This window comes from Solidesulfovibrio alcoholivorans DSM 5433 (assembly GCF_000702665.1).
Lineage (GTDB): Bacteria > Desulfobacterota > Desulfovibrionia > Desulfovibrionales > Desulfovibrionaceae > Solidesulfovibrio > Solidesulfovibrio alcoholivorans.
The window spans coordinates 1-177,439 of the sequence record NZ_JNJA01000009.1 but is presented as its reverse complement, the minus strand read 5'-3'; the positions used below and the strand labels follow the sequence as shown (position 1 = coordinate 177,439).

Annotated in this window: 154 protein-coding genes and 2 rRNA genes; 75 read left to right on the top strand and 81 right to left on the bottom strand. The window is 66.8% G+C overall.

The window, feature by feature from the left end:
- The 5 genes from Q368_RS0116030 to Q368_RS0116010 all read left to right on the top strand — a co-directional run.
- Positions 1 to 172, top strand: a 23S ribosomal RNA gene (locus Q368_RS0116030); the annotation flags it as partial.
- A gap of 45 nt (positions 173 to 217) precedes the next feature.
- Positions 218 to 332, top strand: a 5S ribosomal RNA gene (gene rrf, locus Q368_RS0116025).
- 229 nt (positions 333 to 561) lie between these two features.
- Positions 562 to 1,836, top strand: coding sequence for a branched-chain amino acid ABC transporter substrate-binding protein (locus Q368_RS0116020; RefSeq protein WP_029460071.1), 1,275 nt, complete (start codon positions 562 to 564; stop codon positions 1,834 to 1,836).
- A gap of 1 nt (position 1,837) precedes the next feature.
- Positions 1,838 to 3,568, top strand: a complete 1,731-nt coding sequence (locus Q368_RS0116015; RefSeq protein WP_029460070.1) for a GGDEF domain-containing protein — start codon at positions 1,838 to 1,840, stop codon at positions 3,566 to 3,568.
- Between the two features lie 33 nt (positions 3,569 to 3,601).
- Positions 3,602 to 5,422, top strand: coding sequence for an ABC-F family ATP-binding cassette domain-containing protein (locus tag Q368_RS0116010; protein WP_029460069.1), 1,821 nt, complete (start codon positions 3,602 to 3,604; stop codon positions 5,420 to 5,422).
- Positions 5,423 to 5,436: 14 nt separating this feature from the next.
- Here the strand turns inward: Q368_RS0116010 and Q368_RS0116005 are convergent, their stop codons facing one another.
- Positions 5,437 to 7,164: a hypothetical protein gene (locus Q368_RS0116005; RefSeq protein ID WP_052360206.1), complete on the bottom strand. Its 1,728-nt coding sequence runs from the start codon at positions 7,162 to 7,164 to the stop codon at positions 5,437 to 5,439.
- Positions 7,165 to 7,556: 392 nt separating this feature from the next.
- Between Q368_RS0116005 and Q368_RS0116000 the strand changes: the two genes are divergently transcribed.
- The gene (locus tag Q368_RS0116000; RefSeq protein ID WP_029460067.1) at positions 7,557 to 9,950 is read left to right on the top strand and encodes a methyl-accepting chemotaxis protein; all 2,394 of its coding nucleotides are present in this window, start codon (positions 7,557 to 7,559) and stop codon (positions 9,948 to 9,950) included.
- Between the two features lie 32 nt (positions 9,951 to 9,982).
- Here Q368_RS0116000 and Q368_RS0115995 read toward each other — a convergent pair whose 3' ends face one another.
- Entirely contained in the window at positions 9,983 to 10,558 is a 576-nt protein-coding gene (locus Q368_RS0115995; RefSeq protein ID WP_029460066.1) for a class I SAM-dependent methyltransferase, read from the bottom strand.
- A gap of 169 nt (positions 10,559 to 10,727) precedes the next feature.
- Positions 10,728 to 11,363, bottom strand: a complete 636-nt coding sequence (locus Q368_RS0115990; protein ID WP_052360205.1) for a TetR/AcrR family transcriptional regulator — start codon at positions 11,361 to 11,363, stop codon at positions 10,728 to 10,730.
- 155 nt (positions 11,364 to 11,518) lie between these two features.
- Here Q368_RS0115990 and Q368_RS0115985 point away from each other — a divergent pair, with 155 nt between their 5' ends.
- From Q368_RS0115985 to Q368_RS0115945, 9 genes are all read left to right on the top strand, one after another.
- Positions 11,519 to 12,484 (top strand): ArsR/SmtB family transcription factor, encoded by a 966-nt coding sequence (locus Q368_RS0115985; protein WP_029460064.1) that lies wholly within the window; start codon positions 11,519 to 11,521, stop codon positions 12,482 to 12,484.
- Positions 12,465 to 13,889: an adenosylhomocysteinase gene (gene ahcY / locus Q368_RS0115980; RefSeq protein ID WP_029460063.1), complete on the top strand. Its 1,425-nt coding sequence runs from the start codon at positions 12,465 to 12,467 to the stop codon at positions 13,887 to 13,889. The genes Q368_RS0115985 and ahcY overlap by 20 nt, the downstream gene beginning before the upstream one ends.
- A gap of 405 nt (positions 13,890 to 14,294) precedes the next feature.
- Entirely contained in the window at positions 14,295 to 15,482 is a 1,188-nt protein-coding gene (locus tag Q368_RS0115975) for a GGDEF domain-containing protein (RefSeq protein WP_029460062.1), read from the top strand.
- 272 nt (positions 15,483 to 15,754) lie between these two features.
- The gene (gene tsaA / locus Q368_RS0115970) at positions 15,755 to 16,252 is read left to right on the top strand and encodes a tRNA (N6-threonylcarbamoyladenosine(37)-N6)-methyltransferase TrmO (RefSeq protein ID WP_029460061.1); all 498 of its coding nucleotides are present in this window, start codon (positions 15,755 to 15,757) and stop codon (positions 16,250 to 16,252) included.
- A 30-nt stretch (positions 16,253 to 16,282) separates the two neighbouring features.
- A complete protein-coding gene (locus Q368_RS0115965; RefSeq protein ID WP_029460060.1) occupies positions 16,283 to 16,981 on the top strand; it encodes a GTP-binding protein in 699 nt (232 codons plus the stop codon).
- 17 nt (positions 16,982 to 16,998) lie between these two features.
- Positions 16,999 to 17,991 carry an ATP-binding cassette domain-containing protein gene (locus Q368_RS0115960; RefSeq protein ID WP_029460059.1) on the top strand — a complete coding sequence of 331 codons (993 nt, stop codon included), beginning with the start codon at positions 16,999 to 17,001 and terminating at the stop codon, positions 17,989 to 17,991.
- Complete coding sequence (locus Q368_RS0115955; RefSeq protein ID WP_029460058.1) at positions 17,991 to 19,199, top strand: ABC transporter substrate-binding protein; 1,209 nt, start codon at positions 17,991 to 17,993, stop codon at positions 19,197 to 19,199. Before Q368_RS0115960 ends, Q368_RS0115955 begins: the two co-directional genes overlap by 1 nt.
- Before the next feature lie 455 nt (positions 19,200 to 19,654).
- The gene (locus tag Q368_RS0115950; RefSeq protein ID WP_029460057.1) at positions 19,655 to 20,098 is read left to right on the top strand and encodes a flavodoxin; all 444 of its coding nucleotides are present in this window, start codon (positions 19,655 to 19,657) and stop codon (positions 20,096 to 20,098) included.
- A 158-nt stretch (positions 20,099 to 20,256) separates the two neighbouring features.
- Positions 20,257 to 20,619, top strand: a complete 363-nt coding sequence (locus Q368_RS0115945) for a tetratricopeptide repeat protein (protein ID WP_029460056.1) — start codon at positions 20,257 to 20,259, stop codon at positions 20,617 to 20,619.
- A 70-nt stretch (positions 20,620 to 20,689) separates the two neighbouring features.
- Here the strand turns inward: Q368_RS0115945 and Q368_RS0115940 are convergent, their stop codons facing one another.
- From Q368_RS0115940 to Q368_RS0115880, 13 genes are all read right to left on the bottom strand, one after another.
- On the bottom strand, positions 20,690 to 21,874 hold the full coding sequence (locus Q368_RS0115940) for a SpoIIE family protein phosphatase (protein ID WP_029460055.1): 1,185 nt from the start codon (positions 21,872 to 21,874) through the stop codon (positions 20,690 to 20,692).
- A complete protein-coding gene (locus tag Q368_RS0115935; protein WP_245611371.1) occupies positions 21,871 to 23,664 on the bottom strand; it encodes a [Fe-Fe] hydrogenase large subunit C-terminal domain-containing protein in 1,794 nt (597 codons plus the stop codon). The genes Q368_RS0115940 and Q368_RS0115935 overlap by 4 nt, the downstream gene beginning before the upstream one ends.
- A gap of 64 nt (positions 23,665 to 23,728) precedes the next feature.
- Positions 23,729 to 23,971: a (2Fe-2S) ferredoxin domain-containing protein gene (locus tag Q368_RS0115930; RefSeq protein WP_029460053.1), complete on the bottom strand. Its 243-nt coding sequence runs from the start codon at positions 23,969 to 23,971 to the stop codon at positions 23,729 to 23,731.
- A gap of 110 nt (positions 23,972 to 24,081) precedes the next feature.
- A complete protein-coding gene (locus Q368_RS0115925) occupies positions 24,082 to 24,462 on the bottom strand; it encodes a RidA family protein (RefSeq protein ID WP_029460052.1) in 381 nt (126 codons plus the stop codon).
- 130 nt (positions 24,463 to 24,592) lie between these two features.
- Positions 24,593 to 26,047, bottom strand: a complete 1,455-nt coding sequence (locus Q368_RS0115920) for an NAD-dependent succinate-semialdehyde dehydrogenase (protein ID WP_029460051.1) — start codon at positions 26,045 to 26,047, stop codon at positions 24,593 to 24,595.
- A gap of 61 nt (positions 26,048 to 26,108) precedes the next feature.
- On the bottom strand, positions 26,109 to 26,888 hold the full coding sequence (locus Q368_RS0115915) for an N-acyl homoserine lactonase family protein (RefSeq protein ID WP_029460050.1): 780 nt from the start codon (positions 26,886 to 26,888) through the stop codon (positions 26,109 to 26,111).
- Between the two features lie 85 nt (positions 26,889 to 26,973).
- Positions 26,974 to 28,128 (bottom strand): iron-containing alcohol dehydrogenase, encoded by a 1,155-nt coding sequence (locus Q368_RS0115910; RefSeq protein WP_029460049.1) that lies wholly within the window; start codon positions 28,126 to 28,128, stop codon positions 26,974 to 26,976.
- Positions 28,129 to 28,222: 94 nt separating this feature from the next.
- Positions 28,223 to 29,647 carry a solute carrier family 23 protein gene (locus Q368_RS0115905; protein WP_029460048.1) on the bottom strand — a complete coding sequence of 475 codons (1,425 nt, stop codon included), beginning with the start codon at positions 29,645 to 29,647 and terminating at the stop codon, positions 28,223 to 28,225.
- 307 nt (positions 29,648 to 29,954) lie between these two features.
- Positions 29,955 to 32,039 (bottom strand): sigma 54-interacting transcriptional regulator, encoded by a 2,085-nt coding sequence (locus tag Q368_RS0115900; RefSeq protein WP_029460047.1) that lies wholly within the window; start codon positions 32,037 to 32,039, stop codon positions 29,955 to 29,957.
- Between the two features lie 159 nt (positions 32,040 to 32,198).
- Entirely contained in the window at positions 32,199 to 33,497 is a 1,299-nt protein-coding gene (locus Q368_RS0115895; protein ID WP_029460046.1) for a DUF2325 domain-containing protein, read from the bottom strand.
- A 204-nt stretch (positions 33,498 to 33,701) separates the two neighbouring features.
- Complete coding sequence (locus tag Q368_RS0115890) at positions 33,702 to 34,784, bottom strand: acyltransferase (RefSeq protein ID WP_029460045.1); 1,083 nt, start codon at positions 34,782 to 34,784, stop codon at positions 33,702 to 33,704.
- A gap of 8 nt (positions 34,785 to 34,792) precedes the next feature.
- Positions 34,793 to 35,293 carry a hypothetical protein gene (locus Q368_RS0115885; RefSeq protein ID WP_029460044.1) on the bottom strand — a complete coding sequence of 167 codons (501 nt, stop codon included), beginning with the start codon at positions 35,291 to 35,293 and terminating at the stop codon, positions 34,793 to 34,795.
- Between the two features lie 39 nt (positions 35,294 to 35,332).
- A complete protein-coding gene (locus tag Q368_RS0115880; RefSeq protein ID WP_029460043.1) occupies positions 35,333 to 35,986 on the bottom strand; it encodes a YkgJ family cysteine cluster protein in 654 nt (217 codons plus the stop codon).
- A gap of 341 nt (positions 35,987 to 36,327) precedes the next feature.
- Between Q368_RS0115880 and dsrA the strand changes: the two genes are divergently transcribed.
- The 6 genes from dsrA (at position 36,328) to Q368_RS0115850 (ending at position 42,850) form a co-directional block, all read left to right on the top strand.
- Positions 36,328 to 37,641 carry a dissimilatory-type sulfite reductase subunit alpha gene (gene dsrA, locus Q368_RS0115875; protein WP_029460042.1) on the top strand — a complete coding sequence of 438 codons (1,314 nt, stop codon included), beginning with the start codon at positions 36,328 to 36,330 and terminating at the stop codon, positions 37,639 to 37,641.
- Between the two features lie 16 nt (positions 37,642 to 37,657).
- Positions 37,658 to 38,821, top strand: a complete 1,164-nt coding sequence (gene dsrB / locus Q368_RS0115870) for a dissimilatory-type sulfite reductase subunit beta (protein WP_029460041.1) — start codon at positions 37,658 to 37,660, stop codon at positions 38,819 to 38,821.
- A 58-nt stretch (positions 38,822 to 38,879) separates the two neighbouring features.
- Positions 38,880 to 39,107 carry a dissimilatory sulfite reductase D family protein gene (locus Q368_RS0115865; protein WP_029460040.1) on the top strand — a complete coding sequence of 76 codons (228 nt, stop codon included), beginning with the start codon at positions 38,880 to 38,882 and terminating at the stop codon, positions 39,105 to 39,107.
- A gap of 141 nt (positions 39,108 to 39,248) precedes the next feature.
- Positions 39,249 to 40,691 (top strand): cobyrinic acid a,c-diamide synthase CobB, encoded by a 1,443-nt coding sequence (locus Q368_RS0115860; RefSeq protein WP_029460039.1) that lies wholly within the window; start codon positions 39,249 to 39,251, stop codon positions 40,689 to 40,691.
- Between the two features lie 168 nt (positions 40,692 to 40,859).
- Positions 40,860 to 41,930, top strand: a complete 1,071-nt coding sequence (locus Q368_RS0115855; RefSeq protein WP_029460038.1) for a hypothetical protein — start codon at positions 40,860 to 40,862, stop codon at positions 41,928 to 41,930.
- Positions 41,927 to 42,850 (top strand): serine hydrolase domain-containing protein, encoded by a 924-nt coding sequence (locus Q368_RS0115850; RefSeq protein ID WP_052360204.1) that lies wholly within the window; start codon positions 41,927 to 41,929, stop codon positions 42,848 to 42,850. Before Q368_RS0115855 ends, Q368_RS0115850 begins: the two co-directional genes overlap by 4 nt.
- Before the next feature lie 74 nt (positions 42,851 to 42,924).
- On the opposite strand, the gene Q368_RS0115845 is transcribed toward Q368_RS0115850, so the two are convergent.
- Positions 42,925 to 43,746, bottom strand: coding sequence for a tetratricopeptide repeat protein (locus tag Q368_RS0115845; RefSeq protein WP_029460036.1), 822 nt, complete (start codon positions 43,744 to 43,746; stop codon positions 42,925 to 42,927).
- Between the two features lie 116 nt (positions 43,747 to 43,862).
- Positions 43,863 to 46,475 carry a DNA polymerase I gene (gene polA, locus Q368_RS0115840; RefSeq protein ID WP_029460035.1) on the bottom strand — a complete coding sequence of 871 codons (2,613 nt, stop codon included), beginning with the start codon at positions 46,473 to 46,475 and terminating at the stop codon, positions 43,863 to 43,865.
- A 242-nt stretch (positions 46,476 to 46,717) separates the two neighbouring features.
- Here polA and Q368_RS0115835 point away from each other — a divergent pair, with 242 nt between their 5' ends.
- Positions 46,718 to 48,355 (top strand): TolC family protein, encoded by a 1,638-nt coding sequence (locus tag Q368_RS0115835; RefSeq protein WP_029460034.1) that lies wholly within the window; start codon positions 46,718 to 46,720, stop codon positions 48,353 to 48,355.
- Positions 48,356 to 48,568: 213 nt separating this feature from the next.
- Here Q368_RS0115835 and Q368_RS0115830 read toward each other — a convergent pair whose 3' ends face one another.
- Positions 48,569 to 48,754, bottom strand: a complete 186-nt coding sequence (locus Q368_RS0115830; RefSeq protein ID WP_029460033.1) for a hypothetical protein — start codon at positions 48,752 to 48,754, stop codon at positions 48,569 to 48,571.
- Positions 48,751 to 50,040, bottom strand: coding sequence for a serine--tRNA ligase (gene serS, locus Q368_RS0115825; protein WP_029460032.1), 1,290 nt, complete (start codon positions 50,038 to 50,040; stop codon positions 48,751 to 48,753). The genes Q368_RS0115830 and serS overlap by 4 nt, the downstream gene beginning before the upstream one ends.
- A gap of 330 nt (positions 50,041 to 50,370) precedes the next feature.
- On the opposite strand from serS, the gene Q368_RS0115820 reads away from it, so the two are divergent.
- From Q368_RS0115820 to Q368_RS0115810, 3 genes are all read left to right on the top strand, one after another.
- On the top strand, positions 50,371 to 50,892 hold the full coding sequence (locus tag Q368_RS0115820; protein WP_029460031.1) for a CinA family protein: 522 nt from the start codon (positions 50,371 to 50,373) through the stop codon (positions 50,890 to 50,892).
- Between the two features lie 76 nt (positions 50,893 to 50,968).
- Positions 50,969 to 51,226 carry an amphi-Trp domain-containing protein gene (locus Q368_RS0115815; RefSeq protein ID WP_029460030.1) on the top strand — a complete coding sequence of 86 codons (258 nt, stop codon included), beginning with the start codon at positions 50,969 to 50,971 and terminating at the stop codon, positions 51,224 to 51,226.
- Positions 51,227 to 51,318: 92 nt separating this feature from the next.
- On the top strand, positions 51,319 to 51,711 hold the full coding sequence (locus Q368_RS0115810; RefSeq protein ID WP_029460029.1) for a hypothetical protein: 393 nt from the start codon (positions 51,319 to 51,321) through the stop codon (positions 51,709 to 51,711).
- 137 nt (positions 51,712 to 51,848) lie between these two features.
- Here the strand turns inward: Q368_RS0115810 and Q368_RS0115805 are convergent, their stop codons facing one another.
- A complete protein-coding gene (locus Q368_RS0115805) occupies positions 51,849 to 52,364 on the bottom strand; it encodes a hypothetical protein (protein ID WP_043786139.1) in 516 nt (171 codons plus the stop codon).
- Positions 52,365 to 52,531: 167 nt separating this feature from the next.
- Between Q368_RS0115805 and Q368_RS0115800 the strand changes: the two genes are divergently transcribed.
- From Q368_RS0115800 to Q368_RS0115770, 7 genes are all read left to right on the top strand, one after another.
- A complete protein-coding gene (locus Q368_RS0115800) occupies positions 52,532 to 53,071 on the top strand; it encodes an RsbRD N-terminal domain-containing protein (RefSeq protein WP_029460027.1) in 540 nt (179 codons plus the stop codon).
- Between the two features lie 38 nt (positions 53,072 to 53,109).
- Positions 53,110 to 54,111 carry a sulfate reduction electron transfer complex DsrMKJOP subunit DsrM gene (dsrM, locus tag Q368_RS0115795; RefSeq protein ID WP_029460026.1) on the top strand — a complete coding sequence of 334 codons (1,002 nt, stop codon included), beginning with the start codon at positions 53,110 to 53,112 and terminating at the stop codon, positions 54,109 to 54,111.
- A gap of 48 nt (positions 54,112 to 54,159) precedes the next feature.
- Positions 54,160 to 55,773: a sulfate reduction electron transfer complex DsrMKJOP subunit DsrK gene (dsrK, locus tag Q368_RS0115790; RefSeq protein WP_029460025.1), complete on the top strand. Its 1,614-nt coding sequence runs from the start codon at positions 54,160 to 54,162 to the stop codon at positions 55,771 to 55,773.
- Positions 55,774 to 55,776: 3 nt separating this feature from the next.
- The gene (gene dsrJ / locus Q368_RS0115785; protein ID WP_029460024.1) at positions 55,777 to 56,196 is read left to right on the top strand and encodes a sulfate reduction electron transfer complex DsrMKJOP subunit DsrJ; all 420 of its coding nucleotides are present in this window, start codon (positions 55,777 to 55,779) and stop codon (positions 56,194 to 56,196) included.
- A 42-nt stretch (positions 56,197 to 56,238) separates the two neighbouring features.
- Positions 56,239 to 57,015: a sulfate reduction electron transfer complex DsrMKJOP subunit DsrO gene (dsrO, locus tag Q368_RS0115780; RefSeq protein WP_029460023.1), complete on the top strand. Its 777-nt coding sequence runs from the start codon at positions 56,239 to 56,241 to the stop codon at positions 57,013 to 57,015.
- 8 nt (positions 57,016 to 57,023) lie between these two features.
- Positions 57,024 to 58,223 carry a sulfate reduction electron transfer complex DsrMKJOP subunit DsrP gene (gene dsrP, locus Q368_RS0115775; protein WP_029460022.1) on the top strand — a complete coding sequence of 400 codons (1,200 nt, stop codon included), beginning with the start codon at positions 57,024 to 57,026 and terminating at the stop codon, positions 58,221 to 58,223.
- Between the two features lie 139 nt (positions 58,224 to 58,362).
- Complete coding sequence (locus Q368_RS0115770) at positions 58,363 to 59,601, top strand: LL-diaminopimelate aminotransferase (protein WP_029460021.1); 1,239 nt, start codon at positions 58,363 to 58,365, stop codon at positions 59,599 to 59,601.
- A gap of 89 nt (positions 59,602 to 59,690) precedes the next feature.
- Here the strand turns inward: Q368_RS0115770 and Q368_RS0115765 are convergent, their stop codons facing one another.
- The 3 genes from Q368_RS0115765 to Q368_RS0115755 all read right to left on the bottom strand — a co-directional run bounded on the left by Q368_RS0115765 (position 59,691) and on the right by Q368_RS0115755 (position 62,008).
- On the bottom strand, positions 59,691 to 60,272 hold the full coding sequence (locus Q368_RS0115765; protein ID WP_029460020.1) for a VOC family protein: 582 nt from the start codon (positions 60,270 to 60,272) through the stop codon (positions 59,691 to 59,693).
- 32 nt (positions 60,273 to 60,304) lie between these two features.
- Complete coding sequence (gene dapF / locus Q368_RS0115760) at positions 60,305 to 61,159, bottom strand: diaminopimelate epimerase (protein WP_029460019.1); 855 nt, start codon at positions 61,157 to 61,159, stop codon at positions 60,305 to 60,307.
- A 75-nt stretch (positions 61,160 to 61,234) separates the two neighbouring features.
- Positions 61,235 to 62,008: a hypothetical protein gene (locus tag Q368_RS0115755; protein ID WP_029460018.1), complete on the bottom strand. Its 774-nt coding sequence runs from the start codon at positions 62,006 to 62,008 to the stop codon at positions 61,235 to 61,237.
- 126 nt (positions 62,009 to 62,134) lie between these two features.
- Here Q368_RS0115755 and Q368_RS0115750 point away from each other — a divergent pair, with 126 nt between their 5' ends.
- Positions 62,135 to 63,145 (top strand): OmpA family protein, encoded by a 1,011-nt coding sequence (locus Q368_RS0115750; protein ID WP_029460017.1) that lies wholly within the window; start codon positions 62,135 to 62,137, stop codon positions 63,143 to 63,145.
- Positions 63,146 to 63,624: 479 nt separating this feature from the next.
- On the opposite strand, the gene Q368_RS0115745 is transcribed toward Q368_RS0115750, so the two are convergent.
- The 13 genes from Q368_RS0115745 to Q368_RS0115685 all read right to left on the bottom strand — a co-directional run bounded on the left by Q368_RS0115745 (position 63,625) and on the right by Q368_RS0115685 (position 77,676).
- Complete coding sequence (locus Q368_RS0115745; protein ID WP_052360203.1) at positions 63,625 to 64,371, bottom strand: hypothetical protein; 747 nt, start codon at positions 64,369 to 64,371, stop codon at positions 63,625 to 63,627.
- Between the two features lie 23 nt (positions 64,372 to 64,394).
- Complete coding sequence (locus Q368_RS0115740) at positions 64,395 to 64,730, bottom strand: hypothetical protein (protein WP_029460015.1); 336 nt, start codon at positions 64,728 to 64,730, stop codon at positions 64,395 to 64,397.
- A gap of 103 nt (positions 64,731 to 64,833) precedes the next feature.
- Positions 64,834 to 66,345, bottom strand: a complete 1,512-nt coding sequence (locus Q368_RS0115735) for a YIP1 family protein (protein ID WP_245611370.1) — start codon at positions 66,343 to 66,345, stop codon at positions 64,834 to 64,836.
- A 112-nt stretch (positions 66,346 to 66,457) separates the two neighbouring features.
- Positions 66,458 to 67,687: a glycosyltransferase family protein gene (locus tag Q368_RS0115730; protein ID WP_029460013.1), complete on the bottom strand. Its 1,230-nt coding sequence runs from the start codon at positions 67,685 to 67,687 to the stop codon at positions 66,458 to 66,460.
- Positions 67,688 to 67,751: 64 nt separating this feature from the next.
- Entirely contained in the window at positions 67,752 to 68,423 is a 672-nt protein-coding gene (gene fliS, locus Q368_RS0115725; RefSeq protein ID WP_029460012.1) for a flagellar export chaperone FliS, read from the bottom strand.
- An 81-nt stretch (positions 68,424 to 68,504) separates the two neighbouring features.
- Positions 68,505 to 70,199, bottom strand: a complete 1,695-nt coding sequence (gene fliD, locus Q368_RS0115720) for a flagellar filament capping protein FliD (protein ID WP_029460011.1) — start codon at positions 70,197 to 70,199, stop codon at positions 68,505 to 68,507.
- A gap of 120 nt (positions 70,200 to 70,319) precedes the next feature.
- Positions 70,320 to 71,213: a flagellin N-terminal helical domain-containing protein gene (locus tag Q368_RS0115715; protein ID WP_029460010.1), complete on the bottom strand. Its 894-nt coding sequence runs from the start codon at positions 71,211 to 71,213 to the stop codon at positions 70,320 to 70,322.
- 211 nt (positions 71,214 to 71,424) lie between these two features.
- Positions 71,425 to 72,225: a tRNA (adenosine(37)-N6)-threonylcarbamoyltransferase complex dimerization subunit type 1 TsaB gene (tsaB, locus tag Q368_RS0115710; protein ID WP_052360202.1), complete on the bottom strand. Its 801-nt coding sequence runs from the start codon at positions 72,223 to 72,225 to the stop codon at positions 71,425 to 71,427.
- Positions 72,226 to 72,268: 43 nt separating this feature from the next.
- Positions 72,269 to 73,348 carry an RIP metalloprotease RseP gene (gene rseP / locus Q368_RS0115705; RefSeq protein WP_029460008.1) on the bottom strand — a complete coding sequence of 360 codons (1,080 nt, stop codon included), beginning with the start codon at positions 73,346 to 73,348 and terminating at the stop codon, positions 72,269 to 72,271.
- A gap of 129 nt (positions 73,349 to 73,477) precedes the next feature.
- On the bottom strand, positions 73,478 to 74,728 hold the full coding sequence (gene dxr, locus Q368_RS0115700; RefSeq protein WP_052360201.1) for a 1-deoxy-D-xylulose-5-phosphate reductoisomerase: 1,251 nt from the start codon (positions 74,726 to 74,728) through the stop codon (positions 73,478 to 73,480).
- Complete coding sequence (locus Q368_RS0115695) at positions 74,725 to 76,251, bottom strand: hypothetical protein (protein WP_029460006.1); 1,527 nt, start codon at positions 76,249 to 76,251, stop codon at positions 74,725 to 74,727. The genes dxr and Q368_RS0115695 overlap by 4 nt, the downstream gene beginning before the upstream one ends.
- Positions 76,252 to 76,267: 16 nt before the next feature.
- The gene (locus tag Q368_RS0115690) at positions 76,268 to 77,056 is read right to left on the bottom strand and encodes a phosphatidate cytidylyltransferase (RefSeq protein ID WP_029460005.1); all 789 of its coding nucleotides are present in this window, start codon (positions 77,054 to 77,056) and stop codon (positions 76,268 to 76,270) included.
- A gap of 137 nt (positions 77,057 to 77,193) precedes the next feature.
- Complete coding sequence (locus tag Q368_RS0115685; RefSeq protein WP_029460004.1) at positions 77,194 to 77,676, bottom strand: hypothetical protein; 483 nt, start codon at positions 77,674 to 77,676, stop codon at positions 77,194 to 77,196.
- Positions 77,677 to 77,798: 122 nt separating this feature from the next.
- Between Q368_RS0115685 and Q368_RS0115680 the strand changes: the two genes are divergently transcribed.
- The 4 genes from Q368_RS0115680 to ahbC all read left to right on the top strand — a co-directional run bounded on the left by Q368_RS0115680 (position 77,799) and on the right by ahbC (position 82,132).
- A complete protein-coding gene (locus Q368_RS0115680; protein ID WP_029460003.1) occupies positions 77,799 to 79,529 on the top strand; it encodes a sensor histidine kinase in 1,731 nt (576 codons plus the stop codon).
- 18 nt (positions 79,530 to 79,547) lie between these two features.
- The gene (locus Q368_RS0115675) at positions 79,548 to 79,940 is read left to right on the top strand and encodes a response regulator (RefSeq protein WP_029460002.1); all 393 of its coding nucleotides are present in this window, start codon (positions 79,548 to 79,550) and stop codon (positions 79,938 to 79,940) included.
- A 250-nt stretch (positions 79,941 to 80,190) separates the two neighbouring features.
- Positions 80,191 to 80,826 carry a class I SAM-dependent DNA methyltransferase gene (locus Q368_RS0115670; protein ID WP_029460001.1) on the top strand — a complete coding sequence of 212 codons (636 nt, stop codon included), beginning with the start codon at positions 80,191 to 80,193 and terminating at the stop codon, positions 80,824 to 80,826.
- A 118-nt stretch (positions 80,827 to 80,944) separates the two neighbouring features.
- On the top strand, positions 80,945 to 82,132 hold the full coding sequence (gene ahbC, locus Q368_RS0115665) for a 12,18-didecarboxysiroheme deacetylase (protein ID WP_029460000.1): 1,188 nt from the start codon (positions 80,945 to 80,947) through the stop codon (positions 82,130 to 82,132).
- A gap of 199 nt (positions 82,133 to 82,331) precedes the next feature.
- Here the strand turns inward: ahbC and Q368_RS0115660 are convergent, their stop codons facing one another.
- On the bottom strand, positions 82,332 to 82,577 hold the full coding sequence (locus Q368_RS0115660; protein WP_029459999.1) for a hypothetical protein: 246 nt from the start codon (positions 82,575 to 82,577) through the stop codon (positions 82,332 to 82,334).
- A 178-nt stretch (positions 82,578 to 82,755) separates the two neighbouring features.
- Here Q368_RS0115660 and Q368_RS0115655 point away from each other — a divergent pair, with 178 nt between their 5' ends.
- From Q368_RS0115655 to Q368_RS0115640, 4 genes are all read left to right on the top strand, one after another.
- The gene (locus Q368_RS0115655; protein ID WP_029459998.1) at positions 82,756 to 84,003 is read left to right on the top strand and encodes an HDOD domain-containing protein; all 1,248 of its coding nucleotides are present in this window, start codon (positions 82,756 to 82,758) and stop codon (positions 84,001 to 84,003) included.
- 26 nt (positions 84,004 to 84,029) lie between these two features.
- A complete protein-coding gene (hemB, locus tag Q368_RS0115650; RefSeq protein WP_029459997.1) occupies positions 84,030 to 85,010 on the top strand; it encodes a porphobilinogen synthase in 981 nt (326 codons plus the stop codon).
- A gap of 137 nt (positions 85,011 to 85,147) precedes the next feature.
- Positions 85,148 to 86,314 carry a heme b synthase gene (ahbD, locus tag Q368_RS0115645; protein WP_029459996.1) on the top strand — a complete coding sequence of 389 codons (1,167 nt, stop codon included), beginning with the start codon at positions 85,148 to 85,150 and terminating at the stop codon, positions 86,312 to 86,314.
- Complete coding sequence (locus Q368_RS0115640) at positions 86,311 to 86,757, top strand: hypothetical protein (protein ID WP_029459995.1); 447 nt, start codon at positions 86,311 to 86,313, stop codon at positions 86,755 to 86,757. The genes ahbD and Q368_RS0115640 overlap by 4 nt, the downstream gene beginning before the upstream one ends.
- Here the strand turns inward: Q368_RS0115640 and Q368_RS0115635 are convergent.
- A complete protein-coding gene (locus tag Q368_RS0115635) occupies positions 86,754 to 88,043 on the bottom strand; it encodes a (Fe-S)-binding protein (protein ID WP_052360200.1) in 1,290 nt (429 codons plus the stop codon). The two genes, Q368_RS0115640 and Q368_RS0115635, sit on opposite strands and share 4 nt — an antisense overlap.
- 15 nt (positions 88,044 to 88,058) lie before the next feature.
- A complete protein-coding gene (locus tag Q368_RS0115630) occupies positions 88,059 to 88,799 on the bottom strand; it encodes a respiratory nitrate reductase subunit gamma (RefSeq protein ID WP_029459993.1) in 741 nt (246 codons plus the stop codon).
- 231 nt (positions 88,800 to 89,030) lie between these two features.
- Here Q368_RS0115630 and Q368_RS0115625 point away from each other — a divergent pair, with 231 nt between their 5' ends.
- Entirely contained in the window at positions 89,031 to 90,155 is a 1,125-nt protein-coding gene (locus Q368_RS0115625; protein WP_052360199.1) for an acyltransferase family protein, read from the top strand.
- 70 nt (positions 90,156 to 90,225) lie between these two features.
- On the opposite strand, the gene Q368_RS0115620 is transcribed toward Q368_RS0115625, so the two are convergent.
- Both Q368_RS0115620 and Q368_RS0115615 read right to left on the bottom strand, forming a co-directional pair.
- Positions 90,226 to 91,026 carry a split-Soret cytochrome c gene (locus tag Q368_RS0115620; protein ID WP_029459991.1) on the bottom strand — a complete coding sequence of 267 codons (801 nt, stop codon included), beginning with the start codon at positions 91,024 to 91,026 and terminating at the stop codon, positions 90,226 to 90,228.
- An 81-nt stretch (positions 91,027 to 91,107) separates the two neighbouring features.
- Positions 91,108 to 92,934, bottom strand: coding sequence for a methyl-accepting chemotaxis protein (locus Q368_RS0115615; protein WP_029459990.1), 1,827 nt, complete (start codon positions 92,932 to 92,934; stop codon positions 91,108 to 91,110).
- Positions 92,935 to 93,351: 417 nt separating this feature from the next.
- Between Q368_RS0115615 and Q368_RS25825 the strand changes: the two genes are divergently transcribed.
- Positions 93,352 to 94,218, top strand: a complete 867-nt coding sequence (locus Q368_RS25825) for a DUF5677 domain-containing protein (protein WP_156955757.1) — start codon at positions 93,352 to 93,354, stop codon at positions 94,216 to 94,218.
- 58 nt (positions 94,219 to 94,276) lie between these two features.
- On the opposite strand, the gene leuS is transcribed toward Q368_RS25825, so the two are convergent.
- The 5 genes from leuS to Q368_RS0115590 all read right to left on the bottom strand — a co-directional run bounded on the left by leuS (position 94,277) and on the right by Q368_RS0115590 (position 99,727).
- Entirely contained in the window at positions 94,277 to 96,790 is a 2,514-nt protein-coding gene (gene leuS, locus Q368_RS0115610; RefSeq protein WP_029459989.1) for a leucine--tRNA ligase, read from the bottom strand.
- A gap of 61 nt (positions 96,791 to 96,851) precedes the next feature.
- Entirely contained in the window at positions 96,852 to 97,355 is a 504-nt protein-coding gene (nusB, locus tag Q368_RS0115605; RefSeq protein ID WP_052360198.1) for a transcription antitermination factor NusB, read from the bottom strand.
- Between the two features lie 3 nt (positions 97,356 to 97,358).
- Positions 97,359 to 97,829 (bottom strand): 6,7-dimethyl-8-ribityllumazine synthase, encoded by a 471-nt coding sequence (gene ribH / locus Q368_RS0115600; RefSeq protein ID WP_029459987.1) that lies wholly within the window; start codon positions 97,827 to 97,829, stop codon positions 97,359 to 97,361.
- Between the two features lie 54 nt (positions 97,830 to 97,883).
- Positions 97,884 to 99,104, bottom strand: a complete 1,221-nt coding sequence (locus Q368_RS0115595) for a bifunctional 3,4-dihydroxy-2-butanone-4-phosphate synthase/GTP cyclohydrolase II (protein WP_029459986.1) — start codon at positions 99,102 to 99,104, stop codon at positions 97,884 to 97,886.
- 146 nt (positions 99,105 to 99,250) lie between these two features.
- Positions 99,251 to 99,727, bottom strand: a complete 477-nt coding sequence (locus tag Q368_RS0115590) for a VOC family protein (RefSeq protein ID WP_029459985.1) — start codon at positions 99,725 to 99,727, stop codon at positions 99,251 to 99,253.
- A gap of 254 nt (positions 99,728 to 99,981) precedes the next feature.
- Here Q368_RS0115590 and Q368_RS0115585 point away from each other — a divergent pair, with 254 nt between their 5' ends.
- The 3 genes from Q368_RS0115585 to Q368_RS0115575 are packed head-to-tail and all read left to right on the top strand — an operon-like array spanning position 99,982 to position 102,454.
- On the top strand, positions 99,982 to 100,731 hold the full coding sequence (locus Q368_RS0115585) for an ABC transporter permease (protein ID WP_245611369.1): 750 nt from the start codon (positions 99,982 to 99,984) through the stop codon (positions 100,729 to 100,731).
- Positions 100,728 to 101,501: an ABC transporter ATP-binding protein gene (locus Q368_RS0115580; RefSeq protein WP_029459983.1), complete on the top strand. Its 774-nt coding sequence runs from the start codon at positions 100,728 to 100,730 to the stop codon at positions 101,499 to 101,501. The genes Q368_RS0115585 and Q368_RS0115580 overlap by 4 nt, the downstream gene beginning before the upstream one ends.
- Complete coding sequence (locus tag Q368_RS0115575; protein ID WP_029459982.1) at positions 101,498 to 102,454, top strand: ABC transporter substrate-binding protein; 957 nt, start codon at positions 101,498 to 101,500, stop codon at positions 102,452 to 102,454. Before Q368_RS0115580 ends, Q368_RS0115575 begins: the two co-directional genes overlap by 4 nt.
- A 78-nt stretch (positions 102,455 to 102,532) precedes the next feature.
- On the opposite strand, the gene Q368_RS0115570 is transcribed toward Q368_RS0115575, so the two are convergent.
- Positions 102,533 to 102,964 carry a DUF4019 domain-containing protein gene (locus tag Q368_RS0115570; protein ID WP_029459981.1) on the bottom strand — a complete coding sequence of 144 codons (432 nt, stop codon included), beginning with the start codon at positions 102,962 to 102,964 and terminating at the stop codon, positions 102,533 to 102,535.
- 106 nt (positions 102,965 to 103,070) lie between these two features.
- On the opposite strand from Q368_RS0115570, the gene Q368_RS0115565 reads away from it, so the two are divergent.
- From Q368_RS0115565 to Q368_RS0115550, 4 genes are all read left to right on the top strand, one after another.
- Positions 103,071 to 104,468, top strand: coding sequence for an FAD-binding protein (locus Q368_RS0115565; protein ID WP_029459980.1), 1,398 nt, complete (start codon positions 103,071 to 103,073; stop codon positions 104,466 to 104,468).
- Between the two features lie 156 nt (positions 104,469 to 104,624).
- Positions 104,625 to 105,254 carry a winged helix-turn-helix transcriptional regulator gene (locus Q368_RS0115560; protein ID WP_029459979.1) on the top strand — a complete coding sequence of 210 codons (630 nt, stop codon included), beginning with the start codon at positions 104,625 to 104,627 and terminating at the stop codon, positions 105,252 to 105,254.
- Positions 105,251 to 106,384, top strand: a complete 1,134-nt coding sequence (locus Q368_RS0115555) for an N-acetylneuraminate synthase family protein (protein ID WP_029459978.1) — start codon at positions 105,251 to 105,253, stop codon at positions 106,382 to 106,384. Before Q368_RS0115560 ends, Q368_RS0115555 begins: the two co-directional genes overlap by 4 nt.
- A 43-nt stretch (positions 106,385 to 106,427) precedes the next feature.
- Positions 106,428 to 107,384, top strand: a complete 957-nt coding sequence (locus Q368_RS0115550) for a glycosyltransferase family protein (protein WP_029459977.1) — start codon at positions 106,428 to 106,430, stop codon at positions 107,382 to 107,384.
- Here the strand turns inward: Q368_RS0115550 and Q368_RS0115545 are convergent.
- From Q368_RS0115545 to Q368_RS0115505, 9 genes are all read right to left on the bottom strand, one after another.
- Positions 107,366 to 109,180 carry a 6-hydroxymethylpterin diphosphokinase MptE-like protein gene (locus Q368_RS0115545; RefSeq protein ID WP_029459976.1) on the bottom strand — a complete coding sequence of 605 codons (1,815 nt, stop codon included), beginning with the start codon at positions 109,178 to 109,180 and terminating at the stop codon, positions 107,366 to 107,368. The two genes, Q368_RS0115550 and Q368_RS0115545, sit on opposite strands and share 19 nt — an antisense overlap.
- A gap of 142 nt (positions 109,181 to 109,322) precedes the next feature.
- Entirely contained in the window at positions 109,323 to 110,513 is a 1,191-nt protein-coding gene (locus Q368_RS0115540; RefSeq protein ID WP_029459975.1) for an acyltransferase family protein, read from the bottom strand.
- Complete coding sequence (locus Q368_RS0115535) at positions 110,510 to 111,172, bottom strand: TetR/AcrR family transcriptional regulator (protein ID WP_052360196.1); 663 nt, start codon at positions 111,170 to 111,172, stop codon at positions 110,510 to 110,512. Before Q368_RS0115535 ends, Q368_RS0115540 begins: the two co-directional genes overlap by 4 nt.
- A 143-nt stretch (positions 111,173 to 111,315) precedes the next feature.
- Positions 111,316 to 112,158 carry a hypothetical protein gene (locus Q368_RS0115530; protein ID WP_029459973.1) on the bottom strand — a complete coding sequence of 281 codons (843 nt, stop codon included), beginning with the start codon at positions 112,156 to 112,158 and terminating at the stop codon, positions 111,316 to 111,318.
- Between the two features lie 10 nt (positions 112,159 to 112,168).
- Complete coding sequence (locus tag Q368_RS0115525; protein ID WP_029459972.1) at positions 112,169 to 112,432, bottom strand: hypothetical protein; 264 nt, start codon at positions 112,430 to 112,432, stop codon at positions 112,169 to 112,171.
- Between the two features lie 76 nt (positions 112,433 to 112,508).
- Positions 112,509 to 112,847 (bottom strand): hypothetical protein, encoded by a 339-nt coding sequence (locus tag Q368_RS0115520; protein ID WP_029459971.1) that lies wholly within the window; start codon positions 112,845 to 112,847, stop codon positions 112,509 to 112,511.
- 25 nt (positions 112,848 to 112,872) lie between these two features.
- Positions 112,873 to 113,910, bottom strand: coding sequence for a sulfite exporter TauE/SafE family protein (locus Q368_RS0115515; RefSeq protein WP_029459970.1), 1,038 nt, complete (start codon positions 113,908 to 113,910; stop codon positions 112,873 to 112,875).
- A gap of 26 nt (positions 113,911 to 113,936) precedes the next feature.
- Positions 113,937 to 114,233 carry a DVU0150 family protein gene (locus Q368_RS0115510; protein WP_029459969.1) on the bottom strand — a complete coding sequence of 99 codons (297 nt, stop codon included), beginning with the start codon at positions 114,231 to 114,233 and terminating at the stop codon, positions 113,937 to 113,939.
- Positions 114,234 to 114,253: 20 nt separating this feature from the next.
- On the bottom strand, positions 114,254 to 114,664 hold the full coding sequence (locus tag Q368_RS0115505) for a universal stress protein (protein ID WP_029459968.1): 411 nt from the start codon (positions 114,662 to 114,664) through the stop codon (positions 114,254 to 114,256).
- Positions 114,665 to 114,981: 317 nt separating this feature from the next.
- Between Q368_RS0115505 and Q368_RS0115500 the strand changes: the two genes are divergently transcribed.
- Positions 114,982 to 117,549 (top strand): sigma 54-interacting transcriptional regulator, encoded by a 2,568-nt coding sequence (locus Q368_RS0115500; RefSeq protein ID WP_052360195.1) that lies wholly within the window; start codon positions 114,982 to 114,984, stop codon positions 117,547 to 117,549.
- Between the two features lie 201 nt (positions 117,550 to 117,750).
- Here Q368_RS0115500 and Q368_RS0115495 read toward each other — a convergent pair whose 3' ends face one another.
- A complete protein-coding gene (locus Q368_RS0115495; protein ID WP_029459966.1) occupies positions 117,751 to 119,232 on the bottom strand; it encodes an SLC13 family permease in 1,482 nt (493 codons plus the stop codon).
- Between the two features lie 299 nt (positions 119,233 to 119,531).
- On the opposite strand from Q368_RS0115495, the gene Q368_RS0115490 reads away from it, so the two are divergent.
- Entirely contained in the window at positions 119,532 to 119,963 is a 432-nt protein-coding gene (locus Q368_RS0115490) for a phage regulatory CII family protein (protein WP_029459965.1), read from the top strand.
- Between the two features lie 38 nt (positions 119,964 to 120,001).
- Here Q368_RS0115490 and Q368_RS0115485 read toward each other — a convergent pair whose 3' ends face one another.
- The 5 genes from Q368_RS0115485 to Q368_RS0115465 form a co-directional block, all read right to left on the bottom strand.
- A complete protein-coding gene (locus Q368_RS0115485) occupies positions 120,002 to 122,326 on the bottom strand; it encodes a bifunctional diguanylate cyclase/phosphodiesterase (RefSeq protein ID WP_052360194.1) in 2,325 nt (774 codons plus the stop codon).
- Between the two features lie 132 nt (positions 122,327 to 122,458).
- The gene (locus Q368_RS0115480) at positions 122,459 to 123,208 is read right to left on the bottom strand and encodes a zinc metalloprotease (RefSeq protein ID WP_029459963.1); all 750 of its coding nucleotides are present in this window, start codon (positions 123,206 to 123,208) and stop codon (positions 122,459 to 122,461) included.
- A 76-nt stretch (positions 123,209 to 123,284) separates the two neighbouring features.
- On the bottom strand, positions 123,285 to 125,288 hold the full coding sequence (locus tag Q368_RS0115475) for a CHASE2 domain-containing protein (RefSeq protein ID WP_029459962.1): 2,004 nt from the start codon (positions 125,286 to 125,288) through the stop codon (positions 123,285 to 123,287).
- Between the two features lie 8 nt (positions 125,289 to 125,296).
- Complete coding sequence (locus Q368_RS0115470; RefSeq protein ID WP_029459961.1) at positions 125,297 to 128,767, bottom strand: FecR domain-containing protein; 3,471 nt, start codon at positions 128,765 to 128,767, stop codon at positions 125,297 to 125,299.
- A gap of 94 nt (positions 128,768 to 128,861) precedes the next feature.
- The gene (locus tag Q368_RS0115465) at positions 128,862 to 131,195 is read right to left on the bottom strand and encodes a methyltransferase domain-containing protein (RefSeq protein WP_029459960.1); all 2,334 of its coding nucleotides are present in this window, start codon (positions 131,193 to 131,195) and stop codon (positions 128,862 to 128,864) included.
- Between the two features lie 209 nt (positions 131,196 to 131,404).
- On the opposite strand from Q368_RS0115465, the gene Q368_RS0115460 reads away from it, so the two are divergent.
- The 6 genes from Q368_RS0115460 to Q368_RS0115435 all read left to right on the top strand — a co-directional run bounded on the left by Q368_RS0115460 (position 131,405) and on the right by Q368_RS0115435 (position 135,949).
- Positions 131,405 to 131,923, top strand: coding sequence for a YeeE/YedE thiosulfate transporter family protein (locus Q368_RS0115460; RefSeq protein ID WP_029459959.1), 519 nt, complete (start codon positions 131,405 to 131,407; stop codon positions 131,921 to 131,923).
- Positions 131,920 to 132,444: a DUF6691 family protein gene (locus Q368_RS0115455; RefSeq protein WP_029459958.1), complete on the top strand. Its 525-nt coding sequence runs from the start codon at positions 131,920 to 131,922 to the stop codon at positions 132,442 to 132,444. Before Q368_RS0115460 ends, Q368_RS0115455 begins: the two co-directional genes overlap by 4 nt.
- Positions 132,445 to 132,479: 35 nt before the next feature.
- Positions 132,480 to 133,817, top strand: coding sequence for a glutamine synthetase family protein (locus tag Q368_RS0115450; protein ID WP_029459957.1), 1,338 nt, complete (start codon positions 132,480 to 132,482; stop codon positions 133,815 to 133,817).
- Between the two features lie 88 nt (positions 133,818 to 133,905).
- Positions 133,906 to 134,415, top strand: a complete 510-nt coding sequence (locus Q368_RS0115445; protein WP_029459956.1) for a YchJ family protein — start codon at positions 133,906 to 133,908, stop codon at positions 134,413 to 134,415.
- A gap of 122 nt (positions 134,416 to 134,537) precedes the next feature.
- On the top strand, positions 134,538 to 135,143 hold the full coding sequence (gene mnmM / locus Q368_RS0115440; protein WP_029459955.1) for a tRNA 5-(aminomethyl)-2-thiouridylate-methyltransferase MnmM: 606 nt from the start codon (positions 134,538 to 134,540) through the stop codon (positions 135,141 to 135,143).
- A 230-nt stretch (positions 135,144 to 135,373) separates the two neighbouring features.
- Positions 135,374 to 135,949 carry a GNAT family N-acetyltransferase gene (locus Q368_RS0115435; protein WP_029459954.1) on the top strand — a complete coding sequence of 192 codons (576 nt, stop codon included), beginning with the start codon at positions 135,374 to 135,376 and terminating at the stop codon, positions 135,947 to 135,949.
- 726 nt (positions 135,950 to 136,675) lie between these two features.
- On the opposite strand, the gene Q368_RS0115430 is transcribed toward Q368_RS0115435, so the two are convergent.
- From Q368_RS0115430 to Q368_RS23985, 3 genes are read right to left on the bottom strand one after another with little or no spacing between them, the layout of a single operon-like run.
- Complete coding sequence (locus Q368_RS0115430) at positions 136,676 to 138,049, bottom strand: sensor histidine kinase (protein ID WP_029459953.1); 1,374 nt, start codon at positions 138,047 to 138,049, stop codon at positions 136,676 to 136,678.
- Positions 138,036 to 138,713 carry a response regulator transcription factor gene (locus tag Q368_RS0115425; RefSeq protein WP_029459952.1) on the bottom strand — a complete coding sequence of 226 codons (678 nt, stop codon included), beginning with the start codon at positions 138,711 to 138,713 and terminating at the stop codon, positions 138,036 to 138,038. The genes Q368_RS0115430 and Q368_RS0115425 overlap by 14 nt, the downstream gene beginning before the upstream one ends.
- 13 nt (positions 138,714 to 138,726) lie before the next feature.
- Positions 138,727 to 140,850, bottom strand: coding sequence for a hybrid sensor histidine kinase/response regulator (locus Q368_RS23985; protein ID WP_052360193.1), 2,124 nt, complete (start codon positions 140,848 to 140,850; stop codon positions 138,727 to 138,729).
- Positions 140,851 to 141,051: 201 nt separating this feature from the next.
- On the opposite strand from Q368_RS23985, the gene Q368_RS0115415 reads away from it, so the two are divergent.
- The gene (locus Q368_RS0115415) at positions 141,052 to 142,344 is read left to right on the top strand and encodes an ABC transporter substrate-binding protein (protein ID WP_052360192.1); all 1,293 of its coding nucleotides are present in this window, start codon (positions 141,052 to 141,054) and stop codon (positions 142,342 to 142,344) included.
- A 33-nt stretch (positions 142,345 to 142,377) separates the two neighbouring features.
- On the opposite strand, the gene Q368_RS0115410 is transcribed toward Q368_RS0115415, so the two are convergent.
- Genes Q368_RS0115410 through rnr form a run of 4 tightly spaced genes read right to left on the bottom strand, consistent with a single transcriptional unit; the run spans position 142,378 to position 148,142 of the window.
- Complete coding sequence (locus Q368_RS0115410; RefSeq protein ID WP_084158829.1) at positions 142,378 to 144,633, bottom strand: ATP-binding protein; 2,256 nt, start codon at positions 144,631 to 144,633, stop codon at positions 142,378 to 142,380.
- A 6-nt stretch (positions 144,634 to 144,639) separates the two neighbouring features.
- Entirely contained in the window at positions 144,640 to 145,497 is an 858-nt protein-coding gene (locus Q368_RS0115405; RefSeq protein ID WP_029459948.1) for a substrate-binding domain-containing protein, read from the bottom strand.
- Complete coding sequence (locus Q368_RS0115400; protein ID WP_029459947.1) at positions 145,494 to 145,916, bottom strand: hypothetical protein; 423 nt, start codon at positions 145,914 to 145,916, stop codon at positions 145,494 to 145,496. The genes Q368_RS0115405 and Q368_RS0115400 overlap by 4 nt, the downstream gene beginning before the upstream one ends.
- A 3-nt stretch (positions 145,917 to 145,919) precedes the next feature.
- Entirely contained in the window at positions 145,920 to 148,142 is a 2,223-nt protein-coding gene (gene rnr / locus Q368_RS0115395) for a ribonuclease R (RefSeq protein WP_029459946.1), read from the bottom strand.
- A gap of 132 nt (positions 148,143 to 148,274) precedes the next feature.
- Here rnr and Q368_RS0115390 point away from each other — a divergent pair, with 132 nt between their 5' ends.
- Positions 148,275 to 148,625 (top strand): hypothetical protein, encoded by a 351-nt coding sequence (locus tag Q368_RS0115390; protein ID WP_029459945.1) that lies wholly within the window; start codon positions 148,275 to 148,277, stop codon positions 148,623 to 148,625.
- Here the strand turns inward: Q368_RS0115390 and Q368_RS0115385 are convergent.
- Positions 148,606 to 149,400, bottom strand: a complete 795-nt coding sequence (locus tag Q368_RS0115385; protein WP_029459944.1) for a M48 family metallopeptidase — start codon at positions 149,398 to 149,400, stop codon at positions 148,606 to 148,608. The two genes, Q368_RS0115390 and Q368_RS0115385, sit on opposite strands and share 20 nt — an antisense overlap.
- 130 nt (positions 149,401 to 149,530) lie before the next feature.
- Between Q368_RS0115385 and Q368_RS0115380 the strand changes: the two genes are divergently transcribed.
- Together Q368_RS0115380 and Q368_RS0115375 are read left to right on the top strand one after the other, a co-directional pair.
- The gene (locus Q368_RS0115380; RefSeq protein WP_029459943.1) at positions 149,531 to 150,907 is read left to right on the top strand and encodes an SH3 domain-containing protein; all 1,377 of its coding nucleotides are present in this window, start codon (positions 149,531 to 149,533) and stop codon (positions 150,905 to 150,907) included.
- Between the two features lie 106 nt (positions 150,908 to 151,013).
- Positions 151,014 to 151,448: a hypothetical protein gene (locus Q368_RS0115375; protein ID WP_029459942.1), complete on the top strand. Its 435-nt coding sequence runs from the start codon at positions 151,014 to 151,016 to the stop codon at positions 151,446 to 151,448.
- An 18-nt stretch (positions 151,449 to 151,466) separates the two neighbouring features.
- On the opposite strand, the gene Q368_RS0115370 is transcribed toward Q368_RS0115375, so the two are convergent.
- The 6 genes from Q368_RS0115370 to Q368_RS0115345 form a co-directional block, all read right to left on the bottom strand.
- Positions 151,467 to 152,666: an iron-containing alcohol dehydrogenase gene (locus tag Q368_RS0115370; RefSeq protein ID WP_029459941.1), complete on the bottom strand. Its 1,200-nt coding sequence runs from the start codon at positions 152,664 to 152,666 to the stop codon at positions 151,467 to 151,469.
- A 376-nt stretch (positions 152,667 to 153,042) separates the two neighbouring features.
- Positions 153,043 to 153,534, bottom strand: a complete 492-nt coding sequence (locus Q368_RS26770) for a hypothetical protein (protein WP_211249786.1) — start codon at positions 153,532 to 153,534, stop codon at positions 153,043 to 153,045.
- A gap of 124 nt (positions 153,535 to 153,658) precedes the next feature.
- Positions 153,659 to 154,204: a DUF3795 domain-containing protein gene (locus Q368_RS23980; RefSeq protein ID WP_052360191.1), complete on the bottom strand. Its 546-nt coding sequence runs from the start codon at positions 154,202 to 154,204 to the stop codon at positions 153,659 to 153,661.
- 75 nt (positions 154,205 to 154,279) lie between these two features.
- Positions 154,280 to 155,836 carry a DHA2 family efflux MFS transporter permease subunit gene (locus Q368_RS0115355; protein WP_029459938.1) on the bottom strand — a complete coding sequence of 519 codons (1,557 nt, stop codon included), beginning with the start codon at positions 155,834 to 155,836 and terminating at the stop codon, positions 154,280 to 154,282.
- Positions 155,837 to 155,839: 3 nt separating this feature from the next.
- Positions 155,840 to 157,048, bottom strand: coding sequence for an HlyD family secretion protein (locus tag Q368_RS0115350; protein WP_029459937.1), 1,209 nt, complete (start codon positions 157,046 to 157,048; stop codon positions 155,840 to 155,842).
- Positions 157,045 to 157,515 (bottom strand): MarR family winged helix-turn-helix transcriptional regulator, encoded by a 471-nt coding sequence (locus Q368_RS0115345; protein WP_029459936.1) that lies wholly within the window; start codon positions 157,513 to 157,515, stop codon positions 157,045 to 157,047. The genes Q368_RS0115350 and Q368_RS0115345 overlap by 4 nt, the downstream gene beginning before the upstream one ends.
- Positions 157,516 to 157,644: 129 nt before the next feature.
- On the opposite strand from Q368_RS0115345, the gene Q368_RS0115340 reads away from it, so the two are divergent.
- Positions 157,645 to 158,931, top strand: a complete 1,287-nt coding sequence (locus Q368_RS0115340; protein ID WP_029459935.1) for an Nramp family divalent metal transporter — start codon at positions 157,645 to 157,647, stop codon at positions 158,929 to 158,931.
- A gap of 149 nt (positions 158,932 to 159,080) precedes the next feature.
- On the opposite strand, the gene Q368_RS0115335 is transcribed toward Q368_RS0115340, so the two are convergent.
- From Q368_RS0115335 to Q368_RS0115325, 3 genes are all read right to left on the bottom strand, one after another.
- Entirely contained in the window at positions 159,081 to 159,326 is a 246-nt protein-coding gene (locus Q368_RS0115335; RefSeq protein WP_029459934.1) for a hypothetical protein, read from the bottom strand.
- Positions 159,327 to 159,700: 374 nt separating this feature from the next.
- Positions 159,701 to 160,492: a class I SAM-dependent methyltransferase gene (locus Q368_RS0115330; RefSeq protein ID WP_029459933.1), complete on the bottom strand. Its 792-nt coding sequence runs from the start codon at positions 160,490 to 160,492 to the stop codon at positions 159,701 to 159,703.
- A 97-nt stretch (positions 160,493 to 160,589) separates the two neighbouring features.
- Positions 160,590 to 161,840: a hypothetical protein gene (locus Q368_RS0115325; protein ID WP_052360190.1), complete on the bottom strand. Its 1,251-nt coding sequence runs from the start codon at positions 161,838 to 161,840 to the stop codon at positions 160,590 to 160,592.
- A 288-nt stretch (positions 161,841 to 162,128) separates the two neighbouring features.
- Here Q368_RS0115325 and Q368_RS0115315 point away from each other — a divergent pair, with 288 nt between their 5' ends.
- The 4 genes from Q368_RS0115315 (at position 162,129) to Q368_RS0115300 (ending at position 169,056) form a co-directional block, all read left to right on the top strand.
- Entirely contained in the window at positions 162,129 to 163,265 is a 1,137-nt protein-coding gene (locus Q368_RS0115315) for an acyltransferase family protein (RefSeq protein WP_052360189.1), read from the top strand.
- A gap of 82 nt (positions 163,266 to 163,347) precedes the next feature.
- Entirely contained in the window at positions 163,348 to 164,526 is a 1,179-nt protein-coding gene (locus Q368_RS0115310) for a BMP family lipoprotein (protein ID WP_029459930.1), read from the top strand.
- 265 nt (positions 164,527 to 164,791) lie between these two features.
- On the top strand, positions 164,792 to 166,339 hold the full coding sequence (locus tag Q368_RS0115305) for a glycosyltransferase family protein (protein WP_156955756.1): 1,548 nt from the start codon (positions 164,792 to 164,794) through the stop codon (positions 166,337 to 166,339).
- Positions 166,340 to 166,785: 446 nt separating this feature from the next.
- Entirely contained in the window at positions 166,786 to 169,056 is a 2,271-nt protein-coding gene (locus tag Q368_RS0115300; RefSeq protein WP_029459928.1) for a methyl-accepting chemotaxis protein, read from the top strand.
- A 153-nt stretch (positions 169,057 to 169,209) separates the two neighbouring features.
- Here the strand turns inward: Q368_RS0115300 and Q368_RS26660 are convergent, their stop codons facing one another.
- A complete protein-coding gene (locus Q368_RS26660; RefSeq protein WP_169740603.1) occupies positions 169,210 to 169,383 on the bottom strand; it encodes a hypothetical protein in 174 nt (57 codons plus the stop codon).
- Between the two features lie 787 nt (positions 169,384 to 170,170).
- Here Q368_RS26660 and Q368_RS0115285 point away from each other — a divergent pair.
- The 8 genes from Q368_RS0115285 to Q368_RS0115245 all read left to right on the top strand — a co-directional run bounded on the left by Q368_RS0115285 (position 170,171) and on the right by Q368_RS0115245 (position 177,411).
- Positions 170,171 to 171,400, top strand: a complete 1,230-nt coding sequence (locus Q368_RS0115285; RefSeq protein WP_029459927.1) for a tyrosine-type recombinase/integrase — start codon at positions 170,171 to 170,173, stop codon at positions 171,398 to 171,400.
- A 255-nt stretch (positions 171,401 to 171,655) separates the two neighbouring features.
- Complete coding sequence (locus tag Q368_RS26655) at positions 171,656 to 171,796, top strand: hypothetical protein (protein ID WP_169740602.1); 141 nt, start codon at positions 171,656 to 171,658, stop codon at positions 171,794 to 171,796.
- Positions 171,797 to 171,902: 106 nt separating this feature from the next.
- The gene (locus tag Q368_RS0115270) at positions 171,903 to 172,481 is read left to right on the top strand and encodes a hypothetical protein (RefSeq protein WP_029459926.1); all 579 of its coding nucleotides are present in this window, start codon (positions 171,903 to 171,905) and stop codon (positions 172,479 to 172,481) included.
- Between the two features lie 197 nt (positions 172,482 to 172,678).
- The gene (locus tag Q368_RS0115265) at positions 172,679 to 172,930 is read left to right on the top strand and encodes a hypothetical protein (RefSeq protein ID WP_029459925.1); all 252 of its coding nucleotides are present in this window, start codon (positions 172,679 to 172,681) and stop codon (positions 172,928 to 172,930) included.
- 269 nt (positions 172,931 to 173,199) lie between these two features.
- Positions 173,200 to 173,556 (top strand): hypothetical protein, encoded by a 357-nt coding sequence (locus Q368_RS0115260; RefSeq protein WP_029459924.1) that lies wholly within the window; start codon positions 173,200 to 173,202, stop codon positions 173,554 to 173,556.
- Entirely contained in the window at positions 173,553 to 176,312 is a 2,760-nt protein-coding gene (locus Q368_RS0115255) for a TOTE conflict system archaeo-eukaryotic primase domain-containing protein (protein WP_029459923.1), read from the top strand. Before Q368_RS0115260 ends, Q368_RS0115255 begins: the two co-directional genes overlap by 4 nt.
- Positions 176,313 to 176,681: 369 nt before the next feature.
- Entirely contained in the window at positions 176,682 to 177,041 is a 360-nt protein-coding gene (locus tag Q368_RS0115250; protein WP_029459922.1) for a hypothetical protein, read from the top strand.
- A complete protein-coding gene (locus Q368_RS0115245) occupies positions 177,022 to 177,411 on the top strand; it encodes an ERCC4 domain-containing protein (protein WP_029459921.1) in 390 nt (129 codons plus the stop codon). The genes Q368_RS0115250 and Q368_RS0115245 overlap by 20 nt, the downstream gene beginning before the upstream one ends.
- Positions 177,412 to 177,439: the final 28 nt, after the last annotated feature.

The window sequence follows — 177,439 nt, the reverse complement described above, 5'->3', positions numbered from 1 at the left end:
AGGGTAGCTACGTTCGGAAGGGATAACCGCTGAAAGCATCTAAGCGGGAAGCCCGCCTCAAGACGAGTTCTCCCTGAAGGACCCAGGTAGACTACCTGGTTGATAGGCTGGATGTGCAAGTGCAGCAATGCGCTCAGCAAACCAGTACTAATAGTCCGTTCGACTTGATTTTTGCCATCCAAACAATCCCATCCCTTATTTTAACTTATACATTTGTCCTGGTGGTCAAAGAGGAGGGGGTACACCCGACCCCATTCCGAACTCGGAAGTTAAGCCCTCCTTCGCCGATGATACTGCGTACTCGTGCGTGGGAAAGTAGGTCGCCGCCAGGGCTCTTTTAAAAACGGCCCGGTTGCAAAAGCAACCGGGCCGTTTTCTTTTGGAAAAATACCCCTCCGAACCCCACCCTCGCGCACGCCCCACGCTCGCGCGACCGCACCCCCACCGGAACGCGCGCACCTTTCCTCGTGACATCGATGAAAGGAGAGGGTAACGATTTGCCAACTGGAAATCGTGTCCTGAATCCGGGACGAGGACGAGCCACGAGGAGCTTTTGCATACATGCGCATTGCAATGCTGGCGCTGGCGGCGATACTGGGCCTTGTCGTGGCGGCCCTGTTCACCGGACCGTTTAGGGAAGAGAAAAAATCCGGGTGCTACGACGCCCTGGGCTGTGTGGATATCCCGCCAAGGGCTCCCGTGCGCCTGGGCGTTATCGAGTCGCTCAGCGGCAAGGTCGCTGTTCTGGGGTCCGAACAGCTGCGCGGCCTGGAGTTGGCTTTGGCGCAACGTGGCGACAGGCTGCTCGGGCATCCGGTGGAGCTCGTCATCGAGGACACGGGCTGCCGTCCCGAAGGCGGGGCAAACGCCGCCTTGCGCATCGTTTCCGACCCGCGCGTTGCCGCCATCTTCGGCACCACCTGCTCCGGCGATGCCGCTTCTGCCGCACAGGTCATGAGCGCCGCCGGCCTTTCCATGATTTCAGGCAACAACAGTGCCCCCTTCCTTACCTCCATAGGCGGCAAGCCTGCGTCAAAATGGCAGCCAGGCTATTTCCGCACCGCGCCCAACGAGGAGCATTCCGGCCCTGCTGCCGCCCGTTACGCCTATACGTCCCTGGGCAGTCGCAAGGCGGCCATCATCCATGACGGCGACATCTACACCCGTGGTCTGGCCGAAGGTTTTCGGCAGGAGTTCAAGCGCATCGGCGGCCAGACCGTCATGTTCGCGGCGGTGGACAAGGGCGACGCGGACATGCGGCCCGTACTCGAGGCCGTGGCGGCATCCGGCGCGGATCTGCTGTTTTTTCCGCTCTTCCAACCCGAGGGCAACGGCGTGTTGCAAGCGGCCCGGGCCAATCCGGCCCTTGCCGGGCTTACGCTCATGAGCGACGGTTCCCTGATCGAGCAGAGCTTCATTGACGCAATGGGCGACGCCGCCAAGGGCATGTATTTCGTCGGCCCTACGCCGCCGGAGCCGAGCGAAGCGGTCACGGCTTTCGAGGCGCGCTACCGTGAGCGCTACGGCGAAGCGCCGCCCACGTCCTATTCGCTCAATGCCTACGACGCCGCAGGCATCCTTCTTGACGCAATAAAAGCCGCGGCTCAATGCAGCGAGGACGGCAATTGCGTCATCGGCCGTCAGGCCCTGCGTGATGCCCTGGCCGCCACAAAGGACTATCCGGGGGTAACCGGCACCCTGAACTGCGACTCCTTCGGCGATTGCGCCATGCCGCGGTTCAATGTTTTGCGCCTGGACGATCCCGTCAAGGGCGTGGATGGGTTGCTGGCCAATGTCGTCTACACCTATGAACCAAACAAAGACCATGACCGGTAAGGTGGCTAAAGCCTGGAGTCGGCTCGGCATCACGGCCAAACTGTGGCTCGTGTTCGGCGTGCTGTTCACCTTGTTCAGCCTGTCCGGGGCTGCTGCTTGCGTCGGGCTTCTCGTCATGCGCGGCGCCGAGAACAACATCCAGAACAACTTGGAGATTCGGGCAAAAATTCTTGAAATGGAAGGAAAGCTCGAAAAATCGCGGCGTTTGTATCGCGATTATCTCCTGCTCGGGCCGGAACTGGATTTCGAGGCCGCCCGAGAGCGTTTCTGCCAGCCGGCTCTGGCCGAAGCGGCACGACTGATCGCCGTCTGCGAAGACCTGCGCCGTCTCATTGCCGCCGCGCCACCCGGCAGCGCGGTCGCCCGGCGCAATGTGGACCTGACGCTTTTCACGTCCACGGCACGCCGCTATTCCCAGGTACTGCTCAACGAAACCAGCCTGTACGACAGCCTCTACAATCCGGGCGACGGACAACTGCCGCGACTTGCCGGCCTGATGGACCAGCTCGGCGACGCGTTGCAAGGCTCCTCCGAAGCCACCCTTCTCTTGCGCGAGATGGATATTCTGGAAAAACGCTACGAGATCACGAGGCAGCGCCCGTTCATGCAAAGCGCCCTCAACAAGGCCGCGGCGCTCAAACGTCTTGTTGCCGAGGACAAATCCGCTGCGTCCGCCCGTCAGGCCGATGTCCTGGGCCTTTTGGACGCATACGTCGGGCTTGTCGATCAGGTCCTCGAAACCGTCAAGGACATGCAGGGCAATGTCCATGATTTCTGGTTGCAATCCAGGGCCGTGGATCCCATCGCCGCAGAGCTCAAGCAACTATCCGCGTCGGAGGTGGCCCGAGCCAGGGCGCGCAGCGTCTGGGCCGGCCGGTTGGCTGCGGGCATCCTGATCGCAACGGCCTTGTTCGGGCTGGCCTGCCTTGTCGTCGCCGCCCGGCTGCTGCACGCGTCCATCACGAGCAAGATCGAAACCATGACGCGCCATGCCGAGGCCGTGCGCGCCGGGCATCTCGACGCGTTCCTGCAAAATGGCAGCAGTGACGAACTCGGCGTGCTCGCCGGCGCGTTCAACGCCATGACGGCGCGCCTCAAGGAGCTGGTGGACACCCTGGAAGACAAGGTGCGCGTGCGCACGCGTGAGCTTGCGGAAAAAAACCAGGAGCTTGACGCCAAGAACCAGGAACTCGCCAAACTGTCCCTTACCGACCGCCTGACCGGGTTGTGCAACCGACGCAAGCTCGACCATGCGCTCGAGGCTGAATTCCGGCGCGCCAAGCGGTACGGCTCCGTGTTTTCCGTCATCATGCTCGATCTCGACCAGTTCAAGGAAATCAACGACGCCTACGGCCATGCCATGGGTGACCTCGTGCTCGTGCGCACGGCAGACATCCTCGTATCGCACACGCGCGAGACGGACCTTGTCGGGCGCTGGGGCGGCGAGGAATTCCTCGTCATCTGCCCGGAAACCGATCTGCGCCGAGCTACGCTTTTGGCCGAGCTCCTGCGGCACGAACTGGAGCGCGTCTGGGGAAACGGCACGCTCACGGTGACGGCGAGCTTCGGTCTGGCCGTTTTCGGCGGCGATACCCAGCCGTCGTCCCTGCTCGCCCGTGCCGACGCCGCCCTGTACCGGGCCAAGCAGACCGGGCGCAACCGCGTCGCGGTCGCGCCCGAAGTGCAGGATGCGGAAAGCCCGGAAGGCGAGGACGCGCCCGGCCGGGTTTGACGCCGGGTCTCCCATGGGCTACCGCATCCGGCCATGGGCACTTGCGTCACCTTGCGCGGCGTCGCCAAATCCTTTGGCGTGCGCCGGCTGTTCACCGAAATTTCCCTGACCGTTTCCCACCAGGAGCGCGTGGGCCTCATCGGCCCCAACGGCTCCGGCAAATCCACCCTGCTCAAGATCCTGGCCGGCCTCGAAGCGCCGGACGCCGGGGAACGCACCCTGCGCCAGGGCGTGCGGCTGACCTATGTGGCCCAGCAGGACACCTTCGCGCCCGGGGCCACGGTGGAAGGCGTCGTGAGCGAGGCCGCTGTGGCCGCCTTCGGCCGCCCGGCGGCCGATGCGGAACAGCTGCGGCGCGTGGCCGTGACGCTCGGCCGCCTGGGCTTCGAGGAGCCGCAGGCCGCCGCGGACGCCCTTTCGGGCGGGTGGCGCAAGCGGCTTTCCGTCGCCCGGGCCCTGGTGACCGAGCCCGACGTGCTGCTCCTCGACGAACCCACCAACCACCTGGACCTGGAATCGATCCTCTGGCTCGAACGCTTCCTGGTCGGCGCTCCCTTTGCCTTCGTCGTGGTCAGCCATGACCGCTTCTTCCTGGAAAACGTCTGCCGTCGCACCGTGGAGCTCTCTGCGGCCTATCCCCGCGGTTTTCTGAGCGTGGACGGCCCGTACAGCGCGTTGCTCGAAGCCCGGGAGGCGTTCCTCGAAAGCCAGGGCGCGCTGGAACAGACGCTCGCCAACAAGGCCCGGCGCGAGATCGAGTGGCTGCGGCGCGGTCCCAAGGCCCGGGCCACCAAGGCCAAGGCGCGCATCGAGGCCGCGGGCGAGCTTTTCGGCGAACTGGCCGCGACCCGGGCGCGAAACCGCGAAACCGTGCGCGCGGGCATCGATTTCTCGGCCTCGGGCCGCCAGACCAAACGCCTGGTCGTGGCCGAGAACCTGGCCAAGGCCTACGATGGCCATCCGCTTTTTGAAAAGCTCGACATCGTGCTTTCCCCGGGCGTGCGCCTGGGCCTGACCGGCCCCAACGGCTCGGGCAAGTCCACGCTGCTGCGCGTCCTGGCCGGGTCCGAACGCCCGGACGCCGGCAAGGTCTCCTGCGCACCGGGGCTGGAGCTTGTGGTCTTCGACCAGAAGCGTGAACAGCTGGACAAGGAACAGAGCCTGCGCCACGCCTTCGCCCCGGACAGCGACAGCGTCATCTACCGGGGCCAGCCCGTGCACGTGGTCACCTGGGCCAGGCGGTTCGCTCTGCGACCGGAGCAGCTGGATCTGCCCGTGGGCCTGCTTTCCGGGGGCGAGCAGGCGCGCGTGCTCATTGCCCGGCTCATGCTGCGCCCGGCAGACGTGCTGCTCCTCGACGAGCCCACCAATGACCTGGACATCCCCACCCTGGAGATGCTTGAGGAGAGCCTGCTGGAATTTCCAGGCGCGGTGGTGCTGATTACCCACGATCGGTCGCTGCTGGACCGCGTTTCCACGGTGCTCCTTGGCCTCGACGGCACGGGCGGCGCGGCGGTCTACGCCGACTACGCCCAGTGGGAAGCGGAGTTTGCGGCCTGGCGCAAGGAGCAGGCCCGGGCGGACAAGGCGGAAAAATCGCAGAAGGCCAAGCCGCGGCCGCAAAGCGCGTCGAAGAAGCTGAGCTTCAAGGAGCAGCGCGAGTACGACGGCATGGAAGAAGCCATCGCCCGGGCCGAGGCAGCCCTGGAAGCGGCCAAGGCGGCGCTCGAGGACCCGGCCGTGGCCAGCGACGGCCACGAGCTTTCTCTCCGCTTGCAGGCGGTTCAGGTTGCCGAGTCCGCCGTGGAGACGCTGTATGCGCGCTGGGAAGAGCTCGAGGAAAAGCTCGCCTGAAGCGACGCCGCCGCTTACGTGCCGGTGCGTTCCGGCAGGCCGCTGTCCGTGGCGACATCGGTGCGGCACGGAGCGTCCGTGCGTACCAGCCGCAAGGTCCCGGCCGCATCCGGGGCGGTAAGCGCTTCCCGGACCGTCAAGGCGAGCGCCAGGGCCGCAAGCGCGAACTGGGCGACCAGCAAGCCTGCGGCAGGCGTCGGCAGGAGCGCGTGGTGCGCGGCGACGATGGCCGCGCCCCGGCCGAGGTCGGCCGTGCCCGTCTCCTGCACGAGCAGGTTGCCGTAGCTGCCGGAAATCGCCCCCCAATTGAAGAGCGCGGCCAGGTACAGCACGGCCTGCGCCCCGGCCAACCGGCCAAGCAGCGCCGGCCCGACCAGCATTCCCGTAAAAAGCGCCGGCAGCGCGGCCATGGCGTACCAGGCTCCGGTCGTGGGAAAGCCCCAGGCCAGGGTGGAGTGCAGCGCGTGGAAGAGCAGGGCCAGGGCGCAGCATATCCACAAAAGCGGCAACTCCGGGCCGCGTCGCACGAGGTCGGCGGCGAGCCGGCGGTTGCCGCGTACGCAAAGCGCCGCGGCCAGGGCCAGGGTGCAGCCGGCAAGACCCGTCTTGAAGGCGAGGTTCTGCCAGTCCGGGGACTGGAGATTGGACCAGCCGCCCAGAAACACCGTGGCGTTGTAGGTCAGGGGGTTGCGGAAGATGCCGTAGCCCAACCGGCCGGCCGCGCCCAGCAGATCGAGGAACCCGAAGCCCCGGCGCGAGGTGTAGATGGCCTCCTGCATGCCGGTCAGCTGGCCGTAACGCAGCAGGTAGGGCAGGTGGTAGGCTCCGGCCACGGCCGCGTAGCCGAGGACGAAGGCCGTGGGCGCGGCCAGTGCCGCCAGGCGCGCGCGAAGCGTCAGGCCCCGGCGCAGGGCCGGCAGGGCCAGCAACACGGCGAAGACCGGGACCAGCGGCAGGGCCGTGGCCTTGGCCAGGACGGCAAGCCCGACAAGGCCGCCGAGAAGCCCCGGCCGCCAGCAGGCGCGCGCGGCGCACGCGCCGTGCGGCTTGATCCAGGCGACATACGCGGCCAGGGCCGCGCTGCCGCAAAAAAGCGCCAGGCCGTCGTTGGCGAAGCGGGCGAAATCGTAGGTCACATAGGAAAAGCTGGCCAGGAGCAGCAGCACGCCGTCGGGCAGCCAGCGCAACGGGCCGGCGTCCGGCAGCAGGCGGCCGAGCGTCAGCCGCCACAGCGCCAGGGTGCAAACGAGCAGGGCGACGTTTATAAGCCTGCCCGCATCGACCCAGGCGAGCATTTTCCCGGGCTCCGGCCCGGGACAAAAAAGCGCCGCCAGGTGGTAAAAGAGCGGGCCGTGCTGGGCCTGGTAGAGAAAGAGGTCGAAGCGTTTTTTCGGTTCCGCGCCGCAGGCCGGGGACGCGCCGGGGTAGGGCCTGGCGTCGATGCCGCGCAGCATGCAAAGCGACGTTGTCGGATGGGGATGGGCCGTAATGAAGGGGACCAGTTCGCGCGGCATGGGCGTGCGAGGGGTCGGCATATGCCCGGTCTTGTGGACGTAATAGGCCACGGCGATATGGGGCAGCTCGTCCCAGCCATTAAACGGCAGTTGCAGCGCGGCGACGCTGACGCCTTGCACGGCGGCCAGGGCGAGGATGACCGCCGTGAGCAGGCGCGCCCCGGCACGGCGGCATGCTGTTGGCGGCCGCCGGGAAAGGCGCGGCGCTGCGGCGACTGCTTTGGGCACGAGGGAGCCTCCGACATCAATGGGCTGCGGCGAAATCCGGTCGTTTCGAGGATGCCGGGAGGGGCTCCGGCATAACCTGCTTCGCGGCAACCTCATGCCTCGTCGTTGGCGCGTCGTGACGGGTTACAGCTCCAAGGCGTAGGCTTCGGCCCGGGGAGGGAATATGTTGGTCCGCTGACGCGCAGGCGTCATAATCCAGGATGAAACAGGGCGTGGGCCCTTTGGCATCGCCAGTCGCATGCGCCTGCAGAGGGACGGCCGGGGCCTACCGGGCGTCTTTGAAATGACACAAAGTCTTCATCTTTCTGTTCCGGGGCGGCAAGTAGCAGGAACACGCCACGCGGAAGTTTTGTGGCGCAACCTGTCTCATCAAGAAGTGTCCGAGAAGTACCATGACGCTTAAGTACAAATTGATTCTGTTCTGCCTGGCCATCAGCATCCTGCCTTTGGCCGTCACCGGCGTCGTCAGCGTGCGCCAGGCGTCGGGCATCCTCGGCGAGCAGGCCTTCGGCGGCCTGGCCGCCGCCCGCGACAGCCGCCGCGAGGCCCTGGAGGCGGCGGCGGCCACCTGGCTTCGCGAGGCGGCCATCATGGCCTCGGTCAAGGAGGTCTACAACGCCGTCGGCATGACGCGCGATTATTTCATGGGCACCAAGCCCGGCCAGAAGGCGGATGTGGGCACCCCGGACTACAAGGACCTGCACGAATACGTCGGCCCGGCCTTTGGTCCCTTCACCAAGGTGCTGGGTTTTGGCGACGCGCTGCTCGTGGCCGACGACGGCCGGGTGCTGTTCGGCGCGGCCTCGGGCAAGGAGGTCGGGGAGGACCTGAAAGAAGGGCCGCTCAAAAATTCCAGCCTGGCCGCCGCGTGGCGCGCGGCCATGAAGGGCGAGGTGGCGTTCGCCGATTTCGCGCCCTATCCGCCCATGGGCGGCGAGGAGGTCGCTTTTGTCGCCGCGCCGGTCAAAAACCATACAGGCACCATGATCGAGGCGGCGGCGATTTTGCGCGTGCCCAAGGAGGAGCTCGCGCGCATCATGCGCCAGGGCGAGGGCACGGGCGTGTCCCGGGATTTCTTCCTGATCGGCGGCGACGGCGGTGTGCGCGTGGCGGCCACGGCCGCGGAGGGCGCTGACGCGGCAAAGCCCGCGGGCGCGTCCGTTTCCCGGGCCCTTGGCGGCGAAACGGGCAACCTCGCCGAGGACGGTCCGGCCGGGGAGACGCTGACCGCGTTCGCCCCGGTCAAGTTCGGCGGCGTTTCGTTCGCGCTGCTGTCCCGCACGCCGGCGGCCGAGGCCTATGCCGCCGCGCATGGCCTGCGCCGGGTGTCGCTGCTCGTGGCCGGCGTCACCGCGGCGCTCGTGCTCGTTGCGGTCACGCTCTTTTTGCGCACGGAAATCCTCAAACCCCTGGCCGGCATCCTCGGCTACCTCGCCGCCGTGACGCGCGGCGAATTCGCGGCCACGCCGCCCAAGCGCCTCAAGGGCGAGATGGAGGCCCTGCGCTCGGGCCTGTGCATGATGGTCGGCGAGATCAAGAACAAACTCGGCTTTTCCTCGAGCATTCTCAAGGCCGTGACCCTGCCCTGCCTCGTGGCCGACACCGAAGGCCGCGTCACGTTCGTCAATCCGCCGCTCTTGCGCCTGCTCGGCCTTGGCGACGACTACAAGGCCCTGCTCGGCAAGCCCGTGGTGCAGGCGTTCGGCCGGTCCGCGCCCATCGCCGGGGAACTGACCGCCTGCCTGACGGACCATGCCTGCCGGCTGGATGTGGAATTCCTGCTCGATGACGGCGCGGGGACGCAGCGTCACGTGCGCGTGGACACGGCCCCGCTCTACGACCTGGATGAGGGCCTCATCGGCGCGTTCGCCCTGGTGGTGGACCTGACCGACGTCAAATCCAAGGAGGCGCTTATCGTCTCCCGCAACGAGATGCTGCGCCATGTCGCCGGCGAGGCCGAGGCCATCGCCCGCCATGTGGCGGCCAACGCCGAGGAGTTGTCCGGGCGCGTGGCGGCCGTGTCCAACGGGGCCATGGCGCAGACGGCCCATTTGCAGGAGACCGCCGCCGCGTTCGAAAGCCTCAACGAAGCCCTCGACGCCGTGGCCTCCGGGGCCGAGGGCGCGGCCGCCGGGGCCGAGGCCGCCATGGCCGAGGCCAAGGCCGGCCGGGAGGCCGTGGAACGCACGGCCCGGGCCATCGGCCAGGTGAGCGGCATTTCGGACGAACTGCGCTCCAGCATGGATGCCCTGGGCGGCAAGGCGGCGTCCATCGGCGGCATCATCGCGGTCATTTCCGACATCGCCGACCAGACCAACCTGCTCGCGCTCAACGCCGCCATCGAGGCCGCCCGCGCCGGCGAGGCCGGTCGCGGCTTCGCCGTGGTCGCCGACGAGGTGCGCAAGCTCGCGGAAAAGACCATGACCGCGACCAAGGAAGTGTCCCAGTCCGTGCATGCGGTGCTGGCGGCCGTGGACGACAGCGCGGGCAAGGCGGCCAAGGCGACGCAAGCCGTGGTCGAGGCCGACGGGCTGGTGTCGCGGTCCGGGGATACGCTTGCTGCGATTGTTTCGCGCTGCGAGGACGCGGCCCGCTCCGTGCGCGAGATCGCGGCCTCGGCCAAGGCGCAGGCCAGCGCACACGACGAGATCAACCGGGCCGTGTCCACCATCGGCGAAGTGGCCGAAGAGACGGCGCTCGGCATGGACGAGGCCGCCGGCTCGGTCTCCGACCTGGCTGGCCAGGCCGGAGACCTCATGCGCCTGATCGAGGACATGCGCGGCTAGCGTGGCCTCCCCCTCTTTTCGGGAACGTCGCCCTAGTCCCGGGCGAGCAACGCCGCCCTGCTGAACCGGATGCGCGGTTCGGCCGTGATGCGAAACCCGGTCGTTCCGGCCAGGGCCAGGGTGCGCCGGAAGGCCTCCCCGCCGACGTGGAAGCGGGGTTCGGCCAGCAACAGCCGGCCGCCGGGCGAAAGCAGCCCGTGGACCTCGCGGAGGAAGGCGGCGGCATCCGGCGTTTCATGGGCCATGTAAAAGGCCAGGGCGAAATCCGCCTTGGCCGCGAGGCCAAGGGACCCCGCCGTGCACAGGTGGCGCTGGATGCGGGAAGACAGTCCCGCGCGTTCGGCGCGGCTGTGCAGCATCCGCAACATCTCCTCCTGCAGGTCCACGGCGATCACATGCCCTTCCCGGCCCACCAGCCGCGCCAGGGGAAGGGTGAAAAAGCCCGGCCCGCAGCCGAGGTCCACGGCCGTATCTCCTTCACGGACCAGTCCCCGCAGGATGGCGTCGGGATTGTGCACGAGCTTTCGCAGGGAACTGGCCAGCCAACCGGCGTGATTCACCGGGCAGACATGGTTCGCCCCCGTCGATTCCTGGGCGTGTTCGTTCATGGTGTCCTCCTTGGTCGGCCGGCAGGGAAAGCGGCCGTATGCGTCTCCTCGTCTGCGATCAGAACATGAGAGGGGACGGGGCGCGTGATGCAAGGCCGGGGCTGGCCGGCGGAGCGGGCGATGGCGCGCAGTTCCCGGACCCTTGCGAACATGACGGATTACCCGTCTTTTACGTTCGGGCGCGACCTGTTTCACCGGGTGTGAGAAAGCCGAGGCTCCCGGGCGCGGCCCCCAGAACGCGTTCCAGGATTTCCCGGAAGCCGGCGTGCCGGGCGTCCGTCTCCGTTGCTGCCCTGTCCCGTGACGGATGGATGCGCAGGCCTTGGGCCAGGATCAGGAACTCGGCTGTCGTTTCGGGACAGGTGACGGTGAAAACGCCTTCCCGGTTGCCCTGGGCGATGATGCTCGCCAACAGCGGTATCAGGGCCCGGTGTTCCAGGTCCCGGTGCTTCTGGTGCAGCAGCAGGTTTTCCGGCTTGTGGAAATAGCGGTGCAGGCCGGGCAGACTGTGGCGGTCCCTTTCGTGGATTTCCCAGAGCGCGCGAAGCTTTTCCAGGGCGTTGCGGTCCGGGTCGGCCAGGATGGGGGGCAGGCTTTCGAGGAAACGCGCGGTGAGCCGCTCGGCCAACGCGTCGAGCAGGGCTTCCTTGGATTTGAAGTACCAGTAGAAGGTTCCCTTGGCCACGCCGACCCTCTCGATGATGTCGCTTACGGAGGTCGCATCGACCCCGCGCTCCTCGAAAAGCGCGTGGGCGGCGTCCAGGAATTCCTCGCGCCGTTCTTGCGGCGCTTTGACGGTGTGCATGGCGGTGTGTTCCTGATTGCGGGAGACGATGTGCGCAGGATATGTACTGACCGACCGTCGGTCAAGACCGCGGGCGCATGTTTTGCTGCCTTGCGGAAAAGGGGGGTTGACGGGATCGGGAAAATTTGACTATCAGTGTATCAGGATATCTTGATATGTTGGAAAACGCATCTTCCCCTTTGCCCTGGTTCAAAGCCCTTGCCGACGCCACGCGGCTGCGCCTGGTGCGCATCCTCTCCCGCCACGAGCTGTCCGTGGGCGAGATCGTGGCCGTGCTCGGCATGGGCCAGTCCAGGGTCTCCAGGCACCTCGGCATCCTGGTCGGCTGCGGGCTGCTCGCCAGCCGCCGCGAAGGGGCCTGGACCTTCTACAGCGCCGCCGCGGGCGGGGAGCAGGCCGCCTTGCTCGCCGCGCTTGCGCCCTGGCTCGCCGCCGCCGGCCCCGAGGCCGACCTGACGGCCGTGGCGGCGGTGCTGCGCGAGCGCCGCCAGGAGACGCGGCGTTTTTTCAACGCCATCGCGCCGGACTGGGCGACGCTTCGCCGCGAGGTGCTCGGCGACCTCGATCCGGGCGACCTCGTGCGCGCGGTCATGCCCGAAACGGTCGCCCTGGCCGCCGACCTCGGCTGCGGCCCGGGCGAGTTGCTGCCGGTGCTGGCCGAGCGCGCCGCCGCCGTCATCGGCGTGGACAGCTCACCCTCCATGCTCGCCCTGGCCGAACGGCGCACGGCCGGGCTTCCGGTCGGCGTGCGCATGGGCGAGCTCGAACACCTGCCCATGGCCGACGGCGAGGCCGATTTCCTGGTCGTCTGCCTGACCCTGCACCACCTGCCCGATCCCGCCGCGGCCCTGGCCGAGGCCCGCCGCGTGCTCGCCGACGCGGGCCGGCTCGTGGTCATCGATTTCGCCGCCCACGAGGACGAGGCCATGCGCCGCCGCTTCGGCGACCGCTGGCTGGGATTTTCCCGTGAAAAGCTTTCCGAATGGCTGGACCGCGCCGGGTTTGACCTGGCTGACTGGTCCGAACATCCCGTCAACCGGGGGCTCGTCGCCGCGCGCGCCGTGGCCGTGCCCCGCCAACCCGTCCGTCAAGGAGAACCCCATGAGCGTCACGCCGCTTGATTTGAGCCTTCCCTACAAGGTCGCCGACCTGTCCCAGGCCGATTGGGGCCGCAAGGAAATGCAGCTGTCCGAGGGCGAAATGCCCGGACTTATGGCCGTGATCGAAAAGTACGGCCCGCAAAAGCCCCTGGCGGGACTTCGCGTCACCGGCTCGCTGCACATGACCATCCAGACGGCCATGCTGATCAAATGCCTGCACGCCCTGGGCGCGGACCTGCGCTGGGCCTCGTGCAACATCTACTCGACCCAGGACCACGCCGCCGCGGCCATCGCCGCCGACGGACTGGCCGCGGTCTTCGCCTGGAAGGGCGAGACCCTGGAAGAGTACTGGTGGTGCACCGAGATGGCGCTGACCTGGCCCGACGGCACGGGACCGGACCTCATTGTCGACGACGGCGGCGACGCCACCCTGTTCGTCCACCACGGCGTGAAATGCGCCAAGGACGCCAAGGTGCTGGGCGCCCCGGCGGACAACAAGGAAATGGCCATCATCATGGACCGCATCAAGGCGGTCGTGGCCGCCGACGCCGGCCGCTTCGAGCGCATCGCCAAAAAGATCCGCGGCGTCTCCGAGGAGACCACCACCGGCGTGCATCGCCTCTACCAGATGATGCAAAACGGCGAGCTGCTCTTCCCGGCGATCAACGTCAACGACTCCGTGACCAAGTCCAAGTTCGACAACCTCTACGGCTGCCGCGAGTCCCTGGCCGACGGCATCAAGCGGGCCACGGACGTGATGGTCGCCGGCAAGGTCGTGGTCGTGGCCGGCTACGGCGACGTGGGCAAGGGCTGCGCCCAGTCCATGCGCGGCTTCGGCGCGCGCGTGCTCGTGACCGAAATCGATCCCATCTGCGCCCTGCAGGCGGCCATGGAAGGCTTTGAGGTCACGACCATGGAAGCGGCCTGCCCCCAGGGCGACATCTTCGTCACGGCCACGGGCTGCTGCGACGTCATCACCGGCGCGCACATGGAAAAGATGAAGGACGGGGCCATCGTCTGCAACATCGGCCACTTCGACTCCGAGATCAACGTGGCCTACCTGGAGAACACGCCCACCTGCAAGAAGGACCAGATCAAACCCCTGGTGGACAAGTGGACCATGGCTTCGGGCAACGCCATCCTGATGTTGGCCGAGGGCAGGCTCGTCAACCTCGGCTGCGCCACCGGCCACCCGAGCTTCGTCATGTCCAACTCCTTCACCAACCAGGCCCTGGCGCAGATCGAGCTGGCGACCAAACAGTACGCGATCGGCGTCTACACGCTGCCCAAGCTCCTGGACGAGGAAGTGGCCCGCCTGCACCTGGCGCGCCTGGGTGCCAGGCTCGAGACCCTGACGCCGGCCCAGGCCGCCTACCTCAATATCGACGCGGCCGGACCCTACAAGCCCGACCACTACCGCTACTAGTCGCGGCTTCCCGCAAGGCGCAGGGCGTCTCGCGGGGTCGTCAGCAGGTTTTTTTTTACCCTCCCCCTGCCGCCGTATCGTGGGAACCGCGCCCACGGTACGGCGGTTTTTTTGGGGTGTCGTCATCCTGCGTCGCGGCCCGGACGAAGACGATGCGCGGCGCGCGTGGCAGGGCGAACAGGCAAAGCGACGTTTGTGGATTATCCCGGTGTCGCAGTGCAATGCGTTCGTAGCGTACGCAAAAAAAGTGAAGTGTGACTTTTTGTCCTCTCTCTGCGGGAATGGAGTAATGACAACCCCTTCGGCGGCTGCGTCGTCGCAGGAAATGGTGCGCCGATTGCGATGTTGGTGCAAAACCGTAGGAAAGGTTTGCTTCGACCCTGGAATCCGTATACGAAGTCGGCAATGCAAAATTTCGACTTCCGCACCGCTGCGATGATCTATTGCAGCAGTCAGCTCTGCGTCGCCGTACTGCTGGCCGTGGCTTTTGCCGACAAGCGGTCCAGGGGCGCGCGGCTATGGATAGCCGGGCTTGGGGCCAATGTCCTGTCCGTGCCGTTTTTCGCCCTGCGCGGCCCAGCGCCGGAAAACGGCCTCCTTGTGGCGGGCAACGCCCTGTTCGCCCTGTCCTGGATTTGCTATTGGGCCTCTTTCGACCGGTTTTTTGGCAACAGGCGGCCGCAATGGCTTTACGGCGCGCCGCTGGCCGTGGCGGTTTTCCTGTCGCTGGCCCTGGACCAGGCGGTCAAACCCAGGGCCCTGCTGCTCGGGGCGCTCTATGCCGGCTTGACCTGGACCATCGCCGTCACGGTCTGGCGGCGGGTTCGGGAGTTCAGGACCCATATCATCCTCATGCTCGCCGTGGGCTACCTCCTTGCAGGCATTTCCTTTCTCGTGCGGGGACTGGCCGTCTTTTTCTCCTTCCAGCCGCAGCCCAACCCCTTCGACCCGAGCACGGCGCAAGACGTGGCCATGCTCCTTTCCGTGCCGGGACTGATCGCCTGCACCCTGGGCTTCGTGCTGCTGCACCGCGACCGCGCCGAGCAGGAGGTGCGCCGGCTGGCCGATCTCGACCCCCTGACCGGGCTGCAAAATCGCCGGGGCTTCGAGGCGGCGTTCGCCCGGGAACTGCGCGAGGCCGCCTGCGCCCAGTCCTGGACGAGCCTCGCCCTGGTGGACATCGACCACTTCAAGGCCGTCAACGACCGTCATGGCCATGCCCGTGGCGACGAAGCCCTGAGGCTCCTCGCCCGGATCATCGCCAGGGAACTGCGCGGCGGCGACGTGGTCGCACGCATCGGCGGCGACGAATTCTGCGTGTTGCTGTCCGGGGCCTCGCCCGAGCGCGCCGCCTCGGTGGCCGAACGCCTGCGCCGTACCGTGTCCGGCCATGATTGGGGCTGCCTGGGGCTTGCCGCGCCGCTGACCGTCACCATCGGCCTGTCCAGCCACCGGGGCGGCGCGGACGACGAGGGCGCGGATTTCATGCGCCTGGCCGACATGGCTTTGCTCGCGGCCAAGGAAATGGCCCGCGACATGGTCCTGCACGCCGACGCCCTCCCGTCCCGGTATTCCGCGAGCGCTGACGCCTAGGCCGCTTCCCCGACGATTTCGGGTCGAAAGCCTCGCCTTCCCGGCACATTCGGGGGGGCTTCGCTTTCGCGTGGCGACAAGAGTCACGCGAAGAAAAATTTTCGTGTGTTTTTATGAGGTTGCCGCGGGCACGACAACTTTGTATCGCTGTAGGACGGAATTGTCCGGGACGGCTCTCCGTCAAGCCGGAAATCCAGCAATTCAGGGGCGTCCGCATTGGCCCGATTCTTGATCTCACAAGGGCCGGGGCCCGCCGCCCGCAAGGAACCGCCGTGAACAACCAGCCCGAAGAAGACATCGCCTACCGCTCCATCGGCATTTTGCGTTCCCCGTTTCGCGACATCAAAGGCATGCCCATCCAGCCGGTCGGCGCGCTCGGCGTCGAGGGCCACGTGGAGGTGCATCCGGATTTCGCCGGTGGCCTGCGCGACCTCGAAGGGTTTTCCCATGTTTTCCTGCTTTACCACCTGCACCGGGTCACGGGTTACGACCTGATCGTACGCCCGTTTCTCGACAACGCCGACCACGGCATCTTCGCCACCCGCTCGCCCAAGCGCCCCAATCCCATCGGCCTGTCCGTGCTGGAACTCGTGGGCGTGACCGAGACCACCGTGCTCCTGCGCAACGTCGACGTCCTCGACGGCACGCCCGTACTCGACATCAAGCCCTATGTGCCGCATTTTGACGTCTGGCAGGCCGGCCGTATCGGCTGGTTCGACGCCAAGGCCGAAAACGCGGGCACCTGCATTTCCGATGATCGGTTCAGGTAGACAAACCCGCAAGGAGACGATTCCCCTTCCATGAAATGCGTCACCGTGGCCGGACCGCCCTCGTCCGGCAAGACCGCCGTTTTGCTGAAAACCGCCGCCATCCTGGCCGCGCGGGACCAGCGCCTGGGCGTGGTCAAGTTCGACTGCCTGGCCAGCCGCGACCGCGACGCTTTTGCCGCGGCCGGCATCCCCGCCGCCGTGGGTCTTTCCGGCGCGCTGTGCCCGGACCACTTCTACGTCTGCAACGCCGCCGACGCCCATGCCTGGGGCGTGCGCCAGGGGCTTTCCATCCTGGCCGTGGAGAGCGCGGGGCTGTGCAACCGCTGCGCGCCGCACATCGAAGGCGTGCTCGCCGTGTGCGTCGTGGACAGCCTCTCGGGCGTGGACACGCCGGCCAAGATCGGCCCCATGCTGCGCCTGGCCGACGTCGTGGCCGTGACCAAGGGCGACGTGGTCTCCCAGGCCGAGCGCGAGGTGTTCGCCTTCCGCGTGCGCCGGGTCAATCCCCGGGCCACGGTGCTCTTCGTCAGTGGGCTGACCGGCCAGGGGGCCGATGCCCTGGCCCACGTCATCGCTGCCGCGCCCGAAACCCCGACCCTTGACGGAGCGAGCCTGCGCTTCACCATGCCCGCCGCCGTGTGCTCCTACTGCCTGGGCCAGCGCCGTGTGGGCGCGGACCACCAGATGGGCAACGTGCGCAAGATGGATTTCGCCGAGGTGGCCCCGTGACCGGGGGGAGCCGGGACATGGCCCGGCCCTTCAAGGAAATCTGGCGCGAGCTCGCGGCCAGCCGCGACTTTTTCGCCGTGCAGGGCCTGCCCGCGCCCGCGCCGGAAACGACGCCCGAAGCCTATTTCGCCGCCCTCGGCGAGGAGGCGCTGACCGAAACGGGTTGCTCCCGCGACGAGCTGTCCGCGCATTTCGCCAGGTTTCTCGACGCCCTGGGGCGCATCGACGCCGCCCCGCCATCGGTAAACTCCCTGAGCGTGCGCGGCGGCACGGACAAGCGCGGCCGCCCCGAAACCCTGGACCTCACCCTCGTCCCCGGCGACGTGGTCGCCCTGGTCGGGCCGACGGGCTCGGGCAAGAGCCGCTTTCTCGCCGACGTCGAATGGCTGGCCGACGCCGACACCCCCACCGGCCGGCGCGTGCTCCTCGACGGCGCGCCCGCCGACGCCGCGCGCCGCCTGTCCCTGTCCGGCCGCCTCGTGGCCCAGCTGTCCCAGAACATGCATTTCGTCATGGACATGGCCGTGGGGCCGTTTCTTGAGGCCCACGCCGAAAGCCGCCTGCTCGCCGACGTCGCCGGGGCCGCCGCCGAGGTGGTCGCCCTGGCCAACGAACTCGCCGGGGAACCGTTCGCTACGGACACGCCCCTGACCGCCCTGTCCGGCGGCCAGAGCCGGGCGCTCATGATCGCCGACGTGGCGCGGCTGTGCGCCTCGCCCGTGGTGCTCGTGGACGAGATCGAAAACGCCGGCATCGACCGGCAGCGGGCCATTTCGCTTCTGACCGGCAGCGGCAAGATCGTCTTCGTCGCCACCCACGACCCGCTGCTCGCGCTGCTTGCGACGCGGCGGCTGGTCTTTTCCGGCGGGGCCGTGGCCCACGTCCTTGAAACCTCGCCGGCCGAGCGCCAGGCCCTTAAGGAACTGGCCGCGCTCGACGCCGTGCTGTCCCGGGCCCGCGAGGACCTGCGCCGGGGCCGCACGGTCGCCACGCAAAAGGAGACAAACTGATGGAACCCGGTTCCCTCGACTGGCCGGTCACGCGCTACCTGGCCCGCCATCCGGCCGGGCGCGACGTGCTCGCCGGCATGGGCGTCGCCGCCGTGGCCGACGCCGAATTCCTGGCCTCGGCTGCGCCCTTTCTGACGCTTCGCACGCTGCTTGCCATGCACGGTCTCACCGCCGAGGCCCTCGCCCGGGCCATGGCTGGGGCCGGCCCCGCAACAGGCATGGTGCCGCTTTTCTGCGATGGCTACCGCGCCGACGGCACCGGGCCGCGCATGTTCTTGAGCCTTCCCTGTCCCCTCAAGGCCCCCATGGGCATCGCCTTGGAGAACCTCAAGGAGCGCCTGGGGCCGGATTTTCCCTGGCCGCGCATCTTCATGGACAGCTGCGGCAAGCACACGCTCAACGATCTTGCCTCGGGCCTCGAAAGCGCCGCGGAAGTGCCGGACCTGATCGTTTCCGCCGGGCTCAACGGCTTTTTGTCCAGGAGCTTCCGCGACCGCTTCGCCGACGGCGGCCTGCTTGCGAAACTGCCCCAGGCCATGCATCCGGCCCTGGCCGACGCCCGCCTTGCCGACCCGCGCGGCGTGTGTCGCATCTACGGCGTCAACCCGCTGGTCATCGCCGTGGTCGCCTCGCGTCTGGGCGGCCTGCCCGTGCCGCGTTCCTTCGACGACCTGCTCGATCCGGCCTATGCCGGCAAGATCGGCCTGTGCGGGCCGCCGGAAACCGCCGGCGACTCCACGCTCCTGCTCAACATCCGCCTGCGCCACGGCTCCGAAGCCGTGGCCGCCCTCGGCCGGGCCATGGTCTGCGACACCCATCCGTCCCAGATCTTCCGCCCCGCGCCGGGGACCAATCCGCCGCCCATCGGCGTCATGCCCTACTTCTTCGCCACCGCCGCGCCGCGCCGCGACGACGTGCATCTCGTCTGGCCCGAAGAAGGCGGGCTCGTCTCTCCGCTCTTCGTCATGGTCAAGGAAACGGCCCTGGCGAGGCTTGCCCCCCTCGTCGAGTTCTTCACCGGGCCGGAAACCGCTGCCATCAGCGCCGGCGCGCTCATTCCGCCCACCTGCCCGGGCGCGCCCTCGGGCCTGCCCGAAGGGGCCAAGGTAGGCTTCATCGGCTGGGACACGCTCGAAGCCAACGACCTCGGCGCGCTCATCGCCGAAGCCGGCGCGACCTTCGCCCAGGCGTACTACGCTTCGCATTAAGGGGAGGGGAGACGCCCCCGGCGGCTGGGGCGCTGCCCCAGACCCTGCCAGGGCGCTGTCCCGGACCCTGCCAGGGCTCTGCCCCGGACCCCGCCGGGGGGAGTCACTCCCCCCGGTCCCCCCGGTCGGCGTCGTGGCGCGGGGGAGACTGCGGGCACCGGATGGGCGGGGGATGCGAAACGAAGATGGAGCCGGAATTTTCCCTGCCGAGCCTGCCGCGACAGCGGCGGCAGCGGCAGGGAAAATTCCGGCCCTGGGCCGTCGCCCTTTCGGGGCGAAGTTTCATGAGTTTTGCTCTTGGAAAGGCTTGGGGCGCAGTGTCGCGTGGTCGGAAGTGGTCGGCGCTCGGAAAGTGGAGCGCATAAATGATGTTGACAATGAGATTCATTATCATTAAATCATGTTCCCATGCGGATGGCACGGCCGTCCGGAAATACGCATCATGGGAGTACGCCATGGGAAAAGCGCTTGTCGTGTTCGGCTCCACCACCGGCAATACCGAAACCGTCGCCGAAGTCGTGGCCAAGGTCCTGGAAGAATCGGGAATGGCCGTTGACCTCAAAAACGCCGCAAAGGTCAAGGCGGCGGGGCTGGCCGAGGGCTACGACCTCGTGGTGTTCGGCTGCTCCACCTGGGGCGACGACGCCATCGAGCTGCAGGAGGATTTCATCCCCCTGTACGACGATCTGGAGGCGGCCGGGCTCGGCGGCCGGAAGGTCGCCGTCTTCGGTTGCGGCGATTCGAGCTATACCCACTTTTGCGGCGCGGTGGACGCCATCGCCGAAAAGGCGGCTTCCTTGGGGGCCAAGGTCATCGATCTGCCGCTCAAGATCGACGGTGAGCCGGACGAGGCCGAGGCCAGGGATTGGGCCAGGGAGGTGTTCCGGAGCGCGGCATAACGCCCCTCGCCTGATGCGGGAGCGGATGGCGAAGGAAAGGGGCCCTGCCGGGAGATGGGGACGGCTTGAAACAAGGAACGATACGGCGCGCGCGGGCAGGCGCGTCGCCTTTGCCGGGCGAATCTCGAAGAGGAACGCCCGCTTGCCTGGAGGCTGTCATGGCTTGTACCAACGGGAAATGTGAACTTTCGGCCAGCGTGCGACAACTGCGCGAGGCCGGCATGGAAGCGCTGGAGCACGGCGACCTTGTAGGAGCCGAGGCTCTGTTGCGTCGTTCCGTGGCGCTTTCGGAAAACGGCGGCGGCGTGGAGACGGCCACGGCCCATTCGGTGTTTCGCCTGGGACTGGCCCTGCACGAGGCCGGCCGCAGCGACGAGGCGGCCGAGGAATTCGAAAAGGCTCTGACCCTGGTCCGCAATCGGGCCGGATGCGGCAGCAAGCTCTACCAGAACATCCTGGGGCATTTCGCCGCGGTTTTGCCCGCGCGGGCTCCCGCCTGGGAGTGTGCGGCTGCCGTGTAGAAACAGCCGGTGAAAGCCCGTTGGCGACGCGCCCCGTCCGGCTTGGCGGTTTCCGGCGGGGCGCGTTTTTTTAAAAAACCCGCATCCTCGTTTCCTTCAGGTACTTCTCTTCCAGCACGTTCCGGATGCGCTTGACGATGTTGCGCCGGATCTCCAGGTCGATGGGCAGGTTGGGGTCCTGGTGCGCTTCGTTGATGCGCGCGCCCACCACGAATTCGATCGAGTCGCTGTCGAGCAGGATTTCGTAGAGCTGCGTGGCCGGATTCTTCTCCCGCGGCACGTCGTCGCGTTCCAGCAGTTGCGCCGTGCGCGTAAGCGTCAGGATGCCTTCGGTCACGAGGTCCACGCCCTCCATTTCCGCCGCCGGCGGTATGTCGCAGCTCGCGCCCTTGGCCGTCAGGCAGTCGCGGATGGGCCGCCCGAGCTCCCGGGACACGATGTTGGCCGTGGTACCGCCGCAGATGATCTTGCGCCCTTCGAAGTCCTCGAGCGCCTCGGCGAATTCCTTGTCGCGGCCGGCAGCGTAGGGCGGGCCGGTCAGGATGATCGTGCGCCGGGGGCGACGCAGGTAGATCACGGCCGCGGTCATGTCGTCGAAAGCCCGCTGGAACGGTTCCTGGCGCAGGCCCTGGGCGAGGATTTTCTGGGAAAGGGCGCGGGCCGAAATCTTCGGGTCCTTGGCCACCTGCTCCAGGGCGAATTCCCGGCAGCCCTTGATGCGCCAGCCCAGGCGCAGCCGCTCGGACCCGAGCCCCGCCTGGGTGATGCCGTCGGAAGTAAATATCAGCCGGTCCCCGGGCCGCAGCGCCATGTCGTAAACCCGGATCACCCGGTCGTTGTAGCGCGGCGAGGAGACCTCCTCGAAGTCCAGGTTGACGGCCAGCCCGTCGCGCACGAGCGTGATCGGCGGGTTGTCCATCTCCACCACGCGCGCCCCGCCGTTGGGGTGGATGTCCACCACGGTGAAGGTGGCGTAGCTGATCTTGCGCACCTGGCACACCGGCAGCGCGTCCATGATGACCTCGGCCGCGCGCACGATGTCCGTGTCGCAGGCCGTGTACTTGAGCGCCATGGTCGCGGTCATGAGCGAGAGGATCGAGGCCTTGACCCCGTGCCCGAGCCCGTCGGAGAGCACGGCGATGGTGCGCCCCTCGTCGGGCAGGCGCAGGGTCTTGAACGCGTCGCCGCAGATATCCTCGCCGTAGCGGTTGCGCTGGGCCGCTTCCACCTCGACGAAGACCTCTTCGCTCGTCATCCGCGCCGCCCTCGCAGTTCTTTTTCGGTCAGGGCGTGCGCCCCGCTGGAAAAGCCTTCGGACAGCGAACGCAGGAGAATCTCGGTGTCGGCCATGTTTTCGCCCAGGCGGCAGGCGATTTCCTGCACGGTCTCGAGGTTCTTGCGGATGATTTCCCGCGCGCGCTGGGCGATTTCCTCGCGGCGCAGCTCCGAGCCCGTGACGTCGAAGATGACGCCGCCGATGACGCTGCGCGGCTCGATGGTGAAGATGGTGACGCTGAACACCCGGTCGTCCTGGCGCAGCGCGTCGCGGTGGATGTCGGTCTCGGTTTCGAGAGCCCGGCGGAACAGGGCGATAAAGGGCACGATCTTTTCGAGCGCCGCCCCTTCCATGCCCGGGCTCGCTTCGAAGGCCATGAGTGTTTCCTCGCCGAAAAGCCGCGCGAAGTGCTCGTTGCACTCGATGATGTGCAGCTTGTTGTCGGCGATGACCACGCCGGCGGGAATGCAGCGCAGCAGCGCATTGGCCTTGCGCGTGGCGCGTTTGCGCAGGAAGTGCACGCACATCGACGGCTCGGCCAGCCCTTCGAGCATGGCCCGCGCCAGTCCACGGCAGGTCTCGTGGCCGCAACCGCCGCAATTGATTTCGTCCTCGGGCGTGAACTTGCCGATCAGCCGCAGTACCTTGACATACTGGTCCTCGCTGTAGACCGGCAGGTCCACGGGGGCGGGGTTCTTGCGCTCGCCGATGGAGACCACGGGTGCGCGCACCGGCGTTTCCGGCAGGGGCTTGACCGCGCGGTTGAAGACGTCGAGCTGGTCGAGCAGGCGCGGCCGGTGGCTGGACACGCACGGCCCGCGCACGCAGCCGCCGACGCAGGCGAGCATTTCCACGAACACCGGGCGCGGCAGCACGTGGTTCTGGATGCCTTGCAACGCGGATTCGATGGTCGGGATGCCGGATAAGGTGGTGAAGCAGACCTGGGTGTTGCCGGCGTAGGCCTTGATGGTGTCGGACATGCCCCCTTCGATGGGGTAGAGCGCGCCCTCCTTGGCCGGATAGGGCATGAACATGTCGGCCGGTCCCGGAACCAGGGCGGCGGGATTGATATTTTCCTGGCGCAGCATGATGCGCAGGTCGGTGAAGGTCATGGCCGCGTCGAGCAGGCCCGGGTGGTTGTCGGCCTCGGTTTTTTTGGCCACGCACGGCCCGAAAAAGACCACGCCGATGTCCTGGCCGTAGTTGCGGCGCAGCAAACGGCAGTGGGACAGCAGCGGCGAGAGCAGCGGCGAGAGGTTGGGCACGAGTTCGGGCATGTAGCCCCGGATGAAGTCCACCGCCGCCGGGCAGGCCGTGGAGAGCATGAGCCGCGGTCCGCCCTGGGCCAGGGTCTGGGCCACAGCGGCCGAGACTTCCTGCGCCCCGAGCGCCGTCTCCGACACCCCGGAAAAGCCCAGCTTGCGCAGGGCCGCGATCATGGCCTGGGGCGAGACGTCGGGGAACTCCGCCACCCAGGACGGGGCCAGGGAAACGTAGGCCGGGCGGCTCGAGCGCAGAAGTTTGAAGACCGCGAACAGGTCGTTGCGCACCTGCTTGGCATGTGCGGGGCAGGCGGCCACGCACTGGCCGCAGGCGATGCACAATTCCGGCACCACCGTCGCCCGTCCCGATTCCACCTGGATCGCCTTGACCGGGCACTGGCGCAGGCAGCGGTAGCAGTCCTGGCATTCGGTCTCGATGGTATAGATGGGGTAGGGCCTGAGCATGCCGCCTCCCTGGGTTGCGGTCTCGGGCAAGCTGGTCAGCATTGTCTGCTTCCTGGAGGCTTTAGGCAAGGGGGAGACACGGAGGGGGAGGGCGTCGTGTCGGGGATTATTGGGAAAGGTGGCGGCTTAAGAGTTCCATCAGGCGCTCGCCGTCGATTTCGCCGTACAACTGGCCGTCGATACGGATGTTCGGCCCCGTGCGGCACTGGTCCTCGCAGCGGCTGCCCGTGAGCACGACGCTATCGGCCAAGCCATGCTCGGCCAGGTATTGCTCGATCATGAGCAGGTGTTTCTTGTTGCCCCGGGCGAAACACGAACTGCCCATGCAAATGACGATTTCATGCTTCATGCGGTTGCGGGCCTTGTTTTGTCCCTTTTTTCACAAGTTAACCGCAAAAAGATCGCCCCGCAAGCAAAATCGCAATATCCTTCCCGGCCGGGGCCGATCGGAAAGGGAATTCAGATCATGGCGACGGCTTCGATTTCCACCACGAAGGCGGCATCGACGAGCCCCGCGACCTTGACGATGGTCGTGGCCGGCCGGATCTCGCCGAAGGCTTCGCCATGGGCCTTGGCCACGGCGTCGAAGTCGGCCATGTCGGTGAGGAAAAGCCGCGTGCGCACCACGTTTGTCAGGTCCGCGCCGGCCTGCGCCAGGGCGTCGCGGATGATTTCCAGGGCTCGGCTGGATTGGGCGTAGGCCCCTTCGGGCACGGAGCCGTCGGCGGCCGCGCCCACCGTCCCGGAAACGTAGACGGTGTTGCCGGCGACCACGGCCCGGCTGTAGCCGAGCAGGGGCTCCCATTTGGAACCGGAGGAAATGTTGCGGCGCTGGGTCATGCATGCTCCTTTGGGGGGAACGCGGCGAAGCGCCGCTGCCTGAACGATAGCCGGGAAGCGCTACGGGCGCAACCGCGCCGTATTTCCAGGGAAACACGGCGCGGCGAGCCCTCGAGCGCCCGCAAGGGCCTTACGCGATACAGGTGCAGACGTATTTGATCTCCAGGTACTCGTCCATGCCGTATTTCGAGCCCTCGCGGCCGATGCCCGACTGCTTGAAACCGCCGAACGGCGCGACCTCGTTGGAGACGAGTCCCGTGTTGTGCCCGACGAGCCCGTATTCCAGGGCCTCGGCCACGCGCCAGGCCCGGCCGGCGTTTTCGGTGTAGAAGTAGGCGGCGAGGCCATATTCGGTGTCGTTGGCCGCCGCCACGACCTCCTCTTCCGTGTCGAAGCGGAAGATCGGCGCCAGGGGGCCGAAGGTCTCCTCGCGTGCCACGCGCATGGCCTGCGTGACGCCCGAAAGGATGGTCGGCTCAAAAAACGTGCCGCCCAGGGCGTGGGGCTTGCCGCCGAGCACCACTCTCGCGCCTTTTTCCAGGGCGTCGGCGATGTGGCTTTGCACCTTTTCCACGGCCCGGGTGTCGATCAGCGGCCCGATGAGCACGTCCGGCTCGGTGCCGCGCCCCACGGGCATGGCGGCCACGGCCGCGGCGAGCCTGGCCGCGAAGGCGTCGTGGATGCCGGACTGCACGTAGAGCCGGTTGGCGCACACGCACGTCTGGCCGGCGTTGCGGTATTTCGAGGCGATGGCTCCGGCCACGGCGGCGTCGAGGTTGGCGTCGTCGAAGACGATGAACGGCGCGTTGCCGCCGAGCTCGAGCGAGATGCGCTTGACCGTTGGGGCGCACTGCGCCATGAGCGCGCGCCCCACTTCCGTGGAGCCGGTGAAGGAGAGCTTGCGCACGACGGGGCTCGCCGTCAGCAACGCACCGATGCGGCTGGAACTGCCCGTGACCACCTGGAGCACCCCGGCCGGGACGCCGGCCTGGACGGCAAGCTCGGCCAGGGCCAGGGCGGTAAACGGCGTCTTGGCCGCCGGGCGCACGATCATGGCGCAGCCGGCGGCGAGCGCCGGCGCGGCCTTGCGCGTGATCATCGCCGCGGGGAAGTTCCAGGGCGTGATCGCCGCGCACACGCCGACCGGCTGCTTGAGCACGAGCAGGCGCTTGTCGGCCGTGGGCGCGGGGATGACGTCGCCGTAGACGCGCCGGGCCTCCTCGGCGAACCATTTGAGAAACGACGCGGCGTAGGCGATTTCGCCCTTGGCCTCGGCGAGCGGCTTGCCCTGCTCGGCGGTGAGCAGGGCCGCGATTGCGGCGGCGTTTGCCACGACAAGCGCGTGCCAGCGCTCGAGCACCGCGGCGCGCTCGGGCGCGGCCTTGGCCGCCCAGGGACGCCAGGCGGCGTCGGCGGCGGCGATGGCGGCCTCGATTTCGGCCTGGCCGAGGTCCGGCATCTGGCCGACGCGGCTGCCGTCGGCGGGATCGGTCACGACGCTGACGCGGCCGTCGGCGGCCTGGATCCACTTGCCGTCCACGAGGCAGGCTTCGCGAAAAAGCGGGCTGTCTTGGGGCTTGGGCACGAGGGCCTCCTTTCGTATGGTTGGCCGGGGCGGACGCGCTCTCGCGCCCGCCCCGGTGCGGTTAGTCGTAGAACGCGGGCGCCTGTTTGACGGATTTCCAGGCCTCGGGGTCGTGGCCGGTCATGACGGTCACGCCGTGGGCATCCTGAAGGTGGCGCATGCGGTTGACGCTGCGCACGGTGTCGCCGGCGTTCCACATGAGCCCGGGCAGGGTGCCGTTTTCCAGGTTGTCGCTGGTGTAGCAGGAATCGGCGGCCAGGAACGTGGGGCCGCTGTTTTGAAGATGGACCAGCGCCGACTGGTGGCCCGGGGTATGGCCGGGGGTGAAGTGCAGGGTGATCGCGCCGTCGCCGTAGAGGTCGAAGCCGTCGTCGCGCCAGCCTTCGAGGATGAGCCAGGGCACGTCCTTGTCGAAGTCCTTCCGGATGTAGGCGAGCTTCATGTAGGGGTCGGGCACGTAGGCGAAGTGCAGTTCGTCGCGCTGGACCACGTACTGGGCGTTGGGGAAATGGCCCACGCCGCCGGCATGGTCCAGGTGCAGGTGGGAGAGGATGACGTAGCGGATGTCTTCCGGCGCGACGCCGACCTTTTGGATCGCGTTGACGCACCACTGGTCCTCGCGCATGACCGGGTCGTAGGCGGCGAGGATCGCGCCCCAGTGCTTTTCCTTGTCGTGCACGGTCTCGTAGGCGTTGCCGGTGTCGAAGAGCACCTTGCCCTTGGGGTGGTCGATGAGCGCGAAGGGCACGGGCACGTCGAAGGGCGCGCCCACGCCCTTGTTGAGCGTGAAGAAGTGCTGCTGGCTTTTGAGGATTCCCGCTTCGAACATGTACATTTTCATGGGGAGCTCCCGGGTTTGTGTTGCGCCGCTTTAATGGTAACGAATCAAAGGTGTTGTCATTGAAAAACACTTCGAGGACGCGACGCTAGAGCGCCTGGCGGTAGATGGCCTCGGCGTCGTCGCGCGTGAGCTTGCGCGGGTTGTTGGCGAGCAGGCGCGTGACCAGGAGCACGGCTTCGGAAAGGGCGGGCACGTGTTCCTCCTTGACGCCGTACGCGGCCAGGTGCTGTGGCACGCGCAGGTCCTCGGCCAGCTCCGTCAGGGCCGTCACGGCCGCGGCCGCGGCCTGGCGGTCGGTGAGCCCGTCCGTGGGCACGCCGAAGAACTGGGCGAGCTTGGCGAAGCGTTTGAGGTTGCCCGTCTGGTTGAAGCGCATCACCGGCACGAGCATGATCGTGTTGGCGATGCCGTGGGGGATGTGGAATTCCGCGCCGATGGGATAGGCGAAGGCGTGCACGGCCGTGACCCCGGCGTTGGCGAAGGCCATGCCCGCGAGCATGGCCCCGCGCAGCATGTTTTCGCGCGCGGCGAGGCTTGCGCCGTTGGCGTAGGCGGTGCGGATGTTGTGGAAGATGCGCTTGATGGCTTCCTTGGCCAGCATGTCCGTGATCGGCGTGGCGTTGATGGAGGTGTAGGCCTCCACGGCGTGGATCAGCGCGTCCATGCCCGTGGCCGCGGTCACGGCCGGGGGCAGGCCGAGGGTCAGCTCGGCGTCGAGCAGGGCGCAGGCCGGGAAGAGGAAGGGGCTGACCACGCCCTTTTTGAGCTTCTCGCCGTGGTCGGACAGGATGACGATGGGCGTGACCTCGCTGCCCGTGCCCGCGGTGGTGGGAACGAGGATGGTCGGCAGGCCCCGGCTCGGCACGAGGTCGATGCCGAAGTACCTGCCGACCGGGCCATCGTTTCGCGCCATCACGGCCGTGATCTTGGCCATATCCAGCGACGAGCCGCCGCCGAGGCCGATGACCAGGTCCGCGCCGCTGGCCCTAAGCGCCGCCAGGGCGTCCTCCACGATTTCGTAGCGCGGGTCGGCCTCGACCTTGTCGAAGACTTCCACGCCGAGGCCCGCGTCGGCGAGCAGCGCCGTCAGCCGCGCGGCGATGCCGGCCTTGACCACGCCGGGATCGGTGACGAGCAGCACGGACGCGCCGCCCAGGCGCTTCACTTCCTCGGGCAGGCGCGCGACGCAGCCGCTGCCCATGACGATGCGGGGCGTGGTGGAGAAGATTTCCGTTTTCATGATAACGACCTCCTTGCAGGGTGTGTGCTTTTGGTGCGGGAGCCGGCACGGCCGGCTCCCGCGCGGTGTGGCGCAGGGTTGGGAGGGGAAGCGCTCAGGACCCGGGGGCTTCGCCGGCCAGTGTGTCGGCTTCGGCGTCCAGCGCCCGCTGAAGGTCCTCGGCCCACAGCGGGGCGGAGGTGGTGTCGCCCCGGAAGAAGTCCATGGCGTAGACGATGAAGCAGGCGACAAGTCCCGCGCCGAAGGCCCAGGCCGCGCCCTTGGAGATGAGGATGCCGGCGACGAGGCCGCCGATGCCGAGGTCCTTGAGACTTTTGGCCTCGCGCGCCCCGATGTAGACCGAGACGAAACCCTGGATGATCATGGTCAGGGAGAGCGCGGCGGGCAGGATGGGCCGGGTCATGGTCACGATGGGCAAAAGCCAGTAGCCCGTGAACGTGCCCCAGCGGAAGGAGCCGATGCCGCCGTAGATGGAATCCATGCTCTCGCGCCCGGTCTTCCAGCGCTCGTAGGTGACCACGGTCATGGCCGCCCAGATGGGGCCGCACATGGAGACGTCGGGGCCCATGACGGACATGACGGCGTTGCGCGCGCCGACGACCAGGTGGGCGCGGTCGGGGTTGTAGTCCACGCGCTCGTCCGGGCGCTTGGCGTCGGCGTCGCGGATGATGCCCTGCGCCTGGACCGCGTCGCCGAAGATGACGATGTAGGCGGCGAGCACCAGGGGGATGGATTTGACGTACATCATGAAAGGCGGCCAGCCGAGCTTGCCCCAGGGCACCCAGTCGGTCCACAGCGTGGCGAAGGCGGGCTGGGAAAAGCCCCACTTGAGCTCGAACGGGGCTTCGCCGACCAAGGGCGCGATGACGATGGCCGCCACGATGGCCGGCAGGATGCCCAGGTTGGACAGCAGCTTGATGGACGCGCTCCGCTTGGACCAGCCGCGAAACGCCGGGTTGTACATCATGAAAAGCGCCACCAGCGCGCAGACGCTGATGGTGATGGGCATACTGTAGAACTTGCCGCCTTCCTTGAAGATGAGCTGGATGGCGGCGATGCCCGCGCCGAGGATGACGCCGGATTTGACGGCGCGGGGAATGAGCCCGATGACCGTGCGCGCAAGCCCGGTCGCGCCGAGAAAGAGGCACCACACGCCGAGCATCAGCTGGAAGGCGATCAGCGCATGCATGCGCTCGGGACCCATGGGGAAGGTGACACAGTAGGCGATCAGCAGCGGAATGGCCGGCGTGACCCAGCCCGGCACCACCGGGTCGCCCAGAAACGAGTGCCAGAGGTAGAGGAAGCCGTTTAAGATGACGATGGCCAGGGCGACCTCGAAAGGCATGCCGAGGGTGTCCTGGAGCACGGGAATGATGGACAGGCAGACCGCGCACATGACCAGTCCCTGGATGTAGTCGGCCCATTCGAAGCGGTAATGCACGAACGGAATGCGCAGTTTGAATTTCCACACGGGGATGTAGGGCGCTTCCAGCGTTGCGGTTCTTCTTTCGCCTGCCATGGAAACCTCCGGTCAAGGGGTTGTTTCGCGTCGCCGGGATGTCACGAGCGGAGCCCGGTGCGGTTGGCTGGCCCTGCATCACGATTCGTGCCAGCCGGCCCGGGTCGGAGCACCGGAGCGGAAGTGAATGGTTACGGCAGGTTATGGTGAGGACGGTGTTTCGGGATGCCCGCGACGAACGCGCCGGGTGATGCAGTGCTGCATCGCCGGAAAAGCGCCAACACGCGATGGGAGTTGCCGAAAAGGGCGGCGGGCCCGCAGGCGCGGCGGTCCGATGCACTGGCGCATCGGCTGATGCCGTGACGCATCAATCCCGGACGATACCCAGGCGACGGGCCTTGCGCACCACCGTGGACTGGTTGACGCCAAGGGATTTGGCCGCGGCCCGGGTCGAGCCGTGCATCATCAGGGCCTGGCGCACGGCCTCGGCTTCGGCGCGCGTAAGCGTTTCGCGAAGCGTCGCGCCCGCGGCCGGGGCATGTGCCGCGCCGCCGCCGTTGCCCGAAAGCGCGCGCAAGGCGTCCTCCCGGGTGATGACGTCGCCCGGGCCGAGCACCACTAGGCGCTCCATGGTGTTTTCGAGCTGGCGCACGTTGCCCGGCCAGTCCCAGGCGGCCAGGGCGTCGCAGGCCTCGGGGTCGATCTGGCGGCCGAGGCCGTACTTGCGGTTGAAGCGCTCGAGAAAGCGGTGGATGAAGTCGAACACGGCCTCGCGCCGCTCGCGCAGGGGCGGCACGACCAGGGGCACGACGCTCAAGCGGTAGAAGAGGTCGCTGCGAAACGTGCCCTGGCGCATCATGGCTTCCAGGTCGCGGTTGGTGGCGGCCATGATGCGCACGTCCACCTCCTTGGCGCGCACGTCGCCCAGGCGCGTGACCTTGCGTTCCTGGAGCGCGCGCAGGAGCTTGGCTTGGAGCCCCAGCGGCAGCTCGCCCACCTCGTCGAGGAAGAGCGTGCCCTGGTGGGCGAGCTCGAACACGCCGGGTTTGCCGGCCTTGTTCGCGCCGGTGAACGCGCCGCTAACGTAGCCGAACAGCTCCGATTCCAGGAGTTGCTCGGGGATGGCCGCGCAGCTCACCTTGACGAACGGGCCTTCGCGGCGCGGGCTGTGGTCGTGGATGAGGCTCGCCACCACTTCCTTGCCGACGCCGGATTCGCCGAGCAAAAGCACCGTGGAATCGACCAGTGCCAGGCGCAGGGCCTGTTCGTGGACTTCCTGCATGCGCTTGGAGCGCACGACGATGCGGCCGCCGCCGCCCATGGCCCCGCGCAGCGAGGCGAGCTCCAGGCGGTAGCGGTCCTTGAGGGCGCTCAGTTTCTCGAGTTCTTCCTGGAGGCGCTGGAGTTCGGTCACGTCGCGCACGTTGGTCACCACCCGCCACAGCGCCCCGGAGGCGTCGTCCACGGGGTTGCCCGTGACCACGATGGTCTTGCCGCCCTTGACCTTCTGGATGATGGTTTCGGATTTGCGCGACTTGAGCACCCGCAGCGTCACGGACTGGTCGTAAAAGCCTTCGCTGACCAGATCGCGCATGTTGCGCCCGAGCACCTCGGACGCGCGGATGCCGGTGATGCGCTCGTAGGCCCGGTTGACGAGGATGGTCGTGCCTTCGCCGTCGGTGATGAAGATGCCGTCGAAAGAGGAGTCGATGACGGCACGCATCTCCCGGGCCAGGATGTGCATGGCGCGCAGCTTGCCGAGCACGGCGTGGCGGTCGCCGGCCTCGCGCAGATGCACCATGCGGGCGGTTTCGTCGCCGCCGCGGGTCGGGTCCGGGATGCGCCAGCGCGCGGCCAGGTAGCGGGATTCGTCGCGCACGGCCAGGGCCACGGCCCCGGGCTCGGCCGGGTCGTCCTCCACGCGGAAGCCGGCCTGGACCAGGGCCTGGCGCAGGGTGCGGCCCCGGCGGCCCTCGTCGCCGAGCACGCAGCGGGCGGCGTCGTTTTGCCAGCGGATCACGCCGTCGTCCTGGCACAGGACAAGGGGTTCGGGAAAACGGCGCAGGGCCCCGGCCCAGGGATCGGCCTCGCCGCGTCCCGGCGCCTGGTCCGGCCCCAGGCGCGAGGCGTCCACGCAGCCCATGAGGCGCGGGCCGTCCACCACGGCCAGAAAGCGGTTTTCGTACCAGGCGATGTCTTCCAGGGGCGTTTGCGGATGCACGGCGCAGATATGGCCGCGCGCGTGCAGCGAGACCGGGTCGGACAGGCTGGCCCCGCCGGCCAGGGCGCGCATGAGGTCGTCGCTGGTGAAGACGGATTCGGGGAAGCCACCGGCGTCGAGGACCGGCGCGCCGCCGATGCCGGTTGCGCGGAAAAGCGCCGCCGCCGCGCGCAGGGTGTCGTCCCGGCGCAGGCTGTGGGCGCTTTGCTGCATCACGTCGTGGACTTTCACGCTCCCACCCCCCGGCCGCGGCCCCAGGTCGCGCGGCGTCTGGCAGAGACCTTTGCGCCTCCATAGCCCCCGGCAAAAGGCGCGGTCAACACGTCGGACGTTTTTGGCGGCGAGGCGGGAGGGGGGCGGCGGCCGCCCCCCCGTGTGCGGGCGGGCTGATTAGTGGGCGTGCCCGGAACCCAGTTCCGTCAGGGAACGGGCCAGGCTGGACAGGCCCGAGGACCGGGCCAGGACAAGGGGTTTGAGGCAGCCTTTGCAGGCTTGTTTGACCAGGGCGCAGGCCTCGTGGCTCACGCAGTCCACGGGGCAGACCACGGCGTCGGCCGCGCCGAGCAGCTCCCAGAGCCGGTGGGCCGATTGCTCCCGGCCGCCGTCGTGGTGCACGAGTTCGCAGCCGAACTTGGCGGCGAGCAGCTTGTAGTGGGAAACCAGGGAGCAGCGGCCGCCCACGTAGAGCACGCGCTTGCCGGCAAGTCCGGCCTGGGCGGCGCGGCATGCGCAGGCCTCGCCGCAGGAGCCTTCGGGCAGGCCGCGTTCCCGGCAGGCGCAACCCGCGTGGTCGACCAGGCTCTCCGGGGCGTCGGCATGGTGTGCGGCATGGGCGGCGTGGGCCGCGGCCGCATCGCCGAGGGCCGTAAACAGCGAGGCCTCCAGGGCCTCCACCTCGCCTTCGCGGTCGGCGAGGTCGCGGCGCAGGCTGGCGGTTTCGGCATGGGCGCGCTCCAGGGCCAGGGCCTGCCGTCCGGCCTCGGCTTCGGTGGCCTCCAGGCGGGCGACGGCGTCGACGAGCTGGGCGCGCAGGTAGTCGCGTTCGCGGCTGACCGCGGCCACGGCGGAGTTTTCGATGGCCTCGCGCAGGGAAATGCGTTCCCGTTCGGCCGCCTGCCGTTTGTTGCGTTCGACGGAAAGCGCCTCCATGGCCTCGCGGCAGCGGCTCTTCCATACGGCCACGGCCTGGCGCAGCACGGCCTTGCTTTCCTCGAGCGCGGCCTCGGCCTCGGCCAGCTTTTCCTCCAGGCGCGTCAGCCGCGCGAGGTCGGCGCGGTTGGCCGCGCCCACGCGGTGGGAGAGCATGTGCACTTCGCCGTAAATATCGCGCAGCAGCGCATCAGGCGCGGTCGGGTGCGACATCATGGCCCAGAAAGGGCCGGGCACGTCGCCGGCGTCGGCGCGCTCGCGCCACATGCGCCTTAGTTCCGCGGGATCGTCCACGCGCAGGAAGGCGCGCAGCTCCTTGCGGAATTTCTTGTCCAGGAAGCGTTGCAGGTATTTGGCCGGCCCGCCCCCGGGCACCTTGGCCTGGCCCACGAGAAAGACGTGGGCGTCGTAGTCCGAGGCGTCCTCGGACACGGGGTCGCCGCATTTGCGGCAGATGCGGCGCAGTTCGGCGACGGTCAGGCAGGTGCCGACGATGGGGCAGGCGTAGTCGGCGTTGTCGTACAGGGTCTTGCGTTGCATGGCTCCTCCCGGGCCGCGGGCGGCCCTTGGGAAGGAGCTTTACTCGAAAATGAAAATCATTGTCAATTACGAACCGGAAAAAAGACAAGAAGCCCGGAAACCGCACGCCCAAAGGGCTCTCCCCCCTTTCGGGAGGTCCAGGAGGGGCCGCCGCCCCTCCTGGCCGCCGGAGGCGTCTTTCCTTCTTTTCTCTCCCCTCTCTTCTCAACCCGGAAAGAAAATCCCGACCAGACGCGCGCCTGCGGCGCGGCGCGCCAGGCGCGTCAGCGCGAGGGAGCCGCCAAACGAGAAGACCATGGCGGCGACGCCCAGGGGCAGCCGCCAGACAGGGGCCACGGGTGCGGGCACGGCGGCGAAGAAGGCCAGCACCAGCACGTAGTGGGAGAGGTAGATGCCGAAGGTGTCGCGCCCGGCCCCGGCCAGGAAGGCGAAGACGCGGCCGCCGCCCGCCGCCTCGACGCGGCGGCAGGCGGCGCACAGGGCGAGGCTTCCGGCGAACTGGAAGGCCAGGCCCGAGAGCAGGAAATACTGGCGGTAGTTGGCCCCGAGCGCCCGGGACTGGGCCGCGTCCTCCCAGAGGTAGAGCGCGAAGGTCGCCACGGCGGCCCCGGCCAGGGCGGGAAGGGCGCGGGTCAGGGCGGCGAGCGCCTCCTCGTGGCGCGACAGCCAGCAGCCCAGGAAGAAAAACCCGCCCCAGGCCGGGGCCAGGCGGACGCCGACCAGTTCGAAACGGTAGTCCGCCGGGGGGCTTGTCGCGGCAAGGAGCGTGGAAAAGGTGTAGAAGACGACAGTGACGCCAAGGGCTCCAAGCGTCCAGGCGCGCAGCCGTCCCGGCGTGGCGAAGGGGTTCGCGAAGCGCAGGAGCATGAGGAATTGGAGCAGGGCGAAGACGAAGTAGAGCTGGATGGCCCCGAAAAGCAGGTCGGTCAGGCTGCGCAGGGTCCAAAGCGGCACGCCGTAGAGGAATTTGAGCGAGAGGATGGTCAGGGCGTTCCAGGCGAAAAACGGCGGGGCGAGCCGGGCCGCCTGCCGGGCCGGGCGGCGCGAAAAGGGGACTTCCGGCGGCCGGCTCAGGTCGTTTCTGCCGAGCAGGTAGCCGGCAATGAGGAAGAAGGCCGGCACGGCGAAGGTGACCAGGCAGGCGGAGAAAAGCGGGACCACGGAAAAGTCCCCCTCGCGGAAAAAGGCCATATTGCTGGCATGGGACCAGACGACCACAACCATGGCCACGGTGCGGGCCGCCTCGATCCATTGCAGCTTTCGCGGGGCGGCGGCGGGGCGGGGCATGGATCGGCTCAGATTTTTCCGGCGCGGCGGTCGTAGACGATCATGTAGACCTGGTCGATCTGTACGTAGAGGTCGGGCAGGGCCCAGATGGTCTGGATCATGGTGGTGGTGGTCGGCGAGCCCAGCTCGGCCGTGACCTTCTCCACGAGCTTGCCGACGGACAGCAGGTCGTGGACGAGCACCACCAGGGAGAAGCGGCCGCTGTCCTTGTTGCAGCCGTAATAGATGCGGTTGAGCGGCACGCCGTCGAATTCGGGCTTCTCGTCCCTGTCGTAGTGCAGGATGAACGGGCTTTTGGCCACGGTGTCGGGGTCGTAGGCCAGGCCGAACATCTGGAGCTGGGCGTTCCAGAGGGGACGGGCGCGTTCCACGGCGAAGGAAGGCTTGGCGAACATGGTGTCGCAGGATTCGCCGTAGCGGTATTTGCCGAAGCCCTGGCGCAGGTTCATGCCCCAGGCGGCGCTGGTGGCGACCAGGACGAGAAGGCAGGTCAAAAGCAGTCGTTTCATGTATTCCTCCCGGCGATAAGGCTTACCGGCGTAGCCTGTTTAGGCGCTCGGGGCCTCGTTGTAAAGGCCGCCGCAGCCGAGCGCGGCCCGCACGATGGGCAGGGCGCGGGCAAGGGGCCGGCCGAGATAGAAAGGCAGCTCCGTCACGGAGACGCCGGCCCTGGCGGGCAGCAGATCCCGGTACGCGGCGTCCAGGCGCACGATTCTCGCCACGGCCTCCCGCGCGGCGGCGTCGCCGCCGAGGGCGCGGCGGCACAGCGCCGCCAGGCGTGCGAGGTCGGTTTCGGCTTCGTGGGCGGCGCACAGCACTGCCAGGGGGGAGGCTTCCCCCAGGATGTCGCGTCTGGTGAGGCGGCCTTCGAGGTAGGCGTCGGCCACGGCCTGCGGGGCGTCGCAGAAGAGGTCGCGGCACTGGCGGGGCCGGTTTTCGTGGACGGCGCAGGCGTCCGGCTCGGTGAAAAAGAGGCAGGCCCGCCCGCCTTGTCCCGGGCGCAGGCGCACCAGTTCCACGGGCGCGGGGACGACGCCGCCGGCCACGTTGTCCGTGACGTACTCGCCCCGGCGCAGGACCATGAGTGTCGCCGGGGCAAGCACGCCGGCGGCGAACAGGGGCAGGTCCTCCCGGCACAGGGAAGGCCCGCCCTGGCGGCAGCACGCGCCGCAGCGGCGGCAGACGGGGACGGCTTCGTTCATGCGCCGTGCATGGAGCAAAACGGGGCGCTTGGCAAGGCCGGTGACCCGGCCTGCGTGCGTTGGCGCAAAAGGGCTTTGCATCGAAGGCGGCGCGGTGGTATGAGGGGTGATGCACATCGGATCGCTTCCGGCACGTTTTCCCGTTGACAGAAAACTGTCGTCATTTTAGTACGGGAGCGATTGTGCAATAGTTCACGTTCCACTAGACCCCCGAGCGAATAACACCCCGCCCGTCGACGAGCAGGGTCGGCCGGAGGGGAGGCGTCCAGGCGGCCAAGTCGCCGGCGGCGCGTGACGATTGGTTAAGGCGGTAACTCTTCAAACCCCACTGGAGGAAGCAAATGGCGAAACACCAAACCCCCTTGTTGGACCAGCTCGAAACCGGGCCATGGCCCAGCTTCGTGTCCGACATCAAACAGGAAGCCGCGCATCGGGCCGCCAATCCCAAGGGCCTGGACTACCAGGTTCCGGTCGATTGCGCAGATGACCTGCTCGGCGTGCTGGAACTCTCCTTCAAGGACAAGGAGACCCACTGGAAGCACGGCGGCATCGTGGGCGTGTTCGGTTACGGCGGCGGCGTCATCGGCCGTTACTGCGACCAGCCCGAGATGTTTCCGGGCGTTGCCCACTTCCATACGGTGCGTGTGGCCCAGCCCTCCGGCAAATACTACACCAGCGAGTATTTGAACGCGATCATGGATATCTGGGAACTGCGCGGTTCGGGCCTGACCAACATGCACGGCTCCACCGGCGACATCGTGCTGCTCGGCACCACCACCCCGCAGCTCGAGGAAATTTTCCACGACCTGACCCACAACCTGAACACCGACCTTGGCGGCTCGGGCTCCAACCTGCGCACCCCGGCCGACTGCCTGGGCCAGTCCCGTTGCGAATTCGCCTGCTACGACACCCAGGACGTCTGCCACACCCTGACCAACGACTACCAGGACGAACTGCACCGTCCGGCCTTCCCCTACAAGTTCAAGTTCAAGTTCGACGGCTGCCCCAACGGCTGCGTCGCTTCCATCGCCCGTTCCGACTTCTCGGTCATCGGCACCTGGAAGGACGACATCCGCATCGACCAGGACCGCGTGAAAGCCTACGTCGCCGGCGAGTTCAAGCCGGGCGGCGGCTCCCACTCCGGCCGCGACTGGGGCGCCTTCGACATCGTCAAGGAAGTCGTGGACCGCTGCCCCACCGGCTGCATGAGCTACGACGGCGCCAAGCTCTCGATCGACAACAGCAACTGCACCCGCTGCATGCACTGCATCAACACCATGCCGGCGGCGGTCAAGATCGGCACCGAAACCGGCGCCTCCATCCTGGTCGGCGCCAAGGCCCCGATCCTCGACGGCGCGCAGATGTCCTCCCTGCTCGTGCCCTTCGTCGTCGTGGAAAAGCCCTACGACGAAATCAAGGAAGTCATCGAGAATATTTGGGACTGGTGGATGGAAGAAGGCAAGAACCGCGAGCGCGTGGGCGAGACCATCAAACGTCTCTCCTTCCAGAAGCTGCTCGAGGTCACCAACACCAAGGCCGTGCCGCAGCACGTGGAAGCGCCCCGCGCCAACCCCTACATCTTCTTCAAGGAAGACGAGGTGCCCGGCGGCTTTGCCCACGACGAAAAGGCCTATCGCCAGAGACACATGAGATAAGTGGGAGGACACTGATATGGCATTCATCTCTTCCGGTTACAATCCCGACAAACCCATGGAAGGTCGGATCACGGATATCGGTCCTCGCCACTTCGAGGAATTCTATCCGCCGGTCATCAAAAAGAACAAAGGCCAGTGGGATTACCACGAGATCGTGAAGCCCGGCGTGCTCAAGCACGTGGGCCTTTCCGGCGACGTGGTCTACACCGTGCGCGTCGGCGGCGCCCGCCTCATGAGCGTCAGCCACATCCGTGAGATCTGCGCGATCGCCGACAAGCACTGCGGCGGCCACCTGCGCTTCACCACGCGCAATAACATCGAGTTCATGGTCGAGACCGAGGCCGCCCTCGACGCCCTGATCGCCGATCTCGAGTCGCGCAAGTTCGCCGGCGGGAGCAACAAGTTCCCCATCGGCGGCACCGGCGCCTGCGTCTCCAACATCGTCCACACCCAGGGTTACGCCCACTGCCACACCCCGGCCACCGACGCCTCCGGCCCGGTCAAAGCCGTCATGGACGACATGTTCGAGTACTTCCAGTCCATGAGCCTGCCGGCCATGGTGCGCATCTCCCTGGCCTGCTGCCTCAACATGTGCGGCGCGGTGCACTGCTCCGACATCGGCATCGTCGGCATCCACCGCAAGCCGCCCATCGTCGAGCACGACCGCCTGGACAACATCTGCGAGATCCCGCTCGCCGTCTCCGCCTGCCCGACCGGCGCCATCAAGCCGTCCAAGGTCGAGATCGACGGCAAGAAGGTCAACTCCGTTGCGGTCAACGCCTCCCGCTGCATGTATTGCGGCAACTGCTACACCATGTGCCCGGCCATGCCGCTCGCCTCCGGCGAGGGCGACGGCATCGTGCTCATGGTCGGCGGCAAGGTGTCCAACCGCATCTCCATGCCGAAGTTCTCCAAGGTCGTTGTGGCCTACATCCCCAACGAGCCGCCGCGCTGGCCGACGCTGACCAAGATGATCAAGCACATCGTCGAGGTCTACGCCGCCAACGCCAAGAAGTACGAGCGCCTGGGCGAATGGGCCGAGCGCATCGGCTGGGAGAAGTTCTTCGAGCTGTGCGATCTGGAGTTCTCCCACCACTGCATCGATGACTTCCGTGATCCGGCCTACTACACGTGGCGCCAGAGCACCCAGTTCAAGTTCACGAAGCACATCGAGGCCTAAGCATCCAACTTCCGGGCGGGGAGAAATCCCCGCCCGGATCAAACAACGAGGGAGCGGTATGGCTACCGAGAAAGAGCAGGTGCTCGAATTTCTGCAGGGCAAGACCGGCAAATCCAAATTCTATTTCAACGACTTCTGCAAGATCTTCCCGGACAAAAAGCAGCGTGAGGTCAAGAAGATCCTCACCGAGCTGGTCAACGAAGGCAAGGTCGTCTTCTGGTCCAGCGGCTCCACCTCCATGTACGGCCTGGCCGGCGTGGGCAAGCAGGCGGCCGAGGAAGAGTAGTCATCCGGCGCGAGGCGGCTTGCGGTTTCCATCCGCCCACACAGGTCCATGCCTGGGGGGATCGACGCCGGGAACGGTTCACCGCGCGAATAACGAGAAGCATGCGCCTGACCCGAAAGGCGCGCAACAACGATACGCGCCGTGAATGATCGCCCGCGTCTTGTCCTGGCCGGGCTTTCCGGGGGCGCAGGCAAGACCATCCTGACCCTTGGAATCTGCCGGGCCATGGCTGCGGCCGGCCTGCGCGTCCGTCCGTTCAAGAAGGGTCCGGATTACATCGACGCCGCTTGGCTCGGGCTCGCCGCCGGGCGCGACGCCACCAATCTGGACCCTTTCTTACTGCCCGAATCCCTACTCCTGCCCCATTTCCTGGAAAAATCCCGCGACGTCGACATCTCCGTCGTCGAGGGCAATCGTGGTATTTTCGACGGCATGGACGTGGCCGGCTCCTGCTCCACGGCCGCCCTGGCCCGACAGCTCGACGCGCCCGTCGTCCTCATCCTCGACGCCACCAAGATGACCCGTACCGCCGCCGCCCTGGTCGCGGGCGTGGCCGCCTTCGAACCCGGCCTCAACCTGGCCGGCGTGGTCGCCAACCGCACCGCCGGGGCGCGCCACCGCGACATCCTGCGCCGTTCCATCGAGACGCTCGCCCATGTGCCCGTGATCGGCATGCTCCCGAAAATTCCGAAAAATCCCATCCCCGAACGGCACATGGGCCTGGTTTCCGACCGCGAGCAGGGGGCCGTGGACGCCATTCTCGACGGCATCGCCGCCGTGGTGCGCGAACACGTCGATCTCGACCGCCTCGTGGCCATCGCCCGCAGCGCTCCGCCCCTGCCGGACGTCGCGCCGGACGAGCCGGGCTGCGATGCGCCCCTGTCCACGGAGGCCGATTCCGGGGGAGCCCCGGTCATCGGCGTGGTGCGCGACGCGGCGCTGTGGTTCTATTACCCGGAAAATCTCGAAGCCCTGGAGCAGGCCGGCGCGCGCCTTGCCGCCGTGAGTCTCCTCGACGACGCGCCCTGGCCGGCCCTCGACGGGCTTTACCTCGGCGGCGGTTTCCCGGAAACCCATGTGGAAGCGCTGGCCAAGGACACGGTCATGCGCGCCCGCGTGGCAGGGCTCGCCGCCTCGGGCATGCCCGTCTACGCCGAATGCGGCGGCTTCATGTACCTGTGCCGGGGGCTCGTCGTCGAAGGCGCGCACTACCCCATGGCCGGCGTCTTCCCCGTGGACACGACGCTTTGCGCCAAGCCGCAGGGCCTGGGCTACAGCCTGGCCCGGGTCGTGGCCGACAACCCTTTCCACCCCGTGGGCACGCTGCTTCACGGCCACGAATTTCACTACTCCCGCTGCCAGGCCGCCCTGGAAGGCGGCTTGCCCGGTCCCGAGTCCTTCTGCCTGCGCATGGAACGGGGCGTGGGTATGCACGCCGGCCACGACGGACTGCTTTTCCGCAACACCTTCGCCGCCTACACCCACATCCACGCCCATGGCGCGCCACACTGGGCGCGCAATTTCGTGAAAGCGGCGCGGGTGTGGAGAAGAGGAAAGATGCCTCCGGCGGCCGGGAGGGGCTAAGCCCCTCCCGGACCCTCCCCGCCGCCGGTCCGGCTGGCGTCGCGCAAAGCCGCGACGCCAGCCGGACCGGAAACATGGGGAGCCGGAAGCTTCACGCGCGGGGACGAATCATCCATCGAGGGGGTCCGGGGGGAATCATTCCCCCCGGCCGCCGGAGGCATCTTCACCATGCACATCATACGCGAAATCGCATCGCCCCATGGGCCGGTCGCCTACACCCCCGACGCCGCTGCCGCACCGCTCGAGGGCGAGGACACGGGGCTAACCTATGGCAGGTACTTCGAGGCGCTGGAGGCGTTCGTGTCCGCGGACGGGTTTGCGCCCCTTGCGCGGGGTCTTGGGGCGCTCGGGCGCGCAGGCGGGCTCGACGGCGCGCGTGAGGTCGTGCTGCGCGCCGAAAAGCACGGCATGCTCTACCATCCGGCCAGCTGCACCGTGCGCTTTCCCGACGACGCAGTGACGCTTTGCATCAATGTGGCCGTCGTACCCGTGGCCGTGGATTGCCTGGAAGCGGAATGCGGAATGCTCGAATTCCTGCGCGGCCGGTTCACGCCGGAGTTCCTGCCCCGGCCCCTGGCCTGTGCCCGGGTGCACGGACTCGGCATGCTGCTCGAGGAGTGGTTCGCGGGGTTTCACGAATTCCACCAGGATGGTGCGGGCCGGGTGCGGCTGTGGGATTTCGACGCCGGCGAGCGGATTCTGGATGCGGCCGCTGCGGCGGCCCTCTACGGCGAGGCGGCGCACATCCTCGCCCGCTACTTCGATCCGGTAACGGGCGCGTCCATCGGCCCGTGGCATCATGCGGCCGGGGATTTCGTGGCCCGCGAGGACGGCGACGGCGTCGCGGTGCGGCTCGTCACGGTGCGGGGGCACGGCGCGGCGCGGGCCTTCACCGAGGCCGGGCCCATGGCCGAGCGCCTTGCCGGGCTCTCCTTTTTCACCAACATGACCATGCGCATGCGTCTGGACCGCGTGGACGGCGTCGGGGAACTCGTGCTGGCCGGCACGGACATGGTGCCGGCCATCGTCGCCGGCTTCGCCAGTGCCTTGGGCGAGCGCGAGGATGTGGGCGACGGGGGCCTCGGGCTGCTCGATTTCCTGGGTTCGTTTTCCGCCGAGGAGCTGGCCGGGGCGGGGGCGCAGCTCATGGAGCCGTGCCCGGAAGAGGAGCAGGGCTTGCTCGCCGCGGCCTGGCCCGGCCATGCCAAGGCGCTCGTGGCGGCACTCTCGCAGATATGACGGGCGCGCCGTCTGCGCCCGGCGCGCCGCGTTTTCATTGCGCGGTCGTGGACGCGGCGGGCGTGCTGCGGGAAGACGCTTCCACCGCCATCGTTCCCTGGTGGAGCGTGACGAAGACGCTCGTTGCCGCCTGCGTGCTGCTTTTTGCGCAGGAAGGGCGGCTGCGGCTCGATGCGCCGCTCGGGGAGCATCCCTTCACCGTACGGCAACTGCTTGCGCACCGGTCGGGACTCGGCGATTACGGCGGCCTGCCGGCATACAAGGCGGCCGTGGCCCGGGGCGACGCGCCGTGGTCGGACGCGGCGTTTTTGAACCATGTCTCGCCCCGGACGCTTCTTTTCGCGCCCGGTTCGGCTTTTGCCTATTCCAATGTCGGTTATCTGCTGCTGCGCCGGCGGCTCGAGGCGCTTGCCGGCGAGGGGCTCGGTACGCTGCTCGCCCGGCGCGTGCTGCGCCCCCTTGGCCTGGCCGGGTCGCGGCTGGCCATGACGCCTGCCGACATGGTGCAAACCGCCTTCGCCCGCTCTCGCAGCTACCATCCCGGCTGGTGTTCCCATGGCACGGTCGTCGGTCCCGTGGCCGAGGCGGCGCTGGCGCTCCACCGGCTGCTTGCTGGGGAACTGCTTTCGCGCGCGTCCCTGGCCGCCCTGCGCACGCCGTACGCGCTGCCAGACAACTTCGCGACGCCGCCCTGGCGGCAGGCCGGTTACGCGCTCGGGCTCATGCGCGGCACCCTGGCCGACGCGGACCTGACCCGCCATGCGGCGGTGCAGGGGCACGGCGCGGGCGGCCCTGGCTGCGTGGGTGGCGTCTATAACGCGCCGGACGTCTGGGGCGGACGTACGGTGGCGGTCTTTACCGATGCGACCTGTCCTGGAGCCGTCGAGGACCGGGTCCTTGCCCTGCTGACGACGCCATAAACAAAGGGCGTCGGGTGGCAGCTCAACGGCGTGGTCCCATTTAGCGGTGCAAAGGCGGAAGACCGGCACGTGAATTACGCAGCCGGGGAGGGGGGCGCGGCGAGATGCTTTTGCGCGGCGGCGAGCACCTGCGCCGCGTCGGTCAGGCGCGCGTCGGCGGCCACGGCGCGCCTGGCCGCGGCCAACGCTTCCTTCCAGTTGCCGCGCCGCGCCTGCACACGGGCCATGGCCTGGTCGAGCAGGGGATGGTTGATCCCCTTGCCGGCGGCGTCGAGCAGAATGCGCTCGGCTTGCTGCCATTCCTCGGCCTTGCCCGCGGCGGTCAGCAGGAAATCGTAGGCCCGCGCATTGTCCGGGGCCTCTTCCACGGCACGTTTGACGTACTCCAGGGCGGCCTTGAAGTGCCCGGCGTCGATGAGCTTGCCGGCAAGCAGCGGGAAAAGGCCTTTCTCGTCCACGTAATCGGCCACGGCGGCGCGAAAGTTGCGCTGGGCTTCGAGCAGGTTGCCTTCGGCCAACAGTTTCGATCCCTTGATGATGGCGTGGTCGATGCGCAGCTTACGTTCACGCATGGCGGCGAGGCTTTCGCGGGTGATGTCCTCCTCGACCTTTTGCACAAGCCCGGCGAGGACGGCGGCGAGCTTGTGCTCCTGCCCCTTGGCGTAGGGCACGCCGTTTGGCGCGTACTTGAGCACCCGTGGCAGCTTGCTCAAATTACCGAAGGCTTCCCGCAACTGTCCTTCGATGGTGATGCGGTCCGTGCCCGGCAGCTTGACGGAGACAAAGGCGCGAAGCGCCAGGGCGACAAGCTGCACCGTGCGCAGTTCCTCGTTCTTGCCATAAGCGGCCTTGGCCCGGGCCAGGTCTTCGCGGATGGATTTAGCGCTTGGCGGCATGGCCTCTTCCTTGGGGCGGCAGGGGGTTGTGCGCCCGGCGGCAGGAAACGCCGCCGGCGTCGCATCCAAGCCAGGATAGGGAAGTTTCCCCCGGATGAAAAGCCCCGGCCGCGCAATCAGTGCGCTTGCCCCCAGGTCGGGCCCGTGTCCCAGTCGACGACCAGGGGCACGGCCAGGGTGATGACACCGGACATGAGCGCGGCCAGGCGCGCGCCCGCGGCCCGCGCCTCGTCTTCCGGCGTCTCCAGCAGCAGTTCGTCGTGGATCTGCAAGACGAGCGTGGCCTCGCGCGAGGCCAATTCCGCATCCTTGTGCGCGGCAAGCATGGCCATTTTGATGATGTCCGCCGCGCCCCCTTGGACCACGGTGTTGATGGCCTGCCGCCTGGCCTGGGAGGCGAGCTGGGAGTTGCGGGATTCGATGTCCGGCAGCGGCCGGCGACGCCCGGCCAGGGTGGAGACGTAGCCGCTGGCGCGCGCGGATTCCACGATGCCGTCGTAGAAGGCGGAAAGCCCGGGCAGGCGTTCGAAGTATTTGGCGATGAACGCCTTGGCCGCGTCGAGCTTGATGCCGAGGTCGCGCGAGAGCTTTTGCGGCCCCATGCCGTAGAGCAGGCCGAAGTTGATGGTCTTGGCCTGGCGGCGTTCGTCGCGGCTGATGTCGGCTTCGGGTTTGTCGAAGAGCAGGGAGGCGGTGCGGGCGTGGATGTCCGCGCCCGCGGCAAAGGCGTCGAGCAGCGCCGGCTCCTCGGACAGATGGGCCAGCACCCGCAGTTCGATCTGCGAATAGTCCGCCGCGACCAGCGCCTTGCCCGGTCCGGCGACGAAGCACTGGCGCATGCGCCGGCCGAGTTCGCCCCGGATGGGGATGTTTTGCAGGTTGGGGTTGGAGCTCGAAAGCCGGCCCGTGGCCGTGGAGAGGTTGTTGAGCGTCGTGTGGATGCGCCCCTTGGCGTCGGCGAGTCTGGGCAGGGGATCGAGGTAGGTGGAGCGCAGCTTTTCGAGCTTGCGGAATTCCAGGATGCGGTCCACCAGCGGATTGGAGCCGGCGAGGCGCTCCAGGGCGTCCTGGGACGTGGAGGCCGCGCCGCCCGGGGTCTTGCCTTTGGGCGCAAGCCCCATTTCGCCGAAAAGGATCTCGCCGAGCTGCTGGCTGGAGCGGGGATTGAACGGCCGGCCCGCCAGGCGGTGCAGGTCGGCTTCGATGGCCGTGAGCTTTTGCGCCACTTCGGCCCCGAAGGCGGCCAGGGACTGCAAATCCACGCCGATGCCGACGCGCTCCATGTCCACGAGCACGGGGATCAGGGGCAGTTCCAGCCGGGCGGCCAGGTCGGTCAGCCCCGCGGCTTCCAGGCGTCCGGCCAGGACGTCGGCCAGGCGCGCGGCGGCCCGGGCCGTATCCGTGTGGGCCACGTCCCCGGCGTCCACCGAGGGGTCGGAAAAAAGCATGTCGCGCAGCCGCTCGAAACCGTAGTTGCGCTGTTCGGGGTTGAGCAGATAGGCGGCCAACCCCAAGTCGAACCAGGCGGCGAGGGGCACGGCCCCGAACGCCGTATCAAGGGAAAGAAGGTCCTTGACCGAGGGTACGGCCACGCGCGATGCCTTGGCCAGAAGCGGGGCGAGTCCCACCGGCGCGGCGTCCGTGACCAGTTCGTCGTCGCCGAAGGACAGGCAAAAACCCGCCGGCACGGGCACCAGGGCCAGGCGGCGGCCGGCCAGGTCGGGCAGGGCGTCGAGGGGAATCGTGGGAACGGCGTCGGCTGCCGGTTTGCTGCCGGGCGCGGCGTCGAAAAGCGACGGGCGCGCGTCGTTACGCGCCTTGGCCGGCGGCGGCAGGGGTGCGCCCGTGGCCAGGGCTTCGGCCTCGCGGGCCAGGGTGCGGAACTCGAAGGTTTCGAGAAATTTGCGTAGCGCCTTGGCGTCGATGGGGCGCAGGGCCACGTCGTTGAGGGACGTTTCCGGCAGCAGGTTGGTGCGCAGCCGCGTGAGCTCGCGGTAGGTGAAGACATCTTCGATACGCGGTTCGATCTTGGCGCGGGCGGAGGGCTTGAGCGCGTCCAGGTGCGCGCGCACCTCCTCCAGGGTGGGGAAGCGGCGCAGGATGTCCAGGGCGGTCTTGGGCCCGATACCCGGCACGCCAGGAATGTTGTCGCTCGTGTCGCCGACCAGGGCTTGCAAGTCCGGCCAGGAGGCGGGTTCGATGCCGGTTTCGGCCGTGAATTCGGCTTTGGTGACGAGCTTTTCCGCCTTGCCCGAGGGGTCGTAGAGGACCACCATGTCGGTGAGGCATTGTTTGAGGTCCTTGTCCGCGCCGACGATGACCACCGGGCGCTTCGCGCCGAAACGCGCGGCCAGGCTCGCGATGCCGTCGTCGGCCTCGGCGGCCTCGGGCACGATGACCGGCACGCCGAGCAGGGAAAGCCCCTCCAGAAGCGGGGGGATCTGCCGGGCCAGGGGCTCGGGCATGGCTTCGCGGTTGGCCTTGTAGTCGGCGAAAATATCGCTGCGAAACGACGGCCCGCGGCCGTCCAGGAAAAAGACCAGGTGTGTGGGCGTCTCGTCGCGCAGCAGCTTGAACAGCAGGCGGAAGACCATGTACAGGGCGTTGGTGGGAAACCCGTCCGAGCGGGCGATGTCGCCGAAGGCGTGGTAACCGCGGTAGATAAAGGCGCTGCCGTCGATGAGGAAGACGGGTTGGGCGCTTAAGCCCAGTCGTTTGGCCAGGGTCATGGGGCTCCTTCGCAGCGGCGTCGTGCCGCGTCGCTGGCCGGTTTTTTACGGCAGGGCGGCCATGGGCGCAACCGCTGGCCGCCGACTCTCGACAAAGCCATTCAAAAAGGGTAGTCTGATACGATTGGATGGCTTGTTTGTCAGTTTGGTGAATGCGTGTTCACAACGCTATACATTCCGGATTAATTGTATTATCGGAAATTGCCCGATTTCGGGTAATCGCCGGCATGGAGATGGACGCAATGATTTTGAAAGCAAAGCGCAGGTCCCATCTGGTATGGATCGCGGGCGTGCTGGTCGTCGGCCTGCTTGTCGCCCAGGGCCAAGCCCTGGCCCAGGATGCTGCCGCCCCCACCGGAAACGACCGGGTGGCCAGGCGCTATGCGCGTCAGCCCAATGCGGACGCCGCCGCGCCGAACGCCGCCGCCACCGCCGACGGCCTTGAAGTCAAAATCCAGAAGATTCCCCTGCCCGATTTCGTCAAGGAGCAGCAGAGCGATCCGGCCCTCACCCAGCACACGCTTGTCGGGGCCGGCTCTCCCAAGGCCGAGGGCGATCCCATCGACATGGAGAAGAGCGTCCAGCGCGGCCTCGACGCCAACCCGCAGATGCAGTCCGCCCGTGCGCTGCTCTCGGGTTCCGAGGACGCCCGCCGTCAGGCCATCTCCAATTTCGGGTTCGTGGGCACGGTCAGTTACGCCTTCCAGCGCACCGACGCCCAGGTGGTCAGCACCACCACCCAGACCATGACCGGCAACCAGATCCTCAACAACCTGACGGGCTCGTCGCTTTCCACTTCGCGCACCGTCCATGCCCGCACAGGCTACTGGCAGAATCTCTACCAGTTGCAGCTGCAGGCCACCCAGCCGCTTTTTACAGGCTTCAAGCTTTTAAGCACCTATCAGAAGGCGGCGCTCCAGAAGGATTACGCCACCGCCAACATCACCTACACGGAGCTTTCGCTCATCAAGTCCGTGCAGCAGGCGTTCCTGACCCTGCTGCAAGCCCGGGCCAACGTGCAGAGCAACAAGGACTCCGTCGCCCGCCTGGAGTCGCAGTACAAGGTGGCGCAGGCCTACTATGACGTCGGCCTCAAGCCCCGCCTCGACGTGTTGCAGGCCGAATCCGACCTGGCCCAGGCCGAACAGGACCTGCTCAAGGCGCAAAACGCCGTGCTCGTGCAGACGGCCCAGCTCAATTCCCTGCTCAACCTGCCGCTCAACCAGCAGACCAACTACGTGGGCGAGTTGACCTACCTGCCGTTCGCCATGTCCATCGAGGACTGCCTGGACACGGCCTACAAGCAGCGCCCCGACCTCTACATGGGCGTCAAGTCCGTGCAGATGGCGGAAAAGGACGTCAAGATCGCGGCCAGCACCTTCTATCCCCAGGTGCAGGCCCAGGCGACCTACACCAAGCAGGGCAACGACGCTGGCTTGGCCTTGCACGACATGGACGGCTCCACCACGCCCGAGACCTCGACCTTCGGCATCACGGCATCGCTGCAGGCCTGGGACTGGGGTTCGACCTACTTCGGCGTGCAGTCGGCCCGGGAGAGCGTGAAAAAGCTGCAGGCCGACCTGGCCAATCTGCGCCTCAATGTCGGCTATCAGGTCAAGACCTGCTATCTCAACATCCAGGACGCGGCCAAGCGCATTTCCGTGGCGCGCACGGCGCTGGAGGCCTCGCGTGAAGGCTACCGCATGGCCGTGGCCCGCTACCAGGCGCAGGTCGGCACCAGCACCGACGTGCTCGACGCCCAGGCCCGCGTGAGCACCGCCGAATACAACCTGACCCAGGCGCTCACCGACTACCAGAGTGCCCTGGCAGACATCTACGTGGCCATGGGCATCAAGAACCTGAATCTGGCCGCCAACTAGGCAGCCGTTCGCCGCAAAGTCAAAAGGGCGGGGGCCACGGCCTCCCGCCCTTTTTTATGCGGCGCAGTAACATTGGGTGGCGTCGCGGCGCGCGTGTGACCGCTTTTGAGCTCTCCCTTTCGGGGTGGTCCAGGAGGGGCCCTCGGCCCCTCCTGGCCGCCGGAGGCATCTTCTCTTCTCTCTCCCTCCCCCCCCTCTTCTCCCCTCTCTCCCCTACCTTCCTTTGCGCTTGTCGATGGCGCGGCGGGTGAGCACGGCGAAGAAGCCGCCCACGAGGCCGAGGATCAGGCCTCGGCGGATGTCCATGAAAAAAAGCCCGCCAAGGACGCCCACCGCGCCGCCGATGAGCAGGCCGCGTTTGAGGGCTTCCTTGAATTCCTGACGCTTGTCGCTGTTCATGCCGGCTTCCCTTCCGGTTCGATGCTCTCGAGGCCGCCCATGTACGGCACAAGGACCTTGGGTACCGTCACCGAACCGTCCTTTTGCAGGTAGTTTTCCAGGATCGCGGCCATGGTCCGGCCGATGGCGAGGCCCGAACCGTTTAACGTATGCACCAGCGCGGTCTTCTTGCCGCCTTCGGGCTTGAAGCGGATGTCCGCGCGGCGCGCCTGGAAATCCTCGAAATTGGAGCACGAGGAAATTTCGCGGTACTTGTCCTGGCCCGGCAGCCAGACTTCCAGGTCGTAGGTCTTGGCCGAGGAAAAGCCCAGGTCGCCGGTGCACAGCGCAATGACGCGGTAGGGCAGGTCGAGCTTTTGCAGGATGGCCTCGGCGTGGCCCGTGAGCTTTTCGAGCTCGTCGTAGGAAGTGTCCGGATGGACCAGGCGCACGAGTTCCACCTTGCCGAACTGGTGCAGGCGAATGATCCCTTTCGTGTCCTTGCCGTAGGAGCCGGCCTCGGAGCGGAAGCACTGGGTGTGGCAGACGTAGGCCGTTGGCAGCGCCGCTTCGGGCAGCACCTCGCCCCGGTGCAGGTTGGTCACCGGCACCTCGGCCGTGGGGATGAGGTAGGAGGCCATGCCTTCGAGCTTGAACAGGTCCTCGGCGAACTTCGGCAGCTGTCCCGTGCCGCGCAGGCTCTCGGCGTTGACGATGTAGGGCGTGGCCACTTCCGTATAGCCGTGCTCGCGGATGTGCGTGTCGCACATGAACGCCGCCAGGGCGCGTTCGAGCCGGGCGAGCTGGCCGCGCAGCACCACGAAGCGCGCGCCCGAGAGCTTGGCCGCACGTTCGAAATCGAGCCCGCCGAGTGCCGTGCCCACGTCCTGGTGCTCGCGGATGGGAAAATCGAAGGCGCGCGGCTGGCCGTTCAGGCGCAGGACCGGGTTGTCCGTCTCGCCGGCCCCGTCCGGGGTGGTGGCGTGGGGGATGTTGGGCACGCCGAGCAGCCACTCGCTCACTTGCGCGTCCACTTCCTTGGTCTTTTCATCCAGCGCCTTGATCTCGTCGGACAGCGCGCCGAGGCCGGAGAGCACGTGCGCGGCATCGCCGCCGGCGCGCTTGATCTTGGCCACTTCCGCCGAGGCCGCGTTGCGCTGGCTTTTCTTGCGCTCCACCTCGGTGATGATTTCGCGCCGCCTCTCCTCCAGGGCCAGGAAGGCGGGAAGGTCCAGGGGAAAACGCCTGCGCGCCATGCCGTCGGCAACGGCCTGCGGGTTTTGGCGCACGAATTTGAGGTCCAGCATGTCTCGCTCCTTTGATGGCGGTCGGCAAGGCCATGTACGCGGCCCGCGTTTGCCGCGTCAAGGGAAGGGGAATGGTGGAATGGAAGGATGGAGGGGGATGGGCGATGGGGGAGAGGAGGGGAGAATGCCCCGGCGGCCAGGAGAGGATGATTCCCTCCTCGACCACCCAGGAAGGGGGAGAGTGGCCGTGTCGTGGGAGAGGTCGGTCGACGGGACCGCTCCTGGAGGTGGGGAATGACAATATTGTTGAAACGGCGAGGGGCGTCGTGGCGGTGACAAGGGCAGGGGAATCGGCTAGTCGGGGTAACGAAGCGATGCAAGGGGGAGCGTATGCGGGAGAAGTTGCAGGAGGTGGCCGCAAGGCTCGGCGAGGCCCTCGTGGCGCGGGGCTGGACGCTTGGCTGCGCCGAATCGTGCACGGGCGGGCTGCTCGCGAGCGTGCTTACGGACGCGTCCGGCGCTTCGGCATGGTTCAACGGCGCGGTGGTGGCCTACGCCAACGCGGTCAAGCGCGACGTGCTGGGCGTTTCCCAGGCGACGCTCGATGCCAGCGGCGCGGTCAGCCGGGAGACGGTGCTGGCCATGGCCCGGGGCGTGCGCGGCGTCATGCGCGCCGACGTGGCCGTGGCCATAAGCGGCGTGGCCGGGCCCACGGGCGGCACGCCGCAAAAGCCCGTGGGCACGGTCTGGATGGCCTGGGACGGCCCGGAGGGCGTGGCGGTCAAGCGTTTTCAGTTCGACGGCGACCGGCTGGCCGTCAAGCGCCAGGCCGCGCACGAAGCCATGGCCGGGGTGCTGGCCATGACCGCCGGAGCCCGCGAGGCCGGGGCGGACGAATCCATGCGGCCGTAACCGCGCCGACGCCGGCCGGTCATCCGCGTCGGGTAGGACGCGGCATGGCCGTCGACAGGCGGCCGGGGAGGCGTCTATGAGCACGAAAACGGCCCGCATGGGCGGGGTGATGGGCGTTTGGGAAGCGGCGGACAGGTTGGAACGGCTGGCGCAGGAACTGCGCGCGGGCAGCCTGGGGCTCTCGGCCGGGCGGGTGTCCATGCACCTGTCGCCGGCGGTGATGCTCGACGTGGAGATCCGCGCGAGCCAGGCCAGCGACCGCGAGGGGCTGGACGTGCGGCTGTCCTGGAGTCCGCACCGGCCCGAGGCCGCGAGCCTGCGCGGCGAATTCTAGTCGCGCCGGGCATTTCCGAATTCTTTGCCTGCTCACTCCCCATCGCCGCGATTGTGCGCTATGGGGAAGGGAACCCCAACCCGGGAGGTCCTATGAGCAGGTTCGATTCGTTCACCAAGCTGGAACGCGAAGTGGCCCCGAAGTTTCGCGAAAGCATGGGGTTGGCCGAGTCTTCGGCCGACGTGCAGAAGTTTTTCGTCTACAGCATGTTGCAGCTCGTCAACGGTGTGCTGGCCGGGCAGGGCGGAGAGTTCGACGTGTACTACGAGGATATCGCGCTGACGCCGGATCAGGCTCCGGGGTACGCGCTTTCGGCGCGTCTCGCCGCCCATCCGCCCCTGGCCGACGCGTTGCGGGAATCCGATTTGCCGGCGATTTTGTCCCGCTTCGCGGAAGTCGCGGGCAACACGTACAAGTATTTGCAGAAGAAGCCGGAAAAGACCGAGTCCAAGATCTACCATGGCACGGGTCGGGCCGCCCGCTGAGGCCGGCCGGCGTCGGCGGGGGAGCGAGGGCGCGGCCGGAAAGGGCGTGGTCCTCGCTCCCCGCTTCCGCGCGACGTGGAGCTGTTCAGACGTGGCGGGAATGGCGGGAACGCGGTGTTGCGCGCGGGGCGGCCGGCCTAGGCATGCACCTTGTCCGCGTCGGCCTTGCCCTGGCTGCGGCGCAGGGCGCAGAGCCCCTTGTTGGAGACCACCCAGCCCTTGGCCTTGCCTTCCGTCTTGATGCGGATGCGCAGCAGGTAGCCGTGGGTGAAGAGGTCTTCCAAGTCGTCCTTGTCGAACAGCCGCCGGGCCAGATCCTGGGGCATCATGCCGCGATACGCCGAGAGGCGCGAATAGTGGTAGACATCGTTTAGGATGCGCAGGTGCTCGGGCAGAAGTTCGGGCTCGTCCGCCGCTTCGGGCTCGGGCAGGGCCAGCCTGCCCGCCTCGGTCAGCCGCCAGCCGGCCATGGACCTGCCGCAGGGATAGGACAGCTTGATGCACTCGAGCAGTCCCGCGTCGTCCAGGGCGCGGAGGTCTTCCTTGGCATAGAGCAGGGCCTGCCGCCTGGGCAGGGTTCCCTGGTAGCGTTCCACCGAGGCGAAGGCCGCGGCGGCCTTGAGGATATCCTGCTGTCTGGGGGGTATTTTCATGGGCCGCTTCTTTTTTTCCGAAAATAGCAAATTTCCCCTGCGCCATGCAAGGAGTGGGATTTCACGGGGTTGCAAGCCCCTTCCTGCGGCAGCCCGACCTTTACAATTTGTGCTTTTCTGATAAGGAATCAGCCTGTTAAGCGATTGTGAAGAAAAGGACTTTTTTCATGCTCAAACTGGCGGATTTCCTGGTCCTTGAGCAGAAGGCCATCCTTGACCGGTGGTTCGATCTGATCATGGGCACCTACGCCGAGAATACGGCGGTATTGTGGAAGAAAAAGGACGACCCGTTCGCCAATCCCGTGCGGCACAAGTTCGAGGCTGGCATGCGGGGCATCGTGGTGGCCCTGGCCGGGTGCGGCGATTGCCCCCAGGCCGAGGTCTTCGCGCCCATGCTCGACGAGATCGTGCGGGTGCGGGCCGTGCAGGACTTCACCCCGTCCCAGGCCACGGCGTTCATCTACCTGCTGAAGAAGGCCGTGCGCGAAACGCTGTGGGAAAAAGTGGTCGAGCACGACCTGTTCGTGGAACTGCTCGCGCTGGAGTCGGCCATCGACGTTCTGGCCCTGCTCGCATTCGACATCTACTGCCAGTGCCGGGCGAAGATCGTCGAGCTGCGGATCACCCAGATCAAGAAACAATATGACCGGCTCCTCAAGCGGGCCAACCTCGTCTGCGACTTCTCCGCCGAGGGAGAGGAACCGTGAGGCGCGTTTCGGGCAAACCTTTAACGAGGTGAGGGTACATGGCAGCGTTTTATTCCTTACTCGCAGTCCTGGCGCTCATCGTCATCCCATGGCTGGGCGCCGGGATGGGGATGGGGGCGTTGTTCGGGATCGTGCTCCCGTACATCGCGATCATCGTGTTCATGGTGGGATTCGTCCTGCGCATCGTGGACTGGGCCAAGAGCCCGGTGCCGTTTTGCATCCCCACCACCGGCGGCCAGCAGAAATCGCTGCCCTGGATCAAGAACAATCCCTGGGACAACCCCTATGACAACAAAGGGGTCGTCATGCGCATGGTCTTCGAGGTGCTGACCTTCCGTTCGCTTTTCCGCAATACGTCGGTGAAGCTGCAGCAGGACGGCCCCAAGGTGGGGTACAGCTCCGAGAAGTCCCTGTGGCTGTTCGCGCTCATCTTCCACTATTGCTTTTTGGTCATCCTCATCCGTCACCTGCGCTTCTTCCTCGCGCCGGTGCCCTGGGCCGTGCACGTCACGGAGTTTTTCGACTCCATCCTGCAGATCGGCCTGCCGGTGCTGTACCAGACCGACGCGCTGATCGTGCTCGGCCTGTTCTTCCTGCTGGCCCGCCGCGTCTTCGACGGCAAGGTCCGCTACATCTCGCTGATGCAGGATTACTTTCCGCTGCTCCTCATCATCGCCATCGCGCTCTCCGGCATCTGGATGCGCTACGTGGTCAAGGTGGACGTCATCGCGGTCAAGGAACTGGCCATGGGGCTGGTCACCCTGCATCCCCACCTGCCCAAGGAAGCGATCGACCCCTCGGTCTACATTCACCTCACCCTGGTGTGCGCGCTTTTCATCTACTTCCCCTTCTCCAAGCTCATGCACATGGGCGGCGTCTTTCTCTCGCCCACCCGCGTCGTGCCGAACATGAGCCGCCGCGCCATGTGGGTCAATCCGTGGAACGACCCGACCGTGAAGCCCCATTCGTACGAGGCCTACGAGGACGACTTCCGCGAAAAGATGATCGAAGCCGGACTCCCTGTGGAAAAAGAGGCCTAAGCGGGCCGCAACACAATCATCATCCTGGTAGAGAAGCGAGGAGCGACCATGGCCAAGTATCCGCCACCGGAAGAACTCATCAAGATCAACTATACGACGCCGGTCAAATCCTGGATGGATTCCAAGACCGCGTTTCGTCCCGGCAATTTCAGTTATCCGGGCAAGCCCGACATCCTCAAGTACCTCGGCATGCCCAATCCCCGCGAATGGAACCCCATGGACGACGACTGGAAGCTGCCGCCCGACTGGCAGCGCATCGTCATGGAGAAGTTCCGCGAGAAGCTCAAAAAGTACCGCTCGCTCAAGATCTTCATGGACGTGTGCGTGCGTTGCGGCGCCTGCGCCGACAAGTGCCACTTCTTCATCGGCGGCGGCGACCCGAAGAACATGCCGGTGCTGCGCGCGGAACTTTTGCGCTCCATCTACCGGGGCGAGTTCTCGGCCGCGGCCAAGGCGCTCGGCAAGCTGGCCGGCGCGCGCAAGCTGGAAGAAGACGTGATCAAAGAATGGTTCATGTACTTCTACCAGTGCACGGAATGCCGCCGCTGCTCGCTGTTCTGTCCCTACGGCATCGACACCGCCGAGATCACCATGATGGCGCGCGAGCTCCTGCACGAAGTGGGCTGCAACATCAACTGGATTCTCGAGCCGGCCGCCAACTGCAACCGCACCGGCAACCACCTCGGCATCCAGCCCCACGCCTACAAGGACATGATGGACTTCCTCTGCGACGACATCGAGGAAGTCACGGGCAAGCGCATCCGGCCCAACGTCAACAAGAAGGGCTGTGAGATCCTCTTCATCACGCCCTCCGGTGACATCTTCGCCGACCCGGGCATCTACACCTACATGGGCTACATTATCCTGTTCGACTACCTCGGACTGGATTACACCTGGAGCACGTACGCGTCCGAGGGCGGCAACTTCGGCCTGTTCACCTCGGACAAGATGATGAAGAAGCTCAACGCCAAGATGTACGCCGAGGCCAAACGCCTGGGCGTCAAGTGGATCCTCGGCGGCGAGTGCGGCCACATGTGGCGCGTCATCAACCAGTACATGCTGACCATGAACGGCCCGGCCGACTTCCTGGAGGCCCCGGTCTCGCCGATCACCGGCACCAAGTTCGACGCCGCCGCCGGCACCAAGATGCTGCACATCTGCGAGTTCACGGCCGACCTCATCAAGAACGGCAAGCTCAAGCTCGATCCGTCCCGCAACGACAACTTCGTCACCACCTACCACGACTCCTGCAACACCGCGCGCGGCATGGGCCTGCTGGAAGAGCCGCGCTACATCCTGAAAAACGTCTGCCGCCAGTTCTACGAAATGCCCGAAAACACCATCCGCGAGCAGACCTTCTGCTGCGGCGGCGGCGCGGGCCTCAACAACGAAGAGTTCACGGAAACGCGCCTTCGCGGCGGCCTGCCCCGAGGCAATGCGGTCAAGTATGTGCGCGATCGCCACGGCGTCAACAACCTGGCCTGCATCTGCGCCATCGACCGCGCCACCCTGCCGCCGCTGTGCGACTACTGGGCCCCGGGTGTCGGCGTCTCCGGCGTGCATGAGTTGGTGGGCAACGCGCTCATTCTCGATGGCGAGAAAAAACGCACCACCGATCTCAGGCAAAACCCCCTGCCGGGGATGGAGGACGAGGAGGAATAACCTATGTACAATGCCAAATATATCATACCCGGCATTATTTTCTTCCTGGCCCTCGTCTTCGCCCCCGTCGCCTACAACTTGGGCAAAGGGGTCTTCGAGGTCAAACCCGAACTGCCCAAAGACCAGAAAGACTGCATCGAAGATGCGCAGACCATGCGCGACAAGCATATGCAGATCTTAAACGAGTGGCGCAACGAAGCCGTGCGTGACGGTGAACGGATCTACGTTAATTCCAAAGGCAAGAAATACGTCAAGAGCCTCACCAACACCTGCATGAGCTGCCACACGGACAAGGCCAAGTTCTGTGACCGCTGCCACGATACGGTTGGCGTGGCCCCCTACTGCTGGGATTGCCACAATCTTACGCCGAACCAGAAATCGCCCATTCCCCTCGCCGAAAACGGCGAAGCGGGCGGACACTAGGCCGGCGCGCCCGGTGACACCTCCACTCAAGGGGACCACATCATGAAGAACACCAGACGAGAGTTCCTGAAACTGGCCGCCGTGTCCGCCATCGGCGTCGGCGCCGGTCGTCTCGGCTTCCTGGGCGACGCCCCGGCTCATGCCGGCCCGCTGCCCGGAGTGGCCAATTTCGAGGAAGGCCTCAAGGCCAAGCACTGGGGCATGGCCATCTTCACGGCCAAGATGACCCCCGAACTCATCGAGAAGTGCCGCACGGCCTGCCACACCGAACACAACGTGCCGGACATCCCCGGCAACAAGAACATCAAGTGGTTCTGGGGCGCGTCCTTCGAGGAGGGCTTCCCCACCGAGCACGGCCACTACCTGTCCGAGGAAGTCGAGCACCGGGAGTTTCCGCTCCTGTGCAACCAGTGCGAAACGCCCATGTGCGTGAAGGTCTGCCCGACCCAGGCCACGTTCCAGCGGCCGGACGGCATTGTCATGATGGACTTCCACCGCTGCATCGGCTGCCGCTACTGCATGGCCGGCTGCCCCTTCGGCGCGCGCAGCTTCAACTTCCAGGACCCGCGTCCCTTCATCAAGCACTTCAACCCGCATTTTCCCACCCGCATGCGCGGCGTCGTGGAAAAATGCAACTTCTGCGCCGAGCGCCTTGCCATCGGCAAGATGCCCATGTGCGTGGAAGCGGCTGGCGGGGCTCTCGTCTTCGGCGATCTGGCCGACGAGAACTCCGATGTCCGCAAGGTCCTGCGCGAGCACTTCGCCATCCGCCGCAAACCGGACGCCGGCACCTCGCCGAGCGTGTACTACATTCTGTGAGGTAAGCCATGCTGGAAAAAGCACTCAAAGGAAGTCCCCGATACTGGGGCACGCTGATCGCCCTCGGGATGATCGTGCTGCTCGGTCTGGGCTTTTGGCTCTACCAGTTGACCTTCGGCATGAAGATCACGGGGCTCAACAGAGACGTGTCCTGGGGCTTCTACATCGCCCAGTTCACCTATTTGGTCGGTGTGGCCGCCTCGGCCGTCATGCTGGTGCTGCCCTACTACTTCCACCACTACAAGGAATTCTCCAAGATGATCATCCTGGGTGAATTCCTGGCCATCTCCGCGGTGGTCATGTGCCTCGGTTTCATCATCGTGGATATCGGCCAACCGCAACGGATGATGAACGTGCTGCTCAACGCCACGCCCCATTCCATGCTGTTTTGGGACATGGTCGTCCTGAACGGCTACCTGTTCCTCAATATCATCGTCGGCTGGACGAGCCTGCAGTACTTCAAAAACGACATGACGCCGCCCAAGTGGTGCAAGTTCCTGGCCTTCGTGTCGGTCATCTGGGCCTTCTCCATCCACACCGTCACGGCCTTCCTGTACGCGGGTCTGCCCGGCCGCCACTACTTCCTGACGGCCATCATGGCCGCCCGCTTCCTGGCCTCGGCCTTCTGTTCCGGTCCGGCCATCCTGCTGCTGCTCATCCTCTTCCTGCGGCGCCTGACCGGCTTCGATCCCGGCAAGAAGGCCATCAACCGCCTGGCCGTGATCATCACCTACGCCATGTGCGTGAACATCTTCTTCTTCCTGCTGGAAGTGTTCACCTCGTTCTACAGCAACATGCCCGGCCATATCGCGCCGTTTCAGTATCTGTTTACGGGCATCGACGGCCACGACATGATGGTGCCGTTCATGTGGACGGCGGTGGTCATGGGCCTGGGTTGCCTGGTCTTCCTCATCCCCACGCCCGTGCGCGAGAAGACCCCGGCGCTCGTAATCGGCCTCATCATGCTGGTCATCGCCTCCTGGATCGACAAGGGCCTGGGCCTGCTCATCGGCGGCTTCACGCCCAACCCCTTCGAGACGGTCACGGTCTACGCCCCCACGGTGCCCGAGATCATGATCTCGCTTATGGTGTTCGCCATGGGCGGCATCGTGCTCACGGTGCTGTGGAAGATCGCCGTGGAAGTGCGCGTCGAAGTCGAAGGCGGCAACCTGTCCATGGTGCCGCCCCCGGCTGCAGAAGCCGAGTAACGCGGTTCCGATTGCAGACACAAGGCCCGCTTCCGCAAGGAGGCGGGCCTTTTTCGCCGCGTCTCCCGCCATTGACGGCAGACCCGCCGCCGGGCTACTGCCACCCATACCCCAAGTCGCAAAAGGACGAATCGACTCCATGAACGAAAGCTATATCCAGCAGCTCTTCGCCGCCCGCATCGGCGGCGACAAGTTCGGCAAGGACACGGTCCTTTACAAGTTCGAGAAGATCAAGCGCGCCAAGAAGGCCGCTTTGGCAGCCCATCCCGACGTGGCGCTCATTGACCTCGGCGTCGGCGAACCTGACTGGATGGCCGCGCCCGAGGTGGTCGAGGTGCTGTGCGCCGAGGCGCGCAAGCCCGAAAACCGCGGCTACACCGACAACGGCGTGCAGGTCTTCAAGGACGCCGCCGCCCGCTACATGGCCGCAGTCTACGGCGTGGCCGGCATCGACCCGGCCTGCGAAGTGGTCCACGGCATCGGCTCCAAGCCGGTCCTGGCCCTGCTGCCGCTGGCCTTCATCAACCCCGACGACATCACCATCATGACCGTGCCCGGCTACCCGGTCATGGGCACCACCACCAAGGGCCTGGGCGGCGAGGTGGTCAACCTGCCGCTTTTGCCGGAAAACGATTTCCTGCCCGACCTCGACGCGCTGACCGCGGAGCAGCGCCGCCGCGCCAAGCTCCTCTACATCAACTACCCCAACAACCCCACGGGCGCGACGGCCACTCCGGACTTTTTCGAGAAAGTGGTGCGCTTCGCCAAGGAAAACGGCGTCATCGTGGTTTCCGACGCCGCCTACGGGGCGCTGACCTTTGACGGCCGCAAGCCCCTCAGCTTCCTGGCCACTCCGGGCGCCAAGGACGTGGGCGTGGAAATCCACTCCCTGTCCAAGGCCTACAACATGACCGGCTGGCGTCTGGCCTTCGTGTGTGGCAACGAACTCGTGGTCAAGGGCTTTGCCGCGGTCAAGGACAACAACGATTCCGGCCAGTTCGCCGCCATCCAGAAGGCCGGCGTCTACTGCCTGGAGCATCCCGAAATCACGGAGAAGACGGCGGCCAAGTACTCCCGCCGCCACGACATGCTGGTCGCGGCACTGGTCGCGGCGGGCTTTTCGGTCAAGAAACCGGGCGCGTCCTTCTACCTCTACGCCCGCATCCCCGGCGGCACCAAGGCCGGCCGGACCTTCGCCTCGGCCGAGGACTTCTCCCAGTACATGATCACCGAAAAACTCATCTCCACCGTGCCCTGGGACGATGCAGGACCCTACGTCCGTTTTTCCGTCACCTTCGAGGCCGCGGACGAGGCCGAGGAGCGCCGGATCATCGACGAGATCGCCCGCCGGCTTTCCGATGCGGGGTTCGTGTTCTAGAAACGACGCGGCCGGGGAGGAACGGCGTTCCTCCCCGGCCGATTGCGCCATGCGCCTGCCGTGCCGGCATTCGTGTTGGCGGGGCAGCGCTATTCGTCGTCGGTGAGCACCAGTTCCCGCCCTTCGCCCGGGTAGATACGCCGCTCGGCATAGGGCGTCGGACGCTCGGGGACGGGCCAGTGGCCGGGCTGGGGCTCCGGGCCTTCCTGGGCCACGGGGCTTGGGTGCTTGTCCGCGTTGACCGGATGGGAACGGATGTCCACCCCGGGCACGGGACAGCTGAATTCGATGGCGATGTGGTTGGGATCGAAGGAATACAGTGAAAAGATGAATCCGTGGTCGATGATCTCCGAGGCCCAGAAGCCCGCGGCTTCCAGCGCGTCCTTGATCTCCCACAAATCGTCGCGGTCGCGCACGCCGATGGACACGTGGTCAAAGGCGAAGGGGCCGGAGACGGGCACGCCGTGGTCCTTTTCCTCGATGGGCGCGACATGGGGCCACTCGAAAAACGCGATCATGTCGTTTTCCGAAATCTCGAAGAAGTAATGCCTGTAGCCGGGACGCCCCAGGCCCGCGACCAGGCGCATGCGCAGCAGATCGCGCCAGAAGCGGATGGTCGCGTCCATGTCGCCCGTGGCCATGGCCAGGTGGTTGACGCCGGTGTAACGCATGAAGCTCTCCCGGAAGGGGCGCGTGCCGGCGGCTACGACTCGATGCCCAGAGACTGCGGGAAAAACGACCCCGTGAAGACAAGCTCCGCCGCGCCGCGCAAGTATGCCTTGCCGTCACGCAAAATCACGCCAAGCTCCTCGCCGCCCGTGGTGGTGACCACGGTTTCGTCGCCGGCAAGCCCCAGTTCCCTGGCGATGACCGCCGAGGCCACGGCCCCGGTGCCGCAGGCGTAGGTCTCGTCCTCCACGCCGCGCTCGTAGGTCCGCAGCGACAACCGCCCGGCCCCGTCCGGGGCGATGAAGTTGACGTTGGTGCCGGCCGGCTTGAACGCTTCGTGGAAACGGATGGCCCGGCCGAGTTTCCACACGTCCACGGCCTCCAGATGCTCCACCACGGCCACGGCGTGGGGCACGCCGGTGTTGACGAAGTGGAGCGGAAACTCCTGCTGCTCGATCTCGACGGTCATGTCCAGGCGCAGGTCCTTCGGTTCGGTCAGCTGCACCGTCACGAGGTTGGACTCCTCGTCCACTTCCGCCTCGATGGGGCCGGCGTCGGTGCCGAAGACGTGGCGCGACGGGGCGATGCCGAGCATCCAGGCCAGCCGCGCCGCGCAGCGCGAACCGTTGCCGCACATCTCGGCCCGCGAGCCGTCGGCGTTGAAGAAATGCCACTTGTAGGCCAGCCCGGACCCCTCTGGCGCATGATCGAGGAAGATCATGCCGTCGGCCCCGACGCCGAAGGCCTTGCGACACACCGCCATCACGAGCTCCGGCATCGCTTCCGGGTCATATGCGAGGACGCGGTTGTCCACGCACACGAAATCATTGCCGCAGCCCTGCATCTTGAAAAACGGAACGGACGGGCCGCAAACGGCTTCGAGATCCATGGAAGGCTCCTTTGCAAATAATCGTCCCTACGCCCTAGCAGATCGGCCGTATGGCGTCGAGAGGCGGTCGTGCGTTCAGGCCGGCAGGTAGGCCCGGGCCACACGCCACAGGTCTTCATAGGAATACTTCGCCCGAAGCCCCAGGCACAGCTCTTCGGCCAGCACCATCTTGCGCGCCGCGTCGACGAGCACCGCCCGACGGTGCAGCGACAGCCGCCGCCGCAAAAAAGCCTCGTCGAAGCCGTCCGCCACGAGCGCCAGCCCCTCGGCGAAAAAAAGCGAGCGGCAGGATTCGGCCAGTGCCCGGCACGCTTCCTTGCCCTCGCGGCGCACCATGACCAGTCCGTACATCAGGCGGGCAAGCAGCACGCCCGGCGAAAGGCCGTGGTCCACGGCCGCCGGGTCGTCTGCGGCGGAGGGCGGCGCGTCGCCCGCACGCGTCTTTTCCGCCATGGCATAGGCCTGCTCCATGATTACGGCCTCGCGCGCAGGCGGCACGGCGAAATGGGCGGTCAGAAGCGACAGCACGCGCTGGGGGTTGTCTCCCGAAGCCATGGCGGCAAGAGTTCCGGCCATGCAGTCCAGGGCACGGCGCAATGCGCCGAGCGCCTGCGCCCGGCCGGCCGCGTACAGCCGGCGCACCGCCTCCTCCGGCAGGTTCGAGCCGAATGCCGTCTCCAACAACAGCCGGATGTACGGCTCCGTCACCGCCGCCATCTCCTCCTGCACGACCCGTGCGCCCTTGCGGCTGTCCATGAGCTTTTTCAGCGACAGCCAATAGGCCGCCACGGCCTTGGCGGGCATTTCCACGATGTCGAGGTCGGCTCTGTCCGTATCCGGGCTTGGCATGGGGCTGTGGCCTTTTGCATGAAATGCGGATAATCATGACCATGTCCGAAACGATGCGTTGCGGACCAAACGACCATACGGCGAAGCATCCGCCGGCGGCAAGCCCGGCCGGCGTGGAGGAGCGCTATGCGCGGACGTTGGCTCAAAGTGCTCATGGTGGTGCTGGTGCTCGTGCCGGTGGGGCTGACGGCCTACCTGGCCAACAATCTCTACCACCGCAAGGGCGTGCCCGAAGCCCTGGAAAACCTGACCCGGCAGCTCTTTCGCTCCAAGGAAGACGAGCGCAAGGCCGAAGCCCGGGCCGTGGAACTCGAACGCAAGGCCGGTGAACTGCAAACCGCCTACGACGCCCTGGTCGCGGACCTGCGCGGCGAGGTGGACAGCCGGGACATCCGCGTACGCCAGTTCCGGGAAAAACTCGAAATCAATTTCGTCGACAAGGTGCTCTTCGCCTCGGGCAGCGCGGAAATCACGCCCCGGGGGCGCGCCATCCTGCTCAAGGTCGCCGGCGTCCTGAATAGGGTCAAGGACAAGAGCATCTATGTCGTCGGCCACACCGACGCCAACCCGATCCACTCGGCCCTGTACCCCTCCAACTGGGAGCTCTCCACCGCCCGCTCGTCCTCGGTCATCCGCTTCCTGTCCGAACAGGGCGGCCTGACCCCGGAACGCTTCACCGCCATGGGCCGCGCCTTCTACCAGCCCGTGGCCAGCAACGCCACGCCCGAAGGCCGCCAGGAAAACCGCCGCGTGGACGTCATCATCGCCGACGTGCCGCTGCTCTCCAGCGAAACCGGCTCGGAAAGCGTGCGCGGCACGGCTACCGGCAAGGAGCCGGCCGCGCAATCCCCCGCTCCCGGGCAGGAACCCCTGCGCGAATCCGCGCCGCCGCCCCCGCCCCCAGGCCCGAACGAACCCCTCGCGCCCACGCCGTCGCCGTCCTCGCAGGAAGAGGCCACGACCACGCCGCCCCAGGCCGAGCCCGCTCCCCCCGGCGATGTCGCGGAACCCGCGGCTCCTGCCGCCGACGTCACGACACCTGCTGGCCCGGATGCCGCCGGTGCGAAACCCGCCTCCCCACCCGTGCCGCCCGATCTGCCGCCCGCGCTGCCCGACAAGCCCGCTCCCGGCAAGTAGCAGGCTACTAACGCCTCCGGGTGGCGGCTGGGGCGCTGCCCCGGACCCCGCCGGGGGGAGTCACTCCCCCCGGTCCCCCCGTTCGGCGTCGTGGCGCGGAGGAGGCTGCGGGCACCGCGAGGCTTGGCGTTGGCGGTACGAAGATGGGGCCGGTATTTCCCCTGCCGCTGCCGCCGCTTTCGCGGCAGGCTCGGCAGGGAAAATCCCGGCCCCAGGCCGTCGCCCTTTCAGGGCGAGGTTGAAGGAATTTTGCTTTGAAAGCCTTGGGAAGAGAAAAACCTTAAAGGGATTCAGTGTTCCCAAATGCGGCGCTTCGCCGCTGGCGCCCGACCACATGGTCCGGCGCACCGCCCTCCGACCGTCCTCTCACCCGCATTCGACTCCCCCGTCCAGGGGGGCCGGGGGGGATGATCCCCCCCCGGCGGGGCGTGGGGCAGAGCCCCACTTCTTCGTCGTCACTTCGCTTCGCTTCCCTTTCCCTAAAATCCTCCCGGGCGCTGTTGCGACTGTTGCTGCGGCAGCGGTTGCGGCTGTGGTGGCGTGGGGTTTGGGGCGGCGGGTTTTGGGGGGACGTAGCCGTAGTCCCATTTGGTCATGGGGCCGCCCATATCCATGGCGAGGGTGGCGGTGATGGCGGAGAGGGGGTCGGTGGGCATGCGGTTTTTACGGGCGAAGATGATATAGTCTTCGGTCAGGCCGGTTTCCATGGTGCCGGCGTGGGCCATGGACCAGAGGCGTTCGCCGCTTTGGACGTCGATGACGTCGAAGGTGAAGGAGACGCCGCTGTCGCCGCGTGTGCCGCCGGACATGACGTAGGTGAATTTGCCGACGATGACGACGTCAAGGCCCATTTTGCGGGCCAGGGCCACGGCCTGCGGCGTTGTGGCGTTACGCAGGTTGGCTTCGTAGATGAGTTTGGGAAAGACGCGGTCGCGGGTCCAGGTTTGCCAGACGATGCGTGTGAGTTGCTCGCCGAGTTCCTGGGGGTAGGCGATGTCCTGGGTGACCTGGAAGGGCACGATGAGCGCGCCGACGGGTCTGGGCGGCGAGCGCATGGGCTCGACGTAGACTTCGGGGTTGCCGCGACGGGTGTAGTTGTCGATGTAGAAGGTATGCTTGTCGGAGAGTTTGGGCTCCACGGCGCAGGCCGCGACAAGGAGGCACAGGGCGAGGCCGAGGAGCGGCAGGCCGGGCAGGGGACTGGCGCGATGGAGCGTGCGGCGCATGGGGCCTCCTTGGGTGTCGGGGGTTACTGGCGCGTGGTGGTGACCACGGGCGCGTCGGAGAGGGTTTTGAGCAGTTGTTCCCGGGAGGAGAGCAGGCTTTCGCGCAGCTCCTGTCGTTTCTTGGACGGCAGCAGGCGGAATTCGGGGCGATCGGCCATGCGGTCCAGTTCGCGCATTTCCTCGCGGATGCGGCGGGCCTTGAGTTGGAAGGCCTGTTCCTCGGGGCGCGCTTTGGAGGCGAGGTCGGCAAGCTCGGCGAGTTCGGCGGCCATGGCGCGAAAGGTCCCGGGATGGATATCCCGGGCCAGTCGTCGTCTGTGTGCCAGATTCTGCCAGAGTCCGCGCAACCATGCCCACATGGCTCGTTCCGTCCTCGGTTGGCGCGGGCGTGCCGGGCGGCATGCCGGGTGCGCCTTTTTCGTTGTTGTTGTCGCGGTTCCGGGCGGCAGCGTCAAGAGGGGGCTATTGGCCGGGAGTGAAGTTTTGCAGCATGGCCAGCAGCAGGAACAGGTACAGGGACCATTTGATGAAGATGGCGGCCAGGGTCTGCGTGTACGCCCCTTCGTGGACTTTTTTGAGGCCGATGGCCTGCAGCGCCATGTACCAGACGAGGATGACGGGCGAGAGGATCTGCCCGGCCACGGGGATGGCGGAGAGGACGGTGGGCGCGGCGCTGTAGCACATGACCCGAAACGTCTCGTTGAAGCCCTTTTTGGCGCTGCGGAAAAGCAGGAGCAGCAGGTGGGTGAGCCAGGCGTCGAGGTAGATGCCGAGCGCGATGGCCAGGGGTACGAGCAGCAGGGCGATGAGGAAGCCCAGGCCCGGGGTGGCGGCCGCCGCGCCCAGGGCGTCGGACTGGGCCGAGCCGCCGAGTTTGGCCCGCAGGCCGAACAGCGACCAGAGGAAATCGAGCAGGAGCAGGAATTCGCTGATGAGCAGGTTGAAGACCAGGGCTTTGCTCTTGGGACGTCCTTCGGGCATTTCCCCGAAAAAGGTCATCGGCGTGAAGAGGAGCTTTTTGAGCGTCAGGAAAAGGCCCGGGAAAAAACCGTAGGCGTCGAGGCGCTCCCAGGGAATGGGATCGCTGACGATTTCGCGGGGCGGGGTTTCCTCTTCGCGGAACGGGTCGCCCAGGGATTCCGGCTCCACGGGTTTTTTCGAGGGGCCTTCGTCCATGGCCTTGAGCCGCGCCCAGATGTCGCGCACGCCGTCGCTGCGGCGCGGGGCGGGTTCTTCGGCTTTGGGCTCGGGGGCCGGGAGGGTCCGGGGTTCCTCGGGGACATCGTGCGCTCCGGGCGTGGCGTCCGGGACGTTGGGAACGTCGTGGCGCGCCGCTGGAGCCGCGGGCGTTTCCTCGGAGGGAGGTGCGGCCGGTGCGGGGGGCTGGCGTGGCTCATCGGCCCGATACGGCGGCGTTTCGTCAGACGGGGGCCGTTCGTGGCGCGGGGCATGTTGCGGCGGCGTGGGGCGTTGCGCGTCGTCAGCGGCATCGGACAGGCGACGGCGACGCGGGGGCGCTACGGCGTAGGGTTCCTCCGCGTCGTCGGCGACGCCGGGCGCATTCTCGGGCGCGGGTTCCCGAAAATGGGCCGGCGCTTCCTCCTCAAGGGGGCCGGCGGGCTCGAGGGGCTCGGGAGGAGCGCTGCGCCGTTTGCTGGGCGCAGGAATCTCGTGCACGTCCTCCTCGGGCAGGGGCGGCAGGGTGTCGGGGTCGAAGCGGCTTGCGGGCGCGGGTGTCGCCTCGCGCCGCGCTGCGGCCGGTCCGGGCCTGCGCCAGGAGGATTCGGCTTCCTCGACGCCGGGCAGGGGGGCTTGGCTGCGGGATTCGGGGCGGCGCGGGGCCGGTTCCCGGTCCAGACGGAATTTGAACCGATGGCGGCACTTGGGGCAAGTGGCCATGGTCGAGGTCACCGGAACCTTGTTGTCGGGAATGTCCCGGAAGAAGCCGCATTGCGGGCAAGTGATGCGCATCATGTCCCTTTATGGGCCGCACGAAGGCGGCTGCCGGACGTGAACCGGCAGGATGCAGTGTAGCCGGAGCGCGGCCTCAAGGCAACCGCTGCCGTGGCCGCAAACCCCAGGGTCGTTACCACAGCGGCGGCAGGAGCAAAACCCTTCCGTCGCGCCGGTCGCCGGACAGGGCGCTGAAGAATGCGAGGGGCAGGGATGGGTAGTCGCTGCTGAGGTGGTGGCGGGGCTGGCCTGCTGCGGCGTCGTAGGCCGCGAGCTTGGCCTTGACCGCGCCTTCGTCGGCAAGGAGCCGGTTGTAGTGGAATAGCGGCGTGTCAAGGGCCAGGGCGGCCCGGCCGGCGAGGCCTTCCAGGCGTTCGTGCACGGGCCGGACGTAGCGCGGCGAAGCGGGCGGCAGCATGTGGAAAAGGCGCAACTGGAGGTCGGGCCAAAGGCCGTGTCCGACCTTGGCGTGGCCCTGGTCGGGATAGAGGGTCAGGCGGGGGAAGAAGACGCCGCCGATATCCGGGGCGCGCGTCACGCGGGCGATGGTTTGCGCCATGCCCGGGGCGGGGCGTTCGTCCGGGTCGAGGGTCAGGACCCAGCCCGGCGGGCAGGCGGCCAGGAGGGCGTTGCGCTGGGCCGCGAAGTCGCCGGCCAGGGGCCGGGCCAGGTGGCGCACGGGCATGCCCAGGGCGCGGGCGAGGGAGGCTTGGCGCGGCACGGCTGCGGCGTCCCAGCAGAGGACGGCGCTGTGCGCCAGCCCGGCGCAGGCGGCGAAGAATTCCTCGAGACCGGTCTCCTGGGGCTGGACGAGCACGGCCAGGGTCACGTCCGGCGGGGCGGGGGCGGGCCGGGCGGCGTCGTACGGGGCATCGGGCAGGGGAACGCTTGCCGTGAGCATCCGGCGTACCCAGGCCAGGGCTTCGCGCGTGTGCGGCTGGCCGGACTCGGGGTTGGCGACGACGACGGCCCGGGCGGGATCGAACCCGGCGAGCGCTGGCAGGCAGTAAAGGGCCTGCCGCGAGGTGTCGGCGAGAAGCCTGGCCTGGCCGTCCGGGGTGCGCCAGTCCAGGCCGCCGCTTGCGGCGAGGCGGCGCGCGGCGGCCGGGTCCGGGGACAGTACCGTCAGAACTTTGTCGTCAGGCAGGCTTCGGGCCAGGGCTCCGGCCACGGCTCCCGAGCCGAGGCCGAGCAGGACGATTTCCCGGGCGTCCCGGGCGGCGCGCAGGATGCGCCCGGCCCAGGCCCGCACGCGGGCTGCGTCGGGGGCGGGAGACGGCGAAACGTCGGCGTTCCGCTCTTCGCCGAGCCGCCAGGCCAGGATTTCCCCGGTATAGGTGAAAAAAGGATGCGCGCCTTGCACCACGGCCTCCGCAGAGGGCTGTAGCGCAGGGCGCGACGGAAAGTCCAGGCGGGACGAGCGGGGCTCAGCCCTGGGCGCGGCTGGCGGCGTAGGCGGCCATGATGCGGTTGACGGGCGCGGCCTTGGTGTAGGGGGCGGCGCTGCCGGGAATAGGTGTCGGGATATTGACGTGGACGACCGGCTCGGTCTTGACCGGGGCCGGACCGGCGCTCGGCACCACGGGCTGGCGCGGCGTGGCGGCGGGCGTGTCCGCGGCCATGGCGGCGGGGTAGGCCGCTGCGGCGGCGGCCTGGGAAACGTACGGCGCGGCGGAGGCGACAGCCGGGCGGTTGGTCGCCTGGACGCCCGTGGTCGGCACGACCTTGGTCGCGACCTTGGCATTGGCCTCGTTGAAGGCGTCGCGCAGGCCGGTCAGAATGTGCATCACCTCGTCGATCTTGGAGATGTCCAGCTTGAGGTTGGCGGCCAGCAGGCGCGTGCTGCAGAAGAAGTAGAGCTTTTGCAGGCGGTCGGCCAGTTCGCCGCCCTTCTGGGCGTTGAGGGTGCCCTGGAGTTCGGAGAGGATGTCCAGGGCCTTGGAGATGAGGATGCCCTTCTGGGCATAGTCCCTGGCGGCGATCTTTTCCTTGGCTTGGCGCAGGAACTTGAGCGCCGCGTCGAAGAGCATGATGAGCAGGTCGCCCTGGGTGGTGGTGGCGACCTGGGTTTGAAAGTAGGATCTGGCGGCGCTTTGCATGGAAGTCTCCCCCTGTTTTGCCTCTTATCGGACGGCAGCGGATTTTCTGAAGGGGGAACGGAAAATTGTCCCGCGCGGCGATTACGAGGAGGAGGAGCTGAGCTGGTTGATCTGCGAGGTAAGCTGGTTTTGCATCTGGTTGTACCGCGACAGCAGGGCGTCGGTTTTGGCGAAGCGCTTGCGCAGGTTGGAGGCGTAAGTGTCTATGCGGCGCTGCTCGAAAGCGATCTTGTCGTCGATCATGTGCGTGATGTCGTCGTAGTTCTCGTCGAGGATATGCAGGGGGCCATCGGTGTTGTCGGTGAGCTGGGCGAGCAGATCCATAAGCTCTCCGGTCTTTCCTTGCTTGAGGGATACCGTGCCGGTGTGGGTGCCGGCGGTGACGTCGATGGCTTTGATGACCATACCGGCTTCGTCGTAGCCGTGCGCGCCGGTAATGAGGTTGGAATTGCTGTGCCAGAGGGCCTCGTGCCCGTTGATGGTGGCGCCGGTGAGCTTGCCGCTGGCGTTGGTGGTGTAGGACACGTCGTAGGTGCCACACTTGGTGGTGCCGGAAATGTAGGAGGAGAGCGTCATATCCGAAGAGTCGGTGCGGCCGAGGTAGTTGGCGGCGAACAGTTCCGCCACGCCGCTGGCGTTGGAGGCAAGGACGGTGGTGAGGCGGGCGTTGCTGATGACGAGCAGGCCTTCGGTCTTGGAGCCCTGCTCGGCGTCGGTGAGGATGCCGAGTTGGGAGAGCACGGAGAAGGTGTCGCCGGTGTAGTCGAAGCCCACGCCTTTTCCGGCCACGGCGGTCTTGAGCTTGGTGTCGATGAGCTGAAGGCCGTAGTTGCCGGTCAGGAGGGAACCCTTCTGCGTGGTGGAGTCGTATGCCGTGAGATCCTGGAGCAGGGAGCGCACGGTGTTCATCTGCTCGACGAAGGTCTGGATGTTCTCCCGGACCGCATCGGTGTCCGTGGCGGTGGTGATGGTGACCGTGCCCGTGCTTTTGAGGTTGAGGGTCAGGCCGGAGATGAGGTCCGTGACGGTGTTGGTCTCGCGGGTGATGTAGGAACCTGTCCCCGTGGGCCAGCCGTCGAGCTTGAGCTGCGCGCTGGCGTTGGACGTGATGGTGTCGAAATCGGCCGCGCCGAACCCGGTGAGGGTGGTCCCCGAGTCGATGACGAGGCTCGCGTCGTCGCCGGTGTCCATGCCGCGCAGTTGGAGGTAGTATTTGGAGCCGTCGTAGACCACGTTGGCCTTGACGCCGGCGTTGTTGGGGTCGTTGTTGACGATGCTGGCGAGGTCGGTGAGCGTGGCGTTTGCGCCGACGGAGACGGAATAGGTCGTGCCCTGGTAGGCGTATGCGAACGTCGCGTCGGTGCTGGCGGGATTGATGTCCGTGTCCGCGCTGGCATAGCCGGTCTGGGTCACCATGGCCTTGGCCGTGGCCAAGCGGGCCACCGTGATCGAATGGGAGCCGTCGAGGGCGTTCGAGCCCGTGCTGGCGCTTAAGATGGAAGAATTGGTGGAGTCGGTGGTTTTGACCAGAAACTCGCCCTCGGTGTCCATGCCCTCCAGCGTGGTCTTGAGTTCGAGCATGGCGGTGTTGAGTTCCTGGAAGGCCGCCTGTTTTTTGACCCAGGACTGTTTCCAGGTTTGCAGGGTCTTGATGCGGCCCTGCTCGACCTGGACGAGCTTGGTGATCAGCGCGTCGAAATCGGTGCCGTTGCCGAGGCCCGAATAGTTGATCTGCCCAGAGGTGCTGATCGGTGTGTAGGCGCTGATCGAGGACATGGTTCCATCCTGGCCAAAAAGTCGTCGTTGTCTGGAGAACTCCGTTTCTATATAAGCAAGTCGTGTGCCAAAAAAACGGCCGGACCGCTTGAGCGATCCGGCCGCTCACATGCCTTTCGCTTAGCCTTGGATCAGGTTCATCGCCATACGCGGCAGGGAGTTGGCCTGGGAGAGCATGGCCACCGCTGACTGGGTGAGAATCTGTTGCCGCACGAACTGGGTCATTTCCGTGGCCACGTCCACGTCGGAGATCTGCGATTCCGCGGCCTGGAGGTTTTCGGCCTGGATCTGCAGGTTGGAGATGGTGTTCTCCAGGCGGTTCTGCAGCGCGCCCAGGTTGGCGCGGATCTTGTCCTTGGACACGATGGCCGTCTTGATCGCGTCCAGGGCTTCCTGGGCCTGCTGCTGCGTGGAGATGCTGCGGCCCTTCGACGTGGAGGCCGCGCCGATGCCCACGCCCAGGGCCGAAGCCGTGGAGGTGCCGATCTGCACGTAGTAGTAGTCTTCCGCGCTGGCGTTGCCGGAGCCGAAGTGGACCTTCAGCTTGCCGGTGGAATTGATGCCGGAACCGTTGTGTGTCGCGCCGGACAGGTTGCCGTTGAGCAGATAGATGCCGTTGAAGTCCGTGGCGTTGGCGATTCGGGTGATTTCCGAGGCCATGGCCTGGTATTCCGAATCGATGATGAGGCGCTGGTCCGAGGTGTAGGTGCCGGTGGCGGCCTGTTCGGCCAGTTCCTTCATGCGGATGAGCTTTTCGTCCACGACCTGGAGCGCGCCGTCCGCCGTCTGGATCATGGAAATGGCGTCGTTGGCGTTGCGCACGCCCTGGTTGATGGAGGCGATGTCGGCGCGCATGAGCTCGCGAATGGCGAGGCCCGCGGCGTCGTCGGCCGAAGAATTGATGCGCAGGCCCGAGGACAGGCGCTTGGTCGAGGTGGCCAGGGCGGAGTACGAATTGGACAGGTTACGGGCCGCGTTGGCGGCCATTCCGTTGTAATTGATGGTAAGCGACATGGTTCGTTCCTCCTTGAAGGGATGCGGGCGTCCTTGCCCTTTTGCGCACCGGTTGCGGTCGCGGGCCCACGGCCGGGGACAATCGGTGAGTGCTTCTTTGCTAGGCTTATCGACTTCGGAAAATCGTTTCTTTAGCGGGCCGCCGCGCGGAACCCAAAAAAAAGCGTCCCCCGTTTCCGGGGGACGCTTTCAAGGCGCGGGCGGGCGGGAATCAGTCCCGGGTCACGGCCCGGGCGAGCAGGGCTTCGGCCGTTTGCGGCGAAAGCCCGCGCCCGGCGACCAGGGCGGCGAGGTTTTCCTCGGCGTCGCTCGGGCGCAGGTAGAGCGGGGGCACGGGGTCGAAGCCGTACGTTGCGGCCCGGGCCGCGGCAAGCATCGTTTCCGGGTCCGGCACGCAGGCCTCGGCCCCGAGGACCGTGGCCAGGGGCACGACGCGCAAAAACGCCTCGCGGTGCCGCACGGCCCCGTCGCCGACGAGCCACAGCGGCCCCACGGCCGCGCCGTCGGCCGCCTTGGCGAGCGCCGCGTCCAGGGGAAGCGCCTCGGGCGGCCCCATGGCCGCGAGGTCGCCGTCGGCCAGGAAGGACTGGACGTACACCTGGCCGGTGCGGGCGTGGGTTATGGCCAGGATCGCGCCGGTGGCGGCCCGGGCGGCCGAGGCGGCGAGCAGGGGCAGGAAATCGAGCCCGGCCATGGGTACGCCCGCGCCGAGCGAAAGTCCGAGCGCGGTGGCCAGGGTCACGCGGATGCCGGTGAAGCCGCCCGGGCCCCGCACGCAGGCCACGCCGGCAAGCGCCGTCGGGGCAAGCCCCACTGCGGCGAGGACGTCGGCGATCAGGGGCGCGAGCGATTCGCCGGCGTGGCCTGCGGCCGGACAGCGGCGCGCAAGGGGCGCTTGCCCGGGCCGGCCGAGCAGCACGCTCAGTTCCGGGGAAACGCCGTTTAAGACGAGCAAGGGGCCGTCGCCGGGCGTGGTTGCGCCCGGCGCGGCCGGTCTGTCTGCGGAGTCCATGGGCCTTTCCGTTTCGCTTTCTTACAAAATGAAAGGGCAAGCCCTAGCCGTCGAGCACGCTCAACTGGCGGCGGATGTCGTTGACCGTGGCCAGGATCATGAGCCCGATGAGGAAGGCCAGGCCGATCTTCGTGGTCAGGGCACGCATGCGCGGGCTCACCGGCCGGCGCATGACGATCTCGATGGCGTAGAAGAGCAGGTGTCCGCCGTCGAGGACCGGGATGGGCAGGAGGTTCAGCACGCCGAGGTTGACGCTAATAAGCGCCGCCAGGGCGACCACGTTGCCGAGGCCCTCCGAGGCCTGCTTGCTGACCATCTGGGCGATCATGATCGGCCCGCCCAGGCTGTCGAGGGGCACCACGCGCTCGATGAGCTTGAGCAGCCCCGTGTAGGTGACCACGACCACGTTCCAGGTCTGGCGGACGGCTTCTCCCGCGGCCGAGCCCGGGCCGAGCGGCACGGAGCGGGTCTTGCCCGAGGCCACGATGCCGACCAGCGGCGCGCTCTCCTCTTCGCCGAAGAGGTTCTTGACCGTACGCATGGCCGGGGTCAGGGAAAAGGTCAGGGTCTTGCCTTCGCGGTCCACGGTCAAAGTCACGGGCTTGCCGCCGCCGCCGCGGATGGCCTGGGCCATGGACTCCCAGTTGGCCACGGGCGCGCCGCTCACGGTCAGCACCGTGTCCCCGGGGCGCACGCCGGCCGTCTCCGCCGGGCTGTCCTTTTGCACCTGCCCGACCACGGGCAGCATCTCGAAGCGCCCCTCGGCCACGAGCAGGCCCCAGAACAGCAGCCAGGCCAGCACGAAGTTGAACACCGGGCCGGCGCCGACCACGATCATGCGCTGCCAGGCCGGGCGCAGCCGAAACTGCGTCTCGGGCGGAAAGCCGTCGGGCACCGGATCGTCGGGGTCCTGCGCCACCAGCTGGACGTAGCCGCCGAGCGGGATGGCCGAGAGCACGTAGCTGGTCATGCCCCGGCGAAATCCCAGCAGTTTGGGGCCGAAGCCCAGGGAAAAGGTGACCACGCCCATGCCAAAGGCCCGGGCGGCCAGGAAATGCCCCAGTTCGTGGAAAAAAATCAGGCCCCCGAGTACCAGGGCCACGGCGAGAATGCTTACGATCATGCGTGCTCGGTTGCGCCCGTGCCGCGCCTGGCGCGGGAGGAACGCGGGTTTGTCGCGGCGGGCGGGGCTCCGGTCGATCCGGCCGCCTGCCGATGGATTATAATAAGCCGCAGGGGCGGCATGGCAACGTCAGGCACGAACTTCGGCCCATGCGGCGGTTTCACGGCGCACGCGCGCGTCCAGGTCCATGATGGTCGCGGCGTCGGGCACGGGCTGGCCGGCATGGGCGTCCAGGGCCGCCGCGATGGCCAGGGGTATGCCCATAAACGGCAGCCGACCGGCCAGGAACAGGGCCACGGCCGCCTCGTTGGCGGCGTTGAGGACCACGGTGTGGCTGGGACCCGCCTCAAGCGCCCGCCGGGCCAGGCCCAGGCAGGGGAAATCGGCCTCGCGCGGGGCCTCGAAGGTGAGGCTGCCGAGCGTCACCAGGTCCACGCGGGATACCGACAGCGGGAGCCGCGCCGGGTAGCCCAGGCAATAGGCGATGGCCACGCGCATGTCCGCCGGCCCGAGGTGGGCGAGCAGGGAGCCGTCGTGGAGCTGGGCCAGGGAATGCACGATGCTTTGCGGATGGACCACCACGTCCACCATGGCGACGGGCAGGCCGTAGAGCCGGCAGGCCTCGATGACCTCCAGGCCCTTGTTCATGAGCGTGGCCGAATCCACGCTGATTTTCGGTCCCATGGACCAGGTGGGGTGGTCGAGCGCCATGGCCGGGGTGGCGCGGTCGAGTTCCTCGCGCGGCTTGCGTCGGAAGGGACCGCCCGAGGCCGTGAGCACGAGCTTTTCCACGAGCGGCAGGTCCGGCAGCCCGGGGCCGCCGAGCGCCTGGAACAGGGCGTTGTGCTCGGAATCCACGGGCAGGATCACCGCGCCGGTCGCCGCAGCGGTTTCGCGGATGAGGTCGCCGGCGAGCACCAGGGATTCCTTGTTGGCCAGGGCTACCACCTTGCCGGCGGCCACGGCGGCGAGCGTCGGGCCAAGCCCGGCCGCGCCGACGATGGCCGAGACCACGACGTCGACGTCCGCCGCGCCGGCCATGGCGGCGTAGCCCTCGGGGCCGGTCAGGATGTCCGGGGCGTAGCCGGCGGGGAGCAGCGCGCGCAAGGCTTTGGCACGCGCCGCGTCGAGCACGGCCAGGGCCCGGGGCCGAAACGCCGCGGCCTGTTCGGCCAGTAGCGCCACGTTGGTGGCGCCGGCGAGCGCGACGACGACGTAGCGGTCCGGGTGTTCGGCGGCCACGCGCAGGGCGCTGACGCCGATGGAGCCCGTGGCGCCGAGCACGGCAAGGCGGCGCGGGCGGCCGTCGTCGGCCACGGACAGGGACGTGATGTAGCCCGAGGGCGCGCCCTCGGGGGAACGGATGCGGGAATGGGTCATGTGGGGCTTTTCGTCCGGGCCGGCTCCTGGGCCCCGGGAGGGGCGATGCCGTAGCGGCCGAGGATTTCGCTGACGCGGGCCGGGAGGTTGGTGGCCACCTTGCCGAGCGCCGTCAGGTTGATGCACACATACAGGTCCACCTTGTGGGAGGCGCTCTCCCACAAGGCGACCAGGGGGCGGGCCAGTTCCGGCTCGATCTGGAACAGTTTCAGGCGCTCCTGGAATTCCCCCGGGTTCTTGGGACGAAAGAGCACGGCGTCGGCGCGGTCGGCGTCGTCTTCGAAAAATTGCTTGCGCCGCACCTTGTTGAGCCCCGTTCCGGCCAGGGCGTCCACGGCCTCTCGGGCGACGCGGCGCAGCCGGGAAGCGCGCACCAGGATGCGACCGGCGTCGGCCTCGCCTTTTTCCCGCAGCAGGGAGGCGAAATCGAATTCCATGATGCTTTCGAGCACGAGCCCCAGGCGTGCGGCGTCGAACGCGCCGGCGGCCTGGAGGATGAAGGCCCGCTCCTTGGGCGCGAAATCGCGCAGCGCCCGGGAGAAATCCTCGTGCACCACCCGCAGCGAGACCGCCGCGCCCACGCAAAGGGCCACGGTCTGCTCGGCGAGGACCTCGCGCGTGGCTTCCGCCTCGGCGTCCGGGGTATCCCCGGCCAGGGCGGCGCGGTAGTCCGCGGCGGCGGCGTCCATGGCCGCGACCTGGGCGGCGAACGCGGTTTCCTCGCGGTCGGCCCGCCGGTCCCAGCCGGGGATGTCGGCCCGGTTGCACACGGCCAGGGCCGCTTCGGACACGGCCCGGCCGTCGTCGCTCGCGGAGGCTTCCTCGAAGGCGGTCTGGACGCGCGTCTTGGAAATGACCTTGGCCGTGCCCTGGAGCTTTTCCAGCACCGCGTCGAAGGGGAAGGCGACCACGAGCAGGTTGCCCTCGCGGGAGAGGCGGTAGCGGCGCTCGGCCAGGATGCCGTCGTAGGCCCCGCGCACCTCTTCCTTGATGAACCGTTCGATGTAGGCTTTCCAGTACTGTTCGTCGAAGACCAGCGTCGCGGTGATCTCGTCGATCTTGGCCAGGGAATCCTCGCCGAAGTGGCGGATCACGGCGTCGCTGAAATGGTCCTTGATCAGGCTCGAGGCGTAGACCGCGCCCTGGAGGCACTTGGCCAGCACGGTTTCCACGCGCTCCAGGCGGCGCGCCAGCTTTTCCTGTTCCCCGGCGTCCCCCACGGCCTTGGCCTTGCCGTAGTGGTTGAGCTCGAGCAGGTAGGCCGAAAAGCGGTCCTTGACGTACTCGTGGCCGCCGTGCAGGCCCTCGGCCCGGCGCAGCAGCATGTCCATGAGGCTTTGCTGCTCGGTTTCGAGCAGGGGAAATTCGTTGATGCGGCTCCGGTTGGCGCGCAGAAATTCCAGGAAGACCCGCTCCTCCAGCACTTCGCGGCGGGCCTTTACGGCCTTGAGCTCCTCCAGCCGCGCCAGGCAGGCGGCGAAGCGCTCGTCGCGCCCTTCGGGCACGGATGCGGCGTCGTCCATGGCGGCGGTTCCTCCTTTAGCCCAACCCGAGCAGCGGGCGCATGGCGGCATAGGCCAGGATCGCGGGCAGCAGGCCGTCGATGCGGTCGAGGATGCCGCCGTGGCCCGGCAAGAGCGCCCCGGAATCCTTGACGCCGGCGGCGCGCTTGAGTGCGGACTCGAAAAAATCGCCCAGTTGCGACACCACGGCCAGCACCGCGCCGCAGCCCGCAAGCGCAGGGACACCCGCCGGGGTGAACGTGGCGAAGGCCGCCGCGACCAGGGCCGCGGCCACGATGCCGCCGGCCGTGCCGGCGCGCGTCTTGCCCGGGCTCACCGCCGGCCAGACCTTGGGGCCGCCGACGAGATGCCCGGCGAAATAGGCTCCGGTGTCGGCGGCCATGACCACGGCCAGCACGAACACGGTTCCAAGCGCCGGGAAAAGGCACAAAAAACGCAGGGAAAACGGGATGTAGAGCAGGGCGGCGACGAGGGTGCCCCGGGGCGGCGCGGTCTCGCCCCCGCCGGCGAAGCGGCCGAGGAAGGCGAACTGCTCGAGCCACAGCGCCGTGCCGAGGCAGGCGGCCAGGACAGGCCAGCCCCCGGCCACGGCGCTGCCCACGGCCACGGCCCCGAGCGCGAGGCCCGCGCGCTCGAGCATGGGGCCCGGCCTGCCGCACATGGCGAAATATTCCCGCATGCCCACGACCGCAGCCGCGGCGACGAGCACGGCAAGGACCCAGCCGCCGGCCCAGACCGCCGCGAAAAGGACAGGCAGGCCGACCACGGCGGTCAGCCAGCGTGATTTGAACGATGCGCCGAACATGGTGTCCTGAAATTCTCCCGAAAGCGTCCGCAATGCCGCGCGTGTGCAGGGCCGCACCCCGCGCCGCCGGCACGAATCCCTACGCTAGTGCAAAAGCGGCCTTGCGTCCAATGCCGCGCACGGCCCGCGGCGGCGGCTCATTCCCACCAGGTGACCGGCTCGAAGGTCACGGGCATGACCGCGGCCAGCCCCGGCAGCACGGACTGCTCGACCAGCGGGCGCAAACGGCCCTTGAGGGCCTTGTAATAGATGTCGAACTCCACCACGAACCAGGTGTCGCCGTCGGCCAGCCCGTCGGACACCACCATGAGGTACTCGAATCCCTGGCCGAACCGGGCCGCGCCGCTGGCCGCGTCCGCGGCCTGGGCGAACCGGGAGAAGCGGTCGAACACGCCGGCCAGGGCCGCGCGCGGGGCCGGGGCGTCGTCGAGGTCGGCCTGGAAGGTCAGGGTGAGGTAGCCCGAGCCGTCGGGGCGCACGAATTCCGCGATCTTGAGCACGCCCTCCTTGGCCGGGCCGCCGAGGCCCAGGTCCAGGGAAAAGCCCGTGAAGCCGGACAGTTGTTCGTGGGCCTTGAGCTCGCGCAGCTGCTTTTTGAGGTCGATGACGTCTTCGGCCATGGAAGCCTCCGGGAGACGGATCGTTTCGGGAAACTGCGGCTTGTAAAAGCCTTTCCGGAGACGTATGCTTTTTTCATGCAATTGGCCACCGTGATCCCGTCTCCCTCCGCCCGGGGTACGTCTTGAGCGACGGGCACTACTATCAATCCCTCACGCGCGTCCTGGTGGCCTGGATGGTGGCGGTCGCCCTGGCCCCGCTTCTCGTCTGCGCCCTGGTGCTCGGGCATCAGTTCCATACCGCCTATCGGGCCAAGGTCGTGGCCCACCTCGAGGAGCTCGTGCTCAAGCACAAGCAGCAGGTGGGCGCGTTCTTGCGGGAATCCGCCGCCGAACTGCGCGTGCTGGCCGAAATCGCCCCCTTCGGCGACTTCACCGACGACCGCCGCCTGGCCGCGCTGCTTGCGACCATGCAGCACGAGCACGGCGGCGTGTTCGTGGACCTCGGCCTCGTGGACGCCGCGGGGGCGCTCCTTTCCTATGCCGGGCCCTTTCGCCTGGGCCGGGCGGACTATGCCGAGGCCCCGTGGTTTCGCGCCGCCAGGAAGGGCGACCTGACCGTCAGCGACGTCTTTCTGGGCCTGCGCGGCCTGCCGCACTTCGTGGTCGCCGTGCGTGTGGCCCACGACGGGCGCGAATACCTGGTGCGGGCGGCCATCGATTTCGCCGCCTTCAACCGGCTTGTGGAAAACATCGGCCAGGGCGCCACGGGCCAGGCCTTCATCCTCAATTCCCGGGGCGAGTTGCAGACCACGCCCAAACGCGCCCCGAAGCTCGACGCGCCGTTCCTGCGCGCGCAAATTTGGGGCGACCCGGGCGGCACGCCGACCCAGGCCGAGGACCAGCCGCTCGTTTTCACCCACGAGGACCCGGAAACGGGACGCCAGCTCCTGTACGTGGCCAGCGTGTTCAAGGACGGCGACTGGGCGCTGGTCTACCAGCAGGACGAGGCCGACGCCTTTCCGGCGCTCTACCGCACGCGGCTGCTCGCCATCGCCATCGTGGTGCTCGGCGGCATCGGCATCCTGGTCGCCAGCTGGGTGCTGGCCAGGCGCATGGTGTCGCGCGTGGCCGCTGCCGACGCCGAGCGCGACCTCCTGAACGACCAGGTCATCGAGGCCGGCAAGCTGGCCTCGGTCGGGGAGCTGGCCGCCGGCATAGCCCACGAGATCAACAACCCCGTGGCCATCATGATGGAGGAGGCCGGCTGGGTCTCCGACATCCTGGGCGACGACGACTACGGCACGCCGGCGAACATGACCGAGATGCGCCGCGCCCTGGACCAGATCCGCCAGCAGGGCGTGCGCTGCAAGGAAATCACGCACAAGCTCCTGAGTTTCGCCCGCAAGACCGACGAGCGCATCAAGGAGCTCGACCTCAACGCCCTGGTGGCCGAAATGGCCGAGCTGTCCGAAAAGCGCGCCCGCTACGTCAACGTGCATATCGCGACCGACCTGGGCGAAGGGCTGCCCCACGTGGCCGGCTCACCCTCGGAGTTGCAACAGCTCGTGCTCAACCTCGTCAACAACGCCCTGGACGCCATGGAGCGCAACGGCGGCGACCTGATCCTCGCCACCCGCCTTGCCGGCGACCGCGTGGTGCTCTCCGTCAGGGATACGGGGCACGGCATGCCCAAGGCCGTGGCCGCGCGCATCTTCGAGCCCTTTTTCACCACCAAGGCCGTGGGCAAGGGCACGGGCCTGGGGCTTTCCATCTGCTACGGCATCGTGAAGAAGCTCGGCGGCGAAATCAGCGTGGAATCCGCGCCGGAGCAGGGCACGACCTTCCGCATCGCCCTGCCGGCGGCGGGCAAACCCGAGGGCGACGCGCCCTCCGCCCCGCCGCAACAGGCCTAAGAGACCCTGAGGACAGACATGAGCGAAGCGATCCCCTTGCGGGTCCTTTTGGTGGACGACGAGGTGGGTTTTACCGACGTGCTGGCCAAGCGCCTGCGCCGCCGGGGCCTTGCCGTGGAGGTGGCCCAGTCCGGGGCCGAGGGCCTGCGGCTGCTGCGGGAAAGCGATTTCGACGCGGCCGTGTGCGACCTCAAGATGGTGGATATGGACGGCATCGAGGTGCTCAAGGTGTTTCGGAAGATGGTGCCGGCCATGCCCGTGATCATGCTCACCGGGCACGGTTCCGAAGAGGCGGCCCAGGACGGCATGCAGGCCGGGGCCGCCGACTACCTGCTCAAACCCTGCGACATCGACGAGCTGCTCGCCAAGCTCACCGCGGCCGTGGCCAAGGCCAAGGCCGGCCCCGCCTGATTCGCTGCCGGGCAGAAATGCTTGCGAAATGTGGTCAGGAAGAACGCCTCCGGCGGCCAAAGGGCCACCGCCCTCTGGACTCCCTGCAAGGATTTCGGACAGCTCTGATGTGGGAACAATCGGGAGCAGCTGGAAACGGCCCTTACGTTGCAATTGCATCGCTCGTTACCTCGTTGCGGGATTCCAAAGGGCATGAGCCCTTTGGCCGCCGGAGGCATCTCCCCGAGCACTCTCTCGAAGGAATCCTTATATGACCGATGATGTCGCCCTTTTCAACGCCAGGGCCGCCGCCTGGGACGCCAGCCCCCACCGCCGCAAACTCGCGCAGGACATCGCCGTGGCCATGGAGCGGGCGGGGCTTTTCCGCCAGCCCGTGCCCGACGCCCTGGATTTCGGCTGCGGCACGGGCCTGCTTACCCTGGAACTCTCCCGGCGCTGCGAGTGCGTCACGGGCCTGGATTTCTCGCCGGGCATGCTCGCCGCCCTGGACGCCAAGATCGAGGCCGCGGGGCTCGGCAACGTGGCCACCATCCTGGCCGACCTCGCCGCCGGCGATCCGCTGCCCGGGCGCTACGACCTCGTGGCCAGCGCCATGGCCCTGCACCACGTGGCCGAACTGGACGCCGTGCTCAAGCGTCTCTTCGCCGCCGCGCAAAAAGGCGGCCGCATCGCCCTGGCCGACCTCGACAGCGAAGGCGGGGCCTTCCACGACGACAACGCCGGGGTGCACCATTTCGGTTTCGACCGCCTGGAACTGGCCGACACCCTGGCCGGCATAGGCTTCACCGATATCGACGCCGTGACCGCGGCCGTCATCGAGAAACCCGCACAGTGTTGTTCCGTGCGCAGCTTCCCGGTTTTTTTGATGACCGCCAGGAAGCCCTGAGCGTCTTGCCCCGACATCCCGGGGGGTTGCCGCCGCAGCGGCGTTTTCGCCGCCCCCTACCCCGTGCGGGAAAAATGTATTATAGGGCCTTCCCACCCAACGAAACAGAGGACTTTTCATGATCGGCATATCCAAGCTTTACTGCGGCGGGGTGGAACCCTCGGACGCGTTGCGCTACGGCCGCCAATCCGGCAAGCTGCCGTCCCACCTGCTGCAATTTTCCAAGGACAAAAAGCCCGTCGTGGTCTGGAACATGACCCGGCGCTGCAACCTCAAGTGCGTGCACTGCTACGCCAAGGCCGTGGACCCCGAAGGCGTGGACGACATCGGCACGGCCGAGGCCAAGACCATGATCGACGATCTGGCCGCCTACGGCGCGCCGGTCATGCTCTTTTCCGGCGGCGAGCCGCTGGTGCGCAAGGACTTGGTCGAACTGGCCTCCCACGCCACCTCGCGCGGCATGCGCGCCGTCATCTCCACCAACGGCACGCTCATTACCCGCGACAAAGCCCGCGAGCTCAAGGCCGTGGGCCTGTCCTACGTCGGCATTTCCCTGGACGGCGGCGAAGAGATCCACGACCGCTTCCGCGGCGTGGCCGGTTCCTACAAGAAGGCCCTGCAGGGCATCGAGAACTGCCAGAAGGAAGGGCTCAAGGTCGGGCTGCGCTTCACCATCAACAAGCGCAATGCCGGCGAAGTGCCGCTTCTCTTCGACCTCCTGCGCGACCTCGAAGTGCCGCGCATCTGCTTCTACCATCTGGTCTACGCCGGGCGCGGCTCGGAGCTCATCAAGGAAGACCTGGACCATGCCGCCACCCGGGCGCTCGTGGACCTCATCATGGACCGCACGCGGGCGCTGCACGACGCGGGAATTCCCAAGGAAGTGCTCACCGTCGACAACCACGCCGACGGCCCCTATGTCTACCTGCGCCTGCTGCGCGAGGACCCGGCCCGTGCGGCCGAGGTCAAGGAGCTGCTCTCCTTCAACGAGGGCAACAGCTCCGGCCGCGGCATCGGCTGCATTTCCTGGGACGGCAAGGTGCATGCCGACCAGTTCTGGCGCAACCACGTGTTCGGCAACGTGCGGGAACGGCCGTTCTCCCAGATCTGGGACGACCCGGCGATCGAACTTTTGGCCAAGCTCAAGGACAAGAAGCGCCATGTGACCGGGCGCTGCGCGACCTGCCGCTATCTCGAAATCTGCGGCGGCAACTTCCGCGCCCGCGCCGAGGCCGTCTCGGGCGACGTCTGGGGTCCGGATCCGGCCTGCTACCTGACCGACGACGAGATTCGCCCCGAAGAATAATCGCCCGTCCAAAGGACACGAAAAAGGGCCGTGCGCGTGGCGTACGGCCCTTTTTGCATGGAATCGAAAAAGAAATTAGCTGGGCACTGAAGCCGGGTAGCCGGATGGGATGTTCCTTTTAGGGAGTCCAGAGGGCGAAGCCCTTTGGCCGCCGGAGGCGTTCCTTCCCTTTTTCCCTTCCCCCTACCTCTCCTCAAATCTAGAACAGGGTGTGCTGGTCGGGGCGCATGCCGCGGATGGACAGCAGCGCCTCTTCGGCCCGGCGGCGCATGCGGAAAAGGGCCCGCAGGCAGGTCAGGTCGTTTTCGCCGGCGATGGCCGAGAGGGCTTCCACGGCCACGGCCAGCTTGGCCGTATCGTCCATGGTCGGGACGGGTCCGGCCTTGGCGACGGTAATGGTGTTGAGATCCTTGACCTTGGCCAGCGATGCCGCGCTTGCGCTCATTGCGTCCTTCTCCCCCAGGCCACGCCCGTGGCGGTTGTTTTTGTCGGGGGGCGTCATACTCCCGGCCCGCGAGCCTGTAAAGCGTTCTCGCGCCAGTTGACCACGCCCGGGTAAAAGGAATATGAGACAATGGAAACCGCGCAAATTACCCAACAAGCGGCGCGGAAAGGATCGCATTGTGGGCAGGCTTCCCGTGGATGCGCTCGAACCGGGCATGGTGCTGGCGTCGGACCTCCTGGGGTCTGACGGCAAGATGCTGTTGCCCAAGGGCATGACGCTCACGGACAGCCTCATCGGCAGCCTGCGCAAGCGCGGCGTGCCCGGGGCCGACGTGGCCGATTCCGGGGGCGGCGACGCGGGCGCGGGAGACGTGACCGAGGCCCTGCTCCAGGAAAGCGCAGCCCATGTCGTCCGCCGGTTCCTGGCCAACGACCTGTCCCATCCCGCCATCGCCGCGCTCTACGAAATCGCCGTCATGGCCCAGGCCCACGCCCTGGCCGAGGGCGTTCCCATCGTGCCCGAGATCGGCCCCAATCCCCGGGCCGAGTCCATGGGCGACCTCTTTTTCCGCGAAGAGGGCGGCGTGGAGGACCTCGTGGACAGCGAGGTCAAGCTGGCGTCCTTCCCGGACATCTATTTCAAGATCCGCCAGGTGCTCGATTCGCCCGTCAGCACCTCCGCCCAGGTCGCCGACGTCATCAGCAAGGACACGAGCCTGACGGCCAAGCTCTTGAAGCTCGTCAACAGTCCGTTCTACGGCCTGCCCCACCGCGTGGACTCCATCAGCCGGGCGGTCATCGTTCTCGGCAGCCAGGAGGTCTCCACCCTGGCGCTCGGCATCGCGGCCATGAACGCCTTCAAGGACATTCCCCCGGAACTGATCAACATGCGCACGTTCTGGGAGCATTCCATGGCTGTCGGCGTCTTTGCCCGGCTGCTTGGCGACGCCGTGGCCGGCAAGGGCTCCGAACGGCTGTTCGTGGCCGGCGTGCTCCACGATATCGGCCGGCTCGTCATCTTCAAGAAGCTCCCCCACGCCGCCGTGGAGGCCATCTATTACGCCAAGGGCAACATGACGCCCCTGTGCGTGGCCGAAAGCGAGGTGCTGGGGTTTTCCCATCCGCTGATCGGGGGGCTGCTGCTCAAGGCCTGGAAGTTCCCCGAGGCCCTCGTGACCACGGTTTCCTGCCACCATGCGCCGTCCTCCAGTCCGGGAGACGTCGAGGCGGCCGTCCTGCATCTGGCCGACATCATGGCCGTGGCCCTCGGGCACACGCCGCCGGCGTCGGTGATGGTCCCTGCGCTCGACCCGGATGCCTGGGCCACGCTCGGGCTCGACCCCGACCGCCTGGCCGAGGTGGCCGACGCGGGCCGGGACCAGATCGACGAAATCGTGGGCGCGTTCTTCCCGGTCCGCAAGAACTGATCCAACGCAAGCAAGCGAGGTTATGCATGGCTTTCGGCGATTTCCATCGCGGCCGCCGGTTGCGCCGTACGGCGTTTTTACGCGACATGGTACGCGAGACCGAACTGCGTCCCGACGACCTCATCCAGGGCTATTTCGTGGTGGATACGCCCGACGCGGATTTCGAGAAGCCGCTCGGGTCCATGCCCGGCCAGTCCCAGCTCTCCGTGGAAAAGCTCGTCGCCCGCGCGGGCGCGGCCATGGACATGGGGCTGCGCTCGGTGATCGTGTTCGGCCTGCCCGAGAAGAAGGACCCGGCCGGCTCCGGGGCCTACGCCGACGACGGCATCGTGCAGCGCGCGGTCATGCGCCTCAAGGAAACCTATCCGCAACTGGCCGTGGTCACGGACGTGTGCCTGTGCGAATACACGAGCCACGGCCACTGCGGCCTGCTCGACGGCCACGGCGAGGTGAATAACGACGCCACCCTGGAACTTTTGGCCAAAACGGCCGTGAGCCACGCCCGGGCCGGGGCGGACATCATCGCGCCCTCGGACATGATGGACGGCCGGGTCGCGGCCATCCGCGCCGCCCTGGACGATGCGGGCTTTTCCCACATTCCGATCATGTCCTATGCCGTCAAGTACGCCTCGGCCTTCTACGGCCCGTTTCGCGAGGCCGCCGAGAGCGCCCCGGCCTTCGGCGACCGGCGCGGCTACCAGATGGACCCGGCCAACGTGCGCGAGGGGCTGCGCGAGGCCGCGGCCGACCTGGAAGAGGGCGCGGATATCCTCATGGTCAAGCCGGCCATGCCCTATCTCGACGTGGTGCGGCTTTTGCGCGACAGTTTCGACACACCCATCGCCGCCTACCAGGTGAGCGGCGAATACGCCATGCTGCAAGCGGCCATCGCCAACGGCTGGCTCGACGAAAAACGGGCCATCCTGGAGTCGCTCACCGGCATCAAGCGCGCCGGCGCGGACATGATCATCACCTACTTCGCCGAGAAGGTGCTGCCCTGGCTCTAGGCCCCGCACCTTGCCTCGCTCCGCCCAACCATTATATCAAAAGCCGCGCGGCCGCTTCGCATGTTGCGGCCGCGCGCAAATCGCGCCCAAGGAGGGGACCGGCGCACGCCACGCGCCGCCGGTCCGCAGTTCCCCATATGCAGCATCCCCACGGCAAGGGCCCCGGACACCCCGGCGGCCACCCCCTCGGTCATCCCGGCGGCCACCCGGCCGGCCATCCCCACGCCCAGGCCGCGCCCGGCGGCATGCCGTCCCTGCGCCTGATCGCCTGGGAAGTCACCCGCGCCTGCAACCTGGCCTGCAAGCACTGCCGGGCCGAGGCCTGCCTCGACCCCTGGCCGGGTGAGTTCGACACCGCCGAGGCCAAGGCGCTCATCGACACCTTCCCGCAGACCGGCAGCCCCATCATCATTTTCACCGGCGGCGAGCCGCTCCTGCGCCCGGACATCTTCGACCTCGTGCGCCACGCGCGAAGCCGCGACCTGCGCTGCGTCATGGCCCCCAACGGCACGCTGGTCACCGCGGAAAACGCCCGCGAGATCAAGGCCTCGGGCATCGCCCGCTGCTCCATTTCCATCGACGCGCCAAACGCCGCGGACCACGACGCCTTCCGCGGCGTGCCGGGCGCGTTCGAAGGGGCGCTGCGCGGCATCGAGCACCTCAAGGCGGCCGGGGTGGAGTTTCAGATCAACACCACGGTCACCAAGCACAACATGGGAAATTTCAAGGAAATCTTTGCACTTGCCGACAAGCTCGGCGCGGCCGCCTGGCACATCTTCCTGCTCGTGCCCACGGGACGCGCGGCGGAACTCGGGGCCGAGATCATAACGGCTAAGCAGTACGAGGAAGTGCTCAACTGGTTCTACGACTTCCGCAAGACCACGAACATGCACTTAAAAGCCACCTGCGCCCCGCACTACTACCGCATCATGCGCCAGCGGGCCAAGGCCGAGGGCGTTTCCGTCACGCCCGACACCTTCGGCATGGACGCCATGACGCGCGGGTGTCTGGGCGGCACGGGCTTCTGCTTCATCTCGGCCGTGGGCCAGGTGCAGCCCTGCGGCTACCTGGACCTCGACTGCGGCAACGTGCGCAAGACCCCGTTCCCGGAAATCTGGCGCTCCTCGCCCCAGTTCCTCCAGTTCCGCAACAAGGAGGAATACAAGGGCAAGTGCGGCGTGTGCGAGTACCACCGCGTCTGCGGCGGCTGCCGCGCCAGGGCGCAGACCATGTCCGGCGACTACATGGCCCCGGAGCCGCTTTGCGACTACACCCCGGCCAAGGCCGCGGGCGAGGGCGCATGAACGCGCCGGAGGTTCCCGCCTCCGGCGATCCCGTCCCGGCTCCCGGCCCCGGCGAACCCGGTGATCGGGAGCGCGGGCGGCGGCGCGTGTTGCGCACCCTGGCGGTCGCCTGCCTGCTGTGCGGGCTCGGCGCGGCGGCCGTGGTCTGGCAGCGCGCCGGGGCCGCGCCCGAGGCCTCGGGCTACCAGGTCATCGACGGCGTGGCCTATCCCCTGCCTGTGGAAGACACGAAAGCCTACGCGCGGCGTATGGCGGTCTTCGGCGGCAAGGCGCTCCTGGCCGCCGATGCGTTCCTGGATTTCCTGGGCGGACTTTCACGCTCGCGCACGGTCGCCGCGCTGCTCGCCCTGGCCGGCGCGGGAGGGGGGCTTTGCCTGTGGCGGGCCGCCGACCGGCCGGCGATCCGGGACGAGGATGATGTCGGACAGGACGACCCCCTCTAACACTGCACCGCGCGGTCGAACAGCTCGAAGACCGTGGTCACGCCGACGTCCGCGTCGTAGTAATCGGCCAGCTGCTCGATCTGGCGCAGGCAGTTGAAGCACGGGGCCGTGACCAGGGCCGCGCCGCTGTCCTGGATCTGCGCGAGCTTGCGCCGTCCCGAGACCTGCATGCGGAATTCGTAGAACGTGTCCTTGCGCGGCGTGCCTTCCGCCGTTTCCAGCACCGCCAACCCGCCGCCGCCCCCGCAACAGAAGTTGGCCTCGCGGTTGGGCGACATTTCCCGAAAATCCGCCACGCAGGCGCGCAGCACTTGGCGCGGCGCTTCCATAATGCCGCCGCTGCGGCCGAAGTTGCAGGGATCATGGTAGGTCGTCGGGCGGGGATTGCGTCCGGGATCGAGGCGGATGCCTCCCCGGCGCAGGACGTCCGCGGCCAGGGTGAAGATGTCGGTGACGGCGTAGGGAAGGCCCGGGGCGCTGGTGTGCCCGCCCATGTATTTGGCCACTCGGTAGGCGTGGCCGCATTCGCCGATGACCAGCCGCTTTGCCCCGGTTTCCAGGCAGGCTTCGTGCAGCAGTGCGTTCTTGCGGCGCATGTGGGCGTCGTCGCCCGAGAACAGGCCGAAGTTGGCGGCGTCGAAGGCCTTTATGGACAGCGTCCAGGGGATGCCGGCCAGATGGAAGAACGTGGCGCAGCCCATGAGGTTTTCGGGCCGGGCCATGATCTCGCTCGAGGCCGTGGCGAAAAGGACGTCCGCCCGGGCGTCGAGGGGGATGCGGATGTCCGCGCCGTGCTCCTCGCGCAGTTCTCCTTCCAGAAATCGGATCATGTCGCGGATGGCCGCTTCGGAGGCGCCTTCGTTGTTGCCCCGGGCGTCCGAGGCCTGTTGCGTCGCGGCGATGGGGCAGGGCGTCAGCCCCAGGTCGCCGAGCACGGCGCGCGCCGCGCGGGTGAGCACGGCATTGTCCAGGCCCAGGGGACAATAGACGGCGCAGCGCCGGCAGCAGGAACATTCGTAGAAATCCCGCATCCAGACGGCCAGTTCCGCCGCGTCCGGGCCCCGGCCCCGGCGGTAGGCCTTGCGCAGCAGTTCCGCCCGGTGGACGGGGTGGAACCGAACTTGCCCGTCGGTGAGGCTGTTGTGGCAGACAGCGGCGCAACGGCCGCAGCCCACGCAGATTTCAAGCGCCAGTTGCAGGGCGCGCGGGCCGTTTCGCATGTTCCTGACGGCCGATTGCGCCTGGGCCAGATCCTCGGATGTGAGGCGGGAAAGCCTGGGATGCATGGGCGGCTCCGGGGGTCAGGAAGCGCCGCCGGCGGCGTCGGCGGGCGGGAACGTCGCGGCGCGCAGGCCCGCCTTGGCGGGAAAGACGCCGAAGGCGTGCAGCAGTTTGCCCCAGGGAAGGTACACGGCCAGGGCCTGGGCGAGCAGGAAATGGACGGCGAAGCCGGGGGCTTGCGGCATGGGGCCGGGGCGCAGGGCGGCCAGGGCGGCGCAGTAGGCGCGCACGTCGGCAAGTTCGGTGCGGCCGGCAAGGCGCATGAAAAGCCCCGACGCGAGGACCGCGGCCAGAAGCGCCAGGGCGAGGAAGTCCTGCGGCCGGCTGGCGACGCGCAGGGCGGGACTGGCGAGCCTGCGCACGGCCAGCGCCGCCACGGCGGCCAGTGCGGCGAGCCCTGCCGCGCTGCCGGCGACGGCCCCGAAGCGGTCCACGTCCTTGACGGTCAGCCCGAGGACTGCCCAGAGTCCGGGAAAGTCCGCCACGGCGCGGCAATGCCCCACGGCAAGCAGGAGCAGGGTGGCATGGAGGCACCAGGCGGCGACGATGCCGGCGGCGAATGCGCTGCGGCGTCCGCCGAGCAGGCAGACTTCGGCGGCGATTTGGGCCCATGCGGCCGGCGTCGTGTCCGGGGCGGGGAAAAGCGGCGCGGGTCGGGCCACGACGCGCTGCCAGCGGCGCAACCGCCACAGCAGGCCGAGGAGCAGGGCCGCGCCGGTCAGGTAGGGCAACCCGTGGAAGAAGGTGGATGCGTGCTCCATGAACGGACCTCCGTCGGGGCGGGGCCGCGCATTGCGGCAGCGGGCAGGCGTTGGGGGAAATGTCCTTGACTTGGTGTGGGCTTTTTGTATAATAAAGAATTTTAGGTGTCCACCTTCAAAAAGCGGCTGTCGTTTGTAACCATCTCCTCGGCTTCGGCGACCGGCGTGGGTATCGGACCCGTCTTTTCCCTCGGGAAAGTTGTTTCCTAGCGTCCTGTTTCCGGAGTCTGCTTGCCGATCACCATCCCTTCCCCCTGGCGTTCCCTGGACCCCGTCCGTGATGCCATCGATCCGGACGTTTCGGTGCGCATCGACGTCCTGCGCGCCATCCTCATCGGCCTGATCGTGCTGTGCCACGGTGGCCGCTGGATCGGCGCGGAGGTGCCGTTCGCCTCGCCCACGGCGCAGTTCGTGCTGACCGTGTTCAACCGGGGGCTGGCCTGCGTCGCGGTGCCGCTTTTTTTCGCCATCTCCGGTTATCTGCTGCTGCGCAAGCTCGAGGCGACGCCCGCTGCCTACTGGCGGCTCGTGCGCACCAAGGCCGTGGCCATCGGCGTGCCGTTTCTCCTCTTCAACGGCATCTGGATCGCCTGGGTGCTCTACATCGGCAGCATCCCGTTTTTCGGCGGCCGCTCCTTCGTGCTCACCGCCGGCATCCTGCGCAAGCTCGTCGGCTTCGGCACGACCCCGTTCAACTATCCGCTCTGGTTTCTGCGCGACCTGCTCACCGTGTTTGCGCTCACGCCGCTCTTTCTGGTATTTTTCCGCCGCCTGCCGGACCTCGGCCTCGTCCTGCTCGGGCTTGCCTGGTTCGTGGGCACGACGGACAACGAATATTCCCTGTCCGGGTTCGCGTTCGCCTTCTATGCCGGGGGCTGGCTGGCCAGGCGGCGGGCGGGGCTTCGCGACACGGCCGGCTGGGACAAGGCCGTTTTACCGCTTTTCGCGGCGGCGACCATCGTCGTCGGGCTTTCGCCGTGGCTCGGGTTCGATATCTACGGCTTGGCGGCGTTCAAGAAGGTCTACCAGATGCTCGGCGTGGCCGCGTTCTGGTGCCTGTCGCGCCAGGGCTGGATCAAGGACAGCCGGCTGCTGCACCGGCTTGCGGCCATGAGCTTTTTCGTCTTCCTCACCCACGAGCCCACGGTCTCGGTCATGCAGTCGTATCTCGTGCCGCTGTGGCGGCCGGCGAGCACGCTTGCCCAGCTTGCCGCCTATCCCGTGGCCGGCGTTGCGGCCATGGTCTTGCTGTCCCTGCTCGGCTGGGGGCTTGCCGCGTGCCTGCCACGGCTTTTCGCGCTGCTCACGGGCGCGCCGTTGCGCCTGCGCTTCACCCCGCCGCCGGCGGCGCGCTGAGCGCAGAAGCCCCGGCCGGACCGCTGGACTGGTCCGGCCGGGGCATGGGCGAGGCGGGAGGGGATCCGCCTCAGGGATGGTTCTGGAACTTGTTTTGCGTGGCCTCGCCGCCGCTGTGGCAGGGGCGGCAGTCCATGAGACCCTTGGAATTGTCCGCGGTCTTGCCCTTGCCGTGGCATTCCCCGCAGTAGGCGACCGCTTCCGATTTGCCGTCCGGCTTGAAGCTGCCGTCGATCTTGGCGTTTAATATCGCGATGCCCTTGGCCGCCACGTCCGCCGTGACGCGGGAGCAGCGCTCGCTGCGGTCCTTGGAGCTTTGTTCCTTCTTGTTGGCGTAGCACCAGCGGCTCACCGAGATGTGGCACAGGACCGAGTCCGACGTGCTCATCGGCAGCGGGCCCTTGACGCCCTTGGCCGCGTCGCCCGGGTCGTAGGTCGGGAAGGCGGTCTTCTCGTACCAGCGGAAAAGCTCCGTGACCATGGCGTTGCGCTCCTTGCGGCCCCAGAACAGGGCGTAGGCGCTGGCGACTCCTAAAAGCGCGCCGCAGATGGTCCCCCACTCGGAAATGCCGCTCTTGCCCACTTCCATCATGGTGAAGGGGAACTGGTTGTAGGGCGCGCCGTATTTTTCGGCCATGGTGCCGACGATGGCGTAGAACGCCCCGTAGCAGCAGCCGTAGTCCTCGAACCAGTAGCCGTCGTAGGCCGTCTTGGCGCAGGCGGCGGGGTCGAGCTTGTGCGGCGTCCAGCCGAAAGGCGCGCTGCTCTGGTCGAACGGGGCCGCGCCCACCTTGCCCACCGTCGCCGCAAGCGCGCCGCCGAAAGCCAGCCCGCCCAATGTGCCAAGCATCGCCCGTCTGTTCAGTGCCATGTCTCCTCCTTGTCGTTGGTCGGTTGCCCCCGCCGCAACGGCCGGGGGCGTCAGGAAACTGCAACCCGTGGCGATCCCCCCTCACAGGGATTCCAGCAGGCTTTTGAGCGTATGGGTCTGTCCGGCCATTTCTTCGGCCGCCCCTTCGGCCGTCGCCATGGCGGCGGCGGTTTCCGTGGCCAGGGCGCGGATGTGTTCGATGGAATCGCCGACACGGGCGCTCGCCGCGGACTGGCGGCCCGAAGCTGCGGCGATGTCTGCGGCTAGGCTTGCCGCCTCGGCCACCTGGCCGGCGATTGCACGCAGGGCGTCGCGCGAGGCCGCGGCCAGGGCGCTTGCCTGGGCGATGCCGCGCACCGCCTGCTCCACGTTGGCGACGTTTTTCGCCGTGCCGTCCTGGATGCCGCGCACCGCCGCGCCGACTTCCTTGGTGGCGGTCATGGTTTTTTCCGCGAGCTTTCGCACTTCGTCCGCGACCACGGCGAAGCCCCGGCCGGCCTCGCCGGCGCGGGCCGCCTCGATGGCGGCGTTGAGGGCGAGCAGGTTCGTCTGGTCGGCGATCTCGTTGATGACGTCGATGATGCGGCCGATGCCGTCGGCGCTGTGCCCAAGTGCCGCCATGTCGCTTTTGACGGCCTCGGACTGGGCGGCCACATCCTGGATGCAGGCCACGGCCCTGCCGACCACGTCCTCGCCTTCCACGGCGCGCTCCCGGGTGCTGCCGGTGGTCGCGGCAGCGGCCGCGGCGCTTCGGGCGATGTCTTCGACCGAGGCGTCGAGGTCCGCCATGGCCGCCTCGGATTCGCGGGCGAGTGTGGTCATGGTGTCCGCGCCCTGGCTGCAGCGGTCCACCTGTTCGGAGAGTTCGCCGGACTTGTCCGTGACGATGCGCACTACGCCGCGCAGGCTTTCGGCCGCTTGCAGCATGCCTTCACGCCGGCTGTGTTCGGCCTGCGCCCGGGCTTCTTCCGCCGCGGCCCGGGCAGCATGGGCCTCTTCGGCCTGGCGGCGGGACGTCTCGGCCAGGGCGGCCGATTCCGCTATGCGGCTTTTAAGCTCCTCGACCATGCGCTCCACGCAGCCCTTGAGCCGCTTGAGGCCGTAGCGGAACGTGCCCTGGGGCGCGGCGTCGAGGTTGCCGCGTTCGATCTGCGTGGCGTAGGCGCCAAGGCGCGTCACCGGGGCGCTCACCAGGGTGCGGAAGGCGATCGTGGTCGCGGCGAGGATGACGGCCAGCCCCGCCAGGCAGACAGCGACGAGCAGCGTGGTGGAGCGCCTGACCGTGGCGTAGAGCTTGTCGATGGGGATCGTGACGATCTCGGCCGATTCCACGCGGTCTGCGAGCCTGGCCGGGCTGTCGAAGGCGTACTTGTCGCGCAGGCTTTCCGGCGCGTCCTCGCGGCGCATGTGGCAGGGCAGACAGCTTTGCTTGTTCACCTCGCCCACGGCGATGACGTAATAGTCCACGCCCCCGATGTGGCGCACGCCCTTCCAGACGAGTTCCTTGGCTCCGGCCGTGTGCATGGCGTCGAGCTTGCCGATGAGGTCGGCTTCCACGTCGTTGGCCCGGTTGGCGTGGTTGAGCGGCTTGGTCGAGGGCGTGCGAAAGGAGATGTCGTACTTGTGGGCCGGGGCGATGGCGGCAAAGACCTTGTTGGCGGCGAACGACGTGGATTGCAGTTCCACGAGGAAGCCGTCCTTGCCGATGAGTTTCGTGGCCGCCGGCCGCACCACGCCGCCGATGTGCGCGCGCACGGCTTTCATGGACCGCAGCAGGATGTCGGCTTTCTGCTGGTATTCCTGGATGATCGCCTTCTCGGTGTCGGTATTGACGATGACGACGATGACCGTGAAGGTCGCGATGCAGATGCATCCGCATATGAGCATGAACATCTTTTGCAGATTCATCTTCACCTCCGGAACGAATGTACTCGTCTCTTGCTGCGGTCATGGAAAACAAGGCTTGCCCATTTTTTGAGACAAAATCTCCCTTGCACCCTGTCGCAAGATGTTTGCGGCAGGGGTCCATGGTTACGGCGACAGTATTTCTCTCACCGCTGTATGGGGCTGGTGTACGCTATTTGAAAATTAGCAAGGACCGTACCAATGGTAACGAAACTGTAACATCCTTGAATAACGCCATTGTCGCCGCGTGCGTCGCGCGAAGTGCAAACTCCGGTTAGCGCGGGGGATATGAAAAGCAGCACCGCCGGGAGGCAGGCGGATGTTTTGGTGTGAAGGCAAAGCTGACGGCAAAAAAGTTTCTCTATATATTTACATTTTTTATTCTGGCGGCTATTTTTTTAAAAATTTTTGGAGGTCTATATGCGAGGGAAGAATGATTGTATCGAGTTTGTGAACAAGAATTATAAGGACTCAATCGAATTGTTAGAAGAAATAGCAAATTATGGAGATGAGTTGATTGCGAAAGTGTCAAAAACAACTGACAATGTCGAACTTGAATTGGTCATTCTTCATGTATTTCTTCGAAACATGGTTATTCAATCTGCTGCGGTTTGTGAGCTGTGTCGTGCTGGGTTGGTCGAATCAAGTAAAGCAAATTTTCGAGTTTCACTAGAATCTTGGTTTCAGCTGGAGTGGATACTTTCTTGTGATACTGACAATAGGGTGACGTATTTCTTTGTGTATTCAATATTAAAAAAAATTGAAGATCTGAAATTACAGATAGGACTTGATGTTGATGGCGTAAAAGTTAATATTTATAGAGACCTCGGTATTGAAAATGGCAAAGATGCATTGAATAAAGAATTGTCTAGTTTTGAAAAGATGATAAGTGAAGGTAAGAGAAGGGATGTTGCGTCAGAATTCAAAAGCAAAACTTATAAGAAATGGTTTCAGGCTCTTGGTGTAGGTAGTTTGCGTGATATTGCTGAACAAATAAACGCAAAGTATGATTATTTTCATGCCTATTCATATTTATCAAAAAGTATTCATACATCGATTCTTGATCCGTTTTGTGTTATTAGTGCCGGCAAGGCTAAAATTTTACCCCAGTGGCATGCATTAAATATTGATGATGTTCTCGGAAGCTGTTGTATGTTGCTAGTCCGTGCTTATCATTCGGTTCTTTCTACATGTTTTGAGTCTGAACTTTCTGCCTTTGCATCGAAACACAAAAATGATTGGTATGATAGGATACTAAATATTCCCGAGCTCAAACATATTGGGTAAAAAAGGGCCGGCAGGACGCACGTCCTGCCGGCCCTTGGCGGTTAGGGGAAGGGGGAGGCTAGTTCGCGACCACGTTGACGAGCTTGCCGGGCACCACGATCACCTTGCGGATCGTCTTGCCCTCGATGTGCTTGGCCACGTTGGCGTCGGCCAGGGCGGCGCGCTCGAGATCCTCCTTGGAGGCGTCGCGCGGCACGCTCACCTTGCCGCGCAGCTTGCCGCACACCTGCACCACGATCTCCACCTCGTCCGTGACCAGCGCGGCCGGGTCGTGGGTCGGCCAGGGCTGGTCGATGAGGAGCTTTTCGTGGCCGATGCGCTGCCACAGCTCCTCGCAGATGTGCGGGGCGATGGGCGAGAGCACGGTGAGCAGGGTGGCCACGGCCGAGGAGGCCGCCTTGGCCCCCTTGGGCTCGGCCTTGATCGCCTCGACGTTGGCGTAGAGGAAATTGACCAATTCCATGGCTGCGGCGATGGCCGTGTTGAACTGGAACCGTTCGCGGATGTCCGCGCCGGCCTTGGCCGCGGTGGCGTGCTCGCGGCGGCGCAGCTCGGCGAAAAGCGGCGGCAGGGCGTCGATTCCGAGCTCTCCGGCGGGCGCGCAGGCCGCAACGGGCGTCAGCACGCCGGCAAGCTCCTCGGTCACCAGCCGCCACAGGCGCGACAGGAAGCGCGACGCGCCTTCGATGCCGGTGTCGCTCCACTCGAGGTCCTTTTCCGGCGGCGCGGCGAAGAGAATGAACACGCGCACCGTGTCGGCCCCGTACTTGGAAATCATCAGGTCCGGGTCCACCACGTTGCCCTTGGACTTGCTCATCTTCGAGCCGTCCTTGATGACCATGCCTTGCGTCAGCAGGTTGGAGAAGGGCTCGTCAAAGGCCACGTAGCCGCAGTCGCGAAGCGCCTTGACGAAAAAGCGCGAGTAGAGCAGGTGCAGGATGGCGTGCTCGATGCCGCCGATGTACTGGTCCACGGGCAGCCAGTAGCCGATTTCCGCCGGGTCGAACGGGCCGTCCGCCTTGCGCGCCGAGGCGTAGCGCGCGAAGTACCAGGAGGACTCGAAGAAGGTGTCGAGGGTGTCCGTCTCGCGCCGGGCCTTGCCGCCGCACAGGGGGCAGACGGCGTCGGTAAAGGGCGGCGAAACGGGCAGGGGCGAGCGGCCGTCGGGCAAAAGCGCGAGGTCGCGCGGCAGCTCCACGGGCAAATCCTTTTCCGGCACGGGCACGATGCCGCACTTCTCGCAGTAAAGGACCGGAATGGGCGCGCCCCAGTAGCGCTGGCGCGAGATGTTCCAGTCGCGAAGCCTGTAGTTGACGCTGCGCGTGCCGCGCCCCGTCTCCGCCAGCCAGTCGATGATCTTGCCCTTGGCTTCCTCGTTGGGCAGCCCCGTGAAGTCGCCGGAAGCCACGAGCACGCCCGGGTCGGCGTAGGCCTCGGTCATGGCCGCCGGGTCCAGGGTCCGGCCCTCGGGCTGGATGACGACCTGAAGCGGCAGGTCGTACTTGCGGGCGAATTCGAAGTCGCGCTGGTCGTGGGCGGGCACGGCCATGACCGCGCCCGTGCCGTAGCCCATGAGCACGAAGTTGGCGACGAAAATGGGGATGGGCGCGCCCGTGGCGGGATTGATGCAATAGGCCCCGGTGAAGACGCCTTCCTTTTCCAGGTCCTCGCCGCCGCGCACGATGCGGTCCATGTTGCGCACGCTTTCGACGAAGGCGGTCACGGCTGTTTCCTGGGGCTTGCCCGCAATGAGCTTCGGCACCAGCGGATGCTCGGCGGCAAGGCTCATGAAGGTCGCGCCGAAAAGCGTGTCCGGCCGCGTGGTGAACACGGTGATGCCGGTTTCGCCCTCCACGGGCTCGGCCAGGGCGAAGGTGAGCTCCGCGCCCACGGACTTGCCGATCCAGTTGCGCTGCATGGTGAGCACGCGTTCGGGCCAGCCGCCGGCGAGCTTGTCCAGGTCGGCTAAAAGTTCCTCGGCGTAGTCCGTGATGCGCAAAAACCACTGCTCGAGATCCTTTTGCACGACCTTCTGGTCGCAGCGCCAGCAGCAGCCGTCGATGACCTGCTCGTTGGCAAGCACCGTGCCGCAGGTCTCGCACCAGTTCTGGGGCGAGTGCTTGCGGTAGACGAGACCCTTTTTGAGGAAGTCCAGGAAGAAGCGCTGCTCGTGGACGTAGTAGCCGGGGTGGCAGGTGGCGATCTCGCGCCGCCAGTCGTAGGAGTAGCCCAGGCGCTTTAATTGGGTGCGCATGGAGTCGATGTTGGAGATGGTCCAGGAGGCGGGGTGCAGGCCGTGCTTGATGGCGGCGTTTTCCGCCGGCATGCCGAACGCGTCCCAGCCCATGGGATGGAGCACATTGTGGCCTTCCATGCGTTTGAAACGCGCCACCACGTCGCCGATGGAGTAGTTGCGCACATGGCCCATGTGGATGCGCCCCGAGGGGTAGGGGAACATCTCGAGGACGTAGTACTTGGGCCGCGCGGGATCGGCCTCGACCTTGAAGTGGCCGCCGTCTTCCCAGACGGCCTGCCATTTTTTCTCGACGTCCTCGGGCACGTACTTGCTCATGGGGGCTGCTCCTTGGCGGCGGATGCGTATCGAAATAGTCTTATGCAGGAAAACCTGCTGGTTACAAATCCTTGTGGATTTCGAATTCGCCGTTGTCAACGGCCTTGGCGATGGCGTCGAGGATGCCGTTGATGAAGTTGCGGGAGTTCTCGTCGCCGTAGCGTTTGGCCAGTTCGATGGCTTCGTTGAGCGTGACGCGAAGCGGAATGTCCGACCGGTAGAGGATCTCGAAGACCGCCAGGCGCAGGATGGTCAGTTCCACCTTGGCGATGCGCGAGAGCTTCCAGTTTTTGGAGAAGCGCACGATCAGCGCGTCGATCTCCCGTTGGTTGTCCCACACGCCCGAGACGATCTCCCAGGCGAATTCCCCACCGGTGTCCTCGTCGCCCTCGCCCACGTCGTGGGGACAGCGGGAAAACAGCCGGCGCAGGGAACGGGCGTCGGCGGCGGACTCGAAAATGAGGCCGTAGAGGCACTCGAAGGCCTGCTTGCGGCCCTTGCGTCGCGAGGCGACGGGCTTTTTTTCTTCGGATTCGGTCATGATGCTCTGTGCGGCCAGGGCCATGGGTTAGAGCTGCTCCAGCACGCGCACCATCTCGAGCACGGCTGCGGCGGCTTCCACGCCCTTGTTGCCGGCCTTGGAACCGGCGCGTTCGATGGCCTGCTCCAGGGTGTCCACGGTCAGCACGCCGAAGCCCACGGGCACGTCGGTGTCGAGCATGACGTGGGCCAGGCCCTTGACGCATTCGTTGGCCACGTACTCGAAGTGCGGGGTCGCGCCGCGGATGACCGCACCCAGGCAGATCACGCCGTGGTGCTTGCCCGAAGCGGCCAGCTTTTTGGCGGCCAGGGGAATCTCGAACGCCCCGGGCACGCGCACGAGGGTGATGTCGGCGCGGTCGCAGCCGTGGCGGGTCAGGTAATCGATGGCCCCGCCCACGAGGCGCTCGCTGATGAAGTCGTTGAAGCGCCCGACCACCAGGGCGAACTTGAGTCCCTGGGCGGTGAGCTGGCCTTCGATGGTCGTTATGTGATGCATGTCGCGGTTCTCCCGGGCGGCGGACCGCCCCTTGGCGTGTGGAAAAAAACGTCCCTACTTGGTCGCCTGGTCCGGCAGGTGGAGCAGGTGCCCCATGCGGTCGCGCTTGGTGGTCAGGTAGCAGGTGTTTTCGGCGCAGGGGCAGCTCTCGATGGGCACCCGCTCCACGACCTCGAGGCCGTAGCCTTCGAGCCCGACGATCTTTTTGGGATTGTTGGTCATCAGGCGCATCTTGGAGACGCCGAGCGCCACGAGGATCTGCGCGCCGGTGCCGTATTCGCGCAGGTCGGCCTTGAAGCCCAGGCGCAGGTTGGCGTCCACGGTGTCGAGGCCCTGTTCCTGGAGGGCGTAGGCCTTGATCTTGTTGGCCAGACCGATGCCCCGGCCTTCCTGGCGCATGTAGAGGATCACGCCCTTGCCCTCGGTCTCGATCATGCGCATGGCCTCGTGCAACTGGTTGCCGCAGTCGCAGCGCAGCGAGCCGAACACGTCGCCGGTCAAGCACTCGCTGTGCACGCGCACGAGCACGGGTTGGTCGGGGTGGATGTCGCCCTTGACCAGGGCGATGTGCGTCTTGTGGTCTTCGCTGGCCGTGAACGCCAGGGCGCGGAAGGTGCCGAAGGCGGTGGGCAGGCCGGCCTCGGCCACCTTGGTCACGGCGAGACGGCCGAATTTGAGGCGGTAGCGGATGAGGTCGGCGACTGTCGCGATCTTGATGTTGTGCTTTTCGGCGAACTCCATGAGATCGGGCATGCGCGCCATGTTGCCGTCCTCGCGCATGATCTCGCAGATGACGCCGGCGGGCTTGAGCCCGGCCAGACGCGCCAGGTCCACCGAGCCTTCGGTCTGTCCGGCGCGGTCGAGCACGCCGCCTTCCTTGGCCCGCAGCGGAAAGATATGCCCCGGGGTGACGAGGTCGTCGGGGCCTGCGCCGTCGGCCACGGCGGCCAGGATGGTGGTCGCGCGGTCGAAGGCGGAAATGCCCGTGGACACGCCCACCTTGGCTTCGATGGAGACGGTGAACCCCGTGCCGAAGGGGGACTTGTTGTCGCTCGTCATCATGGGCAGCCCGAGCTGGTCCACGAGGTCCGGGGCAAGGGACAGGCAGATCAGGCCGCGGCCGTGGGTGGCCATGAAATTGATGAGTTCGGGGGTGACCTTCTCGGCGGCGACGGTGAGATCGCCTTCGTTTTCACGGTCTTCGTCGTCGACGAGGATGACCATCCGTCCGGCGCGGATTTCCTCGACGGCTTCCTCGATGGGGCTTATGCGCATACGTGGGTATCCCTCTTTTGGGCGGCCTGGGGCGGCCCTGTGGAAAAGACCAAAGACCCGGGCAGCCGGGTCAAAGGGGGAAATAATCTACGCGAGGGGGGATGGCAAGGCAAGTGGTGGGCATTCCCCCCGCCGGCACACCGCTCTCAGGTCGCAAGCGCCGCCCGCACGAACGCCTCGGGCATCTGCGTCGCCGCGCACACGGCCGCCACGTCCATGCCCGACGCCGCCAGACGCCGCGCCACGGCCTCCATGGGCTCCGCCACCTCGACGATGTGCCCTTCCGGATCGCGCACCCGGAAGCAGCGCTGGCCCCAGGGCTGCGTCGTCAAGGGACACAGCGCCTCGGCCCGGGCGGAGACCGCCTCGAAGGCCGCTTCCACGTCCCCGGTTTCGAAATACAGCTCGAAATTGTCCCGCCCCAGGCGGCCGGGCGGCAGGGCCAGGGCGTCGCCGAAGACGTGCTGGCCGGCCGTGTCCGCCCGCCACAGGGCGAAGCCGGGGTAGACCACGTAGCCGTCGAGGACCAGGGTCGGCGTCTGGCCCATGGCCTCCTCGTAAAAAGTTCGGGCGAGTTCCATGTCGCGGACGAACACGCAGGGGCTGTGGAAACGGATGGGCATAAGGGCTCCTGTGGGAAAAGGCTCGCACCGCATTGCCCGGTTCCCGCCCGATCGTCCAGTCCCGGCGCGATTGACCGCGCGGGCCGCATATGGCATGCAGCGGCACGGTGCTGCGCTTTGTGCGACTGTAAGCGGCAATGTGCGGCCATGCTGGCGATGTTGCGCGCATGCGAGGGTGGATGGCGTTTCCCGGTAAAGGCTTGCTGCGCCCCGATGTGGTACGGGGTTTCATACAGGGCCTTGCCGGAATGTGCATGCTTTTGGCCGTTTGGCAAATTGCAGCAATAGCCATTGCGGCCGTGCGCGACGTGCCGTTCCCCACGCCCCTTGCCACGCTGCAACGCCTGTGCGCCCTGGCTGCGGGCCGGCCCCTTGGCGGGCATCCCCTTGCCGCGCACATCCTGCACAGCCTCGGCCGCTGGCTGGCCGGGGTCGGCATCGCCGCGTGCTGCGGCATCGCCCATGGCGTGCTGGCCGCGCGGTACGCCGCCTTTGCCGCGCTTTTTGCCCCCCTCCCGCGCCTGTTCCTGCTCGTGCCCGGACTGGCCTGGATACCCGTGGCCATCCTCGTCTTCGGCATCGGCCCGGCGGCCACCATTTTCATGATCGCGGCCGCGGCCTTCGCGCCGGTCGCCGTCAGCGTCATGGCCGGCATCCGCGGCGTGGACCAGGGGTACGTGCGCGCGGCGCGGATGCTCGGGGCCGGGCCCGGGGCGCTTTTTTTCCGCGTGCTCCTGCCCGGCGCGCTGCCCCACGTCATAAGCGGCCTGCGCATCGGCTGCGGCACGGGCTGGCGCGTGCTCGTTGCCGCCGAGATGGTCGTCGGCACGGGCACGGGGCTTGGCTATTCCATCATCCAGGCCCGCTGGAGCCTCGACTATCTTTCGGCGTTCGCCTGCATCGCGGTCATCTGCGCCGTGGGCTTTTTCGTCGAGGGGGGGCTTCTTGGCCGGTTGGAGACGGCCACGGTGCTGCGTTGGGGCGTTGCCCGGGAGAAGCCGTGATCCGCTTCGAGGACGTGTCCTTCGGGTACGCCGCGCAGGATCGGGAACTCCCGGTCTTCACAGGCCTTGGCTTTACCGTGGCCCGGGGCGAATGGGTGTGCGTCCTTGGCGAAAGCGGCTGCGGCAAAACCACGCTGCTCGGGCTTGCGGCGGGTTTTTTGCGGCCCGGACAGGGCCGGGTGCTGTGTGGCGGCCGCGAAGTGCGCGCCCCCGGCCCCGACCGGGGCGTGGTCTTCCAGGAGCCGACCCTTTTCCCCTGGCTCACCGTGCGGGGCAACGTGGAATTCGGCCTGCGCCGCCGGGGCCTGCGCGGCGCGGCCGTGCGCCGGGCGGCCATGGCCGAGATCGCGCGCATGGGCCTTGCCGCCCATGCCGAAGCCTACCCCCACGCCCTTTCCGGCGGCATGCGCCAGCGCGCGGCCATCGCCCGGGTGCTGGCCCTGTCGCCTTCCGTGCTGTTGCTCGACGAACCCTTTTCCGCCCTGGACATCCCCACCCGCGAACGGCTCCAGGACGAACTGGCCGCGATTTGGGCCGCCACGGGCGCGACCGTCCTCTACGTCACCCATTCCGTGGAGGAGGCGGCGCTTCTTGGCGACCGCGTGCTGGTGCTCGCCCCGTGCGGCGGGGGGATTTTTCGCGAGGTCCCGGTCGCCCTGCCGCGCCCCAGGCGGCGGCTGGCCGGGAACGTGCTGGCCGTCGAGGCGCAACTTCGGGAACTCATGCGGGCAAGCCTCGCAACGGACCCTGCGACCAAGGAGGCGTTATGAAACTGCGGATGACGCGACTGGGGCAAGCGGCCTTCGTCCTGGCCGCGCTGTGGAGCGGATGCGCGCCGGGCGGCGCGCGCGCGGCCGAAACACCGGCCGTGCGCCTGGCCTACCAGGACCGCGTGGGCAGCGTGATCCCCATCGTGGCCGTGCGCCAGGGCTTTTTCAAGGAAGCCGGCGTGGACGTCGCGGCCAAACAGTTCAACAACGGCCCGGCCTGCGCCGAAGCGCTCTATACCGGCGCGGTGGACGTGGCCGCCATGGGCGACACCGCCGCGCTCCTCATGGTCGCGCGCCATCCGGGCGTGGTCATGCTCGCCAGCCACGCCACGGGCGAGGGCCGGCATCGGGTCATGGTCAAGGCCGGCGCGCCGGGGAAATCCCTGGCCGACCTCAAGGGCAAGCGCATCGGCGTCAAAAAGGGCACTTCGACCTACGGCGGGCTGCTGCTGGCCTTGAGCAAAGCCGGCATGACGGATGCGGACGTGACGCTTGTGGACCTGAACCCGCCGGCCATGGCCGAGGCCCTTGCCGCCGGATCCATCGACGCCTTTGCCGCGAGCGAACCCACGCCGTCCGTGGCCGAGACCAGGGGCGCGCGCCAGCTCGCCGACCTGTCCGGGCTCGGCAACGCCTACCCGATCATGCTGCTTGCACGAAGCGCCTACGTGGCCGCGCACAAGGAAACCCTCGGCAGGTTCTTCGCGGCCCTGGCCCGGGCGCAGACCTGGGCCGCGGCCCATCCCGAAGAGACGGCGGCGCTCATGGCCGAAACCTCGGGCCTGCCGCTGCCGGCGGTCCGGGCGGCCATGGCCCGCCACGCCTACGCCCTGCGCCTGGACGCGGCCATCGTGGCGAGCCTCGCCCAGACCGCGGATTTCCTCGTGCGCGAGCACATCATCGACGCGGCCCCGGACCTTGCCGTGGTCGTGGACCGGTCGTTCGTGCGCTAGGAGCCGGAAAACCGTTCGCGCCGCCGCGTTCTCCGTCGCCAAGGGGCGCGGCAGGCGGCGGCGCGGCCGTGTCGGACGTCAGCGGATGAAATAGCCGGCGGCGCGCCAGGAGCCGTCGGCCTCGCGGGAAAAGCAGACCGTCTCGAAGGCTTCCTTTTTGTTGGCAAAGGAGGTCGCGAATTCCATGACCACGTAGGTGCCGTCCGGCGCGCCGGCCAGGGAGGTCAGGCTCTTGGCTTTGGTGATGCGGCGGGAACCGAGCGCGCCCAGGGGCTTGCGAAAGGCGGTGAGCGCCGTTTCCCAGTCCTTTTGCGAGACGGCGCCGCGGAAATAGGCCGAACCGCCGTCCCAGCTCTTGCCGTACGCGCCGGCGTCGATGCCGGCGAGCCAGGTCTTGGCCGCGTCCACGGCCGGCTGCTGGTCGGCGGTGACGGGTGCGGCGTCCTCGGCGCAGGCCAGGGCGGGCAAAAGGACCAGGGCGCACAGCAGCGCGGCGAGAAGACGCTTCATAAGACCTCCGGGGAAGACGTTTTTTTGCAGTATGCCCGCGCGGTTCCCGACCGTCCAGGGGCCGCCTGCGTCTTGCGCGCCAGGCGGTGTTGCCGCATGGTGGCGCATGCCGGACAGAATTCCCCCGAATTGTACGCTGCTGCCCGCCGTGGACGTGCTGGTGCTTGGAGCGGGGCTTGCGGGGCTTCGCGCCGCGTTGGCGGCGCTTGCCGCCGCGCCCGGGACGGCCGTGGCTGTCGCCGCGACGCAGTCCGGACCATCCGGGTCCTCTTTTTCCAACATGCACGGCCGGTTGGGCCTGCACGCCCCGGAGACCGACGCCGCGTGCGAGGCGTTTTGCCGCGAGGCCGCGGCCGTGGCCGTGCCGGGTTTTGTCGTGCCCGGGCTGGTGGCGGCGCTTGCCGCCGAAGCGCTGCCCCGCCGCCTGGAGCTCGAAGCCTGGGGCGCGGCGTTCGCGCGCGACGCTGCGGGCCGGCTGCTCCTTTTCCCTTCCTGCTTCAGCCCGGATTCGCGGCGCGCGACCTTGCTCACGGACCTGCCGGAGCTGCGGCGGCTCCTGTGGCGGCGCATCGAGGCCGCCGGCGGGCGGGCGCTTGCGGGGATGACCGCGCTTGCCTGCCTGCGCGAACCGGGCGGCCGCGCCTGCGGCGCGCTCTTCGAGGACGCGACGGGCAACCTGACGCTTCAGCCGGCCGGAGCGGTGGTTGCGGCCATGGGTGGCACGGCGCCGCTTTTTCTCCGCCATCAGGCCGGCGGCGGCAATCCGGGTTTCGGCCACGGCCTGCTCGCACTCGCCGGCGCGCGCATGGCCAACACCGCGTTTCACCAATGGATGTGGGCGCGCGTGCGCGACCGCCGCTTCTGGCCGGTGTGGAGCCTCCTCAAGGGCGCTGCCGCGGCGGATGCGCCCCTGCCCGAGGCCGTGCGCGAGGCCGGCGCCGGCCGCGCCGGGCATTGCCCGTTCGGGTACGGGCAACGGGACGCGGCCCTGGACCTGTGGCTGCTCGACCGGGCCGGCGCGGACGGCGTCGCGAGCGTGACGCACGGGGGCGAGCGCCTGGACGTGGCGCTTTTTGCCCATGCGGCCAACGGCGGGGCGGTCGTGGACGCCCGGGGGCGCACGGACGTGCCGGCGCTTTTTGCCGTCGGCGAATGCGCCACGGGCATGCACGGGGCCAATCGCCTGGGTGGGGCCATGGTGGCGTCCTGCCTGGTGTTCGGGGCACGGGCCGGGGAAACGGCGGCCCGCGAGGCCGCACGGCCGGGAGAGGCGTCGTTTGCCCGGGCCGTTGCGGCGTCGCGCGCCGGTTTTGCGCGCGACAGGGCTGAGGAACGGGAGGTTACAGGCTGGTTGGCCCATACTTTGCAACAATACGCCGTACCGCGTCGAAATCCCGACGCGGCGGCCTTGTCGCGAGTGCTCGGGCAGCGTCTGGAGACGGTGCGGGACGCCGCGGCCCGGGTCCGGCTCGCCGCTGCGGGCAGGCTAAAGATTTCCGGTTGACGCGCCGATAATTGTTTTGACTGCGAACGGTTGGCGCCTCGGGAGTCCTGGGGGGTCGAAGCCGGCAAAGCGAGTGGCAACGGGAATTTTTGCAACGGGTTGTGCTCGGGGAATGTCCCTGATAGGAACATGCACGTGCAACAAAATGATCTTGTTATGAGCAGTTTGCCTGCCTTGCCCCTGGACACCCAGTACTTCGCTCCCAGCCGGGACACCTGGGTGCTGGCCATCCTGGACGCCCTGCGCTACGACAGCGCGCTTTCCCAGCGGGACCTGGCCAAGCGCCTGGGCCTAAGCGGCGCGGTGGTCAACCAGCACTTGCGCGAGTTGCAGGAACGCGGGCTCATCCGTTTCGAAGCGCGCAACGGCAAGAGCTACCGCTACATACCCACCGCCGCGGGCGAGGAGCAGCACGCCGAGATGGCGTGCGGCTTTTCCAGCGAAGCCATCCGCATCTACACCGCCCTCAAGCGGCAGGTGGCCGCGCGCCTCAACGGGTTGTCGCGCCGCGCAATCGAACGCATCGCACTTTTCGGCGCGTCGGAAACCTGCGAAGTGGCCCTGTCCGCCCTCGGGACCATGCCGGTCAAGGTCGTGGCCGTGGTGGACAACGATCCGGACAAGCAGGGCACCATTTTTCACGGCTACGTCGTGTCTCCGCCCCATATCCTTGAAATGGTGGATTGCCAGGCCGTCCTCATCACGTCCTTCGGGCGCAGGGACGAGATTCGTCAACAACTAGAGCCCCTGTGCCGCGCCCGGGGGATGGAGATGGTGAGCCTATGAGCACTGAGCAAAGCATCCGACTGGCTTCCGGCAGGCGCATAGGACACGGGGAACCCTGCTTTCTCGTTGCGGAGATAGGCAACAACCACCAGGGCGAGCTGGCGCTGGCGCGCGAGATGGTGCATGCCGCCGCCGCCTCCGGGGCCGACGCGGTCAAGTTCCAGAAGCGCGACATGGACGCCCTTTTCACCCAGGCCGGCCTTTCCGCCCCCTATGGCGGGGCCAACAGCTTCGGCCCCACCTACGGCGAGCACCGTCTGGCCCTGGAGCTTTCCCTGGACGCCATGGCCGAGCTCAAGGCCCTGTCCGAATCGTTGGGACTGGTCTTTTTCGCCTCTGCCTGGGACGCGGTCAGCGCCCGGGAGATGCTCGACCTCGGCATGGAGCTTTACAAGGTCTGCTCGGCCGACGTGGTCAACATTCCCATGCTGCGCCTGGTCGGGGAAGCCGGAGTGCCGGTGGTCATGTCCACGGGCATGAGCCTTTGGCCCGACATCGACGTGGCCGTGGCCGAGATGCGCCGCTACCACGAACGCATCGTGCTGCTGCATTGCAACAGCTCCTATCCCTGCCCCGACGAACTCGTGGGGCTGCCTGTCATGCACGCCCTGGCGCGGCGCTACGGCCTGCCCGTGGGCTACTCCGGCCACGAGGCAGGACTCGGCCCGAGCGTGGCCGCGGCCGTGCTCGGCGCCTGCATGGTGGAGCGCCATTTCACCCTGGACCGCACCCAGCGCGGCACCGACCACCAGGCCTCCCTGGAACCGGCCGCCTTCGCCGCCATGAGCGCCATGATCCGCGAGGCCGAAGCGGCCATGCTGCTGACCGAAAAGCAGGTCTGCCCGGCCGAGCTGGCCTCGGCGGGGAAGCTGCGCAAGAGCATCGTCTTCGCCCGCGACCTGCCTGCCGGCCACGTGCTGACCCAGGCCGACGTCACGGTGAAGTGCCCGGGCAACGGCATATCCCCGGTGCATTGGGACGAGGTGCTCGGCGCGCGGCTCACCCGTAGCGTTGCCTGCGAGGAGCTCGTGGACTGGAATTCGCTGCTGCCCTCCGAAGCCGTCGCCGCGACCCCGGCCCCGGCCGTGGAAAAGGGCCGGCGCAAGGAAGCCGCGGGCGACCGCTCCTGATGGGCTGCGGCGACCGGGCCGTGTCGCGGGAAAAGGGCGCGCCATGCGCATCGTGATGCTTGCGGAAAACGATCCGGCCGGAGTCGGGTCGCTGCTTAAAAACGCCCTGCACCGCCACACGGAGCACACCTGCCGGCTGGTCACCACCCAGACGCGCTACACCCACGCCTGGGAAAAGGATCTCCACGTGCCCGACCTGGACGCCGCCGGCCGCGAGGAGCTGGAAGCGGTGCTCGAAGCCGCCGACATCTTCCATTTCCACATGCTCGCCGACGAGCACATGCCGCTCGGGCACGTGACGGCCGCGCCGTTTCTCGCCGGCAAGGCCATCGTGCACCACCACCACGGGCACCACGTCTTCCGGGCCAATCCGGAAATTTTCCAGAAGAAATACCATGACCTCGGGCGCAGGAACCTGCTCGTGAGCACGCCCGACCTGCTCAAAAAACTCCCCGGCGCGCGCTGGCAGCCCAACCTCGTGCCCGAGCACCTGCCCGTCTACAGTCCCGCGCCGCGGACTCCCGACGGCAAGGTGCGTCTGGCCCATTCGCCCACGCGCAAGGATCTCAAAAATACCGACGACCTGCTCGCCGTGTGTCGCGAACTGGCCGGGGAATTGCCGCAGCTCGAACTGGAGCTCATCGACGACGTGCCCCACGTGCAGTGCCTGGCCCGCAAGCAGGCCTGCGACATCGCCTTCGACCACATGCAGGGATATTACGGCATGGCCTCGCTCGAGGCGCTCTCCCAGGGGTTGGCTGTCATCGCCGGGCTCGACGACTGGAACAGCGCAACCATCCGCGACTATTTCGGCTGCGACGCCCTGCCCTGGGTCATCGCCCGCGACCGGGACCAACTGGCCGACGCCCTGCGCCGGCTCGTCCGCGACCCCGGGCGACGCGCCGCCATCGGCGCGGCCTCCCGCCGCTTCATGGAAAGCGTCTGGACCGAGGCCCGACTGATCGCCGACCTCGTCCGCTTCTACGAAAACCTCGTCTGAGGTCCCCCGTTTCCTTCCATGGCCACCGTGCGGTAGGCCAGCACCGCGTCCAGGGGCACGACGTTTCCGCCCGTGAAAAGCGACAGCGCGTAGCCGAATTCCCGGGCGCAATCCGGGCCGAGCAGCACCACGTCCTGAAAGCGTATCCAGTCGGCCACGGCCGCAAGGGCGATGCCGCCGCCTGACGGCAGGGGCTCTTCGTAGCCCGGGGCTTCGATGCCCCGGAACTGCCACTGCCAGTCCGGCCGCCACTGCGCGAGCGCCTGGCGCGACGGCGCTTCCTCCGCGGCTGTGACCAGCACCGTCAGCGGGCTTCCCTTGGATGCGAGCAGGTGCATGGCCGCGACGTTTCGCGCGAAACGCGCGGCCTGGAAAAGTTCCTCGGCCAGGCTGGCCGCCGCCTCCATTCTGCCTTCTTCGCCGGACGGCCGGAACCAGGGCACGTTGTCCGCGATGTAGCGGCTGTACGGATGCTGGGCGAGCTTGTCGCGATCGGCCAGGCGCATGCAGGCCATGAGGTCGCGGTCGCGGCGGGCCGCTTCCTGCCGGCCCGTGTACAGGGCGCGCATGGCGCGAAGCGAAATGGTTTCCTTTTCGGCGTCGGCGGCGTCGGCCTTGGCCAGAAAGTCCGCTTTGTCGAGGAGCGGGGCGTCGAGGGCCTCTTCGATGGCGGTCGGCGCGAAGCATTGCGGGTCGAGGATGCTGACGGGCGACAGGTTGCCGAAGGCCGTGCCCTGGGCGGTCTGGATGGCCCTGGCGAAAAGCTCGGCTTCGGCCGCCGTGGCGAAGTATTGCAGGGTGGTGCGCGCCAATTTTCCGGCCGCGTCGGGGAATTCGAGAATCTGGTTCGGCTTGCTTGTCAGCGGCAGGGCGTGGTCGGGCAGGGCCGCGGCCGCGTCCGTCGTGGGCGCGTTGTTATAGTAGGCGTTGTTGCCGAGCAGCCGCAGGTCCGTTCCGGCCAGCAGCACCCGGGGCGCGTGGAGCGCCTCGGCGCAGCCGAGGCATGGCAGCAGCGAGCTGAGCCATGATTCCCGCACGCGGAAGCGGTTCGGCAACAGGGAAAGATTGAAGCTGTCGATAAAAAACAGCCTGCGGAAATGCGGGGCGAAGGAGCGGATCGGCGCCAGGGAAAGGGACAGGAGCACGGATTCGGGAAAGCGGTCCCCGGAATGGTGGAAATGTTCCTGGAGGGGCACGGTGTCGAGCTGGAGCAGGAGGTCCGGGGCAATGCCATGTCTCCGCAAAAACGGCAGCGTGCGGGAAATGGTCACCGTGAGGTAGCGGCGGCTCAGTTCCCGCATGTGCGGCGCAAGCAGGGCCAGGGAGGGGCCTGGCAGCAGGAGCAGGCAGGGCTGGCCCACGTGCTGCTTTTCGAGCTTGTCGGCCATGGCGTGTCGCAGGTGCAGGGGGGTGTTGCGCAGTGAATTGAGCTCGTGCAGGTACTCCGGCGGCGTGTCCGGCGGGCGCAGGCCCAGGGGGTCGGGCACGCGGGTGGTCAGCGCCGGCATGTACACGAACTTCACGAACAGCAACGCCAGCAGCTTCTGCGCGCGCAGCACCGCTTCGGGGCGAGCGGCCTGCTCCCGGGACGTTGTCACCACGGTCAGGCCCTGCGCCATGCAGCGCGGATCGAGGCCGGCAAGGACTGCGATGGCGTCATCCGTGACGGCGTCGGCCACGAACGTCGTCGCGGGATCGCATCCGTCCAAGTTGTCCGGCCGGCCGAGGCAGACCAGAAAGGCTCCGTCCAGTGCGGGAACCACATCGGCGACGGCTGCGAACGAGGGAATGGGCATGCGGGCATCCTTGTCGTGCGTTGATTGGCGAGCATAGAAGGACGGTTGCCGCGAGGCAAGCGTGGCCTCGCGCAACATGCCCGATGCGCATGGAGTTTTCCAGACGGAAAGGTGGCTGTTGGACGCGTTGCGTCGCTTCAGCTCAGCCGCCAAGGAGACAGAATCCGGCGAAGAAGAGCATGAGCGCCGCCACGGCCGCGCGCGGATGGGGGCGCACGAGGGCGGCGCTCGCCAGCCAGCAGCCGGCGACGGCGGCCGCGGTCGAGAGGGCGATGCCTGCCGGCCCCGGCCAGCCCATCCATGCCAGGGCGTATTGCGCGAACACCACAAGCGGCATGTGCAGCAGGTAGATGTCGTAGGAGCTTGCCGCCAGGGACGCGCCCCACGCGGACAGGGGCCGTTGCCGTCCGAGGCCCAGGCGCAGGCAGGCGCACACGAGCAGCAGGTTGGCCGCCGTGCGGCAGCCCGCGTGCAGGGCCAGGACCGTCAGGGGTGCGCCGCCCGGGGCGTGGGTACGTCCCGCGAGGGCGACCGTGGCGGCGACGGCGACGACGGCCGCGACGCAAAGCGGCCAGGCGCGGCCGCGCGCCAGGGCGGGCAGCGTGTCGTCGGAAGCGCCGAGGCAGGCCCCGAGCAGGAAAAAACCGGCGTAGAGCGGCAGGCGCACGGGCTGGAAGAGCAGTACGGCGTTCCATTGCCACCAGGCCCCGGCCGGGATGGCGGCGTTTACGGCCGTTGCGGCCACGGCCATGACCAGGCCCGCGGCGACGAGGACGCGGGGACGCAGGCGCAGGCGCGCGGCCAGTTTCCGCACGCCCGGCAGGAAGCGGTAACCGAGGAAAAAGAGGAAGAGCAGGCTCAAAAACCAGAGCAGGTGCGGCGAGAGCGCTCCCTGCGCGGCTTTGCCCTGTGCGACCGTTGCCAGGAGCACGGGCCGCACGTCGCCGAGTGTCGCCAGGGAACGCTTCCAATAGGCGAAAAAACCGAGCGTTTCGCCAAGCCGTTCCCGTGCTCCCCACCAGGCCATGGCCGGCAAGTAGAACAGGGTGAGCAGGCACAGGGGCCACAGGAGCCGCCGGGCCTTTTTGACCACGAACCCGGCCGCCGTGGTCCGCGCCGCCGAAGCCGGGGCGAACACGCCGGCGATGAAAAACAGAAGCGGCATGAGAAAGACGTCCAGCACGGCCACGAGGACATCGGCCAGGGCGCTTGGCGGGCCTTGCACGTGCCACCAGGGCACGAGGCGCGAATAGCCGCATGCGGCGTGGAGCAACGCGACGCCGCAGACGAGCAGGACCCTGGTTTGGTCGAAAAACGGCGCGCGCCCGGTCATGGCCGGCCCTCCCCGGCGTCCCTTGTCGCGGCAAGGCGCGAGAGCCCGCCGGCGATGAAGGCGAACGCGCGCGCGGCCATTTCCTCCCAGGCCGCTTCCATGCCCGGATGCTCCGGGAAGATGCGCCGGAAAGCCTCGTGGTTGTAAGCGAAATAGCTCATGGTCCCGATGGCGAAGGCCGCCGCGTCGCGCACGAGCGCTTCGGACGGGGCCGGGCCGAGAAAGGGACGCAGGAAGTCCGTCAGGGCGAGCGTCGCGGGCCGCAGGCACTGCGCGGTCAGCGCGTCGAGAAAGGGCGACGGGCTCACCATCTCCCGGGCGAAGACGCGGCACAGGTCCGCGGCCACGCGCCCGCCGCCGTAGAGCATGCGGCAATAGTCCGCGACAAAGGCGCGAAGCGCGTCCTCGCGCGGTTCGGACGCGCCGTCCCCGGGCGCGGGGAGGCGCACCCCGGCGAGCAGCCCTTGGAGCAACAGGCGCAGGACCTCGCCGTAGAGCTTTTCCTTGCCGCCGAAATGGTAGTTGACGGCGCTCACGTTGACCCCTGCGCGGCCGCACAATTCACGCACCGTGGCGGCCCGGTAGCCCTTTTCGGCGAACAGCCCGATGGCGGCGGCAAGGATGGCCTGGCGCGTTCCGGGCGCGTGGTCCTGGCTCATGGCGGCTCCTTTCGAACAAGTGTAACAAACATTTGTTTTAAACATTTGTTTCGTATAAGGCCGAAGTTGTCAAGACCAGATGAGTCCCGGACAAAAAAAGGGCCCCCACAGCGCCATGCGGGAGCCCCCGGGAGGAGGACGGGTCAAACGGGTTGGTCGGGCGGCGGGGACTTGCCCACCAGATGGAACGGGGAAATGTCGGCGTCGAGGCCCACGCGCGCCTCGGCGGAGTCGTGCTTGACGCGCAGCGCCGTGACCGTGCCGACGAGGCGTTCCCGGCTGTCGCGCAGCTCCAGGTTGTCGCCCTCGCGCACGCCGTGGTCGCTGCCGAGGCCAAAGAGCACGTCCCAATGGTCCTTGTCGCGGGCGAGTTTGTAGATGGGGGCCAGCCCCCGGGCGCGCAGGTTCGCTTCGTTTGCGCTGCCGCGGCGGAAGGTCCACACGAGCAGCGCCCCGGCCAGCGGCACGATGCCCATGACCACCCACCACGGGCCGAAACCGAGGAAGCGCTCCGCAAACGAGGTATGGCTCGCGCGCAGGGCGGCCGGGGTGGCGAACACGTCCACCAGGACCTGGGAGGGTTCTTCCTGGGCCTGCGCGGGCGAAAGGAGTTCCTTGGGAAAGACGCGCACGGTGTGGCGGCCGGGGGGCGTGCCTTCGGGGATGGCGAGTTCGCCGCGCCAGACGCGTCCCCGCAGTTCCAGGAAATGGAGGCGCATCTGCGGCGTGTCGGCGGCGTAGGTAAGCACCTTGTCGTTTAACAGGGCGATCCGCTCGGCTTCCTTGCCCTCGTCGCGTTCACGGGGCAGGAGGTTCACGTTGGCCACGGATTCCGGGAGTTTGCCCACCACTTCGTGGGTCCGGCCGGGCAGGCTGCGCAGGATATCGCCCCGGGCGTCGAAGATGAGGTAGAGGGCGATGTCGCAGATGGCGGCCAAAAACAGGACGAAAAGCGCGACGGAGAGTCGGGGGAGCAGTTTGCCCATGACCGGCTCCTTACGCGTCCGCGGCCATCCGGGTTTCCGCGGCGGCCTCGGCAGCGGCCGCTTCGCGGCGTTCGCGGCGCTTGATGCGGCCGAGCAGGATGAATGCGCCTATGATGGTCGGTGCGAAAAGGGGCACGTAGGCCTTGAGGAACGTTTCGGAAAAATCGCCCGTGCCGGAGAAGCACTTGGAAAACGCATATGTCAGTTCGACCACGATCAGGACGTCCATGGTGATGAGGACGACGGCTCGCCTGGCGGCGTTGGAAAGGTTCATGGCGCGCTCCTTGGGTCTTTTTGCCGAAGCGGGGGCGCCCCGTTGCCGGAGCGCCCCCATGGCGGGGTGTGAGGGGTTATTTCTTGCGAAGGTCCTGCTTGGAGACGTTCATGACCTTGGCCGCCTTGCGGGTGTCGCCTTCCAGGGTGAAGGCGATGCGCACGATGTCGCCGGGTTCGGGGGTGATGCCGACTTTGGCGTTGCTCACGTCGAAGACGTTCTGGATGCCGGTGGTGTGCCCGTAGGGCGTTTCCTTGCCGAAGTTGGTGTCGTAGACTTCGATCTTGATGGTTTTCTGGGCGGCGTTGTTCTCCAGGCATTTGCCTTGGGCCACGCCGAAGGCCAGGGCCGGCGCACTCATCAGGAACACGCCCAGGGCCATGAGCAGGGCGGGGATGCTGGCATGACGACGCATGGTGTTTCTCCCTTCGCGTTTCGGGTTAGGCCGACTGCTGTTCGCGCAGCTTCTTCTCGCGCAGTTCCTGTGCCGCGCCGGTGAACATGATCTTCATGATCCACAGGCAGATGACGGAGATGGTGCCGAGGATGAGCACGGCGGCCGGGCCGTTGATCTTGAACTGCTTGAGGATGATCGAGATCATGCAGCACACGACGGCGATGCCGAAGGCCACGCGGATGCCGTAGCCCTTGGCGTACTTGGTGGCCACGGTGCCGATCTGCGCGCCGATGGCCGCGCCGGAGAGCATGACGAACACGGCCACGAGTTCGATGCGGCCCTTGAGGGAGTAGGTGAAGGCGCCGTAGAGGCCGGAGATCATGACTTCGAAGAGGTCGGTGCCGACGGCGATGTGGGTCGGGCAGCCGATGAGGTAGACCAGGGCGGGCATGCGCAGCAGGCCGCCGCCGATGCCCAGGAAGCCCGCGAGCACGCCGGTGATGTAGCTGACCAGGATGGGCAGCCAGGCGGAACAGGTGAAACCCGCGTTCTTGAAGTGGACCATGGGCGGGATGTTGAGCTTGTGCAGGGCCTTGTACCACTGGATGCCCTCGACGCCGCGCTCACCGGCCTGGGCGCCGGCCTTCTTGCGCTTGACCGCCTTGGCGTAGTCGTAAAAGACCATCCAGCTGATGAGCGCCAGGAAGACCACATACACCCAGCGCACGACCGAGCCGACCATGCCCATGCGCTCGAGCATCATGATCAGCTGTGCGCCGCATTCGATGCCCACCATGGTGCCGATGAGCATGACGAAGCCCAGTTTGTAGTCCACGTTGCCGAACTTGGCGTGGCGCATGGTGGAAATCATGGATTTGCCCGCGATATGGGCGATGTCCGTGCCGATGGCGAAGGCCATGGGGAAACCCAGGATGTTGAGGCCCGGGGTGACCATCCAGGCGCCGCCCATGCCGAAGAAGCCGCCGATGACGCCGACGGAGAAGCCGATGAGCACGAGGCCCGGCCAGAAAATGGTCACGCCCGCGATCGGCATGTACATGTAAAAAGTGCTGGCATCCATCGCTGTCCTCCAAACGGGGTTGTGGCTTAATGTTCGACGATTTTGCGCGTCTTGAGGTCAAGGCCCGTGCGGCTCATGATGAAGTCCATGATCACGCCGAGGAAGCAGCCGTAGGCGGCCGTGAGCACCACGGCCCAGACCGCGAACAACAGCGGATTGAAGTTGTAGAGGTCGGCGAAGTATTTGATGATGTTCGAACTGATCACCCGGGTGTCGGCCACGACCACCAGTTCCGAGGCGGCTCCGCCGGCGGCCAGGGCCAGGGCCGGGAACGCCAGGCCCGCAACCAGGGCGCATGCTGTCATCCACATTCCGCGTCGCATAATTCCCTCCTTGAGTTGTGTCATTTCACCACGAACACGGAACACGGGGCATGGGCCACCACGGCCTGCGCCACGCTGCCGACGAGCAGCCGTTCCAGGTTCGACTTTCCCTTGTGTCCGATGACGATGCGGTCCACGCCCTGTTCCTTGGCATAGGCCGTGATGGAGCCGGCTGGCGCGTCGCTTTGTTCCACGTGGGCCGTGGCCGCGACGCCCCGTGTCTTGGCCTTGGCCGCGCCCGCATTGGCGATGTTCCCGGCCCAGGTGCGCAGCTTGTCGTCCATGCCCGGGGGCATGTCGTCGATTTCGTCGATCAGGGGGGCCACGGTGACGATCTCCAGGGCGGCCGCCTTGTCGGCGGCCATGGTGATGGCCGTGTCGAGCACTTTTTCGGCAAAGGTGGAATCGTCGATGGCCACGAGGATTTTCATGAGGCAACCTCCTTTTGCGGTTGCCGGCACGAGGAGATCGGGCCGGCATGTGACAAAAAGAGCAATCCGCGTGCCGCATGGCGATAGGCGAAATTTTTAATGAATTATTTTAATGTATTGAAAAGGAATCTTGCTTACATTGTTGACAGGATTGCGTGATGTGGCAAGGTATGGATGCTTCTTGCAAAGATGATTTTTCCGTAAGAATACCAAGGAGAAAGCCGTAAGGCTCCATCCTTTGCCGGATCGCTGGGTGAATCCGGCAACAGGCCCCGGGAACGACGTTCGCTCTTTTTTTCTCAAAGACGGAGGCGACGATGACCTGGACAGACCTGGCCGGCAGGATGCAAGCCCGATTTCTCCCTTTTTCCAAGGTCAATCGCCTGCGCATACGGACCAAGCTGCTGGCCGTGCTCATTCCTTCCGTGGTCGGCATCCTGCTGGTTACGGGCTATGTCACCTACGTTTTCTCGCAACAGTATTTGCAAGAAGCCCTGGAACGCATCGGCATCGTGCAAACCCTGGCCGTGGCCAAGGCCCTGGAGGACACGCTGGCCCAGGGGCGCAGGGACCTGCTGTTCTTCGTCGCGCAGGCCCCCGAGCCCGCGGCCATGCGCGACTACCTGGAGCGCCTCAACGACCTGCGCCCCTTCCCGTACCGCGAATTCGGCTACCTGGACCTGGAAGGCCACGACCACGTCTTTTTCGACACCATCCGCGACCGCGTGGTGCGCGTACCGGGCGACGCGGTCGAGGACATCCGGCCAAGCCCCTTCCGTCTGCTGGAGCAGGGCCGGGAACTCGTGCCCGGCCAGGCGGGGCTCGGGCCCATCGTCCGCCTGGACTACCACCTGACCCTGCCCTCCGGCTCCGACATGGCCGTGGCCAACGAGATCATCCGCATCTTCGCCCCGCGCACGGACGACGCCGGCAAGGTGCGCGGGGTCTACATCCTGAGCCTCGGCGCGCGGGACCTGCGCAACATCCTTTCGCTCTACAACTCCGCGCAGTCGCCGCTCCACGGCTTCGAGCGCAGTCCCGAGCTGCGCTACAGTTTCCTGTTCGACACCGAGGGCTGGGTGCTGTTCCAGTCCGCCGAACCGGACAAACCGCAGGTCGAGCTCACCACCTATCTGGCCCGTTCCGGCTATTCCGGCACGCTGGGCCGCCGGGGCATGGAGTCGGCCTTCCGGCCCGAGGCGCTCCACAAGGATTACTGGCGCATGGTCTACGAGGTCCGGGAGGGCAAAAGCGGGATCATCGACGACGGCGGCGGCGGCGCGGCGCCCATCGCCGGCGCGCCGGCCGCGTACATGCCGTTCGCGCCGGTGCGCTTCAAAGCCTCCGAGGACGCCATGCCCCGCGTGTTCGCCGGCGTGGCCTACATGGACAAGAGCCGCATGACGCTGCGCGCCGGCTACAAGCAGGTGGATGTGGTGTTTATCATCACCCTTTCGGCCATGGTCCTGGTCACGGGCATCATCACCCTGCTGTCCCGGGCCATCACCCGCCCCATCATCGAACTGGCCCGCTCGGTGTCGCGCATCCGGGCCTCGGGCGAGATCGCGCCCGTGACGCTGCCCGACCACGACCACGAGACCTCGGTGCTCAAAAACGCGGTCAATTCCATGATCGCGGCCATCCGCCGCCAGGTGGACGAGATCGAAAGCCGCGACAGGAAGATCGAGCAGGTGCGCATGCGCGAGAAGGCCAGCCCCGAGCCGGCCCCTGCCGGCGTGGCGGCCGAGGCGTTCCCGGAGATCAAGGGCACGGGGCCGCTCATGGAGCGGCTGCGGGCGCAGCTGGCCAAGGCCGCGCAGGTGGACGCGGACGTGCTTGTTACGGGTGAGACGGGCACGGGCAAACAGCTCGTGGCCGAAGCCGTGCACCGGCACAGCCGGCGGGCCAAGGGGCCTTTCATTTCCATCAATTGCGGCGCGCTCGACGAGAACCTGCTCCTCGACACGCTCTTCGGCCACGTCAAGGGCGCGTTCACCGAGGCGCGCGCCGAGCGCAAGGGGGCATTCCTGGAGGCCGACGGCGGCGTGCTCTTCCTCGACGAGATCCAAAGCGCCACGCCCAAGGTCCAACAGGCCCTGCTGCGGGCCATCGCCATGCGCCGCATCCGCCCGCTCGGCAGCGACAGGGAGCTGGCCATCGACGTGCGCCTGGTGGCCGCGACCAACGTGGATTTGCGCGAGGCCAGCGCCAAGGGGCGTTTCCGCGAGGACCTCTATTTTCGCCTCAACGTCATCGCCGTGGCCACGCCGCCGTTGCGCCGGCACAAGATGAGCATCTCGGTCCTGGCCCACCACTTCCTGGCCGAGGCCGGCGCGAGCACGGACAAGCGCGGGCTCGGGCTTTCCCGGGGGGCGCTGGCCAAGCTCATCGCCTACGACTGGCCCGGCAACATCCGCGAGCTCAAGCACTGCATCCTGCGCGCCGCGGTCATGTCCGAGCACAGCGTGATCCAGGACACGGACCTGCTGCTCGAGGGCGACACCGGCGCGCCGTCCGCCGCTGCGGCAGGCGTGCCACGGGAGCCGGACGCGGTCGCGGCGGACGCCGTGGCGGACGAAGCGGCCCGGGGCTCCCGGGTGGGGGACGCTGCCGCGCCGGGTGAAGCGGCCCCGGACGTCTCGGTCCTGCAAGGCCTCGGCCCCCGCCAGGCGGCGCTTCTGCCGCGTATCGCGCGCGAAGGGCGCATCACCCGCGCCCGCTACCAGGAGCTCGCCGGGGGGATTCCCCAGCGCACCGCCGCCCACGACCTGCGCCAGCTCGTGGACAAGGGGCTGCTCGTGCGCCGCGGCAGCGGGCCGGCCACGCGCTACGAACCCACCGAGGCGGCCCTGGCCGCCCTCGGGAACCGCGACGGGACCGCCTGACAGCTTCTCGTATCGCCGCTGCCGTCTTGAAATCCCCGCTTCCCCTGGTCGGGGTGGTCCAGGAGGGGCCCCGGCCCCTCCTGGCCGCCGGAGGCGTCCTCTCCTCTCCTTCCCGTCCATTCCCCTCCCCCATAACGGCAAACGCCCCCGGCCGGGAATGTCCGGCCGGGGGCGTCGCGTCATGCTGTTGGCTGGTCAGGGTTATTTCGGCACGGCCCAGCTGGGCAGGGTGGTCAGGTCCACGCCCCAGACATAGGGCATGAGGAAATAGACCGTCAGGGTGATCTGGATGATGCCGAGGATGTTGAGCCAGAAGCCCGTCTTGGCCATTTGTCGTATGGTCACCGCGCCCGAGCCGAAGACCACGGCGTTTGGCGGCGTGGCCACGGGCAGCATGAAGGCGTAGGAGCAGGCGATACAGGCCGCGACGATGGGGCCCAAGGGGTTGATCTTCATGCCCACGGCGATGGCGCCCATGACCGGGATCATGAGCGTGGCCACGGCGGTGTTGGAGGTCACTTCGGTCAGGAAGATGTTGAGCGCCACGATGCAGGCAATGATCCACACGAGCTGCATGCCCTCGAGGTCGACGAGCAGGCCGGCGATATACTTGGTCAGCCCCGTCACCTGGAAGCCGTCAGCCAGGCACAGGCCGCCGCCGAAGAGCAGGATCACGTCCCAGGGGATCTTGACCGCCGTCTTCCAGTCGAGCAGGAACACGCCGCGCTTGAGGTCCGAGGGGATCACGAAAAGCATGAGCGCGCCGAAAATGGCCACGGAAGCATCGGAGACGCCCTTGAATATGGGCCACTTGACCAGGCCCATGACGATCCACAGCGTGGCCACCATGGCGAACACGCACACGATGAGCTTTTCTTCCTTTTTCATGGGGCCGAGCTTGTCCAGTTCGGCCTGGATCAGCGCCTCGCCGCGACCTTGCAGGATGTCTCCCTTGACCCGGTAGAGCACCTTGGTCAGCAGCAGCCAGGCAATGATGAGGAACGTGCCGGCCAGGGGCACGCCCACCTTCATCCAGTCCAGGAAGCTGATGGTCTGGTGGTAGAGCTTGTCGAGCTGGGCGACCATGATGGTGTTGGGCGGGGTGCCGATGATCGTCGCCAGGCCGCCGATGGACGCGGCGTAGGCCAGGGCCAGCATGAGGCTGACGGCGAAGGGGTTGTGCTGGAGGTCATGGTCGCCGGTGATGTCGGCGCAGGCTTTGATGATGGCGAGGCCAATGGGCATCATCATGACCGTGGTTGCCGTGTTGGACACCCACATGGACAGGAAACCCGCGGCCACCATGAACCCCAGCACGATGCGCGAGGGGCTCGTGCCGACGATGCGGATGGTGTGCATGGCGATGCGATAGTGCAGGTTCCAGCGTTCCATGCACACGGCGATAAAAAAACCACCCATGAACAGGTAGATCAAATGGTTGGCGTAGGGAAGCGTCGCCTTGGACGTCGGCATGATCTGAAGCACGGGGAAAAGTACGATGGGAACCATGGACGTTGCGGGGATGGGGATGGCTTCGCTAATCCACCAGACGGCCATGAGCACGGTGGTTGCCGCGCAGAACAGGGCCTGTTGCGTCATCCCTTCAGGCACAGGCAGCATGCAAATGATGAGGAACAAGACTGGACCTAGTGGCAAACCGATCTTTCTCATTGTGTCGACCATCAATATGCTCCTTGGCGCGTAGCTCGTACAGTCTTTCTGTGACAACCGTATCCGTCAGGCACTTCGTAACACGGGTTGTTGCACAAACCTCCTTCTGTTGCCGCTGTTGCTCCATGCCCCTGATCTCCCTGCTTGCAGGGAGGCGTATTTCTCCTTACGCCCGTGCAAGTCGAGGAGCGGAGCATTGGAACGCGGAAAATAAAATCCGCGCCCGAGCCTTGACAGTTTGCCGCTTGTTCATGGTATCACCGAAAACAGGGTTAGATGCAAGATAGTTATAATCTAACGGACGTTTTCTAATGCCAAAGGGAATCCAGAACCTCATTCTCGAGATGGTCCAGAATTGCCCACGGCCGGTGAAAAGCATTGCTTCCGAGGTGGGCAAACCCTACTCGACCCTCATGCGTGAACTCGACCCGGAAGACCGGGGGGCGAAGCTCGGCGTGGAAATGCTGCTGCCGCTCATGCAGGCCTGCGATTCCACGCTGCCGTTGCGGTACCTGGCCGAGGAGATGGGCTACCGGGTGGCGTCCGTGCGCGACATCGCACCGGACAAGCCCACCTTTCACGAGGAACTGCTCGATACCTACCAGGCGCTCGTGGAATACCACCGGGCCATGCTCGAAGGCCGACCAGTGGAATATGTGGCCAAGTGGCGCGAGGTGCTCATCCGCCAGCTCAAGGAAGATTTCGCGTTCTACGTCACGCGCCGCAACGGCGAAGACGTGTAGCGCCGGGAAGGCCTGAAGGGGGGAGGAAGGGGGGCGCGTCAGCGCGCGGCCGCGCCCAGGGGGGCGCGCCGGTCGCGGACCACGGAATTGCCGGCCTGCGCCTTGGCCAGCTTTTTGACAGAGGCCACGCGGTGGCTCAGGTCCTCGAACGTGACGGACGTCTCGAACAGGCATTCCAGAATGCCGATGGACAGGGTGATGAGCGGGATTTCCCGCACCCGGCCCTCGCGGTCCTTGCCGCGGATGTGGCCGCGCCGCCTGTCCTCGGGCGTGTAGAGCGAGGGAACCTCGGCCGCGAACAGGGCCACGGCCGCTTCCGCGATGGCGTCCGTCGCCTCGGGCGCGGCGATGACCACGAAATCGTCCCCGCCGACGTGGCCGAGGAAGTCCCCGGGCGCGCCTTCCCGGGCCAGGGCCTCGCGCAGGGCGCGGGCCGTGAGCAGGATGACCCGGTCGCCCTGGCTGAAGCCGTACACGTCGTTGTAGACCTTGAAGTTGTCCAGATCCACGTACATCATGCAGGAAGGATGCCCGTCGCGGGCGCGGCGGGCGAATTCGCGCTCGATGGCCACGTTGCCGGGCAGTCCTGTCAGGGGATTGGAGCCCTTGGCCAGTTCCACCTGCACCTTGGCCAGGGTGTCGAGCATCTTCTGCACGGACACCGTGCCGGCCAGCCGTCCGGCGCGGGTGACGACAATGTCGTCGTAGATCTTGGCCGGGGCGCGGTTCATGGCCTGGCGGGCGGCCTCCTCGATGGGCGTGTCGTGCTCCACGCAAAGGGGGCTTGCGTCCATGAGCCGGGTCACGCGTTTCCTGTGATAGAGGTCCACGCCGAATTTCGAGCTCAGCGCCTTGTCCAGGTTGTAGTTCATGACGAGCCCGGCCGGGATGTCGCCGTCCACGACCACGGCCGAGCACATGACCGGCTTGTCGGCCAGCATTTCCTTGAGTTCTCCGATGCAGCGATCCGTGCCCACGGCCAGGCAGGGTTCGATCAGGTCGCCCACGGGCGAGGCGCATTTCCAGTCGCCGGCCGCGACCTGGCCGTAGCCGGCCCTGGGCGGCATGGCCCGGCCGCCTTCGGGCTTGGGAAAGGCGGGCATGCCCAGGTGGTAGCCCTGGCCGGCGTGCACGCCCATGGACACGAGCGAGGTCAGGGCCAGCTCCGTTTCCACGCCCTCGGCGATGACCTTGGCGCCGATTTTTTCCGCCACGAGCACCAGCGTCTCGACCATGACCCGTTTGAAGGGGTTGCTCGCGATGTCGCGGGTGAGCGCCACGTCGGCCTTGAAATAATCGGGCCGCAGCCGCGCCAGGAGCATCATGTTGGAATGCCCCGCGCCCACGTCGTCGATGGCCGTGAGAAAACCCCGGAAGCGGTAGCCGTCGAGCAGTTCCGGCAGGGCGAGCAGTTCGCCGGGGCTGAGACGTTCGGAAAATTCCAGTACGATCTGTCCCGGGGCCAGTCCGTGTTCCTCCACGAGCCTGGAGAACGCGCCGATCTGGCTGTCGCGGGCGCACAGGCAGGCCGGGCCGACGTTCAGGAAGAGCTTCTGCCGGGAGGTGAGCTCGCCGACTCCCGCCAGGGCCAGCCGCCACAGGCCCTGTTCGACCTCCAGGGCCTTGTCCGTGGAGCCGGTCATTTCGAAAAGGCGCAACGCGTCCTGGATGGGGATGCCCGAGGGGCTGCGCGCATAGGCCTCCCAGCCGAGGACCACGCCCGTGGTCAGGTCGGCGATGGGCTGGTAGACCACGCCGGCCAGGCCCTTGGCGAAAAGCGTGGCCAGTTCGCAGCGGGAAGGGACGGCGTTGTCGTCGATGCTCTGGCGGGAGAGCCGCTTGGCCTTGCACACCGCCGCGAACAGCGCTTCCGGGGCGGGCAGGCCGTCTTCCGGCTCCAGGCAGGCGAAGCCGATGCGCAGGTCCAGGTCGCCGCCGGCCAGTTGCCTGGGCTCGTCAGCCACGGCGGCAAGCACGGCCGCGCGGTAGGCGAGGTAACAGTAGAAGAGTTCGCCCTGGTCTCCCGCCTCGTGTTCGAACAGGAACACCGCGTCGCCCGGCGAGGCCTCCTGGATGAAAAGCAGGGTGCAGCCCGGAAAGCTCGCGGCGAACCGGTCCACGGCCGCGTCCAGGCAGGCGCGCAGGCAGGCGCGGCCCGTTTCCACGCCGATTCCGGCGAATTTGAGGTGGAAGTCCGCGGCCTCGAATGTGATGAGGGCGAGCCGGTCCTCCCGGACCACGGGGGCGTCGTCCAGAAGCGCCGCCATGTGCGGCCGTCTCCGGCCCGCCGTTCCGGTCAGTCCCTTGTTTTGTTCCAGCATGTGCTTGAACATGATGGAGGATGGGATGCGCGTCGGTTCCATGCCGCCTCCGCAGAAAGCCGCAGGTTGGCCCTGCGCGGGGCACTCCATCCCCGCGCGCGGTTTTTCTCCCCACGGAGAGGCGGCGGAACGACGACGTTTTTATGACAAATGCATGTCGCTGCAGGCTGGCGGTCAGCCTGCGGCCAGGGTCGCATCCAGGGTCGGCGTGGCGGACACGCCCGGCCAGGCGGGCACGGCAATGACGCCGAAGCTGCGGATGCTGCCCGAATCCGCGTACAGATACTGGAGCGTCTGGATGTCGAGCGTCGAGAAGGTGCTCTTGTAGGTGGCGGTCTCGTTGTAGGACATGACCGTGTAGTCGGTGTTGTCGAGCACCGCCGGCAAGGTCTGCGTGTAGGCCGTGTCGTCGAGGCCCAGCGTGTGGCCGATCTCGTGCAGCACGGTTTCATAGCCGAGGCTGCCCGGCAGGGGGGTGCCCAGGACCGCGCCGTATTCCGCGTTGTCGAGATAGACGTAGTCCTGGCGGTCGATGGTCGTGCCGCCGTCGGCGTTGTTGCCGATGGTCGCGCCGGTCATGGTGTAGGCCATGACGTCAGGGTCGGCGATGTCGGCCGTGCCGAAGGCGATGTCCGCCGTCAGGGGATTGGCCGTTTCCACGAAATTGAGGCCGGTCAGGGGCTCGGAGGTGGCGTAGACGAGGCGCACGGCCGCCTGTTGGGTGGCGTTTAAGGGCGCGAAGTCGTTTATCGGCTCCTCGTTGTCCGCAGGCACGAGCGGCGTGGTCATGAAGGCGTAGGTGACGGTCAGCCCGGCCGTGGGCGTTTCCGCGGTCCACAGGGCCAGGCCTTCGTAGACGAGGGAATCGATCAGGACGTTGCCGTTTCCGCTGGCGAAGACATCGGACGAGAGAGTCTGGGCCATGACGCGCCTTCCGTAAGGTGGATTGTGTACTGTAACGGCTACGACGATTCTTCGTCCGCCGCAAGAGCCTTATGCGTTATTTCCCTGAAGGGACAAACACGCCGTCCCAGTCCTTGGGCGGCGGCGCGGCGAGATAGGCGCGGCAGCGCGCGGCAAAGGCCCGGGAAGGGGGATCGCCCCCGCGCGCCGCGTCCGCGGCCAGGAACCCGTCGAGGGCAGCCGCGAAATGCCGGTTGCCGTACGCCTCCCTGGCGGCGCGGAAGGTTTCCGCAAAGGCCGGGACCGGCGCGCCCCGGGGACCGAGGGGTTCGCACACGGCCACGGCCGCCGTGCGCCCGACCACCCGCACGCGGTCGAGCTCCCGAAAGGGGAAATCCTCCCCGGCCGCCGCGAACACGGCCCGGCTGGCCAGGATGGCCGTGCCGTACTGCTTGTTGAGGGACTCCAGGCGCGAGGCCAGGTTCACGGTGTCGCCGAGGATGGTGTAGTTGAACCGCGCGCGTGAGCCGACGTTGCCGACCACGGCCGGCCCGTGGTGCAGGCCGATGCGCGCGGCAAGCGGCGGCAGGCCGCGAGCGGCGAAATCCCGGGCCAGCGCGGTCATGGCCGCGTCCATGGCCAGGGCCGCGCCGAGCGCCTTGGACGCCTGGGCGTCGTCGGGCAGGGGCGCGCCCCAGAAGGCCATGACCGCATCGCCGATGAATTTGTCGAGGGTCCCGCCCGCCGCGAGAATGATGTCCGTGGCCGGCGTGAACCAGGCGTTGAGCACGCCGATGAGGTCCTTGGGCGAGAGCGGCTCGGAAAAGCGCGTGAAGCCGGCGAGGTCGGAGAAGAGCACCGTGACCACGGCCTCCTCGCCGCCGAGTTCCAGCCGCTCGGGCCGGCGCACCAGGTCGCGCACGACCACGGGCGAGAGGTAGCGGGAAAAAGCCTTGGCCAGGAAGCGCTTTTCCCGGGATTCCACGAGCCCCCGGTAGAGCGTGGCCGCCGCGCCGCAGGCGAGCAGTCCCGCCGCGGGGAGCGCCGGCGGCAGCCAGAAGAACCGCCAGACGAAAAGCGCGGCCGAGAGCCCCCCGAGCCCGGCGACGAGCCCGAGCGCCGTTGTCGCGGCCGCCAGGGGGCGCAGGCGGAAAAAGAGCGCGCCGGCCAGGGGGAGCGCGATCCCCAGCCGTTTGAGCGTCGTTTCGGGCGACCATTCCCTCCCCGGACCGTTGCCAAGGAGCGTGGCCAGGATGGCGGCGTGGATTTCCGGGCCGAAGGCCGGCTGGCCCGTGGCGCGGGTGAAGGGCGTGGCAAAGGCGTCGGCCTGCCCGAGGGGCGCGGCCGAGGCGGCCATGGCCCGGCCGACCACGACGATGCGGCCCCGGATGCGCGCGGCCGGCAGGGGATGGTCGGGATCGAGCACGGCGGCGTAGGAGACCGTGTCCATGGTGCGCGCCGGGCCGGGGTAGTCGATGAGCCCGGCGGCGTCCGGGATGTCGCCGCGGCCCGAAACCAGGCCGTGGGCCGCAGCCGCCAGCGTTGGCAGTCCGGCGTGGCGCGTCGCGAAGCGGCGCACGACCCCGTCCGGGTCGGGGGTCAGCACCGCGAGCCCCACGCGCGCGGCGGCCCGGGCGAAAAGGGGCAGGGGATCGATGCGCACCTGGCGGGAGAACGCCGGGTCGTCCACGCTCTCCAGGGCGCTGGCCAGCACCGCCGCGCCCGAACGCGCAAGCGCCTGCGCCAGGGCGGCGTCGTCGGCCGGGGCGGAGGGTGCGGCAAAGACCATGTCCAGGACCACGGCCCGGGCTCCGGCGTCGCGCAGCCGGTCGATAAGCCTTGCGTGCAGGGCGCGCGGCCAGGGCCAGGGCAGGCCGATTTCCTGGAAGGAGGGCTCGTCCACGGCCACGACCAGGATGTCCGCGGGCCGTGTCGCGCGCACGCGCAACAGCCAGGCCGCGTCGAGGGCCATGTCCTCCAGGGAGCGGCCCTGGGGCGTGGCCGCAACGAGCAGGACGAGGCCCCAGAGGCAAAGTCCCGTTCCGGCTCCCAGCAGCAGGGCGCGCAGCCTGCCGCGTTCCATGCGATGTTCGCCGGCCATGTGGTCGCCTAGAAATACCAGCCCAGTTTGAACACGATCTGCCGGTCCGGGTAGAAGGCGTCCAGGGCCACGGCTTCGCGCTGGTAGGTGAAGCGCGTGCCGGTGAGGTTCGTGCCGGTCACGGAGACGAAGCCGCGTTTGCCCGGGAACTGGTAGGAGAGCTGGGCGGAAAGCAGGCCGAAGAGCGTTTCCGTGCGCCGTTCGCCGCGCACGTTTTCGTAGCGGCGGTCGAAATAGTACTGCTGGACCGCCGTGCCGGAGATGCCCGCGCCGAGGCCGGATTCGTGCAGGAAATTGAGCGCCAGCACGCCGTTGGCCTCGAAAAAGTCGTTCTCGGGGTAGCGCCTGGCCGTGGCTTCGGTCGGCAGCAGGCGCTTGGCCACGCCAAAGGCCGACAGCCCCAGATACGGAGCGAGGATGCGGTTGATGCCGAGCGTTGCCATGTAGCGGTTGACGGTGACGTCGATTTCCCGGTCGTAGCTGGCGTAGGGGTCGTACTGGGGATTGACGACCTGATGGAAGTAGAGCCGGGCCACGGTGAAGGTGTCCTGGTCCCACTGCGCTTCCCAGCCCGCGCCGAGTTCCGTGACCGTGGAGCCGTCGTCGGCGTTGAGCCGGCCGGGAAAGCCGGCCACTTCCGAGGGCTGGATCACGGATTGGAAGAGCGTGTGGGTGTTGAGGTAGCGCTGGAAGGCCAGGCGCAGGGTGTGCGCGTCGGTAAGTTGCCAGTTGAGTCCCAGCCGGGGGCTTACAAGCTCCCGGTGGACCGGGTCGGGCCAGCCGTAGCGGGGCGAGTCCACGGCGTCGTAGCCGAGGCCGATTTCGGCAACCACGCCCGGGGCGAGCTTCCAGTAGTCCATGGCGTAGACACTGCCGGAGCGGTTGGCCGGGTTGTAGTGGTAGCGGAAGGCGGCGTCCTCGGCGAGCTGCCCGTAGTAGACGTAGAAGTCGCGGGACTTGCGCAGGTAGTCCAGCTCGCCGTTGAAGTAGTCGCCGCCGGCGAGGACGGTGTGGTTGCCGAGCACGAGCTGCTGCTGCGCCTGGAAGCTCGCGTACTGCTGCCGCGTGCGCCTGTTTTGCAGGTAGGACTCCACCATGGGCGCGTCGCCGCCCTCCGGCGTGGAATAGTAGTACGTGCGGTCCTTCCAGTCCCAGAGATTGTTCGACGCGGCAACATAACCGATGAAGGTCGCGAACGGGCCGAAGCGGCGGACGTAGCCCAGTTCGGCGCTCTTGTTGTCGAAAAACTGCTTCTGGTTGGGCGAGTTGGCGTAGAGCCAGTCGCTGAGGCCCGTGTTGTCGCCGGCCCAGGTGTCGTTGGAGGTGGCGGCGGCGAGCAGGGCGTCGCGCACGGTCGGATCCCACTTGAGCTGGGCGAAGCCGTAGAGGGAGCGCGAATCGCCGTTTTTTTCGCGCATGCCCTGGTCGTCGTTCCACGCGCCGTACACGTCGCCGGCCACGCCCGGCACGCCGCCGTAGGCCTCGGCCGAGGCCGACCAGACCGGCTTGCCGTTGCTCCAGAAGCCCGCGCCGCCCACGGTTTGCAGGCGCAGGTAGGGCATCTCGAACATGGGCGTGTAGTCGTTGTAGAGGGTAAACGAGTTCTGGTTGGCCGGCGAGAGCAGGCGGTAGAGGAGCAGTTCCGTGCCCGAGGCCCCGGTGCGCTGGCGGGTGGCCATGTAGGCGTTGCTCATGAACAGGTGCGCCGAGGGGTTGCGGGGATCGTTTTTCACCGCCGTGACGGCCTTGGAATAGGCCCAGTCGCCAAGGCCGAGCAGGATGAAGGAGCGGGCGAGGTCCACGTTGCGCACGGCCAGGTCGCGGTCGAGGGTCAGGCGCGAACGGAACACGGCCTGGTTGTCGTTTCTGGCGATGCTGGCGTTTATTTCCCGCACGGCCTCACCCGGCCGGTTGAGGTCGGTCAGCGCGATGCCCTTGTAGAGGTGCGGCGTGGGGTCGCGCGGGTCCAGGCGCGCGGCGTAGTCGTAGGTGGCCAGGGCCTTGTCGAACTCGCGGTTCTGGTAGAGCGCCTTGCCGAGCGACGACTGGAGCAGCGACAGGCGCGGCGAAAGCAGCGTCGCCGCGAGCATGCGCTCGAGGCCAAGGGCCTTTTTGCCGCGCGAAAAGGCGACGTAGCCGAGTCCGAGCCAGGCGTCGCCGAGGCCCCGGTCGCGTTTGCGCGCCGTCTCGAAATAGGCTTCGGCCCCGGAAAAGTCGCGGAAGCCCAGGCGCACGAATCCGGCCGTGGCCTGGACCAGGGCCTCGCCCGGCGCGGCGGCGAGAGCCTTGCCGATGGTGCGCCAGGCCGCCTCCAGTTCGTCGGAGCCCAATTCGATGCGCGCCAGATAGACGGATGCGGCGACAAAGGACGGATCGAGGGCCAGGGCGCGGCGAAAACGCGCCTTGGCCGCGGGCAGGTCGAAGGCGCTCATGGCGGCGAGCCCGGCCGTCGCCTGCGCCAGGGCGGCGTCCGGCGCGGCCTCAGCCAAAGCCAGGGCCGCCCGGGAGGCCTCTTCGCGGCGGTTTTCAAAAAGGGCGACCTGTGCGGCCAGGGCTTTTGCGGGCACAGAGCCTGGGTCGCGCGCCAGGGCCAGGTCGAGCCAGCGGCGGGCATGGCCCGGTTCGCCGGCCATGAGCGCCACGTAGGCAGCGGCGCAAAGGGCCGGGGCGTCGGCGTCCGCAAGCCGTTTCTGGTCCTGGCGCAACGCGGCGAAGGCCTGGGACACGTCCCCCGCGCCGGCCTTGTCCAGGGCTTGGCGGGCGAGCGCGTCGGTCTCGCCGCGACCCGCGCCGGCAAGAAGCGCGGCCGGGTCGGCCAGGGCCGGATAATACAGGGTCCACTGGACGGCGTGTTCCGGGTTGACGAGCACCTGCTTGGTCGGGGCCTCGCCCGGCCGGGCCGAGCCGATTTCGCCGGCGGCCAGGGCCAGTTCGCCCTTTGCGTTAAAAAGCGTGAGCGCGCCGCCAAGGAGCGCAACGGACGTGTCTCCGTCGGGCCCGACCCGCACCACGAACTCCGTGCCGCGAATGGCCGCGGTCAGCGCCGGGGTGGCCATTTCGAAGCGGAAGCGCTCGGCCTCGTTTTTGAGCCAGACCTCGCCCTGCGGCACCTCGTAGAGGCTGGCCTCCCGCGTCGCCGCCGCCTTGGCCGGCACGAGCCCGCCCCCGGCCAACCGGGCCGAGGCGACGGCGGATTTGAGCACGAGGATGGTGTTTTCGTTGAGCTTGATCTGCGATTCGTCCGCGCACAGTACCGCCGCCCGCGAGGCCGGGCCGGTCCGGAGCGCGTCGCCGGGGAAAAGGTCGCTGCCAGGGGTCGCCTCGCGCCAGTCCGGTGCCCCGGCCGGGCGCAGGCGCACCTCGCCGCGCGCGTCGATGAGCCGCCCCACGGGGGGCGCCGCGGCAAGGGCCGCAAGGGGAACGCAGCAAGAAAGCACTGTTGCGAAAAGGAAAAGGCTGGCGGCAAGACTGCGGCACATGGCGGTCCTCCGGCGGCGGATGGGGATACTGGCAAGGCGTGGCCGCAGCCTAACCGATGCGCCGGAGGAATGCCACCGTTTGCAAGAGGGGAAATCAGTCCGACCGCTTTTGTATCCAGAACTGGTACATTTCGAGGAAGGTATCCTGGTGTTCCATTTCGTAGACGTGCCAGTTGGCGAGGTTCGTTGCGGCGGGATCGTCCCTGAAACGCCGCTCGTAGTCGTCGAGGATCTCCGGTTCGATATCGAAGCCGAGAAAGCAGAGGCCGTGTTGCGCGAGAAATTCTTCTATCAGCGGCAGCGTGAGCGTCTGTTCGCTGACGTGGAAGAAGAGATCGCGGCAGCCGCTTATCGTGAAGACGTCCTGCAACAGCAGCCGGCGCAAGGGATCGCCTTCCGTCAGGGACAACAGCTCCTGCCGGCAGCGGCGCAGCGACGCCGTGGTCGCGTTGTAACCTTTCACCTGGAGCATGACCCGGGCGCGGGGGATGTCGCGCCGCGCGAGCGCGCTGTAAAAGCCCAGGCGCATGACGCCGCCCGGGCGCAACAGTCCGGCAAGGGTGCGCCAGCCCGCCCAGGGATCGGCCAGATGGTGCAGCACGCCCGAGGATTCGATGTAGTCGAAGGTCCGGTCGAGCCCGGCAAGCGCCAGGATGTCGGCCTGGGCGAAGGTCGCGTTGTCCGCGCCGGCTTCCTGCGCCTTGCGCTTGGCGTAGGCGAGGCTGGCGAGGCTTAAGTCCACGGCCAGCACCCGCGCCCCGCGGAAACGCCGGGCCGTCTCCAGGGTATGGCGGCCCGAGCCGCAGCCGGCGACAAGCACGTCGAGCCGGTCGCGCTCGCCAAGAGGCGCATACGGCGCGCGCGGGAAGCGGCGCGCGAGAAAGGCGTCGAGGTTTTGCGGCGCGTCGGCCGGCGCGGTGCGGGCCCAGCGCGGGTAGGGGTGCTCCTCGTACTGGCGGCGCACGCGAAGCGACACCTCGTTTACGATGGGGGTGAGCTGCGGCATGGTTTCGCGAAAAGTCCGTTCGGTAAGGACCCGGCGCACCTGCGCCTCGAGCACGCCGGCCACGGCCGCCGGCCAGGGGCGCTGCGCCAGCGCGGCCGCGTCCGGGAGCCCGGCCAGGGGCAGGTAGCAGGCCGCGGCGAGCAGGGCGATGGCGGGCGCGTCCGGGGCGGCGAGCGACGCCGCGAGCACGGCGGCCTGGCGCTCCTCCGTTTCGGTCACGGCGAACGCGTATTCGTTGATGTGGCACTGCACGGCCAGGGCGGCGAAAAAGCGCGAGGACGCCGGATCGGTGCGCGCCTGCGGCCCGGCAGGAACGGCCAGGGCGAGGAGCGCCCGCCGTGCCAGGGTGCAGAACCGCTCCAGGGGCAGGGCGCACACCGGGCCGGATTCGAGCAGGGCTAAAAGCAGGGCGTTATCGCCAAGGACGGCTGGTCCCTGCGGTCCGAAAAGCGCCTGCGGCTCGATTTCACCGGGCCAGGCGGCGACGGCGCGCGCAAGGCACGGGCCGACCTCGGGATCGTGCTCCAGGACCCGCGCGGCCGCCGGGGCCAGCCGTTCCGGCCGGTCCCAGGGTTCGGCCAGGGCGCGGGCGAGGCGCGGCGCCAGGCGACCGGCCAGGGCCCCCGCCGGCAGGCGCGCGGCGCAGGCCACGAAGAGCCGCTTCGCCTCGAGTCCCTCGCTGCGGTCCAGGGAGCGTTCGATCCAGGCCATGGCCTCCAGGGGATCGGCATGGCGGGCGAGCAGGCAGCCCGCCAGCAGGTCCAGGGCTTGCGGCAGGTCGGGGGCCAGGGCGAGGGCTTGGCGCGCCGCGGCCTCGGCCTCGTGCGGGCGGCCGAGGTCGGCCAGGACCAGCCCCCGCCCGGTGTGGGCGAAGGCGTAGTCCGCGGCGACGGCCAGCGCCCGGTCGTAGCTCGTCAGCGCTTCCTTAAGCCGGCCCAGGTCGCGCAGGGCGTTGCCCCGGTTGTACAGGGCCTTGGCGTGGTCCGGGCAAAGGGCCAGCGCCGCGTCGTAGCTGGCGAGCGCCTCCCCTGGCCGCCCGAGCGCCTCCAGGGCCCCGCCCTGGTTGGTCAGGGCCGGCAGGAAACCCGGGGACAGGGCGAGCGCTTTGGCGTAACGGGAAAGCGCCGCGGCGTTGTCCCCGGTTTCGGCCAGGGCCAGACCGTAGTTGACCTGCACTTCGGCGGCATGGGGCGCAAGGTCCGCCGCCCGGGCCAGACTGTCCAGGGCGTCCCGCGCCTGCCCGCGCGCCAGACGCAGCGACCCGAGCACGGCGAAGCCGAAGGCGTCTTCGGGATGCGCCCTGGCCCATTCTCCTGCCCGTGCCTCGGCCTCGTCGTTTCGCCCGGCGCGCAACAGCGTGGCGATGGCCTGTTTCGGGTCGCTTTGATGGTCCTGTGCCGCCGCTTGAGGATGCGCATGCATGGCAACCGCCCGGGCTTGGAATTTACGGAGATTACGTTCACGGTTACCAGAAGTCCCGTGATGTACCAAGCCGTTTTCCATCCCCGGCGCGCCCCTTATTTCCGCAGGCGGGGCTTTACGCCTGCGTGGGAGTGGGCTACCCAGGGAAATGGAAAAAGGCCGGCGCGGTTTCGCCCGCCCTGCGCGAACCCATGACAAGGAGGAACGGCATGGCGCACGACGCCAAAGCCTGGAGCCCGTATCTGGCCGGGGGCCTGTCGGGGCTCGTGTCCGTGGCCTCGGTGCTGGTCGCGGGCAAATATCTCGGCGCGTCCACGACGTTCGTCCGCGGCGCGGGCATGGCCGAACGGCTCTACGCGCCCGAGGTCGTGACGACGCTCGCCTATTACCTCAAGGAAAAACCGGTCATGGACTGGCAATTCCTGTTCGTGTGCGGCATCGGCATCGGCGCGTTCCTGGGGGCCGTGCTGTTTCGGGATTTCCGCGTCCAGGCCGTGCCGGACATGTGGCGGGGACGCTTCGGCGGCGGCGTCTGGCTGCGCGCGCTTACGGCGTTTTGCGGCGGGGCCGTGGCCATGTTCGGGGCCAGGCTCGCGGACGGCTGCCCGAGCGGGCACGGGCTTTCCGGGCTGTCCCAGCTGGCGGTGTCCGGTTTCGTGGCGGCGGCGGGCTTTTTTCTCGGCGGCATCGTCATGGCGAGGCTCGTGTACGGGAGGGGCGCGCAATGACGCTCACCTACGGACTCCTCACGGGCGTGCTGTTCGGCTTCCTGCTCCAGCGGGGCCACGTGCTGCGCTACGACAAGCAGCTCGGGGCGTTGCGGCTCGTGGACATGACCATCGTCAAGTTCATGCTCTCCCACATCATGGTGGCCATGGTCGGCATCTACCTGCTGCATGACCTGGGGCTGGTCAAACTGTCGCTTAAGACCACGGCGCTTGGGGCCAACGCCATCGGCGGCCTGTTGTTCGGCCTGGGCTGGGGGCTTGTGGGCTACTGTCCCGGCACCTCGGTCGGGGCCGTGGGCGAGGGCCGGCTGGACGCGATTTTCGCCATCGCCGGCATGCTCGCCGGCGCGGCGGTCTTCGCCAGGGCCTACGACGCCCTGCTGCCCACGGTCTACGCCTGGGGCAATTACGGCAAGATCAGCTTGCCGGGGCTGCTCGGCGTCAACCATTGGATCGTCATTGTGGTTCTGCTCGCCTGCTATGCGGGCGTATTGCGTTTTCTGGAGCGCAAGGGACTCTGAGGTCGCGGCGCAACACCCATACAGGAGGAAACAGTATGGCGGTATTCCACTGCAAGAACGCGGACGACGTCCTGCGGGCCGTCAAGGATTACAACGTCTCCTTCATCCAGTTCTGGTTCATCGACGTGCTCGGGGTGCTCAAGAGTTTTCAGATCACCCCGCGCGAGCTCGAAAACGCCTTCGAGGAGGGCATGGGCTTCGACGGTTCCTCCATCACCGGATTCACCAAGATCCAGGAATCGGACATGGTGGCCTTTCCCGACCCCACCACGTTTCAGCTCGTCGCTTGGCGGCCCTCGGACCGTCCGGTGGCACGGCTTTTCTGCGACGTGAAAAACCCCGACGGCACGCCGTTCGCGGCCGACTCGCGCTACGTGCTCAAGCGCATGCTCAAAAAAGCCGCGGACATGGGATTCACCTATTACGTCGGCCCGGAACTGGAATTTTTTCTGTTCGCCAACTCTTCCCAGCCGCAGATTCTCGACCGCGGCGGCTATTTCGACGCGCCCCCCCGCGACCTCGCCAACGACGTGCGCCGCGACATCAACTTCGCCCTGGAATCCATGGGCGTGGCCGTGGAATACAGCCACCACGAAGTGGCCCCCAGCCAGCACGAAATTGACCTGCGCTACCAGGAAGGCCTGATCATGGCCGACTACGCCCAGACCTACCGCGTGGTGGTCAAGGAGATCGCGCGCAAGCACGGCTGCTACGCCACGTTCATGCCCAAGCCCCTGTTCGGGGAAAACGGCTCGGGCATGCACTGCCACCAGTCCCTGTTTCGGGGCTCGAAAAACGCCTTCTACGACGCCTCGGACACCTACCACCTGTCCGGCGAGGCCAAGAGCTACATCGCGGGCCTGTTACGCCACGCCCCGGAATTCGCGCTGGTCACCAACCAGTGGGTCAACTCCTACAAACGGCTGGTGCCGGGATACGAAGCCCCGGTGTACATCGCCTGGGCGCGGCGCAACCGGTCGTCGCTGGTGCGTGTGCCGATGTACAAGCCCGGCAAGGAGGCGGCCACGCGCATCGAGCTGCGCAGCCCCGACCCGGCCTGCAACCTGTACCTGTGCTTCGCGGCGATGCTCGGCGCGGGGCTCAGGGGCATCGAGGAAGGCTACGAGCTCGCGGCGCCCATCGAGGAGAACATCTTCAAGATGAGCGACGAGGAAATGGCCGCAAAGGGTATCTCCTCCCTACCCGGCAGCCTGCGCGAGGCCGTGGACAACCTGGAGAAAAGCGAACTCATGCGCGAGGTTCTCGGCGACCACCTGCATACGGCCCTGCTCGACAACAAGAAGGCCGAGTGGGACGCCTACCGTACGCAGGTCACGGAGTGGGAGATCGAGCGCTACCTGCCGATCCTCTAGCCGCTCCGGCATAACGAACCGTCAACGAAGATTGCACGCAGGGGCCGTCCGCCGGACGGCCCCTGCGTCCGTTTCAAGGAGTCCTGTCATGACCGGGGAACCCTGTCCCTGCGGCTCGGGCCGGCCGTACGCGGCCTGCTGCGGCCCCTTTCTCGAAGGCGCTGTCCCCGCGCCCACGGCCGAGGCCCTCATGCGTTCGCGCTACACGGCCTACGTGCGCGCCGATTGCGATTATCTGCGCCGCACGCTCTTCCCGCGAAAGCGCGAAGGCTTCAATGCCGCGGCGACCCGGGCCTGGTGCGCCGACGTCGTCTGGACGGGCCTTGCCGTGCTGCGCACGGTCACTGGCGGCCCGAACGACGAGGCCGGGGTCGTGGAGTTCAAAACCGCCTTCACCAAGGGCGGCACGCCCCATATCCTGCACGAGGTGAGCCGGTTCCGCAAAAAAGGCGGCGAATGGTTCTACGTGGACGGCGAACCCGGCGGCGCGGCGCAGGAAACGGCCGGGACGCGCCCCGCGCCCAAGCCGGCGGTGGGGCGCAACGATCCCTGCCCCTGCGGCAGCGGCAGGAAATACAAGCGCTGCTGCGGCGCGTAGCGCGGCCCCCGGCAACAATGCGGGAGTGCTTTTGAACAAAAACAACGGAGCAACGGCGTCGGCCTCGAAGTCCGTGCGTTCTTCGAGGGCGCGGCACGGGGCCTGAGGCCCGGGGCGCAACCATGTTGGCGACCGCTGCCCTGACCTTCGCCCAGTCCGGCCTGGCCCGGGTTCTGCGCCCGGGCGACGTGACCGTGGACGCCACGGCCGGCAACGGCCACGATACGCTGTTTCTGGCCCGCCGTACCGCCCCGGGCGGCGTGGTCCACTGCTTCGACGTCCAGGCCGAGGCCCTGGCGCGCACGGGGAGCCTGCTTGCCCGGGCGGGGCTCGCCGACGCGGCGCGTCTCCACGCCTGCGGCCACGAACGCCTGCGGGAGGTCCTGCCGGCCGACGTTTGCGGCCGCGTGCGGGCCGTGGTCTTCAATCTGGGATTTCTGCCCGGCGGGCCGGGCGGGGACGCCGCCGTGGTCACGCGGCCCGAGACCACGCTTGCGGCTCTTGCGGCCGCCCAGGCCGTGTTGGCCCCGGACGGCCTCGTGGCCGTGGTCTGCTACACGGGCCACGCCGGCGGGCTTGAGGAAGCCGCCGCCGTGGCGACGTGGTGCGCCGGCCTCGACTTCGCCGCCTGGCGCGCGGCCCGCTACGAACTCGCCAACAAGCCCGGGGACGCCATCATCGCCTGGCTCCTGGAACGCGCGGCCGGAAAAAAGACGGCGACGGGATGAAGCGGGCTCCATGGGAGAGGCCGGCCGTATCCGGTTTCACAGCCAAGTTTCGCCAACGGCCGGGCGCCAACGGCGTGTTGCATCCTGCAGCGCCGGTTCCCCATGACAGGGAAGAGGAATCGGTGCTACGCGTGACGCTGTCGGGGTCCACGCCGTGGTAGCCGCGCCGGGCGGCCTGTTCGCCGGTGAGCGGTAACTCGCGGAAATCCTTTGCAACAGGAGGTAGACCGATGGTGCGGCTCCTCGATCCCTGCGCGCGGGATGCGATCATGGCCATCCTTGGGCCGGCATTCGCCAGCCATCCGATGTTTCCGGCGGGCACGTCACAAGGGAAAGTCGATGCCTTGCTTGGGCTTTTCCTTGATACGTTCTTCGTTCCCGATCACTCGTATCTCTTCGGCATCGACAAGGACGACCGGTTGGCCTGCGTCGCACTGGTCACCGATCCCCGCCATGAGCCCAAAGGGCTCGCGAGCGGGATTTTTTTCTGTCGGGTGCTGCCCATCCTGGGGCCGTTCGCCCTGGTGGCATTCGCTCGGGCGTTTTCCGGCCGTCCCGTCTACGACCAGCCTTACCTGGAGCTTTTTTTGATAGGGACTGCCCCCGGTGCCCAGCGGCAGGGTCTGGGGAAGGAGATGCTGCGTTTCCTGGCCGGCTTTTCCGGGGAACAGGGTTTTCGGGGGCTCATTCTCGGCGTCGCCAGGAACTCGCCGGCCTACGGCTTCTATGCTCGTGAAGGGTTCGTCGTCGATAAGGAACTCTCCTACCGGGGCATGCCCATCTGCTGCATGCGCCGGGAGAATTGAACCGCCGGAAGGCGGAATGAAACGGCGCGGCTTCCGGTCCTCCAAAAAACACAGACCCCCGCCGGGGAAGCGAGGGTCTGCTCAAGGAGGGAGGAGAGAGAGTGTCTCGTCTTGGCCTTTCCGGTGTGGTGCGCACCGGGCTGGCCCGGCGGCGGCCAGCCAGAGGGGTGACCGGGTCGCCGTCAAGTATGAAGTAAACACCGACCATGGAGGGGGCATGGCCGGCGCATGAACTTTGGGTAGGGTTGCGCAAAACGAAGCCCCCGCCGTGGGGAGGCGGGGGCTTCGCGTGAGGAGGGAGACGTGGGCCATGGCCTTGGGCGGGAGGGGGAACGCCCGCCATGGTGTTTCGCAACTTGGACGAGGACGGCGCGGGCCGGAGAGGGGAAGCCGCTTGCGCCGTCGAGAGGAAGATAGGACCGGGCCATGGACCCTGCATGGCCGCAACATGAATTCTGGTTAGGAATTGCCCCCTCCCTCAAACGAAAATCCCCGCCGGGGAGCGGGGATTTTCGTTTGAGGGAGGGGAGAGCGACCATGGGGCCTTGCGGAAGGGAGGGGCCAACCGCAGGCGCAAAAAACAGAGGGCTTCTTTTGGGCTTCTTGGCTCGGCCGGCGTCGCCGACTTGACCGACGTGTATCCATTAGGCCGGGCATATGGAGGGCAGATTGCCGCAACATGAACGAAAGTTCATGTTGCGCGCGACCCGCCGGTGGGGTCGCGCGTCAGGCCTTGGCGCGGGGAAAGGCCAGGGTGACGCGCAGGCCGGGGGCGTTGTCCGCAAGGCGCAGCGCGGCCCGGTGCAGGCCGGCCACGGCGGCGACCAGCGACAGGCCCAGGCCGCTGCCCGGGGTGTTGCGGCTCGATTCCAGGCGGGCGAAGCGTTCGAGCACCAGCTCCCGGTGCTCGGCCGGCACGCCCGGGCCGGTGTCGGCCACGGTCAGTTCCGGGCCCGTGGCCGGCGCGGCCACGGAAAGCGCGATCGTGCCGCCGGCAGGAGTGTACTTGACGGCGTTGTCCAGCAGGTTGGCCAGGGCCTGGGAGAGCAGGTGGCGGTTGCCAGGCACGGTCACGCCCGGGGTGAGCGTCACGGTGAGTGTCAGCCCCTTTTCCTCGGCCAGGGGATCGTAGAGCTCGGCCACGTCCGCGGCAAGGCTGGTCAGGTCGATGTCGGTGAAGTCCTGGCGGCGCGCTCCGGATTCGGCCTGGGCGATGGTCAGGAGCGCGTTGAAGGTCATGAGCAGGTTGTCGATCTCGGTGACGGTGGTTTCGAGCACGGCCCGGTATTCCTCCGGGGTGCGGCTTTTGGCCAGGGAAAGTTCGAGCCCGGCGCGGATGCGGTTGAGGGGGCCGCGCAGGTCGTGGGCGATGTTGTTGGACACCTGCTTGACCCCGTCCATGAGCTTGGTGATCTGGTCGAGCATGGCGTTCAGGTTGCCGGCCAGCCGGTCGAACTCGTCGCCGGCCCCGCGGCTGGGGATGCGGCGGGTGAGGTCGCCGGCCATGATTTCCCGGCTGGTCTTGTTGATCACGTCGATGCGCTTGAGCATCCAGCGGCTGGTCAGCAGCCCCCCCACGCCGCCGAGCACCACCGTGAGCCCCAGGCCCCAGATGAGCGCGTCCATGATCAGCCGCTCCATCTTGAGGCGAAGCGACACGTCGCGTCCGACCAGCAGGTGGAAGTTGCCGGGCAGCAGGAAGTAGCGCATGCGCACGCGCCTGGGCTCGAAATTTTCCGTATCCTCAAGCGTCGCGTCGAACCAGCCCGAGCCCGTGTCGCGGAATTTGGGCCATTCGGGCAGGTTGCCGGCCAGGGGATTGAATTTCCAGTCCGTGAGCAGGTAGACGCTCGAGCCGGCCTTGTCCTTGGCCACGCGGGACTTGATGACGCGGATCAGGCCCGTGAGCCCCAGCTGGCTGTACTGTTCGGCCAGGCCCTGGATCTCGGCGTTTATGGTCTCGTCGGTCTGGCGCTCCATGAAACCGGCGGTGGAGGTGTAGATGAACCACAGAAGCACCAGCACCGACAGGCCGAAGGCGGCCATATGCACGATGGACAGGCGCAGGGTCGAGGAACGCAGGAGCTTAGTTGGAATCACGCAGGCTGTATCCCGCGCCCCGGATCGTGGCGAGCAGGGGTTTGTCGTGGCCTTTGTCGATCTTCTGGCGCAGCCGGCTGATGTGCACGTCGATGACGTTGGTCTGCGGGTCGAAGGAATAGTCCCAGACGTTTTCGAGCAGCATGGTGCGGGTGACCACGTGCCCGGCGTGGCGCATGAGGTATTCGAGCAGGGCGAATTCCTTGGGCTTGAGTTCGATGGGCTTGCCGGCGCGCTTGACCGTGCGTGCCACGAGGTCCATCTCCAGGTCGGCGATCTTGAGCGTGGTGTCCGGCGGGTCGGCCCTGCCCCGGCGCAACAGCGCCTCCAGGCGGGCGAGCAGTTCGGCGAAGGCGTAGGGCTTGACCAGGTAGTCGTCGCCGCCGGCCCGCAGCCCCTTGACCCGGTCGTCCACGTCGCCGAGTGCCGAGAGGATGAGCACCGGCGCGTGGTTGCCGGCCGAGCGCATGGTGCGCACGATGGTCAGCCCGTCCACGCCCGGCAACATGCGGTCCACGATGACCGCGTCGTAGTTTTCCGCGGCCACGCGGTACAGGGCTTCGCGACCGTCGGCCACATGGTCGGCGACGTAACCGGATTCCTTGAGCCCTTTGACCATGTAGGCCGCGGCTTCCAGGTCGTCTTCCACGAGCAGCAGGCGCATGCCGGCCTCCTTTTCAGGTCGCGTCGGGCGGTTTCGGGCCGTCCCCCGTCGCAGCGGGCCCCTGGGCGGCCGCCCGGGCCAGGGCGGCTGTGAGTTCGCGCATGTCGATGGGCTTGGCCACGTAGTCGTCGAAGCCCGCCGCGAGTATCCGTTCCCGGTAGCCCTTGACCGCATGGGCGGTCAACGCCACCACGGGCACGGCCGCGGCCGGGCCGAACACCGAGGTGTCGCGCAGCATGCCGAGCGTCTCCAGGCCGTTTAGGCCCGGCATCTCCACGTCCATCAGCACGCAGTCATAGGACGTTTTCCGCAGCATTTCCAGGGCGGCCTGGCCGGAATCCACGGCCGTGACGGCGTGCCCGCGCCGTTCGAGCAGGCGTTTGGCCACGAGCTGGTTGATGGCGTTGTCCTCGACGAGCAGGATGTCCATGGCCGGGCCATCGGTCTCCTGGACGGCGGGGGCGGAGGCGGGTTCCACGGGGCGGATCGCCTGCTCCAGCATGACGGTGAAAAAAAACGTGCTGCCTGCATTGGGCGCGGATTCGACCCACAGCCGGCCGCCCATGAGGGTGACGAGGCTTTTGCAGATGGAAAGCCCGAGCCCCGTGCCGCCGGCGCCGCGGGTGAGGCTGCCGTCGAGCTGGGTGAAGGCGTCGAAAATCCGGGCGTGCTTGTCGGCGGGGATGCCGACGCCGTCGTCGGAGACGGCGAAGAGCAGACATGCGGAAGGGATTTTCGACCGTTCCAGGGGGCATTGCAGGGGGGGCGCGGTTTCCACGCGCACGCGCACCTCGCCGTCCTTGGAAAACTTGATGCCGTTGGAAACCAGGTTGCCGACGATCTGGAGCAACCGGCCGGAGTCGCCGCGCAGCGCGTCGGGGACGTCCGGGGCGATGGCCAGGGAGAGGGCGACGCCCCGGCGGGCGGCCTGCTGGCCAAAAAGGCGCAGGCAGCGGTCCAGGGTGGCACCCAGGGAGAAAGGCTCCCGGACGAGTTCCAGCCGTCCGGCCTCGATGCGGGAAAAATCCAGGATATCGTTGATGATATCGAGCAGGGACAGGGCGGACTGGCGGGCCAGGTCGAGGTATTCGCGCTGCTCGGTGGTGAGCTCCGTTTGCAGGGCCAGCTCGGTCATGCCCATGATGCCGTTGATCGGCGTGCGCACCTCGTGGCTCATGGTGGCCAGGAATTCCGATTTGGCCTTGCTCGCGGCCTCCGCCCCCTCCATGGCGCGGGTGAGGCGCTCGCGGGTGCGCATGAGTTCGGTCACGTCCACCATGGCCTCGATGATGGCGGGCTCGTCGGGGAGCTTGCAGGCGGTCTTGTACATGACGCGCCGGCCGGAAAGCGTCATGACCGCGCACTCCCGGTCGCGCACGATGCCCGAATCGGCGCGCAGGGCCGGGCAGGTTTCCTTGTTGCACAGGTACGCCTTGCACGAGCGGCCCGGGGCGTCGCTGCCGAACAGGGCCTCGGCGGCGGGATTCTGGTATTCGAGGATGCGCTCGCCGTCCGGGGCCACGCGCACCTTGACGATGGGGATGGGCGCATTGGCGAGCACGGTTTCCAGATCCTGGCGGGCATGCGTTTCCCTGGTGACGTCGGTGGCCGTCAGCCATACCCGGGCTGGGCCGGACGCGTCCGCGGCGGCGCGGGGTTCGGCGACGATCGCCGCATGCAGGCTGCCGCCGTCCGGGCGCAGGAGCCGCAGTTCCAGGGCGGCGGGGCCGCCGGATTCGAGGATGCGGGCGATGTGGCCGCGAAAAGCCGCCTGTTCCTCCTGGAGAACGACCGTGGTGAAGGGTGTGCCGGCCATGTTTTCGGCCTCGCGCCCGAGCAGGGTCGCGGCCTTGCGGTTGGCCTCGAGGATGACCCCGTCGGCGTCCAGGGTGAAATACGCGGCCGGGGCGCGGTCGTAGAGGCGGGCGTAACGCTCCCGCGTCTCGTCCAGTTCGGTCCGGGCGCGGCGCAACGCGTCGTTTTGCCGCGCGAGCGCGGCGTGGCTTTCGTGCAGTTCGCGTCGCAAGCGGGCCACTTCGCCGGGGGAGGATTCTCCCGGTGCGCCCGCGCCGGGAGAAGACGCGGCATCGCGACGCGTGCGGTCGTTCCTGTCTTCGAAGCCTGGGCCGTCGACCATGCGGATTCCTCCGGGCACTGCGAAAATTGTCCGGGAGCGGACGCGCCCTAATTTCATAGAACAAGGGGCGGGTTGTTGGAAAGTGTCGCGGGGGGGCTTCGCGCGAGGTGTCCGGTTTTCTTTTGCCGGGCAAGAAGGTATGGACGGGAAGGCGCGGCATGCGCCCATCCCCGGACGGCTGTCCGGGCCCAAGGAGCGGACATGAAAGTGCTGGCGACGGATGGCAAGGGGCGTTTGACCGCAACCGTGGGACGCGGGTTGGCGGCGGCGTGCGCCTCCCTGGCGGTGGTCCTGGCGCTTTGCGGCGCGGCCGCGGCGCAAAAGACGGGAAGCAACTACGCCTTCGGCGCGCTACTGCCCTTGTCCGGGGCCCTGGCCGAGCGGGGCAAGACCTCCAAGGCTGCCCTGGAGCTCGCCCAGGCCGACATCAACGCCTACCTGGCCGCAAGCGGTTACGGCGGGCAGGTGAGCTTCGCCGTGGAAAATACGGGCAGCTCCCCCCAGCAGGCCCTGGAAAAGCTCAAGGCCCTGGCCTCCCGGGGCATCCGCGTGATCGTCGGCCCCTACGACGACGACGCCGTCGACGCCTGCCTGGATTTCGCCGACAAGAACAACATCCTGCTCGTCAGCCAAGGCAGTTCCCGGCCGTCGCTGGCGAAAAAGGGCGACAACCTCTTTCGCCTCTCCCCCTCGGACACCTACCAGGCCGAGGCCGTGACCAGCCTCATGCGCCAGGAGGGCGTGGCCGTGGTCGTGCCCCTGTGGCGTGGCGACCGCACGGGCGACGATCTGACCGTGCATGTCAAGGCGCGGTTCAAGCAGCTAGGCGGCACGGTCATGCCGGGCTCCCGCTTTTCCCCGGACCGCAAGGATTTCACGCCCATCCTCGACGATCTTTCCCGGCAGGTTTCCCAGGCGCAGAAATCCGCCAAGGGCGGCAAGGCGGCAATCTATTTCGCGGGCGGCGAGGAAATCGTGCCCATCCTCAAGGCCGCGTCCAAGCGGCCGGAACTGGCGGCGGTCCCCTGGTACGGTTGCGACGGCACGGCCATGTACGACCCCATCGCCAAGGACCCGGAGAGCGCTGCTTTCGCCATGAAGGTGCGTCTGGCCAGCCCGCGCTACGGCGAAGGCGGGGCCAACGTCTACTCGCTGACGGAAAAGCGCATCCAGGACAAGACCGACGTGTTCCCCGACACCCAGTCCCTGGCGGCCTACGACGCGGCCTGGGCGCTTTTCTTCACGGCGCAGGCCGTGGGCGGGGCAGGGGATTTCGCCCGGTTCAAGCAACTTCTGCCGCAGGTCTGCGAGCGCATGTACGGCGTCACGGGCTGGCTGGCCTTAAACGAGCACGGTGACCGCCGCGAGGACTGGGACTTCGATTTCTGGGTGCTCGGCAACGAGGGCGGCAAGTATTTCTGGCAAAAGGCCGCGCGCTACCAGTTCGAGCCGGGCACGGCCAAGGAGCTTTTCCTGGGGTCGGGCAAGCGCTGATCCCGCGCCGGCCGACAGTCGCCGCAAGGGGCTTTACGCGCCCGGTCCGCCTTCCGGCAGGCCGGGCATTTCTGTTGCGGCAGGCGGGGCCGGGGAGAGCTCCTCGGCGGGCAGGCTCAGCCAGACGTCCGTGCCTTCGCCTTCGCGGCTGGTCAGGCACAGGCTGCCGTCCATGAGCGCCGTGAGTCTGCGGGTGATGGCAAGCCCCAGTCCCAGGCCGCCGAAACGCCGGGTGGAACTCGCGTCCTGCTGGGTGAACGGCGCGAAAACGGCTTCCAGCTGGGCCTCGGCAATGCCGATGCCGGTATCCCGGACATGGAGCAGCAGGCGGCGGCGCGCGCCCGGACGCAGGTTTTCCCGCGACGGCGACAGGAAAAGGCGCAGCGCGGCCTCGCCTTTTTCGGTGAAGCGCACGGCGTTGGACACGAGGTTGGCCATGATCTGCCCCAGACGGGCCGGGTCGCCGACCAGGCGCGCGGGCAGGTCCGGGGCCACGACGACGCTCAGGGCGACGCCGCGGTTCCGGGCTACGGCCGCGAAGCGTTCCACCGTCTCGGCGGCCAGGCGGCGCGGATCGAACGGCTGGCGGCGCAGGAGCACGCGCCCGGCTTCGAGGCTGGCGTAATCGAGCATGGCCACGATGACTTCGTGCAGGGTCTGGCCGGCGGCCAGGGCCTGGTCCAGGCCGGCCAGGGACAGGGGCGGCAGGGGCAGTTCGCGCAGGTGCTCCAGGATGCCGAGCACGATGTTGAGCGGCGTGCGCATCTCGTGGGAGACCACGGCCAGGAATTCCGTCTTGGCCCGGCTGACGGCCTCGGCGGCCTTGCGCGCCCGGGAGAGCTCTTCGGCCCGTCGGCGCTCGGTGACGTCCATGGCCAGGCAGACCACGCCTTCTTCCCGTTCCCCCTGGCCGCGCAGCAGGGCCAGGGACACAAGGACGGGCACGTCGCGCCCGTCCTTGCACACGAGTGTCTTCTCGATGCCGGAAATGCCGCCGCCGGCCAACAGGTCCTGGTTGGCGGCGCTGTCCAGAAAGGCGCGCAGCGCATCCCCCGGCGGGAAGAGCGCCGCCGCGGGCATGCCGAGGGCTTCGCCCGGGGCGTAGCCGAGCATGTCCCCCCCGGCCCGGTTGAGCATGCGCACGCGGCCTTCCCGGTCCACCACCGCAAGGGCCTCGTTCATGTTGGCCAGGATGCTCTCCAGGGAATGGTTGGCGCGGGTGAGCGCGTCGCGCGAGGCGGCGAGGTTTTCGGTCATGGCATTGAAGGCCTGGGCCACTTCGCGCGCTTCGGCCGGTCCGTCCACGGGCGCGCGCACGCCGAGGTCCCCGTCCGCGGCCACCCGGGCCGCTTCGGCCAGCCGGGCCATGGGTCGGGCGATGCCGCCGGTCCACCACATGGCCGCAACGGTTGAGAAAAAGGCCGCCGCGGCCGCGATGGCGGCCACGAGCAGCCGCAGGCTGCTCATTTCCGCATCGATGGCCACCCGGCGCGGCAGGGTCACCAGGGCCGACAGCCCGTATTTTCCCACCGGCGCGGCGGCGACGAGATGGGGCTGGCCGTCGAAATCCGCCTGGAGCGCCACCGGCCGCTGGGCGGCCAGGGCCTTTTCCAGGGCCGAACCCGGCGCGACCTTTTCGGGCAGGGCCGCCATGCCTTCGGTGAAAAGCAGCCGGCCCCCGGCATCGGCCAGGACCGCGCCGCCGCCCTGGGTCAGGTGCAGGGCGAGCACGCCCTGGGCGATGGCCGCCACGGGCTCGGCGGCCAGGACCGCGCCTGTGGTTTCGCCGAACGGCGTGCGCCCGGCCAGGGCCAGGAAGAGCATGGGGCGTCCGCCCGCGCCGGCCGGGCGCAGGCCGTGGACGATGCGTCCCGGTTCGGCCAGGGCCGCGGCCACCACGGGATCGGCGGCCAGATCCTCGGCCCGGTCCGTGTAGCCCGCTCCCGAGGCGGCGTACTCGCGCCGGCCTTGCGCATTGACGTAGGTCAGGGCGGTGAACGTCGTGCGGTAGCGGTCGAACAGGGCCTGGAGTTCATGGTAGTTGTCCGTTTCGTGGAATTCGGCGAACTGGCGGCTCGACACGAGCAACTGCATGGCGAGCTCGCCCTGACTGGCCGTCAGGGAGGTTTCCCGGGCCAGGGATTCGGCCAGCAGGCGTATCTTTTCCCGCTCCTTGCTTTCCAGGATGGCGGCGGCGACATGAAACACGCCGCCGCCAAGGGCCAGAGTCAACAGGGCCACCAGCGCGAACTGGCCCAACAGCATCTGGTTCCTGAAGGAGCGCAGCATGGGCCGTCAGGGACTGGGCAGTGAAAACGGCAGGGGCAGGCAGCCGTAGTTCGCCATGGCCGTGCGCGCGTCGGGCAGGGCCAGGGCCTTGATGAAGCCGGCCGCGGCCGGGGAAAGGGGCTGTTTGTAGGCCAGGGCAAACGGAATGAAGATGCCGTAGGTCCCCCGGCTGACGTTTTCGGGCGTGGGCGGGACGCCGGAAAGGGCCAGGGCCTTGAGCCTGGTTCCGGTCATGGCCGATTTCGCAAAGTACCCGATGGCTCCGGGGGTGCCGGTCGTCATGGCCACGGCTTCCGGGGTGGAGTAGGCGACGGCCTGCTCCCGGCAGCCGAGATCCTCGAACCCGGCAATGGCGGCGTTTATGAGTACCCGTCCGGTCTCCGGGGTTTCGCGGCAGACCTTGCGGATGGGGCCGGCGGGCGCCCCGAGGGCCGACCAATCCGTGACCTTGCCGGAAAAGACGTCGAGGATTTGCTCCTTGGTCAGGGATTCGACGCCGGTCACCGAAGGGTTGACGGCGAAAACGATCGGCGATTTGGCGAAAACGATCTCCACGAGCCCCTGCGCCTTTTCTTCGTCGCGAAGGGGCCTTGCCGTGCGGGCCAGGGCGGCCTTGCCCGCGAGCACCGCCTTGATGCCGCCCGAGGTGCCGATGGAGTCCGGCACCTCGATGCGCGCCTCGGGATATTCGCGCATGTAGCGCGCGGCCAGGATGCGCAGCAGTTCCTCGCTGTCGCCGGTGCCGGCGATGACGAGCGGCGGCGCGTCCGCGGCCCGGGCAGGCGGCGCGGCGCACACAAGGCTGCAAAGGGTCGCGAGGGCTGCGGCGAACAGCGTTCCACGGACTCTGGCAGGTGTTCTCATGCTTCCTCCGAAGCGGCGCGGCGGGGGGCGAGGAGTTTGCGGATCGTGGCCAGAAGCCCCCAGACCGCGGCCGTGGACGCCAGGGCGAAGGCGACGATCCCCAGGCGTTCGCGCCGCATGCCGGCCATGGCGTCGGTGTAGCGCTTCGCCACGAAGCCGATGTCGAAGCGGTCGCCGAAGCGGGCCGTGTAGTCGGCCACGAGCTCCTGGTACTGGGCGTCCGGGTCCGGGCCGATGGACGTGTCGTAGGGCCGCAGGTCCTTGTCCAGGGCGTTGGCCCACAAAAGCGCCAAGCGCAGCCGGTCCTCGGCGAGCTTTTCGGGCGTGGGCCAGTCGCTGGCCGCCGCGCCGGCGGCCACGCACAGCCACAATGCCGCCAGGGCGGCGTACGCCGCGTCGCGCCCGATGCCCCGCGTCATGGCTTATTTCCTGCGCCGCCGCGACGACTTGCGCTTGGGCGTAGGCAGGGCCAGCGGCGATTCGCCGCCCTCCACGAGTCCGAGGTCCACGGAGAGGCGGCCCATGTCCACGTTGGTGAGCTCCACTTCCACCGGCTGGCCCAGGCGGAAACGCCGCCCGGTGCGCTCGCCGATCAGTTCGTGGCGCTCGGGGAAATAGGTGTAGTAGTCGTCGGACAGCGACGACAGGCGCACCATGCCCTCGGCCATGACCTCCTTGAGCTCCACCCAGAAGCCGAAATCGGCGATGGAGCCGATGACCCCGGTGAAGCGCCGGCCGACCTTGTCGGACAGGAAGTGCACGGTGACGCGCTTGAGGATCTCGCGTTCGGCCTCCATGGCCACGCGTTCGCGGCGGCTGATGTGCTCGGCCACCTTGGCGAGCCTTGCCGCGCGTTTTTCCGAGACGGGCTTGCCCGCGAAGACGTTTTTGAGCGAGCGGTGGACCACGAGGTCGGCGTAGCGGCGGATCGGCGAGGTGAAATGACAGTAGCAGGTCGAGGCCAGGCCGAAGTGCCCGTCGAGCTTGGGCGAGTAGGAGGCCTGCATCATGGTGCGCAGCGCCAGCCGGCTGACCAGGAAGTCGAGGTCCGAACCGGAGGCTTCGCGCAGGACCATGGGCAGGTCGCTCGGGCCGGGGGAAGGCGGCAGTTTCGTGGCCAGATCGGTGGTGGCGAGGAGCTTGAACAGTGCCTCGACCTTGGTCGGGTCGGACTCGGGGTGGACGCGGTAGAGCACGGGCGCGCCCTTTTCGGTCAGAAACCGCGCCACGGCCTCGTTGGCCGCGACCATGAACTCCTCCACGATCTGGTGGCCGAAATGGCGCACCTTGGGCCGGATATCCTGGGCTTCGCCCTGGAAGTTGAAGAGTATTTCCGGCTCGGGCAGGTCGAAGTCGAGGCTGCCGCGCGCGCTGCGCACGTCGTGTATGGCCCGGGCCAGGGTCTCGGCCGTGGTCAGCATGGGCAGCACCGCGGCGATGTTCTGGCGTTCCTGTTCGTCGCCGAGCAGCAGCGCCCGGTTTACCTGGGCGTAGGTGAGGCGCGCCTTGGATTCGATGACCGCCGGGTAGAAGTCCGTGCGTCCGGGCAGGCCCTTGGCCGTGAAGTCGATTTCCGCGACCATGGCCAGGCGGGGCACGTTGGGGTTCAAGCTGCACAGGCCGTTGGAGATGCGCTCGGGCAGCATCGGCTCCACGGACTGGGGGAAATAGTAGGAATTGCCGCGCTCCAGGGCCTCGGCATCCAGGGCGCTGCCTTCGGGCACGTAATGGGAGACGTCGGCGATGGCCACCCACAGCGTGTAGGCCCGGCCGCGCTTTTTCACGTAGATGGCATCGTCGAAATCCCTGGCCTTGGCCCCGTCGATGGTGACGAAGGGGATGTCGCGCAGGTCCTTCCTGCCGGCGAAGTCGGCTTCGTCCGGCACGTCGGGCAAGGCCTCGGCCTCGGCCAGGGCCTTGGCCGGGAAGGGGCCGGGGATGGCGTGGTTGAGCTTGACCAGCCGTTCCTGCACGGCCACGTCGCCCTGGGCGCCGAGCAGTTCCAGGCCCTTGCCGGAATAGAGCCTGTATTCGATCTCCTCGCCGATGCCGACGTTCATGATGTCGTCGGGGACGGGTTCGGGGTCGCCGGGGTTCGGGGGCAGGTAGTCCACCATGAAGCTCATGGTGTGGCGGCTGTCCGTGGGGCGGCACAGGAACAGGTCCACGGCCAGGCGTTTGACCACCCGGCAGGGCAGCTGCGACACGCCGCGCTCGATGACGCGGGCCACGCGGCCTTCGTGGTTCTTGTCCTTGCGCTCGCGGGTGACGGCGACGGCGACGCGGTCGCCGTGCCAGGCGTTCCCGATGTCCTTGGGGTGGATGAAGATGTCCTTGCGGCGTTTGTCGTCGGGGATGACGTAGCCCACGCCCGAGCGGCTGATTTCGAGCACGCCCGTGACGAGGCGCATGCTCTCCACAAGCCCCCAGCCCTTCTGGACCCGGATGAGCTTCCCGGCCTCGCGCAGATCTTCGAGCAGATGGCGCAGGTCATGGAATTTGAAGACAATTCCCTTGAGGCCTTGCGCCACCTCCTTGTCGGACAACGGTTTGCCGCTTTCGCGAAAAATGCGCAGCACGACGGCTGCGTCGAGGGTCGCGCCCTGTCCCTTGGGGGATTTCCCCCGTCTTCTCCTGGCTCCCATGTATCCTCCAGATGTGGCGCTCCTTGTGTCCTACCGTCCCAGGCGGCGCGGCACAAGCCCGCAGGCGCGTTGCCGGGGGCTTTCGGCCGTGATATTTGGCAAAAAAAGCATAAATGAGGAGGCAAGTCCGTCATGGACGACGCACCCTGCCGGTTGCTCGGCGAAATACGCTATCCCGAAGAATACTCCTACGAGCGGGTGGGGGAGATCGAGTCCGAGGCGGGCGAGGCCCTTGCCGGGGCCCTGGCCGGGCTCGACGTGTCGCGCCTGGAGCTTTTGCCCGGGCCGGAGTCGTTGCGGTTCGAGGCGGCCTGCGAGGCCTGTCCCCCGGAAGAGGCGGCGGCCGTGTGCGAGGCGCTGCTCGCGCTTGCCGACGACGGGCCGCTCGGGCGGCTGGTGGTCGTGCGCGGCGTGGAGGAGCCTATTTCGGTCTTCTACTTCGCCTGCGAATCCCTCGACGAGGTCACGGTCGAGCGGCCGTAGCGCCGGCGTCGAGCCACAGCGGCAGGTAGTGCCGCGCGCTGTTGAGCCGCGCGTCCATCTCGCGGCAACCCGGAACGTATTTTTCCACGACGGCCCAGAAGCGGGGCGAGTGGTTGAGCTCCACCGTGTGGCACAGCTCGTGGATCATGACCAGCCGGCACAGCTCCCAGGGCAGAAAGGCGATGGTGTAGTTGAGGCTCACGCGGCCCCTGGCCGTGCAGCTGCCCCAGCGGGTGCGCTGGGCGCGGATGGAAAGCCCCGCGTAGGCGAGCCCGGTCTCGCGCGAGACCGCGTCCAGGGCCGGGCGCAGCAGCTCCCCGGCGCGCGCGCGGCAAAACGCGCCGAGCGCCGCGCCAAGGACCACAGGGTCGCCCACGTCCCCGGCGACCACGAGCTCGCCCGGGCCGCGCGACGTCACCGCGCAGCCGGGCCGGTCCTTTGGCAGGTAGGAAAGCCCCCACTGCCGGGAAAAGGCCGTGAGCACGAGGCGCGTCGGCCGCGCCGCCGCCTCGGGGCGCGGCGAAAAGCCGCCTTCCGCGGCAAGGCGCGAAAACGTGCGCGAAATCCATTCCCGCCGGGCCTCCACGGCCTGGAGAAGAAACGCCGGCGCGATGCCCGCCGGCGCGACCACCTCGAGCCCCCGCCCCGGCAGCATGCGCAGCACGATGCCCCGCGCCCGGGCGCTCTCGCGCACGGACACGGGCAGCGCCGGCGGCAGCGCAAGGCCGATCAGCCGGGCCGTCTCCGCCGCGTCGAACGGTTTGCCGCGTCGCATTGCCATAACCTTTCAGGAGCCTATCGCCCGGAACGGGCTTGTATTCGGTCGCGCCAACGTCTACCTTCCCGGCAACCGGATAGTCGGTGGCCGCGCCGGTCGTCAAGCCGGCCAAGGGAGCAATTCCGTCATGAACCGCCTGTTGCGCTTCTGCCGTCCCCTCGTCCTGGTCCTGTTCGTGCTTGCGGTGTTCGGCTGCGCCAAACCGACGCCGCCAACCGCCCCGCTTGCGCCGCCGACCAAGGCCGTGGGCAAGGGCGAGGTCGAGGACCTGCGCGTCCTGCCCCAGGACCTGAATGCCTACCTGCGCCCGGACACCGCCGACAAGGCCCTCTATCCCCAGGAACAGATCGGGCTGCGCATGGAGAATTTCGTCCAGGAATGGACCGCTCCCTGGCGCATGAGCAAGCCGGGCTACGCGCGCAAGGCCGTGGAGGAGATCTTCCGCCGCTTCGAGAAGTCTCCGGGCTTCGCCGCGCCGGGCCAGCGCAACTCGCCGGAGTTCGCCGCCTCCCTGCACGCCGCCGCCGGTCTCGGCAGTTATCCCAACGTCGTACGCAAGGCCGTGACCGTCAAAAACACCAATCTGCGCGGCATGCCCACCGCAAGCCCGCGCTTCGCCGACCCGAGCCTGCCCGGCGAGGGCTATCCCTTCGACTATCTCCAGCACACCGCCCTGCCGCCGGGCACGCCCCTGCTCGTCACCCACGCCAGTCGCGACGGCGCATGGCTGCTCGCCGAATCCGCCCTGACCTTCGGCTGGCTGCCGGCCACGGACGTGGCCTACGTGGACGACGCGGCCGTGGCCGCCTTTTCCACGACCAAGCTCGCGGCGGTGGTCAGGGACCAGACCGCGCTGCCCGAGGTCGGGCTCACCGTGGACGTGGGCGCGATCTTTCCCCTGGCCGGGCCGCCGGACCGCTCGGGGCTTGCGGTCCTCGTGCCCGTGCGCGCCGCCTCGGGCGCGGCCGAGCTGCGCCAGGTGCGCCTGCCGGCCGGCGCGGCCGCGTCCATGCCCATGCCCATGACCCCGCGCAACGTGGCTGCGGTCGGCAACCAGTTCATGGGCAAGGTCTACGGCTGGGGCGGCATCGACGGCAAACGCGACTGCTCGGCGCTTACCCACGACCTGTTCGTGCCGTTCGGCATCTACCTGCCGCGCAATTCCGCAAGCCAGGCCGCCTACGGCGGTTCGGTGCCCCTTGGCGACCTGCCGGGCGACCAGAAGGAGTCGACCATCCTCAGCCAGGGCGTGCCATTCGCCACGCTGGTGTGGATGCAGGGTCACATCCTCGTCTACGTGGGCCAATACAAGGGACGGCCCGTGGTCTACCACGACATGTGGGGCTTCCACACGTTCAACGAAGGTGGCCGCGACGGCCGGCTGGTGATCGGCCGGGCCGTGGTCACGACGCTGCGGGCCGGGGAAGAGGTGCCGGCCGTGGGGCCGACCCACATTCTGCTCAACCGCGTGCGGTCCATGTCGATTCTGGCACGGCCGTACTGAACCGCCGCGCGTTTTCGGCCGCCGGCCCGTCCGCGCCGCGCGCGGCGGGCGCAGCCGTCCGGGAGGGGACGGCGCCTGGCGTCGCGGCCGGCGCAGGGAGGAGAGGATGCGCAATATCCTGGGCTGGACGAGCCTTTGCTTCACCGCCGGGCTGGTCGGGGGGCTGGCCGGCAGCGTGCTGCTGTGGATGGCAGGAAGCTACGGCTGGACCGCGGCGATGCAGGTGAACCTGGCGCCGCAGTGGACCCTGGACTGGCTTTTTCCGCGACTGATCTGGGGCGGCGTCTGGGGGCTGCTGCTCGTCCCCCGTTTCCTGCCGCGCTCCGTTTTCTGGCGTGGGCTTTGCGTAAGCCTCGCGCTCACCCTGGCCCAGTTGCTGGTGGCGTTCCCGGCAGACCCCGACAAGGGGCTGTGGGGCCTTGGGCTCGGCGCCCTGACCCCGGTGGTGGTCCTCGTCGTCAACGCGGTCTGGGGCTGGGTCGCGGCCTTGTGGCTGGTCCTTGCCGACGACGCGCCCAGGGGCTTTTCGCGCCTGCGCTGAGGGCCGCTTCGCGGCGCGTCACAGCGCCCGCTGGAAGATGCGCTCCACCACCCCGGCGTCCACGCGCAGCGGCGCAAGGGGCAAAAGCATCCTGGACAGCGGCGAGCGCAGCGTCATGCGCGTGAGCGCGGGCACGTCGGCCCCGGTGAAGTAGGTGGTCATGCGCGCCGGCTGGCCGATCGCCTCGAACCACTCCCGCAACCCGCGTTCCGCCGCCGTGGCCTCGCCGGGCAGGCCGCGCAGTCCCGGCACGATGGGCTCCAGCACCTCGGCCAGGGCCTCGGGCGCGGCCGGATAGATTTCCCGCAACACCGCCGGCAGGAGGATGCCGAGCCCCTCGCCGTGACTGATGTCGGCGTTGAGCGCGCTCATGGCGTGTTCCAGGGCATGGCACACGTGCAGCATGCCCCGGTCGAAGCTCATGCCGGCGATGGCCGAGGCGTAGAGCAGCCAGTAGCGCGCGGCGAGATGCTCGGGCTGGGCCAGGGCCGTGGGCAGGTAGGCGGCGATGAGCCGCACGGCTTCCTTGCCGAGGACAACGGAATAGGGCGAGGCCGTGACGGCCGTGGCCGCCTCCAGGGCGTGGCTCAGGGCGTCGAGGGTCGTGAACAGGGTCTCGCGCGGGGGCAGCGAGGTCGTCAGGCTCGGGTCCTCGATGGCGTAGGTCGGATAGAGGTGGGGCGAGCGCAGGGCGGGCTTGTCCTCGCCGTCGGCTTGCGCCGCGGCGAAGCAATCGCATTCCGAACCCGACCCATGGGTGGTGTTGACTGCGACGATGGGCAACGCGCCGCTGATGGGCACGCCTTTTTCGTAGAAATCCGAAGCTTTGCGTATGGGGTGCCGCAGCAGCGCCGCCGCGGTCTTGGCCGTGTCGATGGCGCTGCCGCCGCCGATGCCGAGCACCGCCTTGGCCCCGAGCTCCCGGCCGAGCTTGGCCGCGGCTTCGCCGTTGGCGAAGGTGGGGTTCGAGCGCACGCCGTCGTAATGTTCGAACGCCACGTGCCGCGAGAGCATGGGCAGGATGGCGTTCCACGCGCCGCTGGCCTTGTAGCCCACGGCGTCCGTGACCACGAGCAGTCTGTCCTGGCCGGCGGCGGCCATTTCCCGCAGGATGCCGTCGAGTTGCGCCAGCGCACCGACGCCGAAGAAGGTCTTGGGCCTTGTGGCCTGTAACAGGAACACCCTGCGGATATCTATTTTGGCTTCCCAGCCGCTCATGTCGCGCCTCCCGGTCTGCGTTCCGTGCGGGCAGGTCCACGGCTTGCCGGGGTAGGAAAGATCAATTCCCGTGCCATCATCTATAGCTAAATTATTTCGATAAGTTAAAATATTTCCCTGGACGCGGCGTGGCCATATCACCCCGCCCGGGTGTTGCGCGGGCATCATTGCGCCCCTTCGGGCGGCGGCAAGCGGCCTGGGCCGGGGGTTGCCGCGATTGGGTAAGAAGGAAACGCTGTCGGCGCACGGTGGGAATAGTTGACCCGTAAAGGTTTCCCCCGTGTACGGTATCGGCGCAAGGAACCGGGCCGCACCTCCCTGCGGGGGAGGGCGGCCCGGTTCGATAAAGCCTGAGAAAAACCGTTTTGCCGGATAGTTACGGGCTGACCGTGGTGGAGCGGTTGACGTCGGCGCTGTTTCCCTGGGGGCCGGTGTAGGTGGTGGTGTTGCTCCAGGTCTTGGTCGCCGGGTCCCACTGTCCCTGGGAACTTCTGTTCACGGAGTTCTGGTTGGGGCCGGTGTAGGTGCCGCTGTGGGTGTAGCCGCCGGGCGTGCGCGTGGTCGTGGCGGCCCGCGAGGTCGTCGCGCCGCCGGGGCCGGTGGCGGTGCTGCCGCTGCTCCAGGTCCGGGTGGCGGGGTTGTACTGTCCGGCGGAGTTGCGGGTGACGGCGTTGTTGTTGGGACCCGTGGTCGTGGCGCTGCGGCTGTAGCCGCCGGGCGTGCGCACGGTCGTGGCCTCGTTGGTGGCGCTGCGGCCGCCGGGGCCGGTGACCGTGCTTTTGCGGCGAAACGCCTCGCCGGGGGCAGCCAGGGTCAGGCACAGGCCAAGGGTCAGGGCCAGGACGGCGGCGGGACGCGATACGTTCATGGGGCTTCTCCTGCGGGTTGGCACGGCTTGGGTTGCGGGGGCGGGCAAGGGCCCGCATCTCACATGCCTACAGCAGATGCCAAGGCCGTGCCAAGCGGGAGGCGCGGCGCGCCGGCTGGAGCGCTCAGGAGAGTTTTCTTTGCCAGGCGTAGTATTGCGTGCCGCGCGAGGGGACTTCTTCCGCGCCCTTTTCTTTGATGATGTTCAAATTCTCATTGATGACATGTCCATAGCTCATCCTGAGGAATTGCAGTTTCTCGCAGTCCTCAAATTCGCCGCACTGCCAGCATCCGTCGTATTTCTTTGATTCCAAGCATTTCAAAGCCTTGCATTTTGCCGTCTCGCCGCCGGTCGAGCACCCGCCGGCCTCGCGGCAAGTCGTCTTGCATTGAATGTTGCTGATGCCGTCGAGGACTTTCATGAATGCGGGCATGTCCTTGAAGAGGCCAAGTCTGTCGGAGAGCTTGCTGTGCGCCGCGGCGTTGTCCGATTCCAGATGCGCTCTCATGGCGTCGATCGTTTTTTCATTGCTGCACAAAGTCAAAAAGACATCCAACTTCGAGTCGACAAGGAGTTGTTTTAGTTTGGCTGCGGTTTCGTAGATATCTTTCTTGTAAAACATGCAATCGTAGCAGGTTAATCCGCATGGGCAGACAAGCTTCTTGTCCATTTGGCCTCCAGCAGTCAGGCGGCGTTTCGAAAACCGGGCGTGCGGCCTGGCGTCGTTTCGACGAAATAGCGTCAGTTAGTGCATGCCCTCCGGCATGTTGGAACCCATGGGCGGCTTTTTCATGATCCACATGAGCACGGCGAGCCCGAGGAACATCAGGCCCTGGGCGTGGAAGACGTCGCAAAAGGCCATGGCGTTGGCCTGCTGGAGCATGAGCTTGTACATGGCGGCCGAGGCCATCTGCGCCGCGTCGTGGACGCCCAGGAACTTGGCTTCGAGGTAGCTTTTTATTTGCGCGTAGGTCGTCTGGTAGGTCAGGTCGTAGGGGGTGAGGTTCTCGATCAGGCGCGCCTGGTGGAACTGCGCACGGCGGGCGAGCAGCGTGGTGACGAAGGCCACGCCGAAGGAGCCGCCGAGGTTTCGCAGCAGGTTGAACACCGCCGAGGCGTTGTTCATGCCCTGCTTGGGGATGTAGGCCATGGTCAGGTAGGACAGCGGCACGAAGAAGAAGGCGATGCCGATGGCCTGGATGTTGCGCGCGGTGATTGCCGTGCCGAGGTCGATGCCCAGGCTGAACCCGGCCATGTTGAACAGGGAATAGGCGCTGACGAGGAGCCCGATAAAGAGGATGAAGCGGGCGTCGATCTTTTGCGTCAGCTTGCCGACCGCGGGCAGGATGACGAGCATGATGAGCCCGCCCGGGCCGAGCACGACGCCGGAAAGAAACGCCGTGTAGCCCATGAGGTTTTGCAGGTAGAGCGGCAAAAGCACGATGGCCCCGAAAAAGGCGAAGAACCCGAAGAACATGACCATGTTGCCCGTGGCGAAACTGCGGTCCTTGAAGACGCGCAGATCGACGATGGGTTCCTTGATCCGCAGTTCCCAGACGAGGAAGGCGGTCAGGCAGATCACGGCGATGACGGAAAGGGCCAGGATGAAGTCGTTGTTGAACCAGTCGTCCTGCTGGCCCTTGTCGAGCACGATCTGCAGGCAACCGAGCCCCACGCTCAAAAACGCCAGCCCCACGTAGTCCACGGAATCGCCTTTCTTGCGCCGCTCCAGGTAGTCGGGGTCCTTGATGTAGAGCCAGATGAGCCCGATGGCGAGTACGCCCACCGGCACGTTGATGTTGAAGATCCAGCGCCAGGAATAGTTGTCCGTGATGTAGCCGCCAAGCAGCGGCCCGAGGATGGGGCCGAGGACCGCGCCCATGGCGAAGATGGCCATGGCCAGGCCGCGTTCCCGGGGGGGATAGGCCTCGAGCAGGATGGCCTGGGACATGGGTTGCAGCCCGCCGCCGCCGATGCCTTGGACGATGCGGAAAAACACGAGCATGCCGAGGCTCGTCGCCAGCCCGCAGAGCATGGAGGCGACGGTGAAGACGACCACCGACAGCAGCAGGTAATTGCGCCGTCCGAGCACCTTCGAGAGGAATCCGCTGATGGGGATGACGATGGCGTTGGAAACCAGATACGAGGTGAGCACCCAGGTCACCTCGTCCTGGCCGGCGGAAAGGCTGCCCTGGATGTGCCCCAGGGCGACGTTGGCGATGGAGGTGTCGAGGATCTCGATCAGCGTGGGCACCATCACCGCGAGGGTGATGCACCACTTGTTGGGGGCGCGTTCGCTCATGGATCAGTCGACGTGGATGGTGGGCACGACGCTCATGCCCAGGCGCAGTTTGGGCAGTTCGCCGTTTTCCTTGTCGAAGACGATCTTGACCGGGATGCGCTGCACGATCTTCACGTAGTTGCCCGTGGCGTTTTCCGTGGGGAACAGGGAGAAGACCGCGCCCGTGCCGGCCATGATGGAATCGACCCTGCCCGTGATCTCGCGGCCGGGGTAGGTGTCCACCTCCATGGTCACGCGCTGGCCGGGGTGGACGTTTTTAAGCTGCGTTTCCTTGTAGTTGGCCGTGACCCACAACTCGTCCGCGTCGAGCGGCACGATGGTCATGAGCGACTGGCCGGCGGACACCAGCCGGCCGGATTCGATCTGCTTTTTGGTCACGTGCCCGGCAACCGGCGCGACGATGCGGGTATAGCCCAGGTTGAGCTCGGCCTGGCGGACCTTTTCCCTGGCCAGTTCGACCCTGGCCTGCTGGGCCGCGGCTTCCTTGGTCTGGATGACGGCCTGGTCCTCGCCGGTCCTGGCCAGGTCGATCTGGGACCCCAGGCGCTTGATGTCGGCCTGGATGGATTCGAGGCCGCGCGCCGCGGCGGCGGCCTTGGCCTGGGCCGCGCGCAGTTCGGCCTCGTGGCCCCGGCGCTTGTTTTCGATGTTGTCGAGGTCGGACTGGGAAACCACGTCCTTGAGCCGCAGCTGGCTGATACGCGTGTAGTCGAGCTTGTCCTGGTCGAGCTGGGCCTGGATCTGCGCCACGAGCTGGTCGGCGGCGTCGCGTTCCTTGACGGCCTGGTCCAGGCCGCGTTGCTGCGCTTCGAGTTGGGCCTTGGCCGAATCGACCCGGGAGGAGGTCTGGGACCGTTGCAACGGCACGCCGAGGTCCTGGGCGGCGAGTTGCGCCTCGGCCGCGGCCAGGTCGGCCTTGGCCTGGGCCAGGGCCACGGCGTAGTCCGTGGGGTCGAGCACCACCAGCACGTCGCCTTTGGCCACGAGCTGGTTGTCGGTCACGGGCACCTCGTTGACGTAGCCGGCCACGCGCGGGGTGATGGGATGGACCCGGCCGTCGACGAAGGCGTCGTCCGTGGCCACGAGCCCCCGGGTGTAGAGGTAGTAGCCGAAGCTGACGATCACGAGCACGGCCACGACGCCGAGCACGATGCGCTTGCGTTTGGACGGCGGGCCCTCGGGTTTGTGCTTGGAACGGAAGATCGGCTTCATGCGGGGTCCTTTGGTTCGGGCATGGCGTCCAGACGCGTTTCGATGTTGGCGAGGATGCGCCGCAGGTGGTCGCGGTCCTCGGGGGGGACGTCGGCAAAGGCCTCGGCGGCGTAGGCGCGCACCAGGGGCACGAGGTGTTCGACCAGGCCACGGCCGGCCGCGGTCAGGAAGATGCGCTGGCTGCGGCGGTCGTTGGCGTCGCGGCGGCGTTCGGCCAGGACCTTGCTCTCCAGCCGGTCCAGGATGCGGGTGATGCTGGTCTTGTCCTTGACCGTGCGCTCGCCGAGCTCCACCTGGGTCAGCCCCTGGCTTTCGTAGAGCCGGTAGAGCACCACCCATTGCTCCGGGGTGACGTCGTGTCCCGCCGCGGTGAACGCGCGGCGCAGCCCCATCTTGAGGCGGTGCGCCGTGTGGCCGATGGCGTACCCCACGGCGGTGTCGAGATCGTAGGAAAAAGGTGCGTTCATGCTGACGCCTTGTTTTGGTTGTCGTGCGGAAAATATACATGCCAATCATTGCCGTCAAGGCAGGTGGCGCATTGCCGCCGCAGCACTGTTCTGGCAGTGTGCGAAGGCAAGTGCGGGAGGAGGTTCGCCATGGAAGCGTTCAAGCGGCTGACGCGGGCCGTGGGGGACATGGTCCGTTTCAAGGACCACGCGAAGCCCCGGCTGACGGCCCTGGAGATCTTCAAATACGTGGGGCCGGGGCTGCTCGTCACGGTGGGCTTCATCGACCCGGGCAACTGGGCCTCCAACGTGGCCGCGGGGTCGGATTTCGGCTACAAGCTCCTGTGGATGGTTTCGCTTTCCACGCTGATGCTGATCGTGCTCCAGCACAACGCCGCGCACCTCGGCATCGCCACGGGCCTGTGCCTGTCCGAGGCGGCCATGAAACACCTGCCGCGCCCGGTGGCGGCGACAGCGCTCGGCACGGCCGTGGCGGCGGCGGTGTCCACGGCCCTGGCCGAGCTGCTCGGCGGGGCCATCGCCCTGCGCATGCTGTTCGGGCTGCCGCTCCCCGCCGGCACCTGCCTGACCCTGGTCGTGGTCTTGTGGATGCTTTTTGCCAAATCCTACCGAAGGCTGGAAAAATACATCATCGGCTTCGTGTCGCTCATCGGGCTGTCGTTTGTCTTCGAGCTGTCCCTGGTGCACGTCGATTGGGGGCAGGCCATGGCCGGCTGGGTCACGCCGCGCCTGCCCGAGGGCTCGCTGCCCGTGGTCATGAGCGTGCTCGGGGCCGTGGTCATGCCGCACAACCTCTTCCTGCACTCCGAGGTGATCCAGAGCCGCCAGTGGAACCTGGACAAGCCGGAGATGATCGAGCGCCAGCTCAAGTACGAATACCTGGACACGCTATTTTCCATGCTGGTCGGCTTTTGCATCAACAGCGCCATGATCCTGCTCGCGGCGGCGGCCTTTTTCAGCCAGCACATCTCGGTGGCGGAGCTGGACCAGGCCAAGGCGCTGCTTTCGCCGCTGGTCGGGCCGGCGGCGGGGCTGGTGTTCGCGGTGAGCCTGCTTTTCGCCGGCGTGGCCTCGTCGGTGACGGCGGGCATGGCCGGGGGCAGCATCTTCGCGGGCATCTTCGGTGAGCCCTACGACATCCGCGACAGCCATTCGCGCCTGGGCGTGGTCATCACCCTGGTCGGCGCGGCCGTGGCCATCCTGTTCGTGGGCGATCCGCTGAAGGGCCTCATCTGGTCGCAGATCGCGCTTTCGATCCAGCTGCCCATCACCATCCTGCTGCAAATCGGGCTGACCTCGCGCCGCGCGGTCATGGGGCCCTACGCCAACCGGCCGTTCACCACGGCCGTGCTGCTCGTGGTCGCGGCGGTGGTGATAGCGCTCAACATCATGCTGCTCATCGACACCCTGGCCTGAGACGGCCGGGATGCGCCGCACGCGGGTCGCAGCCGTCCTTTTGCAAAGGCGTGCGGGCCGTGCGGCAGGCCGCCGCGCGGCCGCAAACAAAAACGCCGTCGTCCGGACCAGCCGGGCGGCGGCGTTCTCCCCTCACGAAAACCGGAAAGCTACTTTTTCTTGGCTTTCTTGCCCTTCTTGACGGGGGCGGCCTTGTCCGGGCCGGGGTAGTTGGTGACCATGCCGCCCATCTTCATGCACTCGTTGACGCTGGCGACCATGGAGGTCGTACCGCCGACGTTGCATTCCCAGGTGGCCTTGGCGGCCTTTTTGGAGACCTTCTTGCCCTTGGCGAAAGCCGGGGCGGCGGACAGGGCCAGCGTGAGCGCAGCAGCCAAAACGATGAACTTTTTCATGGGTTCCCTCCTCGAACGGAACTTTTTCAACTGCATATAACGCTCTTGGGGGGAGCGCAAGCAACGCTGCGGGAAAAAGAAAAAAGCGCATGTGCGGAATTGGCGGTTCGTATGGCGTTGCATGGAAGTATTTTGGGAAAATGGATAAATAGGATAACGTATTGATAAAGGTTGCGTTTAAATGCGCAATTTATCCTGGAAATAAAATTTGAAATTCCTGGGAACAAAGTGGGTGCTGCTGAAGCATCTTGCGGGAGATGATTGCATATCGGCATGTATCGTTGTATTTATATGGGGATAATACCCTGGGATATGGATTGAAGCGGAGGCGATCTGGAGAAAGGCGTTTCTTGGCATTCCGAAATGCCCGTGTGTCAATTGCGCAACACCAGGTAGATCGTGCTCGTCAGCAGGTCGTCGGCCGGATAGGCGCAAGCCAGTTGCGGCGGCGGGACGAATTCGCCCGAAACCCGCACCGGCAGCGCCGACAGCACGGTCAGGCCCGAGGCCTGGGCGAAGTAGAGCAGCTGGCGCACCGTCAGGCGGTTGAGGTCCAGGAATTGTTCGACGAGATGTTTTTTGAACCCCGCGAAATCGTTTTTCGCGTAGAGCAGGTCGCCCTTGTCGTCTTCCCTGGCCCCGTCTGCGGCCTCCCTGGCCCGGCTCGCGAACGCGGCCGCGCTCTCCAGCAGATGGCCCCAGGGCGTGGGCACGAGGCGTTGCAGGTGGGAGCCGAACGGCGAGTAATAGAGCGGGTCGATCTGGATCAGGCAGTGCCCGCCCGGCCGCAGCACGCGGCGCAAGGCCGCCAGGGCGGTTCCCACGTCGTGCAGGTGCTCGAACACCGACCAGGAATAGACCGCGTCGAAGCTGCCGTCGGCAAAGGGCAACGCGCAGTCCGGCGCGACGCGCACGAAGGAGAGGGTTTCGGGCAGGGCGTCCATGCCGCAGTTGGCCGCGGCCAGGACCGGCAGGTGGCGGAAGGAGGCGTTGATGTCCACGCCGACAACCGCGCCGACGCCGAACCGGGTGAGCCCCAGGGCCGTGATGCCGTCGCCGCAGCCGAAATCAAGGATACGCGTGCCCTCGAGCGCCATGCGTTCGGCCAGAAATCCGTGGATGATGCGGGCGGCATGCAGGAAATGGTTCTCAAACCAGCTGTCCATGACGCCCCGCTTGCAGTGGAAAGTACAACACCGGGCGTGCCTATCAGGAAGCGGCGCGAAAGTCATGCCCGAAAGATGCAGCGTGCCGAAGGAGCCGCTACGGCGCGGAAGGCGCGTTGCGTATCTTCTGGTACATTTCGTAGGTCATTTCATGTTTGAGGGATTCGGGAATGGGCGCGGCGAGGCGGCTTTGGCGCTGCGACTTGGTCATACTGGGGCCGAGCAGGCCGCCGGCGTTGTAATTGATGTGCGCCCAGTCGTTTTGCGTCGCCAGGACTTCCGGGGCTTCGGGCTGCGGCGTGGTTTCGCCCGCGTCGCAGCGGATGACGAATTGCACGCCGGTCGTGTACCGGTTGTCCCGGTTCCAGTCGATGGGCGACGCGGCGCCGGAGATGGCGACCTTTATACATTGTGCGTTGGAATAATAGTAGAATTGCGTGCCGTATGCGGAGATGTCCGCGGCCCCGGTCAGGCCCGCCGGCTCGTTGAGGTTGTTCTCGTCGAGGGTCGGCGTCGCCATGCGCTGGTAATCGTAGCGCAGCGGATAGCCAGCTTCGCCGAAATGCCCGTCCTTGTGCAAGCCGCTGAACTGGAACGTGTAGTTCATGATGCTCAGATAGTTTGGCTTGTAATTGGTGTCGTTGGGGCCGCCGTGCCGCAGTCCCAGGCAGTGTCCCAGTTCGTGGATGAAGGTGCCGAGCTTTTCCCAGTCCGTGCCGCCCGAAGGGTTGAAGGTGCCGAGGCTGACGATGAAGTCCGTGGCCGGGATGTTGCGCGCCAGGCCGCTCGATCCGCTGGACTGGTAGTCGTTGGCCCAGATCATGTACCGGTAGGACCGGACGTAGGACTTGTCGAAGGAAGCGTTTTTGAGCGCGTCGAAGTCGGTCCACACCGAGGCGTCGTCGCCGGCGACGCCGAGGTTTGCCTTGTACGGGACCTTGTTTTTGAGGACGGGGTGGATGACGATGCCGGCCGTGCCGTCGGGATTGGTCGCCGCTGCGTTGGCGAAGACGGCCTTGATGTTGTCGATGACCGTCTGGGACGGCGCAAAGCTCGTTTCGCCGGGCTGCCCCTCGTTTTCGACCATGTAGTCCATCCAGACGAACAGATCCTTGCGCCTGGGATTGGCCCCCATGGCCGGCAGGTTCACGAAAACGCCGTTTTCGACGTAGCCGCGCAGTTCCCAGACGTCCGGCAGGCCGTCGCCGTCGGAGTCGAGGGACAGGGGGATGGACGTGATGGCCGGGATGAAAAGCGGCAACTCGAAGTCCTGGGACGCCGCGTGCGTCGCGCAGGCCAGCGCAAGCGCCAGGCAGGCGGCAAAAAGGGCGGAAACGCGCAGGGCCATGGCGGTCCTTTCCGGGTTGGGGGATTGCGGAAGACGTCCGGGCCTCGAAATGCCTATTATCCCCATAGGGAAAAGGGAGCGGGTTGGCAACGCCGCAGGCAGCCCTGGCGCGACGGGCGTCGCATGGCGGGGCGAGTGGTTGCCGCCGGTAGCCGCTTTTCGGGCCTGCTTCGGGATGCGACCGGGGGCGGCGGGAAGGCGAGAGTGCGCCCGGGGAAAGTGAAGCTTGGGTAACTTGCCGCCGGAAGGCGCTGGGAGTTTCATTTGTCCAGCGCAGGGAGGATGCCGATGCACGATGGAGCCCGCACGGCGCTACGAACCGGCAAGCGCCTGGCTTCGGTGGACTGTCTGCGCGGTTTGGCCGTAGCCGGCATGATCCTGGCCAACAATCCCGGAGACCAGACCCATGTCTATGCCCCGTTGCGGCATGCCGCCTGGCACGGCGCAACGGCGGCGGACCTCGTTTTCCCATTGTTTCTTTTTCTCGTCGGCGCAAGCGTCGCCCTGGCCGTGGACAGGGAGGCCGTGGCCGCCGGCCTCGTGCCCGGATTCCGGCTCCGGGCGCTTAAACGGGTGTGCGTGCTCTTCCTGTTGGGGCTTGGGGAAAACGCCTGGCTGCGCCTGAGCGTCGCCGCGCTGCGCATCCCCGGAGTGCTCCAGCGCATCGCCGTGGTCTACGCCGTCGCGGCCTGGCTGCACGTGCGCGTGCGCGCGGACAGGACGCTTGTCGCCATCGTGGCCGGGGCGCTGCTCGGCTACTGGCTGCTGCTCGCGTGGGCCCCGGTGCCGGGCCTGGGGCAGCCGAGCCTTGCCCGCGAAGCCAACCTGGAAGGCTGGCTCGACCAGTTCGTGTTCGGCCGCCACATCTGGAAGGCCGGGACGCTCTGGGATCCCGAGGGCGTGCTGTCCACGCTTCCCGCCGCGGCTCTGGGGCTTGTCGGCGTGTTGGCCGGGCGCTGGCTGCGCCGGGGCGGGACGGGTGCGTTTGGCGTCGCGGCAGCCGGCGCGGCCATGATCGCCTTGGGGCTTGCCTGGGACGCGGCCCTGCCCTTCAACAAATCCCTTTTTACGAGCTCTTTCGCCTGCTTTGCCGGGGGCGTCGGCGTGACGCTCCTGGCTGTCGCCCATCGTCTGCTCGACGGCCCGGAACACCCCGCCGCCTGGGCCGCGCCCTTGCAGGCGCTCGGGAAAAACGCCCTGGCCGTGTACGTCGCGGCCTCGCTTGCGGCCACGGTCCTGCGCCACATCACGCTGCCGGCCGGGGCGGGCGTGCGGACAAGCCTGCAAACCGTCTGCTTTCGCGCGCTCTTCGGCGGCTGGCCCGATCCGTATGCCGCTTCCCTGGCCTGGGCGGTCCTTTTTCTGCTGGCCGCCTGGGGCGCGGCGGCGGCGCTCGCCGCGCGCGGGCTGACGATCCGGGCCTGACGCCGCGCCCCGCCGCTGGCGCAACCGCGCCGGTTCTTGTACCGTCGGCCGCCAGGAATCGCAGAAATCCAGGGGGTATCGTATGCGCCGCGTCCATTTCGTCCCGGCCGTTCTTGCCTTGTGCCTGTGTTTCGCCTCCGTCGGCCTTGCCGCCGGCACGCCGCTGTCCTTCGGGCTGCTGCTCGTCGGCCCCTATAACGACAAGGGCTACAGCCAGGCCCAGTACGAGGGCGGCAAGTACGTCGAGGCCCATCTTCCGGGGGCGAAGATGCTCTACCTCGACAAGGTCAACCCGGCCGACCGTCCGGGCATGACTATTCCCCAGGTCGTGGACGACATGGTCGCCAAGGGGGCGCGGCTGATCCTGGCCGGCTCCGACGACATGCGCGACGGCCTCCTCGAGGCCGCGGCCCAGCATCCGGATGTCGTATTCGTCCATGTTTCCGGCGACGACGTGCTCAAGGGGGATGCGCCGAAAAACCTGGGCAACCTGTTCGCCAAGATCGAATACGCCAAGATGATGGCCGGGTTCGCCGCGGCCATGACGACCAGGACCGGGAAGATCGGCTACCTGGGGCCGCTCGTGAACGCCGAGACCCGCCGCGTGGCCAACGCCGCCTACCTCGGCGCGCGCTACGCCTGGGAGCGCGTGCGTGGCAAAAAGCCCGAAGACCTCGCTTTCAAGGTCGGCTGGATCGGATTTTGGTTCAACATCCCCGGCGTGACGGCCGATCCCAGCCAGATGGCCGGGGCGTTTTTCGACCAGGGCTACGATGTGCTGATCTCGGGCCTCGACGCCCCGGAGGCGCTGGTCGTGGCCGCGGCGCGGCGCAAGGCCGGAGCCGAAGTCCACGCCCTGCCCTACGTGTACCGGCCGGCCTGCCGCCTGGCCCCGGAAGCCTGCCTCGGCGTGCCGTACTTCAACTGGGGGCCGCCGTTTCTCGCCGTGGCCCGGGACGTGGCCGCCGGAACCTGGAAGCCGTCCTTCACCTGGCTGTCGCCCGAGTTCGCGGCCCTCAACGACCCGGACAAAAGCGCCGTGGGCTTCGAGTCCGGCCCCGGCCTCGCCGGGGAGAACAAAAAGGCCCTGGACCGCTTCGTCGCGGACCTCGGCGCGGGCAGGATCGACCTCTATGCCGGGCCGCTGACCTACCAGGACGGCGCGGTTTTCGTGCCGGCCGGCCGCTCGGCCACGGCAAAGGAATTGTGGTTCTGTCCGCAGCTGCTGCAGGGCATGCAAGGGGACAGCGCGACGCGATAGACGTGAGGCGACGCGCCGGGAAAGGGGCGCAACGCCGCGCGCCTGTGCCATTGTGTCGCGGTGCGCTGCTGTTGCGGCGCGTTGCCGACGTCGGGTAAATCTGGCAGGACGCCTGTACCTGCGCCGCAATCCGTATGGCTGTGGCCGGCGGCAGCGTTTTTCGAAGGAGCGCCTCGAAGCAGGGTCGGGGCGCTTTTGCATCAGGTTTGCCTGGAAGAGGTGCGTTCGCACAGCGGGTTTGTCGAAGGGAGAAGGAGCGTTCCCCGTGAATTCTTTGCATGTCATGCGGCGGCAGTTGGACACGCTCCGGCGGACGGAACATCTTTTTTTGTATTTGTTGTTTTTCGCGGCATTCCTGCATAGTTTTTTCATATTCACTTTTTATCTCGATGGCCCCCTTACGGACATGCACGCTTTCCGGCAGACGCAGACGGCCGTGACGGCGTTCTGGCTTCCCGAGCACTGGGCTGTTCTCGATTACCAGACGCCGGTCGTGGGCTCGCCCTGGTCCATTCCGTATGAATTCCCCCTGTACCAGATTCTGGCGGCATTGCTGCACGCCGTGGGCATGCCGCTGGCGGTGGCCGGGCGCTGCCTTTCCTGGTTTGCGATGCTCGCGGTACTGTTCCCGGCGCAACGCATCCTGCGATGCCTGTCTGGCGACAACGAGCAGTTCCTCTTTTTCGCGCCGCTGTATCTGGCTTCTCCGATTTACGTCTTTTGGGGGAGGACGTTCATGATCGAGACGTTCTCCCTGTTTCTGTTCACCCTGTTTTTGTGGGCCACCCTTGCCTACCGCGAACGCGGCTCCCTGCTTGCCCTTTTCGGAGCCGGGCTTTTCGGTTGCCTGGGCCTGCTGGTGAAGGTGACCACGGCGCCGCCGTTCTACCTGGCCGGTGCGTTGCTGCTCGGGGAGAAGCTCTGGGCCGAGCGGAGGACCGCCTTGCGGCGCGCCGCGGCCTGGGCCGGCGTCATGGCCGTCACCGTCGCCGTCCTTGTCGCCTGGGTGGCGTATTCGGACGCCGTGAAGGCGGAGAACGTCTTCGGCCGGTCGATGACGGCCCTGGCGCTGCGGCAATGGAATTTCGGCACTCTGGCGCAGCGGGCCGATTACGACGTTTTCATCCGTTTCATGTCGCGGGCCATGGATGACATTTTCGGCTATTGCGGCATGTTCGTCATTATTTTGTTCTTCTATCCGCTGCTCAAGCCGGAGGCACGCACCAGGGCATTTCTTTCCCTCCTTTTTTTTGTTCTCCCCCTTGCTATTTTTTATAATTTGCATGTCGTCCACAACTACTATCAGACGCCCGTCGCCATCTTTGTCGTTTTGTTCGCAAGCCTTGTCATGTCCGGGCTCCATGAACTGGGATATGTGCGGTACAGCAATTTTCTGTGTGGTTTTTTTCTTCTTGTCATGGTGGGCTCATTTCATTTGAACAGTTTTGAGACGGTGCTGGAAAATCCGAACAGGCTGACGGTCGCCATCGGTGATTTCATCAAGAAGAAGACGCCGCAGCATTCCGCCGTCGTCGTGTTCGGCATCGATTGGAGCAGTGAGATCAACTACTACAGTGAACGGAAGGGAATTGTCTTTCCCAAGTGGGCGTATGACCGGACAGGGGCCGTGGTCGGCGATATCGACGCCCATCTCGGCGGACTGCCGCTCGGGGCGGTGGTGTTGTGTCCGAACACGAAGGAGAACGCCTGGAGGCCGTTTGCCCAGGCGCTGGTCGGGAAAATGCGGCATCCGGAGACCGTGGGCATCGGACCCTGCCTGATTGCCGTGGACAATGGCGGCGCGGACAACTAGGAGCGATCGCACAGGCTCCCCGGAGGTTCGCGGCGTGTCAGGGCGTTGTCGCAATCCACTGTTGTCCTGAGGAGGAGAGAACGCACAAGGCGGACTCTTCGAGCCGTCTCGCGGCAAGACACGAAGCGCCGGGTCCTTGGCCCGGCGCTTATTTTGGAGGGCTGCTGCTGTGGGAACGAGCGCTGGCCACTGCGCCGCGCCGTGTGCCGTGCGCACCGTTCATGCCGGGAGAAGGGGCAAATCCGACCATGCAATTCGAGATTGCGAAGTGGGGATCCCGGTGGTATTCGTAGAGAATCCATTGTCGCCGGCTTTGGGTTTTGCTGGGAACGATGTCGTATTCTGTCTGCATATTGCGATAGTTGTTCGCTTTGTTGTATAATGGCTTTGGCGGCGTATCGTTCGTGTTAATCGGTGATATTTTTGTTCGGCAGAGGGGAAAGTTTATGCAACTCAGATCGATCCAGACGAAAATTCTTCTTCTTGCAGGGAGTTGCTTGTTGGCGACCGCCGCTGTTCTCGTCGGGTATAATCTTTATTCTTCAAACAAGGCCCAGGAACTGGTCTCGAAACGTGTGGGCGACCTGCTCGAACAAGAGGCGAAACGCAACTTGGCGACGCTTGCGGCCAACCAGGCCTCGGTCGTTCAAAGCGCCCTGGAAGACAACCTCATCACCGCCAGAACCATGGCCAAGGTGTTCGAGGTCGTGCGCGAACACATGGCCCGGCTTGCCGCCAAGGACGGCATCCCGAATCCGTCGCGCGACATCTTCAATGACATCCTGCACCGGGTGCTCGAGAACAACCCGGCCTATCTGGGCGCGTACTCGGCCTGGGAGCCCGACGCCCTGGACGGCCGCGACAAGGAGTTCGCCGGCAAGACCGACGCCGGTTACGACGCGAGCGGCCGCTTCATCCCCTACTGGAACCGCGACGCCAACGGCAAGATCGCCCGCCAGGCGCTGGCGGATTACGAAAGCCGGGAAGTCAACGACAATGGTGTGGGCAAGGGGGCCTGGTATCTCGGCTCGCGGGAAACGGGCAAGGAAATCGCCCTCGACCCGCTGCCCTACATCATCCAGGGCAAGCGGGACTGGCTGGCCACACTCAATGCGCCCATCAAGGAAAACGGCAAGTACCTGGGTCTGGCGGGCGCGGATCTGCGGCTCAATTTTCTACAGGATCTGGTCAAAAAGGTGGACACGAGCCTCTACGAAGGTAGGGGAGACGTGACCATCATCAGCCACATCGGCCTTGTGGTCGCCAGCAGCGAACATCCCGAAGCCATCGGCCAGCCGTTGAAGACGATCGTCAAGGATTGGGAAAGCATCAGCCAGAACGTGGAAGCCGGCAGGGCGATGCTCGACGTCAGCCCGGCCACAGGCGTCTACCGGGCCCTGGCCCCGGTCACGCTCGGCCGCACGGACCGCCCCTGGGCCGTGCTCATCCGCGTCCATCCCGACATCGCGCTGGCCGAACGCAAGGCGCTCGACGGCCAGTTGACGCAGCTCAACCGGGAAAACGCCATGTGGCAGGTCGGCGTCGGGCTCGGCGTCGCGGCGCTGGCCCTGGGCGTGTTGTGGGCATTCGCCTCGGGCCTCGTGCGGCCGCTCAAGCAGGCGGCGGATTATGCCGAAAAGGTGGCCGAAGGCGATTTCTCCCATACGCTTTCCCTCAGGCAGACCGACGAAACGGGTGTGCTCGCCAGGGCGCTGTCGCGCATGGTCGACAACCTCAAGCGGATGATCGCGCAGGCCGAAGGCAAGTCGCAGGAAGCCGCCGCCGAGGCGGAACGCGCCCGCAAGGCCGTGGCCGAGGCCGAGGAGGCGCGACGCCATGCGGCCGAGGCCGAACGCCAAGGCAAGCTCGATGCCGCGGCGAGCGTCGAGGACGTGGCCCGGGCCGTGGCCCAGGCGTCCACGGATCTCGCCTCCCAGATCGACCAGTCCAAGGAGGGCGCGGACCTGCAGCGCCAGCACGCCGGCGAAACGGCCACGGCCATGGAGCAGATGAACGCCACGGTGCTCGAGGTCGCGAGGAACGCCTCTGAGGCGGCCCAGGGCGCGGGCACGGCCCGGGACAAGGCCAAGGACGGGGCGGACGTGGTGCGCCAGGTGGTCGCGGCCATAAGCGGCGTGCAGGTGCGCGCCGCCACGTTGCGGGACAACATGGACGAACTCGGCAAGCAGGCCGAGGGCATCGGCAACATCATCGGCGTCATTTCCGACATCGCCGACCAGACGAACCTGCTCGCACTCAATGCCGCCATCGAGGCGGCGCGCGCCGGTGAGGCCGGGCGCGGTTTCGCCGTGGTCGCCGACGAAGTCAGGAAGCTCGCGGAAAAGACCATGACCGCCACGAGCGAGGTGGGCAACGCCATCCGCGCCATCCAGGCGGGCGCGCGCTCCAGCATCGAGGGCGTGGAAGGGGCGGCCCGGGCCGTGGACCAGGCCACGGAGCTGGCCAACCGTTCGGGCGACGTGCTCGGGGAGATCGTGTCCATTGTCGAGAGTTCCGCGGATCAGGTGCGTTCCATCGCCACGGCGTCCGAGGAACAGTCGGCGGCCAGCGAACAGATCAACCGGGCCGTGGACGACATCAACCGGATTTCCGAGGAAACGGCCGACGCCATGGCCCGCGCCGCCGGTTCCGTGGACGAACTCGCCCAACAGGCGCAAGCCCTGACGCGCCTCGTCGATACGCTCAAGGCGGATTGAACGCGCGGCGCATTCGCACAGAACAGGAAGGCGGCTGCGGCCGCCTTCTTTTTTGGACAATTCGCGGCAGGCGCGCGGCGTGGGAACGTGGCCGCGCCAACAAGGAAAAGGGAGCCGCATCCTCTGGCGGGAAGGGAAACGCGGCAACCGGAATCAACGCCATTTCGTCTTGTCGAAGAGTCCCCGCTTGGAAAGTTCCTGGGATTTGTATTTGTCGAAGTCGAAATAACCGGGGACGGTCACGCCATCATGGCTATTGGCCGCTATCGCGAAGATGGCCACCAAGGCAACAAGACCCACAGCAAGGCCGATAAAGATCCATTCCATGATACACGGTAGCAACGGGCGGAGCATATGTCACCAAGGAAGATGCAAGAGCGCCCATGGCGCCTGCTTTTGTTTCCTGGCGATCGGAGCGGGGGGATTGCGCGGGCCGGGCTGACGTCGTTTCTCCAAGGGGAGGTGACGCCGGCCCGGCTCCTGGCCGGGTAGGCAGCGTAACCCGCAGGCGAGCGGGAAGCCGGCGATCAGGCGGGGGATTCTGCCGGCGGCGCTGCGGGACGGACCGTTCCCGTGTCCTTGGCTCCGTATTTGCGGCAAGCCAGGGTGTAGACGGTCCCCTCGGCGGATTCGGTTGCAGCGTCCGGTTTGACGGTCTCCCCGCACACGAGGCACCTGAACCGTGGTGCCGCATCAGCGCTCGTCAGCGCTTGCTACATGAAGTCGAGAGGTTGTCGTGTAAGCACTCCGGCAAAACCGGTCGATTTTGTTCTTTTCGGAGCGGCGGCAAGGGGGATCTGCCTACCACGCTTCACCCGCGTGGGACCCCGAATCCGGGGACACAGGGCAGGCAACTCGCGCCGCCAAAAGAAAAAGGGAGTCGGACCTTAGGTCCGACTCCCTGAATCTGCTGGCTCCCCGGGACGGACTCGAACCGCCAACCTAGTGGTTAACAGTTCCTAGATTCTGGTTTCATCGGGGTTCACTCAATCACATAAAAGCCTTGACTGTACAGGGGTTAATCCCTATTTGTCGCTCATTAGCGTTCACTCGATTTCACCTCGTTTCCTCGATTTTTGGGGGACAGGTGGGGGACAAAATCCGGGAGACAGCGATGGGCTACACCTGGAACCAGACGAAGCATGAAGGCGTTCGGTATCGGGAACATCCGACCCGCAAGCATGGCGTGAGGCCCGATCAGTATTTCGTCATCCGCTACCGGGTAGAGGGCAAGCGTCGCGAAGAGGCCCTTGGATGGGCGTCCCAGGGCTGGACGGCGGCGAAGGCGGCCCAGGCCCTGGCCAAGCTCCAGGAAGCCGCCAGGACGGGGGAGGGCTGCGTCACACTGGCTGAGAAGCGCAAGCAGGCCGAGGCCCGGCGTGAGCAGGAGCGCCAGGAAGAGGAAGCCCGGGCTCGCGATCTTGTCACCTTCGGACAGATTTTCCACGACAGCTACATGCCCGCCGCCCGGTTGAACAAGTCCAAGGTGTCCTGCGATAAAGAAGACGGCTTCTATCGGAACTGGATCGGAGGCGTCCTTGGCGACAAGCCCCTGGTGGAGATCGCGCCCTTTGACCTGGAGCGCCTGAAAAAGGTCATGCTCGAAGCCGGCAAGTCTCCCAAGACCACGCACTACTGCCTTGCCGTGGTGCGGCAGGTGTTCAACTTTGCCAAGCGCAATGGGCTGTTCCATGGGGACAATCCGGTGGCCTTCGTCAAGAAGCCCACGGCCGACAACCGCCGCCTGCGCTTCCTGACCCACGACGAAGCCGACCGCCTGCTTTCCGCCCTGGCGGATCGTTCTCCCGACGTGCACAGCATGGCGCTTCTTTCCTTACACTGCGGTCTTCGGGCCGGGGAAATCTTCTCCCTGACCTGGCAGGACGTGGACCTGGGGCGCGGCGTCCTGACCCTGCGCGACACCAAAAGCGGCAAGTGCCGGGCGGCCATCATGACCGATGTCGTGAAGGACATGCTTTCGGCCCGGCAGACAGGGAGGCTCCCGAGCGGCCTTGTGTTCCCGAGCCGTACCGGGGAGCGCATCGTGGAAATGTCGAACACCTTCCAGCTTGTGGCCGATGGGCTTGGCCTCAACAACGGTGTCATCGACCGCCGCCAGAAGGTTGTCTTCCATACCCTGCGCCATTCTTTCGCGTCCTGGCTGGTCGAGCAGGGCGTGGACCTCTACACCGTCAAGGAGCTTATGGGCCATGGCACACTGGCCATGACCGAGAGATACAGCCATCTGAGCCCGGACAAGCTGCGCCGGGCGGTCAAGACCCTGGAAGCGGGCATGGAGAAGGCCGCCAGGAACAAGAAGGTTGTGCACCTCGGAGACCGCTAGACTCATCCGGTAAGGAGGAATCCTCATGCCTCAACCGAATCTGGCCAGGGAGAGGAAACCCGGCACACGCTTGCCCACCTGCGCCTCCTGCCGCTGGCGAATCAACGATACCTGCCGTCGGCACGCGCCTACCATCGTACGCGGGCTCCTCAACGGCGAGGTCGGCACTCTGGCCGTCTGGCCCCAGATTGAGGACGGCCAAGGTTGCGGGGATCACGTCTTTGCTACCAGGATGGAGGCATAGCCCGGCCCACCATGAACCAATCCGACGCGCTCCACCTCATCTACTTGGCCCTTCTTCTCGCGGCCATCGTCGCCATGCGCTGGTGGCCGGGCATCAATCACCGCAAGTTCTACTGGCGGCTGTTTAAGAGCAAGAAGCGTAAGAGGGATTGACCAACATTTCCCCGGCCTAGTTGGCGACTGATCATCGCTGGCGAAAAGCCGTCTTCCTGAACGGTTGGCCGGGGGATTTTCTCAGGAGCAAGCACAGGAGCTTGTTATGGAATCGAACGCTGGCTTTGAGAATTTTTTTGACAAATATCCGAGGCTGCGAATTGAAAAAGTCTGGACTGTTGAACGGCTTCGAGAGTTGTTCAGCTACGCCGTTGCTGCCGAGGAGCGCTCGGTAAAAACGGATATGTTTCGCGGAGTCCTGGTCAAAGGTCTACTCAAAGACCGAATCGAATCGACGTCCGACTGGTGGCTGATCAAACGAAAAGAAGGTAGCGCCGAAGCAGGAATGGTTCTCGACGAACTGGACGTCCTGAGCGCCGAGGTTGAGGCCTACTATCGGGGAACGTCTGTGGCACTGATGCAAGTCGTTGAGCAGGGTGCACCCGTGGTCGAGGGAAAGCCAACACCTAATAATCGTAGAGTCGCTACCAGAGAAGAACAGCAGGAACTTGTCCGCCGCATGAGAGCCGAGGGCAAGACGGATATCGAAATCGCCGTGGCGCTTTGGCCAACCGACTGCGAGGTGTGGGTGAATGGGAAAAATCGACTCGACAAAAAGGCCTTAGACAAGGAACGAAACCGGCTGGAAAAAAAGGTTGGCCGCCTCCTCCCCCGCTCTAACTGACGGCCCATTTCTGACGCGTCAGAAGTTCTGACGGTTCGTTTCTGACTCATTAAACCCTTGCTCTATTACACAACAACTCAAAATAGCACACTAAAAAAGTCATTGCTTTCGCCCCGCCCCGATATGCGTCAGATGTTCTGACATGGTGAAATTCCTTCATCGGTGTTCACGAATGAACCCGGTGGAGGAGTTACCCCATGCAGTGCGACAAGACTTCGGCCCCTGACTTCTTTGAGACGGCCCGCCGTGAGTGTCCTACCCACTTCGGCGTGACCGCCGTCCCCCGCCTCTTCCCTGACACCATCGCCGTGGGCACGGTCCACAACGCCATCAGTAATGGTACTGGCCCCGTGCATCGCAAGATCAACGGCCGCATCGTTCTGGAACGCGACAGCTTTTTGGACTGGCTCCAGAACCGTCCCCGCATCATTCGCCGGAACAAGGCGTAATGGGGGCGCTCCATGCAATACGCAACAAAAAAGCCGGTGGGCAAGACCGGCTTCCTTGGGTGTTGTGCGTCGTCTAGATGGAAAAAGCACAGTGGTGACAAGAGTTTTGTAGTTTATACTGCTGCAATAGTCAAGTCATCTGGGCTCTATTTCCACCTCCTTTCCCTCGAGGGGCTGCTTGCATCCTCCTTGTGGTCGGGATGCCTTGTCCTGTGGCCGGCATGGTTCGACGCCATGCGCGAAATGCTGCGGGTAGCGGAGGTGGCGAGATGAACAGCTACTACGCCACCTGCCCCCGCTGCGGCGCGAAGTTCTACAAGGACGAACCGTGGAAGAAGGTCTGCCTCGACTGTTGGTTGAAGGCAAAAAGGAAACCAGAAACCAGCAGCGATTCCTACGTAATGTCTTTGAAGTCGGAGATTCGTAATCTTCGGCATATCGTAGACTATTACGAAGGATATTGCCGGCAACTGGAGCAAGAGAACGCCCAAAAAGCTAACGGTAAGTTTGCGGGGCACATAAAAGACCTCATCTTCCTGTGCCACCCTGACAAACACAACAACAACCCCAAGGCGACCGCCGTTACGGCTTGGCTCCTGGAAGCGAGAAAGGAGCTTTGCCAATGAGCGCCGAACTCATCAACATTCTTCGGTCGCTCTATAATGGCCGTCAGGATGTCGTTCCGCGTCGGTGGGAATTTAAAGGCGGTCGGGCTGGCTATTCGCCTATGTGTGCAGTGCGCCTGACTTCCGAGTGCCCCATTGCCAAGGCCAAAAAGGCCGGCGGCGAGACACGCGGCTTGTGCAAACACTGCACCGTCAAACAGTACCAACCGCTTACTGACGATCTGGTCCAAAAGCATCTGAACGGGAAAGAAGTGCTCGGCTGCTACCCGCTTCTCCCGGGCGGCTCCTGCAATTTCATCGTCGGGGATTTCGATAATCATGGTGGCGACCGCGACCCGAAAAAAGATGTCGTGGCTGTCAAGGACGTGGCCGAGGTTCAGGAACTACAGTTCAATATCCTCACCTCCCGCTCCGGGGCGGGGTACCACGGTGCGTTTTTCTTCGATGCCCCGGTGCCCGCCTGGAAGGCCCGTCTCGTTTACTTCGCCATGTTGGAGGAGGCGCACGTCCTGGCCGAGGGCGACGAACTGAGCAGCTTTGACCGTCTCATTCCAATGCAGGATGCGCTGCGCGGCGGAGCGGACCTTGGAAACTTGGTGGCCATGCCGTTTCAGGGCGCGGCCGTGGAAAAGGGCTTCACCCTCCTGCTGGACCCGGAAACCATGGAGCCGTTCGCGGATCAGGTGGCGGCGCTCAAGGCCATCAAGCGCGTGACCGAAGCCGACCTCGACCGGGTTATTCAGGAATGGAGCCTCAAGCGCCCCGAACCTGCCGCCGGTACACATGAGCGCGTCCCCCAAAGCACCACCTCGACCGCTGGCGTCTCCCCGAGCGAAAGACGCTACGCTGAAAAAGTCCTGGAAAGCTGCTGCGAGAAAATCCGCCAAAGCCGCCCGGGCGACCAGCATGACGTTCGGCTGAAAGCGGCCCGAACCATCGGTGGGTATTTGCGGTACCTAGACGGCGCGGCTGTCCTTGAGGCGTTGCGCCAAGCCGTCGTTGACAGCGGCGCTCAGGACGTAACGGCGGCTATGCAGACGGTCAGGGATGGCCTGGAGTACGGCACGGCCAGCCCTATAACGATCCCCTCCCGGGATGACGCGGGGAGCGCCGGCGCGGTTTCTTCCCTGGTCGAACACGACGGCCGCCTGTGCCGGGTGAAGTTCAGCGACAAGGGCGAGGTCGAGTACAAGCCCGTGACGAGCTTCGTCTTCCGCCCCATCGAAGCCATTAGCGTGGACGGCGAAGGGGAATATGTCAGGGCAACCCTGATCGCAGGCAAGGTTTCTCGCGAGGTGTTGTTCCCCCCGGACTGCTGGACATCCACGCAGAAATTCCTGCGTGTCATGCCCGGTCGGGAGTTCATTTTCACAGGGTCCGCCGTGGACGTGCAACTCGTGCGCGGGTTCCTGGCCGGGATGGAGATGAACCAGCGACGCGGCGTCAGGACTGCCGGTTTCCACGACGGGACTTTCGTCACGAGCGAGGGAGGCTTGACCCCGGATGGCCAAGCCGATGGGCTGGTGTTCATCAACGAGGTGGCCAACCCCTGCCGGCTGCTCAGCACCGAGACCGCCACGGCCGAAGACTTGGCCGCGATCCGGGAAAGCATCCTCGGATTCAACGTCCCTGAAGTGGCGTTGCCCATCTTGGGCTGGACCGCTGCCTGTTTCTTTGCGCCGGCCATTCGGGAGGCGCTTGACGCCTTCCCGGCGTTGGACATTGAGGGCGAAGCCGGGGCCGGGAAATCCTCAACCGTGACGGCCATTGTGGCGCGGCTATGGGCGCTCCATGGGGCAGCACGTGCGTTGGGAGAACAGACGCGGTTCACGCTCATGAGAGCCGTAGATGGCAGCAACTCCATTCCGCTCATTTTTGAAGAGAACAAGTCTTCTCGGATGTCGGAACGTCAACAGAACTTGGTCTCAAACCTTATCCGCGACAGCTACAACGCTTTCGAGGGGCAACGCGGCATGGCGGACCAGACGATGCGATCGTACCGTTACCAAGCCCCTATCGCGCTCGTTGGTGAAACAGGCTTCACCGAAACGGCGGTTCTTGACCGGTTGGCGACCGTGTCCATGACCCGCCGCGCCAGTGCTCCATATCGGGCCGGGTTCCAAAAGGTGCAGCGCCTGCCGCTGGATCGCCTGGGGCGCACGATCCTGGAGCACGCGCTACGGATAGAACAGGAGACCGTGGCGGCGCGGCTACGGCAGTGCTGGCGCGAGGTATCCCACGCCCTTGAGGACCGTCCCCGGAACAATGCAGCCGTGGTCCGTTTCGGCCTGGGTGTCTTGGGTGACGTCCTCGGCATGACTTTCGACGCGGCTCCCGTCGATTCTGCAATCCTGGCCGGCACGTCCGAAGATGGCGGTCCCCGGAAGTCGGCCGTGGACCGAATCCTGGAAGCCATGGGGCGCATGTCGGCCTTCATCGAACGCAACCAAGGCCGTGAATACGCCTTTCCCGACCACTTGGAGCCTGACGTCCATTTCTACTCTGACGGGCAGTCCCTGCGGCTCCACGTCGCGGGAGCCTATCCCGTCTTCTCGAAATGGGCGCGTGTGCATGGGTTCGACGGAGACGTCATCCCGGAGGCGACGTTCAGGAAACAGTTGCAGGGCGAGGAGTATTGCCGAGGGTTCGGGTCCATTTGGATGGGCACGCGGTCTCGGAAGGGAGTCACCCTTGACGTGGGCGGAATGGTCGAAAAGGGCCTCGACGTCCCCGAAGAGTGGGCATCTCAGTCGTAAGGTGTTGAAAACTATGCCCATCACCTTTTCATCACCCCTCATCACCCTTTTTAGGCGTTTCATCACCCCTCCATCACCATATAACCCATTGAAAACTATTAACTATCACCTTTATCACCGTTCTGAAAGAGGGGGTACACACGAGGGACCGTTTTCCCCTCTCACACTGCCTGCCTTCGTCCCCTTTTATATAGGGGGGGTGTCTCCCAAAAGGGTGATGAAGGTGATGAGGAACAATTTCGGCATGTTATTGGTGATTTTAGGGTGATGGAGGGGTGATGTCATCACCTTTGCAAATAATAATCTGTTATTTCTGGGTGTTGAAAGACAACCACTAGCCCCGGCCGGAGTGCCGGAAAGGATATCGCCATGGAAGGCACCGTCACTGATATTTCCTGGGACCGTTTGGTCCTCCTCGAACCCCGCCTTGCCTTGCTCGTCGCCGAGGCCCGCAGGTACGGCCGGCAGTCACAAGGAAGTGTCCGACTCTTTCACCGCCATGTGAAGCCGCCCATGATGAAGCTCGTGGGCTGGTTCGCGGAATCGGATAATCCGATGCTGAAAAGCCAGTTGGCCTACAATGTCGTCTACACACGCTTGCTCAACGAATATTTCGCGGCCCACAGGGAGGCGGACGACGACGGTATTGCGTGGTGCGAACGGCTTGGTCGTAAATTTGACAAGAAACGGTCGAAGTCTGGGGGACGTTATGCGACTAGCCGTCGATAACAGAGAGAAGCTTGCCTACGATTTCGCCGGCTACGACTGTACGACAGAGCCAGCAACGCTCAACGTCGGCGATTACTCCATCATCGGCTTCGAGGACAAGATTGCCGTCGAGCGCAAGAGTATTGATGACCTGTTGGGCTGTCTCACTTCCGGCCGCGAACGCTTCGAGAAAGAACTTGCTCGCGCCCGGTCGCTGGACCGCTTCTGTGTCGTTGTAGAGGCGTCGTTCGAGGATTTGGCAAAAGGAATGTACCGTAGTGCCATGAAGCCACATGCAGCCTGTCAGAGCGTGATAGCGTGGCAAATTAGATATGGTACACCATTTATATTTGCCGGGAGTAGAAAGGCTTGTGAATATTATACCTATTAATTCCTGGCAAAATACCTGTATGAAATCG

Coding starts and splice junctions, on each gene's coding strand:
- Q368_RS0115260 (WP_029459924.1), top strand. CDS start 173,200: ATGAACAGCTACTACGCCACCTGCCCCCGCTGCGGCGCGAAGTTCTAC.
- Q368_RS0115515 (WP_029459970.1), bottom strand. CDS start 113,910: ATGGATGCCAGCACTTTTTACATGTACATGCCGATCGCGGGCGTGACC.
- Q368_RS0115950 (WP_029460057.1), top strand. CDS start 19,655: ATGGGAAAAGCGCTTGTCGTGTTCGGCTCCACCACCGGCAATACCGAA.
- mnmM (WP_029459955.1), top strand. CDS start 134,538: ATGTTGGCGACCGCTGCCCTGACCTTCGCCCAGTCCGGCCTGGCCCGG.
- Q368_RS0115545 (WP_029459976.1), bottom strand. CDS start 109,180: ATGCCCATTCCCTCGTTCGCAGCCGTCGCCGATGTGGTTCCCGCACTG.
- Q368_RS0115885 (WP_029460044.1), bottom strand. CDS start 35,293: ATGAAACGACTGCTTTTGACCTGCCTTCTCGTCCTGGTCGCCACCAGC.
- Q368_RS0115500 (WP_052360195.1), top strand. CDS start 114,982: ATGACCTGGACAGACCTGGCCGGCAGGATGCAAGCCCGATTTCTCCCT.
- Q368_RS0115975 (WP_029460062.1), top strand. CDS start 14,295: ATGCAAAATTTCGACTTCCGCACCGCTGCGATGATCTATTGCAGCAGT.
- Q368_RS0115380 (WP_029459943.1), top strand. CDS start 149,531: ATGAACCGCCTGTTGCGCTTCTGCCGTCCCCTCGTCCTGGTCCTGTTC.
- Q368_RS0115450 (WP_029459957.1), top strand. CDS start 132,480: ATGGCGGTATTCCACTGCAAGAACGCGGACGACGTCCTGCGGGCCGTC.
- Q368_RS26660 (WP_169740603.1), bottom strand. CDS start 169,383: ATGGAATGGATCTTTATCGGCCTTGCTGTGGGTCTTGTTGCCTTGGTG.
- Q368_RS0115350 (WP_029459937.1), bottom strand. CDS start 157,048: ATGAAGCCGATCTTCCGTTCCAAGCACAAACCCGAGGGCCCGCCGTCC.
- Q368_RS0115685 (WP_029460004.1), bottom strand. CDS start 77,676: ATGGCCGAAGACGTCATCGACCTCAAAAAGCAGCTGCGCGAGCTCAAG.
- Q368_RS0115745 (WP_052360203.1), bottom strand. CDS start 64,371: ATGCGCCGCACGCTCCATCGCGCCAGTCCCCTGCCCGGCCTGCCGCTC.
- Q368_RS0115765 (WP_029460020.1), bottom strand. CDS start 60,272: ATGCGTTACACCGGCGTCAACCACCTGGCCATGGCCACGGGCGACATG.
- Q368_RS0115755 (WP_029460018.1), bottom strand. CDS start 62,008: ATGCCAAGCCCGGATACGGACAGAGCCGACCTCGACATCGTGGAAATG.
- Q368_RS0115555 (WP_029459978.1), top strand. CDS start 105,251: ATGAGCACTGAGCAAAGCATCCGACTGGCTTCCGGCAGGCGCATAGGA.
- Q368_RS0115535 (WP_052360196.1), bottom strand. CDS start 111,172: ATGAGCCAGGACCACGCGCCCGGAACGCGCCAGGCCATCCTTGCCGCC.
- polA (WP_029460035.1), bottom strand. CDS start 46,475: ATGACCCTGGCCAAACGACTGGGCTTAAGCGCCCAACCCGTCTTCCTC.
- Q368_RS0115800 (WP_029460027.1), top strand. CDS start 52,532: ATGCTCAAACTGGCGGATTTCCTGGTCCTTGAGCAGAAGGCCATCCTT.
- Q368_RS0115255 (WP_029459923.1), top strand. CDS start 173,553: ATGAGCGCCGAACTCATCAACATTCTTCGGTCGCTCTATAATGGCCGT.
- Q368_RS0115455 (WP_029459958.1), top strand. CDS start 131,920: ATGACGCTCACCTACGGACTCCTCACGGGCGTGCTGTTCGGCTTCCTG.
- Q368_RS0115865 (WP_029460040.1), top strand. CDS start 38,880: ATGGCTACCGAGAAAGAGCAGGTGCTCGAATTTCTGCAGGGCAAGACC.
- Q368_RS0115370 (WP_029459941.1), bottom strand. CDS start 152,666: ATGAGCGGCTGGGAAGCCAAAATAGATATCCGCAGGGTGTTCCTGTTA.
- Q368_RS0115480 (WP_029459963.1), bottom strand. CDS start 123,208: ATGGCCCAGACTCTCTCGTCCGATGTCTTCGCCAGCGGAAACGGCAAC.
- Q368_RS0115415 (WP_052360192.1), top strand. CDS start 141,052: ATGAAAGTGCTGGCGACGGATGGCAAGGGGCGTTTGACCGCAACCGTG.
- Q368_RS0115530 (WP_029459973.1), bottom strand. CDS start 112,158: ATGGGCAAACTGCTCCCCCGACTCTCCGTCGCGCTTTTCGTCCTGTTT.
- Q368_RS0115615 (WP_029459990.1), bottom strand. CDS start 92,934: ATGAATCTGCAAAAGATGTTCATGCTCATATGCGGATGCATCTGCATC.
- Q368_RS0115465 (WP_029459960.1), bottom strand. CDS start 131,195: ATGCATGCGCATCCTCAAGCGGCGGCACAGGACCATCAAAGCGACCCG.
- Q368_RS0115695 (WP_029460006.1), bottom strand. CDS start 76,251: ATGGACGACGCCGCATCCGTGCCCGAAGGGCGCGACGAGCGCTTCGCC.
- Q368_RS0115815 (WP_029460030.1), top strand. CDS start 50,969: ATGAGCACGAAAACGGCCCGCATGGGCGGGGTGATGGGCGTTTGGGAA.
- Q368_RS0115270 (WP_029459926.1), top strand. CDS start 171,903: ATGGAATCGAACGCTGGCTTTGAGAATTTTTTTGACAAATATCCGAGG.
- Q368_RS0115820 (WP_029460031.1), top strand. CDS start 50,371: ATGCGGGAGAAGTTGCAGGAGGTGGCCGCAAGGCTCGGCGAGGCCCTC.
- Q368_RS0115410 (WP_084158829.1), bottom strand. CDS start 144,633: ATGCTGCGCTCCTTCAGGAACCAGATGCTGTTGGGCCAGTTCGCGCTG.
- Q368_RS0115575 (WP_029459982.1), top strand. CDS start 101,498: ATGAAACTGCGGATGACGCGACTGGGGCAAGCGGCCTTCGTCCTGGCC.
- Q368_RS0115850 (WP_052360204.1), top strand. CDS start 41,927: ATGACGGGCGCGCCGTCTGCGCCCGGCGCGCCGCGTTTTCATTGCGCG.
- Q368_RS0115990 (WP_052360205.1), bottom strand. CDS start 11,363: ATGCACACCGTCAAAGCGCCGCAAGAACGGCGCGAGGAATTCCTGGAC.
- dsrP (WP_029460022.1), top strand. CDS start 57,024: ATGCTGGAAAAAGCACTCAAAGGAAGTCCCCGATACTGGGGCACGCTG.
- Q368_RS0115330 (WP_029459933.1), bottom strand. CDS start 160,492: ATGGACAGCTGGTTTGAGAACCATTTCCTGCATGCCGCCCGCATCATC.
- Q368_RS0115890 (WP_029460045.1), bottom strand. CDS start 34,784: ATGCCCCGCCCCGCCGCCGCCCCGCGAAAGCTGCAATGGATCGAGGCG.
- Q368_RS0115835 (WP_029460034.1), top strand. CDS start 46,718: ATGATTTTGAAAGCAAAGCGCAGGTCCCATCTGGTATGGATCGCGGGC.
- Q368_RS23985 (WP_052360193.1), bottom strand. CDS start 140,850: ATGGTCGACGGCCCAGGCTTCGAAGACAGGAACGACCGCACGCGTCGC.
- Q368_RS25825 (WP_156955757.1), top strand. CDS start 93,352: ATGCGAGGGAAGAATGATTGTATCGAGTTTGTGAACAAGAATTATAAG.
- Q368_RS0115895 (WP_029460046.1), bottom strand. CDS start 33,497: ATGCAACGCAAGACCCTGTACGACAACGCCGACTACGCCTGCCCCATC.
- Q368_RS0115510 (WP_029459969.1), bottom strand. CDS start 114,233: ATGCGACGCGGAATGTGGATGACAGCATGCGCCCTGGTTGCGGGCCTG.
- Q368_RS0115995 (WP_029460066.1), bottom strand. CDS start 10,558: ATGAACGAACACGCCCAGGAATCGACGGGGGCGAACCATGTCTGCCCG.
- rseP (WP_029460008.1), bottom strand. CDS start 73,348: ATGATCGTAAGCATTCTCGCCGTGGCCCTGGTACTCGGGGGCCTGATT.
- Q368_RS0115490 (WP_029459965.1), top strand. CDS start 119,532: ATGCCAAAGGGAATCCAGAACCTCATTCTCGAGATGGTCCAGAATTGC.
- Q368_RS0115300 (WP_029459928.1), top strand. CDS start 166,786: ATGCAACTCAGATCGATCCAGACGAAAATTCTTCTTCTTGCAGGGAGT.
- Q368_RS0115670 (WP_029460001.1), top strand. CDS start 80,191: ATGACCGATGATGTCGCCCTTTTCAACGCCAGGGCCGCCGCCTGGGAC.
- Q368_RS0115425 (WP_029459952.1), bottom strand. CDS start 138,713: ATGCGCCTGCTGCTCGTGGAAGACGACCTGGAAGCCGCGGCCTACATG.
- Q368_RS0115660 (WP_029459999.1), bottom strand. CDS start 82,577: ATGAGCGCAAGCGCGGCATCGCTGGCCAAGGTCAAGGATCTCAACACC.
- Q368_RS0115590 (WP_029459985.1), bottom strand. CDS start 99,727: ATGCCCATCCGTTTCCACAGCCCCTGCGTGTTCGTCCGCGACATGGAA.
- Q368_RS0115715 (WP_029460010.1), bottom strand. CDS start 71,213: ATGTCGCTTACCATCAATTACAACGGAATGGCCGCCAACGCGGCCCGT.
- ahbC (WP_029460000.1), top strand. CDS start 80,945: ATGATCGGCATATCCAAGCTTTACTGCGGCGGGGTGGAACCCTCGGAC.
- Q368_RS0115245 (WP_029459921.1), top strand. CDS start 177,022: ATGCGACTAGCCGTCGATAACAGAGAGAAGCTTGCCTACGATTTCGCC.
- Q368_RS0115525 (WP_029459972.1), bottom strand. CDS start 112,432: ATGAACCTTTCCAACGCCGCCAGGCGAGCCGTCGTCCTCATCACCATG.
- Q368_RS0115520 (WP_029459971.1), bottom strand. CDS start 112,847: ATGCGTCGTCATGCCAGCATCCCCGCCCTGCTCATGGCCCTGGGCGTG.
- Q368_RS0115400 (WP_029459947.1), bottom strand. CDS start 145,916: ATGACGCGGGGCATCGGGCGCGACGCGGCGTACGCCGCCCTGGCGGCA.
- Q368_RS0115560 (WP_029459979.1), top strand. CDS start 104,625: ATGAGCAGTTTGCCTGCCTTGCCCCTGGACACCCAGTACTTCGCTCCC.
- Q368_RS0115905 (WP_029460048.1), bottom strand. CDS start 29,647: ATGGCAGGCGAAAGAAGAACCGCAACGCTGGAAGCGCCCTACATCCCC.
- Q368_RS0115945 (WP_029460056.1), top strand. CDS start 20,257: ATGGCTTGTACCAACGGGAAATGTGAACTTTCGGCCAGCGTGCGACAA.
- Q368_RS0115925 (WP_029460052.1), bottom strand. CDS start 24,462: ATGACCCAGCGCCGCAACATTTCCTCCGGTTCCAAATGGGAGCCCCTG.
- Q368_RS0115930 (WP_029460053.1), bottom strand. CDS start 23,971: ATGAAGCATGAAATCGTCATTTGCATGGGCAGTTCGTGTTTCGCCCGG.
- Q368_RS0115740 (WP_029460015.1), bottom strand. CDS start 64,730: ATGTGGGCATGGTTGCGCGGACTCTGGCAGAATCTGGCACACAGACGA.
- dapF (WP_029460019.1), bottom strand. CDS start 61,159: ATGGATCTCGAAGCCGTTTGCGGCCCGTCCGTTCCGTTTTTCAAGATG.
- Q368_RS0115935 (WP_245611371.1), bottom strand. CDS start 23,664: ATGCTGACCAGCTTGCCCGAGACCGCAACCCAGGGAGGCGGCATGCTC.
- Q368_RS26770 (WP_211249786.1), bottom strand. CDS start 153,534: ATGAACGTATCGCGTCCCGCCGCCGTCCTGGCCCTGACCCTTGGCCTG.
- Q368_RS0115335 (WP_029459934.1), bottom strand. CDS start 159,326: ATGAAAAAGTTCATCGTTTTGGCTGCTGCGCTCACGCTGGCCCTGTCC.
- Q368_RS0115805 (WP_043786139.1), bottom strand. CDS start 52,364: ATGAAAATACCCCCCAGACAGCAGGATATCCTCAAGGCCGCCGCGGCC.
- Q368_RS0115250 (WP_029459922.1), top strand. CDS start 176,682: ATGGAAGGCACCGTCACTGATATTTCCTGGGACCGTTTGGTCCTCCTC.
- Q368_RS0115640 (WP_029459995.1), top strand. CDS start 86,311: ATGAACGCGCCGGAGGTTCCCGCCTCCGGCGATCCCGTCCCGGCTCCC.
- Q368_RS0115595 (WP_029459986.1), bottom strand. CDS start 99,104: ATGCGCATAAGCCCCATCGAGGAAGCCGTCGAGGAAATCCGCGCCGGA.
- Q368_RS0115910 (WP_029460049.1), bottom strand. CDS start 28,128: ATGAAAACGGAAATCTTCTCCACCACGCCCCGCATCGTCATGGGCAGC.
- Q368_RS0115325 (WP_052360190.1), bottom strand. CDS start 161,840: ATGGCCCTGCGCGTTTCCGCCCTTTTTGCCGCCTGCCTGGCGCTTGCG.
- Q368_RS0115540 (WP_029459975.1), bottom strand. CDS start 110,513: ATGACCGGGCGCGCGCCGTTTTTCGACCAAACCAGGGTCCTGCTCGTC.
- Q368_RS0115435 (WP_029459954.1), top strand. CDS start 135,374: ATGGTGCGGCTCCTCGATCCCTGCGCGCGGGATGCGATCATGGCCATC.
- dsrJ (WP_029460024.1), top strand. CDS start 55,777: ATGTACAATGCCAAATATATCATACCCGGCATTATTTTCTTCCTGGCC.
- ahcY (WP_029460063.1), top strand. CDS start 12,465: ATGAGCGTCACGCCGCTTGATTTGAGCCTTCCCTACAAGGTCGCCGAC.
- Q368_RS0115635 (WP_052360200.1), bottom strand. CDS start 88,043: ATGCATCCCAGGCTTTCCCGCCTCACATCCGAGGATCTGGCCCAGGCG.
- ahbD (WP_029459996.1), top strand. CDS start 85,148: ATGCAGCATCCCCACGGCAAGGGCCCCGGACACCCCGGCGGCCACCCC.
- Q368_RS0115565 (WP_029459980.1), top strand. CDS start 103,071: ATGCCGGACAGAATTCCCCCGAATTGTACGCTGCTGCCCGCCGTGGAC.
- Q368_RS0115265 (WP_029459925.1), top strand. CDS start 172,679: ATGCAGTGCGACAAGACTTCGGCCCCTGACTTCTTTGAGACGGCCCGC.
- dsrA (WP_029460042.1), top strand. CDS start 36,328: ATGGCGAAACACCAAACCCCCTTGTTGGACCAGCTCGAAACCGGGCCA.
- Q368_RS0115505 (WP_029459968.1), bottom strand. CDS start 114,664: ATGAAAATCCTCGTGGCCATCGACGATTCCACCTTTGCCGAAAAAGTG.
- Q368_RS0115855 (WP_029460038.1), top strand. CDS start 40,860: ATGCACATCATACGCGAAATCGCATCGCCCCATGGGCCGGTCGCCTAC.
- Q368_RS0115355 (WP_029459938.1), bottom strand. CDS start 155,836: ATGAGCGAACGCGCCCCCAACAAGTGGTGCATCACCCTCGCGGTGATG.
- Q368_RS0115345 (WP_029459936.1), bottom strand. CDS start 157,515: ATGAACGCACCTTTTTCCTACGATCTCGACACCGCCGTGGGGTACGCC.
- Q368_RS0115570 (WP_029459981.1), bottom strand. CDS start 102,964: ATGAAGCGTCTTCTCGCCGCGCTGCTGTGCGCCCTGGTCCTTTTGCCC.
- Q368_RS0116010 (WP_029460069.1), top strand. CDS start 3,602: ATGGGCACTTGCGTCACCTTGCGCGGCGTCGCCAAATCCTTTGGCGTG.
- Q368_RS0115550 (WP_029459977.1), top strand. CDS start 106,428: ATGCGCATCGTGATGCTTGCGGAAAACGATCCGGCCGGAGTCGGGTCG.
- Q368_RS0115470 (WP_029459961.1), bottom strand. CDS start 128,767: ATGTGCCGCAGTCTTGCCGCCAGCCTTTTCCTTTTCGCAACAGTGCTT.
- rnr (WP_029459946.1), bottom strand. CDS start 148,142: ATGGGAGCCAGGAGAAGACGGGGGAAATCCCCCAAGGGACAGGGCGCG.
- Q368_RS0115460 (WP_029459959.1), top strand. CDS start 131,405: ATGGCGCACGACGCCAAAGCCTGGAGCCCGTATCTGGCCGGGGGCCTG.
- fliS (WP_029460012.1), bottom strand. CDS start 68,423: ATGCAAAGCGCCGCCAGATCCTACTTTCAAACCCAGGTCGCCACCACC.
- dxr (WP_052360201.1), bottom strand. CDS start 74,728: ATGACCCATTCCCGCATCCGTTCCCCCGAGGGCGCGCCCTCGGGCTAC.
- Q368_RS0115955 (WP_029460058.1), top strand. CDS start 17,991: ATGGAACCCGGTTCCCTCGACTGGCCGGTCACGCGCTACCTGGCCCGC.
- Q368_RS0115585 (WP_245611369.1), top strand. CDS start 99,982: ATGCTTTTGGCCGTTTGGCAAATTGCAGCAATAGCCATTGCGGCCGTG.
- hemB (WP_029459997.1), top strand. CDS start 84,030: ATGGCTTTCGGCGATTTCCATCGCGGCCGCCGGTTGCGCCGTACGGCG.
- Q368_RS0115735 (WP_245611370.1), bottom strand. CDS start 66,345: ATGATGCGCATCACTTGCCCGCAATGCGGCTTCTTCCGGGACATTCCC.
- Q368_RS0115340 (WP_029459935.1), top strand. CDS start 157,645: ATGGAAGCGTTCAAGCGGCTGACGCGGGCCGTGGGGGACATGGTCCGT.
- dsrB (WP_029460041.1), top strand. CDS start 37,658: ATGGCATTCATCTCTTCCGGTTACAATCCCGACAAACCCATGGAAGGT.
- Q368_RS0115985 (WP_029460064.1), top strand. CDS start 11,519: ATGTTGGAAAACGCATCTTCCCCTTTGCCCTGGTTCAAAGCCCTTGCC.
- dsrK (WP_029460025.1), top strand. CDS start 54,160: ATGGCCAAGTATCCGCCACCGGAAGAACTCATCAAGATCAACTATACG.
- Q368_RS0115630 (WP_029459993.1), bottom strand. CDS start 88,799: ATGGAGCACGCATCCACCTTCTTCCACGGGTTGCCCTACCTGACCGGC.
- Q368_RS0115375 (WP_029459942.1), top strand. CDS start 151,014: ATGCGCAATATCCTGGGCTGGACGAGCCTTTGCTTCACCGCCGGGCTG.
- leuS (WP_029459989.1), bottom strand. CDS start 96,790: ATGAGCAAGTACGTGCCCGAGGACGTCGAGAAAAAATGGCAGGCCGTC.
- nusB (WP_052360198.1), bottom strand. CDS start 97,355: ATGGCCCTGGCCGCACAGAGCATCATGACCGAATCCGAAGAAAAAAAG.
- Q368_RS0115445 (WP_029459956.1), top strand. CDS start 133,906: ATGACCGGGGAACCCTGTCCCTGCGGCTCGGGCCGGCCGTACGCGGCC.
- Q368_RS0115960 (WP_029460059.1), top strand. CDS start 16,999: ATGGCCCGGCCCTTCAAGGAAATCTGGCGCGAGCTCGCGGCCAGCCGC.
- fliD (WP_029460011.1), bottom strand. CDS start 70,199: ATGTCCTCGATCAGCGCCTACACACCGATCAGCACCTCTGGGCAGATC.
- Q368_RS0115485 (WP_052360194.1), bottom strand. CDS start 122,326: ATGGAACCGACGCGCATCCCATCCTCCATCATGTTCAAGCACATGCTG.
- Q368_RS0115475 (WP_029459962.1), bottom strand. CDS start 125,288: ATGGCCGGCGAACATCGCATGGAACGCGGCAGGCTGCGCGCCCTGCTG.
- Q368_RS0115315 (WP_052360189.1), top strand. CDS start 162,129: ATGCACGATGGAGCCCGCACGGCGCTACGAACCGGCAAGCGCCTGGCT.
- Q368_RS0116000 (WP_029460067.1), top strand. CDS start 7,557: ATGACGCTTAAGTACAAATTGATTCTGTTCTGCCTGGCCATCAGCATC.
- Q368_RS0115495 (WP_029459966.1), bottom strand. CDS start 119,232: ATGGTCGACACAATGAGAAAGATCGGTTTGCCACTAGGTCCAGTCTTG.
- Q368_RS0115915 (WP_029460050.1), bottom strand. CDS start 26,888: ATGAAAATGTACATGTTCGAAGCGGGAATCCTCAAAAGCCAGCAGCAC.
- Q368_RS0115770 (WP_029460021.1), top strand. CDS start 58,363: ATGAACGAAAGCTATATCCAGCAGCTCTTCGCCGCCCGCATCGGCGGC.
- Q368_RS0115690 (WP_029460005.1), bottom strand. CDS start 77,056: ATGTTCGGCGCATCGTTCAAATCACGCTGGCTGACCGCCGTGGTCGGC.
- dsrM (WP_029460026.1), top strand. CDS start 53,110: ATGGCAGCGTTTTATTCCTTACTCGCAGTCCTGGCGCTCATCGTCATC.
- Q368_RS0115845 (WP_029460036.1), bottom strand. CDS start 43,746: ATGCCGCCAAGCGCTAAATCCATCCGCGAAGACCTGGCCCGGGCCAAG.
- dsrO (WP_029460023.1), top strand. CDS start 56,239: ATGAAGAACACCAGACGAGAGTTCCTGAAACTGGCCGCCGTGTCCGCC.
- Q368_RS26655 (WP_169740602.1), top strand. CDS start 171,656: ATGAACCAATCCGACGCGCTCCACCTCATCTACTTGGCCCTTCTTCTC.
- Q368_RS0115965 (WP_029460060.1), top strand. CDS start 16,283: ATGAAATGCGTCACCGTGGCCGGACCGCCCTCGTCCGGCAAGACCGCC.
- Q368_RS0115810 (WP_029460029.1), top strand. CDS start 51,319: ATGAGCAGGTTCGATTCGTTCACCAAGCTGGAACGCGAAGTGGCCCCG.
- Q368_RS0115830 (WP_029460033.1), bottom strand. CDS start 48,754: ATGAACAGCGACAAGCGTCAGGAATTCAAGGAAGCCCTCAAACGCGGC.
- tsaB (WP_052360202.1), bottom strand. CDS start 72,225: ATGGACTCCGCAGACAGACCGGCCGCGCCGGGCGCAACCACGCCCGGC.
- ribH (WP_029459987.1), bottom strand. CDS start 97,829: ATGCATCACATAACGACCATCGAAGGCCAGCTCACCGCCCAGGGACTC.
- Q368_RS0115385 (WP_029459944.1), bottom strand. CDS start 149,400: ATGCGACGCGGCAAACCGTTCGACGCGGCGGAGACGGCCCGGCTGATC.
- Q368_RS0115390 (WP_029459945.1), top strand. CDS start 148,275: ATGGACGACGCACCCTGCCGGTTGCTCGGCGAAATACGCTATCCCGAA.
- Q368_RS0115880 (WP_029460043.1), bottom strand. CDS start 35,986: ATGAACGAAGCCGTCCCCGTCTGCCGCCGCTGCGGCGCGTGCTGCCGC.
- Q368_RS0115750 (WP_029460017.1), top strand. CDS start 62,135: ATGCGCGGACGTTGGCTCAAAGTGCTCATGGTGGTGCTGGTGCTCGTG.
- Q368_RS0115310 (WP_029459930.1), top strand. CDS start 163,348: ATGCGCCGCGTCCATTTCGTCCCGGCCGTTCTTGCCTTGTGCCTGTGT.
- Q368_RS0115675 (WP_029460002.1), top strand. CDS start 79,548: ATGAGCGAAGCGATCCCCTTGCGGGTCCTTTTGGTGGACGACGAGGTG.
- Q368_RS0116020 (WP_029460071.1), top strand. CDS start 562: ATGCGCATTGCAATGCTGGCGCTGGCGGCGATACTGGGCCTTGTCGTG.
- serS (WP_029460032.1), bottom strand. CDS start 50,040: ATGCTGGACCTCAAATTCGTGCGCCAAAACCCGCAGGCCGTTGCCGAC.
- Q368_RS0115620 (WP_029459991.1), bottom strand. CDS start 91,026: ATGGCACTGAACAGACGGGCGATGCTTGGCACATTGGGCGGGCTGGCT.
- Q368_RS23980 (WP_052360191.1), bottom strand. CDS start 154,204: ATGGACAAGAAGCTTGTCTGCCCATGCGGATTAACCTGCTACGATTGC.
- Q368_RS0115285 (WP_029459927.1), top strand. CDS start 170,171: ATGGGCTACACCTGGAACCAGACGAAGCATGAAGGCGTTCGGTATCGG.
- Q368_RS0115405 (WP_029459948.1), bottom strand. CDS start 145,497: ATGAGAACACCTGCCAGAGTCCGTGGAACGCTGTTCGCCGCAGCCCTC.
- Q368_RS0115940 (WP_029460055.1), bottom strand. CDS start 21,874: ATGACGAGCGAAGAGGTCTTCGTCGAGGTGGAAGCGGCCCAGCGCAAC.